The 224,054-nt window shown below is 69.3% G+C and carries 213 protein-coding genes, 2 tRNA genes and 6 pseudogenes (1 of these 221 running past the window's edge); 129 read left to right on the top strand and 92 right to left on the bottom strand.

Annotated elements, in window-relative coordinates:
* On the bottom strand, positions 1-713 hold the 5' end (the start) of the coding sequence (gene glgA / locus ACPCJR_RS15090) for a glycogen synthase GlgA (RefSeq protein ID WP_391513856.1). 820 nt of this gene lie to the left of the window's left edge; only the first 713 of its 1,533 coding nucleotides appear in the window; its start codon is at positions 711-713; its stop codon lies off the left edge, out of view.
* 238 nt (positions 714-951) lie between these two features.
* On the bottom strand, positions 952-2,568 hold the full coding sequence (locus ACPCJR_RS15085) for an alpha-amylase family glycosyl hydrolase (RefSeq protein ID WP_391513858.1): 1,617 nt from the start codon (positions 2,566-2,568) through the stop codon (positions 952-954).
* Between the two features lie 326 nt (positions 2,569-2,894).
* On the opposite strand from ACPCJR_RS15085, the gene ACPCJR_RS15080 reads away from it, so the two are divergent.
* Positions 2,895-5,441 carry a glycogen/starch/alpha-glucan phosphorylase gene (locus tag ACPCJR_RS15080; RefSeq protein WP_391513860.1) on the top strand — a complete coding sequence of 849 codons (2,547 nt, stop codon included), beginning with the start codon at positions 2,895-2,897 and terminating at the stop codon, positions 5,439-5,441.
* A 209-nt stretch (positions 5,442-5,650) separates the two neighbouring features.
* A complete protein-coding gene (locus tag ACPCJR_RS15075) occupies positions 5,651-5,941 on the top strand; it encodes a hypothetical protein (protein ID WP_391513862.1) in 291 nt (96 codons plus the stop codon).
* Positions 5,942-5,950: 9 nt separating this feature from the next.
* On the opposite strand, the gene ACPCJR_RS15070 is transcribed toward ACPCJR_RS15075, so the two are convergent.
* The 3 genes from ACPCJR_RS15070 to ACPCJR_RS15060 all read right to left on the bottom strand — a co-directional run bounded on the left by ACPCJR_RS15070 (position 5,951) and on the right by ACPCJR_RS15060 (position 10,347).
* On the bottom strand, positions 5,951-6,913 hold the full coding sequence (locus ACPCJR_RS15070) for a ferredoxin--NAD(+) reductase (RefSeq protein ID WP_391513864.1): 963 nt from the start codon (positions 6,911-6,913) through the stop codon (positions 5,951-5,953).
* Between the two features lie 40 nt (positions 6,914-6,953).
* The gene (locus ACPCJR_RS15065) at positions 6,954-7,241 is read right to left on the bottom strand and encodes a hypothetical protein (protein ID WP_391513866.1); all 288 of its coding nucleotides are present in this window, start codon (positions 7,239-7,241) and stop codon (positions 6,954-6,956) included.
* Positions 7,242-7,431: 190 nt separating this feature from the next.
* On the bottom strand, positions 7,432-10,347 hold the full coding sequence (locus tag ACPCJR_RS15060) for an EAL domain-containing protein (RefSeq protein WP_110352529.1): 2,916 nt from the start codon (positions 10,345-10,347) through the stop codon (positions 7,432-7,434).
* 306 nt (positions 10,348-10,653) lie between these two features.
* Here ACPCJR_RS15060 and ACPCJR_RS15055 point away from each other — a divergent pair, with 306 nt between their 5' ends.
* Positions 10,654-11,661 (top strand): glycosyl transferase, encoded by a 1,008-nt coding sequence (locus ACPCJR_RS15055; RefSeq protein ID WP_391513867.1) that lies wholly within the window; start codon positions 10,654-10,656, stop codon positions 11,659-11,661.
* Between the two features lie 13 nt (positions 11,662-11,674).
* Positions 11,675-12,598 carry an NAD-dependent epimerase/dehydratase family protein gene (locus tag ACPCJR_RS15050; RefSeq protein ID WP_391513869.1) on the top strand — a complete coding sequence of 308 codons (924 nt, stop codon included), beginning with the start codon at positions 11,675-11,677 and terminating at the stop codon, positions 12,596-12,598.
* A gap of 25 nt (positions 12,599-12,623) precedes the next feature.
* Here the strand turns inward: ACPCJR_RS15050 and ACPCJR_RS15045 are convergent, their stop codons facing one another.
* Positions 12,624-13,235, bottom strand: coding sequence for an FMN-dependent NADH-azoreductase (locus ACPCJR_RS15045; protein WP_391513871.1), 612 nt, complete (start codon positions 13,233-13,235; stop codon positions 12,624-12,626).
* Between the two features lie 76 nt (positions 13,236-13,311).
* Between ACPCJR_RS15045 and ACPCJR_RS15040 the strand changes: the two genes are divergently transcribed.
* On the top strand, positions 13,312-13,719 hold the full coding sequence (locus ACPCJR_RS15040) for a winged helix-turn-helix transcriptional regulator (RefSeq protein WP_391513873.1): 408 nt from the start codon (positions 13,312-13,314) through the stop codon (positions 13,717-13,719).
* A gap of 3 nt (positions 13,720-13,722) precedes the next feature.
* Here ACPCJR_RS15040 and ACPCJR_RS15035 read toward each other — a convergent pair whose 3' ends face one another.
* The 6 genes from ACPCJR_RS15035 to ACPCJR_RS15010 form a co-directional block, all read right to left on the bottom strand.
* A complete protein-coding gene (locus ACPCJR_RS15035) occupies positions 13,723-15,714 on the bottom strand; it encodes an SDR family NAD(P)-dependent oxidoreductase (protein ID WP_391513874.1) in 1,992 nt (663 codons plus the stop codon).
* A gap of 135 nt (positions 15,715-15,849) precedes the next feature.
* Positions 15,850-16,701, bottom strand: coding sequence for a DUF1206 domain-containing protein (locus ACPCJR_RS15030; protein WP_391513876.1), 852 nt, complete (start codon positions 16,699-16,701; stop codon positions 15,850-15,852).
* 5 nt (positions 16,702-16,706) lie between these two features.
* On the bottom strand, positions 16,707-17,048 hold the full coding sequence (locus ACPCJR_RS15025) for a hypothetical protein (protein ID WP_391513878.1): 342 nt from the start codon (positions 17,046-17,048) through the stop codon (positions 16,707-16,709).
* A gap of 25 nt (positions 17,049-17,073) precedes the next feature.
* Positions 17,074-17,640 (bottom strand): Uma2 family endonuclease, encoded by a 567-nt coding sequence (locus tag ACPCJR_RS15020; protein WP_391513880.1) that lies wholly within the window; start codon positions 17,638-17,640, stop codon positions 17,074-17,076.
* 71 nt (positions 17,641-17,711) lie between these two features.
* Positions 17,712-18,272, bottom strand: coding sequence for a Uma2 family endonuclease (locus ACPCJR_RS15015; protein WP_391513882.1), 561 nt, complete (start codon positions 18,270-18,272; stop codon positions 17,712-17,714).
* A 91-nt stretch (positions 18,273-18,363) separates the two neighbouring features.
* The gene (locus tag ACPCJR_RS15010) at positions 18,364-19,812 is read right to left on the bottom strand and encodes a homospermidine synthase (RefSeq protein WP_391513884.1); all 1,449 of its coding nucleotides are present in this window, start codon (positions 19,810-19,812) and stop codon (positions 18,364-18,366) included.
* 276 nt (positions 19,813-20,088) lie between these two features.
* Here ACPCJR_RS15010 and ACPCJR_RS15005 point away from each other — a divergent pair, with 276 nt between their 5' ends.
* Positions 20,089-20,277, top strand: a complete 189-nt coding sequence (locus tag ACPCJR_RS15005) for a hypothetical protein (protein WP_391513885.1) — start codon at positions 20,089-20,091, stop codon at positions 20,275-20,277.
* Between the two features lie 136 nt (positions 20,278-20,413).
* Here ACPCJR_RS15005 and ACPCJR_RS15000 read toward each other — a convergent pair whose 3' ends face one another.
* Positions 20,414-20,971 carry a GNAT family N-acetyltransferase gene (locus tag ACPCJR_RS15000; RefSeq protein WP_391513887.1) on the bottom strand — a complete coding sequence of 186 codons (558 nt, stop codon included), beginning with the start codon at positions 20,969-20,971 and terminating at the stop codon, positions 20,414-20,416.
* A gap of 184 nt (positions 20,972-21,155) precedes the next feature.
* Positions 21,156-22,322, bottom strand: a complete 1,167-nt coding sequence (locus ACPCJR_RS14995) for a type III PLP-dependent enzyme (protein WP_391513888.1) — start codon at positions 22,320-22,322, stop codon at positions 21,156-21,158.
* 661 nt (positions 22,323-22,983) lie between these two features.
* Between ACPCJR_RS14995 and ACPCJR_RS14990 the strand changes: the two genes are divergently transcribed.
* The 4 genes from ACPCJR_RS14990 (at position 22,984) to ACPCJR_RS14975 (ending at position 27,182) form a co-directional block, all read left to right on the top strand.
* A complete protein-coding gene (locus ACPCJR_RS14990) occupies positions 22,984-24,621 on the top strand; it encodes a glucan biosynthesis protein G (RefSeq protein ID WP_391513889.1) in 1,638 nt (545 codons plus the stop codon).
* Entirely contained in the window at positions 24,618-25,157 is a 540-nt protein-coding gene (locus tag ACPCJR_RS14985; protein WP_391513891.1) for a GNAT family N-acetyltransferase, read from the top strand. Before ACPCJR_RS14990 ends, ACPCJR_RS14985 begins: the two co-directional genes overlap by 4 nt.
* Before the next feature lie 135 nt (positions 25,158-25,292).
* Positions 25,293-26,378: an alkene reductase gene (locus ACPCJR_RS14980; protein WP_391513893.1), complete on the top strand. Its 1,086-nt coding sequence runs from the start codon at positions 25,293-25,295 to the stop codon at positions 26,376-26,378.
* Positions 26,379-26,465: 87 nt separating this feature from the next.
* A complete protein-coding gene (locus ACPCJR_RS14975) occupies positions 26,466-27,182 on the top strand; it encodes an HAD hydrolase-like protein (RefSeq protein ID WP_391513895.1) in 717 nt (238 codons plus the stop codon).
* On the opposite strand, the gene ACPCJR_RS14970 is transcribed toward ACPCJR_RS14975, so the two are convergent.
* Positions 27,119-27,616: an outer membrane protein assembly factor BamE gene (locus tag ACPCJR_RS14970; RefSeq protein ID WP_391513897.1), complete on the bottom strand. Its 498-nt coding sequence runs from the start codon at positions 27,614-27,616 to the stop codon at positions 27,119-27,121. The two genes, ACPCJR_RS14975 and ACPCJR_RS14970, sit on opposite strands and share 64 nt — an antisense overlap.
* 155 nt (positions 27,617-27,771) lie before the next feature.
* Here ACPCJR_RS14970 and ACPCJR_RS14965 point away from each other — a divergent pair, with 155 nt between their 5' ends.
* From ACPCJR_RS14965 to ACPCJR_RS14915, 11 genes are all read left to right on the top strand, one after another.
* Positions 27,772-28,335, top strand: coding sequence for a ubiquinol-cytochrome C chaperone family protein (locus tag ACPCJR_RS14965; protein ID WP_391514073.1), 564 nt, complete (start codon positions 27,772-27,774; stop codon positions 28,333-28,335).
* Positions 28,332-28,850, top strand: coding sequence for a YceD family protein (locus ACPCJR_RS14960; RefSeq protein ID WP_391513899.1), 519 nt, complete (start codon positions 28,332-28,334; stop codon positions 28,848-28,850). The genes ACPCJR_RS14965 and ACPCJR_RS14960 overlap by 4 nt, the downstream gene beginning before the upstream one ends.
* A 156-nt stretch (positions 28,851-29,006) precedes the next feature.
* Positions 29,007-30,077 (top strand): phosphate acyltransferase PlsX, encoded by a 1,071-nt coding sequence (plsX, locus tag ACPCJR_RS14955; RefSeq protein ID WP_391513901.1) that lies wholly within the window; start codon positions 29,007-29,009, stop codon positions 30,075-30,077.
* Between the two features lie 17 nt (positions 30,078-30,094).
* Complete coding sequence (locus tag ACPCJR_RS14950) at positions 30,095-31,075, top strand: beta-ketoacyl-ACP synthase III (RefSeq protein WP_391514075.1); 981 nt, start codon at positions 30,095-30,097, stop codon at positions 31,073-31,075.
* Positions 31,076-31,243: 168 nt separating this feature from the next.
* Positions 31,244-31,570, top strand: coding sequence for an integration host factor subunit alpha (locus ACPCJR_RS14945; protein WP_110352550.1), 327 nt, complete (start codon positions 31,244-31,246; stop codon positions 31,568-31,570).
* Positions 31,571-31,681: 111 nt separating this feature from the next.
* Positions 31,682-32,158 (top strand): MerR family transcriptional regulator, encoded by a 477-nt coding sequence (locus ACPCJR_RS14940; RefSeq protein WP_391513903.1) that lies wholly within the window; start codon positions 31,682-31,684, stop codon positions 32,156-32,158.
* 152 nt (positions 32,159-32,310) lie between these two features.
* Positions 32,311-32,730, top strand: coding sequence for a hypothetical protein (locus ACPCJR_RS14935; RefSeq protein WP_391513905.1), 420 nt, complete (start codon positions 32,311-32,313; stop codon positions 32,728-32,730).
* A gap of 154 nt (positions 32,731-32,884) precedes the next feature.
* Entirely contained in the window at positions 32,885-33,343 is a 459-nt protein-coding gene (locus ACPCJR_RS14930) for a 4-aminobutyrate aminotransferase (protein WP_391513907.1), read from the top strand.
* A 260-nt stretch (positions 33,344-33,603) separates the two neighbouring features.
* Positions 33,604-35,556, top strand: a complete 1,953-nt coding sequence (locus ACPCJR_RS14925) for a PrkA family serine protein kinase (RefSeq protein WP_391513909.1) — start codon at positions 33,604-33,606, stop codon at positions 35,554-35,556.
* An 84-nt stretch (positions 35,557-35,640) separates the two neighbouring features.
* On the top strand, positions 35,641-36,939 hold the full coding sequence (locus tag ACPCJR_RS14920; RefSeq protein ID WP_391513911.1) for a YeaH/YhbH family protein: 1,299 nt from the start codon (positions 35,641-35,643) through the stop codon (positions 36,937-36,939).
* Positions 36,940-36,992: 53 nt separating this feature from the next.
* Positions 36,993-38,564: a SpoVR family protein gene (locus ACPCJR_RS14915; protein WP_391513913.1), complete on the top strand. Its 1,572-nt coding sequence runs from the start codon at positions 36,993-36,995 to the stop codon at positions 38,562-38,564.
* A 170-nt stretch (positions 38,565-38,734) separates the two neighbouring features.
* Here ACPCJR_RS14915 and purN read toward each other — a convergent pair whose 3' ends face one another.
* The 3 genes from purN to ACPCJR_RS14900 form a co-directional block, all read right to left on the bottom strand.
* The gene (purN, locus tag ACPCJR_RS14910; RefSeq protein ID WP_391513915.1) at positions 38,735-39,400 is read right to left on the bottom strand and encodes a phosphoribosylglycinamide formyltransferase; all 666 of its coding nucleotides are present in this window, start codon (positions 39,398-39,400) and stop codon (positions 38,735-38,737) included.
* Between the two features lie 254 nt (positions 39,401-39,654).
* Complete coding sequence (gene purM / locus ACPCJR_RS14905) at positions 39,655-40,722, bottom strand: phosphoribosylformylglycinamidine cyclo-ligase (protein WP_391513917.1); 1,068 nt, start codon at positions 40,720-40,722, stop codon at positions 39,655-39,657.
* 118 nt (positions 40,723-40,840) lie between these two features.
* Positions 40,841-41,077: a DUF6429 family protein gene (locus ACPCJR_RS14900; RefSeq protein WP_391513918.1), complete on the bottom strand. Its 237-nt coding sequence runs from the start codon at positions 41,075-41,077 to the stop codon at positions 40,841-40,843.
* Between the two features lie 146 nt (positions 41,078-41,223).
* On the opposite strand from ACPCJR_RS14900, the gene ACPCJR_RS14895 reads away from it, so the two are divergent.
* From ACPCJR_RS14895 to ppx, 4 genes are all read left to right on the top strand, one after another.
* Positions 41,224-42,336: an AI-2E family transporter gene (locus ACPCJR_RS14895; protein WP_391513920.1), complete on the top strand. Its 1,113-nt coding sequence runs from the start codon at positions 41,224-41,226 to the stop codon at positions 42,334-42,336.
* Between the two features lie 27 nt (positions 42,337-42,363).
* Entirely contained in the window at positions 42,364-43,119 is a 756-nt protein-coding gene (locus ACPCJR_RS14890) for a hypothetical protein (RefSeq protein WP_391513922.1), read from the top strand.
* Between the two features lie 103 nt (positions 43,120-43,222).
* A complete protein-coding gene (locus ACPCJR_RS14885; RefSeq protein ID WP_391513924.1) occupies positions 43,223-45,586 on the top strand; it encodes an RNA degradosome polyphosphate kinase in 2,364 nt (787 codons plus the stop codon).
* An 83-nt stretch (positions 45,587-45,669) separates the two neighbouring features.
* Positions 45,670-47,223, top strand: coding sequence for an exopolyphosphatase (ppx, locus tag ACPCJR_RS14880; RefSeq protein ID WP_391513925.1), 1,554 nt, complete (start codon positions 45,670-45,672; stop codon positions 47,221-47,223).
* A 35-nt stretch (positions 47,224-47,258) separates the two neighbouring features.
* On the opposite strand, the gene ACPCJR_RS14875 is transcribed toward ppx, so the two are convergent.
* Positions 47,259-47,558 carry a hypothetical protein gene (locus ACPCJR_RS14875; RefSeq protein WP_391513927.1) on the bottom strand — a complete coding sequence of 100 codons (300 nt, stop codon included), beginning with the start codon at positions 47,556-47,558 and terminating at the stop codon, positions 47,259-47,261.
* A gap of 489 nt (positions 47,559-48,047) precedes the next feature.
* Here ACPCJR_RS14875 and ACPCJR_RS14870 point away from each other — a divergent pair, with 489 nt between their 5' ends.
* Together ACPCJR_RS14870 and ACPCJR_RS14865 are read left to right on the top strand one after the other, a co-directional pair.
* Complete coding sequence (locus ACPCJR_RS14870) at positions 48,048-48,344, top strand: type II toxin-antitoxin system Phd/YefM family antitoxin (RefSeq protein WP_391513929.1); 297 nt, start codon at positions 48,048-48,050, stop codon at positions 48,342-48,344.
* Positions 48,341-48,781 carry a type II toxin-antitoxin system VapC family toxin gene (locus ACPCJR_RS14865; RefSeq protein WP_391513931.1) on the top strand — a complete coding sequence of 147 codons (441 nt, stop codon included), beginning with the start codon at positions 48,341-48,343 and terminating at the stop codon, positions 48,779-48,781. Before ACPCJR_RS14870 ends, ACPCJR_RS14865 begins: the two co-directional genes overlap by 4 nt.
* Before the next feature lie 63 nt (positions 48,782-48,844).
* Here the strand turns inward: ACPCJR_RS14865 and ACPCJR_RS14860 are convergent, their stop codons facing one another.
* The gene (locus ACPCJR_RS14860; RefSeq protein WP_391513933.1) at positions 48,845-50,047 is read right to left on the bottom strand and encodes a pyridoxal phosphate-dependent aminotransferase; all 1,203 of its coding nucleotides are present in this window, start codon (positions 50,045-50,047) and stop codon (positions 48,845-48,847) included.
* Positions 50,048-50,508: 461 nt separating this feature from the next.
* Here ACPCJR_RS14860 and ACPCJR_RS14855 point away from each other — a divergent pair, with 461 nt between their 5' ends.
* The 6 genes from ACPCJR_RS14855 (at position 50,509) to pyrH (ending at position 58,834) form a co-directional block, all read left to right on the top strand.
* Positions 50,509-52,491, top strand: coding sequence for an acyl CoA:acetate/3-ketoacid CoA transferase (locus tag ACPCJR_RS14855; RefSeq protein WP_391513935.1), 1,983 nt, complete (start codon positions 50,509-50,511; stop codon positions 52,489-52,491).
* Positions 52,492-52,517: 26 nt separating this feature from the next.
* Entirely contained in the window at positions 52,518-53,513 is a 996-nt protein-coding gene (locus ACPCJR_RS14850) for a phytanoyl-CoA dioxygenase family protein (RefSeq protein ID WP_391513937.1), read from the top strand.
* A gap of 417 nt (positions 53,514-53,930) precedes the next feature.
* Complete coding sequence (locus ACPCJR_RS14845; protein ID WP_391513939.1) at positions 53,931-55,607, top strand: methyl-accepting chemotaxis protein; 1,677 nt, start codon at positions 53,931-53,933, stop codon at positions 55,605-55,607.
* Between the two features lie 196 nt (positions 55,608-55,803).
* A complete protein-coding gene (locus ACPCJR_RS14840) occupies positions 55,804-56,871 on the top strand; it encodes a 30S ribosomal protein S2 (protein ID WP_331287978.1) in 1,068 nt (355 codons plus the stop codon).
* Between the two features lie 148 nt (positions 56,872-57,019).
* Complete coding sequence (gene tsf, locus ACPCJR_RS14835; RefSeq protein ID WP_110352569.1) at positions 57,020-57,940, top strand: translation elongation factor Ts; 921 nt, start codon at positions 57,020-57,022, stop codon at positions 57,938-57,940.
* 171 nt (positions 57,941-58,111) lie between these two features.
* A complete protein-coding gene (gene pyrH / locus ACPCJR_RS14830) occupies positions 58,112-58,834 on the top strand; it encodes a UMP kinase (protein ID WP_391513941.1) in 723 nt (240 codons plus the stop codon).
* A 130-nt stretch (positions 58,835-58,964) separates the two neighbouring features.
* Here the strand turns inward: pyrH and ppa are convergent, their stop codons facing one another.
* The gene (gene ppa, locus ACPCJR_RS14825; RefSeq protein ID WP_110352571.1) at positions 58,965-59,504 is read right to left on the bottom strand and encodes an inorganic diphosphatase; all 540 of its coding nucleotides are present in this window, start codon (positions 59,502-59,504) and stop codon (positions 58,965-58,967) included.
* Positions 59,505-59,686: 182 nt separating this feature from the next.
* Entirely contained in the window at positions 59,687-60,193 is a 507-nt protein-coding gene (locus tag ACPCJR_RS14820; protein ID WP_391513943.1) for a GNAT family N-acetyltransferase, read from the bottom strand.
* Positions 60,194-60,355: 162 nt separating this feature from the next.
* Between ACPCJR_RS14820 and ACPCJR_RS14815 the strand changes: the two genes are divergently transcribed.
* Together ACPCJR_RS14815 and ACPCJR_RS14810 are read left to right on the top strand one after the other, a co-directional pair.
* Positions 60,356-61,081 carry a fused DSP-PTPase phosphatase/NAD kinase-like protein gene (locus ACPCJR_RS14815; RefSeq protein ID WP_391513945.1) on the top strand — a complete coding sequence of 242 codons (726 nt, stop codon included), beginning with the start codon at positions 60,356-60,358 and terminating at the stop codon, positions 61,079-61,081.
* Between the two features lie 10 nt (positions 61,082-61,091).
* Positions 61,092-62,084: a WcbI family polysaccharide biosynthesis putative acetyltransferase gene (locus tag ACPCJR_RS14810; RefSeq protein ID WP_391513947.1), complete on the top strand. Its 993-nt coding sequence runs from the start codon at positions 61,092-61,094 to the stop codon at positions 62,082-62,084.
* A 67-nt stretch (positions 62,085-62,151) separates the two neighbouring features.
* Here ACPCJR_RS14810 and lpxD read toward each other — a convergent pair whose 3' ends face one another.
* The 9 genes from lpxD to oxlT (ACPCJR_RS14765) form a co-directional block, all read right to left on the bottom strand.
* Complete coding sequence (gene lpxD, locus ACPCJR_RS14805; protein ID WP_391513949.1) at positions 62,152-63,207, bottom strand: UDP-3-O-(3-hydroxymyristoyl)glucosamine N-acyltransferase; 1,056 nt, start codon at positions 63,205-63,207, stop codon at positions 62,152-62,154.
* A gap of 189 nt (positions 63,208-63,396) precedes the next feature.
* Entirely contained in the window at positions 63,397-65,946 is a 2,550-nt protein-coding gene (gene bamA, locus ACPCJR_RS14800; protein ID WP_391513951.1) for an outer membrane protein assembly factor BamA, read from the bottom strand.
* 347 nt (positions 65,947-66,293) lie between these two features.
* A complete protein-coding gene (rseP, locus tag ACPCJR_RS14795; RefSeq protein ID WP_391513952.1) occupies positions 66,294-67,454 on the bottom strand; it encodes an RIP metalloprotease RseP in 1,161 nt (386 codons plus the stop codon).
* Positions 67,455-67,675: 221 nt separating this feature from the next.
* Positions 67,676-68,854: a 1-deoxy-D-xylulose-5-phosphate reductoisomerase gene (gene dxr, locus ACPCJR_RS14790; RefSeq protein WP_391513954.1), complete on the bottom strand. Its 1,179-nt coding sequence runs from the start codon at positions 68,852-68,854 to the stop codon at positions 67,676-67,678.
* 15 nt (positions 68,855-68,869) lie between these two features.
* Positions 68,870-69,730: a phosphatidate cytidylyltransferase gene (locus ACPCJR_RS14785; RefSeq protein WP_391513956.1), complete on the bottom strand. Its 861-nt coding sequence runs from the start codon at positions 69,728-69,730 to the stop codon at positions 68,870-68,872.
* The gene (locus ACPCJR_RS14780) at positions 69,730-70,509 is read right to left on the bottom strand and encodes an isoprenyl transferase (RefSeq protein WP_391513958.1); all 780 of its coding nucleotides are present in this window, start codon (positions 70,507-70,509) and stop codon (positions 69,730-69,732) included. Before ACPCJR_RS14780 ends, ACPCJR_RS14785 begins: the two co-directional genes overlap by 1 nt.
* Positions 70,510-70,584: 75 nt before the next feature.
* Positions 70,585-71,148 carry a ribosome recycling factor gene (frr, locus tag ACPCJR_RS14775; protein WP_110352581.1) on the bottom strand — a complete coding sequence of 188 codons (564 nt, stop codon included), beginning with the start codon at positions 71,146-71,148 and terminating at the stop codon, positions 70,585-70,587.
* 461 nt (positions 71,149-71,609) lie between these two features.
* Positions 71,610-71,942 (bottom strand): hypothetical protein, encoded by a 333-nt coding sequence (locus tag ACPCJR_RS14770; RefSeq protein WP_110352582.1) that lies wholly within the window; start codon positions 71,940-71,942, stop codon positions 71,610-71,612.
* Between the two features lie 247 nt (positions 71,943-72,189).
* On the bottom strand, positions 72,190-73,503 hold the full coding sequence (gene oxlT / locus ACPCJR_RS14765) for an oxalate/formate MFS antiporter (RefSeq protein WP_391513960.1): 1,314 nt from the start codon (positions 73,501-73,503) through the stop codon (positions 72,190-72,192).
* A 399-nt stretch (positions 73,504-73,902) separates the two neighbouring features.
* On the opposite strand from oxlT (ACPCJR_RS14765), the gene ACPCJR_RS14760 reads away from it, so the two are divergent.
* Positions 73,903-74,049, top strand: a complete 147-nt coding sequence (locus tag ACPCJR_RS14760) for a hypothetical protein (RefSeq protein ID WP_391513962.1) — start codon at positions 73,903-73,905, stop codon at positions 74,047-74,049.
* Between the two features lie 190 nt (positions 74,050-74,239).
* Here ACPCJR_RS14760 and ACPCJR_RS14755 read toward each other — a convergent pair whose 3' ends face one another.
* Positions 74,240-75,520: an FAD-dependent monooxygenase gene (locus ACPCJR_RS14755; RefSeq protein WP_391513964.1), complete on the bottom strand. Its 1,281-nt coding sequence runs from the start codon at positions 75,518-75,520 to the stop codon at positions 74,240-74,242.
* Between the two features lie 249 nt (positions 75,521-75,769).
* On the opposite strand from ACPCJR_RS14755, the gene ACPCJR_RS14750 reads away from it, so the two are divergent.
* From ACPCJR_RS14750 to ACPCJR_RS14725, 6 genes are all read left to right on the top strand, one after another.
* Positions 75,770-76,633: an acyl-CoA thioesterase gene (locus ACPCJR_RS14750; protein ID WP_391513965.1), complete on the top strand. Its 864-nt coding sequence runs from the start codon at positions 75,770-75,772 to the stop codon at positions 76,631-76,633.
* Between the two features lie 284 nt (positions 76,634-76,917).
* Positions 76,918-77,256, top strand: coding sequence for a P-II family nitrogen regulator (locus ACPCJR_RS14745; RefSeq protein ID WP_110353398.1), 339 nt, complete (start codon positions 76,918-76,920; stop codon positions 77,254-77,256).
* Between the two features lie 127 nt (positions 77,257-77,383).
* A complete protein-coding gene (locus tag ACPCJR_RS14740) occupies positions 77,384-78,874 on the top strand; it encodes an ammonium transporter (protein ID WP_110353399.1) in 1,491 nt (496 codons plus the stop codon).
* 363 nt (positions 78,875-79,237) lie between these two features.
* Complete coding sequence (locus ACPCJR_RS14735) at positions 79,238-80,491, top strand: outer membrane beta-barrel protein (protein ID WP_391513966.1); 1,254 nt, start codon at positions 79,238-79,240, stop codon at positions 80,489-80,491.
* Positions 80,492-80,717: 226 nt separating this feature from the next.
* Positions 80,718-83,324: a DNA translocase FtsK gene (locus ACPCJR_RS14730; protein ID WP_391513968.1), complete on the top strand. Its 2,607-nt coding sequence runs from the start codon at positions 80,718-80,720 to the stop codon at positions 83,322-83,324.
* 184 nt (positions 83,325-83,508) lie between these two features.
* Positions 83,509-85,629, top strand: coding sequence for a TonB-dependent receptor (locus ACPCJR_RS14725; RefSeq protein ID WP_391513970.1), 2,121 nt, complete (start codon positions 83,509-83,511; stop codon positions 85,627-85,629).
* Positions 85,630-85,808: 179 nt separating this feature from the next.
* On the opposite strand, the gene ACPCJR_RS14720 is transcribed toward ACPCJR_RS14725, so the two are convergent.
* From ACPCJR_RS14720 to ACPCJR_RS14705, 4 genes are all read right to left on the bottom strand, one after another.
* Entirely contained in the window at positions 85,809-86,111 is a 303-nt protein-coding gene (locus ACPCJR_RS14720) for a hypothetical protein (protein WP_391513971.1), read from the bottom strand.
* Positions 86,108-88,423 carry an FdhF/YdeP family oxidoreductase gene (locus tag ACPCJR_RS14715; RefSeq protein ID WP_391513973.1) on the bottom strand — a complete coding sequence of 772 codons (2,316 nt, stop codon included), beginning with the start codon at positions 88,421-88,423 and terminating at the stop codon, positions 86,108-86,110. The genes ACPCJR_RS14720 and ACPCJR_RS14715 overlap by 4 nt, the downstream gene beginning before the upstream one ends.
* Before the next feature lie 303 nt (positions 88,424-88,726).
* On the bottom strand, positions 88,727-89,803 hold the full coding sequence (locus ACPCJR_RS14710; RefSeq protein ID WP_391513975.1) for a quinone-dependent dihydroorotate dehydrogenase: 1,077 nt from the start codon (positions 89,801-89,803) through the stop codon (positions 88,727-88,729).
* Positions 89,800-90,150 (bottom strand): DUF952 domain-containing protein, encoded by a 351-nt coding sequence (locus ACPCJR_RS14705; RefSeq protein ID WP_391513977.1) that lies wholly within the window; start codon positions 90,148-90,150, stop codon positions 89,800-89,802. Before ACPCJR_RS14705 ends, ACPCJR_RS14710 begins: the two co-directional genes overlap by 4 nt.
* A gap of 235 nt (positions 90,151-90,385) precedes the next feature.
* Between ACPCJR_RS14705 and ACPCJR_RS14700 the strand changes: the two genes are divergently transcribed.
* Entirely contained in the window at positions 90,386-91,024 is a 639-nt protein-coding gene (locus ACPCJR_RS14700) for a S24 family peptidase (RefSeq protein WP_391513979.1), read from the top strand.
* A gap of 9 nt (positions 91,025-91,033) precedes the next feature.
* On the opposite strand, the gene ACPCJR_RS14695 is transcribed toward ACPCJR_RS14700, so the two are convergent.
* The 9 genes from ACPCJR_RS14695 to ACPCJR_RS14655 form a co-directional block, all read right to left on the bottom strand.
* Positions 91,034-91,363, bottom strand: coding sequence for a DUF6949 family protein (locus ACPCJR_RS14695; protein ID WP_110353407.1), 330 nt, complete (start codon positions 91,361-91,363; stop codon positions 91,034-91,036).
* Positions 91,364-91,494: 131 nt separating this feature from the next.
* Complete coding sequence (locus tag ACPCJR_RS14690) at positions 91,495-91,710, bottom strand: DUF3126 family protein (RefSeq protein ID WP_017485459.1); 216 nt, start codon at positions 91,708-91,710, stop codon at positions 91,495-91,497.
* A gap of 205 nt (positions 91,711-91,915) precedes the next feature.
* Positions 91,916-92,776 (bottom strand): serine O-acetyltransferase, encoded by an 861-nt coding sequence (gene cysE, locus ACPCJR_RS14685; protein WP_110353408.1) that lies wholly within the window; start codon positions 92,774-92,776, stop codon positions 91,916-91,918.
* 260 nt (positions 92,777-93,036) lie between these two features.
* Positions 93,037-93,936 carry a helix-turn-helix transcriptional regulator gene (locus ACPCJR_RS14680; RefSeq protein WP_391513980.1) on the bottom strand — a complete coding sequence of 300 codons (900 nt, stop codon included), beginning with the start codon at positions 93,934-93,936 and terminating at the stop codon, positions 93,037-93,039.
* Between the two features lie 294 nt (positions 93,937-94,230).
* Positions 94,231-95,868 (bottom strand): ABC transporter substrate-binding protein, encoded by a 1,638-nt coding sequence (locus ACPCJR_RS14675; protein WP_391513982.1) that lies wholly within the window; start codon positions 95,866-95,868, stop codon positions 94,231-94,233.
* Entirely contained in the window at positions 95,865-98,168 is a 2,304-nt protein-coding gene (locus tag ACPCJR_RS14670; protein WP_391513984.1) for a sensor histidine kinase, read from the bottom strand. Before ACPCJR_RS14670 ends, ACPCJR_RS14675 begins: the two co-directional genes overlap by 4 nt.
* 129 nt (positions 98,169-98,297) lie before the next feature.
* Positions 98,298-98,507, bottom strand: a complete 210-nt coding sequence (locus ACPCJR_RS14665; RefSeq protein ID WP_391513986.1) for a hypothetical protein — start codon at positions 98,505-98,507, stop codon at positions 98,298-98,300.
* Positions 98,508-98,518: 11 nt separating this feature from the next.
* On the bottom strand, positions 98,519-98,758 hold the full coding sequence (locus ACPCJR_RS14660) for a hypothetical protein (RefSeq protein ID WP_391513988.1): 240 nt from the start codon (positions 98,756-98,758) through the stop codon (positions 98,519-98,521).
* Between the two features lie 242 nt (positions 98,759-99,000).
* Complete coding sequence (locus ACPCJR_RS14655) at positions 99,001-99,729, bottom strand: response regulator (protein ID WP_391513990.1); 729 nt, start codon at positions 99,727-99,729, stop codon at positions 99,001-99,003.
* Positions 99,730-100,082: 353 nt separating this feature from the next.
* Here ACPCJR_RS14655 and ACPCJR_RS14650 point away from each other — a divergent pair, with 353 nt between their 5' ends.
* Complete coding sequence (locus ACPCJR_RS14650) at positions 100,083-101,858, top strand: ATP-binding response regulator (protein ID WP_391513992.1); 1,776 nt, start codon at positions 100,083-100,085, stop codon at positions 101,856-101,858.
* A gap of 9 nt (positions 101,859-101,867) precedes the next feature.
* On the opposite strand, the gene ACPCJR_RS14645 is transcribed toward ACPCJR_RS14650, so the two are convergent.
* Positions 101,868-103,061 carry a PepSY-associated TM helix domain-containing protein gene (locus ACPCJR_RS14645; RefSeq protein ID WP_391513993.1) on the bottom strand — a complete coding sequence of 398 codons (1,194 nt, stop codon included), beginning with the start codon at positions 103,059-103,061 and terminating at the stop codon, positions 101,868-101,870.
* A gap of 32 nt (positions 103,062-103,093) precedes the next feature.
* On the bottom strand, positions 103,094-105,199 hold the full coding sequence (locus tag ACPCJR_RS14640; RefSeq protein WP_391513995.1) for a TonB-dependent siderophore receptor: 2,106 nt from the start codon (positions 105,197-105,199) through the stop codon (positions 103,094-103,096).
* A 360-nt stretch (positions 105,200-105,559) separates the two neighbouring features.
* Between ACPCJR_RS14640 and ACPCJR_RS14635 the strand changes: the two genes are divergently transcribed.
* From ACPCJR_RS14635 to ACPCJR_RS14625, 3 genes are all read left to right on the top strand, one after another.
* Entirely contained in the window at positions 105,560-106,060 is a 501-nt protein-coding gene (locus tag ACPCJR_RS14635; RefSeq protein WP_391513997.1) for a hypothetical protein, read from the top strand.
* A gap of 186 nt (positions 106,061-106,246) precedes the next feature.
* On the top strand, positions 106,247-106,852 hold the full coding sequence (locus tag ACPCJR_RS14630; protein WP_391513999.1) for a sulfite oxidase-like oxidoreductase: 606 nt from the start codon (positions 106,247-106,249) through the stop codon (positions 106,850-106,852).
* Positions 106,842-107,597 (top strand): ferredoxin reductase, encoded by a 756-nt coding sequence (locus ACPCJR_RS14625; protein ID WP_391514001.1) that lies wholly within the window; start codon positions 106,842-106,844, stop codon positions 107,595-107,597. The genes ACPCJR_RS14630 and ACPCJR_RS14625 overlap by 11 nt, the downstream gene beginning before the upstream one ends.
* 32 nt (positions 107,598-107,629) lie before the next feature.
* Here ACPCJR_RS14625 and ACPCJR_RS14620 read toward each other — a convergent pair whose 3' ends face one another.
* A complete protein-coding gene (locus tag ACPCJR_RS14620; RefSeq protein ID WP_391514003.1) occupies positions 107,630-108,004 on the bottom strand; it encodes a TIGR02300 family protein in 375 nt (124 codons plus the stop codon).
* 258 nt (positions 108,005-108,262) lie between these two features.
* Positions 108,263-108,517 (bottom strand): hypothetical protein, encoded by a 255-nt coding sequence (locus tag ACPCJR_RS14615; RefSeq protein WP_391514004.1) that lies wholly within the window; start codon positions 108,515-108,517, stop codon positions 108,263-108,265.
* A 330-nt stretch (positions 108,518-108,847) separates the two neighbouring features.
* Between ACPCJR_RS14615 and aroA the strand changes: the two genes are divergently transcribed.
* Both aroA and cmk read left to right on the top strand, forming a co-directional pair.
* Entirely contained in the window at positions 108,848-110,209 is a 1,362-nt protein-coding gene (gene aroA, locus ACPCJR_RS14610) for a 3-phosphoshikimate 1-carboxyvinyltransferase (RefSeq protein WP_391514006.1), read from the top strand.
* Complete coding sequence (gene cmk / locus ACPCJR_RS14605) at positions 110,206-110,868, top strand: (d)CMP kinase (protein ID WP_391514008.1); 663 nt, start codon at positions 110,206-110,208, stop codon at positions 110,866-110,868. Before aroA ends, cmk begins: the two co-directional genes overlap by 4 nt.
* Here cmk and ACPCJR_RS14600 read toward each other — a convergent pair.
* Entirely contained in the window at positions 110,855-111,202 is a 348-nt protein-coding gene (locus ACPCJR_RS14600; RefSeq protein ID WP_391514010.1) for a DUF167 domain-containing protein, read from the bottom strand. The genes cmk and ACPCJR_RS14600 overlap by 14 nt on opposite strands.
* A 358-nt stretch (positions 111,203-111,560) precedes the next feature.
* Between ACPCJR_RS14600 and ACPCJR_RS14595 the strand changes: the two genes are divergently transcribed.
* From ACPCJR_RS14595 to ACPCJR_RS14585, 3 genes are all read left to right on the top strand, one after another.
* A complete protein-coding gene (locus ACPCJR_RS14595) occupies positions 111,561-113,660 on the top strand; it encodes a putative bifunctional diguanylate cyclase/phosphodiesterase (protein ID WP_391514012.1) in 2,100 nt (699 codons plus the stop codon).
* Positions 113,661-113,868: 208 nt separating this feature from the next.
* Positions 113,869-113,944: transfer RNA gene (locus tag ACPCJR_RS14590), tRNA-Thr, on the top strand.
* Between the two features lie 333 nt (positions 113,945-114,277).
* A complete protein-coding gene (locus tag ACPCJR_RS14585) occupies positions 114,278-115,555 on the top strand; it encodes an alpha/beta hydrolase (protein WP_391514014.1) in 1,278 nt (425 codons plus the stop codon).
* Between the two features lie 182 nt (positions 115,556-115,737).
* On the opposite strand, the gene ACPCJR_RS14580 is transcribed toward ACPCJR_RS14585, so the two are convergent.
* A complete protein-coding gene (locus tag ACPCJR_RS14580) occupies positions 115,738-116,514 on the bottom strand; it encodes a creatininase family protein (RefSeq protein ID WP_391514016.1) in 777 nt (258 codons plus the stop codon).
* A gap of 297 nt (positions 116,515-116,811) precedes the next feature.
* On the opposite strand from ACPCJR_RS14580, the gene ACPCJR_RS14575 reads away from it, so the two are divergent.
* Positions 116,812-117,783, top strand: coding sequence for a diguanylate cyclase domain-containing protein (locus tag ACPCJR_RS14575; RefSeq protein WP_391514018.1), 972 nt, complete (start codon positions 116,812-116,814; stop codon positions 117,781-117,783).
* On the opposite strand, the gene ACPCJR_RS14570 is transcribed toward ACPCJR_RS14575, so the two are convergent.
* Both ACPCJR_RS14570 and ACPCJR_RS14565 read right to left on the bottom strand, forming a co-directional pair.
* A complete protein-coding gene (locus ACPCJR_RS14570; RefSeq protein ID WP_391514020.1) occupies positions 117,770-118,150 on the bottom strand; it encodes a CsbD family protein in 381 nt (126 codons plus the stop codon). The two genes, ACPCJR_RS14575 and ACPCJR_RS14570, sit on opposite strands and share 14 nt — an antisense overlap.
* A gap of 133 nt (positions 118,151-118,283) precedes the next feature.
* On the bottom strand, positions 118,284-118,487 hold the full coding sequence (locus ACPCJR_RS14565) for a CsbD family protein (protein ID WP_391514022.1): 204 nt from the start codon (positions 118,485-118,487) through the stop codon (positions 118,284-118,286).
* A 291-nt stretch (positions 118,488-118,778) separates the two neighbouring features.
* Here ACPCJR_RS14565 and oxlT (ACPCJR_RS14560) point away from each other — a divergent pair, with 291 nt between their 5' ends.
* The 4 genes from oxlT (ACPCJR_RS14560) (at position 118,779) to ACPCJR_RS14545 (ending at position 123,572) form a co-directional block, all read left to right on the top strand.
* Positions 118,779-120,089: an oxalate/formate MFS antiporter gene (gene oxlT, locus ACPCJR_RS14560; RefSeq protein ID WP_391514024.1), complete on the top strand. Its 1,311-nt coding sequence runs from the start codon at positions 118,779-118,781 to the stop codon at positions 120,087-120,089.
* Between the two features lie 11 nt (positions 120,090-120,100).
* Positions 120,101-120,877, top strand: coding sequence for a fumarylacetoacetate hydrolase family protein (locus tag ACPCJR_RS14555; protein ID WP_391514026.1), 777 nt, complete (start codon positions 120,101-120,103; stop codon positions 120,875-120,877).
* A 104-nt stretch (positions 120,878-120,981) separates the two neighbouring features.
* Positions 120,982-121,989, top strand: a complete 1,008-nt coding sequence (locus ACPCJR_RS14550) for a 2-dehydropantoate 2-reductase (protein WP_391514028.1) — start codon at positions 120,982-120,984, stop codon at positions 121,987-121,989.
* 2 nt (positions 121,990-121,991) lie between these two features.
* The gene (locus tag ACPCJR_RS14545; RefSeq protein ID WP_391514030.1) at positions 121,992-123,572 is read left to right on the top strand and encodes an acyl--CoA ligase; all 1,581 of its coding nucleotides are present in this window, start codon (positions 121,992-121,994) and stop codon (positions 123,570-123,572) included.
* A gap of 142 nt (positions 123,573-123,714) precedes the next feature.
* On the opposite strand, the gene ACPCJR_RS14540 is transcribed toward ACPCJR_RS14545, so the two are convergent.
* The 4 genes from ACPCJR_RS14540 to ACPCJR_RS14525 all read right to left on the bottom strand — a co-directional run bounded on the left by ACPCJR_RS14540 (position 123,715) and on the right by ACPCJR_RS14525 (position 126,057).
* Positions 123,715-123,996, bottom strand: a complete 282-nt coding sequence (locus ACPCJR_RS14540) for a hypothetical protein (protein ID WP_110353432.1) — start codon at positions 123,994-123,996, stop codon at positions 123,715-123,717.
* Entirely contained in the window at positions 123,997-124,224 is a 228-nt protein-coding gene (locus tag ACPCJR_RS14535) for a hypothetical protein (RefSeq protein WP_391514031.1), read from the bottom strand.
* A gap of 130 nt (positions 124,225-124,354) precedes the next feature.
* Positions 124,355-124,726, bottom strand: a complete 372-nt coding sequence (locus tag ACPCJR_RS14530) for a hypothetical protein (protein WP_391514033.1) — start codon at positions 124,724-124,726, stop codon at positions 124,355-124,357.
* Positions 124,727-124,857: 131 nt separating this feature from the next.
* Complete coding sequence (locus ACPCJR_RS14525) at positions 124,858-126,057, bottom strand: MFS transporter (protein ID WP_391514035.1); 1,200 nt, start codon at positions 126,055-126,057, stop codon at positions 124,858-124,860.
* 119 nt (positions 126,058-126,176) lie between these two features.
* Between ACPCJR_RS14525 and ACPCJR_RS14520 the strand changes: the two genes are divergently transcribed.
* Positions 126,177-127,076 carry a LysR substrate-binding domain-containing protein gene (locus ACPCJR_RS14520; protein WP_391514037.1) on the top strand — a complete coding sequence of 300 codons (900 nt, stop codon included), beginning with the start codon at positions 126,177-126,179 and terminating at the stop codon, positions 127,074-127,076.
* Here the strand turns inward: ACPCJR_RS14520 and ACPCJR_RS14515 are convergent.
* Entirely contained in the window at positions 127,060-127,449 is a 390-nt protein-coding gene (locus ACPCJR_RS14515) for a tautomerase family protein (protein WP_391514039.1), read from the bottom strand. The two genes, ACPCJR_RS14520 and ACPCJR_RS14515, sit on opposite strands and share 17 nt — an antisense overlap.
* A 188-nt stretch (positions 127,450-127,637) precedes the next feature.
* On the opposite strand from ACPCJR_RS14515, the gene ACPCJR_RS14510 reads away from it, so the two are divergent.
* Positions 127,638-128,528 carry an HpcH/HpaI aldolase/citrate lyase family protein gene (locus ACPCJR_RS14510; RefSeq protein WP_391514041.1) on the top strand — a complete coding sequence of 297 codons (891 nt, stop codon included), beginning with the start codon at positions 127,638-127,640 and terminating at the stop codon, positions 128,526-128,528.
* A 71-nt stretch (positions 128,529-128,599) separates the two neighbouring features.
* On the opposite strand, the gene ACPCJR_RS14505 is transcribed toward ACPCJR_RS14510, so the two are convergent.
* Together ACPCJR_RS14505 and ACPCJR_RS14500 are read right to left on the bottom strand one after the other, a co-directional pair.
* Entirely contained in the window at positions 128,600-128,971 is a 372-nt protein-coding gene (locus ACPCJR_RS14505) for a hypothetical protein (protein WP_391514042.1), read from the bottom strand.
* Between the two features lie 225 nt (positions 128,972-129,196).
* Positions 129,197-129,871: an HAD family hydrolase gene (locus ACPCJR_RS14500; protein ID WP_391514044.1), complete on the bottom strand. Its 675-nt coding sequence runs from the start codon at positions 129,869-129,871 to the stop codon at positions 129,197-129,199.
* Positions 129,872-130,023: 152 nt separating this feature from the next.
* On the opposite strand from ACPCJR_RS14500, the gene ACPCJR_RS14495 reads away from it, so the two are divergent.
* Positions 130,024-131,430, top strand: coding sequence for a Wadjet anti-phage system protein JetA family protein (locus tag ACPCJR_RS14495; RefSeq protein ID WP_391514046.1), 1,407 nt, complete (start codon positions 130,024-130,026; stop codon positions 131,428-131,430).
* 6 nt (positions 131,431-131,436) lie between these two features.
* Complete coding sequence (locus tag ACPCJR_RS14490; protein ID WP_391514048.1) at positions 131,437-132,072, top strand: DUF4194 domain-containing protein; 636 nt, start codon at positions 131,437-131,439, stop codon at positions 132,070-132,072.
* Here ACPCJR_RS14490 and ACPCJR_RS14485 read toward each other — a convergent pair.
* Positions 132,027-132,995, bottom strand: a complete 969-nt coding sequence (locus tag ACPCJR_RS14485; RefSeq protein WP_391514050.1) for a LysR family transcriptional regulator — start codon at positions 132,993-132,995, stop codon at positions 132,027-132,029. The two genes, ACPCJR_RS14490 and ACPCJR_RS14485, sit on opposite strands and share 46 nt — an antisense overlap.
* Before the next feature lie 133 nt (positions 132,996-133,128).
* Between ACPCJR_RS14485 and ACPCJR_RS14480 the strand changes: the two genes are divergently transcribed.
* Both ACPCJR_RS14480 and ACPCJR_RS14475 read left to right on the top strand, forming a co-directional pair.
* Positions 133,129-134,058 (top strand): ring-cleaving dioxygenase, encoded by a 930-nt coding sequence (locus tag ACPCJR_RS14480; protein WP_391514052.1) that lies wholly within the window; start codon positions 133,129-133,131, stop codon positions 134,056-134,058.
* 62 nt (positions 134,059-134,120) lie between these two features.
* Positions 134,121-134,750 carry an alpha/beta hydrolase gene (locus ACPCJR_RS14475; RefSeq protein WP_391514053.1) on the top strand — a complete coding sequence of 210 codons (630 nt, stop codon included), beginning with the start codon at positions 134,121-134,123 and terminating at the stop codon, positions 134,748-134,750.
* A gap of 108 nt (positions 134,751-134,858) precedes the next feature.
* Here the strand turns inward: ACPCJR_RS14475 and ACPCJR_RS14470 are convergent, their stop codons facing one another.
* On the bottom strand, positions 134,859-135,536 hold the full coding sequence (locus ACPCJR_RS14470) for a hypothetical protein (RefSeq protein ID WP_391514055.1): 678 nt from the start codon (positions 135,534-135,536) through the stop codon (positions 134,859-134,861).
* A gap of 228 nt (positions 135,537-135,764) precedes the next feature.
* Here ACPCJR_RS14470 and ACPCJR_RS14465 point away from each other — a divergent pair, with 228 nt between their 5' ends.
* From ACPCJR_RS14465 to rpsQ, 17 genes are all read left to right on the top strand, one after another.
* Positions 135,765-135,992 carry a hypothetical protein gene (locus ACPCJR_RS14465; RefSeq protein WP_110353445.1) on the top strand — a complete coding sequence of 76 codons (228 nt, stop codon included), beginning with the start codon at positions 135,765-135,767 and terminating at the stop codon, positions 135,990-135,992.
* A gap of 590 nt (positions 135,993-136,582) precedes the next feature.
* Positions 136,583-140,050, top strand: coding sequence for an SbcC/MukB-like Walker B domain-containing protein (locus ACPCJR_RS14460; RefSeq protein WP_391514057.1), 3,468 nt, complete (start codon positions 136,583-136,585; stop codon positions 140,048-140,050).
* Between the two features lie 398 nt (positions 140,051-140,448).
* Positions 140,449-140,820, top strand: coding sequence for a 30S ribosomal protein S12 (gene rpsL / locus ACPCJR_RS14455; RefSeq protein WP_004447775.1), 372 nt, complete (start codon positions 140,449-140,451; stop codon positions 140,818-140,820).
* A 125-nt stretch (positions 140,821-140,945) separates the two neighbouring features.
* Positions 140,946-141,416, top strand: a complete 471-nt coding sequence (gene rpsG / locus ACPCJR_RS14450) for a 30S ribosomal protein S7 (RefSeq protein WP_017485508.1) — start codon at positions 140,946-140,948, stop codon at positions 141,414-141,416.
* A gap of 63 nt (positions 141,417-141,479) precedes the next feature.
* Positions 141,480-143,555: an elongation factor G gene (gene fusA / locus ACPCJR_RS14445; RefSeq protein WP_391514061.1), complete on the top strand. Its 2,076-nt coding sequence runs from the start codon at positions 141,480-141,482 to the stop codon at positions 143,553-143,555.
* 53 nt (positions 143,556-143,608) lie between these two features.
* Positions 143,609-144,799 (top strand): elongation factor Tu, encoded by a 1,191-nt coding sequence (gene tuf, locus ACPCJR_RS14440; protein WP_423479147.1) that lies wholly within the window; start codon positions 143,609-143,611, stop codon positions 144,797-144,799.
* Positions 144,800-144,886: 87 nt separating this feature from the next.
* A complete protein-coding gene (gene rpsJ / locus ACPCJR_RS14435; RefSeq protein WP_003597088.1) occupies positions 144,887-145,195 on the top strand; it encodes a 30S ribosomal protein S10 in 309 nt (102 codons plus the stop codon).
* Between the two features lie 50 nt (positions 145,196-145,245).
* Positions 145,246-145,989 (top strand): 50S ribosomal protein L3, encoded by a 744-nt coding sequence (rplC, locus tag ACPCJR_RS14430; RefSeq protein WP_391515527.1) that lies wholly within the window; start codon positions 145,246-145,248, stop codon positions 145,987-145,989.
* Positions 145,989-146,609: a 50S ribosomal protein L4 gene (gene rplD, locus ACPCJR_RS14425; RefSeq protein WP_391515529.1), complete on the top strand. Its 621-nt coding sequence runs from the start codon at positions 145,989-145,991 to the stop codon at positions 146,607-146,609. The genes rplC and rplD overlap by 1 nt, the downstream gene beginning before the upstream one ends.
* Complete coding sequence (locus tag ACPCJR_RS14420) at positions 146,606-146,902, top strand: 50S ribosomal protein L23 (protein ID WP_091947107.1); 297 nt, start codon at positions 146,606-146,608, stop codon at positions 146,900-146,902. The genes rplD and ACPCJR_RS14420 overlap by 4 nt, the downstream gene beginning before the upstream one ends.
* A gap of 22 nt (positions 146,903-146,924) precedes the next feature.
* A complete protein-coding gene (gene rplB, locus ACPCJR_RS14415; protein ID WP_391515531.1) occupies positions 146,925-147,761 on the top strand; it encodes a 50S ribosomal protein L2 in 837 nt (278 codons plus the stop codon).
* A gap of 5 nt (positions 147,762-147,766) precedes the next feature.
* Positions 147,767-148,045, top strand: coding sequence for a 30S ribosomal protein S19 (rpsS, locus tag ACPCJR_RS14410; RefSeq protein WP_003597098.1), 279 nt, complete (start codon positions 147,767-147,769; stop codon positions 148,043-148,045).
* A 1-nt stretch (position 148,046) separates the two neighbouring features.
* Positions 148,047-148,430, top strand: coding sequence for a 50S ribosomal protein L22 (gene rplV, locus ACPCJR_RS14405; RefSeq protein ID WP_108940089.1), 384 nt, complete (start codon positions 148,047-148,049; stop codon positions 148,428-148,430).
* Between the two features lie 10 nt (positions 148,431-148,440).
* A complete protein-coding gene (gene rpsC, locus ACPCJR_RS14400) occupies positions 148,441-149,187 on the top strand; it encodes a 30S ribosomal protein S3 (RefSeq protein WP_012454030.1) in 747 nt (248 codons plus the stop codon).
* 32 nt (positions 149,188-149,219) lie between these two features.
* Positions 149,220-149,633, top strand: coding sequence for a 50S ribosomal protein L16 (rplP, locus tag ACPCJR_RS14395; RefSeq protein ID WP_003597105.1), 414 nt, complete (start codon positions 149,220-149,222; stop codon positions 149,631-149,633).
* 12 nt (positions 149,634-149,645) lie between these two features.
* Positions 149,646-149,861, top strand: coding sequence for a 50S ribosomal protein L29 (rpmC, locus tag ACPCJR_RS14390; RefSeq protein WP_091947101.1), 216 nt, complete (start codon positions 149,646-149,648; stop codon positions 149,859-149,861).
* 11 nt (positions 149,862-149,872) lie between these two features.
* Positions 149,873-150,136: a 30S ribosomal protein S17 gene (gene rpsQ, locus ACPCJR_RS14385; RefSeq protein ID WP_391515535.1), complete on the top strand. Its 264-nt coding sequence runs from the start codon at positions 149,873-149,875 to the stop codon at positions 150,134-150,136.
* Between the two features lie 73 nt (positions 150,137-150,209).
* Here rpsQ and ACPCJR_RS14380 read toward each other — a convergent pair whose 3' ends face one another.
* Positions 150,210-151,844 carry a TadG family pilus assembly protein gene (locus ACPCJR_RS14380; RefSeq protein ID WP_391515537.1) on the bottom strand — a complete coding sequence of 545 codons (1,635 nt, stop codon included), beginning with the start codon at positions 151,842-151,844 and terminating at the stop codon, positions 150,210-150,212.
* Entirely contained in the window at positions 151,844-152,239 is a 396-nt protein-coding gene (locus ACPCJR_RS14375) for a TadE/TadG family type IV pilus assembly protein (protein ID WP_391515539.1), read from the bottom strand. Before ACPCJR_RS14375 ends, ACPCJR_RS14380 begins: the two co-directional genes overlap by 1 nt.
* Before the next feature lie 533 nt (positions 152,240-152,772).
* Between ACPCJR_RS14375 and rplN the strand changes: the two genes are divergently transcribed.
* The 19 genes from rplN to ACPCJR_RS14280 all read left to right on the top strand — a co-directional run bounded on the left by rplN (position 152,773) and on the right by ACPCJR_RS14280 (position 164,730).
* Positions 152,773-153,141, top strand: coding sequence for a 50S ribosomal protein L14 (rplN, locus tag ACPCJR_RS14370; RefSeq protein WP_012253654.1), 369 nt, complete (start codon positions 152,773-152,775; stop codon positions 153,139-153,141).
* Positions 153,141-153,455, top strand: coding sequence for a 50S ribosomal protein L24 (gene rplX, locus ACPCJR_RS14365; RefSeq protein ID WP_110351485.1), 315 nt, complete (start codon positions 153,141-153,143; stop codon positions 153,453-153,455). The genes rplN and rplX overlap by 1 nt, the downstream gene beginning before the upstream one ends.
* Positions 153,448-154,014 carry a 50S ribosomal protein L5 gene (rplE, locus tag ACPCJR_RS14360; RefSeq protein WP_110351484.1) on the top strand — a complete coding sequence of 189 codons (567 nt, stop codon included), beginning with the start codon at positions 153,448-153,450 and terminating at the stop codon, positions 154,012-154,014. The genes rplX and rplE overlap by 8 nt, the downstream gene beginning before the upstream one ends.
* 42 nt (positions 154,015-154,056) lie before the next feature.
* Positions 154,057-154,362: a 30S ribosomal protein S14 gene (gene rpsN / locus ACPCJR_RS14355; protein ID WP_012454048.1), complete on the top strand. Its 306-nt coding sequence runs from the start codon at positions 154,057-154,059 to the stop codon at positions 154,360-154,362.
* A gap of 12 nt (positions 154,363-154,374) precedes the next feature.
* Positions 154,375-154,770, top strand: a complete 396-nt coding sequence (gene rpsH, locus ACPCJR_RS14350) for a 30S ribosomal protein S8 (protein WP_192282721.1) — start codon at positions 154,375-154,377, stop codon at positions 154,768-154,770.
* Positions 154,771-154,786: 16 nt separating this feature from the next.
* The gene (rplF, locus tag ACPCJR_RS14345; protein WP_110351481.1) at positions 154,787-155,320 is read left to right on the top strand and encodes a 50S ribosomal protein L6; all 534 of its coding nucleotides are present in this window, start codon (positions 154,787-154,789) and stop codon (positions 155,318-155,320) included.
* An 11-nt stretch (positions 155,321-155,331) separates the two neighbouring features.
* Positions 155,332-155,694, top strand: coding sequence for a 50S ribosomal protein L18 (rplR, locus tag ACPCJR_RS14340; RefSeq protein ID WP_391515542.1), 363 nt, complete (start codon positions 155,332-155,334; stop codon positions 155,692-155,694).
* 90 nt (positions 155,695-155,784) lie between these two features.
* On the top strand, positions 155,785-156,363 hold the full coding sequence (gene rpsE / locus ACPCJR_RS14335; protein ID WP_012253652.1) for a 30S ribosomal protein S5: 579 nt from the start codon (positions 155,785-155,787) through the stop codon (positions 156,361-156,363).
* A gap of 12 nt (positions 156,364-156,375) precedes the next feature.
* A complete protein-coding gene (rpmD, locus tag ACPCJR_RS14330) occupies positions 156,376-156,570 on the top strand; it encodes a 50S ribosomal protein L30 (protein ID WP_096485157.1) in 195 nt (64 codons plus the stop codon).
* A gap of 13 nt (positions 156,571-156,583) precedes the next feature.
* Positions 156,584-157,093, top strand: a complete 510-nt coding sequence (rplO, locus tag ACPCJR_RS14325) for a 50S ribosomal protein L15 (protein ID WP_391515545.1) — start codon at positions 156,584-156,586, stop codon at positions 157,091-157,093.
* Positions 157,094-157,207: 114 nt separating this feature from the next.
* The gene (gene secY, locus ACPCJR_RS14320) at positions 157,208-158,551 is read left to right on the top strand and encodes a preprotein translocase subunit SecY (protein ID WP_391515547.1); all 1,344 of its coding nucleotides are present in this window, start codon (positions 157,208-157,210) and stop codon (positions 158,549-158,551) included.
* Between the two features lie 144 nt (positions 158,552-158,695).
* The gene (locus ACPCJR_RS14315) at positions 158,696-159,298 is read left to right on the top strand and encodes an adenylate kinase (RefSeq protein WP_391515549.1); all 603 of its coding nucleotides are present in this window, start codon (positions 158,696-158,698) and stop codon (positions 159,296-159,298) included.
* Between the two features lie 353 nt (positions 159,299-159,651).
* Entirely contained in the window at positions 159,652-160,020 is a 369-nt protein-coding gene (rpsM, locus tag ACPCJR_RS14310; protein ID WP_110351476.1) for a 30S ribosomal protein S13, read from the top strand.
* 171 nt (positions 160,021-160,191) lie between these two features.
* Positions 160,192-160,581: a 30S ribosomal protein S11 gene (gene rpsK / locus ACPCJR_RS14305; protein ID WP_109895534.1), complete on the top strand. Its 390-nt coding sequence runs from the start codon at positions 160,192-160,194 to the stop codon at positions 160,579-160,581.
* A gap of 37 nt (positions 160,582-160,618) precedes the next feature.
* Positions 160,619-161,500: an MBL fold metallo-hydrolase gene (locus ACPCJR_RS14300; RefSeq protein ID WP_391515550.1), complete on the top strand. Its 882-nt coding sequence runs from the start codon at positions 160,619-160,621 to the stop codon at positions 161,498-161,500.
* A gap of 78 nt (positions 161,501-161,578) precedes the next feature.
* Positions 161,579-162,616 carry a DNA-directed RNA polymerase subunit alpha gene (locus tag ACPCJR_RS14295; RefSeq protein ID WP_181425474.1) on the top strand — a complete coding sequence of 346 codons (1,038 nt, stop codon included), beginning with the start codon at positions 161,579-161,581 and terminating at the stop codon, positions 162,614-162,616.
* 243 nt (positions 162,617-162,859) lie between these two features.
* The gene (gene rplQ, locus ACPCJR_RS14290) at positions 162,860-163,276 is read left to right on the top strand and encodes a 50S ribosomal protein L17 (protein ID WP_391515552.1); all 417 of its coding nucleotides are present in this window, start codon (positions 162,860-162,862) and stop codon (positions 163,274-163,276) included.
* Positions 163,277-163,566: 290 nt separating this feature from the next.
* The gene (locus tag ACPCJR_RS14285; RefSeq protein ID WP_391515554.1) at positions 163,567-164,031 is read left to right on the top strand and encodes a MarR family winged helix-turn-helix transcriptional regulator; all 465 of its coding nucleotides are present in this window, start codon (positions 163,567-163,569) and stop codon (positions 164,029-164,031) included.
* A 240-nt stretch (positions 164,032-164,271) separates the two neighbouring features.
* On the top strand, positions 164,272-164,730 hold the full coding sequence (locus ACPCJR_RS14280; RefSeq protein WP_391515556.1) for an NUDIX hydrolase: 459 nt from the start codon (positions 164,272-164,274) through the stop codon (positions 164,728-164,730).
* Positions 164,731-164,734: 4 nt separating this feature from the next.
* Here the strand turns inward: ACPCJR_RS14280 and ACPCJR_RS14275 are convergent, their stop codons facing one another.
* The 3 genes from ACPCJR_RS14275 to ACPCJR_RS14265 all read right to left on the bottom strand — a co-directional run bounded on the left by ACPCJR_RS14275 (position 164,735) and on the right by ACPCJR_RS14265 (position 166,841).
* Positions 164,735-165,679, bottom strand: a complete 945-nt coding sequence (locus ACPCJR_RS14275) for an ABC transporter ATP-binding protein (RefSeq protein ID WP_391515558.1) — start codon at positions 165,677-165,679, stop codon at positions 164,735-164,737.
* A gap of 46 nt (positions 165,680-165,725) precedes the next feature.
* Positions 165,726-166,007 (bottom strand): hypothetical protein, encoded by a 282-nt coding sequence (locus tag ACPCJR_RS14270; protein ID WP_110351470.1) that lies wholly within the window; start codon positions 166,005-166,007, stop codon positions 165,726-165,728.
* A gap of 294 nt (positions 166,008-166,301) precedes the next feature.
* Positions 166,302-166,841 carry a thermonuclease family protein gene (locus ACPCJR_RS14265; protein WP_391515560.1) on the bottom strand — a complete coding sequence of 180 codons (540 nt, stop codon included), beginning with the start codon at positions 166,839-166,841 and terminating at the stop codon, positions 166,302-166,304.
* 329 nt (positions 166,842-167,170) lie between these two features.
* Here ACPCJR_RS14265 and ACPCJR_RS14260 point away from each other — a divergent pair, with 329 nt between their 5' ends.
* From ACPCJR_RS14260 to ACPCJR_RS14250, 3 genes are all read left to right on the top strand, one after another.
* Positions 167,171-167,551: a hypothetical protein gene (locus ACPCJR_RS14260; protein WP_391515562.1), complete on the top strand. Its 381-nt coding sequence runs from the start codon at positions 167,171-167,173 to the stop codon at positions 167,549-167,551.
* Between the two features lie 103 nt (positions 167,552-167,654).
* A complete protein-coding gene (locus ACPCJR_RS14255; RefSeq protein ID WP_391515626.1) occupies positions 167,655-168,908 on the top strand; it encodes a GGDEF domain-containing protein in 1,254 nt (417 codons plus the stop codon).
* A 92-nt stretch (positions 168,909-169,000) separates the two neighbouring features.
* Positions 169,001-170,089: a phosphatase PAP2 family protein gene (locus ACPCJR_RS14250; RefSeq protein ID WP_391515564.1), complete on the top strand. Its 1,089-nt coding sequence runs from the start codon at positions 169,001-169,003 to the stop codon at positions 170,087-170,089.
* 204 nt (positions 170,090-170,293) lie between these two features.
* Here ACPCJR_RS14250 and ACPCJR_RS14245 read toward each other — a convergent pair whose 3' ends face one another.
* Positions 170,294-170,734 (bottom strand): hypothetical protein, encoded by a 441-nt coding sequence (locus tag ACPCJR_RS14245; protein ID WP_391515566.1) that lies wholly within the window; start codon positions 170,732-170,734, stop codon positions 170,294-170,296.
* A 334-nt stretch (positions 170,735-171,068) separates the two neighbouring features.
* Between ACPCJR_RS14245 and ACPCJR_RS14240 the strand changes: the two genes are divergently transcribed.
* The gene (locus tag ACPCJR_RS14240; protein ID WP_391515567.1) at positions 171,069-171,269 is read left to right on the top strand and encodes a hypothetical protein; all 201 of its coding nucleotides are present in this window, start codon (positions 171,069-171,071) and stop codon (positions 171,267-171,269) included.
* Between the two features lie 449 nt (positions 171,270-171,718).
* Positions 171,719-172,216, top strand: coding sequence for an HD domain-containing protein (locus ACPCJR_RS14235; protein WP_391515569.1), 498 nt, complete (start codon positions 171,719-171,721; stop codon positions 172,214-172,216).
* On the opposite strand, the gene ACPCJR_RS14230 is transcribed toward ACPCJR_RS14235, so the two are convergent.
* From ACPCJR_RS14230 to ACPCJR_RS14215, 4 genes are all read right to left on the bottom strand, one after another.
* Entirely contained in the window at positions 172,217-172,879 is a 663-nt protein-coding gene (locus tag ACPCJR_RS14230) for an SOS response-associated peptidase (RefSeq protein ID WP_391515571.1), read from the bottom strand. It abuts the gene before it with no gap.
* Positions 172,880-173,442: 563 nt separating this feature from the next.
* Positions 173,443-173,529, bottom strand: a tRNA-Leu gene (locus tag ACPCJR_RS14225).
* A 34-nt stretch (positions 173,530-173,563) separates the two neighbouring features.
* Positions 173,564-174,751, bottom strand: coding sequence for an FAD-dependent oxidoreductase (locus tag ACPCJR_RS14220; protein WP_391515573.1), 1,188 nt, complete (start codon positions 174,749-174,751; stop codon positions 173,564-173,566).
* Positions 174,752-174,789: 38 nt separating this feature from the next.
* Positions 174,790-175,050 (bottom strand): zinc-finger domain-containing protein, encoded by a 261-nt coding sequence (locus tag ACPCJR_RS14215; RefSeq protein WP_110351460.1) that lies wholly within the window; start codon positions 175,048-175,050, stop codon positions 174,790-174,792.
* 222 nt (positions 175,051-175,272) lie between these two features.
* On the opposite strand from ACPCJR_RS14215, the gene map reads away from it, so the two are divergent.
* The 4 genes from map (at position 175,273) to ACPCJR_RS14195 (ending at position 179,666) form a co-directional block, all read left to right on the top strand.
* Entirely contained in the window at positions 175,273-176,127 is an 855-nt protein-coding gene (gene map, locus ACPCJR_RS14210; RefSeq protein ID WP_391515575.1) for a type I methionyl aminopeptidase, read from the top strand.
* 11 nt (positions 176,128-176,138) lie between these two features.
* The gene (gene radC / locus ACPCJR_RS14205) at positions 176,139-176,888 is read left to right on the top strand and encodes a RadC family protein (RefSeq protein WP_391515577.1); all 750 of its coding nucleotides are present in this window, start codon (positions 176,139-176,141) and stop codon (positions 176,886-176,888) included.
* Positions 176,889-177,159: 271 nt separating this feature from the next.
* The gene (locus tag ACPCJR_RS14200) at positions 177,160-178,614 is read left to right on the top strand and encodes a circularly permuted type 2 ATP-grasp protein (RefSeq protein ID WP_391515579.1); all 1,455 of its coding nucleotides are present in this window, start codon (positions 177,160-177,162) and stop codon (positions 178,612-178,614) included.
* A 107-nt stretch (positions 178,615-178,721) separates the two neighbouring features.
* Entirely contained in the window at positions 178,722-179,666 is a 945-nt protein-coding gene (locus tag ACPCJR_RS14195) for an alpha-E domain-containing protein (RefSeq protein WP_331287377.1), read from the top strand.
* Between the two features lie 106 nt (positions 179,667-179,772).
* On the opposite strand, the gene ACPCJR_RS14190 is transcribed toward ACPCJR_RS14195, so the two are convergent.
* Complete coding sequence (locus ACPCJR_RS14190) at positions 179,773-180,402, bottom strand: phosphatase PAP2 family protein (RefSeq protein ID WP_391515582.1); 630 nt, start codon at positions 180,400-180,402, stop codon at positions 179,773-179,775.
* Between the two features lie 185 nt (positions 180,403-180,587).
* Here ACPCJR_RS14190 and ACPCJR_RS14185 point away from each other — a divergent pair, with 185 nt between their 5' ends.
* A complete protein-coding gene (locus ACPCJR_RS14185; RefSeq protein WP_391515584.1) occupies positions 180,588-181,463 on the top strand; it encodes a transglutaminase family protein in 876 nt (291 codons plus the stop codon).
* A 205-nt stretch (positions 181,464-181,668) separates the two neighbouring features.
* A complete protein-coding gene (locus tag ACPCJR_RS14180; protein WP_331287376.1) occupies positions 181,669-182,412 on the top strand; it encodes a peptidase in 744 nt (247 codons plus the stop codon).
* A 109-nt stretch (positions 182,413-182,521) separates the two neighbouring features.
* On the opposite strand, the gene ACPCJR_RS14175 is transcribed toward ACPCJR_RS14180, so the two are convergent.
* Positions 182,522-183,241, bottom strand: coding sequence for an NAD-dependent deacylase (locus ACPCJR_RS14175; RefSeq protein WP_391515585.1), 720 nt, complete (start codon positions 183,239-183,241; stop codon positions 182,522-182,524).
* A gap of 8 nt (positions 183,242-183,249) precedes the next feature.
* Positions 183,250-184,521, bottom strand: a complete 1,272-nt coding sequence (locus ACPCJR_RS14170) for a hemolysin family protein (protein ID WP_391515628.1) — start codon at positions 184,519-184,521, stop codon at positions 183,250-183,252.
* 563 nt (positions 184,522-185,084) lie between these two features.
* On the opposite strand from ACPCJR_RS14170, the gene ACPCJR_RS14165 reads away from it, so the two are divergent.
* Positions 185,085-187,919 (top strand): glycosyltransferase, encoded by a 2,835-nt coding sequence (locus tag ACPCJR_RS14165; RefSeq protein ID WP_391515587.1) that lies wholly within the window; start codon positions 185,085-185,087, stop codon positions 187,917-187,919.
* Between the two features lie 150 nt (positions 187,920-188,069).
* Positions 188,070-188,294: pseudogene (locus ACPCJR_RS14160) on the top strand (hypothetical protein); the annotation flags it as partial.
* Positions 188,295-188,429: 135 nt separating this feature from the next.
* On the opposite strand, the gene ACPCJR_RS14155 reads toward ACPCJR_RS14160, so the two are convergent.
* From ACPCJR_RS14155 to ACPCJR_RS14135, 5 genes are all read right to left on the bottom strand, one after another.
* Entirely contained in the window at positions 188,430-188,681 is a 252-nt protein-coding gene (locus tag ACPCJR_RS14155) for a hypothetical protein (protein ID WP_391515588.1), read from the bottom strand.
* A 362-nt stretch (positions 188,682-189,043) separates the two neighbouring features.
* Positions 189,044-190,513 carry a DegQ family serine endoprotease gene (locus tag ACPCJR_RS14150; protein ID WP_391515589.1) on the bottom strand — a complete coding sequence of 490 codons (1,470 nt, stop codon included), beginning with the start codon at positions 190,511-190,513 and terminating at the stop codon, positions 189,044-189,046.
* Positions 190,514-190,707: 194 nt separating this feature from the next.
* Positions 190,708-191,478, bottom strand: coding sequence for a phasin family protein (locus ACPCJR_RS14145; RefSeq protein ID WP_391515591.1), 771 nt, complete (start codon positions 191,476-191,478; stop codon positions 190,708-190,710).
* Positions 191,479-191,666: 188 nt separating this feature from the next.
* Entirely contained in the window at positions 191,667-192,020 is a 354-nt protein-coding gene (locus ACPCJR_RS14140; protein ID WP_110351448.1) for a phasin, read from the bottom strand.
* A 276-nt stretch (positions 192,021-192,296) separates the two neighbouring features.
* Positions 192,297-193,559: a glycosyltransferase gene (locus ACPCJR_RS14135; RefSeq protein WP_391515592.1), complete on the bottom strand. Its 1,263-nt coding sequence runs from the start codon at positions 193,557-193,559 to the stop codon at positions 192,297-192,299.
* 126 nt (positions 193,560-193,685) lie between these two features.
* Between ACPCJR_RS14135 and ACPCJR_RS14130 the strand changes: the two genes are divergently transcribed.
* Entirely contained in the window at positions 193,686-194,960 is a 1,275-nt protein-coding gene (locus ACPCJR_RS14130) for a glycosyltransferase family 4 protein (RefSeq protein WP_391515594.1), read from the top strand.
* A 93-nt stretch (positions 194,961-195,053) separates the two neighbouring features.
* Positions 195,054-195,242: a hypothetical protein gene (locus ACPCJR_RS14125; protein ID WP_391515596.1), complete on the top strand. Its 189-nt coding sequence runs from the start codon at positions 195,054-195,056 to the stop codon at positions 195,240-195,242.
* A 12-nt stretch (positions 195,243-195,254) separates the two neighbouring features.
* On the opposite strand, the gene ACPCJR_RS14120 is transcribed toward ACPCJR_RS14125, so the two are convergent.
* The 3 genes from ACPCJR_RS14120 to ACPCJR_RS14110 all read right to left on the bottom strand — a co-directional run bounded on the left by ACPCJR_RS14120 (position 195,255) and on the right by ACPCJR_RS14110 (position 200,524).
* On the bottom strand, positions 195,255-197,669 hold the full coding sequence (locus ACPCJR_RS14120) for a putative bifunctional diguanylate cyclase/phosphodiesterase (RefSeq protein WP_391515630.1): 2,415 nt from the start codon (positions 197,667-197,669) through the stop codon (positions 195,255-195,257).
* Between the two features lie 146 nt (positions 197,670-197,815).
* Positions 197,816-199,507, bottom strand: a complete 1,692-nt coding sequence (locus ACPCJR_RS14115) for an acyl-CoA dehydrogenase family protein (RefSeq protein WP_391515598.1) — start codon at positions 199,505-199,507, stop codon at positions 197,816-197,818.
* Between the two features lie 111 nt (positions 199,508-199,618).
* Positions 199,619-200,524, bottom strand: coding sequence for a DMT family transporter (locus ACPCJR_RS14110; RefSeq protein WP_391515600.1), 906 nt, complete (start codon positions 200,522-200,524; stop codon positions 199,619-199,621).
* Between the two features lie 176 nt (positions 200,525-200,700).
* Between ACPCJR_RS14110 and ACPCJR_RS14105 the strand changes: the two genes are divergently transcribed.
* Positions 200,701-201,639, top strand: a complete 939-nt coding sequence (locus ACPCJR_RS14105) for a YihY/virulence factor BrkB family protein (RefSeq protein ID WP_391515602.1) — start codon at positions 200,701-200,703, stop codon at positions 201,637-201,639.
* A gap of 418 nt (positions 201,640-202,057) precedes the next feature.
* Here ACPCJR_RS14105 and ACPCJR_RS14100 read toward each other — a convergent pair.
* The 4 genes and pseudogenes from ACPCJR_RS14100 to ACPCJR_RS14085 form a co-directional block, all read right to left on the bottom strand.
* Positions 202,058-202,579, bottom strand: a pseudogene (locus ACPCJR_RS14100) (alginate O-acetyltransferase AlgX-related protein); the annotation flags it as partial.
* 183 nt (positions 202,580-202,762) lie between these two features.
* Positions 202,763-204,175: a sulfate adenylyltransferase subunit CysN gene (cysN, locus tag ACPCJR_RS14095; protein WP_391515603.1), complete on the bottom strand. Its 1,413-nt coding sequence runs from the start codon at positions 204,173-204,175 to the stop codon at positions 202,763-202,765.
* A complete protein-coding gene (gene cysD, locus ACPCJR_RS14090; protein WP_391515605.1) occupies positions 204,175-205,104 on the bottom strand; it encodes a sulfate adenylyltransferase subunit CysD in 930 nt (309 codons plus the stop codon). The genes cysN and cysD overlap by 1 nt, the downstream gene beginning before the upstream one ends.
* Positions 205,104-205,928, bottom strand: coding sequence for a phosphoadenylyl-sulfate reductase (locus ACPCJR_RS14085; protein WP_391515606.1), 825 nt, complete (start codon positions 205,926-205,928; stop codon positions 205,104-205,106). The genes cysD and ACPCJR_RS14085 overlap by 1 nt, the downstream gene beginning before the upstream one ends.
* Positions 205,929-206,172: 244 nt before the next feature.
* Between ACPCJR_RS14085 and ACPCJR_RS14080 the strand changes: the two genes are divergently transcribed.
* The 5 genes from ACPCJR_RS14080 (at position 206,173) to ACPCJR_RS14060 (ending at position 211,611) form a co-directional block, all read left to right on the top strand.
* Positions 206,173-206,676 carry an Lrp/AsnC family transcriptional regulator gene (locus ACPCJR_RS14080; protein ID WP_110351438.1) on the top strand — a complete coding sequence of 168 codons (504 nt, stop codon included), beginning with the start codon at positions 206,173-206,175 and terminating at the stop codon, positions 206,674-206,676.
* A 112-nt stretch (positions 206,677-206,788) separates the two neighbouring features.
* Complete coding sequence (locus tag ACPCJR_RS14075) at positions 206,789-208,564, top strand: diflavin oxidoreductase (RefSeq protein WP_391515608.1); 1,776 nt, start codon at positions 206,789-206,791, stop codon at positions 208,562-208,564.
* Between the two features lie 187 nt (positions 208,565-208,751).
* Complete coding sequence (locus ACPCJR_RS14070; RefSeq protein ID WP_391515610.1) at positions 208,752-210,590, top strand: NADPH-dependent assimilatory sulfite reductase hemoprotein subunit; 1,839 nt, start codon at positions 208,752-208,754, stop codon at positions 210,588-210,590.
* Between the two features lie 82 nt (positions 210,591-210,672).
* Complete coding sequence (locus ACPCJR_RS14065; protein WP_391515612.1) at positions 210,673-211,026, top strand: DUF2188 domain-containing protein; 354 nt, start codon at positions 210,673-210,675, stop codon at positions 211,024-211,026.
* A gap of 6 nt (positions 211,027-211,032) precedes the next feature.
* Positions 211,033-211,611 (top strand): Fic/DOC family protein, encoded by a 579-nt coding sequence (locus tag ACPCJR_RS14060; RefSeq protein WP_391515614.1) that lies wholly within the window; start codon positions 211,033-211,035, stop codon positions 211,609-211,611.
* A gap of 13 nt (positions 211,612-211,624) precedes the next feature.
* On the opposite strand, the gene panC is transcribed toward ACPCJR_RS14060, so the two are convergent.
* From panC to ACPCJR_RS14045, 3 genes are all read right to left on the bottom strand, one after another.
* Positions 211,625-212,482, bottom strand: a complete 858-nt coding sequence (gene panC / locus ACPCJR_RS14055) for a pantoate--beta-alanine ligase (RefSeq protein ID WP_391515615.1) — start codon at positions 212,480-212,482, stop codon at positions 211,625-211,627.
* A gap of 88 nt (positions 212,483-212,570) precedes the next feature.
* Positions 212,571-212,933, bottom strand: coding sequence for a hypothetical protein (locus ACPCJR_RS14050; RefSeq protein ID WP_391515617.1), 363 nt, complete (start codon positions 212,931-212,933; stop codon positions 212,571-212,573).
* A 76-nt stretch (positions 212,934-213,009) separates the two neighbouring features.
* A complete protein-coding gene (locus tag ACPCJR_RS14045; RefSeq protein WP_110351433.1) occupies positions 213,010-213,615 on the bottom strand; it encodes a helix-turn-helix domain-containing protein in 606 nt (201 codons plus the stop codon).
* Positions 213,616-214,114: 499 nt separating this feature from the next.
* On the opposite strand from ACPCJR_RS14045, the gene ACPCJR_RS14040 reads away from it, so the two are divergent.
* From ACPCJR_RS14040 to ACPCJR_RS14010, 7 genes and pseudogenes are all read left to right on the top strand, one after another.
* Positions 214,115-214,624 (top strand): RNA polymerase sigma factor, encoded by a 510-nt coding sequence (locus tag ACPCJR_RS14040; protein WP_391515619.1) that lies wholly within the window; start codon positions 214,115-214,117, stop codon positions 214,622-214,624.
* A gap of 94 nt (positions 214,625-214,718) precedes the next feature.
* The gene (locus ACPCJR_RS14035; protein WP_391515620.1) at positions 214,719-215,657 is read left to right on the top strand and encodes a FecR family protein; all 939 of its coding nucleotides are present in this window, start codon (positions 214,719-214,721) and stop codon (positions 215,655-215,657) included.
* Between the two features lie 158 nt (positions 215,658-215,815).
* A complete protein-coding gene (locus tag ACPCJR_RS14030; protein WP_391515632.1) occupies positions 215,816-218,362 on the top strand; it encodes a TonB-dependent siderophore receptor in 2,547 nt (848 codons plus the stop codon).
* Positions 218,363-218,548: 186 nt separating this feature from the next.
* Positions 218,549-218,836: pseudogene (locus ACPCJR_RS14025) on the top strand (helix-turn-helix domain-containing protein); the annotation flags it as partial.
* A 2-nt stretch (positions 218,837-218,838) separates the two neighbouring features.
* Positions 218,839-219,261: pseudogene (locus tag ACPCJR_RS14020) on the top strand (transposase); the annotation flags it as partial.
* A 404-nt stretch (positions 219,262-219,665) separates the two neighbouring features.
* Positions 219,666-220,298, top strand: a complete 633-nt coding sequence (locus tag ACPCJR_RS14015; RefSeq protein WP_391515622.1) for an acetyltransferase — start codon at positions 219,666-219,668, stop codon at positions 220,296-220,298.
* A gap of 749 nt (positions 220,299-221,047) precedes the next feature.
* The gene (locus ACPCJR_RS14010; protein ID WP_391515624.1) at positions 221,048-222,016 is read left to right on the top strand and encodes an FkbM family methyltransferase; all 969 of its coding nucleotides are present in this window, start codon (positions 221,048-221,050) and stop codon (positions 222,014-222,016) included.
* Here the strand turns inward: ACPCJR_RS14010 and ACPCJR_RS14005 are convergent.
* Together ACPCJR_RS14005 and ACPCJR_RS14000 are read right to left on the bottom strand one after the other, a co-directional pair.
* A pseudogene (locus ACPCJR_RS14005) lies at positions 221,986-222,321 on the bottom strand (transposase); the annotation flags it as partial. The gene ACPCJR_RS14010 and the pseudogene ACPCJR_RS14005 overlap by 31 nt on opposite strands.
* Positions 222,322-222,333: 12 nt before the next feature.
* On the bottom strand, positions 222,334-223,230 hold the full coding sequence (locus ACPCJR_RS14000; RefSeq protein ID WP_391515634.1) for an IS481 family transposase: 897 nt from the start codon (positions 223,228-223,230) through the stop codon (positions 222,334-222,336).
* A gap of 113 nt (positions 223,231-223,343) precedes the next feature.
* Here ACPCJR_RS14000 and ACPCJR_RS13995 point away from each other — a divergent pair.
* Both ACPCJR_RS13995 and ACPCJR_RS13990 read left to right on the top strand, forming a co-directional pair.
* Positions 223,344-223,547: pseudogene (locus ACPCJR_RS13995) on the top strand (IS5/IS1182 family transposase); the annotation flags it as partial.
* A 328-nt stretch (positions 223,548-223,875) separates the two neighbouring features.
* Positions 223,876-224,054: NAD-dependent epimerase/dehydratase family protein (locus ACPCJR_RS13990; protein WP_391514882.1), on the top strand; the 179-nt coding region annotated here is incomplete at its 3' end.

Raw genomic sequence — 224,054 nt, 5'->3', positions numbered from 1 at the left:
GCGTGGTAGATGCCGGCCTTGAGGAAGGAGAGCTGCCCGTAGAACTCCACGCCGTCCATCTGGAAGGCGTAGTCCGGTACGCCGATCCGTCCGAGATTGTCCCGGTGGAACAGGCCCTGATAGGCGAGATTGTGAATCGTCAGCACGCTCGGGCGGCGGATACCGAGCCAGGACATGTAGGCCGGCGCCAGCGCCGTCTGCCAGTCGTTGAGGTGCAGGAGGTCGGCCGACCAGAGCGGATCGAGACCGGCGGCGAGTTCCGCGGCCGCCCGGCTCAGGCGGGCGAAGCGCAGGTCGTTGTCCTCGAAGTCACCGCGCGCATCGCCGTAGGGGGTGCCGTCGCGCTCGTAGAGATCGGGGGCGATCAGGACGTAGACGCCGAGGCCGTCGGGCGTCGTGCCGTAGCCGAGTTCGCAGGCCGGTACGCTCGCGAAGGCCGCAAACCGGGCCAGCATCGTCAGGTTTTCGAGGCCGGCCAGAACCCGCGCGTAGCCCGGGATGAGCACGCGCACGTCGTAGTGGCGACGCAGCGCGCGCGGCAGGGCGCCCGCGACCTCGCCGAGGCCGCCGGTCTTCACGAAATCCGCCATTTCGGGCGTGGCATAGAGGATGCAGGGCAACAGGGCATTGCCGAGCCTGGCATCCGGATCGGTGGCAAAGGACGGGGACGGCGCCTCGGTGACCCGCGGCACACCGAGATCCACGTAAGCCATCGACCTGCCCCCAAACCGCTTCGAGGAAGCGGGTTCCGCTGCTGCTGCGCCCGGCATGAGAATGCTCCGGAAGGCGTTCTGTTCCGTTGCATCGCACAATTCAGACCAGGTTCAGGCTTTTAATTTCGCCGAAGAGCAGCGCTCACATCATGGGTTGCATGCGCTGAGCGAATGCGGTCGGTTTCGCGCTCCCGATCACCGAATTCTCGCGCCCGGGCTATGGTCGGATGCAACCGTATCAAACGGAGAGAGTGCCGAGGATGACGCCCTCGTCCGGCTTGAGACAGATGTTGCGTTGCGCAGGCTCGCCGCTGCGCCCGGCATGGGTCGAGAGCAGGACGGTCCAGGTGCTTCCGTCCTCGAGGGCCAGGTTGCGCTCCGCGCTGCCGAAATTGAGCAGAATGCGCAAGGTTGCGCCGTCCGCGATCCGCTCGAAGGCAAATACCTCCTCGGCGAGATCCGGCGACAGGCGAAGGCTGCGATAGGCGCCGACCGACAGGGCCGGGTGGTCCCGGCGCAGGGCCAGCAGCCGGCGGTACAGGGTCAGGATCGAGCGGGGATCGTCGCGCAGCTCATCGACGTTGCGTCGAGCCGCATCGGCGCTCTGCGGCAGCCAGGGCGTTCCGGCGCTGAAGCCCGCATGCGGCGCATCCTCCCACTGCATCGGCGTACGCGCCGGGTCGCGGCCGTGACCGGGCTCGTTGCGCTCCCAAGGGTCCTGCGCCTGCTCCGGCGGAACCGGGACCCGTCCAAGCCCGATCTCGTCGCCGTAATAGAGGGTCGGCGTACCGCGCAGGGTCAGGAGCAGCATCGCGGCGATCCGGGCCTGCGCCTCGCCGATGCGGGCGGCGATGCGGGGCTGATCGTGGTTGCCCAGCACCCAGTTCGGCCAGCCGCCCTCGGGCAGGGCCGCTTCGTACTCCTCCACCAGCGCCGCCACCGCGTCGGCGCGCCAGGGCGTCTGGATGAGCTGGAAGTTGAAGGGCAGGTCGGCGCCTGTCAGATCCGGACCGTAATAGGCCACCAGCCGCTCGATCGGCAGGTAGATCTCGCCGATCAGCACCCGCTCGCCGTAGGCGCGCAGCACCGCACGCATCCCCGCGATGACGTCGAGCACCTCCGGCCGGTCGCAGGAATAGACCTGCTGGAAGCGGTTGATCCCGGCTTGGTGCGGTTCGAAGTCGGCGTTCTCCGGGTTGTCGCGAAAACCCTCGTCCTTGATCAGGTGCCAGATCACATCGACGCGGAAGCCGTCCACGCCGCGCTCCAGCCAGAAGCGCAGGACATCGTGCATCGCTGCCCTGACATCGGGGTTGCGCCAGTTCAGGTCCGGCTGCTCGGGCAGGAAGGCGTGGTAGTAGTACTGGCCGGTCGCCTCGTCCCGCGTCCAGGCCGGGCCGCCGAAATTCGAGAGCCAGTTGTTGGGCGGTCCGCCATCGGGGGCGGGGTCGCGCCAGATGTACCAGTCGCGCTTGGGTGCCGCGCGGCTTGCCCGGCTCTCGGCGAACCACGGATGCTCGATCGAGCTGTGGTTGGGCACGAAGTCGAGGATCACCTTGAGCTTGCGCCGATGCGCCTCGGCGATCAGCGCGTCGAAATCCGCGAGCGTGCCGAACAGAGGGTCGACATCGCAGTAATCGGCCACGTCGTAGCCGAAATCGGCCATGGGCGAACGGTAGAAGGGCGAGATCCAGACGGCGTCGACGCCGAGCCAAGCGAGGTAGTCCAGCCGCGCCGTGATCCCGGGAAGGTCGCCGACGCCTTCGCCGTCCGTGTCCTGGAACGAGCGCGGATAGACCTGATAGACCGTCCCGCTTTGCCACCAGATCGTCTCAAAGCCGCTCGTGCCGGACATCGGACCTCCCGCGGTGACGGCTCTGCTGCCTCTCGCTACGGGGTGGGTTAGGGCCGTTCAGAAAGCCTTCAAGCGTTGCGAGGCAATTCTTGTCGCCGAGACCGATGGATGCGGCAGCGTTGTGTTGAGGAAGACACACGCATGCAGGCACGCGTCTTGCGCGGAGGATCTTCGCCTGGATGTGTCTCGACAAGTCAGGCCACCGGCAACACCATGGCCGGTGCAGGGCGACAGACCATGTCGCGGATCAGCGCGCCGCCGCCAGAAGCGGGCGAGTTCCGTGGCGAACCGACAACGTATCGGCTGCAACGAAGGGGGATACCTCGGTGCTTAACGAAGCTCTATCCGTTCCCGCCAGGGGCGATGAGGCGGATGCGTCCAACTCATCCACGACGACGAAGAAGGCTGCCGCTACCTATGTTAAGCAAGGCGTGCAAGACCGGGGCGATCTCGTAGTGGAACTGCGCGAGGACATCCGCGCGAAGCTCATCTACGCGCTCGGCAAGTCACCGGATTCGGCCCGCGAGCGCGACTGGTTCGCTGCGACCGCGCTGGCCCTGCGCGACCGGATCGTCGATGCCGGGCGAAAGGGCCAGGTCGACCGGGTGCCCGACAAGCGGGTCTACTACCTCTCGCTGGAATTCCTGATCGGCCGGCTGCTGTCGGACGCGATGAACAATCTCGGCCTCGTCGAGGCCACGAAGTCGGCCCTGCGCGACCTCGGCGTCGACCTCGCCGAGGTCGAGGGGGCCGAGCCCGACGCGGCTCTCGGCAATGGCGGCCTCGGGCGGCTCGCCGCCTGCTTCATGGAGAGCATGGCCAGCCTGTCGATCCCGGCCATGGGCTACGGCATCCGCTACGATCACGGCATCTTCCGCCAATCGCTGGAGGATGGCTGGCAGCGCGAGGCGCCGGAGACCTGGCTCGAGGAGGGCAACCCCTGGGAGTTCCCGCGGCCCGAGGCGACCTACACCATCGGCTTCGGCGGCCACGTCACCCTGTCGAGCCAGGGCGACCATCACATTCGCCGCCACTGGCATCCCGCCGAGACCGTGAAGGCGGTCGCCTACGACATCCCCGTCGTCGGCTGGCGGGGCAAGCACGTCAACGCCCTGCGCCTGTGGAAGGCGGAGTCGGACGCGCCGGTCGAACTCGCCCGCTTCAATGCCGGCGACCATGTCGGCGCCGTGGCCGGCCGCGCCCGGGCCGAGGCGATCTCGCGGGTGCTCTATCCGAGCGACTCCTCCGCGGAAGGGCAGGAGCTGCGCCTGCGCCAGGAGTTCTTCTTCACCTCCGCCTCGCTGCAGGATCTCGTGCGCCGACACGTCGCCGAACGCGGGAGTCTGCACAGCCTGCCGGATCACGCCGCGATCCAGCTCAACGACACCCACCCGGCCATCGCCGTGCCGGAGCTGATGCGCATCCTGATGGAGGATCACGACCTCACCTGGGAGGATGCGTGGCAGGTCACCTCCCACACGCTGCACTACACCAACCACACCCTGCTGCCCGAGGCGCTCGAGACTTGGCCGGTGGAACTGATGGAGCGGCTGCTGCCGCGCCACATGCAGATCATCTACCTCATCAACTGGCTGCATCTTGAGGAGCAGAGCAAGCACGCCCGGGCCGATGCGGCCGACGGGGCGGCCCATCTCGCCGCGATCTCGCTCATCGATGAGTCGAACGGCCGGCGCGTGCGCATGGGGCCGCTCGCCTTCCACGGCTCGCGCCGGGTCAACGGCGTCTCGGCGCTGCACAGCGAGCTTCTGAAATCGACCGTGTTCAAGGATCTGCACACGATCGAGCCGGAGAAGATCGTCAACAAAACCAACGGCATCACCTTCCGCCGCTGGCTGCACAACGCCAATCCCGAGCTGACGGCGCTCGCCGTCGAGGCGGCGGGCGAAGCGGTGCTCGACGATCCGACCAACCTGCTCAAGCTCGAGCCGTTCGCCGAGGACCCCGAGTTCCGCACGCGCTACGCGGCGATGCGCAAGCTCCGCAAGAAGCGGCTGGCGGCGGTCATCGCCGAGCGCACCGGCATCGCGGTCGATCCCTCGGCGCTGTTCGACGTGCAGATCAAGCGCATCCACGAGTACAAGCGCCAGCTGCTCAACCTCGTCGAGACGGTGGCGCTCTACCAAGCCATCAAGAAGGCCCCGCACAAAGATTGGACCCCGCGCGTCAAGATCTTCGCCGGAAAGGCGGCGCCGAGCTACCATCAGGCCAAGCTCATCATCAAGCTGGCTGGTGACATCGCCCGGGTCGTCAACGACGATCCGGAGATCGGCGGCCGGTTGAAGGTGGTGTTCCTGCCGAACTACTCGGTGAGTCTGGCCGAGGTGATCATCCCGGCCGCCGACCTCTCGGAGCAGATCTCGACCGCCGGCATGGAGGCCTCGGGCACGGGCAACATGAAGCTCGCGCTCAACGGTGCGCTCACCGTCGGCACGCTCGACGGCGCCAACATCGAGATCAAGGACCATGTCGGCGCCGACAACATCTTCATCTTCGGCCTCGACGCCGAGGGGGTGCTCGCGCGGGCGCAGGAACCGGACTACGCCGGCCGGGCGTGCGCCGCCTCGACCCGGCTGGCGGCGGCGCTCGACGCCATCGGCGACGGCACCTTCTCGCCCGACGATCCCGGCCGCTTCGCGCCGCTGGTCGACGAGCTGCGCCACCGCGACCGCTACCTGACCACGGTCGATTTCGAGGATTACTGGCGCGTCCAGCGCGAGATCGACGCGGCCTGGGAGCGCCCGGCCCAGTGGTGGCGCGCGGCCATCCTCAACACCGCCCGGATGGCGTGGTTCTCCTCCGACCGCTCCATGCGGGAATATGCCGAGGAGATCTGGCGGGTGAAGCTGGGCTGAGCACGCGAGCGGCGGATTCCATGGCGGGGAGTGGCAGCACTCCCCGCCCGTTCCGTTGGAAGACTCGTGAACCAAATGCATGGGTTCGTGGTGACGGATGCGGCAATCCGGCCTACGGTTGTGCTTTCAGCGCAGAGAACCGTTTCGACGCGATGAGCGGATGGCTCCCCCGGATCGCTTGGCTCTCGTGCCTGGCCTCGATGGCCGCGATGGCGCTGATCGCTCTGACCTATGGCGCCGGCATCGAAACCAAGACGATTCCGATGCAGTGGGGCATCCACGGCCGACCGACTTGGTATGCCGACAAGACGATCGGCCTATGGACCCCAATCGCATTCCTTGCCGTGATCGCTCCCGCGCTCTTCATCAAGATCAAGCAGACGTCAGGGCAGGCCGGTCCCTGGCACTGGATCGGAATGATCGCGACGTTCGGCTTCATCCTCGCCGTGTACGCTTGGCACGTCTCGGCGGTTCTGGCCTGGGCTCGGACACAAGGCTGAAGCCGAGTCTCACGCTCCCGGTTCGAGCGGGATCGGGTAGAACCGTGCGCCGGCGGCTGCGGCCAGCACCTCCACCGCGCCGAGGGTCGAGGGGCAGCCGGAGGCGTGCACCACGTCGGTGGTGCGCAGGCTCGGGATGTGGGCGGTGAGCGGGCCGGGGCGCACGTCGGGCGCCCGCTGGCGGTGGCGGTCGGCGGCCAGCGTGATGCGGGTGACGCCGGTGGCGCGCAGCCATTCGAGCGAGGGGCGCATGTAGAGGTCGAGGGGATCGCGCGCGCCCACCACGAGGCAGATCTCGCGGGCCGGTTCCACGTAGCGCGCAGCGCGGGCGATGGCCCAGATGCCGGCAAAACCCGTCTCGGCGGCGACGAGCACGAGGCGTCCGCCGCCGGGCCGGTAGGCACCGTGGCCGACGGGACCCTTCACCTTCAGCGCGAGACCGGGTGCGGGCGTGCAGCCGAACAGGGCGCCGAGATCCTCCGCGCATTCGCCGCGCAGGTGGAAGACCAGTTCGTTGAGTTCCGCCCCGCCCTCGACGCCGAGGGTGGGAGCGAGCGTGACGGGACGCCCGCCCTCGAGCGTGACGACGACCTGATCGCCGGGCTCGAAGGCGAGCCGCCGGTCCAGGGTGGCGACCACCTGCAGGACGCGCGGCGCCAACGCCGTGATCGCGTCGATGCTGCCGGTGCGCCGCGCCAGCGTCCGGGACAGCGTCTCGGACTTGCTCCTGGCCTTGGCCCCGGGCCGGATCGCGGCCGCCGGATCGGGCACGGACAGGGTGACGGCCTCCGCGCGCCGGGCGCGGGCCGGCAACCGCCGCGAGGCGGGGCCGGCGCCCTGGCCGAGCAGGCCGGTCATCGGGGCGATCACACCGTCGGCGAGGGCGGTTTCGAGAGAGGTGTCGCCGGGCGACACCCGCAGGGGCTGGCCGTTCACGACAAGCGAGCAACGAGCGCTCGTGGGAGCACGCATGGCGGCAACCCGCTCCGATCGGATCAAACAGGTTTCGGGATCAGCGCGGGTCGTGGATCAGGCGCTCGACCAGGGCGGCCCAGCGCGCGCGCACGGCCCGCGCCTCCTCGCCCAGCGTCTCGGGCTCGGAGAGGCCGAGGCTGGCCCGCAGGGCCTCGCTCTCCCGGCGCTCGGCGGCCAGTGCCGCCTTCATCATCATCACTTCGAGGCGCAGGCGCGCGAGGTCGTCCGCGGCCTCCTCCGGCTCGTCCGCGGCCGGCGGCGCTTCCACCACGGCGAGGTGCGGCTGCGCGGCGCCGCTGAGCTGCGCCTGGATCGGGCGGGTCATGAGGCGCCGCATCGCGCTGCCGGTGGGGGCCGGGCTCCTGCGTCTCGTCGCCTCGATCATCGTCCATCCTCGGGCAGGCCGGATCGCCGACGGGCGTCCCGGATACTTGGGATGGACCTTCCCTCAACATGGTTAAGGGAGATTTAAGCGGATCCTCGACGCTCCTGCCCCGGCGCGGGATCGGCTCGCGTCAGGCGGCCTCGGGTGCGGCGCCTACGAGCTGGCGGGCCTGGAGCATCGTCATCGGCTCGCCGAAGGCCGCGCCTTGCGCGTAGTCGCAGCCGAGTTCCTGTAGCGCCTGCGCGTCCTCCTCCGATTCCGCCCCCTCGGCGATGGTGGCAAGACCGAGTTCCTGCCCCATCCGCAGGATCGAGCGCAGCATGGCGGTCCGGCCCTGGCCCAGCTGGCGCACGAAGGTCTGGTCGATCTTGATCGTGTCGAAGGGGAAGCGCTGGAGGTAGGAGATCGCCGAGTAGCCGGTGCCGAAATCGTCGAGGACGAGGCCGGCGCCGAGGTCGTGGATGCGCGCCAGCATCTGGGCCGCGTATTCGGGGTTCTCCATCACCAGCCCCTCGGTCATCTCCAGCTTGAGCGAGCCGGGCAGGACGCCGGTGCGGGCGATGACGGTCTTCACGTCGTGAAGGAGGTCGTGGCGCAGGAGCTGGCGCGAGGAGACGTTGACCGAGGCGAAGATCGGCGGCTCGACGTCGAGCGAGCGCTGCCAAGCGGCGAGTTCGAGCGCCGTGCGCTCGATCGCGAAGTTGCCGAGCGGGACGACCACGCCCGTCTCCTCGGCCACCGGCATGAAGGTCGCGGGCGGGATGCGCCCGAGCTTGGGATGATCCCAGCGCAGCAGCGTCTCGAAGCCCGCCACCGTGCGGTCCTCGAGCCGGACGATGGGCTGGAACAGCACCTTGATCTCGTTGCGCTCCAGCGCCTTGCGCAGGTCCGCCTCCAGCATGAGCCGGTCGGAGCGCTCGACGCGCATGTTGGCGCGGAACACCTCGATGCGGTCGCCGCCGCCGCGCTTGGCCTGGATCATGGCCATCTCGGCGTTCTTGAACACCTCGTCGCGCCGCGCCGGCCCGGTGCCCTGGCTGCCGCCCTGCGCCGCCTCGTGCAGGGCGATGCCGATGGAGACGGTGAGGAACACCTCGCGGTCGGCGTAGGTCACCGGCGTGGCGATGGCGCGCCGGATCATCTCGGCGAAGGACAGGATGCGGTCGGGCTCCCGCTCCGAGAGCAGGATCACGGCGAATTCGTCGCCCGCCACCCGGGCCAGGGTGTCCTGCGGGCGCAGCAGCCGGCCGAGCCGGCGCGAGAGGGTGAGCAGGATCGAGTCGCCCGCCGAGAGGCCGATGGCGTCGTTGATCGCCTTGAACCGGTCGATGTCCAGCGCGATCACCGCGGGCTTGAGGCGCGGGTCCTGGCTCGCCAGCGCCAGCGCGGCCTCCAGACGGTCGTGGAACAGCTCGCGGTTGGGCAGGCCGGTGAGGCTGTCGTGCACGGCGTCGTGCAGCAGCCGCTCCTCGGCGGTCTTGGCCTCGGTCACGTCGCTGATGGTGCCGACGATGCGGATCACCTCGCCGTCGGTGCCGATCACGGGCCGCGCCTTCAGCCGGTACCAGGCGTAGGGGCCGTCGGCCGAGCGCAGGCGGAAATCGTGGAGGATGCGTCCGCGCCGCTCCTCGATCACCGTGTCGAGGGCCGCCGAGTAGCGCTCCACGTCGAACGGGTGGAGCAGGCCGAGCCAGTTCGCCGCCGGCCCTTCGAGGGTACCGCGCTTGAGCCCGAGCTGAGCCTCGATCTCGGGGCCGGCGAAGACCCGGTCGCCGGGTACGTCCCAGTCGAACACGATGTCGCCCGCCCCCGTGAGTGCCAGCGCCCGGCGCTCGGTATCGGACACGAGGCTGTGGCTCAGGCCCCCGCCCGCGAAGGCGTGCTGCATCACCGTGAAGCCGATCAGCATGACGATGAGCACGAGCCCGCCGATGAGGGCCGGCTGCACGAGGTCGGAGCCGATCTGGCCCGTGATGGCAAAGCCGGCCGCCACCACCCAGAACAGAAGCAGCAGCCACGTCGGCACGAGCAGGATCGCCCGGTCGTAGCCGTTATGGACGGCGAGATAGAGGATCAGGAGCAGGCCGACGCCCGCCACCGCGGCGATCGAGATGCGCGCCACGCCCGCCGCCACGGGCGGATCGAATACGGCAAGCCCGACGAGGCCGGCGAGGAAGGTCAGCCAGAAGAAGGCGACGTGGCTGTAGCGCACGTGCCAGCGCGACAGGTTGAGGTAGGCGAACAGGAAGACGAGCAGGGTGGCGCCGAGCACGGCTTCGGCCGAGGCGCGGTAGATCCGCTCCGCCTGCTCCGCGACGGGGAAGATCCGCTGCAGGAAGCCGAAATCGATGCAGGCATAGGCCAGCACAGCCCAGGAGAGCGCGGCCGCGGCGGGGAAGATGATCGCGCCCTTCACCACGAAGATGATGGTGAGGAACAGCGCCAGCAGCCCGGCGATGCCGATGATGATGCCCTTGTAGAGGGTGAGCCCCGAGGTCTTCTTGCGATAGGCGTCCTGGTCCCAAAGGTAGACCTGCGGGATGTTGGGCCCCTTCAACTCGGCGACGTAGGTGACCGTGGTGCCCGGATCGATGGTGATCAGGAACTGGTCGGCCTCCAGGCTCTCGTCGCGCTCGGGCCGGATGCCCTCGCTCGCGGTGATCGCGGCGATGCGCGAGCCGCCGAGATCGGGCCAGATCACGCCCGAGCCGACGAGGCGGAAATGCGGGGCCACCAGCAGCCGGTCGATCTGCTCGTCGGTGTCGTTGGTGAGCGCGAACACCATCCAATCGGGCCGCGCCCCCGCCTCGCGGGCCTTGACCGCGATGCGCCGGACGATGCCGTCCTTGCCCGGCGCCGTGGAGATCTGGATCATTTCGCCGTCCGAGCGGTAGCGCTCGATCGTCGGCGTGAGATCGATGGCGGGCGCGTCGAGGGTGACGCGCACGGCTTCGACCGCGCGGGCGGGAACGGCGGTCCCGAGCAGGGCGGCCAGGGAGCCGGCCACGACCGTCAGGAACGCGAGGACCAGTGAGAGCGTGCGCAACGGGCGTTTCTTGACAACCGGCTTGAGCGGTAGGGCGAGCGGCCAAGTCGTATCGGCGGCATCCTGCCCCCGCAAGGCGACCCGGCCGGAGCGGGCGGCGCACCCACCGTTCTTTCGGCCCGCCGCCCGACGCGGATCGCGTGGCTTTGCGGCCAAAACAAGTTGGGATCGTCCGATCGAGCCCGGCGCGGCCTCGCTTGAGCTGAGGAGGGCGGCTAGAGCGGAGAGCATGCAAACGATCGGAACACGCCGTCTCGAAGCCTTCCCGGCGAGCGGAAGGGCCGTTTCGCGGCTTGCGGCGGCCCGATGACCGTCGCCCCTCTCCTCGCCGCGCCGCTGGCGGCGCTGCTGTCCGCCGGGCTGATCGTCCTGCTGAAGCCGCTGCTGCAGCGCTACGCCCTGGCCCGGCCGAACGCCCGCTCCAGCCACCGGGTGCCGACGCCCCAGGGCGGCGGGATCGCCATCATCGCCGCCGCGCTCGCCGCCGCCGCCCTCCTGGCCGTGCCGACGGGGATCGGTCCCGGCTCGGCCGAACTGGCGGTGCTGGCGCTCGCCGTCCTCGTGCTGGCCGCGACCGGCGCCGTCGACGACATCCGTCCGCTGCCGGCCTCGCTCCGGCTCGTGATCCAGGCGGGCGCCGTGGCCGCGGTCGTGCTCGCCACCGGGGGACGGCTCCTGCCCGAGGCGCCGCTCTGGCTGGAGCGCGGCCTCGCGATCCTGGCCGGGCTCTGGTTCGTCAACCTCGTGAACTTCATGGACGGGCTCGACTGGATGACGCTGGCCGAGTTCGTGCCGCCGGTCGCCTTCCTCCTCGCACTCGGGCTCGCCGGCCTCTACGCCCCCGCCCCGACGCTGGTGGCCGGCGCCCTGCTCGGCGGGCTGCTCGGCTTCGCGCCCTTCAACCGCCCGGTGGCGCGGCTGTTCATGGGCGATGTCGGCTCGCTGCCGGTGGGCCTGATCGTGGCGTGGCTGCTCTACCGGCTCGCGGGGGAGGGTGGATTGGCGGCCGCGCTGATCCTGCCGCTCTATCCCGTCACCGACGCGACGCTCACCCTGCTGTGGCGCCTGCGCCGGGGCGAGGCCGTCTGGCAGGCCCATCGCAGCCACTTCTATCAGGTCGCCACCGTCCACGGTTTCTCCGTCCTCGGCGTGGTGGGACGCGTCTTCGCGCTCCAGAGCGCGCTGGCGCTGCTCGCGGCCGCGACCTTGCTTTGGCCGCACCCCGCGGTCACGCTCTCCTGCCTCGGCCTCTCGGCGGGGGGCGTCGGGTGGCTGCTGCGCCGGTTCGCGAGGGGGCGGCCGGGCGGTGCATGAGGGGGATGGGCGGGTGACCGGAAAGCTGATCGCGCTGACGGGAGCGACGGGCTTCATCGGCCGCCACCTGCTGCGGACGCTCTCGGCCCGGGGCTACCGCGTGCGGGTGCTGCTGCGCCGGCCCGTGGAGGTGCCCGAGGGCGCGAGCGGCGCCGTGGTGGGCGATCTGGCCCGGCCGATGAACATGGCCGCCGCGCTCAGCGGGGTCGATGCCGTGGTGCATTCGGCGGGCCTCGCTCACGCCATGTCCGGTGCGCCGGAGGACGATTTTCGCAATTCGAACACCGAGGCGACGCGCAAGCTGGCCGAGGCCGCGCAGCGGGCGCGGGTCGGCCGCTTCGTCTTCCTCTCCTCGATCCGGGCGCAGACCGGTTCGAGCGCACCCCTGCCTCTGTCCGAGGCGGACGCCCCCGCCCCGACCGACGCCTACGGCCGCTCGAAGCTCGCCGCGGAGGAGGCGCTGGCCGAGATCGGGCTCGATTGGGTCGCCCTGCGCCCGGTGCTGGTCTACGGCGCCGGGGTGAAGGGCAACATGGCGGCGCTCCTCAAGCTGGCGCGGACGCCCTATCCGCTGCCGCTGGCGAGCCTGCGGGGCCGGCGCTCCCTGGTCTCGGTCGAGAGTCTGGCCGCTGCCGTGGCCACGGTGCTGGAGGCCCCTGCGCCTGTGGCCCGGCCGCTGATCGTGGCCGATCCCGACCCGCTGACGCTACCCGAGATGCTGACCGCACTCCGCTCCGGTCTCGGCCGCGGCCCCGGCCTGCTGCCCTGTCCGACCCCGCTGATCGGGCTCGCCTGCCGCGCCGCCGGCCGGGAGGCCGCCTTCGAGCGCCTGACCGGCTCCCTCGTGGCCCGGGCCGAGGGTCTGGCGGCGCTGGGTTGGCGGCCGGCGCAGACCTCGCGCGACGGCCTCGCGGTGCTGGCGCGGACCGGGGGCTGAGGCCGCCGCGCTCAGGCCGTCCTGCTCAGGCCGCCTTGAGGGCGCGCGCGGCCTCCAAGGCGCCGGTCAGCGCCCGCTCGCGCGCTTCGGAGCCCAGGGCGATGCCCTCGGCGACGATGAATTCCGGCGCCGTGATGCCGATGAAGGCGAGCACCGTGCGCAGATAGGTTTCGGCATGTTCCGCTGCGGCCGCCGGCGTGCCGGGTCCGTAGAGGCCGCCGCGGGCGAGTGCCACGATCACGCGCTTGGAGCCCGCGAGCCCTTCGGCGCCTGATGGCCCGTAGCGGAAGGTGACGCCTGCCACGAGGATTCGGTCGATCCAGGCCTTGAGCTGGCTCGACAGGGTGAAGTTGTAGAGCGGCGCGCCGATCACCACGATGTCAGCGGCGAGGAACTCGTCGAGCGCCTGTCGGCCGAGATCGACATCGTGCTGAATATCGGGCGTGTTCGTGGCGTTCGGCTGCGCTCCTGTGAGGACGGCGCCCGAGAGGTGGGGAAGGGGCGCCCGCGCGAGGTCGCGGTAGGCGACGGCGAGACCGGGATTCTCGGATCTCAGGCGATCCACGATGGCGGCGGACACCGTCCGGCTCACGGAATGGGCGCCTAGAATGCTGCCGTCGACGTGCAGAAGCTTCATGTTTGATCCTCGGTATCAGAAATGAACCGAGGCGCTATAGATAACCACTGTCATCGCCGCGCAAGGAGGCACATTCTTGGAACCCGGGCACATCGAGGGAACCGAGGCGTCGCATCCCGACCACCGTACCGGACAGGATTGCCGCCTCGTCGGTACGGTCCTGGCGCGGATCGGCGACAAGTGGAGCGTGCTCGTCGTGATGATGCTCGCTGACGGACCGAGGCGCTTCAACGAGCTGAAACGGATGATCGGCGGCATCTCGCAGCGGATGCTCACCTTCACGCTGCGCGGGCTGGAGCGCGACGGCCTCGTCACGCGCACGATCTTCCCGACGATTCCGCCGCGGGTCGATTACGAACTGACCGAACTTGGCCGCTCCCTCAAGGAGCCGATCCAGGCGCTCGGCGCTTGGGCCTTCGCGCATCTGCCGGAGATTCAGGAAGCCCGCGCCCGCTTCGACGGCCGCGACGGCAAGGCGGGCTGAGCGTCAGGCCGGGGTCGCCGCTGCGGTCTCGGCGCGTGGCGCGAGGCTCGCGGGCTCCGCGTTCGGCACGGCGCCGGCCCGGTGGCGGAAGTCCGGGATCGCTTCCTCGAACACCGCCTCCGCCGCCGCACGATCTCCCGCCGCGACAGCCTCGCGCAGGCGGCCGATCCAGCCCTCCAGCACCGCGCGGTCGGCGAAGACGGGCTTGGCCGCCATGACGCCGTCGATGCCGGCGAGCGTCACCCGCGGCTCTTCCTTCGCGAACAGGATCTCGTTGAGCCGCTCGCCCGGCCGCGCCCCGGTGACCTGAATCTCGATCTCCTCGCCGGGCTCGAAGCCGGCGAGCCGGATCATGCGCTCGGCGAGATCGCGGATGCGCACGGGCTGGCCCATCTTGAGCACGTAGACGGCCGCGCGCTGCTCGCCGGTGTCGCCGCGCCCTTCCGCGTCGGCGTGGGACGCGGCGGTGAGCACGAGGTCGGAGGCCTCGCGCACGGTCATGAAGTAGCGCACCATCTCGGCATGCGTTACGGTCACGGGACCGCCGCGGGCGATCTGCGCCTTGAACACCGGCACCACCGAGCCCGCCGAGCCCAGCACGTTGCCGAAGCGCACGGCGATCAGCCGGGTCGCCTCCGGGTCGGCGCGCTCCGCGTCCAGCGCGGTTTCATGGTCGAGAGCTTGCGCCACCATCTCGGCGAAGCGCTTGGTGACGCCGAGCTGCGAGACCGGCTCGATCGCCTTGTCGGTCGAGATCATCACCAGAGCCCGGGCGCCGGCCGCCACGGTCGCGTCGGCCACGTTGATCGAGCCGAACACGTTGGTCTTGATGCCCTCGGCCCAGTCGCGTTCGAGGTAGGGCACCTGCTTGAGCGCGGCGGCGTGGAAGACGTAGGTCGGCCGGAAGTCGCGCAGGATGGCGTGCAGCCGCTCGCGGTCGCGGATGTCGGCGAGCGCGCCCTCGACCTCGGCCTCGGCGTGCAGGAGGGCCGAGCCGTTGAGCACCGCGTGGAGCGCCGGCTCGGAATTCTCAATGACGAGCAGCGCCGCAGCGCCGAAGGCGACCGCCCGGGCGCAGATTTCGGAGCCGATCGAGCCGCCCCCGCCCGTCACGACGACCCGGGCGCCGGCAAGGAAGCGCTCGAGGCGCGGCCGATCGATGGCGACGGTCGGTCGGAGCAGCAGATCCTCGATCTCGAGCGGCGCGAGTTCGGCGTCGCGCATGCCCTCGCCGAGGCTGGTGACGCGGGCGAGCGGCAGGCCGAGCCGCCGGGCGCGGGCGATCAGGTCGTCGGGCTCGGATTCGGGCGCCAGCGCGCTCGGCGTCGCCACGAGCCGGCGCACGGGCAGACCGCGGCCCGCCAAGTCGGCGACCACCTGTTCGAGGTCGCGAAACCCGCCGAGGACGGGCACGCCGCGCATCATCTGGCCCGCTTCGTCGGCTCGCGGCGAGAGGATGCCCTTGGGTGAGAGCCGCTTGACCGAACCGGATTCGATGGCCCGCAACACGATCTCGATGTCGCTGCCGCGCCCCAGCAGCAATGTCGGGGTGGTGGCCGTGCGGGCCCGGCTCTGGCGGGAGCGGGCGTATTTCAGGTAGCGGAAGGCCAGCCGCGGGCCGCCGAGCAGAAAGATCTGCAGCACCCAGTAGAGGATGATGGCGACCTTGCCGAAGAAGTAGAATCCGTAGAGGTTCGAGGAGACCAGCACGTAGTCGAGCACGAGCAGCGTCAGCGCGGTGACGCTCGCGGCGCGCACGATGCCGGCCAGGTCCGGCAGCGAGGCGAAGCGCCACTTCGTGCGGTAGAGCTTGAACCAGGCGTAGATCAGCCCGGTATAGATCAGGAAGGGCGGCAGCAGCAGCGGGAGGGCGTGCAGGCGCTCGGCCAGCGCCCCGTCCTGGAAGCGGAAGACGAAGGTCAGCACCACGGCCGCCGCGGTGGCGGCGAGATCGAGGACGACCATCGCCGCCGTCTTGAGGGTGCGCTTCTGCATGGTGCTTCGTGTCAGAGCATCCGCCCGAACGAGGGAGACCGGTTCTCGGTGAGAGCCCGCTCGGGCGCAGGCGTGTCGGCGCCGCTCTGGGCCATGTCTCCGGGCGCTGTCAACGCGACCGCGACGCGGCGGTCTTCACCGTGCCGCGCGCACCGCCTTGGTCAGCGCCCCATCCGCATCGCCCAGATCCGGGGCGTCGATGTGGCGGTAACGGGCCTGGATCAGGCCGAAAGCACCGAAGGCGAAGTGGCCGGCGGCGACGATGGCGAGCAACACCCAGCCGTAAGGTTGCGCCCTGAGGGCCGAGAAGGCGCCCGAGAGGCCCGTGGCCTCGGAGGAGGCTTGCGTCCATGCGGCGGTGAGCACGAAGCCGCCGATCATCAGGAAGACGAGGCCCCGCGCCGCGTAGCCGAACCGGCCGAGACGATCGGCCCAGGCTTCCGAGCCGGCCGGGAGCGAGAGGCGCTCCGTGACGTTGCCCTTCCAGGCCTTGGCGGCGTAGCCGATCCCTGCCGAGACGATGCCGAGCCCGACGAGCCCGACGAGCCAGGGGCCCAGCGGCTGGTCGAGCAGCCACTTGGTCCAGTCCCGCACCCCGTCGCCGCCCGCGGAGGCGCGGCCGATGCCGAAGGCGAGGCGGCCAGCGGTGAGGGCGAGGCCGGCATAGATCACGGCGCTGACGAGGTGGGCGCCCCGTACGGCCAGGGCCTTGGGCGAGCGCCCGCGCCGGTCGGCATCGGTCGCCCCCTCGACGAGACGCCACAGAGCGAAGCCCGCGAGGCCGAGCGCGATCAGACCGACGACGATAACGCCGAACGGACCGCCGAGCACGGCGCGGATCGCGGATTTGCTGTCGCCAGCCGAGCCGCCCTGCCCGAAGGCGGCGAGCACGGCGAGCGTGCCCACGACGCAGTAGACGAAGCCGCGGGCGCCGTAGCCGAAGCGGGCGAGGTGTTCGAGGGCGTTGTCGTTCCGGCTCCAGGCCATGCGGGTCAATCGCGCTCGCGCGCCGGCTTGCCGGCGAGCGCCACGTAGAAGCCGAGCCCGTCCTCCGCGGGCAGGGTCTGGAGCCTTTCGATCCAGCCGCGCCGCTTGGCATCGAGGAGCTGGCGCCCGATCGGCTGGAACAGGGTCTCGCCGCCGCCGTCCGGCGGCGGATCGAGCCGGATCGCCACGGTCTTGCCCCTGGCAAAGCGGCTGCGCTCCAGCATGTCGGTCAGCGAGGCTTCGGCCGTCGGGCGGTTGGCCCCGCGCAGGTCGAGCACGGATTCCGCGTCGGTGACCCCGAGCGAGCCGCGCAGCTTGTTGGCGTAGAAGTCTTCGAAATGAGGCAAGGCCGGATCCGCGCGGGTTCGTCGTCTAGAAGGCGATGTCGTCGTAGATCTCGGCAACGGCCAGGGCGCCGCCGAGTTCGGGCAGGTCGATCGTGCCGTCGAGGCCGCAGGCCTCGAACGCCCATCCGCCATCGGCACTGCGCCGCCAGAGTTCGACCCGCGGCTCGTCCTGATAGACGATCAGGAAGAGCTTGAGCGAGGCGATGCTGCGATAGAAGTCGGTCTTGCGGCCGCGATCCCGGCTCATGGTCGAGGGTGAGAGCACCTCCGCGACGAGGACCGGATCGCGAGCATAGCCGTCCCGCAGCGGCGCCCCGCAGCGCAGGACCACGTCGGGAATCGGCGCGAAGGTGTCCATCGCGTCGCTCAACACCGCGATACCGGGAATGGCGCGGCAACCGCGATCGCGTCCGAAGGGCCTGAGGTGCCGGACGAGGTTCGCCACGATCTGCTGGTGCCGCTCGCTCTGCGGCGCCATCAGCGAGGGCTCGCCGTCGATCAGTTCCCAGGGCTCCTCGTCCGGCCGGTCGGCGACCCAGACCTGATATTCCGCCACCTGCATGCCGGGGTCACGCCGAAGGGCGAGCGCCATCGAGAGGCCTCCGAAAACGATCTCGATGCTAGCACTGCCCGGGAGCCAGGCAAGCGGCGTGCGATGCGTGGTCAGAGGGTGAGGCGCGCGTAGACCTCCGCGACGGACAGCGCACCGCCGAGTTCGGGAAGGTCGATGACGTCGCCGGCACCGGCGACCTGAACGGTCCAGTCCGGAGCCCGGCGCCAGACCTCCACCCGCGCTTCGGTCTGATGCACGAGCAGGAGCACGGCGAGCGACGGGACGGTCTGATAGAACTCGGTCTTGCGTCCCCGATCGAGCACGAGCGTGGAGGGCGAGAGAACTTCCGCCACGAGCAGAGGATCGCCGGTGTAGCCGTCCTCCGGCGGTTCGCCGCATTGCACCACCACGTCGGGAATCGGCGCGTAATCGTCCATGACCTCGCTCAGGATCGCGAGGCCCGGATAGGCGCCGCAGCCCCGGTGCTCGGCGAGGTCGTCGAGATGTTTGACGAGATTGGTGACGATGCGCTGATGTCGGCCCTTGGCGGGTGACATCATCACCGGCACGCCGTCGATCAACTCCCAGCGCTCGTCGTCCGGCCGTGTTGCGGTCCAATCCCGATAAGCGGCGACCCGCATGCGCGTGTCACGGCGTGCTGGCACGGCCATCGATCAGCCTCCGGTGCGAAGGCGCGGATCGTAACAAAAAAGGGCCGCCCCGGACAGGGCGGCCCTCATGAGGCTTTGCGATGGAATGGCCTCAGCCGTGCACGAGCACGTTGCGGAACTGCCAGGGGTCGCTCGGGTCGATGTCCTCCGGGAACAGGCCCGGGCGGTCGGTCAGCGGGGTCCAGTCGGTGTACACGCCCACCACCGGGCCGAGATACGGCGTCTGCACTTCCAGGCAGCGGCGGAAGTCGATCTCGTCCGCCTCGACGATGCCGGCCTCCGGGTTCTCCAGCGCCCAGACCATGCCGGCCAGAACCGCCGAGGTCACCTGAAGGCCCGTCGCGTTCTGGTAGGGTGCGATCCGCCGCGTCTCTTCGATCGAGAGCTGCGAGCCGTACCAGTAGGCGTTCTTCTTGTGCCCATAGAGCAGCACGCCGAGTTCATCGATGCCGTCGACGATCTCGTTCTCGTCGAGGATGTGCTGGCGCTCCTGCACCTTGCCGGCATTGCCCCACATCTCGTGCAGCGAGAGCACGGCGTCGTTGGCCGGGTGATAGGCGTAGTGGCAGGTCGGGCGGTAGACCGCCTCGCCGTTCTCACGGACCGTGTAGTAGTCCGCGATCGAGATCGCCTCGTTGTGGGTCACCAGAAAGCCGAACTGCGCCTGGGCGGTCGGGGTCCAGGAACGCACGCGGGTGTCGGCGCCGGGCTGGAGCAGGAAGATCGCGCAGCGCGAGCCCTTGGTCTGCTCCTGGGCATTGGCGGGCTTCCAGGTCTCGTGCGTGCCCCAGCCGAGCTCGGCCGGCTGGTTGCCCTCGGAGACGAAGCCCTCGACCGACCAGGTGTTGACGAACACGCCCTGGGGCTTGGGGTTCTTGGCGCGCTGGGTGTCGCGCTCGGCGATGTGGACGCCCTTGACGCCGAGTTCGCGCATCAACGCGGCCCATTCCTCGCGGGTCTTCGGCTCCGGCGTGGTCGAGCCGGTGTCCCCCGCGACGTTCAGGAGCGCCTGCTTGACGAACCACGAGACCATGCCGGGATTGGCACCGCAGCACGACACCGCCGTCGGGCCGCCGGGCGCGGCGCGGCGGGCGGCGAGGATGTTCTCGCGCAGCGCGTAGTTGGTGCGGTCGGCCTGGCTCAGGTCCTTGTCGAAGTAGAAGCCGGTCCAGGGCTCGGCGACGGTGTCGATGTAGAGCGCGCCGAGTTCGCGGCAGAGTTCGAGGATGTCGCGCGAGGAGGTGTCGACCGACAGGTTCACGCAGAAGCCCTGGCCGCCGCCCTCGGTGAGGAGGGGCGTGAGGACGTCGCGATAGTTCTCCTTGGTCAGCGCGACCTTCTCGAAGCGCAGGCCGTGCTTGTCGGCCAGATCCTTATGCGTATCGACCGGATCGATCACGGTGAAGCGGGCGCGGTCATACTCGAAATGGCGCTCGATCAGGGGCAGGGTGCCCCGGCCGATCGAGCCGAAACCGATCATCACGATCGGGCCGGTGATGCGACCGTGGACGGGCCAATCCTTCTGCGGGCCATCGGACATGCGCGGACACTCCTTGTCGGGGCTGCTCTTTGCTTGAGAGCGGGTGATTGGTGTTTGGAAGTGACGAGCGGATGACGGTTCGGCGTCGGCCGGTCAACCGGTTGCTCGGGGAGAGAATTGCAAAAACGTGAAGATCGCCCGGTCCCAGCTATGAATTGTGCGCAGGGCTGAGGCCGGTTTTCATCCGAGACACGCGCCGAAAAGCAGGTCTATGCTGCACTGCAACAAGGGAGTGACGCCGAGGGGCACAGACAGCACGCACAAGGGATTCGAACCATGCTGACCGTCCTTACCGCACCGTCCATCCATCCCGAAATCGAGACGATCGATCGCGATCCGGGCATCATCACGCTCCTCGCCGCCCTCATCCGCGCCGGACGCACGGCCGCCAGCCAGGCCCGCGCCTTCCACGAGGGCATCAGCCGCCTGTCCTTCTCCGCGACCGCTTGGCCCTATCACCGCTGAGCCCGTGATCCGTGCCGGTGTCCCCGGACGACCATCATCGACCGGACCAGGGTCCGCCGCCGCTCTCGCGCGTCGACGGGCCCTGTTTCGCGTTCAATCGAATGACGTGAAGCGGGCGCCGCAGCCCGGCCTCGCCTCAGGCGGCGCGTCGTCGCGCCACGCATGCGGCAGCCTCGGCGGCGACCTCCGGCAGCGGCTCGAACGCACCGGTCGCGCGCAGAACGCCCGCGGCGCCCTCCAGCGCACCCGCCCGCAGTTCAAGACCGAGGAAGCGTTCGCGCTCGAACGGGCCGGGCATGTAAAGGCCGGCAGCCTTCTCCGGGGCGAAGCCAAAGCGTGCGTAGTAGGGCGCGTCGCCCACCAGCAGCACGGCGCCGTGGCCGCCCTCGGCCGCACGCGCGACGGCCGCGCGCATCAGCGCCCCGCCGAGGCCGGCGCCCTGCAGCGAGGGATCGACCGCGAGCGGGCCCAGCAGCAGGGCCGGACGGCCGCAGGCAGTCTCGACATCCCACAGGCGCACGGTGCCGACGAGCCTGTCCTCCTGCACGGCGGTGAGGGCGAGGCCACGCGCGGGCAGGCGACCCTCGCGCAGGCGCTGCGAGGTCTTCAGGAAGCGGCCGGGGCCGAAGCAGGCGTCGAGCAGGTGCTCGCGGGCTGCGATGTCGGAGGCGATCTCATCGCGGATCTGGATCACGGCCGTACCCTCCCAGGATCGCTGGCAAGCGGGGGGAAACAGCCCTCGCACCCGCCGCGAGGCGGGCCGTCCGGGACACATCGACAAGCACGCCTCGTGAGGCGCGCGACACTTCTGACGGAAGAGGCGTGAACGAAGCCTGACCGGGCTGGCCCCGCGGGACGCGGTGCGGGGCCGCTGCGGGTCAGATCACGATCTGCTCGAGGGGCGGGAAGCCGTTGAAGGCGACCGCCGCGTAGGTCGTGGTGTAGGCGCCCGCGCCCTCGATCCACACCTTGTCGCCGATCGAGAGGGAGACCGGTAGCGGGTAGTGGTTCTTCTCGTAGAGCACGTCGACCGAGTCGCAGGTCGGGCCGGCGACGACGCAAGGGGCCTTGCGATCCTCGTCGTGGTCGGTGCGGATCGCGTAGCGGATCGACTCGTCCATGGTCTCGGCCAGACCGCCGAACTTGCCGATGTCCAGATAGACCCAGCGCACCTCGTCCTCGGCCTCCGACTTCTTGGAGACGAGCACGACCTCCGCCTCGATCATCCCGGCATTGCCGACCATGCCGCGGCCCGGCTCGATGATCGTCTCGGGGATGCGGTTGCCGAAATGCTTGGTGAGCGCGCGGAAGATCGCATCGCCGTAAGTTTCCACACCGGGCACCTGCTTGAGGTACTTGGTGGGAAAGCCGCCGCCGAGGTTGACCATCGACAGGCCGATGCCGCGCAGCGCGCATTCCTGGAAGATCTGGGAGGCGGAAGCGAGCGCCCCGTCCCAGGCCTCCGTGTTGGCCTGCTGCGAGCCGACATGGAAGGAGACGCCGTAGGCGTGCAGGCCGTGCCGGTGGGCGTGCTCCAGCACGTTCACGGCCATCTCCGGCTCGCAGCCGAACTTGCGCGAGAGCGGCCAGTCGGCGCCCGCGCCGTCGCAGAGGATGCGGCAGAAGACCTGCACGTCGCCGGTCTCGACACCCGCCTCGGCGCTCGCGCGAAAGATCTTCTCGACCTCGGCCTGGCAATCGACGGCGAAGAGGCGGATTCCGAGCTTGAGCGCGCGGACGACGTCGCGCTCCTTCTTGATGGTGTTGCCGAAGGAGACGCGTTCGGCCGTCGCGCCGGCAGCCAGCGCCATCTCGATCTCGGCGACCGAGGCCGTGTCGAAGCAGGAGCCCATCTCGGCGAGCAGGCGCAGCACTTCCGCGGCCGGGTTCGCCTTCACGGCATAGAACACGCGGGTATCCGGGAGCGCACGACTGAACGCGGTGTAGTTCTCGCGCACGACATCGAGGTCGAGGACCATCACCGGACCTTCGTCCCGGCCGAGGTCACGGCGCGCGCGCAGGTAATCGCGGATGCGATCGGTCATTGGTCGTCCCCACCACAGGTTCGAGGCGCCCTCTCTCGGGCGCGAGATCGAATCGGGACGGTCCGGGCAAGCGAACCGTCGGCGTCAGGGGGCGATGCGTCGCGTCATCCGTGCGCTTTGGAGACGCGCGGATGGCAACAGGCGCAGAGCACCCGGAAGCTGCCGTGGATTGGATGGGGGAACCCCAACCGCACGCCGGGCAAGGATAAACAAGCCTCTTCGGTGTCGGCCTTTGGAGGGCCGACGAGACCAAAAAAGCCCGTTCGTCGTTGCTTTAAGCTGCGTCCCCCGTGGAGAGCGGGGTTCGCCGGTTTCGCCTCCGGCTGTCGGTTGTTGTCGGGGTCTGGTGTCGCCACCCGGATGCCGGCCGTAGGGATCCACCCTTTCGACCATCGATCCTTTAAGACCCCTGGCGGCTGTCCGGCAGTTGACCGGATGCCCACCAACCGACACGCGGCCACAGGCACGTGCGAAATTGGGCAGGGGCGATATACGGCCGAGTGCCCGCGGCCACAAGGGAAAAAGCCGCGTCGTTCGGTGAAATTCGCTCCCGGCGGCGATTGTTGCGGAAAGAGCGCAGCGCCGCGTCCCAGGTGCCGGCTTCCCCCTTCCCAAGCCCCGGCGAAGCGGCCATTGAACCGTGGCATTTCGGGACGGGATCATGATCCAGGCCAAAGGTCATGCCGGGGGCGATGCGGCGCCGGACGGAGCCGCGCCCTCGCGCAGGAGCGTGATGACGGGGCTGACGGCCGCCGGCCTCGCCGCCGCCTTGCCCGCCATTCCCCGGCCCGCCGCATCCGAGCCGCTGCCCTTCGAGCCGGCCGTGGTCGAGCGCTGGGCGCGGGTGCTCGCGTCCGTGCCCTTCGAGAGCGAGCCGTTCCAGGGCGACGGGCGGCCCCTGCCGGAGGCCCTGGCCCGGCTCGATTACGACGCTTGGCGCGACATCCGCTTCCGGCCGGACCGGGCGTTGCTGGGCGAGGCCGGCGGACCGTTCCGGCTTCAGCTCTTCCACCGCGGCTTCCTATACCCGCGCCCCGTCGCCGTGAATCTGGTCCGCGACGGGGTGAGCACGCCCGTCAAATACGATCCGGCGCTGTTCGATTTCGGGCGGACGCGGATCGACGGCCCCCTGCCGGAGGATCTCGGCTTTGCCGGCATCCGCATCCACGCCCCGCTGAACCGGCCCGACCGGCTCGACGAACTCATCGTCTTCGTCGGCGCGAGCTATTTCCGCTTCCTCGGAAAGGACCAGCTCTACGGTCTCTCGGCGCGCGGCCTCGCCATCGGCACGGAGGCGGAGCGGGAGGAGTTTCCGTTCTTCCGGGCCTTCTTCATCGAGGTGCCGGGGCCGGGCGCGACGTCGCTCACGATCCACGCCCTCCTCGACGGCCCCTCGACCACGGGCGCCTACCGCTTCGTGGTCGAGCCGGGGGCGCAGACGGCCGTGCGGGTGAGCGCGACGCTCTATCCGCGCCGGCCCCTCGCTTCCGTGGGCATCGCGCCGCTGACCTCGATGTTCTTCATCAGCGAGACCGACCGCGGCCACAGCGACGATTACCGGCCCGAGCTGCACGATTCCGACGGGCTCCAACTCGCCACCGGGACCGGGGAATGGCTGTGGCGGCCCCTCGACAATCCGCGGCACCGGCGCGTCTCGACCTTCCTCGACCGGACGCCGAAGGGCTTCGGCCTGATGCAGCGCGACCGCGACTTTGCCAGTTACCAGGATCTGGAAGCCGGCTACGAGCGCCGGCCCGGCTACTTCGTGGAGCCGGAGGGCGATTGGGGCGAGGGCAGCGTCTTTCTGGTCGAGCTGCCGACGGACAACGAGACCGCCGACAACGTCGTGGCCTTCTGGCGCCCGAAGACGCCCTATCCCGCGGGTGAGCCGGTGCGGCTCGCCTATCGCCTGCGGGCCTTGGCGGGGGAGGCGCTTCACCCGAACGGCAAGGTGGTCAACACCTTCATCGCCGAACCGGCCGCGAGCGGCGCGGCGCGGCGGACGCCGGACGGCACCGCCCTGCTCGCCCGCCGCTTCCTGATCGATTTCGGCGGCGGGGATCTCGGCTCGTTGCTGGCCGACCCGACGCCGCCGGACGTGGTGGCGAGTGCGAGCGTCGGGCGCATCACCGCGACCTCGATCGTGCCGAACCCGCATGTCGGCGGTTTCCGCGTCGCGATCGACGTGCGCCTCGACGCGCCGGGTGCGACCGAATTGCGGGCCTACCTGCGCAGGCAGGATCGGGCGGGCGAGCGGGCGCTGACCGAGACGTGGTCCTATCCCTGGAGCGTGGCGTGAGCGCGCCGGCCGAGCGCGCGGCCGCCCGGCTGGCGGTGGGAATCCGGCCCGCCCGCCTTGCGGATCTCGATGCCCTGGCGGCGCTCGAACAGGCCGCCTTTACCACCGACCGGGCCGAGCGGCGGGCGATCCGCCACGCGATCCGTTCGCCCAGCATGACGCTTCTCGTCGCGATCGCGCAGGAGGGTTCGGCGGGAGCCGGCAAGCGGACCGGCGGCGAGGCCGAAGGGCCCGAAATTCTCGTCGGCGCCGCGACCCTGGAGCGTCGGCGCACCAGCCGCGTCGCCCGTCTCTCCTCGCTCGCGGTCTCCCCCGCTCGCGCCGGCGCCGGGCTCGGCCGTCGTCTCCTGCTGGCCGCGGAGGCCGATGCCCGCGCCCATGGCTGCGAGCGCCTGCGCCTGGAGGTGCGGGCCGACAACGGCAGCGGCATCCGGCTCTACGAGCGGGGCGGCTACGCGCGCACCGGGACCAAGCCGGACTACTACGAGGACGGCATGGAAGCGTGGTGCTACGAGAAGCGCCTCGCCGAGAGGTGAGCGCCGGGGGGCGGCGCGGGGCGGCGGAGGTGCGCCAGCGCACTGGCGGAATGGGGAAGGCAACACAAGGTTCGGCCTTCCGAGAGGCAGCGGGGACGCTTCCCCGGAAGCCGCCCCGCCCAAGAAGAGATTCGAATGCCGTCCCTGTTCGACCCGATTACCCTCGGCGCCATCACGCTGCCGAACCGCATCCTCATGGCTCCGCTGACCCGCGGCCGCTCCACCCGGAGCCACGTGCCGACGCCGCTGATGGCCGAATACTACGCGCAGCGTGCGGGCGCCGGTCTCATCATCTCCGAGGCCACCGGCATCAGCCAGGAAGGGCTCGGCTGGCCCTACGCCCCCGGCATCTGGTCCGACGAGCAGGTCGAGGCCTGGAAGCCGATTGTGAAGGCGGTCCATGATCGCGGCGGGCGCATCGTCTCGCAGCTCTGGCACATGGGCTATCTCGTCCATCCCGACTTCCTCGGCGGCGAGCCGCCGGTCGCGCCCTCCGTCGCCACCGCGCCGGACGAGGCCCATACCTACGAGGGCAAGAAGCCCTACGGGCAGGCCCGGGCTCTGCGCGAGGACGAGATCCCGCGGCTCATCGCCGATTACGAGCGCGCGGCCCGCAACGCCGTGGCGGCCGGCTTCGACGGCGTGCAGATCCACGCGGCGAACGGCTACCTGCTCGACGAATTCCTCCGCGACGGCAGCAACAAGCGCACCGACCGCTACGGCGGCTCCGTCGAGAACCGGGTGCGGCTCGTCACCAAGGTCGCGCAGGCCGTGGCCGGCATCGTCGGCCCGGAGCGCACCGGCATCCGCTTCTCGCCCAACGGCCCGATCCAGGGCGTGGACGATTCGAACCCGCACGAGACCTTCGGGCTCGCCGCCGAGATGATGGAGCGCGTCGGCCTCGCCTTCATCGAGCTGCGCGAGCCGGGCCCGGACGGCACCTTCGGCAAGGCGACGGTCGCGCCCGTGGCCCCCGTCATCAAGGAGCGCTTCGGCGGTCCTGTCATCCTCAACTGCGACTATGATGGCGAGCGCGCCAAGGAGGCGGTCGCCTCGGGCGAGGCCGATGCCGTCGCCTTCGGCCGTCCCTTCATCGCCAACCCGGACCTGCCCGAGCGCATCGCCAAGGGCCTGCCGTTCAACAAGGACGACATGAAGACCTGGTACAGCCAGGGGCCGGAGGGCTACGTCGACTACCCGGCGCTGTCGCAGGCCGCGTAAGGCCGGCGGCTTCGGATCGCGGACTGCCCGACGATCTATGGACGGCTCCGCCTCGGCGGAGCCGTTCGCGTTTTAGGAGAGGGGCGCATGTTCGAAGGCGAGGGGATGCGGTCGCCCTACCGGCTCGTCGCCTTCGACTTCGACGGCACGCTGGCCGACACCTTCCCCTGGTTCTGCGCCCAGCTCAACGGCGTGGCCGACCGCTACCGCTTCCGCCGGGTCGAGGCGGGCGAGACCGGACGGCTGCGCGCCATGGGCGCCCGGGAGATCCTGCGGGATCTCGGCATTCCGGCCTGGAAGCTGCCCCTGATCGCCCGCCACATGCGCGGGCTGGCCACCCGCGATGCCGGGACGGTGCGGTTGTTTCCCGGCGTGCCGGCGATGCTCGACAGGCTCGACGCGGCCGGGCTCGTGCTCGCCGTCGTCAGTTCCAACAGCGAGGCGAACGTGCGGCGCGCCCTCGGGGATCGGACCGGGTGCATCCGGCACTACGCCTGCGGCGCCTCGCTGTTCGGCAAGGCGCGTCACCTGCGGGCCGTGGCGCGCCGGGCCGGCGTGGCGCCCGCCGCGATGCTGGCGGTGGGCGACGAGATCCGGGATGCGGAGGCGGCGGCGCGGGCGGGCTGTGCCTTCGGCGCGGTGGCCTGGGGCTACACGGCGCCCGAGGCCCTGGCCGGCACGGAGCCGGCCCGCCTGTTCGGTGAGCCGGACGACGTGGTGCGCGCCTTGACGGGCGCCCCTTACTGGCCCGCGCGGGCGCCGGGGACGATCGAGGCGCCGGCGCCGCTGCCGAACGGCTCGTAGCGGGTCAGGCCGCGGAAGAGTTGGCTGAGGAAGGCGCGGTCGGCGCCGCTCGACGGCGTGGTGCGCTCGATGAAGTCGAACACGCGTCCGTCCTGCAGGCCGTAGAGCGCCACGCGCTCGACCTTCATGCCCTGGTTGAAGTAGACGGCCGTGACCTTCTGGTCCTCGACCTGCTCGCCCAGGAACATCACCGTGCGGCGGGTGTTCTGGGTGATGTAGTACCAAGACTTGTTGCCGACCGTGGAGACCGTGGACGGCGTGCCGAGGATCTGCAGCACCTGCTCGGCGCCCATGCCGGGCTTCACCGTGGCGAGCGCGGCTTGATCGATCTGGTAGCCGTGGCGGATATCCTCGCCGATGCAGCCTGAGACGCCGACCGCGACGGTGCCGAGAACGGCGGCGCGGGCAAGCGACGAGACGAGACGGCGCGACATCGGCCCCCCTAATTCCTGCGAAGCGGGATTCGTCCGTGGCGCGATTGGCCTCGCGCGTCTTCGGACTTGCACCCTGGTCCGGGGTTGCCGTACCGCGGGGTTATGGCTTTGACAAGGCAAGCTCGGCCACAGCCCGGGCCGATCCGGTGGACCATATGATCGCGGGCCTGTTCCACCGCGCCGACCGGCGCCGACGCACGATCCGGGCGCTGCATCAGCGCATCGGCGAGGCCGCGCGCCGCCCCGGCCTCTACGAGGGGCTCGGTGTGCCCGATACCGTGGAGGGGCGCTTCGAGGCGCTCGCCCTGCACGTCATCCTCGTGCTGCGCCGCCTCGGCCAGCTCCCGCCGCCCGCGGCGGACGTGGCGCAGGATCTCGTCGACTCCGTCTTCCTCCAGCTCGACGCATCCCTGCGCGAGCTCGGCATCGGCGACATGGGCATCCCGAAGCGCATCAAGAAGCTCGGCGCCTCGTTCTACGCCCGGGCGGGCGCCTACGGCGCCGCCCTCGACGCGGGCGACCGGACGGGGCTCGCCGCCGCGCTCGCCCGCAACCTGCTCGGCCGCGAGGATGCGCAGAGCGCGGCGCCGCTCGCCGCCTACGTGGAGGACTGCGCGGCCGCCCTTTCCGCCCAGGATCTCGACGGCTTGCTGGAGGTCGGACCGCGCTTCCCCGAGCCGCCCGGCCAACCCGATGCGGCGGCAGGAGGCATCCGATGACCCTCAGGAGCGAGAGCCCGCTGTCCCGTTCGGTCAACGTCGAGCGCCTGCCCAAGGACCGCGCCGAGATCGTCGTCGAGGCAAGCCCGGCGGAGTGCGAGGCGCTCGCCCGCGACTTCAAGATCCCTGCCCTCCGCGACCTCGTCGGCCGCTTCACTCTGAGCGGCTCCCTGACCCGGCTGCGCGCCGAGGGTCGGGTGGAGGCCGTCGTGACCCAGGTCTGCACGGTGACGCTGGAACCCTTCGAATCGAAGGTCTCCGAGCCGGTCGAGGTCGAGTTCACCAACGCCGACATCCTGGAAGGCACCGAGGCCGAGGATGTGGAGCTGCCCGACCCGATCGTGAACGGACGCGTCGATTTCGGTGCGCTCACGGCGGAGTTCCTGGCACTCGGGCTCGATCCCTACCCGCGCAAGCCCGGCGTCGCCTTCGATCCGGTCACGGTCGGCGAGGATCCACTGCCCTTCTCCGATCTGGCGGCCCTGCGCGCCCGGATCGCGCCGAAGGAGGACTGATCGGCTCGCATCCGGTCCCCTGCGCGGGACCGCTTCAGTTTTTGTTTGCCCGGCGGGGCGCTGCCGCTATTTTGCGCGCCGCCGATCCGGGGCGCATCCAGCCGCCCCTTCACGCTCGCTGTCCGCCACATCCCGCCGCGGCCTCCCGAAGGAACCATGTCGAACCGCGTTTGCATCTCGCTCGACGCCATGGGCGGCGATCACGGCCCCACGACCGTCGTGCCCGGTGCGGCCATCGCCCGCGAACGGCATCCCGAAATGACCTTCCTGATGTTCGGCGACGAGGCGGTGGTGCGCCCCCTCGTCGAGGCCGAGCCGCGGCTGAAGGGCGCCGTCGAGATCCGCCACACCACGGTCTCGGTCGCCATGGACGACAAGCCGAGCCAGGCGGTGCGCCAGGGCCGGGGCAAGTCCTCGATGTGGCGCGCGATCCAGGCCGTGCGCGACGGCGAGGCCCAGGCCGCCGTCTCGGCGGGCAATACCGGCGCCCTGATGGCGATGTCGAAGATCTGCCTGAAGACCATGGCCGGCATCGAGCGGCCCGCCATCGCCTGCCTCTGGCCGACCGTGCGCGGCGAGAGCGTGGTGCTCGATGTCGGCGCCACCATTGGCACCGATGCCGAGCACCTCGTGGAGATGGCGGTGATGGGCTCGGCCATGGCCCGCATCGTGCTCGACATCGAGCGCCCGACGGTCGGCCTGCTCAACGTGGGCACCGAGGAGATGAAGGGCAACGAGGCCGTCAAGGAGGCCGCCCGCCTCCTGCGCGAGTCCGAGCCCGAGAATTTCTCCTACCACGGCTTCGTCGAGGGCAACGATCTCGGTCGCGGCACCACCGACGTGGTGGTGACGGAAGGTTTCACCGGCAACATCGCCCTCAAGACGGCCGAGGGCACCGCCAAGCAGATCGGCTCCTATCTCAAGGCGGCGATGGGCCGGACCCTCTCGGCCAAGATCGGATACCTGTTCGCGCGTCAGGCCTTCGCGGCCCTGCGCGAGAAGATGAACCCGAGCCGGGCCAATGGCGGCGTCTTTCTCGGCCTGGAGGGCATCGTCATCAAGAGCCACGGTTCGGAGAACGCGCACGGCTTCGCATCCGCCGTCGACCTTGCCTACGACATGGCGCGCTACGACCTGATGCGGACGATCCGGGACATGCTGGAGCAGACGCCCGCGGTCGCGGCCGGCCTGACCGCCGGCCTCGAGGCCGGCGCGGCCGACAAGTGATGGAAGGGACGGATCTGATGGCGCATCGGCGCTCCGTCGTGATCGGCTGCGGGGCGTATCTGCCCGAGACCGTCGTCACGAACACCGATCTCGCCGAGCGCGGGATCGAGACCTCGGACGAGTGGATCGTGCAGCGCACCGGCATCCGCCAGCGCCACATCGCGCGCCCCGACGAGACGACCTCGGTGTTGGGCAGCCGGGCGGCGCTCGCTGCGCTCGACGATGCCGGGCTCTCGGCCGCCGACATCGACCTCGTGATCTGCGCGACCTCGACGCCCGACCACACCTTCCCCTCGACCGCGACCCAGATCCAGGCGGCCCTGGGAATCGAGTCCGGCTTCGCCTTCGACCTGCAGGCGGTCTGCGCCGGCTTCGTCTACGCGGTCGCGACCGCCGACCGCTTCCTGACCACGGGCGGGGCCAAGCGCGCCCTCGTCGTCGGTGCGGAGACCTTTTCGCGCATCCTCGACTGGGAGGATCGCACCACCTGCGTGCTGTTCGGGGACGGTGCCGGCGCGATCGTGATGGAAGCGCGCGAGGGGGATGGGACGACGGGCGATCGCGGCGTGCTCGCGAGCTGCCTGCGCTCGGACGGGCGCCACCGCTCCAAGCTCTACGTCGACGGCGGCCCCGGCTCGACCGGCACCACGGGCAAGCTGCGCATGGAGGGCCGCGAGGTGTTCCGCTTCGCCGTCGGCTCCGTCACCGACGTGATCGCCGAGACCTTCCGCGCCTCCGGCACCACGGCGGACGACCTGTCGTGGTTCGTGCCGCATCAGGCCAACCGCCGGATCATCGAGGCCTCGGCCGACAAGCTCGGCATCGCCCGCGAGAAGGTCGTGCTCACGGTCGACCGGCACGGCAACACCTCGGCCGCCTCGATCCCCCTCGCGCTCGACGCGGCGCGCCGGGACGGGCGCATCCGCGAGGGCGACCTCGTGATGATCGAGGCGATCGGCGGCGGCTTCACCTGGGGCGCCGCGCTCATCCGCTGGTAGGCCGAACGGTTCGGGCTCTTGGCCGTCCGCAGGGTCTGGATTATCCGACGAGGATGGTTCGCAAGCTGTCAACCGCAAGGTTCGGTTGACCATGGCCCATCTGCCGATTAGCGTGTCCGATCATAGAGATACGCGGCGGGGGTTCGACTCGGCCGGGAGGGGGAGCGCATGGCGGGGAAGACGGTCACACGCGCCGATTTGAGCGAGGCCGTCTACCAGCAGGTCGGCCTCTCGCGCGCCGAATCGGCCGCCTTGGTCGAGACGGTGCTCGCCGAAATCTGCAGCTGCCTGTCCGCCGGCGAGACGGTGAAGCTGTCCTCGTTCGGCTCCTTCGTCGTGCGCTCCAAGGGCAAGCGCATCGGCCGCAACCCCAAGACCGGCGTCGAGGTCGAGATCGAGCCGCGGCAGGTCATGGTGTTCAAGCCCTCGAACGTGTTGAAGGCCCGCATCAACGGCGGCCACGTCAACGGGCACGACACGGACGAGGACGATTGAGCCGCCCCGCAGGCCCGAACAACGCCCGGCCTGCGATCGGAGCGACGCGTCCCCCTTGGCAGGCCGGAACCCGTCCCGGCCCCGTTGAAAAGACCGGATTGAGGCACCGCCATGGGATTGCCGCTCGAAGCCCCGATCGACGAGGAGCGCGCTGAGAAGAGCCCCGGCGCCTTCCGCACCATCACCGAGGTCTCCGAGGAACTCGGCGTTCCGCAGCACGTGCTGCGCTTCTGGGAGAGCCGCTTCAGCCAGATCAAGCCGATCAAGCGGGCGGGCGGACGGCGCTACTACCGGCCGGAGGACATCGACCTTCTCCGGGGCGTGAGCTGCCTGTTGCGCGGAAAAGGCTACACGATCCGCGGAGCCCAGAGAGTCCTGAAAGAGAACGGCGTGCGCTTCGTCCAGGCGGTCGGCCGAGGCGAGGCCGAGGCCGGCGCGCCGACGGGAGCGGAGCGGGACGAGGAGAGCGTCGAGGCCGCCGCCGCCGACCGCCGGGCGCTGGAGGGGGCGCTCGCCGAACTGCGCGCCTGCCGGGCGCTGCTCGCGGGGCTCGGCGAAGCGGATCACGAGATGGGCGCACCGGCCTGATCTCGTGGCGGCCGGTGGCCCTCGCCAGCCGCCTGCCGTGCCAACTCGCTTGTGCGCAAGGTATTGGTTCGTCTCACGCTTTTCCGACTCGTCCCGGCCGGCGCCGCGAAAATTCGACCTGAACTTTACGGGCGGAGCGGCGTTGAGGCGCCATGGCTCCCCCCCGATCCCGGATGTCTCCCACCCAGGAACTCATCGCCCGCGTCATGCGGATCGTGCGCGTATGCCCCGAGGCCGCCAACGAGGTTCTGGAACTGATGTTTCTCGTCAGCCAGATCGAGGCCGCGACCACGGTCGATCGCGAGTATCGCGACGCGCGACGGGTCATCAGCCGCCTGCGGGCACCGCTCTGGGACATGGGGCCGGCCGACCGCGACACCCTGCTCAAGGCCGCCGAGACGATCCGCCGGGTCTGCGATCTGCCCGACCAGGAGATCCCGTCCACGCCGCTGGCCGATCTCGGTGAGCGGGAAAGAGTCGAGAAGGCGCTCACGCAGGCCCTGGTCGGCACGCTCGATCAGGCGCAGATCGCCCGCGTGACCGGAGCCGTCGCCGCCGCGCTCCAGCAGTGAGCGGGCGCCTGCCGCGTCGCGGCGGAGCGGGAGATTCGCGGCGCAAGCCTCGACGCGGAGGAGGGTGCCCCCCACATTCCGGCTTCAGCCCGCCGTGCCGGCCCGGATCGTCCGGCCGGCCGTTCGCGGGCCGTGAGGAGGCCAAGAAACCCCGATGGATGCGCCGACCCCCGCCGTGAAACCGATCGCAGCTCTTCCCGTCGCCCTTCCCGTCGCCGCCCTGTGGCTCGCTCTGGCGGTTCCGGCGCTCGCGCAGACCACCGTCACCCGCAGCGAGACGGTGCCCACCGGGAAGCAGGCCCGCCTCGTGATCGTGCCGAACCTCAAGAAGGATTGCTCCTTCGGTCCGATGCCGGAGATCAAGGTGACGACCGCGCCGGGCTCCGGCTCGCTCATCACCAAGGCCGGCAAGCTGAAGACGCCGGCCAAGTACCGTTGTCCGAACAAGGAGGCCGAGGTCCAGGCGCTCTTCTACCAGTCGAAGGACGGCTACACGGGCTCGGACTCGGTTGTCGTCGAGATCAAGAACGCCGACGGCGAGATCGAGAAGCGGGATATCCGCATCACCGTCGACAAGGCCGACAAGGCCAAGAAGGACACGACCGACCTCTGATCCTGCCGGGTCGGTCGCTCGCCAGCCATGCTGCGCTGCGAAGATAGCGGACGCGTTGCGACGGCATTCGGCCCTGCCTGGGGGCCGGATGCCGTGCTCCGCTACGGATGAAGGCTGCGTTAAATCCAAGTCACTCTTGGGTGTGGCGCGTTTCACACGCAGGTCTGCCGGCCTGTGGGCGGTGCGACAAATCCCGCAATGTCAGTTGCATCCGGCCCGAGACAGGATGAAGCTGTGATCAGCCTGAAGGGGGTGTTCGAATGCCGCTGCACTCGACGAACGACCTGTTCCAGAGCTTCGCTCGCGGCTATGAGGCGCGCCGCGACACGGAGATGACCCTCTCCGAATATCTCGAGGCCTGCCGCGACAATCCGCTGATGTACGCCTCCGCGGCCGAGCGCATCCTCGACGCGATCGGTCAGCCGGAGATGGTGGACACCGCCCGGGACGCCCGCCTCGGCCGTGTCTTCATGAACCGCACGATCCGGGTCTATCCGGCCTTCGCCGAATTCTACGGCATGGAGGAGACGATCGAGCGGATCGTCTCGTTCTTCCGCCACGCCGCGCAGGGGTTGGAGGAGCGCAAGCAGATCCTCTACCTGCTCGGCCCCGTCGGCGGCGGCAAGTCGTCGCTTGCCGAGCGCCTCAAGGCGCTGATGGAGGTTCACCCGGTCTACGTGCTCAAGGCCGGCGACGAGGTCTCGCCCGTCTTCGAGAGCCCGCTCGGCCTGTTCGACCCCGAGACCATGGGCCGGGAGATCGAGGAGCGCTTCGGCATCCCGCGCCGGCGTCTGACCGGCCTGATGAGCCCCTGGGCCCTCAAGCGCCTCGACGAGTTCGACGGCGACATCTCCCGCTTCAAGGTGATCAAGGTGCGGCCCTCGCGCCTGCGCCAGATCGCCATCGCCAAGACCGAGCCGGGCGACGAGAACAACCAGGACATCTCCTCGCTCGTCGGCAAGGTGGACATCCGCCGGCTCGAGACGCTCTCCCAGGCCGACCCGGACGCCTACAGCTACTCGGGCGGCCTCAACCGGGCGAACCAGGGCGTTCTCGAATTCGTCGAGATGTTCAAGGCGCCGATCAAGATGCTCCACCCCCTGCTCACCGCGACGCAGGAGGGCAATTACGTCGGCACCGAGAATATCGGCGCGATCCCCTTCACCGGCGTGATCCTGGCCCACTCGAACGAGGCCGAGTGGCAATCGTTCAAGACCAACAAGAACAACGAAGCCTTCATCGACCGCATCTACGTCATCAAGGTGCCCTACTGCCTCCGCGTCACGGAGGAGCAGCGCATCTACGAGAAGCTGATCTCGGGCTCCGAACTCTCCACGGCGGCCTGCGCGCCGGGCACGCTGGAGATGCTGGCCCGCTTCTCGGTGCTCTCGCGCCTGCGCGAGCACGCCAATTCCAACCTGTTCTCGAAGATGCGGGTCTACGACGGCGAGAGCCTTCGCGAGGTCGATCCCCGCGCGCGCTCGATGCAGGAATACAAGGACACGGCGGGCGTCGACGAGGGCATGGACGGGATCTCGACCCGCTTCGCCTTCAAGGTTCTGGCCGCAACCTTCAACCACGACACCACCGAGGTCTCGGCCGATCCGGTCCACCTGATGTACGTGCTGGAGCAGGCGATCCGGCGCGAGCAGCTGGCGCCGGAGACGGAGAAGCGCTTCATCGAGTTCATCAAGACCGAACTCGCCCCGCGCTACGCCGAGTTCATCGGCCACGAGATCCAGAAGGCCTATCTCGAATCCTACCACGATTACGGGCAGAACCTGTTCGACCGCTACATCGACTACGCGGATGCCTGGATCGAGGATCAGGACTTCAAGGACGCCGAGACCGGCCAGCTCCTCAACCGCGAGCTCCTGAACCAGGAGCTGACCAAGATCGAGAAGCCGGCGGGCATCGCCAACCCGAAGGATTTCCGCAACGAGGTGGTGAAGTTCGCCCTGCGCTCGCGGGCGCAGCACGGCGGCCGCAACCCCTCCTGGACCAGTTACGAAAAACTGCGCGAGGTGATCGAGCGGCGGATGTTCTCCCAGGTCGAGGAACTGCTGCCCGTGATCTCGTTTGGCTCGAAGAAGGACAGCGAGACCGAGAAAAAGCACGGCGAGTTCGTCGATCGCATGACCGACCGGGGCTACACCGAGCGGCAGGTCCGACGACTCGTGGAATGGTACATGCGCGTGAAGCAGGCGGGTTGAGGGGGCTTCCCCTGAGCATCCGCCGCACTTTCGCACCTTTGTCCCTCGACCAGGGACGTGAGACTAGGCGCTGAGCGACCCCGGATGCACATCGTCGACCGTCGGCTCAATCCAGGTGGGAAGAGCCTCCCGAACCGCCAGCGCTTCCTGCGCCGGGTCAAGGACGTCGCGCAGCGCGCGGTTCGGGAATCCGCCCGCGAGAAGGACATCAAGAACCTCGGCAAGGACGGGCGCATCACCGTGCCCGGCGACGGGGTGCGCGAGCCGCGCTTCTCCCGCCAGCCGGGCTCGGGCCATCAGGACTACATCCTGCCCGGCAACAAGACCTACGTGGAGGGCGACCGCATCGAGCGCCCGCCGGGCGGCGGGGGCGGTGGCGGCTCCGGGGAGGGCGGCGACGGCGGCGAGAACAGCGAGGACGCCTTCCACTTCGTCCTGACCCGCGAAGAATTCCTCGACCTGTTCCTCGAAGACCTCGAACTGCCCGATCTCGCCAAGCGCCGCCTCGCCATCGTCGAGACGGAAGGCCTGCGCCGGGCCGGCTATACCGTCTCGGGCTCGCCGGCCAACCTCGCGCTCTCGCGCACCCTGCGCAATTCCATGTCCCGGCGCATCGCCCTCAAGCGGCCGAAGCTGGAGGAGGTGGCGGCGCTGGAGGCCGAGATCGCCGAGGCGGAAGCCGCGAACGATCCGCGCCTGCCCGACCTGCAGCTCAAGCTGCTCGGCCTGCGCGAGCGCTCCAAGCGCATCCCTTACGTCGATCCGATCGACCTGCGCTTCCGCCGCTTCGAGCCCTATCCGAAGCCGATCGCCCAGGCGGTGATGTTCTGCCTGATGGACGTCTCGGGCTCGATGACCGAGCACATGAAGGATCTGGCCAAGCGCTTCTACATCCTGCTGCACATCTTCCTGACGCGCCGCTACAAGCACGTCGAGATCGTCTTCATCCGCCACACCGACCGGGCGACGGAGGTGGACGAGGAAACCTTCTTCGGCTCCCGCGAGACCGGCGGCACGCTGGTCTCCTCCGCGCTGGTCGAAATGAAGCGCATCGTCACCGAGCGCTACTCGCCGGACGACTGGAACATCTACGCGGCCCAGGCCTCTGACGGCGACAACGTCTCCTCCGACGGGCCGACCTCGACGGAACTCCTGCGCGCCCACATCCTGCCGGCCTGCCAGCACTTCGCTTATCTCGAAGTCGGCGACGAGAACGGCCCGCGTGCGGGCTTCGTCGAGCACCGCACCACCCTGTGGCGAACCTACGAGGCTCTGGCCAAGGCCGGCGAGCCGCTCGCCATGCGGAAAGTGAACCACCGCCGCGACATCTATCCCGTGTTCCGCGAGCTGTTCGGCCGCAAGGATGCCCGGGCGGAGGCGTAGCGAGAGGCCTCCTCGCGAGGGGAGCAGAGACAGCGTCGAAGAGAAGGGCCGACATGGTCGCGAGCCTGAGCCGCACGAAGTCCACGGCGCCCAAGCCCGGAGAATTGCTGTTCACCGGCAACGACTGGGACTTCGAGACGATCCGGCGCATCCACGATGCCTGCGAGGCGGTGGCCGGGCCGGAACTCGGCCTGTCGTGGTACCCGAACCAGATCGAGATCATCACCGCCGAGCAGATGCTCGACGCCTATGCCTCGATCGGCATGCCGCTGTTCTACAAGCACTGGTCCTTCGGCAAGCACTTCGCCCAGCACGAGGCGAGCTATCGCCGCGGCCTGATGGGGCTCGCCTACGAGATCGTCATCAACTCCGATCCGTGCATCTCCTACGTCATGGAGGAGAACACGGCGACGATGCAGACGCTGGTGATCGCCCACGCCGCCTTCGGCCACAACCACTTCTTCAAGAACAACTATCTGTTCAAGCAGTGGACCGACGCGGAGGGCATCCTCGACTATCTCGACTTCGCCAAGAGCTACATCGCCCGCTGTGAGGAGCGCTACGGGCATGGGGCGGTCGAGCACGTGCTCGACGCCGCCCACGCGCTGATGAGCCAGGGCGTCCACCGCTATCCCCGTAAGAAGCGCCCGGATCTGGCGAGCGAGCAGCGCCGGGAGCGTGAGCGCGAGGAGCACGGCGAGCAGATCTACAACGACCTCTGGCGCACCCTGCCGGCCAAGACCGGCGCGGCCAAGGGCGACCCGGCCCTGGAGCGGCGCAAGGCGCTGCTGGAACTGCCCCAGGAGAACATCCTCTACTTCCTGGAGAAGGTGGCGCCGCGCCTGCGGCCCTGGCAGCGCGAGATCCTGCGGATCGTCCGGCTCGTGGCGCAGTATTTCTACCCGCAGCGCCAGACCAAGGTGATGAACGAGGGCTGCGCCACCTACTGCCACTACCGGATCATGAACGCGCTCTCGCAGAAAGGTCAGCTCAGCGAGGCCGCCTATCTCGAGTTCCTGACCTCGCACACCAACGTCATCCGCCAGCCGACCTTCGACGACCGCTCCTTCGGTGGCCACAATCCTTACGCGCTGGGCTTTGCCATGATGCAGGACATCGCCCGCATCGTGGAGCAGCCGAGCCAAGAGGACCGCGAGTGGTTCCCCGACATCGCCGGCACCGGCGACGCCATGGGCGTGCTGCGCGACTGCTGGGAGAATTACCGCGACGAGAGCTTCATCGCCCAGTTCCTGTCGCCAAAGCTCATGCGCGACATGCGCCTGTTCCACGTCGTGGACGATCCCGACGAGCCGGAGATGCGCGTGGAGGCGATCCACGACGAGCGCGGCTACCGCAAGATGCGCCGCTCCTTCGCCCGTCAATACGACGTGGCGTGGCTCGATCCGGACATCGAGGTGGTGGACGTGGACCTGGAGGGCGACCGCAAGCTCATCCTCCACCACAAGGCGCTCAACCGCATCACCCTGCAGAAGGAGGACGCCCGGCGCGTGCTCCAGCACCTCGCCGACCTCTGGGGCTACGACGCGGTGCTCAAGGAGGTCGATCCGGCGAGCGGCGCGGTGCTGGTCGAGCACTCGGCGAGCGCGCGGCCGATCTTTTTCTGAGTTTTTTGGGGCGCCCGCGCACCTGCTCCCATGCCCACCCTCATCCTGAGGTGCGGAGCGAAGCGGAGCCTCGAAGGATCGTCCAGGAAAAGCGCGGGCACTGGAGCACCCTTCGAGGCCGCTTCGCGGCACCTCAGGATGAGGTCGCGGGGTGGAGTGGGTCGCAAGGTTCAGAGCGAGAGGATCGCGTCCCCCGCGTCGCGTTCCTGCGCGGTGAAGCGCACGCGGCTCCCCTCCAGCGCGGCGCCGCCGCCCGCGATCAGGGCCAGCGCCGCCGGGTAGAGCCGGTGCTCCTGCACGATCACCCGGGCGCTCAAGCTGTCGGCATCGTCGCCCGGCAGCACCGGCACGGCGGCCTGGGCCACGATCGGGCCGGCATCGAGTTCCGGTACGACGTAATGCACGGTGCAGCCGTGCAGGCGCACCCCCGCCTCCAGGGCGCGCTCATGGGTATGCGTGCCCTTGAACAACGGCAGCAGCGAGGGGTGGATGTTGATCATCCGGCCCGCCCACGCCTCGACGAAGGCGTCGGTGAGGATGCGCATGAAGCCGGCGAGCACGATCAGCTCGATGCCCGCTTCGTCCAGCTCCGCCTGGAGCGCGGCGTCGAAGCGGGCGCGATCGGGGAACGCCTTGTGGTCGATGGCGCGGGCCGGGATGCCGGACTCCCGCGCGCGGTCGAGGCCGGCGGCCTCGGGGCGGTTCGAGAGCACCAGCACGATCTCGGCCGGATAGTCCGGCGCGCGTGCCGCCTCGATCAGCGAGACCATGTTCGAGCCGCGGCCGGAGATGAGGATCGCGACGCGTTTTTTTGTTTTTTGGGTTTGAACGGGCATGGGCGTTCCGAAAGGGAAGGATGCGGACCGCGCAGAATAACCCTCCCCCCTCTGCGGGGGAGGGTGCCTGCGGAGCAGGCGGGAGAGGGGGCGGCGTCTCCGGAGAGGGCGCTCCCCTCACCCGACCCGCTTCGCGGGCCACCCTCTCCCGCGGAGGGGAGAGGGAGATGCGGCGGCGTGCCGGGCGGGTTTCTAGAGCATCGTCCCGAAAGGTGGCCGCCGGTTTTCGGAAAAAGACGATGCGAAACGACGTTCTAAAGCCCCAGCCTCCCCGTGAACGTCACCGGCTCGGCGCTCCGCTCGGTGATCTGTCCGAGCCGGACCGGCGCCTCGCCGGCCTCGCTCAGCGCATCCGCCACGGCGTCGGCCGCGTCGGCGGCGGCGACCACCACCATGCCGATGCCGCAGTTGAAAGTACGCAGCATCTCCGCTTCCGCGACCCCGCCCTCGCGCGCCAGCCAGCCGAAGACCGGCGGCACGGCGATCGCCGAGAGGTCGATCTCGATGCCGACGCCCTCGGGCAGGACGCGGGGGAGGTTGTCGGGGAAGCCGCCGCCGGTGATGTGCGCGAGCGCCCGGATGCCGCCGGCCCGTTTCAGGGCGGCGAGCAGCGGCTTCACGTAGATCCGGGTCGGCTCCAGCAGCGCCTCACCGAGGGAGCGGCCGGGGGCGAACGGCGCGTCGGCGTCATAGCCAAGGCCGGTCTTGGCCACGATCCGACGCACCAGCGAGAACCCGTTCGAGTGGACGCCCGAGGAGGGCAGGCCGAGCACGACGTCGCCGGGCAGGATGCCGGGGCGCGGCAGCAGCGTGCCGCGCTCGGCCGCGCCCACCGAGAAGCCGGCCAGATCGTAGTCGGAGCCGTCGTAGAGGCCCGGCATCTCGGCGGTCTCGCCGCCGATCAGCGCGCAGCCCGCCTGTCGGCACCCTTCCGCGATGCCGCGCACGATGTCGGCGCCGACGCCGGGCACCAGCTTTCCGGTGGCGTAGTAGTCGAGGAAAAACAGCGGCTCGGCGCCCTGCACGATGATGTCGTTGACGCACATCGCCACGAGGTCGATGCCGATGGTGTGGTGGCACCCGGTCTCGATGGCGATCTTGACCTTGGTGCCGACGCCGTCGTTGGCAGCGACCAGGATCGCATCCTTGAAGCCCGCCGCCTTGAGGTCGAACAGGCCGCCGAAGCCGCCGATCTCGGCGTCCGCCCCCGGCCGGCGCGTGGCGCGCACCAGCGGCTTGATGGTCTCGACGAGCGCGTTGCCCGCGTCGATATCGACGCCCGCCTGCGCGTAGGTGAGCCCGTTCCCGTCCTGCGCCGTCATCGCCGCCCCGTCGTCCGGTAATCGCTGGTCAATTGGCCGATAATGCGGAAATCCGCTGCCACATCGCGGCGCGATTGACCACTGTCACCGGCGGGGGACGGCCCGTTCGGGCACAGCATCATGCCGTGCCGCGGGCAAAAAGCGCCTCGAACAGGGCGGCCGAGCGCTCCAGCCCCTCCCGCGTGAGCTGGACCGACCGGGCCTTGTTGACGGGATCGAAGATCAGCCCCTTGGCGTGAAGGCGTCCGAGCGCGTCCCAGGAATGCTCCTTCCAGGCCCGGTCGCCGTCGTGCAGCGTGAGCTGAAGGAGGGCCAGAACCGCTGCGTCGATCCGGTCGGTATCCTCGGTGTCCATGGCGTCACGTCTCCGTCGAGGCCGGGCGGCCATCGAACGCCCTCCCGCCGCGCGGGGCAAGACCCGCCATGCAAGACCCGCCTTGACCGGGCGTGCGGTGCTTCCCACTGTCCCGGCCGGACGGATTCACAAAGGACGGGCGCGCGATGCGTGGGCGGGCAATCATCGGGCTCTCGATCCTCGCGGTCGTGGTCTTCCTGCTCTACGAACTGCGCGAGGTGATGCTGCCCTTCGTGGCGGGGCTGGCGCTCGCCTACCTGCTCGATCCGCTGGCCGACCGGCTGGAAAGACTCGGCCTCGGGCGGCTCGCCGCCACGCTGCTGATCCTGTCGGGCTTCGTGGTCGGGTTCGTGGTGCTGCTCATCATCGTGGTGCCGCTGGCCGCCGGGCAGATCGCCTCGCTCGTTAATTCCCTGCCGAACATGGTCGGGCGGCTGCAGAGCATCCTCGTGGAGCGGGCGGGGCCGCTCCTCCAGCGCGTCGGCGGCACCGAAGTCGTCAACGAGTTGCAATCCTCCGTCGGCACGCTGGTGGGGCAGGGCGGGGCGTGGTTCCTGGCCTTCCTCAAGTCGCTCTGGACGGGAAGCCAGGCGCTGGTCTCCATCGCCTCGCTGCTGGTCGTGACGCCGGTCGTGGCCTTCTACGTGCTGCACGACTGGGACCAGATGATTGCCACCCTCGACGGCTGGGTGCCCCCGCGCCACCGTCCGACCGCGCGGCGGCTGGCGGGCGAGATCGACGGCGCGGTGACCGGCTTCGTGCGCGGCCAGAGTCTCGTCTGCCTGATCCTCGGCTCGTTCTACGCCGTCGGCCTGTTCCTCGTCGGGCTGAACTTCGGCGTCCTGATCGGGATGATCTCGGGCTTTCTCACCTTCATTCCCTATGTCGGCACGCTCACCGGCTTCATGCTCTCCGTCGGCGTCGCCCTGGTGCAGTGGTGGCCGTCGGGCGACTGGCTGCATATCGGCCTGACCGTCGGCGTGTTCCTCGTCGGGCAGTTTCTGGAGGGCAACGTGATCTCGCCCAAGCTCGTGGGCGACTCGGTCGGCCTCCATCCGGTCTGGCTGATGTTCGCGCTGCTCGCCTTCGGCTCGCTGTTCGGCTTTCTCGGGCTCCTGCTCGCGGTGCCGGTGGCCGCCTCCATCGGCGTGATCGTGCGCTTCGGCATCGAGCGCTATCTCGAGAGCAAGATCTACCGAGGCGACGGACCGGTGCTGATCGGGGATTCCGCGAGCCCCTCGCTGCCCGCCCGCGATTGATCGCGCGCGACGGTGTATGGTGGGCGGATGCGCGACACAGCCCCCCCGAAGCAGCTCACCTTCGACCTGCCGCTCGATCCGCGCTTCGGCGCCGAGGATTTCCTCGTCAGCCCCTCCAACGAGGAGGCTTATGCCCTGATCGAAGCCTGGCCCGACTGGCCGGACACCGTGTTCCTGCTTCGCGGCCCGCCGGGCAGCGGCAAGAGCCACCTCGCCTCGATCTGGGCGACGCGGGCGCAGGCCTGGACGGTCGCCGCGGCGGAGATCGACGGGAGCAACGTCTCCCACCTGATCTCCAACGGCGCCCTCGTGATCGAGGACGTGGACCGCGAGGCGGGCCGCGACGAGGCGGCCCTGTTCCACCTGCTCAACCTCGCCCGCGAGCGGCGCTTCCCCGTGCTGCTCACGGCCTCCGCCCCGGTCGACGCCTACGGCCTGAAGGTCGCGGATCTGCGCTCGCGCCTGCGTCTGGCGCCGGGTGCCGAGATCGGCCCGCCGGACGACGGGCTGCTCCGGGCAGTCATCGTCAAGCTGTTCGTGGACCGGCAGCTCGTGGTCGATCTCGCCGTCGTGGACGCCCTTGCCCTGCGGATCGACCGCTCTCTCGACCGGGCTCGTGCCGTGGTGGCCGAACTCGACCGCGACGCCCTCGGACGGCGGCGGCGCATCACCCGGCCCCTCGCCCTCGCCGTGCTCGACCGGCTGGACGCTGCCGACGGGGCGCAGGAGGATGGGGACGAGGCCGAGAGCGGCGCCGAGGGGGCCGGAGACGGAGCCGCGTAAGCCCCGGCCCGTTGTCGTCGAGCGAGTGTCATCAAACCGTCAAACAGGTTCGGCCGCGCCATGATAGGAGCCGGGCCGAGCGAAGCGGAAGGGAGCCAGCGCGTTGTCGGAAGTGGAGTCGGAAGTCGCCGCCCGGGACGCGGAGGCGGAGGCCGAGGAGACCAGCCTTGCCACGGAACGGGGCGTGCGCAGCGAGTCGGCCCGTGCCCGGACCGCCCGCGCCGCCCGTATCCTCGCCGCGGAGAAGGCCGCCGAGAAGCCGGCCGAGCCCGATGCGGCCGGGGAAGCCGAGGCGGCGGAGGCCGCCCGCGAGCCGGTGCTGGAAGCCGGTCGCTCCCTGCGGCACTCGCCCGAGCGCTTCGTGAACCGCGAGCTGTCCTGGCTCCAGTTCAATCGCCGGGTCTTGGAGGAATCCTCCAATCCGAACCATCCGCTCTTGGAGCAGCTGCGCTTCCTCTCGATCTCGGCCAACAATCTGGACGAGTTCTTCATGGTGCGCGTGGCCGGTCTGCACGATCAGGTCCGCGCCGGCCTCGTCGTGCCCTCGCAGGACGGCCTGACCCCCTCCGAGCAGCTCGCGCGGATCGGCAACGAGGTCTCGCGGCTCGCCCTCGACCAACAGGAGCGCTGGCGGGCGCTGCGGGAGGAACTGAACACGGCCGGCATCCACCTCGCCGAGCCTGCGGAGTTGTCGGACGCGCATCTGGCGTGGCTCGACGACTACTTCCTGTCCTACATCTTCCCGGTGCTGACGCCGCTCGCCATCGACCCGGCGCATCCCTTCCCGTTCATTCCGAATCTGGGCTTCACCGTCGCGCTGATGATGGTGCGGCCCCGCGACGGGCGCACCCTGCGCGCGCTGATCCGTCTGCCGTCCCTGCTCGACCGCTTCGTGCGCCTGCCCGACGTGGCCGGGGACGGCACCGCCCGCTTCATCGCCATCGAGCAGGTGATCGCGAAATACGCGAGCCGGCTCTTTCCCGGCTACTCGCTCAAAGGACAGGGCGCCTTCCGCGTCGTGCGCGACTCCGATCTGGAGATCGAGGAGGAGGCCGAAGACCTCGTCCTGCACTTCGAATCCGCGATCAAGCGCCGCCGCCGCGGCGTCGTCATCCGCCTGGAGGTCGAGGCGGGCATGACGGAGGAGCTGCGCGCCTTCGTTGCCGACGAGCTGGAGATGGCGCCCGACTCGGTCTTCGTGGTCGAGGGGATGCTGGCGCTCAACGAGCTCTCGCAGATCGTCGGAATCGACCGGCCGGATCTCAAGTTCAAGCCCTACAACCCGCGCTTCCCCGAGCGCATCCGGGAATCGGGCGGCGACGTCTTCGCCGCGATCCGCCAGAAGGACTTCATCGTCCACCACCCCTACGAGTCGTTCGACTCGGTGGTGCAGTTTCTGGCGCAAGCCGCCCGCGACCCGAACGTCGTGGCGATCAAGCAGACGCTCTACCGCACCTCGTCGAACTCGCCGATCGTCGCTGCGCTGGCGGAGGCGGCGGAGGCCGGCAAGTCGGTGACCGCGCTGGTCGAGCTGAAGGCGCGCTTCGACGAGGAGGCCAATATCCGCTGGGCGCGCAACCTCGAGAAGGCGGGCGCGCAGGTGGTGTTCGGCTTCGTCGAGCTGAAGACCCACGCCAAGCTCTCGATGGTGGTGCGCCGCGAGGGGGACCGCCTCGTCACCTACTGCCATCTCGGGACGGGCAACTATCACCCGATCACCGCCCGCATCTACACGGACCTGTCCTTCTTCACCGCCGACCCGGCCATCGCCCGGGACGTCTCGCGCATCTTCAATTTCGTCACCGGCTACGCCGAGCCGGCGGAACTGGAGCGCATGGCGGTCTCGCCGCTGACCTTGAAGCCGCGCCTGCTCCAGCACATCGAGGAGGAGATCGCCCACGCCCGGGCCGGGCGTCCGGCGGCGATCTGGATCAAGTGCAACTCGCTGGTCGATGCGCAGATCATCGACGCCCTCTACGACGCGAGCGCGGAGGGCGTGCAGATCGACTGCATCGTGCGCGGCATCTGCTGCCTGCGGCCGGGCATCCCGGGCCTGTCCGAGACGATCCGCGTCAAGTCGATCGTCGGGCGCTTCCTCGAGCACGAGCGCGTCTACGCCTTCGGCAACGGCGCCGGGCTGCCGCATCCGAAGGCCACCGTCTACATCTCCTCGGCCGACCTGATGCAGCGCAACCTCGACCGGCGGGTCGAGGCCCTGCTGCCCATCACCAATCCGACTGTGCACCAGCAGGTGCTCGACCAGATCATGCTGGCCAACCTCCTCGACAACAGACAGAGCTGGCGTGTACTGGCGTCGGGTGCCAGCGAGCGGATCGGCCCCGCGGAGGGGGAGGAACCGTTCAATGCGCACAAGTATTTCATGACGAATCCGAGCCTGTCCGGGCGCGGCAAGTCATCGAAGAAATCGAGCCCACGGGCGCTCAGCCGCCGCGCCCAGCGGTCCTGACGACGACCTGATCCGGGCCGGCGATCGGCCCGGCACCATCGTGAGCGCTCCGCCTGTGGGGCGCGGCCCTCCAAGGGGGATGCATGGGTCCGACACGTCCCCACCTGACGCTTGCCCACTCGGTCGAACGGCCGGCCCCTATGACGATTGGCATGACGGTCGAACCTGTCGCGATCATCGATATCGGCTCGAACTCGGTGCGGCTCGTTGCCTATGACGGGCTCCAGCGCGCGCCGACGCCGCTCTACAACGAGAAGGTCCTGTGCGGGCTGGGCCGCAGCGTCTTCTCCACGGGCCGCCTCAACGAGGATTCCGTGCAGCGGGCGCTCGCCGCCCTGCGCCGCTTCCGCGTCCTGTGCGACACCATGCGGATCGAGCGCATCTTCGTGCTGGCCACCGCGGCCGCGCGGGACGCGGCGAACGGCCCGGCCTTCCTGGAGGCGGCGCAGGCGGCCCTCGGCCGAGAGATCCAGCTGCTCTCCGGCCGGCGCGAGGCCGAATTGTCGGCGCTCGGCGTCGTCTCGGGCTTCTACGCGCCCGACGGCGTGGTGGGCGATCTCGGCGGCGGCTCGCTGGAACTGGTCGATGTCAGGGGCACCACGGTGGGGCAGGGCGTGACCATGCCGCTCGGCGGCCTGGCCCTCCAGGATCTCTCCGAGGGATCCCTCAAGAAGGCGCGCAAGCTCGCCCGGGACCATCTGAAGAAGGCCGAGCCGCAGCTCGACACACTGCGCGGGCGCACCTTCTACGCCGTGGGCGGGACGTGGCGGGCGCTGGCCCGCCTGCATCAGGCCGCCCGGCAATACCCACTCCACGTCATGCACGGCTACGCGGTGGAGCCCTCCGACGAGCTGAGCTTCCTCGAAATGGTGGAGGCGAGCGACGCCGCGACCCTGCAGGAGGTCGAGACCATCTCCGAGGCGCGCCGGCCGCTGCTGGCCTTCGGCGCGGTGGTGCTGGAGGAGATCATCCGCCTGGGCAAGCCCCGCGAGATCGCGATCTCCGCCTTCGGCGTGCGCGAGGGCCTGCTGTTCGAGCAGCTCGACCGCGAGACGCGCCTGACCGACCCGCTGATCGTCTCAGCCCAGGAACTGAATCTGCAGCGCGCCCGCTCGCCCGATCACGGCGAGGAACTGCGCGACTGGACCGACCACTTCATCACGAGCCTCGACGGCCCCGAGACGGCGGGCGAGCGCCGCTTGCGTCACGCGGCCTGCCTGCTCTCCGACATCGGCTGGCGGGCCCATCCCGATTATCGCGGCGAGCAGAGCCTCAACGTGCTGGCCAACGCCGCCTTCGCCGGCATCGACCATCCCGGCCGGGCCTACCTCGCGCTGTCGGGCTATTTCCGCCACGAGGGCGTGGCGCCGGAGAAGGCGAGTCCGACCCTGCGCACGCTCGCCGGCCCCCGGCTGTTCGATCGCGCCCGCCTCGTCGGCGCCCTCATGCGCGTCGCCTTCCCGGTCTCGGCCGGAATGGCCGGTCCGCTCAAGCGGATGCCGGTCGCGGTGGAGGACGGGAAGGTCGTTCTGCGCCTGCCCGCCGAGTGGGCCGAACTCAACGGCGAGCGCCTGCTGAGCCGTGTGCGCGGGCTCGGCCGCGTGGTCGGCCTCGACGGACGGGTCGAAGTCGGCTGAGGCGAGGTCTGCTCGCGAAGGACGGAGAGCCGGCCTCAGCCCGAGAGACGCGTGTGGGCCACCGCGATCTCCCGCTCTGCATCGGCCATCAGGTAGGCGATGCGCGGACCGTCGAGATTGGCGTCGGCCAGGCGCTGGCGCAGGTCGGCCTCGTAGCTCTTCTGCTCGGCGCGCCGGACCGGCGGCAGCAGGCGCAGCAGCATCGGGCTGGCGATCTCGCTGCGCACGAGGCCGCGATGGTTGGCGAGTCGCCGCAGGCTGCTGGCGAGGTCTTCCAGCTTCGATTCCGGCAGATACTGGCGGGCGGAAACGCGGGCGCTGCCGGACTGAGACATGGTGCAACCTTCTTGCGACACTCCGCGAGACGGTAGCCTGCCCCCGATTTGTTTTTCCTTGCGAAAGACCGTTAACGCCTTGCGCGCGGGCTCAGACCGGCTCTCCCCGGCCGGGCGCGACGCCGGGCCGGGGAAAGACGCGGGAGGTAGGTGGGCCTTGCGCCGGGATCGCGGTTCCTGTTCCCCGCGCCCCCGACACACCTGCAGCCGCTCGGCCCACTGAGCGTCACAGGAACGGCGCAGAGAACTGGTCCGCACCGCCCCGTCACTGCCGGCCCCGCTGCCACGCAGGCCCGAGAGGGCTCGCGAAACCATCGGACGCATCGGCCCCGGGGAGGGCCGATGTAGAGGCCCACGCCGCCGCGGGCAACCGCGCCGTGATGCCGCGACGCTTCGGTCACGGCCAAGGTCTTGCGCCGAGGGGGCAAGGACAGGCGCAGAGTGGATTGATGCGTTGAAGCGGAGAACGGATCTGCTACTCTGGGCCGTATGAAGGGATGCTCCGATCCAGTCGGTCCAGGAGACGCCTCGGGTCGCTCGTGGCGGCTGGTGGAAGCCAGGGCTCGCTTCGGTGAACTCGTCCGGCGCGTTCGAAGCGAGGGGCCGCAGCACGTGACGGTTCGGGGACACGAAGAGGTCGTTGTCATCTCCGCGGAGGAGTTCCGGCGCTTGAAGGGCGAGGCGACGAGTGCGGATCTGGTCGCCGCCTTTCAGGCCTCGCCGCACCGAGATGTCGACATCGAGCCGGACCGCTCTCCGATGCCCGTGCGCGACCCGGCCTTGTGACGGGCTGGCTTCTCGATACGAATGTTCTCTCGGAACTGCGCCGGCCACGGCCGGAACCGAAGGTTGTTGCCTTTGTCAGCACTCAGCCGCTCGCCAGCCTGTATGTCAGCAGCGTGAGCTTGGCGGAGATTCGGTTCGGCATCGAGCGCTTGGACGACGCAGCAAAGCGGGCGGCTCTTCGCGATTGGCTCGACGCGGGAATCCGGCCGATGTTCGAGAGCCGTGTTCTCCCGGTCACCGAATATGTCATGCTGCGGTGGCGAATGCTTGTCGAAGAGGGACGACGGGTTCGTCATACCTTCCCGCAGCCCGATCTCATCATCGCCGTGACGGCGCTTCAGCTGGAGCTGACGATCGTGACCCGCGATACGGACGATTATCAGAAGACCGGCGTCGCTCTGGCGAATCCATGGGCGGGAGACACGGCCACCGGCTGAGATAGGGCAGGATGTCGGGCCAGGCTGTCGTGGGAAGAGCGTCCCACGACAGCCGAGCATCGCTTACCGCAGCGAGCCGCAGAAGCGCTGGATGCGGCGGCAGGCCTCTTCTAGGGTCTTGTTGGAAGTGGCGTAGGAGATGCGCAGGTTGGGGCCCAGGCCGAAGGCCGAGCCGTGCACCGCGGCGACGCCCTCGGCCTGGAGCAGTTCGGTGACGAAATCCGCGTCCGAGCCGATGGTCTTGCCCGTCTCGGTCGTCTTGCCGATCAGCTCGGCGCAGGACGGGTAGACGTAGAACGCGCCTTCCGGCACCGGGCATTTCAGGCCGTTGGTCTGGTTGAGCATCGAGACCACGAGGTCGCGCCGCTCCTGGAACGCCGCCTTGAAGCGCGCGAGGTGCTCCTGCGTGCCGTCGAGCGCGGCCACGGCCGCCCATTGCGAGATCGAGGAGGCGCCCGAGGTCTGCTGGCCCTGCACGAAGTCCATCGCCTTGATGAGTTGTTCCGGGCCGGCGGCGTAGCCGATGCGCCAGCCGGTCATGGCGTAGGCCTTCGAGACGCCGTTCATGGTGAGCGTGCGCTCGTAGAGGCCGGGCTCGACCTGGGCCGGGGTGACGAATTCGAAGTCCCCGTAGGTCAGGTGCTCGTACATGTCGTCGGTGAGCACCCAGACCTGCGGATGACGCATCAGCACGTCGGTGATCTTCTTCATCTCGTCGCGGGTGTAGGCGGCACCCGAGGGGTTCGACGGCGAGTTGAGGATGATCCACTTGGTCTTTTGCGTGATGACGCGCTCCAGCTCCTCCGGCTGGAGCTTGAAGTCGTGGGCCATGTCGGTCTCGGCGAAGACCGGCGTGCCGCCGCACAGGATCACCATTTCCGGGTAGGAGACCCAGTAGGGACGCGGGATCACCACCTCGTCGCCGGGGTTCAGGGTCGCAAGGAGCGCGTTGTAGATGACGTGCTTGCCGCCGGTGCCGACGATGGTCTGCGAGACCTTGTAGTCGAGCCCGTTCTCGCGCTTGAACTTCTTGACGATCGCCTCGCGCAGCGGATTGATGCCTGAGACCGGCGGGTACTTGGTCTCGCCGCGGCGGATCGCATCGATCGCCGCCTCCTTGATGTGGTCGGGCGTGTCGAAGTCCGGCTCGCCGACCGAGAGGCTGATGACGTCGACGCCCGAGGCTTTCAGCTCACGCGCCTTCTGGGTCATCGCGATGGTCGCGGACGGCTTCACCCGCGAGAGGGCGTCGGCGAGAAAGCCCATGGAAGGTCTCCGAAAGGTCTTCGAGTGCGGCAGGCGCCCGAAAGACGTTTCGGGCCAACGCGGCCCTCGTAATCTTGCGCCGCCGGACGGGCAAGCGCCGCGAGCGCGCAGCGGCCTCCCGGCGCGAGCGGGCCGCGGGAGCCTCTTCCCGGCTCGGTTGAACCGGGCCGACGCCGCCGCGGCGCGGCGATGCTGCAATTTTTCTCAAGCTGGAGCGAAGAGTTTTTCAGGCGTATGTTGCTGGAGTTTTCGGGTATTGTCGGGTCCAAGACGTGCAGTTTATTGCAGCGCGACAGCATATCGGTGCGCTGCAATGAGAAGTGCATGCAGAATTCGGCCGACCACGAGGGTGCGGACATTGTCCGAGCTCGCGGGGCCGGTCGACGGCATTCTGGGCGGATGACGGCGAGAGGCGGGCAGCACCGCCCGACCGGACGAGGCGAGCGGAGGACGGCGGCCCCATGAAGAAGAACAAGGTCATTACGGCCGAGGAAGCCATCGCACTGATCCGCGAGAACGACGTCCTGACCACGACCGGCTTCGTCCAGAGCTGCATCCCCGAGGCCCTGCACGCGGCGTTGGAGAAGCGCTTCGTCGAGACCGGGAGCCCGCGCGGCCTGACCCTGATCATGACCGCGGGCGCGGGCGATTCGAAGGGTCTCGGCACCGGCCGCCTGCACCATGACGGACTGCTCTCGCGCGTCATCGCCGCGAATTTCGGGCGCATGCCGAAGGTGGCGCAGGCCGCCCAGGCCAATCGGATCCGCGGCTACAACCTGCCTCAGGGCGTGATCTCGCAGCTCTACCGCGCCTGCGCCGCCGGCCAGCCGGGGCTGTTCTCGAAGGTGGGTCTGAAGACCTACGTCGATCCGCGCCACGGCGGCGCCAAGGTCAACGATCTGACCACCGAGGACATCGTCAAGCTCGTCGAGGTCGATGGCGAGGAGTGGCTGTTCTACACCGCCACCAAGATCGACGTGGCCTTCATCCGCGCCACCTCCGCCGACCCGTCGGGCAACCTCTCCTTCGAGAAGGAGGCGCTGACCCTCGACTGCCTCGCCCAGGCCATGGCCGCGCGCAACAACGGCGGCATCGTCGTCGCCCAGGTCGAGCGCATCGTCGACGACGGCTACCTGCTGCCCAAGGACGTGCGCGTCCCCGGCATCCTCGTGGATTGCGTCGTCGTGGCCGAGCCCGAGATGCACCGCATGAACTACGGCGTGATGTACGACGCCGCGCTGGCCGGCGAGATCCGCGTGCCCGTCACCGGCATCAAGCGGATGCCGCTCAACGAGCGCAAGATCATCGCCCGCCGCGCCGCCTTCGAACTGCCGCCCAACGGCGTGGTCAATCTCGGCGTCGGCGCGCCGGAGGGCATCTCCTCTGTCGCCAACGAGGAGAAGATCACCCCCTACATCACCCTGACGACGGAAGCCGGCGCCGTCGGCGGCGTGCTGGCCTCCGGATCGAGCTTCGGCGCGGCGACGAATGCCGACTGCATCATCGACCAGAACCAGATGTTCGATTTCTACGACGGCGGCGGTCTCGACATGACCTGTCTCGGCATGGCCGAGTGCGACGGGGCGGGCAACGTCAACACCTCGAAGTTCGGGGGCAAGCTCAACGGCTGCGGCGGCTTCATCAACATCTCGCAGAACGCCCGCTCGGTGGTCTTCGCGGGCACCTTCACCGCGGGCGGCCTGGAGATCGCCGTGCAGGACGGTCAGGTGAAGATCGTCACCGAGGGCCGGGCCCGGAAGTTCGTCACCCAGGTCCAGCAGAACACCTTCTCCGGCCCCTACGCGGTCGAGCGTTCGCAGCCCGTGATCTACGTGACCGAGCGCTGCGTCTTCCAGCTCACGAAGGAGGGGCTGGAGCTGATCGAGGTGGCGCCCGGCATCGACATCGAGCGCGACATCCTCGCCCACATGGATTTCGCGCCCGTGGTGCGCAATCCGGTGACGATGGACGCGCGCATCTTCCGCGACGAGCCGATGGATCTGATCTCGGACCTGCTCAACCTCGATCTCAAGTCGCGGGTCAGCCTGGATGCCGAGCGCAACATCCTCTTCATCAACCTGGAGGGCTGGTACTGCCGGGTGAAGAGCGACATGGACGAGCTGCGCATGACCATCGTCGAGGCCTGCCGCAAGGCCGGCCAGCGGGTCAACGCCGTGATCAACCACGACGGCTTCCGGCTCAACGAGAACCTCTACGACGACTATGCCGGGATGATCCAATATCTCCAGGCGAACTACTACGCGACCACGACCCGCTACGCGACCAGCGCCTTCCTGCGCCTGAAGATGGAGGAGGCGCTGACCAAGCGCGGTGTCGCCCCCCACGTCTTCGAGCGCAAGGAGGAGGCCCAGGCCTTCCTCGGCACCACCGAGGACAGACGCGCGCGCAAGATGATCTCGCCGGCGGTGGCCTCCGCCGCCTGATCTCGCCCTCCGCGCGGAGCGCCGCCATGCCGTCCGCCGCGTCGTCCTCCGTTCTGGGCGCGATCGCCGGGATCGAGGATTACTGGGAGCGCAGGACGCTGCGCTCCCGGCGGCCGGTGCGCGGCGGGATGGCCGATCAGATCCTGCTCGACGTGCTCGGGCTCGGGATCGAGCAGACGATCCGGCATCTGGGACAGACGAGGCCCGATTTCGACGCCTTCGAGGCCTGGGTGCTCGCTACCGCCGGGCCCCCCGATCCCGCGAAGGTGGCGCGCTACAATGCCTGGGTCTCGGCCGCACCGATGCCGGAGGCCGCCGCGCGGGAACTGGCCGCGATCGACGCCTTGGCGCCGGTCCTCGACGAGGCCGACCTCGCCCATTGGGACCGCTTCGGCTACCTCGTCCTGCGGGCGGCGATCGCTCCGGACGAGGCCGCTGCGGTCGCGGCGCTGCTGTGGCGCCTCCTCGACGCGAGCCCCGACGACGCGAGCGGCTGGTACGGCCCGCGCACCAACGGCATCATGATCCAGCACTTCCAGGACCCGCTTCTGGAGGTCGCGCGGCGCTCGATGCGCATCCACAAGGCCTTCGCGCAACTCCACGGCACCAGCGATCTCTGGTCCACGACCGACCGCCTGGGCTTCAACCCTCCCGAACATGCCGGCTACCGCTTTCCCGGCCCGCACCTGCACTGGGACATGAGCCTCGCCCCGCCGAGGCCGCTCATGACGGGCGGCATCCTCTACCTGACGGATACGGACGCGAACCAAGGCGCGCTGCGGGTGGTACCCGGCTTCCACCGCCGGCTCGACGGCTGGCTCGCCGCCATCGGAGAGACCGATCCGAGGACGGTCGATCTGAGCGGCGAGGCCGTGCCGATTCCGGGCCGGGCGGGCGACCTCGTGATCTGGCGTCACGAGCTGCCGCACGGCGCGAGCCCCAACACCGCGGATCGCCCGCGCATGGTCCAGTACGTCAACCGTTACACGCCCGACGCGGTCGAGCAGAGCGTGTGGCTCTAACCTGCTTCATCCGTCATTCCACCATTCTCCCGCGTCCGGCTCCGACGGTTGCTGTCTTCCTCGTCGTTCGTCCCGCCGCAGGTGTCGGCAGTGCCGTCTTTCGCGGCCCGCGGTGCCGCCGACGGCGACCGAGCGGAAATCGGGGCCGTCGTCGGTCGTGACGCGCAGCCGGAGCTTGCGGTTCTCGCCCGGGTCAGCCGGCTGCCTCGTCAAGGATTGCGAACGCGACGCCGGCGCGCTGGCAGGTCTTCACGCGATCGCCTTCGCTCGCCCTATGGTCGGACAAGCCGAGAGGTTCATGACGAGTACAGCGCGCGCTCCGGGCGCCGCTGGGGAAAAGCTGTCGCTTCGCCCCGTCGCTTTCACGTTTGTTAATTGGCTTGTTTCAAGCCTACCGACCTCTGTCGGGGGTCCATAATGAGAATCACGCTCAAGAACAGCCTCATGGGCCTGTTCGTCCTCATGCTGATCTTGTCCGTCGCGCAGGGCGCCGTCGCTCTGATCAAACTCGATGACATCGAGGCGAAGACCGGTGCGCTCCTCGACAACACGATCCCGTCGATGAACGAGGCGAACCACATCAATAGTCTCGTCATCCGCACCCGGCTCTGGCAGTTCCGTTACATGACGGCGGAGAGCGAGGCCGCCAAGAGCGAGAGTGCGGCCAAGGTCGCCGAGTTCATGCGGGACCGGGGCGCCAAGGTCGACGCCTACGACGCGCTGGTCTCGTCGCCCGAGGAGCGTACGGCCTACGACGCCATGCGGACGAAGCTCGGCGTCCTGACATCCGACTGGGAGCGTCTGCGCGCCTTCCCTGCGGAGCGCTACGAGGAGGCGATGGCCGCCTTCCGCGGACCGATGAACACGAGCTACCTCGCCGCCTCGGCGTCCGTGCGGGCACTCATCGACATCAATCTCGCGGCGAGCCGGACGGCCGATGCCGGGATCCGGCAGGCGCAGACGGAGGCCACCCGCGTCACGCTGATCGTGCTCGGCGTCAGCCTCCTGACGGCGCTCGGGGCGATGGCCTATTCCTTCCTCGGCGTCTCGCGCCCGATCGCGCGGATGAGCGGCGCCATGCGCCGCCTCGCCGAGGGCGACGCCGCCTCGCCGGTTCCCTACGGCCAGCGCCGCGACGAGATCGGCGAGATGTCGAGCGCCGTCGGCGTGTTCCGCGACAACATCCTCCGCACGCGGGCCCTGGAGGAGGAGACCGCGCTCGCCCGGGCTTCGGCCGAGGAGCAGCGCAAGGCCGGCATGCGCCAGATGGCCGACCGCTTCGAATCCGCCATCGGCGGCATCGTCGCCTCGGTCTCTTCCTCCGCCGGCGAGCTGCGGGCGACCGCCCAGACCATGAGCGCCAATGCCGAGCAGACGGCGGCGCAATCCGTCAGCGTCGCCGTGGCGGCCGAACAGGCCTCCAGCAACGTCAACACCGTGGCGGCGGCAGCCGAGGAGCTCGGTTCCTCCGTCAGCGAGATCGGCCGGCAGGTCGCGGGCTCCGCCGATCTCGCCCAGGCCGCCGTCGGCGAGGCCAACGGCACCGCCGCCCTCGTCCAGGATCTGGCGCAGGCCGCCAGCCGCATCGGCGACGTCGTGAACCTGATCTCGTCGATCGCGGCCCAGACCAACCTCCTGGCGCTCAACGCCACGATCGAGGCGGCCCGCGCCGGTGCGGCGGGCCGCGGCTTCGCGGTCGTGGCCTCCGAGGTGAAGGAACTGGCGAGCCAGACCGCCCGGGCCACCGCCGAAATCTCGGCTCAGATCAACCAGATCCAGGGATCGACCGATCAGGCGGTCTCGGCCATCGCCGGCATCGCCGACCGCATTCGCGAGATCAGCGGCGTCGCCACCGCGATCGCCTCGGCGGTCGAGCAGCAGGGCGCGGCGACCCGGGAGATCGTGCTCAACGTGGCCCAGGCGGCCACTGGAACCGGCGAGGTGACGGGCACCATCGCCAGCGTGGCGGGCGCGGCGGAGGAGACCGGCGCGGCGGCGAGCCAGATGCTCGCCTCGGCCTCGGCCCTGTCGCAGCAGGCCGATCACCTGGGCACCGAGGTCACTCGCTTCCTGGCGACCGTCCGCGCCGCCTGAGCCGCGAGACCAGGACCGAACGGCGGAGCGCTCGGATCGGGGCGGCTGGCTTCTTGCCACGCCGCCCCGTCTCTGCTAACGCCCCGCCCATTCCACACGCGGAGCCGGCCCCATGCCTGAATGGGGCGTTTCCGGTGGCCGGCCGATCGTCCGGCTACTCCTCCGCGGCGGTATCAACCGGAGAGACCAAAGAATCATGGCCGTCGATTTCTCTATGCGCCAGCTCCTCGAGGCCGGCGCCCATTTCGGGCACCAGTCGCACCGCTGGAACCCGAAGATGCAGCCCTACATCTTCGGCACCCGCAACAACATCCACATCATCGATCTCGCCCAGACCGTGCCGGCGCTGCACGCCGCCCTCCAGGCGGTGAGCGACACGGTCGCCCGCGGCGGTCGCGTGCTGTTCGTTGGCACCAAGCGCCAGGCGGCGGATTCCATCGCCGAGGCGGCCAAGCGCTCGGCCCAGTACTACGTCAATTCCCGCTGGCTCGGCGGCATGCTGACGAACTGGAAGACCATCTCCGGCTCGATCCAGCGCCTGCGCAAGGTCGACGAGACGCTCGAGGGCGGGGCCGTCGGCCTCACCAAGAAGGAGCGCCTCATGCTGACCCGTGAGAAGGACAAGCTCGAGAAGGCGCTCGGCGGCATCAAGGACATGGGCGGCGTGCCCGACCTGCTGTTCGTGATCGACACCAACAAGGAGCAGCTCGCCATCAAGGAGGCCCAGCGCCTCGGCATCCCGGTCGCCGCCATCGTCGACACGAACTGCAACCCGGACGGCATCTCCTACATCGTCCCGGCCAATGACGACGCCGGCCGCGCCATCGCGCTCTACTGCGATCTCATCGCCCGCGCGGCGATCGAGGGCATCGGCCGCGGCCAGGGCGCGCTCGGCATCGATGTCGGCGCCTCCGAGGAGCCGACCGCCGAGGAGCTGCCGCCGGCCAACGACGACGTCGCGGCCTCCGTCGCCTCCGACGCGATCGCTCCGGCCGATGTCGCCGCGCTGGCCGAGTCGACCGAGCATTTCGAGCAGCTCGCCGCGCCCCGCGGCGCGCCCGACGACCTGACCAAGCTGACCGGTGTCGGCCCGCAGCTCGTGCAGAAGCTCAACGATGCCGGCGTGTGGCACTACTGGCAGATCGCCGCCATGCAGCCCGAGGACGTGGCCAAGCTCGACACGGACCTGAAGCTCAACGGCCGCATCGATCGCGACGGTTGGGTCTCGCAGTCCCGCGCCTTCGTCGAGGCCGCGGCCGCCTGATCCCTCCCACGCGAGGCCGCCGGGCCCGAGGCCCGGCGACCGGACCGTCATCGACCCTACACAGCCCGGTGCTTTCAGCGAGCGCCGGGCTCATTCACTTCAAGACCTGCACTTCAAGACCTGCACTTCAGCCCCCGAGAGGATCGCCATGGCCAACATCACCGCCGCACTCGTGAAGGAGCTTCGCGAAAAGACCGGCGCCGGCATGATGGATTGCAAGGGCGCGCTCAACGAGACCGACGGCGACCTCGAGGCCGCGGTGGACTGGCTGCGCAAGAAGGGTCTCGCCAAGGCCGCCAAGAAGGCCGGCCGCGTTGCCGCCGAGGGCCTCGTGGCCGTCGAATCCGCCGGCCGCCACGCCGCGATCGTCGAGGTGAATTCCGAGACCGACTTCGTCGCCCGCAACGACAGCTTTCAGGCTTTCGCCCGCGAGGCCGCCAAGCTCGCGCTCAACACGGACGGCACCCTCGAAGGTCTCCAGGCCGCGACCTTCCCCGGCTCGTCCGAGACGGTTCAGGAGAAGCTCTCGAACCTCATCGCCACGATCGGCGAGAACATGACCCTGCGCCGGGTCGCCAAGCTCGAAGTGAGCAAGGGCGTGATCGCCTCCTACGTCCACGGCCAGATCAGCGAAGGCCTGGGCAAGATCGGCGTGCTCGTCGCGCTCGAGTCCGAGGGCGACGTCGAGTTCCTCTCGACGCTCGGCCGCCAGATCGCCATGCACGTCGCCGCCACCGGCCCGGCGGCGCTGGACGCCTCCGGCGTCGACCCGGCCGTGGTCGAGCGCGAGAGCAACATCCTGCGCGAGAAGAACGCCGGCAAGCCGGACCACGTGATGGCCAAGATCGTCGAGAGCGGCCTGAAGAGCTACTACAAGGAGGTCACCCTCCTCGAGCAGCCCTTCGTGCACGACAGCTCCAAGACCATCACCCAGGTGCTCAAGGAAGCCGCGGGCAAGGCCGGCGGCGAGGTCACGATCAAGAGCTTCGTCCGCTACGCGCTGGGCGAGGGCATCGAGAAGGAAGAGGGGCCGGACTTCGCCGCCGAAGTCGCGAGCATGTCGCGCTGAGGCAACGGAGGGCCGCTCGAGGCTCTCCTCGTCACCGATCCTCACAGGTCGTCTCACGGGGGCGGCGGCAGCGATGCCGTCGCCCCTCGACGTTCGGGCCCCCGTATTGCTAGAAGCCGCGGCATTGCCGGAAGCCGCGGCGCCCGGCACCCGAGACGACGAGGATCTTCGATGTCGGAGACGACGACCTACCGCCGCGTCCTCGTCAAACTCTCCGGGGAGGCCCTGGCCGCCCCGGACGGCTTCTGGCTCCATCCGCCGATGTTGGCGGCACTGGCCGAGGACATCGCCGCCACGGTCGCGCGCGGCATCCAGATCGCGGTGGTGGTCGGCGGCGGCAACCTGATCCGCGGCGCGCGCATCTCTCAGGCCGGCTGGATCGACCGGGCGACCGGCGACTCGCTCGGCATGATGGCCACCGTGATGAACTCGCTCGCCATCGAGACGGCGCTCAACGCGGCCGGCGTGCAGGCGCGCACGATGTCGGCGGTCTCGATGCCGACGATCTGCGAGACCTATGCCCGCCAGCCGGCCCTGCACCATCTCGACAAGGGACAGGTTGTGGTGCTCGCGGGCGGTACCGGCAACCCGTACTTCACCACCGATACGGCGGCCGTCCTGCGCGCGGCGGAGCTGCGCTGCGACGCCGTGCTGAAGGCGACCCAGGTGGACGGCGTCTACTCGGCCGACCCGAAGCAGGACAGTGACGCGATCCGCTACGACCGCATCACCCACGACGAGGCCATCGCCCGCGATCTCAAGGTGATGGACACGGCCGCCTTCGCCCTGGCCCGCGAGAGCCGGCTCACCATCGTGGTGGGCTCGGTGCACGCCCCGAGCTCGATCACCGCGATCCTGACGGGTGCCTCGGTCTCGACCCGCGTGGTGCCGTAGGCGGCACCTCGGCCGATTGCCCTGGTGGCCGGATCGCTTCGCCGATGCTCACGGCGGAGAGGTGAGGCGAGCGGAAGCCATCCGAGCCGCAACGGCTTCGCGTTGCGGCTCGGTCGATCGTCTGGAAAAATCAGGCGCCCTTGAGGGCGTTATGGCGCTCGATGCCTTCGAGGATCAGCCGCTGAGCCTCCTCCTTGTTGCCCCAGCGCACGACCTTGACCCACTTGCCGGGTTCGAGATCCTTGTAGTGCTCGAAGAAGTGCTGGATCTGGCTGACCGTGATCTCGGGCAGGTCGGTGTAGTTCTCGATCCGGTTGTAGCGCTGGGTCAGCTTGCGGGAGGGGACGGCGATGATCTTCTCGTCCTCGCCGCCGTCATCCTCCATCACCAGCACGCCCACGGGCCGCACGGAGATGATCGCGCCCGGGATGATGGCGCGGGTGTTGGCCACCAGCACGTCGCAGGGGTCGCCGTCACCCGAGAGGGTGTGGGGGATGAAGCCGTAATTGCCCGGGTAGAACATCGGCGTGTAGAGGAACCGGTCGACGACGAGCGTGCCGGCATCCTTGTCCATCTCGTACTTGATCGGCTCGCCGCCGAGGGGAACCTCGACGATGACGTTGACGTCGTGGGGCGGGTTCTTGCCGATCGAGATGGCGTTGATGTCCATGGCCCTGTGCTTTCTCAAGATCAGGCCGCCGGACGCGTCGCGTCGTCCCGCGGGTGCATCGTGCGGGTCGGCTCATGGTGCCGCACCCATCGCCGGCTGTCTTAGAATGGGCGGGCCGGAATTGAAATCGCCCCTTCGGCGGAGTCGGTCCGCCATCTCTTCTTCGAGGCGGAAAACGCCGATCAGGTGAACAGGTAGCCGACCTTCGGCAGGCCGATGCCGGAGACGCGCTCGACCGAGTCCGGGCCGGCCACGCCGCCCAAGCCCTCGTAGAAGGCGCAGGCGCGGGCGTTGTCGGCCAGCGCCCAGACGCCGATGCGGGTCAGCCCGCGGTCGATGAGGTCGTTGCGCACCGCCCGGAACAGGCGGGTGCCGAGCCCGAGCCCCTGGAATTCGGGGGCGATGTAGAGTTCGTCGATCTCGCCGTCCGCCCGCATGGTCCGGTCGCGCGCCCGGCCGTAGGCGGCGTAGCCCGCGAGCCGATCCCCGAAGGCGACGACGGCGAGCCCGCGCCCGCCCCCGATCATCGCGCGCCACGTCGCCGGTCCGCGCCGGGCCAGGAAACGCTCCAGAGCCAGCCCCGGGATCACGCCCTGATAGGCCTCGCGCCACGCCGCGTCGAACACCGCCGAGAGGTCGGCGGCGTCCGCGGGCCGGGCGCGGCGGATGCTCGCCGTGTTCGTCGTCATCGGAAGGCTCCGGATGGGAGGGCTCCGGTCGGGAGACTTGCCATGATGGGGGCAAAGCGGCCGGTTCGGCAACGGCTTGCAGCGGGGCGGAACAGTCCCGCGTTGTCGCCCCGGCGGCGGGCTGGTAGAGGGACGCTCCGACAGGCTGCCCCGCGCGGATCCGTGTTCAACCGTTTCCTTCCTCCCGAGACGCGCTACGCGCGGCGCATGGCGCGCATCGCGAAGTTCGAGCGGCCCATCGCCGGCTCCCTCGACCGGGCCAAGGCCTGGGCGAACATGCTGCTCGTCGATCACGGGATCTTCCGTCTCGCCTATCTCAACCGACACCGGATCGGCAGCGGCATCGCGTGGCGCTCGGCCCAGCCGACGCCGCACCAGCTCGCGTGGTTCAAGCGCCAGGGTGTGCGCACCGTGGTCTCCCTGCGCGGCGGGCGCGAGCACGGCTCCTGGCCCTTGCAGCGGGAGGCCTGCGAGCGGCAGGGGCTCACCCTGGTCGAGTTCGTGCTGCGCTCCCGCGAGGCGCCCTCCCGCGAGACGCTGCTGGCCGCCAAGGCGTTCTTCGCGGGGATCGAGTACCCGGCGGTGATGCACTGCAAGTCCGGCGCGGACCGGGCGGGACTGGCCGCCACCCTGTTCCTGATCCTGCACGAGGACCGGCCGGTGCGGGAGGCCCTGCGCCAGCTCTCGCCGCGCTACGGCCATTTCCGCTTCGCCAAGACCGGCATCCTCGATGCCTTCTTCGCCCTGTACCTGCGCGAGGGCGAGGCCCGGGGGCAGAGCTTCCTCGACTGGGTCGAGCACAGCTACGACCCGCAGGCGCTGACGCGAAGCTTCCGCGCCGGCGTCTGGTCCGACCTCGTCGTCGACCGCCTGCTGCGGCGCGAATAGGCCCGCCGCCTTGGCGTTCCGGCTTTCCCGCCTGCTCGGGAGCGTGCCCGGCCTTGGGCGCCGCGGGGCGGACGAGAGCGGTCTCCACGGTCCGCGCATCGCCGTGATCGGCAATTGTCAGGCCCGCGGCGTCGCCGATGCCCTGCGCATCCTCGCGCCGGGTGCGCGGCTGCGGCTGATCCCGATGGCGTCGCTGGGCTGGCAGGCCCGCAGCCTCGACGCCTTCGCCGCCGATCTCGGCGCCTTCGACCACGTCTTCTCCCAGCCCTTCCCGGCGGGTTTCTTCCCCGAGGGCGGCTCGGAGGCCCTGCAAGCCCTGCTGCCGCGGATGCGGCTCTTCCCGTCGATCGTCTTCACCGCCTTCCATCCGGATGCGGTCTATGTCGGCGATCTGGCCACGGTGGCGCGGGTGCGGCTCGTGCCGTCCCCCCTCGGCACCTATCATTCCGCGATCGCCCTGTTCGGCTTCCTGCAAGGGCTCCCGGCCGAGCGGATCGTCGATCTGTTCCGGGAGGAGGTCCTTGCGGGGCTCGGCTACCTCAATGCCTGGGACATCGCCGCCGCGGACCTGATCGCGTCGAGCCGGGCGATCGGCTTCGACCTGTCGGCGGAGTTGCTGCGCTGGTCGCGCACCGGCCTGTTCATGCACAACATCAACCACCCGCGTCTGGCGGTGCTCGGCGACATCGCCGCGCGGCTGCTGCGCGAGGCGGGCGTCGCGGCCAGGGCCGTTCCGGTCGAGGCCTACGCGCCGGACGCGCTCCTCGACGATGCGATCTGGCCGGTCTACCCGCCGGTGGCGACGCTCTACGGCGTGCCGGGCTCGACGGTGTTCAAGCGCCGCCAGCGCAGAGGGGCGCCGCCCGAGACGCTGGGCCTGCCCGCCTTCGTCGAACAAAGCCTCGCGATCTACCGGGCGCAGCCGCGCGCGAGCCTGACCTGCCACCGCATCGAGCACTGGGCCGCTTCGCTGCAGATCCGGAATCTGTTCGAGGGGGCGTGAACGCGCGTCCGGTCCCGGGTTCCCGAAGGGCCAGCCCTCCGGCGGGTTTCAGGGCAGCGCCCTGACGTCACCCCTCCGCCTCGTCCTTGCCCCCGCGCTCGGCGAGCCGGGCCAGCGTCGTCATCTCGCGAAACCACGTGCGCACGGGCTTGGCCGGGGTGCCGCCCCAGCGCGAGCCGGGAGGCACATCGCGGTTGACGTTGGAGGAGCCGGCGATCTGCGCGCCCATGCCGATGCGCAGGTGGCCGACGACGCCGACCTGCCCCCCGAGCACGACGTAATCCTCCAGCGTGGTCGAGCCGGAGATGCCGACACCCGAGACGATCACGCAGTGGCGGCCGATCACCACGTTGTGGGCGATCTGCACGAGGTTATCGATCTTGGTGCCCTCGCCGATGACCGTGTCGCGGGAGGCGCCCCGGTCGATCGTGGTGTTGGCGCCGATCTCGACATCGTCCTGAACGATGACGCGGCCCACCTGCGGCACCTTGATATGGCCGCCGGGGCCCATGGCGAAGCCGAACCCGTCCTGGCCGATCCGGGCGCCGGGATGGACGATGACGCGGTTGCCGACCAGCGCGTGGGTCAGGGTCGCGCCCGCGCCGACTGAGCAGTCGCGCCCGATCCGCACGTTCGGGCCGATCACCGCGTTGGGGCCCAGCACCGTTCCCGAGCCGATCTCCGCGCCGGGGCCGACCACCGCGCCCGGATCGACGCGCACGCCGTCCTCGAGCCGCGCCTGCGGGTGAACATGCGCGCCCGGCGAGACGCCGTCGGCGCAGAAGAGCGAGCGCGGGCGCATCGCCTCCTCGTAGAGACGGGCGAGCAGCCCGGCATAGGCGCGGTAGGGGTCGCGGGTGACGAGGGCGACCGTGCCGGCCGGAACGCGGGCGGCGAACCGCGGCGAGACGAGGCAGGCCAGCGCCCGCGTGCCGGCCAGTGCCTCGCCGTAGCGGGCATTGTCCATGTAGGCGAGTTCGGTCGGCCCCGCGGTTTCGAGGGGGGCGGCCCCGCTCACCGGCTGCGACGGGTCGGCTCCTTCGGGGAGCGAGACGCCGCAGGCCTCGGCAACGGCGCCGAGGGTCAGGCCGGCTTTCGGCGCGATGAAGACGGGATCTGACATGAGGCTGAGCGTGCCGCGAAGAAATGGGTTCGGGCGCCGCTATAGCGCTCTTCGCCGGAGCGGGCACTGCCTCGGGGGCGAAGAAGTCCGCCGGGACGAAAAAGAAAAGAGCCGTGCCGGACCGCAGGACGGTCGGGCACGGCTCGCGAGGGGCCGTCGGGTGAGGCGGCTCCGGCGAGCCGCCCCGGATCAGAAGCGCGAGCCGCCGGAGAAGCGGAACGCCTGGAGCTGGTCCTTGCCGACCTTGCCGAGCGCCGTCTGGACACCCTCGTCCTTGGACAGAGCGTAGGCGTAGTCGAAGCGGATCGGGCCGAGCGGCGAGTTCCACAGGATCGAGGCACCGACCGAGGAGCGGATCGTCGGCTTGTCGCGCACGTTCACGCACTCGGGCTCGACCCGGATCGCACCGGCGCCGAAGTTCGTGTAGTTGCAGCCCGATCCCGGTGCGAAGCCGTTGATGATGCTGTCGCGGTTCAGGTCGAAGGTGCGGCGGCCGTCGTAGCCGAACAGCGTACCGGCATCGGCGAACACGGCGCCCTTCAGGCCGAGATCCTTCGGCAGGCCCCAGATCGGGAACTGAACTTCGACGGTGGCGCCGAAGTAGGTCGTGCCGCCGATGGCGTTGGAGCGGGCGTCGGCGATGCCGATGTCGCGCGGGCCGAGGCCGTTCGGAGCGAAGCCGCGGACGAGCGACGGGCCGAGGAAGAACTGGTCGGTGATGCGCAGCGGGTTGTTGTCGAGCGCCGAGATGTGGCCGCCCTGCAGGCGCACGAAGCCGACGACGTCCTCCCACAGCTCCTTGTAGTAGCGGGCGTCACCCGTCACGCGGAAGAACTTCGAGTCGCCGCCGATGCCGGCGATGTCGGGCTTGACCTCGGCGTAGAAGCCGTTGGTCGGCCGCTGCAGGTTATCGAGGGTCGAGTAGGCCAGCGTGACGCCCGCGAGCGAGGTCAGGGTCGAGCCCTGGGCGCCCTTGAGCGCGATCGAGGCTTCGCCGTCGAAGGCGCATTCCGGGTACAGCGCCGTCTGACCGACGGAGGTCACCGGATTGCCGTCCTGTCCGCGGGTGTAGCCGGGGATCGGCACCGAGCAGTCGTTGTAGGGCCGCTTGATGGTGTTCGGCACCCGCAGCTCGGTGTTGTAGAGCGAGTAGCGGAAGGTGACGCCGAACTCTTCGGTGATCGGCAGGCCGACGCGGAGCTGGCCGCCGTAGACCGTGGTCTCGTAGCGCGAGAAGCGGGTCAGGTCGGAATACTTGTAGAAGGCGTCGAAGCCCGCCGCGAGGCGGTAGCCGAGGAAGTACGGCTCCGTGAAGGAGAAGTCGAAGCCCTTGGCGTACTGGCCGCCCTGGGCGGCGACGCGCACGTACTGGCCGCGGCCGAGGAAGTTCGACTCGGAGACCGAGACTTCGCCGATGATGCCGTCCTGGGTGGAGTAGCCGCCCGCCACCGAGAACGAACCCGTGGGCTGATCCTCGACATCGATGTTCACGACCACCCGGTCCGGCGCCGAGCCCGGCTCGTTGGAGAAGCGCACCTTCTTGAAGAAGCCCAGGCCGTTCAGGCGGCGCTCGGCGCGGTCCACGAGGACGCGGTTGTAGGCATCGCCCTCGGTCAGGTCGAGCTCGCGCCGGATGACGTAGTCGCGGGTCCGGGTGTTGCCGCGGATGTTGATGCGCTCGACGTAGACGCGCGGGCCGTCCTCGACCACGAAGCCGAGGGAGACCTGATGGGTGGCGCGGTCGCGCTGGCCGGTCGGGCGCACCTGGGCGAACGGAAAGCCCTGGCGGTTGACCTCGTTGGTCACGCCGACGAGCGACTTCTCCACGTCCTCGGCGTTGTACACGTCGCCGACCTGGGCGCGGATCTGGCCGTCGAGGGCCTCGCGGTCGACGCCGGGGATGCGCGGATCCACGGCGACCGCGCCGACGGTGTATTGCTGGCCTTCCTCGACGGTCACGGTGATGACCCAGCCGGTCTCCTCGCCGGCCTCGACGTAGCGGGCATCGGCGTTGACGACGCGGAAATCGGCGTAGCCGTTCTTGAGGTAGTAGCGGCGCACGACGTCGAGGTCGGCGGAGATGCGATCGGGATCGTAGACGTCGGAGGTCTTGATGAACGAGAGGAAGTTCATCTCGGAGGAGGACATCAGCCCCCTGAGGGTCGATTCCGAGTAGACGCTGTTGCCGACGAAGTTGATGGCGCGGATGCCGGTCTTGTCGCCTTCGTCGATGGTGAAGATGACGTCGGAGCGGCCGCTCGGCAGGTCGACGAGGCGGGAGCTGACCTTGGCGGTACCGCGACCCGAGCGCTTGTAGACGTCCCGGATGCGCTCCACGTCCGCGGCGATGACGGCCTGGCTGAGGGCGCCGCGCTCCTTGGACTCCACCACGCTCTCGAGCGTGGCCTTCTCGACCTTCTTGTTGCCCTCGAAGAAGACGCGGCCGACGACGCTGTTCTCACGCACGCGCACCAGGGTGGTGCCGCCGCGCGCCGAGACCTGCACGTCGGAGAAGAGGCCGGTGGAGAGAAGGTTGCGCCGGGCCTCCTCGGGTGAGCCGGAGGCGGTGCCGGTGACGTAGGAGCGGATCGTGTCGGAATCGACCCGCTTGTTGCCTTCAACGACGATCTGCTGGGCCTGCGCGGCGGCGCTGCCGAGGATCACGCCGGCGGCGGTCGCGACCAGAACGATGGCCCGCTCCGCCGACTTTCGCCGGCGCTTTCCCGTCATCGACATCATGTAATCGCCCGTCTCTTTTTTCTCAGCACGGGTTCGCACCCGCAGGCGGCCGTCCTTAGGACGTGCCGCCCTCTGGTCCCAGCCACGCTTCTATCGGGATTCCCCTGCGAAGCAAACGCAGGCGTCGTCCGACATTCAGGGATTTTGAGGGGTCGTGGCCTTCGCGCCACTTAACGGAGAAGGTCCGTTTCGGACGATCTCAGATTAGGGTGAATAGGGCGTAAATATGGTTCGAACCACGTCTTTCCGGCTCCTGTCCGGATCGTCGAAAGGTGTCGTTAACCCTCAACGAGAACGGCCCGGCGCATGCGCCGGGCCGTCGATTCGGGGGAGGGGCGTGCCCCGGCTCAGGTGCCGCGCTGGCTCAGCGAGGCCCCGAGATTGAGGATGTCGTTCCAGGCGGCGAACAGCATCAGAACCAGCACGAAGGCGAGCCCGATGCGGAAGCCGATCTCCTGCGCCCGCTCGCTCAGGGGGCGTCCGCGCACCGCCTCGAAGGCGTAGAAGAGCAGGTGGCCGCCATCGAGCAGCGGGATCGGGAACAGGTTGAGCAGTCCGATCGAGACCGACAGGAGCGCGATCAGGCCGATCAGGCCGCCGACGCCGCCGACCCGCGCGACCTCGCCCGAGACCCGGGCGATACCGATCGGCCCGGAGAGCTGGTCGGCGGATTCGCGTCCCGTGACGAGCTTGCCGATGTAGTCGAAGGTGCGCTCCACCACGAAGGCGGTCTCGAAGGTGCCGAGCTTGAGGGAGTCGAGCGGGCCGTAATGCACGAGCTTGGCCGCGCTCGCGTTCGGCCCGTTGATGCCGAGCCGACCGAAGCGGTGGCGGCCGAAGGGCGTGCGCTCGTCGATCATGTCGGGCACGGCGGTCAGGGTCTGCTCCTGGCCGGCGCGCTCCACCGTCACCGCGAGGGAGCTTCCGGCGGCGGCCGAGACGACGCGCTGCATCTCGCCGAAGGTCGCGACCGGGGTGCCGTCGATCGCGCGGATCACGTCGCCGGGCTGGAAGCCGGCGCGGGCGGCGGCGCTGCCCGGCTGCACCGCCTCGACGCGGGCCGGCGTCTCGAGGCGGCCGTTGACGTAGATCGCGCCGGCGAAAACGGCGATCGCCAGGATGAAGTTGGCGATCGGGCCGGCGGCGACGATGGCCGCGCGCTTGGCCACCGGCTGGGTCGGGAAGCTGACCGCCCGCTCGTGCGGGTCCATGCGGGCGACCGCCTCGGGGTCGGGCACGCTGGCGCCGTTGGCATCGCCCACGAACTTCACGTAGCCGCCCAGCGGGATGGCCGAGAGCTTCCAGCGGGTGCCCCGCCGATCGGTGAAGCCGACGAGTTCCGGGCCGAAGCCGATGGAGAAGGCGGTGACGCCGACCCCGCACCAGCGCCCGACCAGGAAGTGACCCATCTCGTGCACGAACACGACGATGGTCAGCACGAACAGGAACGGGATCACCGCGCCGAAGAAACCGGCCGCGTTCCCGCCCATGCTGCTCAAGAAATCCATTGCCGCCATCCCTTTAGGCCGCGACCATCACACCGGTCCGATCATGCGTCGCGATCGGATTCATTGCCGGCGCCATTCGCCCTGACAGGGCGGCCCCGGGGCCTGCAAGACGCGGATCGTCGCACGCCCCACGTGCGAGCGCGAGATCTAATCGCGCGTTCCGCCGGCAATCCGGCCCCCGCCGTCCCCGACAAGACTCTGTAAGGGTTAACGCGGGCGGCCTACCCGGCGGCGCGGGCGGCCGGCACGGCCTCCAGGCTCCAGGCCCGGACCTGCGCATCGATGGCGAGCGCCTCCTCGACATCCTCCGGGGCGCGGCGGTGCTCGCCCGCAAAGTGCTCGACCGCGCGCTCCACGAGTTCGGCGATGCCGTAGAACGGGATCGCGCCGCGGATGAAGGCGGCGACCGCGACCTCGTTGGCGGCGTTCATCACGGTCGGCGCCGCACCGCCCTCGGCGAGCGCCGCGCGGGCGACGCGCAGGCAGGGGAAGCGGGCCTCGTCCGCGGGCTCGAAGGTGAGGCTGCCGGTGGCGGCGAGATCCAGCGGGCGGCCGCGGGCGATCTCCAGGCGGTCGCCGAGGCCGAGGCAGTGGGCGATCGGCACGCGCATGTCGGGCATGGCGAGCCCCGCCGTCACCGCGCCGTCGCGCCACGCGATCAGCCCGTGCACGATCGATTGCGGGTGGACGATCACGTCGAGCCGCGCCGCCTCGATGGCGAAGAGGTGGTGGGCCTCGATCAACTCCAGCCCCTTGTTCATCAGGGAGGCGGAATCGATGTTGATCTTCATGCCCATCGACCAAGTCGGGTGGGCGGCGGCCTCGGTCGGGGTCGCGGCGGCGATGCGCTCGCGGGTCCAGGTGCGGAACGGACCGCCCGAGGCGGTCAGCGTCATCCGGGCGATGTCGGCGACGCGCCCGTCGCCCATGGCCTGGGCCAGCGCGTTGTGCTCGGAATCCACCGGCAGGATGCGGGCGCCGTAGCGCTGCGCGTCGCGCATGAAGGCATCGCCCGCGCAGACCAGGCTCTCCTTGTTGGCGAGCGCGATGGTGCGCCCGAGCCGCAGGGCCGCGTGGGTGGGTTTCAGGCCCGCCGCCCCGCTCACCGCCGCGACGACGATGTCGGCCTCGCGGGCGACCGCCTCCAGCACCGCGTTCTCGCCGGCCCCGTTCGGGATGCCGGAGCCGGACAGCGCCTCGGCCAAAGCCGGGCCGGCGCTCGCGTCGGCGAGGGCGGCGAAGTCCGGCTTCATCTCCCGGGCGAGGCGTGCGAGCGCCGCGGCATCCCGGCCGCCGACGAGGGCGCCGACGCGGAAGCGGCCGGCATGCTGGGTGAGGAGATCCGTGGTCGAGCGGCCGATCGAACCGGTGGCGCCGAGGACGGTGACGGTGAGACTCACGGGGCTGACTTCCGTTCAGGCATTCAGGAGCCGCAGGGCGGCGAGACAGAGGCCGGCGAGCCCCGCCACGGCGAAGAATCCGTCGAGCCGGTCCATGACGCCGCCATGGCCGGGGATCGAGCGGCCGGAATCCTTCACGCCGTAGCGGCGCTTGAGGCCGGATTCGACGAGGTCGCCGCCCTGCGAGAGGATCGAGGCCAGCCCGCTCAGCGCGGCGACGGCGAAGAGGGGAAGATCGGGCAGGGCGCTCCAGCCCTGGCTCCGGGCGGCGAGCACCGTCGCGGTACCGCCGAGGATGCCGGCGGCAAGGCCCCCGAGCGCGCCCGACCACGTCTTCTTCGGGCTCACCCGCGGCATCAGCTTCGGCCCGCCGATCAGGCGGCCGGTGAAGTAGGCCACGCTGTCGGTGGACCAGACCACCGCGAACATCCAGGCGGGGCCGACGATGCCGATGCCGGGATCGAGGCGCAGCAGCGTCGGAACGACCGCGATCACCGCCGCGCCGAGGAGGCCCCAGACCGCCTTGCGCCGGGTGGGGCCGCGCCCGAGGGCGAGGAGGCCGATCGCGCCGAGGATCAGGATCAGGATCGGCGCCCAGGCGGGCGCGCCGAGCAGAAGGGCGGCGAGCAGGCCGAGCAGCGTCGCGCCGGTGAGACCGAGCAGGGGCAGGAGCGGCTCGGAGCGGGTCATGGCGAGCCATTCGGCGGCGCCGACGGTTCCGGCCACGAGCCAGACGAGGGCGAAGGCCCATCCGCCGACGACGAGGGCGCCGAGCACGGCCGCTCCGAGAACCAGCGCGGAAGCCACCCGCAGGCCGAACTCGCGGGTCGCGAACGGCGCCCGCTGCGCGGGCCGCGCCGCTTCGTTCCCCGCCATCAGCCGGCTCCCGCGCTCAGGCCGCCGAAGCGGCGGTCGCGGCGGTGGTACTCGCCGATGGCGGCGAGGAAGGCCTCGTGGTCGAAATCCGGCCAGAAGCCCGGCGCGACGACGTACTCGGCATAGGCCGTCTGCCAGGTCAGGAAGTTCGAGAGGCGCTGTTCGCCGGAGGTGCGGATCACGAGGTCTGGGTCGGGGATGCCGGCGGTGTCGAGGGCGTCCGTGACGGTGGGCAGCCCGATCTCGTCGGGCCGCAGGCGCCCCTCCGCCACGGCGCTGGCGATGCGCTGAACCGCCCGGACGATCTCCTGGCGCCCGCCATAGTTGAAGGCGACGACGAGCGTCAGGCCCGTGTTGGCGCGGGTGCGGGTCTCGGCCTCGTCGAGCAGGCCGGCGATGTCGGTCGAGAGGTCCGTCCGGTCGCCGATCACCCGGACGCGCACGTTGTGGGCGTGCAGGTCGGCGAGGTCGCCGCGCACGAACAGCTTGAGCAGGCCCATCAGCTCGGAGATCTCGGAGGGCGGGCGGCGCCAGTTCTCGGAGGAGAAGCTGTAGATCGTGAGGTAGCCGATCCCGAGGCTGATCGCGGAGCGCACGGCGCGGCGAACGGCCTCGACGCCCCGGCGATGACCCTCGAAGCGGGGCAGCCCCCGGCGCGCGGCCCAGCGGCCGTTGCCGTCCATGATGATGGCGACGTGCCGCGGTGCCGGCAGCGCCGCACCGTCGGGCGCGGGCTCGCCCGCCTCCCCGATCTGCCGCGCGCCTTCCGAGCGAACCAACGCAGCCTCCCTCTCGCTGCCGCGGCCCGGCGCGGCCCCACCCGTCTTTACGTCCTCGATGCAGGTCCGGGGGTCTCAGACCTGCATGATCTCCTTTTCCTTGGAGGCCAGCACGCCGTCGATCTCGGCGATGGCGTCGTCGGTGGCCTTCTGGACCTCGCCGGCCTGACGCTTCTCGTCGTCCTCGCTGATGGCGCCGTCCTTCTCCAGCTTCTTGAGGATGTCGAGCCCGTCCCGGCGCACGTGGCGCACGGCCACGCGGGCCTCCTCGGTGTATTTGTGGGCGACCTTGACCATCTCCTTGCGGCGCTGCTCGTTCATCTCGGGGATGCGCAGGCGGATGGTCTGGCCCTCGGTCATCGGGTTGAGGCCGAGATCGGATTCGCGGATCGCCTTCTCGACGTTGGTGACCATCGAGCGGTCCCAGACCGAAATCGAGAGCAGGCGCGGCTCGGGCACGCTCACCGTGGCGACCTGCGCCATCGGCATCGAGGCGCCGTAAGCCTCGACCTGGATCGGGTCGAGCAGGCTCGGCGTGGCGCGTCCGGTGCGCAGCGATCCCAGATCCTTGCTCAGGGAGGAGACGGCGCCCTGCATGCGGCGCTTGATGTCGCCGAGGTCGAAATCCGGTGTAGCCATGAGGTCGAGATCCCGGGGTTTTTCAAAAATCCCGATGCGGTCGGGCGGCGGATGGGCCGGTGCGAGGGCACCCGGCGCGCGGTGCCGCTTCATGAACGAAAAACCGGGTGGCCGCAAATGGCCGTTGACGCCGCCGGATTTCGGCGCAGGGGCGGCTGTCGCGCCGGCCCGCTCCCGCAGGATCGCCCGCGCGGGGCCGGCGTTCGCGTCGGATGGTCCGTTTCGGGCTCCGCCCTGCATTGCCGGCCTGCCGACGGGCCGTGGCTGCGGCGCAGGTGGCGGACCGGTCCGCTTGGGGGCCCGACCGGTCCGCCTGTCGCCAGCTTGCGCTGAAATGGGCCCATGAGAGCCCTGACGACAACGGGACAACGGTTCGCGTGCGCGCTTTCATCCGGTCCCGCTCGCGGTGATCGGATGAAAGCGTCCGCTTCCGGTCGTTGGCGCTGCGTCCCGGCCGGAGGCTATCGATCCCCGAGGCGGCAGGAGAGGGGCGTCTCGATCGGACAGGAGGCCGGCGGCTCGCGGTAGATCCGGACGAGAGGCGGGGTCTCGTCGTTCTCCAGCGCGAGGCGCCGCTCTTCCTCGGCATAGGACCAGCTCCACTCGTCGGAATGCTCCCCGTCCAGAACGACGCCGGCCCGGCAGCCCCAGCCGTGCTCCCGCGCCACCTGCGCCTGCTCGTAGGTCACGGTGAAGTAGCCGAACTCGTGAAGCTCATGGTCGCGGCAGAGGATCTTGCCGTCCGGCGTGACGATGTCCCCCGGTCTGGCACCTTCCGGCAGCGTGGCTGTCATCTTCTTCTTCCCCCCGGATCGTCGGAGATCGCGATGCGTCCCGTTCGAAGATCAAGGTCGATGCCCGGTCACGGAGGCGTGGCCCGCTTCCCGTTCGACAACCTCACTTCATGAACGTGCAGCGTCTTCGCGAAATCGCAAGGCCGCGCACGACGCAATTCGATCGCAGAGCCGATGTAACAATCATTCCGCCCGCCGCCCGGATAACGGGCGGCGGGCGAAAACCAAGGTGTCCTCGATCTTGGATTTAGGCAAGCTTGACCTTGTGTGCCTCGGCCTCCTCGGCGATCTCGGCCTCCGCGGCGAGGTAGCGCCGCCGCATCGGCTTCAGCACGAAGACGGCCAGGGCCGCGGCCGAGATGTTCAGGGCGATGATCAGCCCGAACACCGCCGACCAGCCATAGGCCGACGAGAGAACGCTGGCCAAGGGCACGAGGAAGGCCGCCGTTCCCTTGGCCGTGTAGAGAAGCCCGGCATTGCTCGCCGCGTACTTCGAACCGAAGGTGTCGCCACAGGTCGCCGGGAACAGCGAGTAGATCTCGCCGAACACGGCAAAATACATCGCCGTGCTCAGCACGAACACGACCGGGTTGCGTCCGTAGCCCAGCAGCAGGATGCAGGCTGCCGCCGCGATGGTGAAGGCGATGAACATCGTGTTCTCGCGGCCGATGTTGTCCGAGACCCAGCCGAAGAACGGCCGGCCGAACCCGTCGAAGATGCGGTCGAGCGAGATCGCCAGCGTCAGCGCCGCCATCTGCAGCCCGAACAGGTTCATCGTCACGCCGGCCACTTGGAAGTCGTGGGCGATCGGGGCGATCTGCGCCGCCGCCATCAGGCCGCCGGAGGCGACCATCACGAACAGGGCGTACATCGTCCAGAACACGGGCGTGCGCACCGCCTCGCGCGGGCTGCGGTCGATCTTGGTCTGGGGCAGGCGCAGGTTCTTGCGCCGGACCGGCACGGCGACGGTGGGCTTGCGCAGCAGGAACGAGAGCAGGACGACGACGAGCCCTTGCCCGAGGCCGAAGACGAGGAAGGCCTGGGCGTAGCCGCTCGACGCGATCATGTTGGCGATCGGGATCACGGTGATCGCCGCGCCGGCGCCGAAGCCCGCCGCGGTCGCGCCCGCGGCCAGTCCCCGGCGATCGGGGAACCACTTGAGGGCGTTGCCGACGCAGGTGCCGTAGACCGAGCCCGCGCCGATGCCGCCGATGACGGCGGCCGCGTAGAGCAGGAAGAGGGAATCGGCGTAGGCGTTGAGGGTCCAGGACAGGGCGATCATCACGCCGCCGAAGCAGACCACGATGCGCGGTCCGTAGCGGTCGACGAACCAGGTCTCGATGGGCACGAGCCAGGTTTCGGTGGCCACGAAGATGGTGAAGGCGAACTGGATCGCGGTGCGGCCCCAGTGGTGCTGGGCGTCGATGGGATCGACGAACAGGGTCCAGCCGTACTGAAGGTTGGCGATCATGGCCATGCACAGCACGCCGAAGGCGAGTTGCCACCATTTGGCGGAAGGCGCATCCATATGCGCGTGCGGCTCGGCCGGTTGGTTATCCATCCGGTTACTCCCTAGTCGTTTCTGATGTTACCCAAACGGCATCATGCATAACGATGTCAGGTGTACAATATACCAGCGGTATAAATTTTCTATAATGACCGATTTGCAATTAATCCTTCAAATAAAAAATATATATTACGGATTAAAATGATCGGATTAACTTTCTGGTCCGCGCAGTCGGGATTGCCCGCAGGCGTCTGCGTCCGACTTAATCCTTCATGACTAGGTTGCGCTGAGTGCAATTGTGCTCATGGGAGCTTATGCCAGTATCGCCGCCCCGAAAGCTTGGCTATCGCGCACCACGAGGACACATGCTTTATCCTACCACGATGCCGTTGCTGTCAGGTCTCATCCTCTTCAGTCTCTCATACATAAACTATGCGAGATCGAGTTCGGCGGATGGAGGCACGTACGATGAAATCGGTGAGTAACCGCATGTTCTCGCGCAGTTTTTCGAAAATCGATGTAGCGGTGATTTCGTCGCTCATTCTGGTTCTTGCTGGCGTGAAAGCCATGATCTTAGTCAAGGTGATCGGCGTACCGTAACTCATGAGGGGGGCGGTTCGGCAGGCCGCCTCCCTTCGTTGCCGCCGTCGCCTCTGTCTTCGAAGCGGACGGCGGAGCTGTCGCACGAGGGCGGCCAGGGCGGGTGTGGCGTCGCTCATCGTGACCCGAGCCGCTCTGCGATCCGCCCTCTCGGGAAGGCTTGCAGGCTGCGCCGACCGTCAATCGGCTTCTACAGAGCCTCGCCCCGCAGCAGCCGCGGGGTCTGCCCCCGCAGAGCCGAGGCCTGCCCGATGAAGAAGCGCTTGAGACCCGGCATCCGGTCGACGAGGCCCAGCCCGAAATCGCGGGTCAGGCGCAAGGTCAGGCTGTCGTTGGAGAACAGGCGGTTGAGCCCGTCGGTCGCCGCCGCCATCGCCACCGTGTCGAACCGGCGGGCCTGCTCGTAGTCGCGCAACACCGCGTCCGCGCCGGGATCGAGCCCGAGCCGCAGGGCGCCGGTCACCGCCTCCGCGAGGGCGGCGGCACCGGCAAGGCCGAGATTGAGCCCCTGGCCCGCCAGCGGATGGATGACGTGGGCGGCATCCCCCAGGAGGGCGAGGCGGGGCGCCCGGAAGCTGCGGGCGATGCCGAGATGGAGCGGGTGGGCGCTCGGGCCGTGCTCCAGCGCGATCCGCCCGAGTTCCGCTCCGAACCGGCGCTCGATCTCGGCCAGCGTCTCGGCGGCGTCCCCGCCGAGCAGGGCCGGCACGTCGGCGCTGCGCTCGGTCCAGACGATGGAGGAACGGTGGCCGAGTTCGCCGCCCGCCGCGAGCGGCAGGATCGCGAAGGGGCCGCTCGGCAGGAAGTGCTCGAAGGCCCGGCCCTCGTGGTCGCGCGCGTGCTGAATCGTCGCGACGATGCCCGATTGCGGGTAGGACCAGCCGACCCAGCCGATGCCCGCGCCCTCGCGCAGGGCCGAACGCGCGCCGTCGGCGGCGACCACCAGGACGACGCTGGACTCGCTCCCGTCGCTCAGGCTGACCCGGATCGCGCCGGGGCCCGGCACGGCGGCGCGCACGCCCGCCGCGACGAGGCGCACCCCCGCCTCGCGGGCCGCGTCGAGCAGCACGCCGACCAGGGGTTCGGCCTCGACCATGTGGGCGAAGGGCTCGCCTTCGCCGCGCGCCTCGGTTCCGTCGCCGAAGGTGAGGAAGACCGGGCGCACCGGATCGCCGACGCGGCTGTCGCTGATGACGAGGCGGCGCATCGGCTCCGCCGCCGCTGCGATCCGGGGCCACAGGCCGAGCTGTTCGTACATCCGGCGCGGTCCCGCCGCGACGGCGTAGGCGCGCCCGCGATGGCGCCCGGCGCCCGCCTCCAGCCCGGGATCGCAGACGATCACGTCGAGAGCGGGCCCATGCGCCCGCTTCAGGGCGACGGCGAGGGTGAGGCTGGCGATGCCCGCGCCGGCCACGAGCAGGCTGCGGCTCCCGGCGCGGCGGCCCCGGGGAGGATGATCCGTTGCGCTCATGACGCCTCCTTCTCCCTCCGATCCCGGCCTGAGGTCCGCGCGGGCGGCACGGCGGGGGCCTCTGATAGCCTGCTTGCCGCCCGCCCGCATCCCGTCGCGGCCGGCACGATCAGCGACAGGATCGGCTCGGCGAGGTCGGAGGACGGCGAGCCCGGCGTGGCAGCGCGCGGCCGGGCTGCTATCTCCCCCGCGTGCCGCCTCGCCCGGGGGCGTGCGCCGATCCGTCTCGAAAGCCGCAGCGAAGCCCTCATGCCCGATCCCGTCGACGCGCTCCTCGCGATCCTCGATCTGGAACGTCTGGAGACGGATCTGTTCCGGGGCGTCAGCCCCCGGATCGGCTGGCCGCGGGTGTTCGGCGGGCAGGTGGTGGCACAGGCGCTGGTCGCCGCCTCCCGCACGGTGGAGGCGGCGCGCCCGCCCCACTCGCTGCACGCCTACTTCCTGCTCGGCGGCGACCCGTCGATTCCGATCGTCTACGAGGTCGAGCGCATCCGCGACGGCGGCAGCTTCACCACCCGCCGGGTCAAGGCGGTCCAGAAGGGGCGGGCGATCTTCGCCATGTCCGTGTCCTTCCACGAGGCGGAGGCGGGCGTCGAGCACGCCGCCGAGCGGCCCGACGTGCCGGGACCGGATTCGCTGGCCGATGCGCGCACCCTCGCCCGCGAGGAGGGGACCATCGTGCCTGAGCCGATGCTGGCCTACTTCACCCAGGCTTGGCCGATCGAGCTGCGCCCCGTCGAGACCGAGCGCTACCGCGACCGCACGCCGAGGCCCGGCCGCTACCATGTCTGGATGCGCACGACGAAGGCCCTGCCGGACGATCCCGCGATCCACCGGGCGGTGCTCGCCTACGCCTCGGACATGACGCTCCTCGATGCGACCCTGATCCCGCACGGGCGCACGGTGTTCGACCCCGAGATCCAGTCCGCCAGCCTCGACCACGCCCTCTGGCTGCACCGCCCGTTCCGGGCCGATTCCTGGCTGCTCTATTCGCAGGACAGTCCGACCGCCTCCGGCGCCCTGGGCTTTGCCCGCGGCACCTTCCACGACGAGCAGGGCCGCCTCGTCGCCTCCGTCGCGCAGGAAGGTCTGATCCGCCGCCGCCGCACGTGATCGACCTCGGGCAGGCTCGCCCGAAGCCCTCTGCCAAGCTGCAATCTGGCGCCGAAAGCGTCTGATTGCCTTTTTGTTAGGCATATTTCGCGCGCCTGCTGCCCGGATGCTGGCCAGCGCTCGCTTATGTTCTGGGCAGAAGGGCGGCTCGGCAAAAGGTTCCGCTTGGCACGGTCTTTGAATGAAGGCGCCCGGTCGCAGGATCATTCCGATCCTGCGCAACCGCTGGGTCTCGGCCGGTGCGCGGCCGGCGGTGGGAAGGCTGAACAAAGGGGGCGCCGCCCATGAAAATCGTGATGGCGATCATCAAGCCGTTCAAGTTGGAGGAGGTTCGCGACGCCCTGACCGGTATCGGCGTCCACGGACTGACCGTGACCGAGGTCAAGGGCTACGGCCGGCAGAAGGGCCATACCGAGATCTATCGCGGCGCCGAATACGCCGTGAGCTTCCTGCCCAAGCTCAAGATCGAGGTGGCGGTTTCGGCCGACCTCGTGACCAGCGTGATCGACTCGATCGCGGGGGCCGCCCGCACCGGCCAGATCGGCGACGGCAAGATCTTCGTGATGCCGCTCGAGAAGGCCGTCCGCATCCGCACCGGCGAGACCGACGCCGACGCGCTCTGAGATTTTCTCCCGCGCCGGCCCCGTCCGCCGCCGTCACCGGGACCTTCATCCCATCCGGCGAGGCGCGTCCGCGCCGCAACCCTTTCTCCACAACGCTCGACGCCTTGCGATCAGGAGCTTCCTCTCCATGAAACTACGTAACCTTCTCGCGCTCGGCCTGGGAGGGGCCGCGCTCGGCCTCCTCCTCGTCGAGCCGTCCCTGGCGCAGGGGCCAACGGTCGAGGCCGCGCCTGCCGCGCCCGTTCCGAACAAGGGCGACACCACCTGGATGCTGCTCTCGACCGTCCTCGTCCTGCTCATGATCCTTCCGGGTCTGGCGCTGTTCTACGGCGGCCTCGTGCGCACCAAGAACATGCTCTCGGTGCTGACCCAGGTCTTCGCCATCGCCTGCATCGTCTGCCTGCTGTGGGTCACCTACGGCTACAGCCTCGCCTTCACCAACGGCGGCGGTCTCAACGACTTCGTCGGCGGCTTCTCCAAGGCCTTCCTCAAGGGCGTCGACGCCAACTCGGTGGCGGCCACCTTCTCCAACGGCGTCGTGATCCCCGAATACGTCTACATCTGCTTCCAGATGACGTTCGCGATGATCACCCCCGGCCTCATCGTCGGCGCCTTCGCCGAGCGGATGAAGTTCTCGGCGCTCGTCGTGTTTACCATCCTCTGGGTCACCCTGATCTATTTCCCGATGGCCCACATGGTCTGGTACTGGGGTGGCCCGGACGTCTTCGCCGACGCCGCGCGCAAGCTCGCCGCCGCGGGCGGTGAGGCGAATGCCGCCGCGAAAGCCGACTACGACGCCGTGCTGGCCGATGCCGGCAAGCTGTTCCAGTGGGGCGCCCTCGACTTCGCCGGCGGCACCGTCGTGCACATCAACGCGGGCATCGCCGGCCTCGTCGGCTGCCTGATGCTGGGCAAGCGCATCGGCTACGGCCGCGACCTGCTCGCCCCGCACTCGCTGACCATGACCACGATCGGCGCCTCGCTCCTCTGGGTGGGCTGGTTCGGCTTCAACGCCGGCTCGAACCTCGAGGCCAACGGCACCACGGGTGTGGCCATGATCAACACCTTCGTCGCCACCGCCGCGGCGGCCGTCTCCTGGCTGTTCGTGGAATGGGCCGCCAAGGGCAAGCCGTCGCTGCTCGGCATGCTCTCGGGCGCCATCGCCGGCCTCGTCGCCGTCACCCCGGCCGCGGGCTTCGCCGGCCCGATGGGCTCGATCGTGCTCGGTCTCGTCGCGGGCGCCGCCTGCTTCGTGATGTGCTCGACCGTGAAGAACGCGCTCGGCTACGACGACTCGCTCGACGTGTTCGGCGTCCACTGCGTCGGCGGCATCATCGGCGCCATCGCCACGGGCATCCTGGTCTCGCCCGACCTCGGCGGCGCCGGCATCCCCGACTACACCACCAAGCCCGGTGAACTCGTCCTCGGCTCCTACGACATGGTCAGCCAGGTCATCACCCAGGCGAAGGCGGTGGGCTTCACCATCCTGTGGTCCGGCATCGGCTCGGCGATCCTCTACAAGCTCGTCGACCTGACGATCGGTCTGCGGGTGACGCAGGAGGAGGAGCGCGAGGGTCTCGACATCGCCGATCACGGCGAGCGCGCCTACAACTACTGAGAACCGGGCCGCCCTCCGGGCAGGCTGCAAAACGGGGCCTCGGCGCATCGCGCCGGGGCCCTTTTCGTGTGCGGATCGCGGATGGACGACGATCCCCGGATGCCACGGCATCGGATCGTTTTTCGTGATCAGTTCGGCTTTGCCGCGCCCGAGATCCTAACAAGGGATGAAGAGATGCTGTCCGTCGTGCGGGACGATTGACTGGGGCAGGATTTTCGGCGTGCTCTTCTTGCAACAATCTTCTGGCTAAGGTTGTCGCAGCGCAAAATTGCCCCTAAATTAGGCAATTGCGCAAAACTTGATTTTGCGGTGAACGCCCGAGTTCGGCACCTTGGCCGTATCGAAGTGCGGGGCTGAACCACAATGACGATCAAGACCAAAATCCTGGCCGCGGGCGCGGCTTTCACCAGCGTCGCCACCATGCCGGTCCTCGCGGCCGACATGCCTGCCGCCAGGGCGCCCGTGATCGTCGAAGAACACTGCAAGGCCGCGATCTCGACCCCGACCTTCGGCGGCCTCATCAAGGCCAATCCGAACCCGGCCTGCTTCGTCACCGGCATCGGCGACATCTATGTCGGCGGCGCGATCACGGGCTTCGCCTACACCCAAACCAACGCCTTCGGCATCCTGTCGCCCGGCGGTGAGCAGGACCGCTTCGGCCGCGTCGACTTCTCGAACCTCCAGGGCTGGATCCAGAAGGCCGACGGCCCGCTCCAGTTCTACGTCCATGCCGGCCTCTACTCGATCCCGGCGCTCGGCCTGCCGCTCTACTCCTCCTTCGAGCAGACCGAATCGCTGTTCGGCCCGATCCCGGTGGCCTTCGGCAAGTGGCAGATCAACGACGAGTGGTCGATCCAGGCCGGCCGTATGTTCACCAACATCGGCTCCGAGCTGCTGTTCTCCTATCAGAACCTGAACATCTCCCGCGGTCTGGTCTTCAACCAGGAGAACTTCATCAACCAAGGCGTCCAGGTGAACTACGCCAGCGGACCCTTCGCCGCCTCGCTCGCCGTGACCGACGGCTTCTACTCCGGCGAGCTGAACTGGGTGACGGGCTTTGCCACCTACAAGCTCGACGACTCGAACACGATCGGCATCAACGGCGGCACGCACTTCGCCGATTTCGACGCCTCGACCCGCAGCCCGCGCTTCCAGTTCGCGACGATCAACTCGCTGCAGAACAGCAGCATCATCAGCGTGAACTACACCTACGCCAACGGCCCGTGGATCGTGACGCCGTACTTCCAGTATACCAACGTCGCCCAGAAGGATAACTACTTCTCCCCGATCGCGGGCGCCGAGACCTGGGGCGGTGCGATCCTGGCCGGTTACACCTTCACCGACAATTTCGCTCTCGCCGGCCGTCTCGAATACATCGCCCAGTCCGGCACGCCGGGGATTCTCTCGGGCTCCGGCTCGACCAGCGTCCTCTACGGCCCGGGCAGCTCGGCCTTCTCCTTCACCATCACGCCGACCTTCACCTGGGACCGCTACTTCGTCCGCGGCGAGTTCGCGACCGTCCAGGCCTACGACGTGACCCCCGGCTTCGGCTTCGGCCGCGACGGAAGCAAGCGGTCGCAGGAGCGCTACCTGCTCGAGACCGGCTTCACCTTCTGAGGCGTCCCGGCCGGCTCGCCGGCAAGACACCGCGACGCTGCGAGAGCCCCGGAGAGATCCGGGGCTTTTCGCGTTTCATGTCCTCGCGGCACCCGCGTCAAGCCATTGTCTCCGTGAGGGTTTTCAAGGCAAAGTCCGGCCTCGTCGAGCGGGGGCGTTTCCTTAGCCCCCCGTTAACCGCCCGGCGTTAGCCTTACCGGACCGTTGCCACGTGACCGGTTTGCGCATGCGTTCCCTCCGCCGCTCCGCGTCGCCCTACGACACGTTCGTCGACAGTCTTCGGCCGTTCCTGGCCAAGCGGTTGACGGAGTGCGGCGGCCTGATCCTCTTCACCGGCGCCGTCGCGCTCACGGTCGCCCTGGCGACTTGGTCGATCGACGATCCGAGTCTCAACCACGCCACCGACCAGCGCGCCCACAACGTGCTCGGGCGCCCCGGCGCGGTCGTGGCCGACCTCGCCATGCAGCTCCTCGGCCTCGGCTCGATCGCGCTCGCGGTTCCACCCGTCCTGTGGGGCATCCGCCTGATGCGCGAGCGCGACCTGCCGCATGGCGGCCTGCGCATGGTCCTCTGGTTCGTCGGCGTGCTCTGCGTGAGCGCGGTCGCGGGCGCCCTTCCGCCGACCTCCCGCTGGCCGCTGCCCACCGGCATGGGCGGCGTGGCGGGCGACGCGCTGCTTGCCGGCACGCGGATGCTGATCGGGCCGCTCGCGAGCTTCGCCGGCTTTCTGTTCGCGGGCATCGCCATCCTCAGCCTCACCGCCGCCTGCCGGGTGACCAAGCCCGACTTCGAGGAGGAGGACGAGGCGCCCTACGGCGCCCCGCGCCCCGCCGCCCGCTCCACCCGCGTCTCAGCCTACGACGAGCGCCACGACGCGGACGAGCCGAGCCTCGGCATCCTCTCGCTGGGCGCCCTCGCGCAGGCGGTCATGCGCGGCCGATCCAAGATCCGCGGCCGGCTCGAATCCTGGCAGGCGCCCGCCGACCGGGCGGAGGATCTCGCCTATGCCGGCGCCTCGCCTGCGCTCGCCGCCCGCCGCGCCTTTACGGACCCGGAGGAGGCGCCCTGGGCGCCCGAGGCCCGCGAGCGGGCCGCCCCCGGTGCCCGGCGCGAGCCGCTGTTCGACGACGCGCCCGGCGAGGACGCGCCTGCCCCCTCGACGCCGCCCCGCGCTGCGGCCCCTCCCGCCGAGGAGGACGAGCCGGCGACCGAGCCGGCCTCGCGGGTGTCGCGCCCGCTGCCGCAGGCCGCGCCGGCGCGGCCGCGGCCGGTCGAGCCCCGGCGTGAACCGGGCGATTACCGTCTACCCGCCCTCGAACTTCTCGCCCGTCCGCGCGATGCGGCGCCGGGTTCGGAGGTCTCGGCCGAGGCGCTGGAGCAGAACGCCACCATGCTGGAGGCCACGCTGCAGGATTTCGGCGTGCGCGGCGACATCCTCGCCGTGCGCCCCGGCCCCGTCGTCACCCTCTACGAGCTGGAGCCGGCGCCGGGCACCAAGTCCAGCCGCGTCATCGCGCTCGCCGACGACATCGCCCGCTCGATGTCCGCCGTCTCCGCCCGCGTCGCCGTGGTCCCCGGCCGCAACGCCATCGGCATCGAGTTGCCGAATGCCAAGCGCGAGACGGTTTTTCTGCGCGAGCTTCTCGCTTCCGCGGATTTCGTGGAGACCAAGCACAAGCTGGCGCTGTGTCTGGGCAAGAACATCGGCGGCGAACCCATCATCGCGGATCTGGCCCGCATGCCGCACCTGCTGGTGGCCGGCACCACCGGCTCCGGCAAGTCGGTGGCCATCAACACCATGATCCTCAGCCTGCTCTACCGGCTCAAGCCCGAAGAGTGCCGCCTGATCATGGTCGATCCCAAGATGCTGGAACTGTCGGTCTATGACGGCATCCCGCACCTGCTCTCCCCCGTCGTCACCGATCCGAAGAAGGCGGTCATCGCCCTCAAATGGGCCGTGCGCGAGATGGAGGAGCGCTACAAGAAGATGTCCAAGGTCGGTGTGCGCAACATCGACGGCTTCAACGCGCGCCTCGAAGAGGCCCGCGCCCGCGGCGAGACCCTGACCCGGACCGTCCAGACCGGCTTCGACCGCTCCACCGGCGAGGCGGTCTACGAGGACGAGGTCATGGACCTCAACCCGTTGCCCTACATCGTGATCGTGGTCGACGAGATGGCCGACCTGATGATGGTGGCGGGCAAGGACATCGAGGGCGCGATCCAGCGTCTCGCGCAGATGGCGCGCGCGGCCGGCATCCACCTGATCATGGCCACGCAGCGCCCCTCGGTCGACGTCATCACCGGCACGATCAAGGCGAACTTCCCGACCCGCATCTCCTTCCAGGTCACGAGCAAGATCGACTCGCGCACGATCCTGGGCGAGATGGGCGCCGAGCAGTTGCTGGGCCAGGGCGACATGCTGTTCATGGCCGGCGGCGGGCGCACCACCCGCGTGCACGGGCCGTTCTGCTCGGACTCCGAGGTCGAGAGCGTGGTGGCCCACCTCAAGCGCCAGGGCCGGCCCTCCTATCTCGAAGCCGTGACCGCGGAGGAGGGCGAGATTGCCTCCGGCGGCGCCGCGTCCGAGGACGGCCCGGTCTTCGATGCCGGCCAGTTCGGCGGCGGGGAGGGGGCCGACCTCTACGAGCAGGCGGTCGCCGTGGTTCTGCGCGATAAGAAGGCCTCGACGAGCTACATCCAGCGCCGCCTGCAGATCGGCTACAACCGCGCCGCCTCGCTCATGGAGCGCATGGAGACCGAGGGGCTCGTCGGGCCCGCCAACCACGCAGGGAAACGCGAGATCCTGGTCGAGCCCGAAGCCCAGGATTACTGAGCCGCTTCATCCACTGACAAACGTCGAGCGCGCCGTCCTCCACCGAGGGCGGCGCGCTTCGCGTTTCGGGACCCGTCCTGCTTCGGCCGCCCGGCCGCCACGAGCCCTACAGCGCCCGATTCCGACTCGACAACGGCCAAGCTCCGAATTATAGCACGAGCTATAAAACGGAGTGAGTGGTCTTATGTCGAGGGTGCGCTATGGCTTTCGGCGCTGGGCGCGGATCGGTGTGCTCGGTCTGGCGGTCTTGCCGGCCCAGGCCGAAGAGGTTTCCCTCGAGGAGATCAGCGTGACCGCGGACAAGCCGGCCCGGCGCACGGGCGACGGCACGCCGCCCGGCATCCTCCCGGTCGTGGCCGACCGCTTCTCGACGGTAACCGTCGTCCCCGCGAGCGAACTGGCGCGGGCGCAGCCGACCTCGCTGGGCGAAGCCCTGTTCGACAAGCCCGGCGTGTCCGCCTCGACCTTCGCCCCCGGCTCCGCCTCGCGGCCGATCATCCGCGGCCTGGACAACCACCGCGTCCGCATCCTCGAGAACGGCACGGGCGTGCAGGACATGTCCGATCTCGGCGAGGACCACGCCGTGCCGATCAACCCGCTGATCAACGACCGGATCGAGGTGATCCGCGGGCCGGCCGGCCTGCGCTACGGCTCCCAGGCGGTCGGCGGCGTCGTCTCGGTCGAGAACAACCGCATCCCGACGAGCATCCCCGTCGGCGGCATCGCGAGTCGGGTGACGACCGGCTATTCGGCCGTCGACAACGGCCGCAACGTGGCGGCCACGGTCGATGCCGGCAGCGGCAACGTCGCGGTCCACGCAGACGCCTTCAAGAGCGCGGCGGACGATTACAACACCCCGCTCGGCATCCAGCGCAACTCCTTCAACGAATCGCAGGGCGGCGCCTTCGGCACGTCCTACCTGTTCGATCGCGGCTTCGTCGGGCTGTCCTTCAGCCACTTCGATTCCGTCTACGGCATTCCCGGCCTCGGTTCGGCCGCGCAGCGCACCCGCCTCGACCCGACGCAGGACAAGCTCCAGGCCCGGGGCGAGTATCGGCCGCTGGAGGGACCCATCGCGGCGATCCGCTTCTGGGCCGGCGGTTCGAACTACCGGCACAACGAGTTCGGGACCGGCCCGAACGGCGTCGAGGACATTGAGGCGGTGTTCAAGAACCGCGCGGTCGAGGGGCGGATCGAACTCGATCACGTCCCCGTCGAGACGGCGTTCGGCACGCTGACCGGCTCGTTCGGCTTCCAGGCCGACCGGCGCAAGCTCCGGATCTCGGGGGCGGAGGGCGGCCTCCTGCGCCCGACCGACACGCGGGTGCAGGCCGCGTACCTGTTCGAGGAACTGGCGCTCGGCGGCGGCCTGCGGTTCCAGGCGGCGGGCCGCATCGAGGGCAACCGCGTCGCCGGCACTCAGGCACTGTTCCCCTCGGACTTTCTGCCCGACGGCCCCGGCGACGAGCCGGTGGAATCGCGCCGGACCCGCCGCTTCGCCCCGAAGAGCGCGAGTTTCGGGGCATTGCAGGATCTGCCCCACGGGTTCGTGGGAAGCCTGACCGGCTCCTATGTCGAGCGCGCCCCGACCTCGCCCGAACTGTTCTCGCGCGGACCGCACGAGGCCTCCGCCACCTTCGAGATCGGCGATCCGAACCTGAAGCCGGAGCGCGCCCGCACCGTCGAGGTGGCGATCCGCCGGGCGGAAGGGCCGTTCCGCCTCGACGCGACCGGTTACGTCACCCGCTACACCGGCTTCGTCTACAAGCGCCTGACCGGCTTCACCTGCGGCGACACCTTCGGCAGTTGCGGGATCGGCGGCGGGGATTTGCGGCAGGTGGTCTATTCGCAGGCCAACACGACCTTCTTCGGCGCCGAGATCGGCAGCCAGCTCGATCTCGTGCCCGTGGGCGACGGCTTTGCCGGCATCAGCGCTCAGTACGACTTCGTGCGGGCGCAGTTCGACGACGGCAGCTTCGTGCCGCGCATCCCGCCTCACCGCGTCGGCGGCGGCGTGTTCCTGCGGGCGGATGGCTGGTTCGCGCAGGTGAGCCTGCTGCACGCTTTCGCGCAGACGCAGACCGCCGCGCTGGAGACACCGACGCCCGGCTACAACGACCTGAAGGCGGAGATCGCCTACAGCCGCCCGCTCGATCCGGCGGTCCACGGCCTGAGCGAGGTGACGCTGGGCCTGCGCGGCACCAACCTGCTCGACGACGTGATCCGCAACGCCGCCTCCTTCCGCAAGGACGAGGTGGTGCTGCCGGGCCGCAACGTGCGGCTGTTCCTGACGGCGCGGTTCTAGATCATCGTGCCGGATATCGTATCCGGCACGATGATCTAGCCTCTTGTTTCGCATCGTCTTTTTCCGAAAGCCGGCGGCCACCTTTCGGGACGATGCTCTAAAGTGCCTCAAGAAACGCCCGGTCACCGACCGTTTCGCCACCGCCCGTGACAGCGCAGCGGGAGTCTTGTGGGAGACAGTCAGGCCGCCAGGGCGGTGAGCACGGCGCTCCCGGTCGGGCTCGCCGCGTAGCGGGTGCGCTGGGTGCGCCCGTCGCGGGCGGTCACGGTCAGCAGGGTTTCCGCCGACAGGCCCTCGACCGCCCGCAGCACCAGGGCGTGCTCGACGCCGAAGATGCGGGCGAAGCTGCGGCTATCCTCGGCGAGCCCGAGATGCAGGCCGGCGAGGATGCCGGCCTCCAGAAGGCTCAATTCCGGCCGGAGCGCCGCGAGCGTGTCGGTCGCGGCCAGGAAGGTCTCGGCGTCGGCGGGAGGCGCGCTCACGCGGCTTTCCCAACGGACGCCGCGCGGGCGCGCACTTGGACCAGCACCGATTTCGAGGTCGGGGTGTCCGAGAACTCGCCGAAGGCCGAGAGCGGCACCAGCACGTTGAGTTCCGGATAGTAGCCGGCGAGCGCGCCGCGCGGCATGTCGAAGGGCACCAGGCGGAAATCCTCCGCCACCCGCTCGACGCCGTCATCGGCGTGGACGCAGACGAGATCGACCCGCTCGCCCGCCCGCGCCTTCAACTCGGCGAGGTCCTCCGGGTTCGCGAACACCACCCGGCGCTCGCCGTAGACGCCGCGGTAGCGGTCGTCGAGGCCGTAGATCGTGGTGTTGTACTGGTCGTGGCTGCGGAAGGTCTGCAGCACGAAGGTGTCGCCCTGCCGGCTCGCGCGCTGGTGCTCGGTGGCGACGGGCAACGGGCCGCTGGAGAAGCCGGCCCGGCCGGTCGCGGTCTCGAACACGCGCTCGGCAGCCAGATTGCGCAGCATGAAGCCGCGCGGCCGGCGCACCCGGGCGTTGAAGCCGGCAAAGCCGGGAATCGTCCGCTCGATGCGGTCGCGGATCAGGTCGTAATCGTCGGCGAGCGCCGCCCAGTCGATTCGCTCCGAACCGAGCGTGGCGGCGGCCATGCCGGCGATGATGCCGATTTCCGAGCGCAGCTCCGGCGAGGCGGGCTTGTTGATGCCGCCCGAACCGTGGACCATGCTCATCGAATCCTCGACGGTCACGATCTGCACCTTGCCCCGACTGTTGCGGTCGATCTCGGTGCGCCCGAGGCAGGGCAGCAGGTAGGCGATCCGCCCCGGCACGAGGTGCGAGTGGTTGAGCTTGGTCGCGATGTGGACGGTGAGTTCGCAGCCGGCGAGGGCCTTCTCCACCAGCCGGGTGTCGGGGGTGGCGCGCACGAAGTTGCCGCCTAGGCCGATGAAAGCCTTGGCCGAGCCGTCGAGCATGGCGCCGATGGCACCGAGTACGTTGTGGCCCGCCTTACGCGGCGCGCTGAGCCCGAACTCGCGATCCAGCGCTTCGAGAAGCGCGACGGGCGGCTTCTCGTTGATGCCGACCGTGCGGTCGCCCTGGACGTTGGAATGGCCGCGAACCGGGCACAAACCGGCGCCGGGCCGGCCGATATGGCCGCGCAGGAGCAGCAGGTTGGTGATCTCGCGGATGGTCGCGACGGAATGGCGGTGCTGGGTCACGCCCATCGCCCAGGTCGCGATGACCTTTTCGGCACCGAGATAGACCTCGGCCGCGGTCTCGATCTGCTCGCGGGTCAGGCCGGACTGGTCGAGGATCGCCTCCCACTCCGTCGCCTCGACCGCCGCGCGGTAATCGGCGAAGGCGCTGGTATGCGCGGCGATGAAGGCGTGGTCGAGGAGCGAAGGCCGCCCCGCGGCGAGGGCCGCCGCGTCTTGGGCGAAGACGACCTTGGCGATGCCGCGGAAGGCGGCCATGTCGCCGCCGGGCTTGGGCTGGTAGTAGTGACTGGCGATCGGGCGGCTGGCGCCGCGCAGCATCTCGACGCTGTTCTGCGGGTCGGCGAAGCGCTCCAGCCCGCGCTCGCGCACGGGGTTGAGCACCACAACCCGGGCGCCGCGCTCGGCCGCCCGGCGCAGGTCGCCCAGCATGCGCGGATGGTTGGTGCCGGGGTTCTGGCCGACGACGAAGATCGCGTCCGCCCGCTCGAAATCTTCGAGCAGCACGGTGCCCTTGCCGATGCCGATGGCCTGGGTAAGGGCGATGCCGCTCGCCTCATGGCACATGTTCGAGCAATCGGGGAAGTTGTTGGTGCCGTAGGCCCGGGCGAAGAGCTGGTAGAGATAGGCCGCCTCGTTGGAGGCGCGGCCGGAGGTGTAGAACTCGGCCTGGTCGGGATGGTCGAGGCCACGCAGCGTTGCGCCGATTTCGGCGAAGGCGTCCTCCCAGGCCACGGCCCGGTAGCTGTCGCTGTCGGCGTCGTAGCGCATCGGATGGGTCAGGCGGCCCTGGCTCTCCAGAGCGTAGTCCGTCCAGCCGCGCAGCTCCGAGACCGTGTGCTTGGCAAAGAAGCGCGGCGGCGTGCGCTTGTCGGTCGCCTCCCAGGAGACCGCCTTCACGCCGTTCTCGCAGAACTCGAACGAGGAGCCGTGAGCCGGATCGCCCCAGGCGCAGCCGGGGCAGTCGAAGCCGTCGGGCTGGTTCGCCGAGAGCAGGGCCCGTGCACCCGAGAGCGGCGCCCGGCTGCCCAGGAGGTGCTTGCCGCAGCTCTTCAGCGCGCCCCAGCCGCCCGCGGCGGAGGAGCGCTTGGTCAAGCCTTCCGAACGGTCCATCCGAGAGCCCGGCTTTCTTCGCGATGTCGAGATGTCGCCGACGATCCGCGCCCGCCGCCCCCGTGGCGGGTGAGCGGTGTCGGATCTCGGCTCCCGTAAATATCATCTCGCGGCTGCGAGGTGATGCGCGGGCGAAAGCGGGGGAGGCATTCGTAAGATGCAGGACAACTTGGTTTAGTTCCAGAAGGTGCCCGTTTCTGGAATGGCTCAAGCCTTGGCGGCACTGTTCATAGGGCTCAAACCGCCGGAATTTTGGTGCATTGCATCAAAGTTCCGGCGTCGGAAGCAAGGTGCTGTTTCAGTTCAATCACCCCGCGCGATCGCCGCTGCGTCCCGGCCCACGACGGCGGCGAGACCGGCCGATCCTTCCGCCTTCACCCGCTGAAGCAGGCCGCGCTTGATCGTGCCGACGAGGCCCGGTCCCTCGTAGACGAGGGCGGAGTAGAGCTGGACGAGGCGCGCGCCGGCCCGGATCTTGGTCCAGGCCGCCTCCGCCGAGTCGATGCCGCCGACGCCGACCAGGGGAATGCGATCGCCGACCCGCAGGAAAGTCTCCGCGAGCAGGCGCGTCGAGGGGCCGAACAGCGGCCGGCCGGACAGGCCCCCGGTCTCCCGGGCGAGACTGGCTTCGGCCAGCGTCGCCGGACGGGCGACCGTGGTGTTCGAGACCACGAGGCCCTGGATGCCGCGGCGCAGGGCCGTGGCGGTCATGGCGTCGAGGCCCTCCAGCGCGATATCGGGGGCGATCTTCAGGAGCACCGCGGCGCGCGAGCCGCTGGCGTCGCGGGCGGCGACGACGCGGGCCAGGAGGTCGTCGAGAAAGGCCTCGCCCTGGAGGTCGCGCAGGCCCGGCGTGTTGGGCGAGGAGACGTTGACGGTGATGAAGGCCACGTGCGGCGCGAGCCGCGCGGTGCAGGCGACGTAATCGGCGAGCCGGTCCTGCGATTCCTTGTTGGCGCCGATGTTGACGCCGACGAGGCCCTCGCGGCCCGCGCGCGCCCTCAGGCGGTCGGCCACCACGTCGAGCCCCTCGCTGTTGAGGCCGAAGCGGTTGATGACCGCTCGGTCGCGAGCCAGCCGGAACACCCGCGGGCGCGGATTGCCGGGCTGCGGCTGCGGCACCACGCCCCCGACTTCCACGAAGCCGAAGCCGAGGCCGAGGAGCGCGTCCGCGACCCGTGCCCCCTTGTCGAAGCCGGCGGCGAGGCCGACCGGGTTGGGGAAGCGTTGCCCGAACGCCTCGACGGCCAGCGCCGGATCGTCGGCCTCGGGCCGGCGCGGCGGCAGCAGGGAGAGGCCGCGGATCGTCAGATCGTGCGCCGTCTCGGCATCGAGCCCGTGCAGCAGCGGCCGGGCGAGAGGAAAGAGGGCTTCGATCATGCCTGGGGTATCCCTTCCGGGAAGACGTGGCGCCCGTCCGCCCCGAGCGGCAGGTCGCTCACCGAGCGCACGGCGCGCACGGGCAGGTCGCCGTAGAGATGGGGAAACAGGGCCCCGCCCCGCGAGGGCTCGAAGCGCAGGGCGTCCCCGAGGGCCTCCACCTCCACCGCGACGAGCAGCAGGTCGTCCTGCCCGGCGAAGTGGCGCGCGGCGGTTTCGGCCGCCTGTTCGGCCGTCGAGAAATGGATGAAGCCGTCGGCGCGGTCGACCGGGGCGCCGGTGAAGCGGCCGAGGCGTTCCGCCTCCTGCCAGAGGCTTCGCGGGCAGATCTTGTAGACGAGGGCCATCCGGTCTCCCTTGCAGTCTCTCCGGGGCAGCTGCGCGAGCGATAGGGCGCGGCTGCCTGCGCGGCAACCATTCGCGCGCGGCAGGAAATTTGCCGGGCGATGCCTTCACCCGGGAGCGCCCGGATGCGACATTGCCCGCCCGGAACGCTTCCGTTTGCGTTCGAGTCGAGCGGGTTCTAGTTTCCTATCACTAGGCCGTATGTCTCAACGGCAGACGCGCCGGGCCGAGGCCGCCATGCTGTCGCACGAGCAGATCTGGACTGCCATCGACCGATTGGCCGAACGTTACGGCTACTCCGCCTCGGGGCTGGCCCGCCGCGCGGGCCTCGACGCCACGAGCTTCAACCGCTCGAAGCGGGTCGGTCCCGACGGGCGCAAGCGCTGGCCCTCCACGGAGTCGATCTCGAAGGTCCTCGCCGCGACGGGGGCCGGCCTCGACGACTTCCTGCGCCTGGTCGATTCGCGCGAGGGGCCGGCGCGCGCGGCAGCGACGGTGCCGCTGATCGGCCTGACCCAGGCCGGATCGGGACGCTTCTTCACCGACGAGGGCATGCCCACCGGCGGCCCGGGCTGGGAGGAGATCGAGTTTCCCGATCTCGGCGAGGAGCGCGCCTTCGCCCTGGAGGTGCAGGGCGATTCGATGATGCCGCTCTACCGCGACGGCGACGTGCTGATCGTCGCGCCGGCCGCCAGCATCCGCAAGGGCGACCGCATCGTCGCCCGGCTCAACAGCGGCGAGGTGCTGGCCAAGGAATTGCGCCGCCGCACGGCGCGCACGGTCGAGCTGGCCTCGCTCAACCCGGAGCACGAGGACCGCACGGTGCCGCTGGCCGAGGTCGCCTGGATGGCCCGGGTGATGTGGGTGCGGCAGTAGCCGCGGGCCTCAGAGGCCCGTCAGCAGGTGGGCCATGTCGAGTGCGACGTGGCCCGAGAGCAGGCTCCAGCCGCAAGCGATCATCGTGGCGATCATCACGAAGGGAATCGGCCGCCGCTCCAGGCGACGCCCCCGCAGGGTGTTGCGCAGGATGATGAAGGGCGCGCCGAAGGCCAGCACCGGCAGGGCGGCGATGGCCGAGACGCCGCCGGCCTCCAGGAGCCGGAAGCTCGCGCGCCGGTTCGTGGCGTATTCGAAGGCGCTCGCCAGCAGCCCCGACAGCGCGAGACCGATGATGAGCGCCTGGATCGATTCGAGGGAAGACGGGCTCACGGTCATGACGCGCTCGGCACTCCTTTTCAGGATACGACGCGCAGTCTGACCGATCGTTTACGACTTGTTAAGAAAGACGTTTCGTTAACGCTAACGCCGCCCACAGGCATGCGGGGCCGGGGCGGCGTGCGCGAGGCTCAGGCGTCTTCTTCGAGGTCGATGTCGAGAATCGCCATGCGGAAGGTGAAGGAATCGTCGCCGTCCTCCTTGTCGTCGGCGAGCACGCCGATCGACTCGTCGCCGATGAAGACCTCGGCGGAATCACCCGTCTTCATCGCCACGACGCGGATGTTGGCGTTGGCGAACTTGCGGCGCAGGTAATCCTGCAGCTTGGCGACTTCAGTCTTGGTCACGCCGTCAACCTTTTTGCGAGGCGCCGCGTGCCGGGACATGCGGTTCCGGCAGCAGCGTAGGTGGGGCTTCGGATGGTGCGGGGCGGCTTGCCACGTCGGGGCAGGGCAGGCAAGCGGCCCGTCCCCTCAAGTCCGCCCCATGTCCTGACCATTTGTTGGGCTGAGGCGCCGGATCCGTGCGTGGAAGGCGGGCCGCGGGACCGCCTCAGATCCCGCCGGCGATGTCGACGAACTCGCTCATCGCCACGAGCTGGTCCATGGAGCGAGCGGGCTCGGCGCAGCCGGCAGCGCCGACGACGCGGGCCGGCACGCCGACGACGGTGGTGTGGGGCGGCACCGGCCGCAGCACCACGGAGCCCGCCGCGACCCGGGCGCAGGCCCCGACCTCGATGTTGCCGAGGATCTTGGCGCCCGCGCCGATCATCACGCCGCGGCGGATCTTCGGATGGCGGTCGCCGCCGTGCTTGCCCGTGCCGCCAAGCGTCACCGCGTGCAGGATGGAGACGTCGTCCTCGATCACCGCGGTCGAGCCCACCACGACGCCGGTGGCGTGATCGAAGAACACGCCGCGCCCGATCCGGGCTGCGGGATGGATATCGGTCTGGAACACCTCCGAGGACCGGCTCTGGAGGTAGAGCGCGAGGTCGCGCCGGCCCTGGCCCCAGTACCAGTGGGCGAGCCGGTGGGCCTGGATCGCGTGGAAGCCCTTGAAGTAGAGCAGCGGCTCCAGCGCCCGGGTGGTCGCGGGGTCGCGGTCCATCACCGCGAGGATGTCGGCGCGCATGCTCTGGCCGATGGAGGCGTCGTCCTGAAGCGCCTCGTGGAAGCCGTGGGCGACGAGTTCCGTCGACAGGGAGGGGTGACCCAGCCGGGTCGCGACCCGGTGGGCGACCGCCGCCTCCAGGGTCGGATGGTTGAGGATGGTGGCGACGAAGAAGGAGGCGAGCTGCGGCTCGTCGCGCACCACCGCTTCCGCCTCGTTGCGCACGCGCGTCCAGAGCGGATCGACGACGCCGGCGATCGCCTCACGCCCGGAGGCCGGGCTGAGCGCAGGACTGGCGGACATGCATTCCTCCTCGACGGATGGGCCGGTTGTCCCTCCGGCCTGACGCCGCGACGCCGGGGGCGTCGCGGACCAATCACGGTGCACCCCCGCGAGCGGACCGGAACGAGACCGGATCCATCGCCGGACGGCGCATAGGGGCATGACGGACATCGTGAAAACGGTCCGGGCGAAGAGTTTCGTCTCCGCCCGCGCCGCGTCAAGCCTTACAGCTTGGGGTGCGTCCGCCCCGCATCAAGAGGGCCTGGCCCGGCCCGTCGGCCTCACGCGGCCGGGCGCGTGCCGCCGTTGTCGTTGCCGCTGAAGCGGTTCTCGATCACGTCGATCAGGCGCGCGGCCATGGTCTCGACGGGCACGCCAGAGGTGTCCACCACCGCCGAGGCGCGGGCGTAGAGCGGCTCGCGGCTGATCAGCACGGCGCGCAGGTCGTCCAGAACCCAGGACGGATCGCCCTTGCCCTCGACATGACCCTGCTCGCGCACCCGCTGCAGATGCTCCTCGGGGCGGGCCTGAAGCCAGATCGTGTAGAAGGACGAGAGCAGCAGATCGTAGGTCAGGGGCTCGGCGACGATGCTGCCGCCGGTGGCGAGCACCATCGGCCCGGGATGCTCGGCGAGCCCGCGCAGGGCCTTCTGCTCCAGGCGCCGGTAGCCCTCCTGGCCGTAGATCGCGAAGATCTCCCGCACCGAAAGGCCGTTCTCGCGCTCGATCTCGGTGTTCAGCTCGACGAAGCGCCAGCCGAGATGGGCCGCGGCCATCCGCCCGAGGGTCGACTTGCCGGCTCCGCGCAGGCCGACCAGGGCCACGCGCCGCCGGATCGCCCGTGCCTCCGCGCCGGCCGAGCCCGCCAGGGCCGCCTTCGCCAGCGCGATCTGGTCGGGCGTCGCCTGATCGAGCAGGTCGCGGATCACCCGCCAGTCCGACGAGGTCTCCTGACTGGACACGAGGTCGTCGAGGCGCATGCCCATCGCGTTGGCGACGCGCCGCAGGAGGATGATCGAGACGTTGCCCTGGCCGCTCTCGAGCTGGGCGATGTAGCGCTCGGACAGGCCGGAGGCCTGGGAGAGCAGCTTGCGCGAGAGACCGCGGACGGTCCGGGCATGGCGAACCCGCCGGCCCAACTCGTTCAGGAAGTTCGCCTCTTGATCGGCCGCGTCGGTCATGGCCTCACTCACTTCTCGTCCCCTTCCGACGCCCGCCTCGATCCACGTGAATGCCTGCGCCCAGGCCGAAGCCGCGCGACCGGCACGATCCCGCCCACCGGACCGAGCCGCCGACTGCAACGCACAGGCTATGGCTCACGCAAGGCATACCGGCGCGATGGAAGGCGCATATCTGGCGACTGACGGGCCGGCGTGCAACCCATCGCCCAAGCGTGGCATCCATGCGAACGCGTCAATGGATAATATATGACATATCGCACCGCAACGTATGGGGCTGCGCTGCGCTGCGAAACATTATTCCTTCACCGTCACTCCCTCGAAGAGATGACGCCCGAGCGGGTCCATCCGGAAGCCGGCGACGCCGCGCCGGGCCGCCATGTGGACCACGGTGTGGGCCAGGGGCACCCAGGGCGAGGCTTCGTGAAAGAGAGTCTGGGCCTCGCGGTAGAGCCGGGTACGGGTGTCCCGGTCGTCGGTGCGGCGTGCCTCCTGCACGGCCGCGTCGTAGCGGGAATCGCACCAGCGGGCGAGGTTGGCCCCGCCCGGGGCCGCCGCCCGGCAGCCGAGCAACACGTTCATGAAGTTGTCGGGGTCGCCGTTGTCGCTGGTCCAGCCGTAGAGCATCATCGTGGGCTCGCCGCCGTAGAGCGCCGCCCGGTACTCGTTCCAGCCGCGGGTCGTCAGCCGCGCGCGGATACCGATTCGGGCAAGATCCGCGCGGATCATGTCCGCGACGCGTCGTCCGTCGGGGTTGTAGGGCCGGCTGACCGGCAGGAACCACAGGTCGGTCTCGAACCCGTCGGGAAAGCCGGCCTCGGCCATGAGGCGTCGGGCGGCCTCGCCGTCGAAGCCGGGCTGGGGCAGCCCACCATGGAAAGCCCAGCTTCCCGGCGGCAGCGGATTGCGCGCGATCGTGCCGGCCGGGCCGTAGACGGCCTCGACGATGGCGCGCCGATCGATGGCGAGGCTGACGGCGCGGCGCACCCGCAGGTCCGTCATCGGCGCCCGGGTGGTGTTGAGCGCGAGGTAGGCGACGTTCAGCTCCTCGGCCGAGAGGAGGGCGAGGGTCGGGTCGGCGCGCACCGCGTCGAGATCGGCCGTGCCGGGAAAGGCCATGACGTGGCACTCGCCGGCCTTCAGCTTGGTGAGGCGCACGGCCGCGTTCGGCGTGATCGAGAAGACGAGGCCTTCGACCGACCCGGTCCCTTCGGCGGCCGGTTCGCGCCAGTATTCGGGAAAGCGGCGGTACTGCACGGCGAGGTCGGGACGGTAATCGACGAAGCGGAAGGGGCCCGTTCCCACGGGCGCGCGGGCGAGCTCGTCCTGCGCGCCGCGAGCCGCGAGCTGCTCGGCATATTCCGCCGACAGGATGCCGCCGAAGGCCTGGGCGAGGTTCGGCAGGAAGGTCGCGTCCGGCTCCTTCAGCCGGAACCGGACCCGGCGCTCGTCCAGCCGCTCGATGCCCTCGATCAGCCCGGGAAGGCCGAGATCGCGGAAATAGGCGAAGGTGCCGCCGACCCGGTGGTAGGGATGTTCCGGCTGCCACTGGCGGCCGAAGCTGAACAGCACGTCGTCGGCGTTGAGCGGCCGGCTCGGCACGAAGCGGGCATTGGCGTGGAAGCGCACACCGGCGCGCAGGGTGAAGTCGTAGGTTCGGCCGCCATCCGAGACCTGCCAGGACTCGGCGAGCGCCGGCCGCAGATCCGTGGTGCCGGGGACGAACTCGACGAGGTTGTTGAACATCTGCCACGTCACGTTCATCGCCGTGGTCGTGGTGACGCGGCCCGGATCGAGGGATTCGGGATTGCCCTCCGAGCAGTAGACCAGGGTGCGCGCCTGTCCCGGCAGCGATCCGGCCGAGAGGACGGAAAGGGCGGCCAACAGCGCGGCGCTCGCGCGGAAGACGGTGCTCGCGCGGAAGAATGGCTTCATCGTGCCTGCGCTCCGGCGGTGGGACGGGGCGCGGCGGGGCGCTCGGCCCCGGCGGGCTCGCGCGCAAAATCCAGCCGCACCAGCGTGCCGCGGCCCGGCTCGCTCTCGACGGTGATGCGCCCCTGCAGCTTGGCCGTCACCAGATTGTGGACGATGTGCATGCCGAGGCCGGTGCTGCCGCGCGAGCGGGCGGTGGTGAAGAACGGATCGAAGATCCGACCGAGATTTTCCCCCGCGATGCCGCCGCCATCGTCGACAACCTCGAGCCGGACGAGGGCGCCGAGGGAGGAGACCCGCACGGTGATGGTGCCGGGCCGCTCAGCCCCGGAGAAGCCGTGCACCACCGCATTGGTGATGAGATTCGTGACGACCTGGGCGAGCACGCCGGGATAGGTGTCCACGACGATGTCGGGCGGGCAGTCCCGCCGAATCCGGTGGCCGCCCTTGCGCAGCATGGGCTGGAGGCTCGCCAGCAATTCGTCGAGCCAGACGCCGAGGTCGAAGCTGCGGCGCTCGTCGCTGGCCCGGTCGACGGCCACCTGCTTGAAGCCGTGGACGAGGTCGGCGGCCCGGGTCAGGTTGGCGCAGAGCAGGTTCGTGCCCTCGCCGACTCGATCGATGAAGTGGGTCAGGCGCGAGCGCGACAGGGTGCCGGCCGCGACCACCGACTGGAACGTCCGGGTCTCGTCGCGCACCAGCGTCGCCGTGGTGAGCGCGATGCCGAGCGGCGTGTTGATCTCGTGGGCGACGCCGGCCACGAGCTGCCCCAGCGAGGCGAGTTTTTCCGCCCGGATCAGGTCGTCCTGCGCCCGGTGCAGGTCCTGCAGGGCATGGTCCGCCTGATCCTTTGCCCGCCGCAGCGCCCGCTCGCGCCGTCCGATCTCGGTGACGAAGAAGTTCGTCGCCCGGGCGATGTCGCCGAGTTCGTCGGTGCGCTGCGTGCCCGAGAGTCCCGCCGCCTTCGGGTCGGCGGCGAGCGCGATCATGTCGCCCTGGAGCTGGCGCAGCGGCACGAGGATCGAGCGCGCCACCGCCAGCGCCGCCAAGGCCCCCAGCAGCAGGCCGACGGCCGCCCCCGCGAGGAGGAGCTGCCCCAGAAAGGCGCCGAACCGGTCCGCATCCTCGACCGCGTCGTCGTTGAGGGCGCGGGCGGCCTCGCTCGTGCTCGCGGCGAGACCGTCCATCTCCGCGATCATCGCGTTCTGGCGCTTGAGCCCGCTGATGGTGGTGGCCAGCCGCTCGCGCCAGCCGTCGATGGCCTCGACCATGTCGGCCTGGATCAGCGGCGAGATCGGCAGGGCGCGGGCGCTCGCCGCGAGGCGTTCGCCCTCGCCGATCAGGGCCGAGACCGCCTCGACGTCGCGGCGCATCAGGGCGTCGGCGCTGCGCTGGCCGAGTTTGAGCGTCGTGATGCCGATGTTCTGTGCGGCCTGCTCCGTCGCGCTCGCCTCGATGGAGTAGGCGAGAAGTTGGGCGACCTCGTCGTCCAGGGTGCGCTGCTCGGACGACACGATCTTGAGAAGGCGCTCGCTCCATTCCGTCAGCCGCTCGAGGGGCGCCGCACTCGTCTGCGGGGCGGCGGCCAGAGCCGCGATCCCCGCCTCGATCTCGGCGGCCTCCGCCTCGCGGGAGGTGGTGCGCAGGGCGGCCGCGAGATCGCTCCCGGCATGGACCAGGCGGGTCCGCTCGGCGCGCACGGCATCGGCGGCGGCGTCAGCGGCCCGTGCTTGCGCCCGTTCGAGGCGACCGGCCGCCGTCAGAAGGGCGTTGAAGCCCATGACCACGTCGCGGGTTGCGCGCAGCCGGTTCACCTTTCCCTTGAGGGTCCAGGCAAGATCGACGTTGGAGGCCTGCTGGCGCTGGCGCGCCTGCTCGGCGAGATCGGTCAGCCGGGTGGCGCGCCGCCCCATCTCGGCGATGAGCGCGTCGTTCTCGCGGGTGACGGCCACGAAATCCCGCATCCGTGCCACGGAGCGGTCGAGCGAGGCCCGGGCGGAGGCGGCCCGCTCGGCCTGACCCCGGGTGCGTGCTTGGCCGCGCAGGGTGTCGAGGCCTCGTCCGGCCCGGTCGGTCAGGTCGGAGAACTGCCGCTCGTAGGCCGCGCGCGCGTCCGGGCGGGCGGCGTAGTCGTCGCGCACCATCCGCGCCAGGGTGAGGTCGTGATAGACCCGTGCGGCGAGCAGGGCGCCGGACCGGGCGCGCTCCCCTTGAGCGAGCAGGAACCAGCCCGCCGCGGCGATGGCCGCAGCGACGAGGATCGGGACTCCGCCGACCAGGGCAATCTTCCGCCCGACCCGCATCCTCGCCCCGCAGCGGGCTCCCTCGGGAGCATCCTTCGATGAGACGGGATCGTTGCCGGAAAAGCGCCGCGGGACAAGGCTTTTGCGCGCGACTCGCGCAGCTTCGGCATCCTTGCCGGGCGGGACGCGTCAGGTTCGCGCCAGGGCGGAGGGGCGCCGCTTGCGCACCGGCGTCGCGCGGCCCCCCGCCGCGACGCCGAAGCGCTCCTCCGCGCTGGGCGGCGTGGCCGGGCGGGGCTGGCCCGTGCGTCCGCCCTTCTGGCGCCCGTGCAGCACCTCGCGCAGGGCGGCGAGCGCCTCCGGCCGGGAATCCAGCAGATCCTTGGAGAAATGCGGCATGTCGGCCTCCCTCAGGGCTGCGTGAGAGCGATCACCCGCACGCGCCGGCCGTCGGCGGCGCAGCCGGCGAGGCGGGTGGGCCACGGGGACGGGGCGCAGGCGGCCGGGTTCGTCGCGGTCGGAGCGGGCTTCGTCGCCCGCGCTGGCGGATCGTTCCAGGCCACGGCAGCGGGGGTGGGACCGGAGGAGGCATCGGCCGCGGCCAGACCGGCGACGAGGCCCGCGGACAGCACCGCGCTCGCGGCGAACATCGACACCAATCCTTGCATGACATCCCCCTCCGGCTTCCGCCGCCTTCGTTGAGACGGCTTGTAGAGGCGGGTCGTATCCGGCGTTTTGCGTCGCCGGTGACAGGATCAGGGGATGACGGGGGCTTTGTTGCGTGGCCCGCGCCGAGGACGAAACAATCGCTCGCTCCGGCCCGGCGTCTCCCGAGAAAAGCCCGGTCGCGGACGCCCTCTCGTCGACGGCGCCGCGAGCGTTTCGCGCGGTCTCAATCCCCGTCGGGCCGGAAGATGTAACCGAGGCCGCGTACGGTGCGGATGTAGCGGGGATGGGCCGGATCGGGCTCCACCTTCTTGCGGATCCGGTTGATCCGCACGTCGATCGCCCGGTCGAACGCGTCCGGGTCGCGGGCATCGGCGAGGTCGAGCAGCCGCTCCCGCGACAGCGCCCGCTTCGGATGGTCGGCGAAGGCCTTGAGGAGGTCGAATTCCGAGCGCGTCAGCGGCTGCTCCACGCCCGCATCGTCGCGCAGGCGCAGGGCGTCGAGTTCGAGCCACTTCGTGCCGAACCGAACCTTTCGCGAGGGCGTCTCGGGTTTCGCAGCCGGCGGGGCTGCCGGCTCGACCTGCACCCGGCGCAGCACCGAGCGCACCCGGGCCACGAGTTCGCGCAGCTCGCAGGGCTTGGGCAGGTAGTCGTCCGCGCCGAGTTCGAGCCCCACCACCCGGTCGATCGGGCTCGCGGTGGCGGTCAGCATGATGATCGGGATGCGGCTGCGGGCCTTCAGGTCCCGCACGATGGAGAGACCGTCCTCTTCCGGCATGTTGAGATCAAGCACGATCAGGTCGGGCGTGCGCCCCTCCAGATGCGTCCGCAGCGCCCGCCCGCCCTCGCACAGCGTCACGTCGAAGCCGTGCAGGCGCAGGTAGTCGCCGACCATGGCGCGGGCATCCGCCTCGTCGTCCACGACGGCAATGTGGGGACCCGAGCCAGTCATCACGCGGATCTTTCCCGGACCGATGACACTGCGCGCCTGCTCACTCCAAGCTTCTCCCGAATCGAAGCGACGTCCGAACTCTTTCATCGCGACCATGCCCGATCCTTTCCCACTTGGCGACGCTGACGGACACGCGATCAACGGCTCTCCTGCGCCCGGTGGTTGCTTTCCGGACGTGCGGGTGCTGAATCCGAATCCGATCGATTTCTCGGACACGGTGTAAAGACTCGGCGCCTTTCAAAAAGATTTCTTTATCCATCTCCGCTAAGCCGCTTCGCACCCGTTCCTGAACGGCACCCCACCGGCGGCTTGCAGGGAAGGGAGGCGCCGGATCTTGGGAGACCTTTGCGGCGATGGATGACGACCGGCTCGAACTCATCCCCGACGAGGAGCCCGGCCAGCCGGCCCGCTCCGGCACCTGGACCATCGCGGTGGTCGACGACGACCCGGCCGTCCACGAGGGCACCCGCTACGCGCTGGCCGGCTACGTCCTCGACGGGCGGGGGCTGGAGATCCTTTCCGCCTACTCGGCGCAGGAGGCGCGCGCGCTGCTGGCCGAGCGGCGGGACGTGGCCATCGTGCTGCTCGACGTGGTGATGGAGACCGACGATGCGGGCCTGCGCCTCGTCGATTACATCCGCCGGGAGCTGAGGGAGGAGACCGTCCGGATCATCCTGCGCACCGGGCAGCCGGGCCAGGCGCCGGAGCGCCGGGTCATCGTCGATTACGACATCAACGACTACAAGGCGAAGACCGAACTCACCGCCGACAAGCTCTTCACCAGTCTGACCGCGGCGCTGAGAGCCTACCAGCAGCTGCGCCGGCTCGACGAGACCCGGCGAGGCCTGGAGATCATCATCGACGCCGCGCCGATGCTGCTCGACCACAAGTCGATGCAGCGCCTCGCGCAGGGCGTGCTCACCCAGGTCGCCTCGCTCCTCAACGTCGATTGCGCCGGCATCCTGGTGCTGCGCGAGGGCGAGGTTCTCGAAACCGCCGAGCCCGGCTACTGCGTGCTCGCGGGGGCGGGCCTCTACGGCGGCTATGTCGGCCGCGAGCCCGGCTGGCCGCTCGACCCCGACATCCAGCCCCTGGTGGAGCAGGCCTTCGCCGCGCGCTGCCACAGCTTCGGCGACCACTTCTCCACCCTCTACGTGCAGACGGCGAGCGGCAGCGAGATCGTCGCGCTCATCGACACCGACCGCCCGCTCTCCGACACGGACCGCGCGCTGATCACCCTGCTGACCGGCCGCCTCTCGGTCGCCTTCGACAACGTCATCCTCTACGAGCGGCTGCAGCGCGCCAACGTCACCCTGGAACAGCGCGTCGTCGAGCGCACCGCCGAACTGATCCGCGCCAACCGTCGCCTCGACATGCAGCGCTCCGACCTGCGCCGGGCCAACAGCCTGAAGACCGAGATCCTGGGCACCATCGCCCACGACCTGAAGAACCCGCTCGCGGTGATCCTCGGACGCTCCGAGATGCTCGCCGACCTCATCGATCTGCGCGCCGGCCCGACCTCCGGGCCGGAGGAGGCGCGCACGGCGATGGTGGGCCAGGTCGAGCACATCCGCACCTCGGCCCGGCGCCTGATCGGCATGATCGACAGCCTCATGGCCGACGCGATGAACGATGCCCTCGACATCACCCTGCGGCGCGAGCCCGTCGATCTGGCCGGACTCGCCCGGGAGGTCTGCGAGGCCAACCGGCCGCTCGCGGATTCGAAAGGGCAGAGCCTCGTCACGGATCTGCCCGCGCCGCTCCACCTCTGCGGCGATGCCGAGCGCCTGCGCGAGGCCCTCGACAACCTCGTCTCGAACGCCATCAAGTATTCCTATCCCGGCGGACGGATCACGATCGGCGTGCGCGTGGAGGGGGACGACTACGTCTGTGCGATGGCCGACCATGGCCCCGGCCTCTCGCCCGAGGATGCGGGCCGCCTGTTCGGCCGCTACCAACGCCTCTCGGCCAAGCCCACCGGCGGCGAGGGCTCGACGGGCCTCGGCCTCTCCATCGTCAAGCGCATCGCCGAACTGCATGGCGGCCGGGCCGAGGCGGTCTCGGAGGGACCGGGCCAGGGCGCCGTCTTCTCGCTGCGCTTTCCGAAGGAGGTCGTCGGGGTGTGGTAGGCAGGTCCTTCAGCCCCGTCCCGCCACTTCCACCGACCGCGCCGGAGGCTCGGCGATCCGACGCCGCCGCGCCCGGCGGCGCAGCCAGTAGAGCGTCACGCCGGTCGCGAAAAACCCCGGCATGGCGAGGGCGGCGAGGCAGAACAGCAGCGCGGCGGGAGCGCCGAAGAAGCGGCCGCGATGCACCTCCAGCATGTTCTGAGCGATGCGGGTGCCGAGTCCCGCCTCGTCGGAGCGCCGGTCGCTGACGAGTGCGCCGGTTCGGGCGTCGTAGGTGGCCTCGTTGCGCGGGCTTCCCTCCGCGGCGTGCCAGCGGATGCGGATCGCTGCCGCCTCGGGCGCCGGCAGGGTGACGGTGACGAGTCGTGCCGCGTGCGTGGCCGAGAAGGCCGCCCAGGCCGCATCGAGGGCGGGTGAACCGTCGGGGCCGAGGTCGGGGGGCTTGCGTTCCGGCATCCGTCCGGCGGGGCGCGTCTCGGGAAACTGCCCCGTGAGGAGCCAGGTGGCGCCGGCGCGATAGCTCTCGTAGGACCACCACAGCCCCGACAGGGCGAGGATCGCGTAGACCGGCAGCAGCCACGTGCCGATCACCGCGTGCAGGGACCACCAGCGCGCACGGCCGGGCCGGGCGAGGATCGGCCGGAGCCAGACCCGCCAGCCGTGCCGTCCCGGCCAGCGCAGGACGAGGCCGCTGCCGAGGAAGACGAGAAGGGCCAGGGCGCAGGCGCCGGTGAGCGTGCGGCCCCAGCCCTTGCCCTCACCGGGGATCAGCAGCCAGCGGTGCAGGTGCTCCACCGTGGCGAAGGCCGCTTCCAGCCGCACGGGGCCGAGCACCGTTCCGTCGTAGGGATCGGCGTAGACCGAGGGCGGGCGCTCGCCGCCCGTCCGCGGCCGGGCGAAGCGGGCCACGACGCTCCGGCCCGGATCGTTCGAGAGCGTGAGGGCGGCGACCCGCCGCTCCTGCCCGGCCTCCCGCGCCTGCGCCTCGATCCGCGCCGCCAGCGGACCCGGCGCCAGGCCGGGCTGCCCGTCCCGCACCGCCACCGCCGCGCGGTCGCGGTTGGCGAAGGCGATGACCGCCTCCTCGTAGCTCATCAGCGCCCCCGTCACGCCCATGAGCGCGAGCACGAGCCCGGCGGTGAGGCCGAGCGCCCAGTGCAGGCGAAACAAGAGAATGCGGAGGGAAGGGAGGGCGCGCGGCATGTCGCTCCGGGGAGATCCGATCTCGGCTGTCCTCAATACCGTGCGGTCAGGCTGGCCAGCACCGTCAGGGGCGCGCCGGGCAGGTTGTTGAACGGATTGAAGGGCTGCTCGATGTAGCGCCGGTCGGTCAGGTTGCGGCCGTTCACGGCGAAGCGCCAAGTCGGGTCGAGTTCGTAGAACAGGGCCGCGTCGAGCCGGGCATAGGCGCCGACCTTGTAGGTGTTGGTGATGTCGCCGAAGCGCTCGCCGACATAGGTGACGCCGGCGCCGAAGCCCCAGCCCCGGAAGGGGCCGGCCTGGAACTGGTAGGTCGACCACAGGCTGGTGCTGAAGACCGGCGCCGCGGGCAGGCGGTTGCCGACCGGAACCGTCGAATCCTTCGTCACCGTCGCGTCCAGGTAGCCGATGCCGCCGATGACCTTCCAGCCTGGCAGGATCTCGCCCGCGATGTCGCCCTCGAACCCTTGCGAGCGCTGCTCGCCGGTGATGATCGAGAAGCCGGTATTGACCGGATCGGCGACGGCGACGTTCGCCCGCAGGATGCGGAAGGCGGCGCCGCTCACCGTGAGCCGGTCGGGAATCAGGTCGAAGCGGACGCCCACCTCCACCTGCTCGCCGGTCTCCGGGGGCGGGCTCGCGACCTCGAGGACGTTGGCAGTCTGCGGCGTGAAGGAGGTCGTGTAACTGCCGTAGAGGGTCAACGGCTCCAGTGGCCGCCAGACGAGGCCGACCCGCGGCGAGGTGCCCGTGAGGTTCTGCTCCGGCGGGATCGTCCGCGTGGTCGGCGTGCGCTGGAAGTAGAGCTGGTTGGCGGTGTCGAGGCGCATGCCGAGCACGAGCTGCAGCCCGGGGAAGAACTCGATCTGGTCCTGCAGGTAGACCCCGAACAGGCGGAGCTTCTGCCGCAGGTCGTTCTGCAGGGTGAGCGTGCCGATCTGCGGCACCGACCCCCGGATCGGGTTGAGGAAGGAGACCGACGTCGCCGCCCCCTGCGTGGTGAGGGGATGGCGGAAGCCGTCCACGATCTCGAAACCGGCCAGCGCCGTGTGTCGGAAGCCGAACGGGTCCTCGAAGCGCCAGAGCGCCTCGGTCCGGCTGTCGATGGAGTGATAGATCGAGTCGGTCTCGGTGAGGCGGCGGGTCACCGTGGTGCCGGCGGCGTTGACGCCGGTGGCCCGGGTCGCCAGGGCGTCGAAGGCGCCCCACTGCCCGTTGATGGCCTGCCGCAGGGTCAGGTTCTCGTTCACGTCGTGCTCGGCGAGCAGCGTGATCATGTTCGATTCGCCGTAATAGCGGGACCACGGCTCGCCGTAGTAGCGGCGGATGTTGTCGAGCGGGACCCGGCCGCGGAAGGCGATCAGGCCTTCGTCGTACTGGCTGTGCTGGCGGCTGAACTCGGCGTTGAGGAAGACGCGGGTGGACGGGTCGGGATTCCAGAAGAAGGCCGGCGCGAAGAAGTGGCGGGAATTCTCCGGACCGCCGAAATCGCGGAAGGTCGCCTCGTTCTGCGTGCCGAAGCTGAAACGGGCGGCCAGCCCCTCCACGCTCGGGATCGCTCCCGAGACCGAGCCCTGCACGCGCCGGAAGCCGTAGGAGCCGCCCTGCACGGTGAGATCGGCGGAGGGCGTGAGAGTGGGTTGGCGCGTCACGATGTTGATGAGGCCGCCGGGATCGCCCTGCCCGTAGAGGACGGAGGCCGGGCCTTTGAGCACCTCGATCCGCTCGACATTGGCCAGATCTCGGTGCGTCGGCTGGAAGGAGTTGGCCGGGTTCATCAGCAGGCCGTCGATGGCGTAGGTCTGCGTGCGGAAGCCGCGCAGGATGTAGGTGTCGGAGCGGCCCTGGATCGTGCCCGCCGGCTGCACGTTGCTGACATTGGTGAGCGCGTCGGTCAGGCGGACGGCCTGCTGATCGACCAGCACCTCGCGGGGCACGACCTGAACCGATTGCGGTACGTCGCGCAGGGCGGTGTCCGTCCGGGTGGCGCTCGCCGAGCGCGTCGCCCGGTAGCCGACCACCGGGCCGCTCGCCCGCTCGCCGCTGCCCGTCACAGAGAGTTCGGACAGGACGATCTCGCCCGCCTCCGGCGCGACCGTCTGCGCGCGCAGGCCCAGCGGCCAGGCCGAGAGAAGAGCCATGGACAGGCCGGTTCGGGCGAGGAGAACGAAGGCTCCATCCCCGTCGCGGCGATCCGTTCCCCGCGCTGCCTTGCCCATCGCCGTTCCGATCCGAAGCCGGCGCTCCATGACCGGTCGGGGAGGGCCTTACATAGGATGTTTTTGTAACGGCAAGCGTCCGCCCAACGATTTCCCGGGATGCGGCGCATCGCACGTAAGGCGTTGCGATCAGACAACAATTTGTTATTTGTCTAAAGAAGGACTGGCTCACGAACGCTTGTGCCGGCCTGCCCTCGCCCCCTGTCCGCCATCGCGTCTACAATCGCTGATCGTCGCGTCTCCGATCCTTGAGACGAAGGCCAAGGCGGGGGCGCACCGGACATGCGACGCCTTCTCAAGTTCCTCCACACCATGGGCGCGGTCGGGCTGATGGGGGCGATGGCCTGCCTCATCGTGCTGTTGAGCCTGACCCCTCCACCGTCCTCGCTGGCCGGCTACGCGCTGATGCGCGGGGCGATGGGGGCGGTCGCCACCTGGATCTTCCTGCCCTCCCTCGGCCTGACGCTGGTGTCCGGGCTGCTGGCCGTCGCGCTCCACCCGGGGTTTCGCGAGGCGGGCTGGGCCTGGGTCAAGCTCGCCACCGGCGTGCTGGTGTTCGAGGGCGGCTTCGTCGGCATCCAGGGACCGATGCAGGAGGAGGCCCGCCGCAGCGCCGCCGCCCTCGCCGGGCAGCTCGACCCCGCTACCCTCACCGGGGCGCTCGCGGCCGAGCGCAACACGCTCTGGGTGATCCTCGCCGTCGCGGTGGTCAACGTCGTGCTCGGCATCTGGCGGCCCCGGATCCTGCGGCTTCCCCGGTCCGATCCGCCCCGGGCGGCCTGACCGCGGCTCCCGGGAGGCGCTGTTGGACGGCTTGCGCCGCGGCCACTTGCCGGCAAAGCATGGCCGGGCGCGGGAACGCTTTGGGGGCAAGTCCCGTTGCGGCGCCTGAGGGGCCTGTCGGACGAGATCGCGTTGCGGCGAGAATTGCGGCCTTGAGGCCGATACGAAGGGTCGACGGAGAAGGGCATGGCGACGCGAGGCTTCACCGGGCGGCCCCCGGCCGCGGGAATCCGCGAGCGGCTCCCGCCCGGCCAGTATCTGACCGACGACTTTCCCGTGCTCCAGCTCGGGCCGACGCCGCGGGTCTCGACCGAGGGCTGGCGCTTCACCCTGCGTCAGGGCGCCCGGCCGCTGGCGAGCTGGAGCTGGGAGGAATTCGCGGAATTGCCCCGCACCCGTTGGCGCGGCGACATCCACTGCGTGACCAAGTGGTCGAAATTCGACACCGCCTGGGAGGGCGTGAGCTTCGACGACATCCTGTCGGCGGCCGGCCTCGCGGCGCCCACGGGCTTCGTGCTGGCGGAAGGCCACGACGACTACACCACCAACATCCCGGTCGCGGACCTGACCGAGGGCAAGGCGATGGTGGCGACCCATTACGACGGCCAGCCGATCCCGCCCGATCACGGCGGTCCGGCGCGCCTGCTCGTGCCGCATCTCTATTTCTGGAAGAGCGCCAAATGGGTGAAGGGCCTGCGCTTCACGGAGCGGGACGAGGCCGGGTTCTGGGAGCTGCGCGGCTACCACATGTACGGCGATCCCTGGCGCGAGCAGCGCTTCAGTGGCGATTGAGGACTCCGGCCCCGTGAGCGGCGGCACGCCCTCGCGCTGGCGCGTCGCGACGATCCGGTCGATCGCGCCCGTGACGCCGCGGGTGAAGAGCTTCCGGTTCGCGCCCCTGCCGACGCCCTTCGAGCGGCCCCACCGGGCCGGCCAGCATGTCGACGTGCGCCTGACCGCACCCGACGGCTACCAGGCGCAGCGCAGCTACTCCATCGCCTCGGCGCCCGGCGATCCCGCCGGCCTCGAACTGATGATCGAGGGGCTGGAGGCGGGCGAGGTCTCGGGCTTCTTCAACGACACGGCCGAGGTCGGCGACGACATCGAGCTACGCGGCCCGCTCGGCGCCTTCGACTGGGGGCCGCAGGATGGCGGGCCGGTGCTGCTGATCGGCGGCGGGTCCGGGGTCGTGCCCCTGCTCGCCATGGTGCGCGAGCGCGCCCTGCGCGCGCCCGAGGTGCCGATGCTGCTGATCTACTCGGCGCGCCGCGCCTCCGAGGCCATCGCCCGGGCGGAACTGGCTGCCCGCTCCCGCGACGAGACCGGCTTCGATCTCACCCTGCTCCTCACCCGCGAGGGGGCGACCGCCGGGCGGCGCATCGACCGGGTGATGATCGATACGGCGATCGAGTGCCTCGGCATGCCGCGCCACGCCTTCGTCTGCGGCGGCAACGGCTTCGTCGGCACGGTGGCCGACCTGCTGGTCGATGCCGGCGTCAGGCCCGGCGCGATCCGCACCGAGCGCTTCGGCGGCTGACCCGTCCGGGCCGGCCGCCGATGGGGTGGGCCTCAGCCCTCCTCGTCGTTGTCGGAATCGTTGTCGATCAGGTCGGAGACGTCGTCGTCGCCGTCCTCTTCCTCCAGGAACGTATCGTCGTCCGTGCTGTTGCTGGCTTCGTCGCCGCTCTCGTCGTCGTCGACGCTGATGTCGGCATCGTCCTCGCTGGCCTCGGCCTCGTCGAGGGAGACGATCTCCGGACCGGCCTTCTCGTCCTCTTCCTCGTCGTCCTCCGTCCGGCTCGCGACCGGCGGGGCGACCCGGCTCGTGGCGACCTGATAGATCGTGCCGCATTTCGGGCAGGTCGCCGGATCACGGTCGAGATCGTAGAACTTGGCACCGCAATTCATGCACTGGCGCTTGACGCCGAGTTCCGGTCTAGCCACGGCAGCAAACCTCTGGGGGCATTGAGGAGGGAAAGGGTCCGGGAGAGCGGCCCCGTTAGTCGCAGCCTCCGCCCATGTCAAACGCCAAGTCGCGGTCAAATCCCGAGTCGCCGTCGAATCCCGAGGCGCCGTCAAACCCCAAGTCGCCGACGCGCGGTCCGGGAGTGGCTGGCCGACAGCCGGGGCCAATCGTCGATGCGGGCGCTTGGTGGGCGATGGGATCGAACTCGATCGGCCAGAGGCCGTCGGCGCATGCCGTCAGATGTGTCGCGCCCACTTGTTCTGACGGCGTTCGACGCTGATCCGCAGGAAGCGGCGGAAGGGCGTGTCGTTCACCGACGCGTACCGGCCGAAATCGTGCAGCACCGCCTCGAGAGCGACGATGCGCTCGCTCGGCCGGCGATAGGCACGTTCCAACTCGTCGAGGGCTTCGCAGACGCGCTTGACCGTCGTCGGATCGACTCCGGCAGATACGTGACCGACCTTGCGCAGGCACTGATTCACGGGCGTCATATCTCTGGTGTAAACATATGTTTGGGTAAGTCGAGCTTGAAGCGCGCGTGACCGGGGTCTTTGCGCGGTTTTCCCGCTCGCACAAGGTCGAAGTGGCAGAGGCGGCCACGGTCCGTGGGCGGCTTCGCGCGGTGCGCAGGTTCGGACGAAGGTGCGGATGAAGCGGCGGTCGGCGGCTCCGGTCCCCGCCGGGCCTGCGGATGACGCGGGGGCCTCCGCATGGTAACGGGCGCCCGTCGCACCGGGTCGTTCCGGCGGGCGGTCCGCGTCGTCCCGTCGGCGCCGGGGCGCCCTGGCGCAGAGCCCAAGCCCCGTCCCGAGACCCGTCCCGTGTCGCACGATTCCGAACCGCAACCCGTCACCGCGCATCCCGGAGGCCCCCTGCACGGGTCTCTGAAGCCGCCCGGCGACAAGTCGATCTCCCACCGGGCGATGATCCTGGGGCTGCTCGCCATCGGCGAGACCCGGGTCGAGGGCCTTCTCGAAGGCGATGACGTGCTGCGCACCGCCGCCGCCGCGCGGGCCCTCGGTGCCCGGGTCACCCGCGAGGGCGAGGGTCGCTGGCGCGTCGTCGGCGTCGGTATCGGCGGGATGCAGGACCCCGCGGACGTGCTCGATTTCGGCAATGCCGGCACCGGCTCGCGGCTGATGATGGGCGTGGTCGGCGGCCAGCCGGTCACCGCGACCTTCGACGGCGACGCCTCCCTGCGCAAGCGGCCGATGCGGCGCATCCTCGACCCGCTCGTGACGATGGGCGCGCAGGTCGTCTCGGAGGCCGAGGGCGGGCGCGTGCCGCTGACGCTGAAGGGGCCCCGCGAGGCGATCCCGATCCGCTACGAACTGCCCGTCGCCTCGGCGCAGATCAAATCGGCGGTGCTGTTTGCCGGCCTCAACGCCCCGGGCACCACCACCGTCATCGAGGGCGCCGCCTCCCGCGATCACACCGAGCGGATGCTGCGTTTGTTCGGGGCGGAGGTCGCCGTGACGCCGTCGGGGGAGGGCGGCCACGGCCGTACCATCGCGCTCACCGGCCAGCCGACCCTGCGCGGCACCGACGTGGTCGTGCCGGCCGATCCCTCCTCGGCGGCCTTTCCCCTCGTGGCGGCACTGATCGTGCCGGGCTCCGACGTGACGCTGCGCGGCGTGATGATGAATCCCCTGCGCACCGGTCTCATCACCACGCTGATCGAAATGGGCGGGCAGATCGAGCGCCTCGACGAGCGCGAGGAGGGCGGCGAGACCGTCGCGGATCTGCGAGTGCGCGCGAGCCGGCTGAAGGGCGTCTCGGTTCCGGCCGAGCGGGCGCCCTCGATGATCGACGAGTACCCCGTCCTCGCCGTCGCGGCGGCCTTCGCCGAGGGCACGACCCGGATGAACGGGTTGCACGAACTGCGCGTCAAGGAATCCGACCGGCTCGCGGCCGTCGCCGCCGGCCTCGCCGCCAACGGCGCGGACCATAGGGTCGAGGGCGACGACCTGATCGTCACGGGCGACGGCACGGCGCCCGCGGGCGGCGGCACGGTCGCCACCCATCTCGATCACCGCATCGCTATGGCCTTCCTCGTCATGGGACTGGCGACGCGAAATCCCGTGACCGTGGATGACGGGGCGATGATCGCCACGAGTTTTCCGAGCTTCCGGCCGACCATGCTGGCGCTCGGCGCCCGGATCGAGGACGGGGCCGCCGCATGAGCTCGGGTCGCACCGGCCGTCACGCCGGCCCCCTCGTCATCGCCATCGACGGCCCGGCTGCTTCGGGCAAGGGCACCCTCGCCCGGCGGCTGGCCCTGCATTACGGGCTGCCCCACCTCGATACCGGTCTGCTCTACCGCGCCGTGGCGCTCACCCTGATCGATGCGGGCACCGATCTCGACGATGCGGGCGCGGCGGCCCGGGCGGCGGGCGCTCTCTCGGCCGAGCGGCTCTCCGATCCGCGCCTGCGCGAGCGGGCCATGGGCGAGGCGGCCTCGCGGGTTTCCTCGGTGCCGGAGGTGCGCGCCGCTCTGCTGTCCTGGCAACGGAAGTTCGCGGAGGGCGCGCAGGGCGCGGTCCTCGATGGGCGCGACATCGGCACGGTGGTGTGCCCGGGGGCGCCGGTCAAACTCTTCATCACCGCCGCTCCCGAGGAGCGGGCGCGGCGACGCCATCTCGAATTGCTCGGCCGGGGCGAGGAGACGACGCTCGCGGCTATCCTCGCCGACATCCGAGCCCGCGACGCGCGCGATTCGAGCCGGGCCGCCGCCCCCCTGAAGGCGGCCGAGGACGCGGTGGTGCTCGACACCACCGAACTCGACGCCGATGCCGCCTTCGCGCAGGCCGTCACCATCGCCGAGCGTCTCAAGGCTGCCTGACGGCGCCCTCCAGCCACGCCTCCATCCGTGCGGCGAGATCGCGGGCATCGCCCGCGAGGTGCAGCCGCTTGATCCGGGAGGCCGCGCCCGAGACGACCGTCACCTCCGCCTTTCGCAGCCCGAGGCTCCGGGCCACGAAAGCGATGAGCGCCGCGTTCGCCGCGCCCTCCACCGGCGGCGCCGCGACCCGCAGGCCGAGGAGCGGCCGCCCGTCCGCTTCTGTCCGAATGCCGTCGAGACCGGTGCGGCTCGCCCGCGGCGTCAGGCGCACCGCCAGCGTGAGGCCGTCCGGCTCGCTCGTATAGGGGCGCGGTTCGGTATCGCTTCGAGGCAAGCGAGAGGGCGTCGGCACTGAGCGTATTCCTATTGATCCCGGCCCTGAGGCTGCGAATCGCCCGAGAAGACGGGCGATGTCGGACCTGCGCCGGCGCGTGGTGGTGAGATTTCGCGGCACCTCTCGCGATCTTGATCGCGCGTTCCGCGATGTCCGATCGCCCCCTCTCGGACTCACGGTCGATCCAGGGATCGAGGGCGACAAGGGAGAGATGGTTGCCTCCCATCGTCCTGCCGCAACCTCAGGGCGGAGAGTGTCGCCGTCACTCGTGCAGTCGGCTCCTCCGGTGCCCGTTCGGCAGCAACAAGAATTAACTTTTGTACGCTTCCAGTGGTCTTCAGGAAGGCTGCCCGGGCTGATGATGCCGAACCGCACCGAAGACGCCGACATCATGTACCGCCTGCTGGTCCAAGGCGTGACGGACTACGCGATCTACATGCTGTCGCCCGACGGGACGGTGGCCAACTGGAACGCCGGTGCGCAGCGGACCAAGGGCTACGCCGCCGACGAGATCGTGGGACGCCACTTCTCCTGCTTCTTCACCTCCGAAGACAGAGCGGCGGGATGGCCCGAGACAGGCCTCAGGACGGCGCGGGAGACCGGCCGCTTCGAGACGGAAGGCTGGCGCCTGCGCAAGGACGGCACGCGGTTCTGGGCGCATGCGGTGATCGACGCCCTCTACGACGACGGCCTGTTCATCGGTTTTGCCAAGATCACCCGCGACTGTACGGAGCGGCGGGCTGCCACCATCCGACTCGAAGCGGCTCTCGCCAACCTCGACCTCGCCCTGTCGAACATGGCCCAGGGCCTCGCCCTCATCGACGCTGCGGGGCGCGTGGTGCTCGCCAACGAGCGGATGCGCGAGGTTCTGATGCTGCCGGGCCGCACGGTGCTGACCGGCGCGGCGATGCGGAGCATGCTCGGCGATGCTCTCAATGAGGCCGCTGCCGCCAGCTACGTCAGGGACCACCTGCGGCCCGATCTCGACCTGCTCAAGCCGACGGTCTCGGAGATTGCGCACCGGGATCGCATCCTGGTGGTCACGACCCGGCGGTTGGCGGATGGCGGTTGGGTCTCGACCTTCGCCGACGTGACCGAGCGGCGCCGCTTCGAGGAGCGGATCCGGCACCTCGCCCGGCACGATCCGCTGACCGACCTTCCCAACCGCGCGGCGCTCCACCAAGTGCTGAGCGCGCGGCTCGCCTCGGAAGCCGGGCAGCCCTGCGCGGTGCTCTACGTCGATCTCGACCGCTTCAAGCCGATCAACGACACGTTCGGCCACGCCGTGGGCGACAGGCTGCTCCAGGAGGTTGCCGGGCGGCTCCGGCGCGCGGTGCGTCCGCAGGACGTGGTGGCGCGGCTCGGCGGTGACGAGTTCGCCCTGATGATCGGGCTCGCCGACGCGGAAGGGGCGGCCAGCACGGCCCAGCGGGTTCTCGATGCCCTCAACCAGCCCTACGCGGTCGAACGGCTGTCGATGCGGGTGGGTGCCAGCATCGGCATCGCCCAGTTCCCGCTGGCAGGGAAGGATCCCGACACGCTGCTGCGCAGCGCCGACCTCGCCCTTTACGATGCCAAGCGAAGCGGGCCGAACCGGTACGCCTTCTACGATCCGGCGATGGGCGACCGCGCGGCGGCGAGGACGAGCCTTGAGGCCGACCTCCGCCGGGCGATGGAGGACCACGCCTTCGTCCTGCACTACCAGCCGGTCGTCCGGGCCCGCACCGGCGCGACCACCGGCTTCGAGGCGCTGCTGCGCTGGAACCGCTCGAACGGCGCGCCGATCTCCCCCGCCGATTTCGTTCCGATCGCCGAGGAGGCGGGCCTGATGCCGGAACTCGGCGCCTGGGTTCTGGCCGAGGCTTGCCGCGAGGCCGTCCGCTGGCCCGCCCATCTGACGGTGGCGGTCAACGTCTCGGCGACGCAACTGCGCAGCACATGCTTCATCCGCACGGTCGAGCGGGCGCTTGCCGAGAGTGGTCTGGCGCCCCACCGCCTCGAGATCGAGATCACCGAGACGGCGGTTCTGGAGAACCGCGATCTCACCCTGGGCCTGCTCCGGCAGCTGCGCGGCCTCGGCGTCATGATCGCGCTCGACGATTTCGGCACCGGCTACTCGTCCCTGAGCTTCGTTCACACCTTCCCGCTCACCCGCCTCAAGATCGATCGCAGCTTCGTCCGGGGCCTGGGCCAGGACCCGCAATCGACCGCGATCGTGCGCGCCATCATCGGGCTGTCGCGCAGCCTCGGGCTGGCGGTCACGGCGGAGGGGGTCGAGACGGAGGAGCAGCGGCGGCTTCTCGCCCGGGAGCGCGGGCTGGACCTGCAAGGATACCTGTTCGGCCGCCCGGAGGCGGAGGCCCGCTTCACCGACACGATCAAGCTGCGCCGATCGAGGCTGCTCGCCGCCCCGACCGAGGGGCGGGGGGAGCTCCGGGTGCAGCCCGAAGCCGCCTGAGCGGCATCCGACCGCCCGCTGTCCCGATACTGGAGCGCCGCATGCTTTGAGCCTGCCGGCCCGGTCAGGCTCGGTCTCAATGCTGATCTCCCGCCATTGAGCGAAGATCAGTTGCGCACAATATTCGAGTGAAGACCGTGATGCGTGTGCAGCGCATCCATTCCCGCGCTTGCGCCGTCCCGAACTGGCTGATAGCGGGTGGCGGTGAGCCGGTTTAGCTCAGTTGGTAGAGCACCCGCCTTGTAAGCGGTAGGTCGCGAGTTCGAGTCCCGCAACCGGCACCATCTCCCGTCTCCGATCCCGCCTTCCCGAGTTTTCGTTTCCGGGATCTCGTCGGCGCGTGGACGATCCCCCTCATGACGGACTCGGCGGATCGTTTCGCGGGGGCGTTGGCATTTTTGACATCTGAAAAGACAATGCGGCGTCGCTGCCCCGCGGTCCCGCGATCGTGATCGTAGATTTGGGCAACGCGGTCTTTCATGTCGACCGCCGGACGGAAATGCTGGATTGGTAACTTATGAGGGTGCAGGAAGAGGAGCGTCGATGCTCATCCTGCGCGGCCTCTGCAGTTTTCGATGCTTCCTACGGCTCCCAAATCGGACAAGCGACTCGGACGCATGGAACAGTCGCTGAGCTTCACGCCGCCGGATCTGCAGGAGGCGCGGTGCGAGCCGGTCCGGCGCCGGCACGTGTTCTACGTTCCGGGATACGATCCGGAGGCGCGGACCCGCTACCGTCTGCTCTTCGTGCGCGAATGGGCCCGCTACATCAAACGTTTCGGCGTCGGGAAGCGCACGATCTCCTGCGCGCAGCTGAGCGGCGACGGACTCGTGCAGAGCTGGACCGTGAGCGCCCCCGAGCAGGGGCAGGGGGCCGAGACCCGCTACGACGTGCTGCTGTGGGACGACATCGTCGCCCGGGACTTCGCCCGCTCCCGCTTCGTCAGCGTCGCCCTCCTCGTTGCCGGGACGCTGCAATCGGTCACGACCGGATTGCTGTTCCAGTTCTACCGGCTGAACTGGAAGTACGGCAACGTCATCCTCTACCCCTTCGTGATGGTGGCGCTCCTCACCCTCGCCTCCGCCGCCATCGGGGTCGCGGTCTACGCCCATCTCGGGGATTGGTTCGGCCACAGCTTGCGACTGCCCATCTGGGTCTCGCTTCCGCTGGCCGTGGCGGTGGGCATCCTCTGGATCAAGGCGATCGAAGCCTTCCTGAACCGCATCTTCTTCTGGCAGTTGCTGAACGATTGGGTCTTCAACTGGCAGCACGGCCGCGGCAGGCGGCCCGATTACGACCGGCGCCTCGAGGCCTTCGCGGGCTACGTCCAGTCCTGCCTCGCGGCGCGGGCCGCGGCGGGCGAGGCGCCCGACGAGATCATGATCGTCGGCCATTCCTCCGGGGGGCTGACGGCGACCGAGGTTGCGGCCCGCCTGCTCGCCCGCGATCCCGGACTCGGCGCGTCGGGGGCGAGCCTGTCGCTGGCGACGTTGGGTTCCGGGCTGCCCCTCGTCGCCCTCCAGCCGAAGGCGGACCGCCTGCGGGCGGAGATCACGGGCCTCGTCACGGATCGGCGCATCGTCTGGTGCGACTTCCAGGCGCCGCAGGACTGGATGAACTTTCCGGGCTTCAACCCGCTGCGCCACCTCGATCTCGGCCTGTGCGGCCGGCCGGTCGCCAATCCCCTGGTCCGCTCGGCGCGCTTCCGGGACCTGCTGAGTCCGGAAACCTACCGGCGGGTGCGCTTCCGTCCCTTCCGCATGCACTTCCAGTTCCTGCTCGCGAACGAGCGGCACGGTGACTACGATTTCTTCGCGATGACCCTCGGGCCGCAGCGCCTTCGCGAGCGGGTGCTCGACCCCGCCGGCAGTCTCGAACCGGCCCTTCCGCTCTGACCGGGCGCCCGTCCGCGCCGGCGAGCGAAGTGGTCGCCGGATCACGGCGACCCGGTCCGAAACCCCTTTTCGGACGCGACGCCAGAACATCGTGCCGGATATCGTATCCGGCACGATGTTCGAGCCTCTTGTTTCGCATCGACTTGTTCCGAAAGCCGGCGGCCACCTTTCGGGGCGATACTCTAAAGTTCGAAGTGGTCCACTTCGCCGAGCAGGGTCACGAAGGCGCCTGCGCCGTGCGCGAGGGCGGCCTCTCCCGCCTCCGCCGTGCCGAGGCGGGCGTCGCCCAGGGCTCCCGAGGGGTGGAGGTCCTGCGTCTTCCAGGCGAAGGCCGCCGGTCGGCCGGCCCGCAGCAGGGTGAAATCCCGCTCCATCGCGACGGTCCTGGGCTCGAAATCCGCGACCTGCTCCCGCCGCACCAGATCCGGCCGCAGGGCCAGCATCAGGGCGGTCTCGATGCCGCCCGCATGGATGCCGTGGCGGATCTCGTCGGCCGGGAACAGACCCTCGGGCAGGCCGAGCCGGCTCCACGAGGTCGTCACCGCGACCATCCCGAACCGATCGCGGAGCGTGCCGGCCACGAGGTCGATGAGCGCGCTGTTGCCCCCATGCGAGGAGACGATCACGAGTTTCCGGCACCCGGCCCGGTGCAGGCCGGCGGCGATCTCCGTCCAGGCGGCCAGGGCGGTCCCGGCGCTCAGCGTCAGCGTACCGGGGAACGCGTCGTGTTCGTCGGATTTGCCCACCGCCTGGACCGGCAGCACCAGCACGTCGAGCCCCTCGGGCACGAGCCGCGCGACCCGCTCCAGATACCCGGCCGCGATGTAGGTGTCGGTACCCAGAGGAAGATGCGGTCCGTGCTGCTCCACCGCCGCCACCGGAAGCACCGCGATGGTCCGGCTCATGTCACGAGCGCGGATCTCCTCCGTCGTCAGGTCGAGCCAGGATCGCGCCGGCATGGTGGGGTCCTCGGGGTGTCGGCTCGACCGGGATGGTGGTCCGGTCCGGCGTGAGGCGAAGTGGATCGGGCGGGCCTGAAAGTATCCCGCTCCGTGGGGGCATGCGGAATTGGAATAGCGGAAACCGGCCTCCACGCCAGGATCTTGTCATGAACCGCAGCGCCCTGAACGAACCGGCGCCGGACAGAGGCGGCTCCCCACGTCGGCTCGGTCCAGCCCGCACGGCATCAACCGCTCGTTAGTCAAAATCCCCGTAAATCTGCGCAACCTTCCCGGGTTCGACGTGATCTGGCCGCCGTGACCCTGCCTCCTGCACGCACATTCGGCACGCCGCCGCCCGATGCGGCGGTGGATGACGGTCCGGCCGACGCGATGCAGCGGGAAATCGCCCGCCTGCGGGCGATGCTGGAGCAGAATTCCGACTGGATCTGGGAGGTCGACGCGCAGGGGCGCTACACCTACGCCTCCCGCCAATGCCTCGCTCTTCTCGGCTACGCGCCGGAGGAGGTGCTGGGTCGCACGCCTTTCGACCTCATGCCGCCGGACGAGGCTGCGCGGATCGGGCACCTCTTCGCGGCCATCGCAGCCGAGAGACGGCCCTTCGCCCAACTCCTGAACCGCAACCTGCGCAAGGACGGCAGCCTCGTCGTGCTGGAAACGAGCGGGGTGCCGCTGTTCGATGCGGAGGGGGCCTTCTGCGGCTACCGCGGCATCGACCGGGACGTGACCGAGCGGGAGGCCGCCAACGAGCGGCTGCGCCACGCCGCGCGCCACGACGACCTCACGGGCTTGCCGAACCGGATGTACCTGCGCGAGCACCTCGCGGAGCGGCTCGCCGCATCCCGGAATCCGGTCGGCGTGCTGTGCCTCGATCTCGACGGCTTCAAGCCGATCAACGATCGCTTCGGCCACGCTGCCGGCGACCGCGTGCTGGCGGAGATCGGCCGGCGGCTCGGCGATCTGGCGGCACGCGACGGCCTGTTCGCCGCGCGACCGGGCGGCGACGAGTTCGTACTGGTCGGCGAGACGGAGGCGGCCGGCCTCGTCGCGGCCGTCCGAGCCGCGGTCACGGCACCCATCGCCGTCGGCCCGCACAGCGTGTGCGTGGGTACCGGCATCGGTACGGCGCTCGCGGCGGGCCCCGACGACACGGTCGACGCCGTGCTCGGACGCGCCGACCGTGCCCTCTACGACGCCAAGGCGGAAGCGAAGCGGGAGCCGGCGCCCGGCGTCGCACGCCCCCGCTGGGTCGTGATCAGCGGCGGCTGACCAGCCAGCCGAGTCCGAAGGCGGCCGCGGCGACGAGGGCCAGCGTCGTGCCGCGGTTCTCGTCGGCGCGGATGGCCAGGGCCCGGCCGCGCCGGTGCGCCTCGTCGCGATAGTGGCGTCCGCGGGTCTGGGCTTCATCGCGCAGTTGCCGGCCGCGGGAGGCCGCCTCGTCGGCGAAACGGTAGCCCTCCTCGTAGATCTCCTCCGCCCGCTCGCGCGTGCGGCCGTAGCGCGACTGCGCCACGCCGGCGATCTGCTCGTAGGCGCCCTCGACCTGCGGCCGGGCTCGCCCCGACACGGCGCCCAGCACCGTGCGGCCTCGTCCCTTGAGGTTGCGGATGTTGCCCTCGATCCGGTCCCTGTTCATGGCCGATCCCTATCTCGTGAAAATGGGTTTTGCCGCGCTGCGCCTCGTCCCGGACCCCGAAACGAAGAAGCCGCACCCGGTCGGGTGCGGCTCCGGTCGTCGCGCTTCGCGCGAAGCGTAATCGAATTGAGCCTCAGAGCTTGCTCTTGACCGCGTCCGCCGCGTTCTTGACGCCGTCCTTGGCCTCGCCGACGGTCCGCTGGGTCTTGCCCTCGAGTTCCTGCGCCTTGCCTTCGGCCTGCAGCTTCTCGTTGCCGGTCACGTTGCCGACGCCCTGCTTGATGTTGCCGGCCGCCTCGTTGGCGATGCCCTTGAGCTTGTCGGTGGTGCTGCTCATCGCTCGTCTCCGCTGTCGTTTCTTGCGCCGTTCGTCGGCGCGCTCGGCAAGCTGAACGATGGGCGGACGGCTTGGTTCCAATCCTATGTTACGGGGTGCGCTGCGGCACCTGCTCGCATAATGAATGCATTTTGAGTTTGACGTTCAAAAAATATCTGCGCAGCGGCCAAATATTTTCCTGTCAGAGTCCGGCGCCCGACCGGTTACGTATGCGGTATCCAAAATTCCATAAAGGCTCGCCCGGACACGAAATCCGGCATGCCAAGAAAAGTCGAGATTGAGGTCCGCTCCATGGCCGTTGAAGCCGCCGATCCATTGCCCGGCGCAGGCGCTTATTCCGCAGCCCCTGCCGATTCACCCTTCGGTGGACGCTGGGGGCAGCTGATCCTCGGTGTGCTGTGCATGTCGATGATCGCCAACCTGCAGTACGGCTGGACGCTGTTCGTCAACCCGATCAACGACAAGTACCAGTGGGGCAAGCCGGCGATCCAGATCGCCTTCACGATCTTCGTTCTCACCGAGACCTGGCTGGTGCCGATCGAGGGTTGGTTCGTCGACAAGTACGGCCCGAAGGTCGTCACGCTGTTCGGCGGCGCGCTCTGCGCCATCGGCTGGGCGATGAACTCGGTCGCCGACTCGCTGTGGTTCCTCTACCTCGCCGCCGCCATCAGCGGCATCGGCGCCGGCGCGGTCTACGGCACCTGCGTCGGCAACGCGCTCAAGTGGTTTCCGGACCGGCGCGGTCTGGCCGCCGGCCTCACCGCCGCGGGCTTCGGCGCCGGCTCGGCACTGACCGTCATCCCGATCGCCGCGATGATCCGCGACAGCGGCTACGAGCAGACCTTCCTCGCCTTCGGCCTCGGCCAGGGCATCGTCGTGATGGTCGCCGCGCTGCTGCTCTCCTCGCCGAGCGCCGCCTACAAGGAGCGGATGCTCGCCGGCCGCGTCACCCCGAACGCCACGAGCCGCCGCCAGTACTCCTCCGCCGAGATGGTGCGCACGCCGGTCTTCTGGCTGATGTACGCGATGTTCGTGATGATGGCCGCCGGCGGCCTGATGGCGACCGCCTCGCTCGCGCCCATCGCCCGGGACTTCCAGGTCGATTCGATCCCCGTCTCGCTGATGGGCCTGACCCTGCCGGCGCTGACCTTCGCGCTCACCATCGACCGGGTGCTCAACGGCGTGACGCGGCCGGTATTCGGCTGGATCTCCGACCGGATCGGGCGTGAGAACACCATGTTCCTCGCCTTCATGGTCGAGGGCGCGGGCATCCTGGCGCTCGGCATGTTCGCCCATTCGCCGATGGCCTTCGTGCTGCTGACCGGCCTCGTGTTCTTCGCCTGGGGCGAGATCTACTCGCTGTTTCCCTCGACCTGCGCCGACACCTACGGCGACAAGAACGCCACCGCCAATGCCGGCCTGCTCTACACCGCCAAGGGCACGGCCTCGCTGATGCTGCCCGCCTTCCTGGCGATCCAGACCGCGACCGGCTCCTGGCAGAACGTGTTCTATCTCGCCTCGGGCATGGCCTTCATCGCCGGCTTCCTCGCGCTCTTCGTGCTCAAGCCGATGCGCGCCCGCTTCGTCGCCCGCAGCCAGTGAGGACCGCAGCCGTGACGCGCTGGATCGGATTCATCCATGACGGCGAGCACGGCTTCGGCCGGCTCGACGGTGACCGGATCGAGGTCTGCGAGGGCGACCTGTTCGGTCGCAACGCCCCGACGGGGCAGGTGCTGCCGCTCGCCGAAGTGAGCCTGGACCTGCCCTGCCGGCCCACCAAGATGATCGCCCTGTGGAACAACTTCGGGGCGCTCATGGAGAAGCTGGAGCTCTCCCGCCCCGAGGCGCCTCTGTTCCTGATCAAGCCCGCCAACACCTACCGGCCCTCCGGTGCGGTGGTGGCGGTGCCCGAAGCCTCGGGCCGGGCGCTCTACGAGGGCGAACTCGGCATCGTCATCGGCGCGGTCCCGGGCAAGAGCGCTCGCGACCTCACCGAGGAGGAGGCCGCGCAGCACGTCTTCGGCTTCACCTGCGTGAACGACGTCACCTCCGCCGCGATCCTCAAGGCGGATGCGAGCTTCACGCAATGGGCCCGGGCCAAGGGGCTGGACGGCTTCGGCCCGTTCGGCCCGGTCATCGCCACCGGGCTCGATCCGGCGACGCTGACCGTGCGCACCCTGGTCAACGGGCGCGAGCGGCAGAGCTTTCCCATCAGCGACATGCTGATCCCGGCGGCGCGGCTCGTGGCCCAGCTCTCGCAGGGCATGACGCTGGAGCCGGGCGACGTCATCGCCTGCGGCACCTCCGTCGGCTCGGGGCCGATCCCCAAGGGTGCCACGGTCGAGATCGTGATCGACGGAATCGGTACGCTGTCGAATCGGTTCGAGTAGACGACAACTGACGAGAACGTGGCCTCCGCGTCCGGACGAAACTGGCCCCGAGGGGCGTTGACGGTTTCGCCGGCGGAGCGAGACACGCAGCACGGGTGAGAGACATGAGCATCGCGATCGTCGGCGCCGGCGCCATCGGCGGCTATCTTGGGGTCAGGCTGGCGGAAGCCGGCGAGGACGTCACCTTCATCGCCCGCTCGAACGCGGGCGCGATCAAGGCCGACGGCATGCGGCTGATCGAGGAGGACGGCACCGAGATCCACTCCAAGTCCGTCAAGGCGACGCGCTCCATGCAGGAGGCGGGCGTGCACGAGGTCGTGCTGCTGACCGTGAAGGCGCATCAGGTCGGCCCGATCGCCGCGGATCTGAAGCACCTGATCGGCCCCGACACCGTCGTGGTGACGATGCAGAACGGGATTCCGTGGTGGTACTTCATGGGCGGCCATGGCGGCGAGTATGCCGGCACCCGGCTCGAGAGCGCGGACCCCGGCGGGCTGATCGCCGACCACCTCGACCCCAAGCACGTGATCGGCTCGGTCGTGTACCCCGCCACGGTGCTCACCGACCCCGGCACCGTGAAGGTGATCGAGGGCAACCGCTTCGGCCTGGGCGAACTCGACGGATCGAAGTCGGAGCGGGTGCTCGCCCTCTCCCAGCGTCTCGCCAAGGGCGGCTTCCGCGCGCCCGTCACCAACGACATCCGCGCCGAGATCTGGCTCAAGCTGTGGGGCAACCTCAGCTTCAACCCGATCTCCGCGCTGACCCACGCCACGCTCGAGGATATCTGCCGCTTCCCCGACACCCGGGCGATCGCCGCCGAGATGATGCGCGAGGCCGAAATCATCGCCAACCGGCTCGGCGTCACCTTCCGGCTCGGCATCGACAAGCGGATCGCGGGCGCCGAGAAGGTCGGGCCTCACAAGACCTCGATGCTTCAGGACGTGGAGGCCGGCCGCCCGATCGAGCTGGAGGCGCTCGTCGGCTCCGTGATCGAACTCGGCCGTCTCACCGGCACGCCGACCCCGCATATCGACACCGTCTTCGCCCTGATGCGGCTCCTGGCCCAGAGCCTTGAGCGCGCGAAGGGTCGCCTCGCGATCCAGGGAGCGTGACGATGCTTCTGCCCGAGACGTCCACCCTTCCCCCCGTCGAGTCCAAGGAGGCCACCGTGGCCGCGACCACTCTCCACGAGCTGATCCAGACCGGCGCCGACGCGAATCCCGCCCTGTCGAGCCCCGGCGGCGTGCCGCTGAGCTTCCAGGCCCTGCGGGCGCTGACCGAGCGGACGGTCGCCGACCTCAACGCCCGCGGCATCGGCCGCGGCGACCGCGTCGCGATCGTGCTGCCGAACGGACCCGAGATGGCGAGCGCCTTCATCGCGGTGGGCGCCGGCACCACCTCGGCGCCGCTGAACCCGAGCTACAAGGCCGACGAGTTCGAGTTCTACATGAGCGACCTCGGGGCCAAGCTCCTGCTGGTCGCCGAGGGCTCCGAGACGCCCGCGATCGCGGTCGCGGAGAAGCTCGGCGTGCCGGTGGCCCGCCTCCGGCCCACCCCCGAGGAGGGCGCGGGCAGCTTCACCCTCCACCTTGCCGACGACGCGACGAGCGAGCCCGCCCGTGGCGGCCGCGCCGAGGCGGACGACATCGCCCTGGTGCTGCACACCTCCGGCACCACCTCGCGGCCCAAGATCGTGCCGCTGACGCAAGCCAACGTCTGCGCCTCGGCGCGCAACATCCGCACCGCTGTGCAGTTCACGGCGGAGGATCGCGGCCTCAACATCATGCCGCTGTTCCACATCCACGGCCTGATCGCCGGCATCCTGGCGCCGCTCTCGGCGGGCGGTCAGGTCTCCTGCACGCCGGGCTTCAACGCGCTGAAGTTCTTCGGCTGGATGGATGAGGTGCGCCCCACTTGGTACACCGGCGTCCCGACCATGCATCAGGCGATCCTGGGCCGCGCCGCCCGGAACAAGGAGATCATCGCCAGGAACCCGCTGCGCTTCATCCGCTCCTCCTCCTCGTCCCTGCCGCCGCAGGTGATGAACGAACTGGAGGAGACGTTCTCCGCGCCGGTGATCGAGGCCTACGGCATGACCGAGGCCGCTCACCAGATGGCCTCGAACCCGCTGCCCCCGAAGCCCCACTATGCCGGCTCGGTCGGCCTCGCGGCGGGTCCGGAGATCGCCGTGGTCGATCACGACGGCGAGCCGCTGCCCGCGGGCGAGACCGGCGAGATCGTCATCCGCGGCGACAACGTGATGAAGGGCTACGAGAACAACGATCGGGCCAACGCCGACGCCTTCACGCGGCAGGGCTGGTTCCGCACGGGCGACCAGGGCGTGCTGTCGCCCGAGGGCTACCTCTCGATCACCGGGCGCCTGAAGGAGATCATCAACCGCGGCGGCGAGAAGATCTCCCCGCGCGAGGTGGACGAGGTCCTGATGGATCACCCGGCGGTGTCGCAATGCGTCACCTTCGCCGTGCCGCACGACAAGCTCGGCGAGGATGTCGCCGCCGCGATCGTGCTGCGCGAGGGTGTCGAGGCGGTGGAGAAGGACATCCGCGGCTTCGCCTCGGAGCGTCTGGCCGCCTTCAAGGTGCCCGCCAAGATCCTGATCCTCGACGAGATCCCCAAGGGCGCCACCGGCAAGCTCCAGCGGATCGGACTGGCGCAGAAGCTCGGACTGGTCTGAACCTCGGGGCGACCCGGGCACCGCCGCGGTGCCCGGGTCGCTTCTGCGAGTAAGATTCGGGCGCTCGTTCAAACAGCGCAAAACGAGAAAGGGCCGGCGGATGCACCGCCGGCCCTTTCTCGTTCACGCGACCGAGGGAAACTCAGTTCCGGGCGGCCATCATGTCGTGGGAGAGCACGGTGAGCTTGCCGATCAGGCTCGCCACGTCGCCGTGGGCGCAGGACCACTGCGTGCCGATGGCGCTGCCGTCGTTCGAGACCGAGACCACGGCCACCGAGCGCAGCTTGCCCTCGCGGGCGAGCTTGAGCTGGTCCTGAAGCACCTCGATGATCGAGGCGACGTTCTCGTCGGCCACGGCGTCCGCGGCGGCGGCGGGGAAGGGGACCACGTTGGCGTCGTTGAGGGCGCGTTCGAACTTGGACATTCAGGCAACTCGACGATGCTTGAGGGAGGTGCGGCCGAGGGGGCCGGCCTGGAGACGATCCACGAGGTGGGCGAGGCGGTCGGGTAGGGCGCCGTCCCTCTCGACCGAGAGGCGCTTGCCGATCGCGTAGGCGACACCCTTGGTCACCCGTCCGACGGAGAGCCCCTCGATGCGGGGCACCGCCTGCAGTCGGTCCGTTCGGTCAGTGTCGGCGCTCGGATCAGCCATCGCTTCCTCGCTCTCGAACGATTGCATGACTTCGATCCTGCGCGCCGCATTCGGTCATGAAAATGGCGCCGGACCGGTCACGCTTGCGCATTTCCCTGACTGTGATGCGAAAGCGACAGTCGCTGCGAGCTCAGCGGGGGTCCCGCCAGCCGGAGCGGGCCGGCGCGGAGGCGCCCGTGCTGCCGGTGGTCTCGGCCCGGATGATCTCCGGGCGGGCGGCGCGGACCGGAGGTTCGGCCATGGCGGCGCGGCGCGGGACGGCCCGGGCCTGGCGCCGGGCGGCACGCCCCCGGCGCGCGGAGCGGGGACGGGCGCCGCTGTTCGAGCTGAGAACGCCGCCGGCCACCGCGCCGACGACGGCGCCGACCGGTCCCGCCACGAGCGCGCCCGCGACGGCGCCCGCGCCGACGCCCATCGCCGTCCGGTTCTCCGCTTGCGCGGGGGCGGACAGGCCGGCAAGCAGCGCGAGGCTGAGGCAGGCGCCCAGGCAGGTCTTTCGCATCCGGTTCGTCCCTTCGAGAAGAAGTGCAGGGACGCCCTTGGCGGGCGATCTTGACGAAAGGTTGACCTGATGTTGCTGGAAAACCTTGGCCGGACGAGAGAATCGTCCGTTCAGGTCGCGCTTGATCTCAATCAATCCTGAGCAGCGGTCGCCAGCGGCCGGCGCAAACCGAGCACCAGCGGCACCGTGAGGAGCGCGGTTCCGGCCGCGGCCAGCAGGCCCACCGCCGGTCCCGTCGCGTCGCCGAGGAGGCCGTAGGCGATGGGTGCGAGGCCGCCCGATCCGATCACCGCCGTGTAGAACAGGGCGAAGGCCCGGCCGACCTCGCCCCGCGGCGCGAGGTCCGGCACCGTTCCGTAGAGCACCGAGGAGGTGCCGTTGAGGACGACGCCGACGAGGGGGAGCAGGAGCAGCGTCGGCCCGAGCGGCAGAACGAGGAGCGTGGCGACGAGGAGGGCGGTGGCCGTCTCGGTGGCGACGACGCAGGGCAGGACGCCGAGGCGGTCCCCGAGCCAGCCGCACACCGCCTTGCCGAAGGCGCCGCCGGCAAAGACCAGGGCGAGGGCGAGCCCCGTGGTCGTGCCCGTGCCGCCCTTGGCCTCCAGCAGGAAGGGCAGGAACAGCAGGGTTCCCATTCGCGTGGCCGTGTCGAGGGCGCCGACCGTCATCAAGAGGCCAAAGCCCGAACTCCGGCCTCCCGCCCGCTGCTCCCGCGGACCGGCCTCGGCGAGACCGCCGGTGGGCAGCAGCCCGGCCAGGACCAGGGTCACGGCGATCCCGATTCCCGCCATCAGCCCGACGACCGGCCGCCATGCGAGCAGGCCGAGCAGCAGGGCGACCAGGACGGGAAACAGCGATTTTCCGAGATCGCCCGAGAAATTGTAGATGCCGAGCGGGCCGCGGGCGCTGCCGCCATAGGCCTGCGCCACGAGGAGCGAGGCCCGCGGGTGCTGGATGCTGGCGCCGATGCCCGCGAGCACCAGTCCGCAGCACAGACCGGTCAGGCTGCCGCTCAGCGCCATCACGCCGAAACCCGCCGCGGCGACCAGGGTCGAGAGGCCGAGGCTCACGCGGATCGGCAGCCGCGCCGCCAAGCGGTCGGCCGGCACCTGCAGCCCGCCCATGGTCGCGTAGTAGAGGCTGCGCAACACCGCGAGGCCGGCATAACCGAGGCCGAACTCCGCCTGCCAGACGGGCAGCAGCACGTAGAGCAGGTCGGTGTAGCCGTCGTGCAGCGCGTGGGCGAGGCAGGCTCCGCCGAGACTGCGCCGCCGCAGGCTGCGTGCGTCCGTCCCGGCGGACGATTCGGCCAGAAGGGCGGCTTGGCTCACGCGAAACGATCTCCGGCTTGCGAACTCCGGCTCTTCTAAATGCGTGAGCCTCGCGCGATGAGAGTCGCTGAACTCACGGGTTCCGTGCGTTATCCTCACGGTTTGCAAGGACGACCGGAATGCGCCGCCTGCCGCCGCTCCACGCGCTGCACGTGTTCGAAGTCGCGGCCCGGGCCGGGAGCTACGCGCAGGCCGGGCTCGAACTCGGGCTGACGCACGGCGCGGTCAGCCGGCAGATTGCGGCCCTGGAGGGTTGGCTCGGCCAGCGCCTGTTCGTGCGGGTCGGGCGGCGGATGGTGGCGACGCCGGCGGCACGTGTCTTCGCGCAGGAGATCAGCCTGTCCTTCGACCGCCTGACGGCGGCGGCCGAGGCCTGCGGGCGGCCGCAGGCGCCGCGGGTTCTCAAGGTCAGCGCGCCGTCGAGCTTCGCCATGCGCTGGTTGATCCCGCGTCTCGACGGCTTCCACGCCGCGCGCCCCGGCACCGAGGTCGCGGTCACCACCACCACGTCGCTGCAGGACGCCCTGCGCGGCGGCTTCGATCTGGCGATCCGGCGCGGTCCCGAGCCCTGGCCGCAGCACTGCGCGGTGCCGTTCCTGGACGAGGCCGACACCCTGGTGGCCAGCCCCGCATTGCTGGCGCGCAGGCCGCTCGCGGCCCTGCGCGACCTCGAAGGCCACGTTCTGCTCGGCACCGAGACGCGGCCGGGCGACTGGGGCGATTGGCTCGCCGCCGCCGGGGTGCCGCGGCCCGGCGGTGTCCGGCGCCGGGTGTTCGACCACTTCTTCGTGACGCTCCAGGCGATCGAGGACGGAGGCGGCCTCGGCATCGGGCCGTTCCCGGTGCTCGACCGCGCCGTCGCCGATGGCCGGCTCGCCGTGCCCTTCCCGGAGATCCGGGTCGAGCGGCCGGGCTACTTCGTGCTGACGCCCTACGACGCCGACAAATCGCCCGCGCTCACCGCCTTCGTCGATTGGCTCGTGGCCGAGGGAGCGTCCGCCCTCACAAATCTCCGGTGAGGAACTGCGCCCGCCCGTGCCCGAAGGACCAATCCTCGTCCGTGTTCTCCACGGTCGAGACCATCACATCGGAGGGGGCGATGCCGCAGGCGGCCTCCAGCTTCTCGGTCAGCAGACGGTAGAACAATTCCTTCTTTTCGCGGCCCCGCGGCCGGGTGATCATCTGCACGACGACCACGTCCCGCGTGCGGGGGATGCCGAGCCCCGTATCCTCCACGATCATCCGCGAGGGCTTGTGCTCGGTGACGATCTGGTAGCGGTCGCCGGGCGGCACCTGGAAGGCTTCGAGCATCGCCGCGTGGGCCGCGTCCAGCAGGGCCTTCAACTCGGCATCGGTCCGGCCCTCGATCAGATCGAAGCGCAGCAGGGGCATCGGGATCTCTCCAGTTACACGGGAAAAGCGCCCTCTGGCGGTCGCCGGGCACACGCGGTTAAGTAGCTCCGCTTCCGGTCGCTTCCACTCGATCCGGATTTTTCGTATTATGCATGCAAAGCGAGGGTGGGACGGGTGGAGGGCTCCTCAACCCACCCCGCAACTGCCCACGGTCGAGGAGACGAGCGATGTCCGATTTGCGGTTGCGCCGCAGCGTTCTGTACATGCCGGGTTCGAACCCGCGCGCCCTTGAGAAGGCGAAGACGCTGCCCGCCGATTCGCTGATCCTCGATCTCGAGGATGCGGTGGCGTCCGAGGAGAAGGAGCGCGCCCGTGAGCAGGTCTGCGCCGCGGTGAAGGGCGGCGGCTACGGCCATCGCGAACTCGTGATTCGCGTGAACGCGCCGCAGACGCCCTGGGGCGATGCCGACCTGCGCGCGGCGATCGAGGCCAAGCCCGACGCGATCCTGATGCCGAAAGTGTCCTCGCCGGCCGTGCTCGAGAGCATCGCCGACACCCTGGAAGCGCTCGAAGCGCCCGAGTCCATCGCCATCTGGGCGATGATCGAGACGCCGGCGGCGATCCTCAACATCCACGACATCGCCAAGGCACGCCGCGACCGCCGCAACCGGCTCACCTGCTTCGTGCTCGGCACCAACGATCTGGCCAAGGACACCTGGGCGCAGCTGGTGCGCGGACGCGTGCCGATGCTGCCCTGGATGATGTTCACGCTGGCCGCCGCCCGGGCCGAGGGGCTGATCGTTCTCGACGGCGTCTGGAACGACATCTCCGATCCGGAGGGATGCCGCGAGGAGTGCCGGCAGGCCCGCGACCTCGGCTTCGACGGCAAGACCCTGATCCACCCCAACCAGATCGAGCCGGCCAACACCTCCTTCGCGCCCACCGAGGAGGAGGTGCGCCGCGCCCAGCTCGTGATCGATGCCTTCAACCTGCCGGAGAACGCCAAGCGCGCGGCGATCAAGGTCGAGGGCCGCATGTACGAGCGCCAGCACATCAGCATGGCCCGCCGCGCGGTGATCTGGTCCGAAACCATCGCGGCCCGCGACGCCGCGGCCTGAAACGCGAAACGGCCGCGCCCCTCGAAGGAGCGCGGCCGTGCCGTCACGCAGCGACGTGACGACGAAGGGTCTTACCAGCCGTAGCCGTAATCGTAGGCCGGGCCGCCCCAGGAATAGCCACCATAGGCGCGGCGCGGGGCGTAGTAGCCGCCATCGTAATAGCCGACGTTGCGGTACCCGTAGCCGTAAGCGGGACGGGCGTAGCCGTAGCCATAGCCGGCGACCGGACGGGCATAGCCGTAGCCGCCATAGCCGTAGCCGCCGTACCCGTAGCTGTTCGAGGCAGCCGCACCGAGGAGCGCGCCGGCCGCGAGACCGCCGACGACGCCGGCCGCAATCGCGCCACCGCCGCCACGGCCGCGCCAGCGGGCCTCCGCATCGGTCGAGGACAGGGCGCCCACGCCGAGCACGGCCACGGCGGACAGGATTGCGAGCTTCTTCATCAAGGTTCTCCGATAGCGGTGGATCGCCGATCCAATGGCACCCCAACGAGCACACCCTGGAATCGGTTCACTCCCGATGTGATGAAGGTCACGCTACGTCCTGTCGCATGAACGAAGGTGCAAAGATCCGTTCATCCAATCGTCAGGCTCGGCCGCCAAGCCCTCGAGCCATTGTGACCACATTCCTGTCGGGGCCTAATCTTGGCCGTACCGTGCGATCGAGCCTCAGCGCCGCCCGCCGACTTCGTCGAGGTGTTCCAGCAGCATCGCCGGGTCGTCGTAGACCCGGACGGCACCGGACCGCTCCAACTCCTCCGTGCCGTAGCCGCCCGACAGCAGTCCCACGCCGAGGCCCCGGCAGCGGCGGGCCGCCAGCATGTCCCAGATCGAATCGCCGACGATCACCGCGTGCTCGATCGGTGCGTTCAGCCGCTCGGCGGCGGCGAGGAACAGGTCGGGATCGGGCTTGGCGTATTTCACGAGGTCGCGGGTCACCACCGGCACTTGGCCGGGATCGACGCCCAGTGCCGCGAGATTGTGACCCGCCGTCTCCATGCGCCCGCTCGTGGCGATCGCCCAGGGAATGCGGTTCTCGGTGAGCGTGGCGAGCAGTTCCCGGGCGCCCGGCAGCGGCACGACGCCCTTCGAGAGTCGCCCATAGGCTTCGGCATGGAGACGGCGCAGGCGGTCGATCCGCTCGGGGTCGATGGCAAGCCCGGTCTCACGCAGGAGCTGGTTGGTGAACAGGCCGCCGCTCATCCCGATCTTGCGGTGGATGCGCCAGACCGAGAGCGGGATGCCCTCCGCGTCGAGCGCCTCCTTCCAGGCGAGCACGTGCTGGTAGACGCTGTCGACCAGCGTGCCGTCGAGGTCGAACAGGAAAACGGTCTCGATGCGCATGGTTTCGGGGCTCCTCGGCGGTGGCATCGGAACAACGGGCGCCTCCGCCGGACGATGCATGGGTCGATGTATGGGTCGATGCATGCGGGAAGAGCGCGACGCGAGCATTGACCGGCGGCGGCCGAGCGGGTTGTGGTTCCGCCCGTCCCGCCATGCTCTTCACCCACCTCGCCGACGACCTCTTCCGCCCGCTCGCCTCGCCGAGCCGCGCCTTCAACGCGGCGCTGCTGCTGCACCTGCACGCGCGCGTGTTCGGCGATGCCGCCGAGCCCTTACGCAAGAGCGAGCTTCTGGCCGCCATCGGCGACTTCTCCGCGGGCTGGAGCCAGGCCGAGATCGCCGACGACGAGGCGACGCCCGCCGATCCGGTCGAGCGCCGCTCGGCGGTCTACCGGCGGCTGATCGAGGCGGGCTGGCTGGTGGAGCGGCGCGAGCGCTACGTGCCGGTAGTCGATTTCGATCCGGACGCGCGGCTGCTGATCGAGGAGCTGGCCCGGATCGAGCGCGGCGAGACCCGCTCCTACGGCGGCGCGGTGCTGGAGGTTCTGAGTGCGCTGGAGAGCGCCATCGCCAGCCCCGCCGAGCGTTCCGAGGCCCTGCGCAACGCGGCCAAGGCCTCGCGCACCTTCCTGGGACATCTGCGGGGCCTCGCCGGAGCGATGCGCAAGCTCGAGGAGCGCATCCTGCGCGAGCCGGATCTCAGCGCCGCCTTCCGGCTCTATTTCGAGGAGTTCGTCGAGCGCCACCTCGTCTCCGACTACCGGACGCTGCACACCCGCTTCAACCCGTTCCGCTTCCGCTCCGGCATCGTGCGCGAGGCGGGCCGGGCGCTGCGCGATCCCCTGACGCTGCGGGCGCTGGCCGAGGGCAACCTGCGCGAGGGCCGGGCGGCGGACAAGGCCGCCGCCGAGCGGATGGTGCGCACCGACCTCGTGGAAATCCTGTCGATCTTCGAGGGACTCGACCCGCATCTCGACGCGGTGGCCGAGGTGGTGACCCGGCTGGAGCGGCGCATCTCGGCCGCCCTGCGCTACCGCGATCCCCGGGATTCCGCGCGCATCGAGCGGGCGGCGGCGGCCCTGCGCGCGGTGGGTGCGGGCAAGGACGATCTCGCCGGGATGCCTGCGGCCCAGATCTCGCTGCTGCGCCCGCCGATCGGCCCGCCCCAGCTCACCAATCCGCGCCTGCCGCGCCGGATCATCGAGTTCGAGCCGCTGCCCGAGATCGATGTCGATCCGGCGATCGAGGCCTTCATTGCCGCCAAGGACGAATTCCGCCGCCGCATCACCGTCACGCCGGAGCGCATCGCCGCCTATCTCGATGCGCGCCTCGGCAGCGCCAAGACCCTGCGCGGCTCCGAGATCGTCGTGGACGGCGTGGACGGCTTCGTCGTGTTCCAGCGCCTGCGCGAGATCGACGTACTGTTCGACGGATTGCTGCGCGGCCGCTACCGCGTCGCCCGGATCGAGGGCCGCGTCTCCAACGGCTGGCTCGACTGCCCGGATTTCCTGATCGAGCGCGTGGCGGCTCCCGCCCCGCGGCGGCGGCAGACAGGCTGAGACACGATGCTCGAACCCTTCCGCGCCATCCTCGACGGCGACGAGCCGCCTCCGCCCGGCCGGGCCGCCCCGAACGAGGAGGAGTTGATCCGCGCGCTGCAGGTGCTGCTCAAGAGCCAGTGCATCTATGCGGCCAGCACCGGGATCGGACGCTCCTACGAACTCGCCCGGCACTACGCGCCGTTCTTCCGCGACTACTTCGCCTGCCTCGGCTACCGGTTCGAGGTGGCCCATCGCGACCAGATGGTCTTTCTCGCCCTGCCGCCGGACGGCGTGCGCCACGACGCCCAGGGCGAGCGGCTGCGCAAGGACGAGACCCTGGTGCTGCTGGCGCTCAGGCTCGCCTATGAGGAGGGCCTGCGCGACCACCGCGTCTCCACCGACGGGACGGTGGAGTGCACCACCGACGACATCGCCGACGCGATCCGTTCCGCCGCCCGCACCGATCCGCCCGACGAGGCGCGGCTCATCGAGATCCTGCGCCTGTTCTCCCGCAAGGGCGCCCTGCGGCTGGGCGAGCGCGACCGGGCCGAGCGGGTCACGCCGCTGATGGTGATGCCCGGCATCACGGTGCTCTCGCCGGATGCCTGGATGGATCAGGTCAGGGCCTGGGCCTCCGCCGGGGAGGGCAGGGGGGCCTGACCAGCCGTTTCCGGCTGCGCCCAGGGCGCCTCCGAGAAGGCCCGCTCCAGGAAGCCGATCAGGGCCGAGACCCGCGCCGGGCGCGGCAGGCCGGGCGGCATCACGAGGTTGAGGGCGATGGGCGGCGGCTGCCAGTCCGGCATCACCCGCTCCAGGCGCCCGCTCTTCAGATCCTCCCAGATCGTGAAGTCCGGCTGCACCGCGAGGCCGAGCCCGGCCCGCAGGGCGGGCGCCAGCGCGTCGGCGTTGTTGGCCCGCAACGGGCCCTCGGGCACGATTGAGACCGTCTCCTCGGCCGCGTTCGAGAAGTGCCAGCGGTCCGGGGTCGGCAGGTAGGCGTAGCCGAGGCAGGCATGCGCCTTGAGATCCTCCGGGTGTGCCGGTCGCCCCTGCCGGTCGAGATAGGCGGGCGTCGCCACGAGCGAGCGGCGCACGCTGCAGAGCCGCCGCACCCGCAGCGAGGAATCGGGCAGCGCGGCGATCCGCAGGCCGAGATCGAACCCGCCGCCCACGAGATCGACCCGCTCGTCGGACAGGTGCAGATCGACCGAGACCTCGGGATAGGCGGCCAGGAAATCCGGCAGGACCGGTGCGAGATGGGCCACGCCGAAGGACATCGGCGCGGCGAGCCGCACGCGCCCCCGCGGGGCGCCGCTGGCTTCGCGGGCGCGGGCCTCCGCCGCCTCGCCCGCGGCCAGCAGCCCGGCCGCGTCGTCGCGCGCCATGCGGCCGGCCTCCGTCAGGGACAGGCGCCGGGAGGTGCGGTGGAACAGGCGGGCGCCCAGCCGCACCTCCAGCCGCGACACCGCCTTGGAGACGGTGGCCTTCGAGACCGCGAGTTCCTCCGCCGCGCGGGCGAAGGAGAGCGTGTCGGCCACGACCGCGAACACGGCCCAGGCTTCGAAATCGGGAAGGCGTGCCATGACGAACTCTGGAAACGATGTGTTTCGATCGTTTCCGTTTTCAAGCGGGAAGGCAAGGGCCAGATTGCTCTCACACCGGCAGCCGGAGGCGGCGGATCCTCCTCGCGGCGCCCCGGATCGGGAGACCTGAACCATGAGCGCCTACGGCATCCACCACGTCACGGCCTTTGCCGGCGGCACCGCCCGCACCGTCGATTTCTACACCCGCGTGCTCGGCCTGCGCCTGGTGAAGAAGACCGTGAACTTCGACGATCCGGGCACCTACCATCTCTATTTCGGCGACGAGGCGGGCGCGCCCGGCACGATCCTCACCTTCTTCCCGATCGCGCATGCCGCCCCGGGCCGGGTCGGCGTCGGCCAGGTCTCGCAGACCGCCTTCCGCGTGCCCCGCGGCTCGATCGGCGCCTGGACGCACCGCTTCGTGGCCCTGGGCGTGGCGCACGAGGCGCCGAGCGTCGCCTTCGGCGAGACGGAGCTGCGCTTCCGCGATCCCGACGGCATGCCGCTCGCGCTGGTGGGCATCGACGGGATCGAGGGCGAGCCGGCCTGGGCCGCGGACGGCATCGCCCCGGATCAGGCGATCCGCGGCCTGCACGGCGCCACCCTGCTCCTGCGGCAGGCGGAGGCCACCGCCGCGATCCTGACCGACGTGCTCGGCTTCGAGCGGATCGGCCAGGAGGGGACGCAGATCCGGCTCGCGGGCGTGGCGCGGCTGGGCGGCACCGTGACGCTCCGGGAGGTCGGCGACTTCCTTCCCGGGCGTCAGGGGGCGGGGTCCGTCCACCACATCGCCTTCCGGGCCGCCGACGACGCGGCGCAGGAGGCGATGGCCGAGCGGCTGCGCGACCGGCACGGCCTCGCCGTCACCGAGCAGCGGGACCGGCAGTACTTCCGCTCGGTCTATTTCCGCGAGCCCGGCGGCATCCTGTTCGAGATCGCCACCGACGCGCCCGGCTTCGCCGTCGATGAGCCCGCGGCGGAACTCGGCCGCGCGCTCAAGCTGCCCGCCTTCCTCGAACCCCATCGCGGGCAGATCGAGGCGGTGCTGCCCAAGGTCGCCTGACGCGTTCTGCGGTCGCCCGGAGAGATCCGGGCGACCGTCGTCGAGAGAGTTGGGAGATGGTCATGACGAATACCCCCGCCCTGGACTTCGTCCACCGCTTCGAGCCCGGCCCGGACCCGGCCGCTCCGCCGCTCCTGCTGCTTCACGGCACGGGCGGCGACGAGGCCGACCTGCTTCCCCTCGGCCGCGCCCTCTCGCCCGGCTCCGCGCTGCTCTCGCCCCGCGGCCCGGTGCTGGAGAACGGCATGCCGCGCTTCTTCCGGCGTCTGGCGGAGGGCGTGTTCGACGAGGCGGATGTCCGCCGCCGGGCGGGCGAGCTCGCCGCCTTCGTCGCGCAGGCCCGCGTCGCTTACGGTCTGGCTGCGCCCGTGGCGGTCGGCTTCTCCAACGGCGCCAACATCGCCGCTGCGACCCTGTTGCTGCACCCGGAGGCGCTGGCGGGCGCCGTGCTGCTGCGGGCGATGGTGCCGCTCGCCGAGGCGCCGCCGGCCGATCTCGCGGGGCGCCCGGTGCTGCTGCTCTCGGGCGCCTTCGACCCGATCGTCCCCGCCGAGAACGCCGAACGGCTCGCGGCGGGCCTCGAACGGGCCGGGGCGCGCGTGACCCACACGGTCAACCCGGCCGGCCACGGCCTGTCGCAGGCCGATCTCGCCGCGGCGGGTCCCTGGCTCGCCCGGAATTTCGAGCGCTAGCGCGCCGCCGAAGCGAAGAACGCTTCGGCGGCGCGCGTCACGACAAGGGGCCGGCGGCGTGAGGCGCACCGTGTCGTCGCGACGAAAAAGGTCGGACCGATCGCCTTCTCAATCGGTCCGACCCGGCCCGGGACATCGCCTGGGCGCCGCTTCGTCCCATTCGCGGTCCCGCTCCCGCTGCATCTCGGCGCGGTCCGGCTCGGCCATCGCCTCCCGGGCGGCATCGTCCTCGCGCGTCGTCCCGGCGGGCAGGGGACCGGGCCGGTCCGGCTGCAGGGCTCGGGCCAGAGCGGAGATGATGTCCTCGAGATCCGCGGCCGAGATCCCGAGCGCCCGCAGAGCTTGCGCGCGCGGCAGCGAGGCGAGATCGGCCCAGGTCGCCCCGGCCGGGCCGAACCGCTCGACGAGGAGCCGACCGAGGAGGGCCGGTTCCACCGGCACGGCACGGAGCCGATCCAGGCGCCGTCGGTCGGTCGCGTCCCTGTCATGGGCCGCCCTCGCGCCCGGAACGAGCCGGGCGAGTTCGCCGAGCACGTGGGCACGGATGGCCTCGACCCGCACCGGGCCGATCTTGCGCACCGCCCTGAGGTCGGCCGGCGTCGCGAGCGCCAGCGCGCCCATATCCGCGAAGCCGGCCTTGCGGAGCCGCGCCCGGATCGCGGCCGTCAGCAACCCGCGTCCGAAGCCGAGGGCCGCGAGGCGATCCACGGTTCCCGCGGGCAGGTCGTCGAAGAGTGGCAGCCGGGCGGACGCTTCGTCGGCGATCCGGTTCAACTGATCGGGCATGGCTAACGGCAGCGATGTGGATCGTGACAGGGACGTTCGCCGTCCCCGTTGCGGCCCGGCGGCGACCGGCCCCTCTGACCATGCCGGATCGTGAAGTGGAAGGTGGAGAATGAGCCGGTTTTTACGCCTTATGCGCCTTTGCGCGTCCCCCAAATCGGCAGTACCTTGAGAAAAACCTGCACCTACGAGCCGTCCTGTTCGTGGCTGGCAGAATAGGGTCGTGATCAAGTGTTGGCGATTATATTTCTCATCATCGCTGGGGTGCTGATCGGACTATTCTGTCATTGGGGAGTGCTTGCCGCCGCAAGCTTTATCGTGGTGATTGTGCGTATCGCCTACCACTTCCACGGCGAACAATCCCTGCTGATCGACGGGCTGATGCTGCTCGCCAGTCTGACCGCGTTGCAGGGCGGGTTCGTCTGCGGCGTCTATCTCGGCTACAGGAAAGATGTCTGACAACCTTCGGCGATGATCTCTCCTCATCGCCCGCCGGGCTCGCGACGTCAGAACAGAATGACGTGTCCCGAGAGCCAGGAGGCCGTGCCCCAGAGTGCGGTCGAGAGGAGGACGAGTCCGATTCCGTAGGACAGACGGGGACGGGCGGGGGGCATCGGAACGGTCGTTTCCAGGCTGACGGCGCGCACCCTGGCCATATGACACGGAACCCGTTGAGTCTGAGGGAGAATCGATCGCATCCGGCCGCGGCAAAATACGTAACCGTGCCGGTCGGAACGGCATCGGAGGCGCTGCATAAACCGGCCGTCGCGGCTCGACGTGCGAGGTTGCGGACAGGCGAAGCAACGGCGTCGGGATGCCGCCCGCTGCTTTCATTCGGGTCTTGCATCGTCAAGTCACGCTTCGGTGAGGCGCGGCCTCTCGGCAGACGCGCGGCGCGGATGAAGTCGAATGTTCCGGAGGACCGTCGCGAAATCCCCCGGCGCGAGCCGAGGCCGGCTCGGGGCCGAGGGCTCCCGCCCTTGCGTGTGCGGGGCGCAGCGTCCATTGCCCTGGCTCTCGTTCAACCTCAGGGACTGGCGGCCGGGCCGGTGTATCGCCTCACCGATATCGCGATTTCGAACTGGTACCTCATCCGGCGCGAGCAGATCCGGATTCGCGGGGCGGCCGCGCTCGTCGGTCCGACGGGAGCGGGCAAGTCGACGATCTTCGACGCCGTCGGCACCGTGCTGGCCGGGAACAACGCGAGCCGGCTGGCGCTGAATGCCTCCGCATCGGGCCGCAGCGCGCGCACGGTGCGCGACTACTGCCTCGGCTGGATCAGCGACCCCGCCGAGGGCGGACGCCCGACCCGGGAGGCCTGCGAGACCGTCATTGCCCTGGTGTTCGAGAACGCGGCCAGCGGGCGCGTCGTGACCGTCGGGCTGGCGCTCGCCGCCCGCGCCGAGGAGCCGAAGGAGGAGACGCTCTCGCGCTTCATCGCGGTCGGCCACCGCTTCGAGATCGGCGATTACGTGCGCGAGACGGAGGAGGGCAGCTTCGTCGCCCCCTGGACCGAGGTCGCCGCCGACCTGCGCCGCCGGGCGGACAACTTCGAGGAGTTCCGCACCTCCGGCGAGCGCTTCACCGCGGCGGTCCTGGCGCAGCTGCGCGAGGGCGCGGCGGTACCCGATCCGCGCCAGTTCCTGCGCACCTTCTCCAACGCGGTGGCGTTCAAGCCGATCTTCGACACCAGCGCCTTCGTGCGCAGCTTCGTCCTGGAGGCCGAGCCGCTCGACGTCGCCCGCATCCGCCAGTCGATCGAGACCTGGCGGCGGCTTCTGGAGACCATCGAGGAGCTGGAAAAGCGCCTCGCCCATCTCTCGCGCATCTGCGAACGCTACGAGGGCTGGGCGCGGGCGAGCCTCACCGCCGCCCTCGACGAGATGCGTGCGGCCGGCGCCGACCTGCGCCGCCGCATCCTCGACCACGCCGAGGCCCGCCGCCTGCTCGTCGAGGCGAGCGAGCGCCTGCGCATCGCCCGCGAGAGCGTGGCGACGAGCCAGGGCTTCGTGCGCGAGATCGATTCGGAGATCGCCGCCCGCAAGGCCATGATCGTCGGCAGCGCCGCGGAGGCACGGCTCGCCGCCTCGAATGCCGGCCTCGCCATGGTCGCCCGCGACCGGCGCGATCTGGCGAACCGCCTCGCCGCAATCATCGGCCTCGTGCAGGATGCCGGGCGTCTCAGCGCGATCGGCGGCACCCTGCGCCGGATCGATCTCGGCGCGGCGCGCATCGTCGAGGCCTGCGCCCGCTCCGGGCTGCGCCGGGAGGCGCCGCCGGAGGATAGTCTGCGCGCCGACGGGCCGCTCAAGGGCCTGCTCGACAGCCTCGCGACCCTGCCCGATATCGGTGGCGCCCTGGAGGAGCAGGCCGAGGATCTGGCCCTCAAGGCCCGCGAGCGCGAGAACGAGGTGCGGGGCCTCGATGCGCAGGTGAATGCCGGGCGTTCCACATCCGCGCGCCTCTCCTCCGACACGGAAGCCTTTCGCGAGGAGCTGGGCCGGCTCGGGATCGAGGCGGCGCCGATCTGCGAACTCGCCGAGATCGTCGATCCGAAATGGGGTCCTGCGCTGGAGGGGCTGCTGGGCCGCGCCCGCGAGGCCTTGGTGGTCGAGCCCGACCGGCTCGACCGCGCCTTCGCTCTGCTCGAGTCGCGAAAAAACCAGTTCTTCCGCTGCCTCTTGGTGAAAACCACCGACACGGCCCGGCGCGCGGCGCGGCGCTTCGACGACGGGCCGATGGGCTTGATCGAGACCGAGAGCGACCACGCCGAAGCTTTCCTCGCCGCCCGGCTCGGCGGCTACGACCTCGCCCCGGACGACGCGGCGCTGCGGCACATGAGCCGCGCGGTGGCGCCGAGCGGACGCTCGACCTCTGGCATGGCCTATTCCGTGGTGCGACCCGTGCCGCTGATGATGACCCGCGGCCAGCGCGGGCCGACCGCCGAGACCCGCCGCCGCCTGGAGGAGGCTCGCGAGGAGGCGCGGACCCTGCGGGCCGAGGCCACGGTGATGCGCGAGGCCGCCCGTATCGCCGCGCTCCTGCGCAGCCGGCTCGCCGAGGCGCCGGTCGATGTCGAGGCCCTGCGCGCCGAGGCCGACGCGATCGAGGGCCGCCGACGCAGCCTCGCCACCGAGCAGGAGACGGTCGCCCGGGCCGATGCCGGCGTGATCGAGGCCGAACTGAAGGAATTGCAGAAGGAGCGCTCCGCCTATCTCACCGAACTGGTGCAGGTGCTGGAGCCCAAGCGCGATGCCGGGCTGGCCGAGGAGGCGGGACTCAAGGCCCGGGTCGCGCAGGGGCGCGAGGCGGCGCGTGCCGCCTTCCTGGTCTATCGCGCGGCGCTCAAGCGCTGGACCTCGGGCGACACCGTCCGCATCCGCCTGACCGGCTCCGTGCCGGCGGACGTGCCGGACACGGTGGCCGGCATTGCTCAGGCACGGGCCGACCGGGCCGATCTCGAGGCCAAGGCGCTGGCCTCGCTCGCCGCGCAGGCCCGCGCCGCCGCCCGCGAGGCGGCCGACAGCGTGCGCAACCAGGGCCGGGCCGCCGAGCGGGACCTTGCCGAGTACTGCGCCGCCTGGCGCGTCGAGAATCCGCTGGGCTCGGCCGAGCAGCCGGCCTCGTTCGGCTATGCCTGGGCGATGCGCGAGCGCGACGAGGTGGCCGGCCACGAGCTGCGCCGCTACCGCGACCAGTCCCTGCGGGCGGAGGCCGAGATGCGCCGCCTGATGACCGAGGATCTGCTGACGCGCCTCGCCGACAAGTTCGAGCGGATGCGCGCGCGCCTCGACGCGCTCAACGAACGCCTCGCCTCGCAGACCTTCACAGGTCAGACCTACGCCTTCGAGGCCGAGGTGGACCGGCGCTACGCCGCCGTCCACGCGCTGGCCACCGAGGTCGCCCGCTCACCGGACGCCGCGCAGGCGGTGCTGCCGGGGCCGGAGGAGGGGGCCGAGAAGGGGCCGCTCGCCGCGGCGCTCGCCGAGATCACGGCGCTGATCGAGGGCGAGGAGAACGCGGCGCGGCTGGCCGATTATCGCAACTACTTCGTCTACGAGATCGGCATGCGCGACCGGGCGGGCAACCGCACCACCCTGTCGAGCCGGGCGCTGCGCGGTTCGGGCGGTGAGGCGCAGGCGCCGTTCTACGTGGCGATCGCCGCCTCCATGGCCTCGGCCTACTATCCCGGCGACCGTCCCGGCGACGAGACGCCGGGACTCGGACTCTGCCTTCTCGACGAGGCCTTCTCGAAGCTCGACGTGCGCAACAGCCAGTCGCTGGTCGATCTCTTCCGCGCCTGGGGCCTGCAACTCCTCATCGCCGCGCCGGAAGACAAGCGCACGACGCTGACCGAGGTGATGGACACCGTCGTCACCGTCTACAAGAGCCCGGATCTCGCCTCCGTCCGAATCGAAGCCGAGCACCCGCTGGAAACCGCCAAGCGCGCGCTCGCCGAGATCAATCCGGAGCGGCGGGGAATCGAGGCGTTCCGCCTCTCGGATGCCGCCGAATAGCGACGTTTCGCCGGTGGCTTAGCCCGACAACGGTTCGGCCGCTGACCGCAGGCCCGTTCATCGAACTTTATCCTCTCCAGGCATTGACGGAGCCGACCCTCCCGCGTAGAAGCGCGCCACTCCGGTGGATCGAGAGTCGCTTTCGGGTCGAAGCCACGGGCTTCGGCGACCGTCGTCAGACCGATACCGGCATCACACCCTGACGTACTCGTCAGATCAGCGGGTAAGAACGCGTCGTTCACGGCGTGCTCCTCTGCCTCACCATCGCCAAAGGCCCTGATCGGCCTCTGGCGCTATTCGTTTTGTCGCGGGCTCGCTCGCGGTTCTGCCGCTCCGCAAGGGGCTTCGACAGGTTCAGACGGTGGCCGCCCAGCGCGGCCGGATGAAGAGGGCACAGGATGCCGACGATCAACCAGCTGATCGCCCAGCCGCGCAAGGCGCAGAAGGCGCGCAACAAGGTGCCGGCGCTCAATGCCTGCCCGCAGAAGCGCGGCGTCTGCACGCGCGTCTACACCACGACCCCGAAGAAGCCGAACTCGGCTCTGCGTAAGGTCGCCAAGGTGCGCCTGACCAACGGTTTCGAGGTGATCGGCTACATCCCGGGTGAGGGCCACAACCTTCAGGAGCACTCCGTGGTCATGATCCGCGGCGGCCGCGTGAAGGACCTTCCGGGCGTGCGCTATCACATCCTGCGCGGCGTGCTCGACACGCAGGGCGTTAAGAACCGCAAGCAGCGTCGTTCGAAGTACGGTGCCAAGCGTCCGAAGTAAGACCGGCGTCCGAAGTAAGATTTCTTCGGACGGCCATTTCCACGGCCTCGCAAGGATGTCGCCGGCGTCACGCTCAAGGCGGCCTGCGCGAGGTGCTTAAAGCCAGTTTTTCGAGAGTCTGAACAATGTCCCGTCGTCACTCAGCCGAGAAGCGCGAGATCATTCCGGACGCCAAGTACGGCGACATCGTCCTCACCAAGTTCATGAATTCGATCATGTACGAGGGCAAGAAGTCGACCGCCGAACGGATCGTCTACGGCGCCTTCGACCTCGTCGAGAGCCGCGCCCGCGCCAATCCGATCGAGGTGTTCCGCGCCGCGCTCGACAACGTCGCCCCGGCGATCGAGGTCCGCTCCCGCCGCGTCGGCGGCGCGACCTATCAGGTCCCCGTCGAGGTCCGCACCGAGCGCCGTCAGGCTCTCGCCATCCGCTGGCTGATCCAGGCCGCCCGCGGCCGCAACGACCGGACCATGGTCGAGCGTCTCTCCGCCGAGCTGCTCGATGCCGCCAACAACCGCGGCAACGCCGTCAAGAAGCGCGAAGACACCCACCGGATGGCCGAAGCCAACCGCGCCTTCTCGCACTACCGCTGGTAATTCGCCTGTCGAGCGCGGCCACCGGGCCGCGCTCCAAGCCCGCTTTCTCCCGGAGAGACCCCGATGCCCCGCACGCATGCGATCGAGGACTACCGCAACTTCGGCATCATGGCCCACATCGATGCCGGCAAAACCACGACGACCGAGCGGATCCTCTACTACACCGGCAAGTCCCATAAGATCGGCGAGGTCCATGAGGGCGCCGCCACCATGGACTGGATGGAGCAGGAGCAGGAGCGTGGCATCACGATCACCTCGGCTGCGACCACCTGCTTCTGGCGCGACAAGCGCCTGAACATCATCGACACCCCCGGCCACGTCGACTTCACCATCGAGGTCGAGCGTTCGCTGCGCGTGCTCGACGGCGCCGTGTGCGTGCTCGACGGCAACCAGGGCGTCGAGCCGCAGACCGAGACCGTGTGGCGTCAGGCCGACAAGTACGACGTGCCGCGCGTCGTGTTCGTCAACAAAATGGACAAGATCGGCGCCGACTTCTTCAAGTGCGTCGCCGACATCATCAGCCGCGTCGCCGGCAAGCCGGTCTGCCTGCAGCTGCCGATCGGTGCCGAGTCGAGCTTCAAGGGCGTCATCGACCTCATCAAGATGAAGGCGATCGTCTGGTCGGGCGAGGCGCTCGGCGCCAACTTCTCCGAGGAGGAGATCCCGGCAGATCTCAAGGATCAGGCGGTCGAATACCGCACCAAGATGATCGAGGCCTGCGTCGAGCTCGACGACGACGCGATGACCGCCTACCTCGACGGCGTGGAGCCGGACGAGGAGACCCTGCGCAAGCTCGTGCGCAAGGCGGTGCAGCTGCGTGCCTTCCATCCGGTACTGTGCGGCTCGGCCTTCAAGAACAAGGGCGTGCAGCCGCTCCTTGACGCGGTCGTCGATTACCTGCCGTCTCCCGCCGACCGCGGCGAGATCAAGGGTCTCGACTTCAAGACCGAGGAAGAGGTGGTTCGCCACCCGTCCGACAGCGATCCCTTCTCCATGCTCGCCTTCAAGATCATGGACGATCCCCACGTCGGCACGATCACCTTCTGCCGCGTCTATTCGGGCAAGGTCGAATCGGGCGCCAACGTCATCAACTCGTCGCGCGACAAGAAGGAGCGCGTCGGCCGCATGCTCCTGATGCACGCCAACAACCGTGAGGACGTCAAGGAGGCCTTCGCCGGCGACATCGTCGCTCTGGCCGGCCTCAAGGACACCCGCACGGGCGACACGCTGTGCGATCCGAAGGACGCGGTGATCCTCGAGAAGATGGAGTTCCCGGAGCCCGTCATCGAGATCGCCGTCGAGCCGAAGTCGAAGGCCGACCAGGAGAAGCTCGGCATCGCGCTCTCGAAGCTCGCTGCCGAGGACCCGTCCTTCCGCGTCTCGACCGACCAGGAATCGGGCCAGACCATCCTCAAGGGGATGGGCGAGCTCCACCTCGACATCAAGGTCGACATCCTGCGCCGCACCTACAAGGTCGACGCGAATATCGGCCAGCCGCAGGTCGCCTACCGCGAGAAGCTGACCCGTCGTCAGGAGATCGACTACACCCACAAGAAGCAGACCGGCGGTACCGGTCAGTTCGCCCGGGTGAAGTTCGTGGTTGAGCCGAACGAGCCGGGCGCCGGTTTCTCGTTCGAGTCGAAGATCGTCGGCGGCGCGGTGCCGAAGGAGTACATCCCCGGCGTCGAGAAGGGCCTCAACTCGGTCCTCGGTGCGGGCGTGCTCGCCGGCTTCCCGGTGGTCGACGTGAAGGTCGAGCTGATCGACGGCGCCTACCACGACGTCGACTCCTCGGCGCTCGCCTTCGAGATCGCCTCCCGCGCCGCCTTCCGCGAGGCGCTGCAGAAGGGCGGCTCGGTGCTGCTGGAGCCGGTGATGAAGGTCGAGGTGGTGTCCCCGGAAGAGTATACCGGCTCGGTCATCGGCGACCTCAATTCCCGCCGCGGCCAGATCCAGGGCCAGGACATGCGCGGCAACGCCAACGTCATCAACGCGATGGTGCCGCTGGCCAACATGTTCGGCTACGTGAACCAGCTGCGCTCCTTCTCCCAGGGGCGCGCCAACTTCACGATGCAGTTCGACCATTACGAGGAAGTGCCGCGCGGCGAGGCCGACAAGGTCATCGCCAAGTACGCCTAAGGCGGGCGCCGAACGCTTCTTCGAACCACGACACTGACGATTAGGAGGCCCTGATGGGTAAGGAAAAGTTCTCCCGTACCAAGCCGCACTGCAACATCGGCACGATCGGGCACGTCGATCACGGCAAGACCTCGCTGACGGCGGCGATCACCAAGGTGCTGGCCGAGTCGGGCGGCGCCACCTTCACCGCCTACGACCAGATCGACAAGGCGCCGGAAGAGAAGGCGCGCGGCATCACGATCTCGACCGCCCACGTCGAGTACGAGACCACCAACCGCCACTACGCCCACGTCGACTGCCCCGGCCACGCCGACTACGTGAAGAACATGATCACCGGGGCCGCCCAGATGGACGGCGCGATCCTGGTCGTGTCCGCCGCCGACGGCCCGATGCCGCAGACCCGCGAGCACATCCTGCTCGCCCGCCAGGTCGGCGTGCCGGCGCTGGTGGTGTTCCTCAACAAGGTCGACATGGTCGATGACGAGGAACTGCTCGAGCTGGTCGAGCTGGAGGTGCGCGAGCTGCTCTCCAAGTACGACTTCCCCGGCGACGACATCCCGATCACCAAGGGCTCGGCCCTGATGGCGCTCGAGGACAAGGAGCCCAAGATCGGCAAGGAGGCCGTCCTGGCGCTGATGGCGACCGTGGACAGCTACATCCCGCAGCCGGAGCGTCCGATCGACCTGCCGTTCCTGATGCCGATCGAGGACGTGTTCTCGATCTCGGGCCGCGGCACGGTGGTGACGGGTCGCGTCGAGCGCGGCATCGTCAAGGTGGGCGAGACGGTGGAGATCGTCGGCATCCGCCCGACCACGACGACGACGGTGACCGGCGTCGAGATGTTCCGCAAGCTGCTCGACCAGGGTCAGGCGGGCGACAACGTCGGCGTTCTTCTGCGCGGCACGAAGCGCGAGGACGTGGAGCGGGGCCAGGTGGTGTGCAAGCCGGGTTCGGTGAAGCCGCACTCGAAGTTCAAGGCCGAGGCCTACATCCTGACCAAGGAGGAGGGCGGGCGCCACACGCCGTTCTTCACCAACTACCGTCCGCAGTTCTACTTCCGCACGACCGACGTGACGGGCGTGTGCACGCTGCCCGAGGGCACCGAGATGGTGATGCCGGGCGACAACGTGACCATGGACGTGGTGCTGATCGTGCCGGTGGCCATGGAAGAGAAGCTGCGCTTCGCCATCCGCGAGGGCGGACGCACCGTCGGTGCCGGCGTCGTCGCCGCCATCAACGACTAACCGCCCTTCGCAGCGCATCATCGACAGGGGACGTAAGAGGGGCGGGCCCTCGCGCCCGCTCCGCAACGTTTCCGCCGAGGTCAGGTCATGAACGGTCAGAACATCCGCATTCGCCTCAAGGCGTTCGATCATCGCATCCTCGATGCGTCCACCAAGGAGATCGTCTCGACCGCGCGCCGCACCGGCGCGCAGATCCGGGGCCCGATCCCTCTGCCGACGCATATCGAGAAGTTCACGGTGAACCGCTCGCCGCACATCGACAAGAAGTCGCGCGAACAATTCGAGATGCGCACGCACAAGCGGGTGCTCGATATCGTCGACCCGACGCCGCAGACCGTGGACGCGCTGATGAAGCTCGACCTCGCCGCTGGCGTGGACGTGGAGATCAAGCTCTAAGTCCGCGTCGGATTTAGAGCTTACCGTTTCATCGCGCGAGGGAGAGACCTATGCGCTCAGGCGTCATCGCACGGAAGGTCGGCATGACCCGCGTCTTTACGGACGCTGGCGAGCATGTGCCCGTCACTGTGCTCCAAATTGATCAGTGCCAGGTCGTTGCGCATCGCACGACCGAGAAGGACGGCTACGTCGCCCTCCAGGTCGGCGTGGGCAAGGCCAAGGTGAAGAACGTATCGCAGGCCGAGCGCGGCCGCTTCGCGGTCGCCAAGGTCGAGCCGAAGAAGAAGCTCGCCGAGTTCCGCGTGTCCGAGGACGCGTTGATCCCGGTCGGTGCCGAGATCACGGCCGACCACTTCATCCCGGGCCAGTTCGTCGACGTGACGGGCACCAGCACGGGTAAGGGCTTCGCTGGCGGTATGAAGCGCTGGAACTTCGGCGGTCTGCGCGCCACGCACGGCGTGTCGATCTCCCACCGCTCGATCGGTTCGACCGGTGGCCGCCAGGATCCGGGCAAGACCTTCAAGAACAAGAAGATGCCGGGTCACCTGGGCGTCGAGCGCGTGACCACGCAGAACCTCAAGGTCGTCCGCACCGATCCGGAGCGCGGTCTGATCCTGGTCGAGGGTGCCGTCCCCGGCGTCGCCGGCGGCTGGATCCAGGTTCGCGACTCGGTCAAGCGCAAGCTGCCGGCCGACGTGCCGCTGCCGGGCAAGTTCCGTGAGAACGGTTCCGCCAACGGCTCGGCCCAAACCGAGGCGGCTCCCGAAGCTCCGGCGTCCGAGGAGAACGCGTGATGAAACTCGATATCACCACGCTCGACGGCGGCTCCGCCGGCTCGGTCGAGCTCAACGAGGCGATCTTCGGCCTTGAGCCGCGCGCCGACATCCTGCAGCGCATGGTGCGCTACCAGCTCGCCAAGCGGCGCGCCGGCACCCACGCGGTCAAGAACCGCTCGGATGTCGATCGCACCTCGAAGAAGCTGTACAAGCAGAAGGGCACCGGCAACGCCCGTCATGGCGCCGCCTCCGCTCCGCAGTTCCGCGGCGGTGGCCGGGCCTTCGGTCCGGTGGTGCGCGATCACAGCCACGACCTGCCCAAGAAGGTCCGTGCGCTCGCCCTCAAGCACGCCCTGTCGTCGAAGGCCAAGACCTCGACCCTGATCGTCGTGGACGACATCAAGGTCGACAGCCACAAGACCAAGGCGATGATCGAGCGCTTCGAGCGGCTCGGCCTGTCGAGCGCGCTGATCATCGGCGGTTCGGAAGTGGACGAGAACTTCGGCCGCGCCGCCCGCGCCATTCCGAAGATCGACGTCCTGCCGGTGCAGGGCATCAACGTCTACGACATCCTGCGCCGCGACACGCTCGTGCTGACGCGCGCCGCCGTCGACGCGCTGGAGGAGCGTTTCAAATGAGTGCCGATCCGCGCCACTACGATGTGATCGTCTCCCCCGTCATCACGGAGAAGGCGACCAACCTCACCGAACAGAACAAGGTCGTCTTCCGGGTCGCCCCGAAGGCCACCAAGCCGCAGATCAAGGAAGCGGTCGAGCGTCTGTTCGACGTCAAGGTCACGGGCGTCAACACGCTCACGACCAAGGGCAAGAAGAAGTTCTTCCGCGGGCAGCGCGGGCAGCGTTCGGACGTGAAGAAGGCGATCGTCACCCTCGCCGAGGGCGATACGATCGACGTCACGACCGGCCTCTGACAGAAGCGTTAGGATCAAGCCGATGGCCTTGAAGACATTCAAACCGGTCACGCCGAGCCTGCGCCAGCTCGTGCTCGTCGACCGCCGTGAGCTCTACAAGGGCAAGCCGGTAAAGGCGCTGACCGAGGGCAAGAGCTCCTCGGGCGGACGCAACAACCTGGGCCGCATCACCGTCCGCTTCCGCGGCGGTGGCCACAAGCGGGTCCTGCGCAACGTCGACTTCAAGCGTCGCGAGAACCTCAACGTTCCCGCGACCGTGGAGCGGATCGAGTACGATCCCAACCGCACCGCCTTCATCGCGCTCATCAGCTTCCCGGACGGGAAGCAGAGCTACATCCTCGCCCCGCAACGCCTGTCGCCGGGCGACAAGGTGGTCGCGGGTGAGAGCGTCGACGTGAAGCCGGGCAACGCCGCCCCGATCGGCTCGATGCCGGTGGGCACGATCGTCCACAACGTCGAGCTGAAGATCGGCAAGGGCGGCGCGATCGCCCGCTCCGCCGGCAACTACGCTCAGATCGTCGGCCGCGATCAGGGTTACGTGACGCTGCGCCTGAACTCGGGCGAGCAGCGCCTCGTGCACGGCCAGTGCTTCGCGACCGTGGGTGCGGTCTCGAACCCGGACCACATGAACATCTCGCTGGGCAAGGCCGGCCGCAACCGCTGGCTCGGCAAGCGCCCCCACGTCCGCGGTGTGGCCATGAACCCCGTCGATCACCCGCACGGCGGCGGCGAGGGTCGTACCTCGGGCGGCCGGAACCCGGTCACGCCCTGGGGCGTGCCCACCAAGGGGAAGAAGACCCGGTCCAACAAGCGGACCGACACCTTCATCCTGTCCAGCCGCCATAACCGCAAGAAGTAACAGCCATGGCACGTTCCCTCTGGAAAGGGCCGTTCGTCGACGGCTACCTCCTCAAGAAGGCCGACGCCGCCCGCGGCGGCAGCCGCAACGAGGTCGTCAAGATCTGGAGCCGCCGCTCCACGATCCTTCCGCAGTTCGTGGGCATCACCTTCGGTGTGCACAACGGACACAAGCATATCCCGGTCTACGTCACCGAGGAGATGGTCGGTCACAAGTTCGGCGAGTTCTCGCCGACCCGCACCTTCCCCGGTCACGCGGCCGACAAGAAGGCGAAGAGGCGCTGAGATGGGCAAGCCTGCCACCCCCCGCGCGCTTCCCGAGAACGAGGCGAAGGCCGTCGCGCGGATGCTCCGCGTGTCGCCCCAGAAGCTCAATCTCGTGGCGGCGCTGATCCGCGGCAAGAAGGTCGAGTCGGCTCTGGCCGACCTCGAATTCTCCCGCAAGCGCATCGCCCGCGATGTGAAGAAGTGCCTCGAGAGCGCGATCGCCAACGCCGAGAACAACCACGACCTCGACGTGGACGATCTCGTCGTCTCCCAGGCCTTCGTCGGCAAGGCGCTGGTGCTCAAGCGCTTCCACGCCCGTGCCCGCGGTCGCGGCGCGCGCATCCTGAAGCCCTTCTCGAACCTCACGATCGTGGTTCGCGAAGTGCGCGCTGAAGCGGCCTGAGGAGACCATTATGGGTCAGAAGATCAATCCGATCGGCCTGCGTCTCGGCATCAACCGGACCTGGGATTCCCGCTGGTTCGCCGAGAAGGGCGAGTACGCCAAGCTGATGCATGAGGACGTGGCCATCCGCGCTGCCCTCATGAAGCAGCTCAAGCAGGCCGCCGTCTCGAAGATCGTCATCGAGCGTCCGCACCGGAAGTGCCGCGTCACCATCCACTCGGGCCGTCCGGGCGTGGTGATCGGCAAGAAGGGCGCGGACATCGAGAAGCTGCGCAAGCTCGTCGGCACGATGACCAAGGCCGACGTCACGATCAACATCGTCGAGGTGCGCAAGCCCGAGGTCGACGCGACGCTGGTCGCCGAGTCGATCGCGCAGCAGCTCGAGCGCCGCGTCGCCTTCCGTCGCGCCATGAAGCGCGCCGTGCAGTCGGCCATGCGTCTGGGCGCCGAGGGCATCCGCATCAACTGCGCCGGCCGTCTCGGCGGCGCCGAGATCGCCCGCACCGAGTGGTACCGCGAGGGCCGCGTGCCCCTGCATACGCTCCGCGCGGACGTGGATTACGGCACGGCCACCGCCTTCACGACCTACGGGACGTGCGGCATCAAGGTGTGGGTGTTCAAGGGCGAGATCCTCGAGCACGACCCGATGGCGCAGGACAAGAAGGCCCAGGAAGAGGGTGGCCGTTCCGGCGGGCGCCGCGAGCGTGACGGTGACGACCGGGGTGGCCGCGGCCGCCGCGAGCCGTCGCACGCCTGACGCTCATCAAGCAGAAATCTTGAGAGGCTGCCATGCTGCAACCCAAGAAGACCAAATTCCGTAAGCAGTTCAAGGGTCGCATCAGTGGCGCGGCCAAGGGCGGCTTCGAGCTGAACTTTGGCCAATTCGGCCTCAAGTGCCTGGAGCCCGAGCGCATCACCGCGCGGCAGATCGAGGCGGCCCGCCGCGCGATCACCCGCGAGATGAAGCGTCAGGGCCGGGTCTGGATCAGGGTGTTCCCGGATCTGCCCGTCACCGCCAAGCCCACCGAGGTCCGCATGGGCTCCGGTAAGGGCGCGCCCGAGTACTGGGCGGCCCGCGTCCACCCGGGCCGGATCATGTTCGAGGTCGACGGCGTCGCCGAGGACATCGCCCGCGAGGCCCTGCGCCTCGGTGCCGCGAAGCTGCCGGTGCGCACCCGCGTCATCCAGCGCATCGCTGATTGATAGGAAGAGATCATGAAGTCCGACCAGAGACTGTCTGATCTGCGCGCTCTGTCGGCGGATCAGCTTTCCGACGAGCTCGTCAACCTGAAGAAGGAGCAGTTCAACCTGCGCTTCCAGGGCGCGACGGGCCAGCTCGAGAACGTCGCCCGCGTCCGCGAGGTTCGCCGCGACATCGCCCGTGTCCGCACGCTGCAGCGTCAGAAGACGCTGGACGCGGCCAAGGCCTGAGGAGATTCCACATGCCCAAGCGCGTCCTTCAAGGCGTCGTCGTCAGCGACAAGACCGATAAGACCATCGTCGTGAAGGTGGAGCGTCGCTTCACCCACCCGGTGATGAAGAAGACGGTTCGCCGTTCGAAGAACTACCATGCCCACGACGAGGCCAACTCGGCCAAGATCGGGCAGACGGTGTTCATCGAGGAGTCCCGCCCCTATTCCAAGACCAAGACCTGGAAGCTGGTCGAGGATCAGGCGGCTGCGGCCGAGGCGGCCGGCACGGCCTGAATTTTCTCTCTCCGAGAGTCGAAGCGGGCGCGGAAGGATCCTTCCGCGCCCGTTTTCGTTCGTCCGGCCGGCGTCATTGCACCAGCACCGCCTGCTCGCAGCGCGCATCCTCCGCGGCGACGGTGGCGGTGCCGAGCTGCAGGCCCAGCGCCCGCAAGGTGGTGTCGAGAATGCCGTCGAGCGCAGGGGCGGCGGCTGCGAGCGTCGCGATCAGGAGCGGTCGCAGCGTCGGCAGCAGGCTGCCTCCGTTGATGTCGAGCTCCAGCGTTCCGAGCAGGCTCCCGGTCGCGGAGGACAGCAGGCCGGCGCTCGAGACCGTCCGGTCGCTGTGCCGCACGATGTCGTCCTCGCTGAAGCTGACCCTCTGCGCGTAGGTCGAGCCGATGTTCGTCTGCGCCCGTCCTCGTATGGCGAGCGACAGAAGGGGCAGGCGCAGCAGGTCGGCCGGTAGGGCGGCGTTGGGCGGCGGGGTCCGTGCGTTGATGTCGGCGGCCGTCACGTCGCCGAGCGTCAGCCGGGCGAGGCTCGGCTGTACGTCGAGATCGACCCGGCGCCCGCCCGCGGCGCCGGAGCAGCCCACCGCCCGCAGCGTCGTCTGCGCGCTTCCGGCCTCGACGTAGAGCGGCAGGGCGATCGTTCCGAGATTGAGCGGAGCCCGGATCTGCGTCTCGATCAGCAGCCGGACCTGGCCCGTCCGCAGGGTCGCCCGCGCGCTGCCGGGCGCGACCCAGCCTGACGATTGTCGCCGCTCGCCGACGGCCAGGGTGAGACGGGTCGCGACGAGGCCCGGCACGCTTCCGGCGAGATCGACCGAGACCTGACGGTCGCCGTTGGCCAGGGCGGCCGCGGCCGAGACGACGTCGAAGAGGCGGATGGCCGGACCGGCGCTGCCCCGCTCGGGCGAGAGGTTCTCCGCATCACCGAGATCGATGATCCCGCGCAGGGGAATGCGGCCCGCCCCCTTCGGAACGGCCTGTCCCAACCGGCCGAGGACGCTTCCGGCCGTTGCCGAGGAGGTCGAGGCGGCCGAGACGGCGAGCGCGCCGAGGATCTGGCCCGGCGTGGCGCTGGCGGCGATCATGTCCGTGTAGCTCGCCGCCTGGAATCCGAGATCCGTCGCGAGCGCATCGAGAAAGCGGAAGGCGTCGACCCGGGCGGAGAGCAGGGCGTTGAAGTCCAGCAGCGTCAGCGACAGGCGGGTGCCGAGCATGGCGCCGAGCACCGCGTTGGCGATGCCCGCATCCAGCGCCGCGACGCCGGAGCCGAGGCTGAAGGCAGCAAAGCGCGTATTCGCCGCCGTGCTGGTGACGGCGATGTCGAAGGCCGCGGGCAGGCCGACGAAGCGGCCGAAGGTGAGCCGGACCGGGGCATTGAGGTTCACCCGCACCGCGTTCGGTGAGGCGCTAGCCATAGTGAAGCGGCTCGCTTCGGGAAGGGCGGCGCTGCGCAGGTAGGAGCCGGTGCGGATCTCGATCCGTGCCGCGTCGCTGAAGCCGTTATCCGCGAGCGCGCGCCGTGCCGCTGCCTCGGCGGTTGCCGGATCGCTGGCGGCGGTGAGGGCAGCAAGGTCGGCCGCGCCCTGAGCCCGCCGCTGGGCATTGTAGAGAACGCTGAGGTCGAGACCGATGGCGGCGGCGCCGAGCAGACCCGTGAAACTGAGGGCGGTGATGACGGTGACCGAACCGCGTTGATCGGAGCGGATCCTCATCACAGCCCACCGTTTCGCACGTCGAAGGAACTCGTGAGCGTCTCGGGCACGAAGGTGGCGACGCCGGGAATACGCCCGAGCCCGAGCGCCCGCGTGTCGTAGCTCAGGCTGACGCGGTAATGCGTCCGATCGGCCGAGAGCGCATCGACCGACACGCTGACGGAGGCCGGCCGCAGCAGCACGCCGTCGCTGAGGGCGCGATCGAGGCTCTGCCGCACCAGGCTCAGGCGCTCGCCCGCATCGATGCCGGCGATGGAGGCGCGCGCCGCCTGAGCCGTCACGTGCTGCAGCTTGTGAAAGGCCCCCAAGTAGATCGCGCCGACGAAGATGTTGAGCATGAGGTAGAACAGCAGGGGGCCGAGAAACGCGAACTCGACCGCGATCGCCCCTCGCACGTCGATCAGAAAGGCATGTCGGACTGCGCGGCAGTAGCGAATGTTAGAGTCTTGTCGCGATCGTCTCATGGCGCGATCCTGCGGCGCTGACTGACTTTCAATGCTGCATCGTTCGCCTCTCAGGTTGCTGAAGTCTTATGGCGCAACCGACGGAAATTATATTTCCGTTCGCCGAGACTGAAGCTCGCCTGCCTTCGGCCAGGACATTCCCGTCGAGGCCGCGTCGCGACTCGCCGTCGGCGGTCGGGTCACGTTCCGTGCCGCACGATCGTCCGAGGCGCGACCCCGCCTGAAAGTTGCTTTGCGGGTCCCGAACGTCTTGCATTTCACGCCCGCCCGTAGTACCGGACCGGCCTTCGCGACAGTCCTTGGGGTGTTCGCACCCCTTCGTACGCGGCGACCGCGCCGGTGCTGAAAAGTGCCGTTTGCGCGGTTCATTACATCCGGGGACATCAGATCCCCATCAGGCGTCGTCCGCCGGGCAATACCGTCCGTGTGCGGAAACCCGCCTGAAACAAGGAAAGGTCACTCCCGTGATCCAGATGCAGACGAATCTGGACGTCGCCGACAATTCGGGTGCGCGCCGCGTGATGTGCATCAAGGTGCTCGGCGGGTCGAAGCGCAAGTATGCCGGCGTCGGCGACATCATCGTCGTCTCCGTCAAGGAGGCGATCCCGCGCGGTCGCGTGAAGAAGGGCGACGTCATGAAGGCGGTCGTCGTTCGCACCGCCAAGGACGTGAAGCGAGCCGACGGTTCGGTGATCCGCTTCGACAAGAACGCCGCCGTTCTGATCAACAATCAGAAGGAGCCGGTCGGCACCCGTATCTTCGGGCCGGTGCCGCGCGAGCTGCGCGCCCGCAACCACATGAAGATCATCTCGCTCGCTCCTGAGGTGCTGTGATGGCCGCCAAGATCAAGAAGGGCGACACGGTCGTCGTTCTCACCGGTCGCGACGAGGGCCGCTCCGGCGAGGTCGTCCAGGTCATGCCGAAGGAGGGCAAGGCCCTGGTTCGCGGCATCAACCTGGTGAAGAAGCACCAGCGCCAGACTCAGAACCAGGAAGGCGGCATCATCTCCAAGGAGGCTGCCATCCACCTGTCCAACATCGCGGTGGCCGACGCCAACGGCAAGCCGACCCGCGTTGGATTCCGAATCCTCGACGACGGGCGCAAGGTCCGGTTCGCCAAGACCACGGGGGATCAGATCGATGGCTGAGGCCGACAAGAACGCCTACACCCCGCGTCTGCGCAAGCATTACGACGAGGTCGTGCGGCAGAAGCTGATCGAGCAGTTCGGGTACAAGAACCCGATGCAGGTCCCGCAGATCGAGAAGATCGTCATCAACATGGGCGTCGGCGAGTCCACCGCGGACTCGAAGAAGGCCACCGTTGCGGCGGGCGACCTCGCGCTCATCGCCGGCCAGAAGCCGGTCATCACCCGCGCCCGCAAGGCGATCGCGACCTTCAAGGTCCGCGAGGGCATGCCGATCGGCTGCAAGGTGACCCTGCGCAAGGCCCGCATGTACGAGTTCATGGACCGGCTCGTCACGATCGCGCTCCCGCGCGTCCGCGACTTCCGCGGCCTGAACCCGCGCTCCTTCGACGGCCGCGGCAACTACGCCATGGGCCTCAAGGAGCACCTCGTGTTCCCGGAGATCTCCTACGACAAGGCGGAGCAGACCTGGGGCATGGATATCGTCGTCCAGACGAGCGCCACCACGGACGAAGAGGCCAAGGCTCTCCTCGCCCACTTCAAGTTCCCGTTCCGGCAGTAAGCGGCGGCTTTCGTCGCTTAGACGCGGACACTGGAGAAAGACATGGCTAAGAAAAGCTCAGTCGAGAAGAACAACCACCGCAAGGAGCTGGTGAAGCGCTTCGCCGAGAAGCGTAAGGCCCTCCTTGCCATCGCCAACGACGAGTCCCGTGAGATGGAGGAGCGCTTCGAGGCGCGCCTGAAGCTCGCGGAACTGCCGCGCAATTCCTCGGCCACCCGCATCCGCAACCGCTGCGAGATGACCGGTCGCCCGCGGGCCTACTACCGCAAGCTCGGCATCTCGCGCGTCGCTCTGCGCGAGCTCGGCAACCGGGGTCTCATCCCCGGCCTCGTGAAGTCCAGCTGGTAAGGGGAGGCATCCATGGTGAACGATCCCGTGGGTGATATGCTCACCCGCATCCGCAACGGTCAGAGCCGTCGCCGCAACGTCGTCCAGACCCCCGGCTCGCGCCTGCGCGCCTCGGTCCTCGACGTGCTGAAGTCCGAGGGCTACATCCGCGACTACGCGGTGTCGGACCTCGGCAACGGCCGCACCGAGTTCGCGATCGAGCTCAAGTACTACGACGGTCGCCCGGTCATCCGGGAGATCAAGCGCGTGTCGAAGCCCGGCCGCCGCGTCTACTCGTCGGTTGGCGAGCTGCCGCGCGTCGCCGACGGTCTCGGCGTGACCATCATCTCGACCCCGCAGGGCGTCATGGCCGATCACGAGGCGCGCGAGCGCAACGTCGGCGGTGAAGTGCTCTGCAAGGTGTTCTGATCCGGAGGACAGCGACATGTCTCGCGTAGGCAAGAAGCCCGTCCCCGTCCCGTCTGGCGTCACCGCCACGGTCACGGGTCAGACGGTGAAGATGAAGGGCTCGAAGGGCGAACTCCAGTTCGTCGTCCCGCCCCAGGTGGTCGTCGAGTTCAAGGACGGTGCCGTCTCGGTGCAGCCCAAGGACCAGTCGAAGCAGGCCCGCTCCCTGTGGGGCACCTCGCGCGCCCAGGTGGCGAACCTCGTCGAGGGCGTCTCCAAGGGCTTCGAGAAGAAGCTCGAGATCACCGGCGTGGGTTACCGCGCGGCGATGGCCGGCAAGGCGCTCAAGCTCTCGCTCGGCTACAGCCACGACATCGAGTACGAGATCCCGGCCGGCATCACCATCGTGACGCCCAAGCCCACGGAGATCGTGGTGTCGGGCATCGACCGGCAGCGCGTCGGTCAGGTCGCGGCGGAGATTCGCGAGTATCGCGGCCCCGAGCCCTATAAGGGCAAGGGCGTCAAGTACGCTGGCGAATTCATCTTCCGCAAGGAAGGCAAGAAGAAGTAAGGGGGGCGATCATGTCGAACAAGAACGAAGCCCTCCTGCGCCGCAAGGCGCGGGTCCGTCGGGCCCTCAGAGCTGCCGCCAACGGCCGTCCGCGGCTGTCGGTGTTCCGCTCGTCCAAGCAGATCTACGTCCAGGTCATCGACGACGCAGCGGGCCGCACGCTCGCCGCCGCCTCGAGCCTCGACAAGGATCTCAAGGCCAGCCTCAAGACCGGCGCCGACAAGGCGGCGGCCGAGGCCGTGGGCAAGCTCGTCGCCGAGCGCGCCAAGGCTGCGGGCGTCACCAAGGTCGTCTTCGACCGCTCGGGCTACATCTTCCACGGCCGCGTCAAGGCTCTCGCCGACGCCGCCCGCGAGGGTGGCCTGGACTTCTAAGACGCCGCGTTCCCTCCCCTTCGCGGGGAGGGGACCCATCGAGCGAGCGGGTCGTTCCGATCCGCGTCAGTGAGATCACAGGAATCAGATATGGCACGTGAACGCGAGGGTCGTCGCCGCGACGACCGCGAGGAGCGCGACAGCGAGTTCGTGGACAAGCTCGTCCACATCAACCGCGTCGCCAAGGTGGTGAAGGGTGGCCGTCGCTTCGGCTTCGCGGCGCTCGTCGTCGTCGGCGACCAGAAGGGCCGCGTCGGCTTCGGCCACGGCAAGGCCCGTGAGGTGCCGGAGGCCATCCGCAAGGCGACGGAAGCCGCCAAGCGTGGCCTGATCCGGGTCAGCTTGCGCGAGGGCCGGACCCTGCACCACGACGTCAACGGCCGCCACGGCGCCGGCAAGGTGATCCTCCGCGCTGCTCCGCAGGGCACGGGCATCATCGCCGGCGGCCCGATGCGCGCCGTGTTCGAGACGCTCGGCATGCAGGACGTCGTCGCCAAGTCGCTCGGCTCGTCCAACCCCTACAACCTCGTGCGCGCCACCTTCGACGCGCTCAAGAACGAGGACAGCCCGCGCTCGGTCGCGGCCCGTCGCGGTCTCAAGGTGTCGGCCCTCCAGGCCCGTCGCCGTGACGCCGACCCGGCCGACACCTCCGAAGCGGCCGTCGCGTAAGGGGAGGGCAGCATGGCAACCAAGACTGTCCGCGTCGAGCAGATCGGCTCGCCGATCCGCCGCGAGGCCTCCCAGCGTGCGACGCTGATCGGCCTCAAGCTGAACAAGCTGCACCGCGTGTCCGAGCTGGAGGATACTCCCTCGGTGCGCGGCATGATCCGCAAGGTCGCGCATCTCGTGCGCGTCCTCGACGACGCCGCGGCGTGAGGAGGGCTTAACCATGAAGCTCAACGAAATCCGCGACAACGAAGGCGCGACCAAGAACCGGATGCGCGTCGGTCGGGGCATCGGCTCCGGCAAGGGCAAGACCGCTGGCCGCGGCGTGAAGGGTCAGAAGGCCCGCACCGGCGTGTCCATCAAGGGCTTCGAGGGCGGCCAGATGCCGCTGCATCGTCGCCTGCCCAAGCGTGGCTTCAACAACATCCACGCCCATGACCTGAACGAGGTGAACCTCGGTCGTGTCCAGGCGGCGGTGGATGCCGGCAAGCTCGACGCCAACGCCCCCGTGACGGTCGATGCTCTGGTCCAGGCCGGCATCATTAGCCGGGCCCGCGACGGCGTGAAGCTGCTCGGCGTCGGCGAGCTGACCGCGAAGCTCAGCTTCGAGGTGACCCGCGCCTCCAAGTCGGCCGTCGAGGCCGTCGAGCGGGCCGGCGGTTCGGTGACCACGACCTTCGCCGCCGGCGTCGCCCACCGCGGCACGTCCGACAGCGCAGTTGCGTCGGCCTGACGCCGCCATTAAGTCGAACGCCGAAGCGGCGGCCCGTGCTCGCACGCGGCCGCCGTTTCCGCTTTCAGGGACCGTTCGAAGCGCGTCCCGACGGCATATTCCGGGATCAATGACATGGCCTCAGCCGCCGAGCAGCTTGCCGCCAACCTGAATTTCGGCGCGATCGCCAAGGCCGACGAGCTCAAGAAGCGCATCTGGTTCACCCTGGGCGCGCTGATCGTGTTCCGGCTGGGGACCTACATCCCGATTCCGGGCATCGATCCCGAGCAGTTCGCGCGCAACTTCCAGAACCAGGCTGGCGGTGTGCTCGGCATGTTCAACATGTTCTCCGGCGGTGCCGTCGAGCGCATGGCGGTCTTCGCGCTGAACATCATGCCCTACATCTCGGCCTCGATCATCGTTCAGCTGTTGACCTCGGTCGTACCGACCCTGGAGGCGCTGAAGAAGGAGGGCGAGTCGGGCCGCAAGGTCATCAACCAGTACACCCGCTACCTCACGGTGGTGCTGGCGCTGGTCCAGTCCTGGGGCATCGCCTTCGGCCTCCAGGGTTCGAACGCGGTCATCAATCCCGGGCCCTTCTTCATCCTCTCCACCGTCGTGACGCTGACCGGCGGCACGCTGTTCCTGATGTGGATCGGCGAGCAGATCACCTCCCGCGGCATCGGCAACGGCTCCTCGCTCATCATCTTCGCCGGTATCGTCGCCCACCTGCCGGCCTCGATCTTCGGAGCGCTCGAGCTGACCCGCACGGGCGCGCTCTCGCCCGCCATCCTGCTCGGCGCCGGGCTTGCCGCGGTCGCGCTGATCTACTTCATCGTCTTCATGGAGCGCGCTCAGCGCCGTCTGCTGATCAACTATCCCAAGCGCCAGGTCGGGAACCGCATGTACGAGGGCCAGACCTCGTTCCTGCCGCTCAAGCTCAACACCTCGGGCGTGATCCCGCCGATCTTCGCCTCCTCGCTGCTGCTGCTGCCGACGACCGTGGCGAGCTTCTCGGCGAGCCAGGGCTCGACCGCCATCCTCGGCACCCTGACGGCCTATCTCGGCCACGGCCGGCCGCTCTACATGGTCGCCTACGCCGCGCTGATCATCTTCTTCACGTTCTTCTACACGGCCGTCGTCTTCAATCCGCAGGAGACCGCCGACAATCTGAAGAAGCATGGCGGCTTCATTCCCGGCATCCGCCCCGGCGAGCGCACGGCGGCCTTCATCGACAAGGTGCTGACCCGCATCACCGTGATCGGCGCGGCCTATCTCACCTTCGTCTGTCTCGTGCCGGAGATCGTGGCCTCCTACACCTCGGCCGCGCTCGGCTTCGGCGGCACCTCGCTGCTGATCGTGGTCTCGGTCACCATGGACACGGTGGCGCAGATCCACGGTCACCTGATGGCGCACCAGTACGAGGGCCTTGTGAAGAAGGCCAAGCTGCGCGGTGCATCGACCACGCGGCGCCGCTGATCCCCCGACTTCGCCAAAGGTTCGGTGGACGCGCGGGCCGGAATTGCGCATCACAGCGGCTTGACGCTGGCGCAGCCTCGGAAGGGAGGCGCGCCGATCAGGAAGAACGAGCCCGGCGCCGGGCCTTGAGGACGGGGAGACGCCATGCGGATCATTCTGCTCGGACCGCCGGGAGCGGGTAAGGGCACGCAGTCCGAGCGCATCGTAGAGCGCTATCGGGTTCCGCAGCTCTCGACCGGCGACATGCTGCGCGCGGCGGTCGCCGCCGGGACGCCGGTGGGCCTGGAGGCGAGGTCGATCATGGAGAGCGGCGGCCTCGTGCCGGACGCCGTCGTGGTCGGTATCGTCGCCGACCGGATCGAGGAGGCCGACGCCAAGAGCGGCTTCATCCTCGACGGCTTCCCCCGCACCGTGGAACAGGCCAAGGCGCTCGACGCGATGCTGGCCGAGAAGGGCATCGCGCTGGACGCCGTGGTGGAGTTCGTCGTCGACGAGAACGCGCTGGTCGGCCGCATCGCCCGGCGCGCCGAGGAGACCGCGGCAAAGGGGCAGCCCGTTCGCAAGGACGACACGCCCGAGGTCTTCAAGACCCGCCTCGACGCCTACAAGCGGCAGACCGCCCCGCTCTCCGACTATTATGCCGGCACGGGCCTGCTTCGGAAGATCGACGGCATGAAGCCGATCAACGAGGTGAGCGGTGACGTGACCGGTCTGCTCGACGGATTTCGCGAGACGGCGAATTCCTGATTCGACGGCACCGAACTGACCGATGGCGAAGCCCGCTTCCATCTCGATGGAGCGGGCTTTTCTCTGTCAGAGGTGTCCCTCCACGCGGACGGGCGAAGCCGCTGCCATCGCTGACGCGCTCGCTCTCTCGCGTCATCCGTCGAAGAGACCGTTTGCAAGGCGTTGACAAGTCGGCCCGCTCGCGCTAGGCGGGCCCCCTTCGTCCAAACGGGATGGTGGTCCGGAGCGCCTCACAGGGAGCGCTTGCGGGCCGATTTGTCGTTTTGGGCGGGTGCGCAGGGGCCGGCCTCCACCGGACGCGCGCCTTCATTCGCTGACGGCGGGGCAGGGCCCTGCCCCATGGAGAGATCATCTTGGCCCGTATCGCAGGCGTCAACATTCCGACTGGCAAGCGCGTCGTCATCGCGCTTCAGTACATCCACGGCATCGGTTCGAAGAAGGCCGAGGAGATCACCGAGAAGGTCGGCATCCCCGCCGAGCGCCGGGTGAACCAGCTCACCGACGCCGAGGTGCTTCAGATCCGCGAGACCATCGACCGCGACTACATCGTCGAGGGCGACCTGCGTCGCGAAGTCTCGATGAACATCAAGCGCCTGATGGATCTCGGCTGCTACCGCGGCCTGCGTCACCGCAAGCAGCTCCCGGTCCGCGGCCAGCGCACCCACACCAACGCCCGTACCCGCAAGGGCAAGGCCAAGCCGATCGCCGGCAAGAAGAAGTAACGTTTCGGCATTGGTAGGCCGTGCTTCGCTCGGCCTACCTTCCGTCGCGCCGGGTGTCCCGCTGAGGATGCCGGCGTAACAGGCCGGGCTCCGCGAGCGGCCCGGTCTAATTTCAAAAGAATCCCGAGCGCCTGGTGTTACGGGCGTGATTGAAGGACCAGCGAGAACAAGATGGCCAAGGAACCGACCCGCGTCCGCCGCCGCGAACGCAAGAACATCGTCTCCGGCGTGGCGCACGTGAACGCCTCGTTCAACAACACGATGATCACCATCACCGACGCGCAGGGCAACACGATCTCGTGGTCGTCCGCCGGCGCCATGGGCTTCAAGGGCTCGCGCAAGTCGACGCCGTACGCTGCGCAGGTCGCGGCCGAGGACGCGGCCCGCAAGGCCTCCGAGCACGGCATGCGCACCCTCGAGGTCGAGGTCTCCGGTCCCGGTTCGGGCCGTGAGTCGGCGCTTCGCGCGCTCCAGGCCGCGGGCTTCACCGTGACCTCGATCCGCGACGTCACCTCGATCCCGCATAACGGCTGCCGGCCGCGCAAGCGCCGCCGCGTCTGATCGGACGGACCCGGAGCACACTCGGACGGAGACGCCCATGGCGGACGGATCGAAGCCCCTTCCCGGCGCGCTGCGTCGGAACCTCGGCGACCTCACGGTCACCGCGCTCAACGACGGCTGGTTTCAGGGCTCCCTCGATCTCGTCACGGGCATCGCCAAGGAAGAGGCCGGCGCGCTGCAGCGGGCCGGCTTCCGCTCCGAGGCTCCGGTCGTCACGCTCAACGCCTTCCTCGTCACCGGCCCTGGCCGCAAGCCGGTGCTGATCGATTCGGGCTACGGGCATTTCGGTCCCGCCACCATGGGCCGGGTGCCTGCCGCGCTCGCTCTCGCCGGCGTCGCGCCGGAGGAGATCGAGACCGTGCTCCTCACCCATCTCCATCCCGACCATGCGGGCGGGTTGGTGAAGCAGGATGGCAGCGCGGCCTACCCGAATGCGGAACTCGTGGTGCATGCCGACGAGGCGGCCCACTGGCTTCCCGACGAGGCGCTCTCCCGGGCGCCGGACGAGGCGAAGCCGTATTTCGAGAACGCTCGCAAGGCGGTCGCGCCCTACGGGGCGCGGCTGCGTCGGCACGAGGGCGGCGAGCTGGTGCCCGGCATCACCGCCGTCCCGCTGCCGGGCCACACGCCGGGACATTGCGGCATGCGGATCGTATCGGGGGACAAGTCCCTGCTGATGTGGACCGACGTGGTGCATATGCCGGCGATCCAGTTCAAGCAGCCGGAGGCGGGCGTCGCCTTCGACGTGGACGGGGATCAGGCGCGCGCGACCCGCAAGCGCGTGCTCGACGAGGTGGCGACCGAGCGGACTTTCATCGCCGGCTCCCATCTGGAGTTCCCGGCGCTCGGCACCGTCGCCCGCGATGGTGCGGGCTACCGCTTCGTTCCCGCTCTCTGGGTGGCGGGCGAGCAGCCGTGATTTTTGGGACCGGTCCGGGCGCTCCGCGAGCGCTCCAGGGCCGGCCGAAGCGCTCTCCGGGACGCCGGCGGCGCAGGTTTGGCAAGAGGTAGGACCGTGGTCATTCAGAAGAACTGGCAAGAGCTCATCAAGCCGAACAAGCTGCAGGTCTCCGCCGGCGACGATCCCAAGCGGGTCGCCACCGTCGTGGCCGAGCCGCTGGAGCGCGGCTTCGGCACGACGCTCGGCAACTCCCTGCGCCGCGTGCTGCTCTCCTCGCTTCAGGGCGCCGCGGTCACCTCGGTCCAGATCGACGGCGTGCTGCACGAGTTCTCGTCGATCCCGGGCGTGCGCGAGGACGTGACCGACATCGTCCTCAACATCAAGACCATCGCCCTGCGCTCGCAGACCGATACCCCGAAGCGCATGACCCTGCGCAAGACCGGTCCGGGCCTCGTCACGGCCGGCGACATCGGCGCGGTCGGCGACATCCAGATCCTGAACCCCGACCTCGTGATCTGCACGCTGGACGACGGCGCCGAGATCCGCATGGAGTTCACGGTCGCCACCGGCAAGGGCTACGTCCCGGCCGAGCGCAACCGCCCCGAGGACGCGCCGATCGGCCTGATCCCGGTCGATGCGCTCTATTCCCCGGTGACCAAGGTCAGCTACCGCGTCGAGACCACCCGCGAGGGCCAGGATCTCGACAAGGACAAGCTGACTATGACGCTCGAGACCAACGGCGCCGTGTCGCCGGAGGATGCGCTGGCCTACGCCGCCCGCATCATCCAGGACCAGCTCCAGGTCTTCGTGAACTTCGAGGAGCCCCGCAAGGAAGAGGCCGCGCCGCTCGCGCCGCAGCTTCCCTTCAACCCGGCGCTGCTCAAGAAGGTGGACGAGCTGGAACTGTCGGTCCGTTCGGCGAACTGCCTGAAGAACGACAACATCGTCTACATCGGCGACCTGATCCAGAAGTCCGAGGGCGAGATGCTGCGCACCCCGAACTTCGGCCGCAAGTCGCTCAACGAGATCAAGGAAGTGCTCGCCGGCATGGGCCTGCACCTCGGCATGGACGTTCCCGGCTGGCCGCCGGAGAACATCGAGGATCTCGCCAAGCGCTTCGAGGAACATTACTGAGGCGCTGCTCCTAAACTCCGCCCTCATCCTGAGGTGCCGGAGCGAAGCGGAGGCCTCGAAGGAGGCCTCCAGCGCTCGCAGAGACTTCTGGAGCCCTCCTTCGAGGCCGCTCACGCGGCACCTCAGGATGAGGGTTTCGGGTTGGAATCCCGCCGCGGGGTTATGCGGAAATGAAGAGCCGCAATCAGCGGCACCGGTCGGCCCTTGGCACGGCGGCCGGATCACAACGGAAAGGCCCAAAAAATGCGTCACTCCTACCGCGGTCGCCGCTTCAACCGCACCGCCGAGCACCGCAAGGCGATGTTCGCCAACATGTCCGCCGCGCTGATCAAGCACGAGCAGATCGTCACCACGCTGCCGAAGGCCAAGGACCTGCGTCCGGTCGTCGAGAAGCTGATCTCGCTCGGCCGTACCGACAGCATCCATGCCCGCCGCCTCGCCATGGCCCAGATCCGCGACGCGGACATGGTCAGGAAGCTCTTCACGGTGCTCGGCCCGCGCTACCAGTCGCGTCCGGGCGGCTACTGCCGCATCATGAAGGCCGGCTTCCGCTACGGCGACAACGCTCCGATGGCCGTGATCGAGTTCGTGGACCGCGACGTCGACGCCCGCGGCAAGGATTCCGGTCCGACCGCCGTCGAGACCGCCGACGCCGCCTGATCCGGTCTTACGCCGTGGCCCTTCGAGCCCGGCACCGACGATCGACGCGAAAGGCGGCCTCACGGCCGCCTTTTTGCTTTTGAAGCTTTCCGTGAACGCGAGTCTTCGCCGCCGCTGTCACCGAGAAAGCGCGGGGAAAGCCGGTACTGGGACAATTGTGCATGTACCTTGCCGTCTTTCATCCGCTATCGTGGTGGTTGGAGCGGCGGAGTCAGGATTGCCGGTGCGCGGGTGCCCGTTTCCATGGCGCGGCCGGCCGGAAGACCTAGTCGAACGGCAGGATGTGAACCGTGAATGCTCCCAACGAGACCGCTGAGGTGCTGAGGGACCCGCTGCTTCTCGACAATCAGCTCTGCTATGCGCTCTACGCTGCTGCCCACCGGATGACGAAATCCTACCGGCCGATGCTGGAACGGATGGGGCTGACCTACCCGCAATACCTCGTGCTGCTGGTGCTGTGGGAGACGGACGGCATCACCGTCTCGGAGATCGGGCGGCGCCTGCGCCTCGATTCCGGCACGTTGACGCCGGTGCTGAAGCGGCTGGAGAGCAGCGGCTTTCTCAATCGCAGCCGTCGCCAGTCGGACGAGCGGGAGGTCGAGATCGCCCTGACGGAGCAGGGCCGCGCCCTGCGCGACGAGGCGGTCGCCGTGCGCCAGTCCGTGATGTGCCAGCTCAACATGTCGGAGCCCGAGATCCAGGCCATGCGGGCGGATCTGAACGCGCTCATCGAGAACCTCTGCGCGGCAGGTTGATCCCGGCGGGCGGCGTGCCGCATCCTTTGCCGGTTAAATTTCGATTGAGCCCCTGCCTTCCGATCCGGTACTGAGCCCTGTCGCCCATCGTCTCGGCGCGACGGCAGCTTTCGGTCACGGCGACGTGCTTTCCCGTCATCATAGCTTCAACTGGTTCTGTCTGTTTCGCCCACCTGCCGGGACGAGCCTGGAGGGATGGGCCGGTTGCGAACCGTGCCGGACGCGAGGCGTTTCAGCGGAATGACGTCCGGGCCGATCGAGATTACCCGCGAGGCGCGGCCGCAAGTCGGCGTGCTGCCGATGCGCCGGACTCCGGATGGCGGGACCGAGATTCTGCTCGTCACCTCGCGTGAGACCCGGCGCTGGGTCATCCCGAAGGGCTGGCCGATGAAGGGCCGCAAGCCCTACGAGGCCGCCGCCCGCGAAGCCTACGAGGAGGCGGGCGTGGTCGGGCAGGTCGGCAAGCGCCCGCTCGGCTTCTACCTCTACGAGAAGCGGCTGAAGAACCGTGACGCGGTGCTCTGCCAAGTGAAGGTCTTCCCCCTCGAGGTGCGCAAGCAGCTCAAGAAGTTTCCCGAGCGCGGCCAGCGCGAGGCGCGCTGGTTTTCGCCGTCCGAGGCGGCCGACGCGGTGATCGAGTCGGGCCTGGCCGGTCTGATCCGGGCCGCCAGCAACCGAGAGGCGAAGAAGAAGGGCTGAGCCCTCAGTCCCCGCCTTCACCGGGGGCCGCCCGCGCGGCGGCGCGCACGGCCTCCAGGGTGAGGCTGCGGTCGCCGACGGTGACCCGATCGGTACCGGTCTCGAGCATGCGGTCGAGCGCTTCCTGCAGGCTGGCCCCTTCCGGGATCACCGGCGCTGCCTCACCCGCGGCCGGGGCTTGCGCGAAGTCGCGGACCTGAAGCCGCTCCAGGCGCCGCAGGGCCCGCGTCTCGCCCAGAAAATTCGCCGTGAAGGCGTCGGCGGGGGCGGCGAGCAGACGGTCGGGCGAGCCGGCCTGCACGAGGCGCCCGTCCCGCATCAGCGCGATCTGGTCGCCCATCCGCATCGCCTCGCCGATGTCGTGGGTGACGAGGATCACCGTCTTGCGCAGGCGCTTCAGGATCGCACCGATCTCACTCTGAAGGCGATCCCTGGCGACGGGATCGACCGCACCGAACGGCTCGTCCATCAGGAGCACGTCGGGGTCGGCGGCGAGCGCCCGGGCCACGCCCACCCGCTGGCGCTGGCCGCCGGAGAGCGCGTCGGGACGCCGGTCGCGGAAGCGGTCGGGTTCGAGCCCGACGAGATCGAGCATCGCTTCCACCCGCGCGGCGATGCGCTGCCGCGGCCAGCCAAGCAGGGCGGGCACGGTGGCCACGTTCTGGGCGACGCTGCGATGGGGAAAGAGGCCGACGCCCTGGAGCACGTAGCCGATGCCGCGCCGCAGGGTCACCGGATCGATGCCGCCAATGTCCCGCTCGCCGATGCGGATGCGGCCCGCCTCCGGCTCGACGAGGCGGTTGACCATGCGCAGGGTGGTGGACTTGCCGCAGCCCGAGGAGCCGATCAGGGCGCAGGTCGTGCCTTCCGCGACCACGAGGTCGAGGGCGTCCACGGCCGGGCGATCGGCGCCGGGAAAGCGTTTCGTGACGCCCTCGAACCGGATCATGCCGGGAGCGGCCGGGTCTCGGCCTCGATGCTCAAAGGCCCTGCCGTCAGCAGCCCTTGCAGATCGAGCCCATGGTCTTGTTCATCTTGGCATCCCACGCCTTGTCGCGGTCGCGGGCGGCGCGCTGCGCCTTCAGCATCTGGTCCTGCGAGGCCGGGGAGATCTGCCCCTGCGCCGTGCCCGGCGTCGGCGGCTTGGTCTGGCCGGTGGCGGTCACGGTGCGCCCGGTCGGAGTTGTTCGGCGGTCGCCCGCGTCCTGAGAGAGGGCGGGCGCAGCCGCCATCAGGCCTGCGAGCAGAAGGGCGGAGACGGCGATCGGGCGACGCATGGCTTCTCAATCACTCCCTGATGCACGCCGCCGGTCCCGCTCGAGGCCGCATTCCACCGCTCCGGGCGGCCGAGGAAGGTGAGGCTCGCGGGGGTGACCGGCCGACGTGATCGGCCGACCTGCGTTGCGCGCAAGCGCCTAGGTGGCACCGGGCCGGAGTGATCGCAAGCGGCGCAAGGACGCGCCGCGGTTCGCCCGGTGCCATTGCTCACCGCAGGTCTCGGCCACGAGCCGGTCCGCGCGGGATCGGCCCCGGCTGCGTGCCCTGTCCAGGTCGGATGGAGGGCGGCAGCGTCAGCGGGCCTCGGGCTGCGCGTCGGCCATGGCGTTGGCGCGCGAGTAGCTCGTCCGCTTCTGCGCGGTCGGGTCCTCGAACGAGCCCGCCCACAGGCCGAGGCGCTTGCCCCAGGCCAGGGTCTCGGCGCCGACATAGGCGGCCTTGCCGCCGCGCTCGGCCATGGCCAGACCCTTCTCGGCCATCCAGGCGTTCACGTCCTCCTTGTCGCGGTGGCAGACGGAGAGGGCGCGCCCGTAGGCATCCGTCTCCCGGATCTGGCAGGTGACGGTGGCGTCCTTCAGGTGGGCGGCCAGCGCCCTGGCCGAGCGCGTGCCGCAGGCGTAGCTCTGGCCCTTGGCGTTCAGGCAGGTCTGCGTCAGGCCCGGCGCCGCCACCCCGTAGAGGCCGACGATGCGCCCGCCCACGACCAGCGTATCGCCGGTCAGGACGCGAGGCCGTCCGCTCACGCTCTCGCCGGCCCGGGACGGACCGATTCCGGCCGTGCCGGCCACGGCGAAGGCGAGAACGCCGAGGCCGAGCAATCCCGTTCGTCTCATCGAAGCACCCTGCTTTTCCGGCGCGCCGATACGGCGGCGCCGGCCAGTGACGTTCACGTGGGGGTCGCTCACGTGTGGCTGACGAAACGCCCGGTCGCTCTCGGGTCCGATCGGGGTCCGGCAGCGGAGCGAGCGTTTGCCGAAAACCCTAAAGCAGAGGTTATGCCCATTTCGTGGCTGGCCTCATGTCGCAACCTCATGGCAGCGTCGCATCCTGCGCCGCAGGCACGGTCGTTGCGCTCCGCCGCTCGGGGCTTGGCTGCCGGGTGTGGATTGCGGGAACGGATGAAGGCGCGTCGTATCGGGCGGCTGGGAAGGGAAGGTGGGCTATGGAGACGAGGCTGGAAGATCTGGTGCGCAGCGCCGCCGCGCAGGCCCGCCGGCTCGCCGCCGCCTTTCCCGGCTCGGGCCGAAAGGACGATTTTCCCTGGGCGGTGATCGGGCCGTTAGATGCGCAGGTGCGCGGGCATGTCGAGCGCGACCGGCGAATCGAGGACGAGCGGGACCGGGTGCTGATCGCGTCGGTGACGCTGGCGGAAACCCTGGGCGACGATCCCGAGGAGACGATCGAGCGGGCGCGCCGGCAACTCGTGCGGGCGGTCGATTACCTGGAGGAGGCGGTCCTGCGCTTCGGCATCGTCAACCGGGAGGCGGCCCGGCGCGGCTACGGCGCTGCGGGTGAGCCGGTCTCGAGACCGCCCGGCCCATAGTGCGACGACCGGTGTCTTTCTCGCCTTGCCATTATCCTTTCGTCTTGAGCGAAGGGCAATGGCTCAGCTACCATCGGGGCCTCGAGGCTTGCTTGGCATGTCGATGCTTTCGCCTATCGAAGCCGGATTGAGCCGCCCCTGGTATCGGCTCAGATTGTCGGACCCGCTCGAAGCGCAGTTCCGGGCCGAGACGGAGCGTCAGAGCGGCTTCCAAGTCCAGTCCTGGCTCGGCCTCTTCACCCTGTTCAACGTCCTGTCCCTCATCATGGACCGCGAGGTGTTCGGCCCCGAGGGCTTCGCGGTGCCGCTGGCGATGACGCTCGGCCTGTTCTGCCCGGTGGCGCTGGCGGCGATCGCTTCCCTGCGGGGGCGGCCGACCGTGACACGGATCTCGATCGCGGTGCTGGCCACCGTGCTCGTCGACATCGTCGTCGTCCTCAACAGCGCCCGTCTCGCGCCCGCGCCGCACACCGACGTCTACGTCATCATCGCCACCATCGTGCCGCTGGTGGTGGGGCTGATCGCGCCCCTGCCGTTCCGGCACTGCCTCTGGTTCTGCGGCGCCTCGCTCGCCCTCTATGCCGGTCTCGTCGTCGCCTTCGGCCTCTACAGTCCCGGGCATAGCGGCCTGCCGCTCCTCGTCTCCGGCCTCATCCTCGTGCCGCTGAAGCTCAGCTATTCCCGAGACTGGGAGGCGCGGAAGACCTTCCTCATCGCCCTGCGGGTCAAGCGGCAGGGCGAGGCGCTGGCCCACGCCAATGCGCGCCTGACCGTACTCTCGGAGACCGACTCCCTCACCACCCTGGCCAACCGCCGGTATTTCTCCGAGCGGCTGGAAGCGGTCTGGGAGCACGCGGGACGGGACGATGCCTGGCTCGGGGTGATCCTCGTCGATATCGACCACTTCAAGCTCCTGAACGACACCGCCGGCCATGCCGAGGGAGACCGCTGCCTCGTGGCGGTCGCGGCGGCGCTCCAGGCCTCCGTCGCGGCCCGCGGCGGGCTGGCGGCGCGCTACGGCGGCGAGGAATTCGTCGTCCTCCTGCCCGATGCGGAGCCGTCGGCGGTGCGCGAGGCGGGGGAGGCGATCCGCGCGGCGGTCACGGATCTCGCGATCCGTCATCCGGGCCGCCCGGTGGGGACGCGGCTCACCGTCAGCGTCGGCGTGACCGCCGCCCGCGGCCGGACGCGCGAACTGGGCATCCGGGCGATCGACTTGCTCCGGGCCGCCGATTTCGCCCTCTACGCCGCCAAGAACGAGGGACGGGACCGGGTCGAGAGCTTCAGCCCGGCGGCGAACGCCAACCGGCCGGCGTCGAGCCAGGAGCCGTCGCAGACGGCGGCACCCTCGGCCTGAGGCCGCACACGCCGAACCAAACCCCGCTCTGCCGCGTCTTCCCCTCCGCGGGGTGACCGGATCGGTCGCGGACGGTGGGGAGCGACCGACGGATGCTGCTTGATGCGGAACGCGGGGCCGGGGCGGCGCGGGACTGCCCGCAGGCGCCGGACCTCGCTCGGGGATCCGGAGCCGGCTCGCCGCGGCGCGCGCTCTCGGCGGGCCTCGCCGCACCGGGGGGCGGATTCTGGGCCGTCACAGGATTCGTGGCCGTCATCGATGCGGTCTGGCTCGCCGCGGCCGGCATCGCCGTGGCTTGGCCCGGCCTGCTCACGGTGACCGGCACGGTGGCGGTGCTGCTCGCGCTCGCCCTGCTGTTCAGCGCCGTCAAACCGGAACCCAAGCTCAGGGCCATGGCGCTGTCGAGCGCGTATCTGGCCGCCTTCACCACCGCGGTCGCCGTGCTTCACTATCTCACGGCCACCCTGGCGCCGCCGCTCGCCGATCCCTGGCTCGCCCGATTCGAGGCGGCTTTGGGCTTCGACTGGCAGGCTTGGCTCGGCTTCCTGGCCGCGCATCCGGACCTGTCCCACGGGCTCGCGCTCGCCTATCATTCGAGCGGCCCGCAGGTCGGTCTCGTCGTCGTCGCGCTGAGTGCGGTCTCGCGGGTGTCCCGCCTCTGGGCCTATGCCCGCCTGTTCTCGCTGGCCCTGCTCGCCTCGGTTCTGCTCTCGGCCCTCTGGCCGGCGGTGGGCCCTTACGCCTTCTACCAGCCGCAGGCCTATCCGGCCGGGCATCTGGAGACCGTGGGCGCCCTCTGGCACCTCGACGCGCTGCAGGCCCTGCGGGAGGGCACGATGGCGACGCTCGCCCTCTCCGAGATCCGCGGCCTCGTCACCTTCCCCTCGTTCCACGCGGCGCTTGCGGTCCTCACCGCCTGGGCGCTCGCCCCGGTGCCGGTGCTCGGCCCGCTGGCGCTCCTCCTCAATGCGGCGATCATCGTCGCGACGGTCGGGGCGGGCGGCCATTACCTGCCGGATGTCGCGGCAGGGACGCTGATGGGGGTTCTGTTGCTGGCGTATCAGCACTTCCGGCGCCGCCTCCCTACCGTCTTCGAGGGGCGGCGGGCGGCGATGCCCGATCCGCGGACGCTGCCGGGGAGCGGTCGCTTCGCGGCGATCGGCGCCGAGCGACATCCTTAAGGCCGGTCGCGGACCGATGGTGCCGAGCGGCGCCTCATACGATCTCGGGTTGATCGCTTCGGTCTCTTCCCTCGTCCTTGCGAGGCGGAGCCGAAGCAATCCAGGGCTCCGGACCTTCCGGACAGGTCGCGCTCTGGGTCGCTTCGGCTCCGCCTCGCGATGACGCAGCGGGGCGAAGATCGAGGCGATCAAACGGAGACGAGATCACAGGGCATCGGCGAACAAGTCGAGCTGGGTCGAGGCCACCCGGCGGCGGCGGGGCGGGCGCGCGACGAAGCGCGGGAGCGGGATGCCGGGCTTGCCGTACAGGGCCACGCCGATCACACGGCCCCGATCCGCGCTCAGGACGATGGAAGCGGTGTGCGGGCCGGAGCGGGCGACTTCCTCAATGAGCGGTTCCGAGACCGGAAGTCGGGAGAGGGCGCTCACCAACGCCGACAGGCCCGCCGCCTCCGCGCCCATGACGCGGAAATCGAAGCTCCTGCCGGCCCAGGTGTTGCGCGCGGCGGCGGCGCGGGTCGCCGAGAACGGGTTGTCGATGAGCCGAACGGCCGGATCGCGCAGAAACGCCGCGACGCGCTCACGCTCTGGGACGTCGTGCGCCTCGGCGAGCAGCGCGCAGAGTTGGGGCTTGGTGATGGACACCGCGCAAGGCTCGCACGGCTTGACCGGTGGCGTCGAGCGCGGGCCGCGTCAGCGCTGTGGAAGGCGTGCCTCAGACTGCCCGCCGTAGGCCTCTGGCCCCGGGTTGTCCCAGCACATCATCGTAGCCAGCGAGCCCTCTTTCCTCCCACAGCGAGGCGACGGATGGCAGGACAGGCCTGCCGGTCCGCGCCGTCGGAAACACGAACCAGGGTGTGCTTCATCGAGCGAGCGTCATGCGATGCGGACCTGAAGGGTTGATGAGAACCCCGAAGCCGAGCCGGCACCGAAGCGAACCGATCTGCGTCGGCCTCGTTGACCCCTCGGAGATCGCAGCATGAAGAATCCCGCACTCAGCCTATGGCTTTCATCCGTCAACGGAACACTCGGCTGGTGGGGCGGCCACGCAGCCAACGCGGTGCGTCGCCAGCAGCGTGCGGCGCTCGCGGAGATGCTGAAGCCCGCAACGGGCACTCTGGGCAAGCCGAAGCGGAGAACGAGACGGCGTAAGGCGGTGGCCAAGCGGAAGGCGCTCTGAGCGCGCTCCTTCGAAAGGGCAGGCCGTGCCGTCCTGCGCCGGCCGCAGCTTGAGCATGTCTCGGCGCCGAGGGCATATGGTCTGATGAAACGGCGCTTTGCAGTGGCGGGCGCCGAAAATCACCTTGATGCGGACGGCGGGAGACTCTCCGTACCAGCGCTATGCGTTGAAATCGCTGATGTTCTTCGAGCGCGAACGGAGGGCTTTGTCGCGGCTGACGTGGGCTCCGAAGGTGCCGGCCCTGCCCAGCGATGGGGCGATCCATCGCGACGTTCGGCCCGCACAGCCTCGTATGAGCCCATCAGGTAGCAGGCGTTGCAGCCTTAGGGCATCCTTCGTGGGTGATTGAAGCTTGTGCCTGTAATGCACCTAAGTACTAGGCATTTCTGGAAACTAGCCGGTGCGCAACTCGTTGGAGAGGGCCTATAAGCGTAAGCGGGGAAAGTACGGTGCCGCCGACGAATTTCGACACACACCAGTTCGCGGCTCAAGCCCACGCCGGCCAAGTGGACAAGGGTGGTAAACCGTACATCCGGCACATCAACCGCGTCGCTGCTGCTGCTGATAAGCGCGCGCGCCATGCCCTCGATGTCGATGGCTTGAAGGTCAATCCTGAGCAGGTGCTACAGGCTGCCTACCTTCACGACGTGATCGAGGATACGAAAACGACACCGGAGGATCTAGCGCGCGCGGGGTATGCCCCCGAAGTGATCGAGATGGTTCGCCTTCTTACGAAGACGGATGAGCCCATGAACTACGCCGAGCGCATCTCTGCCCTGATTGAAACGAGAAACCTCGGGGCAATCCTCATCAAACTGTCGGACAACGAGGACAACGCGAGCATCGAGCGGCAGCTTCCGAATATGGAAAGTGTCACCGCTCGTTACGCAGCCTCCATCCCGAGGCTCCGGGAAGCCGCGGCTGCGCTGGGGTACACCGGCTCGTAGTCAGAGGGCCTGGGCATCTCCATCGTGACGCTCGCCTCTCGCCACCTCCTTCATGAGCCCATCAGCAAGCGGACGTTGCAGCCTCAGCGCCTCTTCCGTGGGCGCCTCAAGCCACGCTCCGCACTCCTCCTTCGTCGTGAGTAGGACGGGCATTGCCTTCGGATGCACGGGGCCGACCACGCCGTTGGCCTCCGTGGTGAGGAAGGAGAACAGCCGGTGCTCCTCCTCGACCCTGTCAGGGTTCTCCTTCTTGGTCCCCCTCACACCCGTCCAGGGGCGCCAGATGCCCGCGAAGGCGAACAGAGGCCGGTCATCGTCCAGGGCGAACCAGACGGGGGTCTTACGAGGCTTCGTATCGGCGTATTCGCTGAACGATGAGACGGGCACGAGGCAGCGGAACTCAGGCTTGAGCCACGGGCGCCAGTGCGGGCTCTTCACGTTGCGGACGTTGGTCACGGGGTGCTCCCCGTACGCCTTCGGCCCAGGGATGCCCCACCGCATCATCGTCAGCTCGCGGCCCTCCTTCCCGGCCAGGACCACGGGGGCCATCTGGTCCGGGAAGATGCCGGGCATGGGAGGCAGGTTGCCGGCGCTGTCGCGGCTCACGTCGAACCAGCGCCGTATCTCGTCCTGGGGTCGGTTGAGGCTGTAGAGGTTGCACATGGGGTGAGCCTAGCACCGAAGCGAACCGCCTATGGCTTTCGTCCGTCAACGGTGCTCTCGGATCGTGGGGAGGTCACGCCGCCAACGCGGTGCGTCGCTCGCAGCGTGCGGCGCTCACGGAGGTGTTGAAGCCCGCTCCGGACACGCTGAGCAAGCCGAAGCGGAGAACTCGGCGGCGCAGGACGACGGCCGAGCAGAAGGGGCTCTGAGGGCGGATGGGTGCCCGTGCGCCTCGCGTGGCGTGAGCCCCCGGCTCACGCCCCCGCGTAGCAGCCCTCCGCGCCTCGATACGGCCAGTGACGGTCGCGCCCCAATCAACGTCGCTCGGCCTTCGCCGCGCCTGTGGACAGGCTCCCAGGGCGTCGAAAACGCTCCTTTTGAGCCACGCCGTAAGCCGCTCGGATGTCCTTCGGGATGCCTTGCCGGGCGAACCAATCGCCATTCGCGGCGCGGCTCAGGGAGGTCATGGAAACGGCCGCTTCGTAGCGCCCCTTGTAGCGGTGGGCGCCGAAAAACACCTGCGGATCAGCATCTTACTGACGGTGCTTGCCATTTCAACAGATTGGTGCGGACGGCGGGACTCGAACCCGCACAGCCCTGGGGCCGCAAGATTTTAAGTCTCGTGCGTCTACCGATTCCGCCACGTCCGCATCGCCGCAGCGGTAGCGGCCCCGCGGGGGCAGATCAAGCGGGGGGGCGCCAGCCGTAGATCCAGGCGTAGCGCGCGCTCATGCCCTCGGGGCCGAGGCGCCGCATCGCCGTGTCCCGGGCGAAGCCGATCAGGCGCCCGGCATGGTAGAAGCGGCCGTTGCGGCGGGCGGCCCGCTGCACCGCGCGCACGCGGGGTAGGCGCGCCTGCGCGTAGCGGTCCAACGCCGCGGGCACGCCGTGGTGTCCGGCCAGTTCGGCGGCCAGCAGCGCCGCATCCTCGATGGCCAGCGCCGCGCCCTGGGCCAGGAAGGGCAGCACCGGATGCGCCGCGTCGCCGAGGAGCGCGATCCGGCCGCGGGCGATCGGCCGCGCCGCCGGACGGTCCACCAGCGACCAGACCACCCAGGCATCGGGCAGGCCGATCAGGCTCACGAGCGGGGCGGCCGCGTCCGGAAAATGGTCGCGCAGGGCCGCGGGGTCGCCGATCCGGCCCCAATCCTCGTCGCCCTCCCGCTCGGGCACGATCGCCACGACGTTGAGGCGCCGGCCGCCGTTGATGGGGTAGTGGACGACGTGCCGTCGGCGGCCGAGCCACAGCCCGGTCTCGTCGCCCTGGAGCATCTCCGGCGCGGCCTCGCGCGGGATGACGGCGCGCCACGCCGCCTCGCGGTGAAGCCGCAGGGGCCGGTCGTCGAAGCGCTGCCGCAGGGAGGAGCGCACGCCGTCCGCGCCGACGAGGAGGTCGGCGTTCAGGGTTTCGCTGCGGCCGCCGTCGATGCCGGTGATGGTCAGGCTGACCCCGTCCTCGCGCTCGCGCAGGTCCGAGACCTCGCGGCCGACGCAGAGGCGGATGTCGGGGCGCCCGCGCACGGCGTCGAGCAGGATGGTCTGAAGGTCGGCCCGGTGGATGACGTAGTAGGGCGCTCCGTGGCGCTCGCGCAGGGCGGGGCCGAGGCGGATGCCGCCGATGACCCGGCCCGTGGCCAGCGCCCGCACCGTGACGCCCGGCGGCTCGTCGGCCGCCCGGCGCAGGGCCGCGCCGAGGCCGAGGCCGATCAGGACGGCGCTGGCGTTCGGCGAGAGCTGGAGGCCCGCGCCAACCTCGGAGAAGCCGGTGCGGCGCTCGACCAGGGTGACGGAATGGCCCGCCCCGGACAGGGCGAGCGCCGCCGTGAGGCCGCCGATTCCTGCGCCGACGATGACGATGGAGAGCGCCGCCATGGGGTCGCTTGCGGGGCCGGGCCGGGGGCGCCCGACCGTCAGGCCGCCTTCGTCTCGGGCGTCTCGTCGTGCCAGACGCACTCGGCCGGCGCCGCGGTGCCCGGCTTCAGCGCCCGGTCGTAGCGGAACAGGGTCGAGCAGTACTCGCAGATGATCTCGGTGTCCGCCCCCATGTCGAGGAAGACGTGGGGATGGTCGAAGGGCGGCAGCGCCCCGATGCACATGAACTCCTTGGAGCCCACCGCGATCACGCTCACGCCGGCCTGATTGTGGTAGTGGGGAACCGCCTTGTCAGCCATCGCTCGTCCCTGAGATCGAGCCCGTGGTCTAGCGCGTTCGCGGCCGCAATCCTAGACGGAAGCGGTCCGGCCGGGCGAAGGGAGCGCGGAGGAAGCCGCCGCGCCGTCTCGATCATGCCCCGTGCGATCCGGTCTCGCCCGGGACAGGTCGGGTTGGCGGCGCCGCCAGGGCGGCGTAAGACGAAGCGACCACCTCGAATTCCTGCCGAAGCGCCCGATTCCATGAGCCGTGAAGAGCAAGCCCTCGCCGAAGGCGGGCGCCGCGCCCCCGAGCCGCCGATCCACGGGCCGGAAGGCTTCGAGGGGATGCGCCGCGCCGGCCGCCTCACCGCGGAAGCGCTCGACCTCCTCGTCGAGGCCGCGCAGCCCGGCGTGACGACGGAGCATCTCGACAAGCTCGCCTTCGAGTTCGGGATGGATCACGGCGCCTATCCGGCCTCGCTGTTCTACCGCGGCTACCGCAAGTCGATCTGCACCTCGATCAACCACGTCGTCTGCCACGGCATCCCCAACGACAAGCCCCTGCGCGAGGGCGACATCGTCAATCTCGATTGCTGCCTGATCCTCGACGGATGGCACGGGGATTCGAGCCGCATGGCCTATATCGGCGAGGTGCCGCGCAAGGCGCAGCGCCTGTGCGAGATCACCTACGAGGCGCTGATGCGCGGCATCCGCGCGGTGCGGCCCGGCGGCTCGACCAACGATATCGGCCGCGCGATCCAGACCTACGCGGAATCGGAGCGCTGCTCGGTGGTGCGCGATTTCTGCGGCCACGGCCTGGGCCGCGTCTACCACGACGCGCCGACCATCCTGCACTACGTCGAGGCGAGCTACGACGTGCCGCTCAAACCCGGCCAGTTCTTCACCATCGAGCCGATGATCAATCTCGGCCGGCCCGCCGTGAAGGTTCTCTCCGACGGCTGGACCGCCGTGACCCGCGACCGCTCGCTCTCGGCCCAGTTCGAACACACCGTGGCGGTGACCGAGGACGGCTACGAGATCTTCACGCTCTCGCCCAAGGGGCTCGACCAGCCCAAACCCCACGGTATCGAGACCCACGGCACCCAGGCCGACTGAAGATCCCGGGGATGGCCCGCCGGACGGCCGATCCGCCCGCTCTGCCGGGCCTTGCCGAGGCGCCGCTCCCGGCGGCGTCCGCCGAGGAGACGCCGCACTATCACGGCCACCGCGAGCGCCTGCGCGCCCGCTTCGCGCAAGCCGGCGCGGAGGCGCTGGCCGATTACGAACTCCTCGAACTCACCCTGTTCCGGTCGATTCCGCGGCGGGACGTGAAGCCACTGGCCAAGGCGCTGATCCAGCGCTTCGGCTCGTTCGCCGAGGTCGTCAGCGCGGAGCCCGCCCGGCTCATGGAGGTGGAGGGCGTCAGCGCCGGCGTCGCGGCCGACCTCAAGCTGATCGAGGCCGCCGGCCGGCGGCTCGCTCGCGGCGCGATCGCCGCGCGCCCGCTGCTTTCCTCGTGGAGCGCCCTCATCGAGTATCTTCGCGCCACCATGGCGTTTTCGGGCCGCGAGGAGTTCCGGGTGCTGTTCCTCGACCGGCGCAACCACCTCATCGCCGACGAGGTGCAGGGCCGCGGCACCGTCGATCACACCCCGGTCTATCCCCGCGAGGTCGCCCGCCGGGCGCTCGAACTCTCCGCCACCGCGATCATCCTGGCCCACAACCACCCGTCGGGCGATCCGACCCCCTCGGGGGCCGACATCCGCATGACGCGGGAGATCGTCACCGTGCTCGATCCGCTGGGGATCGTGGTGCACGACCACGTCATCCTCGGCCGGGACGGACATGCGAGCCTGAAAGGGCTCAAACTGATCTGATGCCCGTGGTGACAGGCCGCCGACAGCATCGCCTTTTTCGCCGCCGCCATCCGCAATCGGTGCGGGATCGGGGATAGGCCCGCGCAAAGCGTCCGCTACATCGATGACAGGTTGTCCGGCAAACCCGCCGCCGAGCGGGTCAGGGGTGGCCGCCGTCCGGGGCTCTCGTGCCACGGCAGGTTGAGGCGAGGCGGGGACGGGACGCGCGGCAACCTTCCGGGTGGCCTGCCTCTTGCTCCGGCAGGGCGAGACATCAGGGGGAACCGCGCGGATGGCGCACACGGCGTTCGACGAGATGAACGGGGGCGGGGCGGGCGGGCTCGATCCGGCGCAGTCCAATGCGGCTGGTGTGCGCGAGGCCTACGACATCCTCAAGGCCTGGCTCGACAAGACGCCGCCGGAGCATTTCAACACCCGCCGCAGCCAGGCCGAGATGCTGTTCCGGCGCATCGGCATCACCTTCGCGGTCTACGGCGCCAACGAATCGACCGAGCGGCTGATCCCCTTCGACATCATCCCGCGGGTGCTGACCAAGCCCGAATGGGATTTCCTCGAGCGCGGCCTCAAGCAGCGGGTGACCGCGCTGAACGCCTTCATCAACGACATCTACGGCGCGGAGGAGTGCATCAAGGCCGGGATCATCCCGCCCGACCTCGTCTACCGCAACCCGCATTACCGCATGGAGATGCGCGCCTTCGACGTGCCGCACGACCTCTACGTCCACATCGCCGGCATCGACATCGTGCGGACCGGCGAGAACGACTTCTTCGTGCTGGAGGACAACGCCCGCACGCCGTCGGGCGTCTCCTACATGCTGGAGAACCGCGAGGTGATGATGCGGCTCTTCCCCGAGCTGTTCTCCCGCCACCGCGTCGCCCCGGTCGAGAACTATCCCGACGCCCTGCTCGCGACCCTGCGCAGCCTCGCGCCGGCATCCGCGACGCGCGACCCCACGGTCGTGCTTCTGACCCCCGGCCGCTACAACTCGGCCTTCTACGAGCACTCGTTCCTGGCCGACAAGCTCGGCGTCGAGCTGGTGGAGGCGGGAGACCTCTTCACCAAGGACGAGATCGTCTACATGCGCACGACTGAAGGTCCGCGCCGGGTCGACGTGATCTACCGCCGTCTCGACGACGATTTCCTCGATCCGCTGGTGTTCCGGCCGGATTCGGTGCTCGGCGTGCCGGGGCTGATGAACGCCTACGAGCGCGGCAACGTCACGCTGTCGAACGCGGTCGGAACCGGCATCTCGGACGACAAGGCCGTCTACAGCTACATGCCGGAAATCGTGAAGTTCTTCACCGGCGAGGACCCGATCCTGCACAACGTGCCGACCCATCGCTGCCGGGAGAAGGACGCGTTCTCCTACGTGATGGACAACCTCAAGGACCTCGTGGTGAAGGAGGTCAACGGCTCGGGCGGCTACGGCATGTTGGTGGGCCCGCACGCGACGCGCCGCGAGATCGACGAGTTCGCCAAGAAGCTGCGGCACGCGCCCGACAACTTCATCGCCCAGCCGACGCTCTCGCTCTCCACCTGCCCGACCTTCGTCGCCTCGGGCGTGGCCCCGCGCCACGTCGACCTGCGCCCCTTCGTGCTGGCCGGCGCCGACGAGATCCGCATCGTGCCCGGCGGCCTGACACGGGTCGCGCTGAAGGAGGGCTCGCTCGTGGTCAATTCGAGCCAGGGTGGCGGCACCAAGGACACCTGGGTGCTCGATGCCTGAGCGTTTCGCCCGTTTCTTTCGCATTCTTCCGGCGAGCCGGGCGGCGTCGGTGCTGAAACACCGCGCATCTGCCGCCCCGGTCGCCAACGCGCCCGCGAGCTGACCCCATGCTGTCCCGGACTGCCGACAACCTCTACTGGCTCTCGCGCTACGCCGAGCGTGCGGACTTCCTCGCCCGCATCCTCGACGCCGCCCTGCGGCTGGCCGCCCTGCCGTCGAGCTACGGCGGGCGCACCTCGAACGAGTGGGCCTCGGCCCTGTCCTCGGCGGGCGATCCCGAGCTGTTCAAGACGCTCTACGATTCGGTCAACGAGCACACGGTCTGCAACTTCCTCGCCTTCTCACCCCACAACCCGTCCTCGATCCGCTCCTGCATCGCCACGGCGCGGGAGAATGCTCGCTCGATCCGCACGGCCCTCACCACCGAGATGTGGGACACGATCAACGGCGCGTGGCTGGAGCTGCGCTCGTATGAAGGCCGCGACCTCTCGCGTGACGAGTTCACGCAATTCCTCGACTGGGTGAAGCGCGTCTCGCTGACCTTCGACGGCTCGGCCTACCGGACGATGCTGCGGAACGACGCCTACTGGTTCACCCGGGCGGGCACCGCCATCGAGCGGGCCGACAACACCGCCCGCATCCTCGACGTGAAGTACCAGATCCTGCTGCCCGCCTCGGAGCGCGTCGGCGGCTCGCTTGACTACTTCCAGTGGACCACGATCCTGCGCGAGGTTTCGGCCTTCAACGCCTATCACTGGGTCTACCGCGAGAGCATCAAGCCGGTGCTGGTGGCCGACCTCCTGATCCTCAATCCCGAGATGCCGCGCTCGCTGGCGAGCTGCTACCGCATGCTGGTGGAGCATCTCGACCTGATCGCCGACGCCTACGGGCGCCGGGGCGAGAGCCAGCGGCTGGCGAGCAACATGCGCGCAAAGCTCGCGGGCGCCGATATCGAGCGCATCTTCGCCTCCGGCCTGCACGAGTTCATCCAGGGCTTCATCTCGGAGAACAACGCGCTCGGCGCAGCGATCAGCGAGCAATATCTGGTGTGAGCGGCGACGGGCGGTCGAGCCCGCCGCCACCCGTCGCGTCTGGGGCTCACGGCCGATCTCCGGCACCGGATGGCGCCCCTTCTGTCGGGGCGCGGCCCGCGCCGCCTCAGAGAGCGGGCTCTTCCTCGCCGCGCCCGGTCGGCTTCGGATGCGAAACGCCGTGACTGACGGCTTCCGCTGCCAGACCGATCAGCGCACCGGCCAGCACGTCCGCGGGGTAGTGCGCCCCGCGCACCACCTGCACGGCAACGACGCCGGCCGCCCCGAGAGATGCGACGCCTGCGAGCTCTGGATAGGCGCGCCCCGCGGCACGGGCCACGGCGACGCTCAAGGCGGCGTGACCCGAGGGGAAGGACTGCCAGGGCCCGATGCCGGTCCCCGGCCGGCCGCGTGCATAGAGGCCCTCGTCCATCAGCACGTTGGGACGGGTGCGGTGGACCGTCCGCTTCACCGTCGTCTTCGCGAGGCTGGCCAGGATGCCGGCCCGGAGCATGCCGCGCCCGGCATCGGCGAGCCGCCGGTTCCGGCTCGCCAGACCCCAGGCCAGCGTGGCGGCGGAGAGGGCGAGCAGGGCCTGCCAGCTGCCGATTTCGCTGGCCCGTGCCAGGGCGCGAACCGCCGGACGATCCTTCGCGCGGGCGAGCGACACGCCGGAGGCGATGTCGGCCGCTTCGAGGCGCGTGGCGAAGCGTTTGGCGCGATCGAGAGGCGGCGGAGAGGGAGTCGGCGAAAGCATGGCCTTAAACGCGGATCTCCGGCGATCGTTCGCCGCCGAGCGATCCGCCGCGCACCGGAGCGGGCGCCGGTTGCGCGTAACCGGCCTCGGCTGCGTCGTGCTGCCGACGCTTTGAGCAGGGCTTCGGATTTCCAAACCGGGTCCCATGCCTTAGCTTGGCCCCGTCACCCCGGCAGGATCGAGGCATGCGCATCCGGATCGTCCACGATACGGTCTACACCTACGAGCAGCCGGCCCGCGGCCTGATCCAGATCCTGCGGCTGACCCCGCGCGATCACGACGGGCAGCACGTGCGCGAGTGGCGCATCGAGCCCTCCGTCAACGGCCGGCTCACCGCCCGCGAGGACGGGTTCGGCAACCTCGTCCACTGGTTCACCGCCGACGATCCCACCGACGCGCTCACCGTGCGGGTGACCGGCGAGATCGAGACCTTCGAGACGAGCGGCATCGTCCGCGGCGCGGTCGAGCGCCTGCCCGATCTCTTCTATCTGCGCGACACGCCGCTGACCGAGACGAGCCCGGAACTCGCGGTCTTCGCGCAAAAGGTCGGGGCGGCGGGCGAGCGCGACGTGCTCGCGACCCTGCACCGCCTGCTCGCCGCGGTGCACGACACCGTGACCTTCGAGCCCGGCCCGAGCAGCGCCAGCACCAGCGCCGCCCAGTCCTTCGAGGCGGGCAAGGGCGTCTGCCAGGATCTCACCCACGTCTTCCTCTCGGCGGCCCGCCAGCTCGACATCCCGTCGCGCTACGTCTCCGGCTACTATCGCCGCGACGATGGCGACGACCAGAAGGCGGGGCATGCCTGGGTGGAGTCGCTGGTGCCGAATCTCGGCTGGGTCGGGTTCGATCCGGCCCACGGCATGTCGGCGACCGAGGCGCATGTGCGGGTCGCCGTCGGCCTCGACTATCTCGGCGCGGCGCCGATCCGCGGCAGCCGCCTGGGCGGCGGCACCGAGACCCTCGACGTCGCCCTGCGCGTCGAGCAGGTGCAGACCCGCTCCCAGCATCAGGCGCGGGGCCAGCAGAGCCAGGGACAGTCCCAGAGCCAGACCCAGGGCTGAGCCGGTCTCCGATCGATTCCTGCGGTCTTCTCCCGTCACGGCGAGACGGGGCGGGGGCCGTACGGGGCGGCCGGAACCGCTTTGGAACACTTGTCCTGCCGCGCCTCTCGCCGCGCCTCTTGCCGCGTCCGGCCGGCGCGTGCGATGCGACAAACCTGATCCTCGTGCCCGCCGCCCGGGCACCCTCGCGAAGGCGGGTGCCGCCATGACCTACTGTGTCGGAGTGCTCGTCGAGGACGGGCTGGTGATGATCGCCGACACCCGCACCAATGCGGGGCTCGACAACATCTCGACCTACCGCAAGCTGCACATGTTCAACGTGCCGGGCGAGCGCGTGATGCTGCTGGCCTCGGCCGGCAACCTCTCCATGACGCAATCGGTGCTGAGCATGCTCCGCGAGGGCGTGGACGACGTCGAGGGCGAGACGCCGCCGAAGCTCGAGGACGCGGCCACCATGTTCAAGGCGGCCCAGCTCGTCGGAAGGGCGATCCGCCGGGTGCGCGAGATCGAGCAGGCCGGCTTCGAGGCGGCCAATCTCCGCATGGAGGTTTCGTTCCTGTTCGGCGGGCAAATCGGCGACGCGCCGATGCGGCTGTTCATGATCTACTCGGCGGGCAACTTCATCGAGTGCAGCCGCGAGGCGCCCTTCCTGCAGATCGGCGAGCACAAATACGGCAAGCCGATCCTCGATCGGGCGGTGACCTACGAGACCGATCTCTACGACGCGCTCAAGGTCGGCCTCGTCTCGATGGATTCGACCATGCGTTCGAATCTCGGCGTCGGCCTGCCCATCGACATCGCGGTGCAGCGCCGGGGCCGCCTCGACCTCGAAGTGAGCCACCGCATCGAGGCCGGCGAGGGCTATTTTCACGACCTGCGCGAACGCTGGTCGGCGGCCCTGCGCGCGGCGCACCGCGCGATCCCGCGCCCGCCCTACGGGCCGCAGTGACAGACTCGTCGGTCACGGCGGACGGAGCGAAGCAATCCGGCGGCGCAACCTCTCCGGACAGGGCAGTGCCCCGGATCGCTTCGACTCCGCCGCGCGATGAGCGCGGGGATCACGCCCGCCCGCCCAAAATCTCCTCAACCCAAGCCGGCACCGTCCGGCTCGCCGGCCCGAGCCGGGTCGCCTCGAACATCCCGGCATTGTCGGCCGCCTCGAGCGTGAGGGCGAGCGTCGGGATGCCGAAGGCGCGGGCCTGGGCCACGTAGCCCGCCGCCGGGTAGACCGCACCCGAGGTGCCGACCGCCACGAACAGGTCGGCCTCGGCCAAGGCCTCGTCGATCGCGTCGAGATGCATCGGCATCTCGCCGAACCACACGATGTCCGGCCGCATTCCGCCGCGTCGGCCGCAATGCGGGCAGGGCGTCTCGACGCCGAGGTCGTCCTGCCAGTCGAACCCCGTCCCGCAGGCGGTGCAGCGGACCTTCAGCACCGCGCCGTGCATGTGCACCACGTGGCGGGAGCCGGCCCGCTCGTGCAGGTCGTCGACGTTCTGCGTGCACAGGAACAGCCGGCCGCCCCGCGCGGCCAAGTCCGACTCGAGGCGGGCGAGGGCCGCGTGCGCGGCGTTGGGCCTCGCGGCGCGCGCGTCGCGGCGGCGTCCGTTGTAGAAGTCGTGGACCAGCACCGGGTCGGCGGCGAAGGCCTCCGGCGTGGCGATCCGCATCGGGTCGATACGGGTCCAGGCCCCGCCCGCATCGCGAAAGGTGCCGAGCCCGCTCTCGGCGGAGATGCCCGCCCCGGTCAGCACGAAGACGTTTCGGGCCGCGCCCACGGCGCCGCTCACGCGTCCGCGAGGCGGGTGGCGAGCACCTTGTCGATGCGCCGCCCGTCCATGTCGACCACCTCGATGCGCCAGCCCTGCGCCTCGATCGCGTCGCCCTCGGTGGGGATGCGCCCGAGCTGGACGATGAAGAAGCCGGCCAGGGTCGAGAAGTCGTCCGAGCGCGGCTTCTCGCTGAAGCCGAGGCGGTCGAAGGCCTCGCCCGCCGACATCATGCCGTCGATGAGCAGCGAGCCGTCCTCGCGCTCGACCACCATCCGCTCCTCGCCCGGCTCGGGGATCTCGCCGGCCATCGCCTCCAGAAGGTCGGTCTGGGTGACGATGCCCTCCAGGCTGCCGTACTCGTCCACGACGATGGCCATGCGCACGGGCTTGGTCTGGAACATCTCCAGCACCTTGAGGATCGCCAGACCCTCGTGCACGACGATGGGCTCGCGGGTGGCCGCCTTCACGTCGAGGGACTTGCCGTCGAGGAACTGGTCGAGCAGGTCCTGCTTGCGCAGCACGCCGACCACGTCGTCGATCTGTGCGCGGCTCACCACAATCTGCTCGTGGCGGCAGGCCCGCACCGCCTCGATCTGCGCCTCCTGGGGATCGTCGAGATCGACCCAGTCCACCTCGTTGCGCGGCGTCATGATCTCGCGGATGCGCCGCTCGCCGATGGCGAGGATGCGGGCCACCGCATCCTCCTGCGCCTCGTGGAGCAGGCCCGCCTCGTGGCTGGCGGTGACGAGGAGGCTCAGCTCCGCGGGGGAGGGAAGGTGGCCCTCGCCCTCGCCGGGGCGCAGGCCGAGCAGCCGCAGCACGCCGTTGCCGAGCCCGTTGAGCAGGTGGATCGCCGGGCCGAACACCGTCAGGAACAGCGTGAGCGGGCGCACGATCACCAGCGCCGTGCGCTCGCTTCGCTGGAGCGCGAGGCTCTTGGGCGCCAGTTCGCCGAGCACGATGTGCAGCGTGGTGATGATGACGAAGGCCGCGATGACGGCGAGCGTATGGGCCGTGACGCCGGCCGCCGCCGCCGGCAGCCAGTGGAACATCGGCTCGAACAGGTGCGCCAGCGCCGGCTCGCCGACCCAGCCGAGCGCCAGCGAGGAGAGGGTGATGCCGAGCTGCGTCGCGGCGAGATGCGCGTCGAGTCGGTCGGTGGCGCGCTGGAGCGCCCGGGCGTTGAGCCGGCCTTCGTTGACGAGTTCGGCGACCCGGCTGCGCCGGACCGCGACGAGGGAGAATTCCGCCGCGACGAAGAAGCCGTTGGCGAAGACGAGGGCGATGACCGCGAGGAGGCCGAGCGCCGAAGACCAGATGCCGTCCGAAATCGTGCCCTCCCGGGGCCAAGCCGCACCCGATGGCCGCACCCGTCGGCGGCACCGATGCTTAAAGCCGAACCCGGTCGCGGGGGAAGGGGGCTGCGCTCATTCTTGCTTGACGGACCCGCCCCTTCCGGAAGCAAGCCACGGATCTGTGTGTTTTCGGAAATATCGATGCACACACATAGGGTATAGAGCGTCGATCCGGATGGAGTACCCTGGCCGGAATTTCCGGCCAGCCTTGACAGCGAAGTCGCGAATCGTCTGAGGATGTTGTGTCAGGTCGAACCATATAGGCGTCATCGTATCTGCTGTACCGCAAGGCGCTCTTCCGCTCCTCGAAGGATTTAGTCTTGATCAGGCTGCCAAGTATACTTCGAGCCAAGCGTACCGATACTATCATTTCTGCTGCTTTCTTCGACCGTGCCTTCTACCTGAACGCTTATCCCGACGTCGCCGCCAACGGGGTGGATCCGCTTCTGCACTTCCTCGATCACGGCTGGCGCGAAGGCCGCGATCCCTCGGCCGTGTTCTCAACCCTTTACTACCTCGATCGCCACCTCGCGGAGGGGGCGCCGACGAACCCGCTCCTCCACTATGCCCGGCTCTCCCCGCAGGAGCGGCTGCGGGTCGCGACCCAGCCCGGACCCGACTTCCCGGATATGCAGGCCGGGATTGTCGAGCCCTTCTTCGACGCGCCGTTCTATGCCCGCCTCGCCGGGCTCGACGGGAGCGCGGACCCGCTCACCCATTATCTAATGAAGGGCTGGCGGCACGGTCTCGACCCGAGCGAGGGCTTCGGAAGCGAAGCCTACCTGCAACGCCACGCCCATATGCGCCGCCTCGGCGTCAGCCCGCTCTACCACTTCGCCTCGACGCGGCGGCTCCAGTGCGCGGCGCGCGCGGCCCCGCCCGCGCCTCGGGCCAAGCCCCGGGCCGTGCCGCTTCCCGCCGACCCCGCGGAGGCCTCCGACGCGCAGGTCTACGAGACCGTCGCGGCCGCCTTCGACCGGGATTACTACCTGGAGACCAACGCGGATATCCGCCGCTCCGGCGTCGATCCGGTCCGCCACTTCCTGGATTTCGGCGCGCGCGAGGATCGCGACCCGAGCCCGGACTTCTCCCTGCGCTTCTACCGCAAGCAGTACCACCGGGAGATCGGCGCCGGGGTCAATCCGTTCTTCCACTATCTCGCGGTGGGGCGGGCGCGGGGCTTGCGCCCGACGCCCTTCGGGCTCGGCACTTGGCCCGCGCAGGTGGCGCCGACGAAGGACGAGTGGAGCCGGGTGCAGCCGGCCGCCGACATCGACGCGGCGCGGGTCGTCCTGATCATGCCGGTCTACAAGGGCTACGACGACACCCTGCGGGCGATCCACTCGGTGCTGTCCGCGCCGCAGTCGACTGTCTTCGCCCTCCTCGTCATCGACGATCGCAGCCCGGACGCGCGCCTGAGCGCGGCGCTCGCCGGTCTCGCGGCGCGGGGCCTGTTCGCCCACGCGGTCAATGCGGAGAATCTCGGCTTCGTGCGGACCTGCAACCTCGGCCTGGAGCGGGCCGCGGGCCGGGACGTGGTGCTGCTCAACGCCGACATCGTCGTCTACGGCGACTGGCTCGACCGCCTGCTCCGGCACGCGCAGGACGATCCGGCCATCGCCACGGTGACGCCGTTCTCCAACAACGCCACGATCTGCAGCTATCCGCGGCCGAACGTCGAGAACCGGGCCCGGCTCGAGATCACGCCCGCCGAGATCGACGCCTTCACCCGCGTCTGCAACGCCCGCAGCCGCTCGCCCGTCCCAACGGGGGTGGGCTTCTGCATGTACATGCGCCGCGCGGTCATCGACGCGGTCGGCCCCCTCGACGCGGAGACCTTCGGGCGCGGCTACGGCGAGGAGAACGACTTCTGCATGCGCGCCCTCAAGGCGGGTTACTCCAACGTGCTGGCCCACGACGTGTTCGTGTTCCACTCCGGCAGCGTCTCCTTCGGCGCGTTGCTGGCGACCAAGGGGGCGGACATCTTCCGCACCATCCTCACCAAGCACCCCGATTACCAGCGCCGCGTCCACGCCCATATCGAGGTCGATCCCGCCCGCTTCGCCCGACAGCGCCTCGACCTCTACCGCTTCGCCCGGTGCGCACAGAAGAGTGCCACACGGGGAATCGCCCTGATCGTGACCCACGATTTCGGCGGCGGCGTCGAGACGCATATCGAGGCCATGAGCGCGCGGCTGAGCGAGGCGGGGCTGGCCGCGATCTACCTGCGCACCGAGGAACCCGGCGCGTTCAAGCTCGGCCTTCCTCGATCGAGCGTGATCGACTTTCCCGCCGCCATCCTCGACCCGCTCTCCCTCGACCGGGACGGGGCGCTTCTGGCCGATCTGATCGGCTGGCTTGCCCCGGCGATGGTGCACGTCCACTCGCTGGCGGGCCTCGACGCAGCCGCGACCCGAGCGGCGATGCGGCTGATCGAGGGACTGGGCACCGGCTACGACGTGACGCTCCACGATTACGCGCCCGTCTGCCACCGCAACAATCTCGTGCGCCCGGAAGGCGTCTATTGCGGGCTGGCGGCGCCCGACATCTGCCGCGACTGCATCCGCCTCGACCGCGACGCGGACAGGGTCGCGCTGCCCGATCCCGCGGAGCGGCGGCGGCTCTGGGCCGGCTTCCTCGGCGGCGCCCGCAGGGTGTTCGCGCCCTCGCAGGATCTCGCCGACCGCATCGGACCCGTTCTCTCGCTCAACGACATCGTGCTTCGCCCGCACGAGGAAGCGCTTGCCTGCGCCGAGCTGCTCCCGCGTCGGCGCGGGGAGGGGCCGTTGCGCATCGCCGTGATCGGATCGATCGGCCCGCACAAGGGCTTCGACATCGTCCACAATCTCGCCCTCGACGCCGGGCTGCGGACGCTTCCGATCACCTTCACGATCGTCGGCCATTCCTCCGAGCCGGAGGCGATGGCGGCGGTGGGGGTGCGCGAGACGGGCCCCTACGGCAGCGACGCGGCGGCGCTCGCCGAGATCGCCCGGCTCGATCCCGACCTCGTGCTGCTGCCCTCGATCTGGCCGGAGACCTACTGCTACACGCTCTCCCTGGCACTGGCGGCCGGCGTGCCCCCGGTGGTGTTCGACCTCGGTGCACAGGCCGAGCGCCTGCGCGCGATCGGGAGCGGCCACCGGCTCGATCCGGACTTGGCGGAGGACCCTCAGCGGCTGAACGACGCTCTGCTCGCGCTCCCCGTCGAGGCGCTCTGGGCCACCCGGCGGCCCTTCCGCGCGGCCGCCTATCCGCGGATCCTCGAAGATTACTATGGGCTTGCCGGTACCGAAGTCGCCGCGCCATCGGCCGTCGTGGTGTCCGGCTGAACGCCGGGCGATCGCTGGCCCAGCCTTCGGGGGCCCGCCCGATCCTCTCCCATGTCATGGACGGGGCTGCCGACGGGGGCTTACAACGGCCAAGCTAGGCGAGGCGCGCGCGGTCTCGCCCGGCGTTCGTTGCAAGCCAAGGGGACTCCCATGACCACGCAGAACATCACCGTCACCGCCCGCGAGCGCGACACGCTGTTGGCGGCGTTGCGCTACTACCAGTTCTACCGGATGCAGGGGCATCCCTTCGATCCGCAGACGGACGACCTGATCGACACCATCGCCGCGGGAAGCGGCGAGGCGCTGGACGTGACCGAGATCGACGATCTCTGCGCCGGCCTGCATGGCAACCGCCACGCCGTCGGCTGCCTTGCCGACAGCCTGAAGCTCGGGCGCGGTGCCCGCCCGGCCGAGGACGCGTTCAGGTCCGCGTCTCTCTGAAGGCGGGGCCGGCCGTCCCGTGAAACCGCCGTGACCGCCGCGGCGTGCCGACGAGGCGCGCGGGGGCGGTCAGCGGGAGGCGGCGTCCGCCGTGGTGCCGAGCAGAAGCGGCCGGCGGGCCATCACGACCCGACCCGAGACCGGCTCGACGCCGTCGAACCGGGCGCTCACGGGGACCGCGCCGCCCGCCTGGGGCAGGCGCTGGGTGAAGGCCTTCGTCGGCGCGGCCGGGCTCGGCACGGCCTCGACGAGGGTGGGGGCGAGCAGGGCGTAGGCGGTCAGCACCGTTCCGGCCGCCGCGATCTTGATCAGGTCCCGCATGATGTCCGCCCCTCTCGCTTGAGGCCCTTCCGGCTCTCGTATGGCGCCGTTCTAGGGTCTCAGGGTGTCCGGCGGATTGCCTCGTAAGGTTACCGGATTGCGTCGTCCGCGCGGGACGAAACATCGGCACCGCGATGACTTCACCGACGATCCGAGTGGTAGGCTAACCCGGCACCGTCCCGCTGGATGAGCGAAAACGCACGCGGCCGGCGCGCCGGGCATCGGGATCGGCACGATCCTTCCTGCCGTGCCGATTGCGAGCGCGTCGTTCGACCGGGCGAGACGGCCGCGGCCGGGTCGTCCTGCGGTCACGGTCATGACGTGCCCTGGACGAACCCGCATCCCCTTCGCCGGGACGCGTCCTACCCGCCGAACACCGAGGTCAGCACCTCGCCGCCCCGGTTGATCGAGACCTCCCACAGGCCGAGACTGCGCTGGGTCAGCCGCTCCAGATCCTTGGTCGAGGGCACGGGCATGCCGTTGATCGCCAGGATCACGTCGCCCTTGCGGAAACCCGCCCGGTTGGCCAGGGACCCCTCTTCCACGGCGGTGACCGCCACGCCCTCGTCCGGCAGGTCCGCCTGCAGCTCCTCGCTCACCGCGGGAGAGGTGTTGACGAGCGTGGCGCCGGCGAACGGCGTGCGGCTGCGGACCTTGAGCACGTCGCGCGGGCGGGTCTCCGGCGCCGGCCCGAGCTTGACCTGGATGGTCTGGCGCTTGCTGCCCCGCAGGATGCCGAGATTGGCGGTGCCCGTGATGCCCTTGAGGGCGTAGCGGTAGCCGAAGGCGTCCGGGTCGGCGACGGTCTGGTCGTCGACGGTGAGGATCACGTCCCCGCGCTTCAGGCCCGCCTCCTCGGCGGGGCTCTTGGCCTGCATGCTCGCCACCAGCACGCCGGTGGGGCGGTCGAGCCCGACGCTCTCGGCGATGTCCGCCGTCACGCTCTGCACCCGCGCGCCGAGCCAGGGCCGGCGCACGACGCTGCCGCCGCTCTTGGCGGTCTCGACCACGGCGCGGATCATGCTGGCGGGGATGGCGAAGCCGATGCCGTGGCTGCCGCCGGACTGCGAGTAGATCGCGGTGTTGACGCCGACGAGGCGGCCCCGGAGATCGACCAGCGCGCCGCCGGAATTGCCTGGATTGATCGCGGCATCCGTCTGGATGAAGAACTGGTAGTCCGACGAGCCGACCTGCGTGCGGGCGAGCGCCGAGACGATGCCCTGCGTCACGGTCTGCCCGACGCCGAAGGGATTGCCGATCGCCATCACGAAGTCGCCGACCTCGATGTGGTCGGAATCGCCGATCGGCATCGGCGCCACGTCCGCCGGGCTCTTGATCTTGAGCACCGCGAGGTCGGTGCGGGGATCGCGCAGGACGATCTGCGCCTCGAACTCGCGCTTGTCGGCGAGCGCCACCTTCACCTCGTTCATGTTCTCGATGACGTGGTTGTTGGTGATGACGAGGCCGGAGGCGTCGACGATCACACCCGAGCCCAGGGAGCGCTGCGCCCGCTCGCCCGGCATGCCGCCGGGGCCGCGGCCGGGGCGGTCCTCCCCGAAGAAGCGGCGCATGAACTCCTCCATGGCGTTGGAGCGGGCGGAGCGCTTCTCGACATGCGTGGCGTAGACGTTGACGACGGAGGGGGCGGCCCGCTTCACCACGGGGGCGAAGGAGAGCTGGATCTCGCCCTTCGAGAGCGGAACGGCCCTCTCGTGCATGGGCGCCTCGGAGGCCGGCTTCTCCGGCGCGTTCGCGGTCTGGGCGAGGGCGGGCGCGGCGGCGAGGAGCAGCACGGAAACGAGGCCGGCCGGCAGGAGCGGCGAGGTGGGCATGCGGGTCTCCCGGGGGTGTCGAAGCGTGCGGGCTATGTAGCCTCCGAGGAGACGGGGGGCGAGGGGGCCGGCGCCTCCCGCGGGCCTGCCTCCGCGCCATCCGCCCGCGACAGGCACGCAAACAAAAAGGGCGGCCATCCTTCTCGGACGGCCGCCCTGAACTCTTGTCTGACCGCGTTCGAAGCGCGCGAGGGTCAGTGCCAGCGGACGGATTCGCCCAGGCGGTTGGCGCTGCGCACGATGTCGCTGAAACAGGTCAGCGAGGCGTCGGCGGCGCGCTGCATTTCCGTGACCTGGAGGCGGATCGCTTCCGCCGGGTTCTTGGCGCGGGCCAGGGCCTGGAAATGGGCCAGGACCGCCTCGCTCTCACCGCGGGCGAAGGCGAACAGCTTCGCGTTGATCTCGGTGAAGGGTGCGAGGGTGGCGACGCCGAAGCTCGCTCCGACGCGGTGGTGATCCGAGCTGCGCCGGCCGGCGGATGCGTCCCGCACGGGCTCCTCCAGCGCCGGAAGCAGCGCGGCCTGGGCGACGGCCTCGGCCGTCTCCTCGGCGGCTTCTCGAACGTTTTCCTGGACGTTCTCGGCGGCCTCGGGCTCGGGAAGCGTGAAGACCGCTTCCGGCGCGGGCTCCTCGACCGTCGCGACGTCCTGAACGGGGGCGGCCTCCTGCACCGCCTCGGTCGCCTCGGAGACCGGGTCCGACGCCGCGTCCCGCGCCTCCTCGGCGGGGGCGGCCTCCGCGGCAGAACCCTCGGCGGCCGGCTCGGCCTCGCTCACCGTCTCGCCATCGGGCTGCTGCGCGAGGCCGGTCTCGGATTCGCTGGTCTCGAAGCTCTGGCCCTCGTCCGCCGCGGTCTCGGCGCTCTCGACGGCCGGATTCTCGAATCCCTGGGACTCGGCGCCTGTCGGCGGCGCGGGCTGGGCGGAGGCCCCGGGCGAACGTCCCCTGCGGCGGCTCGACGACATGAATCCTCTCCTCGTTCGAAATGCTCATCCGCCCGCGGCGGCCCCGGACCATGTCCGGGGCGCCTTGGGGGAGAGCATCGTGTCAGACCGCGGCGCAGCCTCGCTGCGAGGCTCCCGGAACGGATCGCGCCGCGCTCACGCACGGACTCGGACGGTCGGCGGACCGCCCAGCCCGACACCGGACCGGCTTAGTGCGCGGCGTTCTGAGCGAGCGCACCGTACTCCTTGGCCTGGGCCTGGAGGGCGGCGAACTGGGTCTTCACGAACTCGGACTGGATCTCGAAGGCCTCGCGCACGTCCTTGGCGCGCACGACGCGCTGCGCGTAGTCGAAGGTCGTGTCGGCGTTGGTCTTGGCGTGATCCAGGCTCTTGAGCATGGCGGCATGCAGGGTCGACTGAACGGTCGAGGCCGAGTTGCGGAACTGCTCGGAGGTCTTCACCGCGCCGTTCAGGATGGTGCCGAAGGCGTTGCGGGCCTGATCGACGCTCTTGTCGGCGAAGTCGCGGAACTCGGCGGGGATCTCGAAGCTCGGGTTGCTCATATCGCTCTCCTGTCAACGGACCGGGAGAAGTGGTGCGGCGGGTGTCTGCAATACAGCCCCGCGCTGGCCGGCCCGCCCCTCATATGTTGCGGTGCAACATGAAAGTCAAGGCCACATTCCGACAATCGAGAATTGGTTCCGAGGTCCGATAAAATTTACTTATGCTACTAACTCGTAACGAGATTTCGCCTCAACGGCGCGAGTCGGCGGCTGAGGGAGGCATTATAGTGTCGAGAAGTGCACCCTGCCAAGGGTCCGCGCGGGAGAGGACGACCGCTAAGGTGCCACAATCGAGGCCGGCGTCGGCATCTCCGTTTCGCACTGCCGCATATTGTATTCGTCTGCCAGCCGGCCGTAGAGCGCGAGCAGCGCACGGGCATGGGCGCAGAGCGTGAGCGGGGCCCGCCAGTAGGCGTCGTAGGCGGCGCGGCCGAAGCGCGCCGTGGTTCCGTCGTCCTTGAGGGCATTCAGGGCGGCAGCGAGCGCGTCGACCTCCGGTTCCACGACGTAGCCGCTCACGCCGTTCTGCACCTTCTCCGCGGCGCCCGAGCGGCGCGAGGCCACGACCGGAATGCCCTGGGCCAGTGCCTCGTAGACCGTGAGCGGGCCGGTCTCGTCCCAGCGGGAGGGCGCGCAGACGACTCTGGCGCGGCGGCGCAGGATCGTCTCGAGTTCCGCCGGACGGGTCCAGCCGAGCACCTCCGCACCCTGCGCGCGAAGGCGCGCCTCCAGCGGGCCGGCGCCGACGAACAGGGCGGGCAGCCCGGCGCGGCGGGCGGCCTCGGCCACGAGATCGGCGCCCTTCTCGACGGTGAGGCGGCCGACATAGACCGCGGCGTCGCCCCGGGCGGGCTCGGCCGGGGCCTGACACGCCACGCGCACGGGGTTGTCGATGCGGTGATGGCGCAGGCGATAGCCCCCGGCGATCGCCTCCATCCGCCTCAGGCTTCCGTCGCAGACATGGACGACCTCGAGGCGGGCGCGGCCCACCGCGATCCGCAGCGCGGCGGCGCGCCCGAGCCGCACCGCCTTATGCAGCCGGCTCTTGGGATCGCAGGCGGCGGCGAGGCAGGCGCCCGACATCGGCCGCAGCGCGCAGGGTTCGGCGCGGTCGAAACGGTAGTAGACGCCGTTCGGACAGGCGAGCGCGTAGTCGTGCAGCGTCAGCACCAGCGGCACGGCGCGCCCGAGCAGAACCGGCAGCACGGCGGGCGAGAGCGCCCGGGTGAACTGGTGCAGGTGAAGGCAATCGGGCGGCTGCGGCAGCGCGTCGAGCACGCCGGCGAGGCGCGCGGCGGCCTCGCCGTTCCAGATCCCGCTCAAGGCCCCGCGCAGGGCCGGCAGGGACCAGACGTCCGGCAGGTCGAGGCCGATCCGGCGCAGGCGCGGATGGGCGAGCAGCGGGTCGGCCGGCCCGGCGACCGCCTGAATGTAGGTCACCTCCGCGCCGGCCTCCGCCAGCGCGCGGGCGGATTCCACGGCGACCTTCTCGGCACCCCCGCTCGCGGCGGCGAATTCGGCGACGATCACGACGTGCATGGGCGCGCTTCGCCTTCGAGCGGGGAGACCGCCGCGGCGCGGCGGGTCGATGCGCGCAAGGTTTACGAGCGATCAACTGCCGTCCGGTAAACGGAGGGCTCTCGCCATGAAGAGCCGAGGCCTGCCGTGCACGTCGTCCTCGTCCTCGACCACGCCCACGTCAACGGTGGCCAAGCCAAGGTCGCCCTCGACTCGGCGCTCGGGCTGCGGCGGCGCGGCTACCGGGTCACGGTCTTCGCCGCGGTCGGCCCCGTGGACCCGAGGCTCGCCGAGAGCGGGGCGCGGGTCGTCTGCCTCGGGCAGGACGACATCGCCTCCACGACGAACAAGCTCGCCTTCGCGGTGCAGGCGGTCTGGAACACGCGTGCGGCCGCGCGGCTCGCCGCCGAACTGACCCTGTGCGACCCGCGCGACACCCTCGTCCACGTCCACGCCTTCGCCAAGGCGCTCTCGCCCTCGATCGGCACGGCGATCCGGCGCTCCCGCCTGCCGTGCCTCTACACGATGCACGAGTTCTTCCTCGTCTGCCCCAACGGCGGATTCTACGAGTACCCGGCCGACCGGATCTGCCACCGCACCCCGATGTCGGCGGCCTGCCTGACCACGAATTGCGACGCGCGCTCCTACCCGCGCAAGCTGATGCGGGTGGTGCGCCATCTCGGCCTTGAGCACGTCGCCGGCCTGCCCGACCTGTTCCGCCACGTCGTCACGATCAGCGCGCTGCAGGAGCGGGTGATCGCGCCGCTCCTGCCGCCCCGCACCGTGTTCCACCGGATCGACAACCCGATCTCCGTCGAGCGCCGCCCGCTGGAACGCGAGGGGCGGGACGACTTCCTCTTCGTCGGCCGCCTCTCGACGGAGAAGGGGGCGCCGATCTTCGCCGAGGCGGCGCGGCGGGCGGGCCTGCGCCCGGTCTTCGTCGGCGACGGCCCCGCCGCGGACGATCTGAGGGCGCGCTATCCCGAGGCCGTGCTGCTGGGCTGGAAGGACGGCCCCGCGGTGCAGGCGCTGATGCGGCGGGCGCGTGCCCTGGTCTTTCCGAGCATCTGGTACGAGGGCCAGCCGCTCACGGTCTACGAGGCCCTGGCCTCCGGCTGCCCGGTGATCGTCTCGGATGCCTGCGCCGGCCGCGAGGCGGTCGAGGACGGCGAGAACGGGTTCTGGTTCCGCTCGGGCGACCCGGACGCGCTGGCCGCCCACCTCAGCCGCCTGTCCGACGACGGGCTCGCCGCCCGCATGGCCGAGCGCGCCTACGAGCGCTACTGGGCAGCCCCACTCAGCGTCGACGGGCATCTCGACCGGCTGGAGCAGGTCTACGGCCTCGTCCTGCGCGAGGCGCGGCCGCTCCCGCGGGCCGTCGAGCGACCGGCCCTGCGCGGCGCGACGCCGGCGGGCTCGTAACGCAGGCAACGCAACAGGATGGCCGCGCTCGCGTTGGTCGGCATGAGAGCCGCCATCCTCGGCGGCGCGTGCGGAACGAGCAGCGAGGCCTTCATGTCCGACAAGACGCGAACCGACGACGAGACCAAGTCCACCTCCCAATCCACCGGGTTCCAGCAGGACGGCGCGGGCGACAAGGCCAATCCCGGCAACAGCCAGGAGGAGAAGGACGAGCGCCTCGACGAGGCGCTGGAGGAGACCTTCCCGTCGAGCGATCCGGTCTCGGTGAAGATCACGAAGTAGCGCGACCATCCCTCAGGCGCAGGCGGCCAGCCTCGGCTCCGGCCGGAGCAGCCGCCGCGCCTCCAGGGCCGGGATCGGCCGTCCGAACAGGTAGCCCTGGGCCTCCCCGCAGCCCTCGGCGCGCAGCAGGGCCCACTGGTCCTCGGTCTCGACGCCCTCGGCCACGGTGACGATCCCGAGACTGGCGCCGAGCCCGATCACCGCCCGCACGATCGCCGTCGAGTGCAGATCCTCGCCGAGCCGCATCACGAAGGAGCGGTCGATCTTGATGGTGTCGAAGGGAAACTTCTGCAGGTAGCTCAGGGACGAGTAGCCCGTTCCGAAATCGTCCATCGCGATCCGCACGCCGAGGTCCCGCAGGGCGTGGAGCGTCGCCACGTTGGCCTCGCTCGCGGCGAGCAGCACGGATTCGGTCACCTCCAGTTCGAGGCGCTGCGGCGCGAGACCGGACAGGGTGAGCGCCTCGCGCACCATCGCCACGAGGCCGGGATCGCGGAACTGCACCGGCGAGAGGTTGACCGCGACCCGGACCGGAACGCTCCAACTGCCGGCCTCGGCGCAGGCTTGGCGCAGGACCCAGGCGCCGATCGGCCCGATCAGCCCGATCTCCTCGGCCAGCGGGACGAAGGCGGCCGGCGGGATCGCCCCCTCGACCGGGTGGTGCCAGCGCAGCAGCGCCTCGAAGCCGACGACGGCGCCCGTGCGGGTCTCCACGACCGGCTGATAGGCCAGAGTGAGATCGCCCCGGGCGAAGGCCTCGTGCAGATCGGTTTCTCTCCGCCGCCGGGAGCGGGTCCAGCCGTCCATCGCCACCTCGAAGGTGCGGGCGAGGCTGCCGCCCTCCGCCTTGGCCTGATAGAGGGCGAGATCGGCGTTGCGCAGCAGGGTGTCGGCCTCGCTCCCGTGCTCGGGCAGGCAGGCGATGCCGATGCTCACGCCGATCCGGCATTCCCGCTCGCCGAGCCGGACCGGGCGCGACAGCGCGTCGACGATCCGCCCGGCGATCGTCCGCACCGTCGCGGCGTCGGGGTTGCGCAGCAGCACGGCGAACTCGTCGCCGCCCAGGCGCGCGACGAGATCCTCGCGGCGCAGGCAGAGGGAGATCCGCTCGGCCACCTGCCGCAGCAGCGCGTCCCCGGCGGGATGGCCGAGGGTGTCGTTGACGAACTTGAACTTGTCGAGGTCGAGGCAGAGCAGGGCGGCGCACGCACCGCAGCGGGCGTGATCGGCGATCGCCTCGGCAAGCCGGGCAGCGAAGAGAACGCGGTTCGGCAGGCCGGTCAGCGCATCGTGATGGGCCATGTGGCTGATGCGCGCCTCGGCACGGCGCTGTTCGGTCACGTCGATGGCTGCGCCGAGCACGGTCGGCCGCCCCTCGAAGGCGAGGAAGCGCTCGAACAGGGTCACGTCGATCGCCGAGCCGTCGGCCCGCAGGTGCCGGTGCAGGTTGCCGCCGCAGGAGAAGCCGACCGCAGCGGTCTCCGCGAGGTCGGGCAGCCGACGGCTCAGGAAGGTCTCCCGGCTGTAGCCGTAATGCGCGATCGCCGCCTCGTTCACGGCGACGAAGCGGGCCGTCTCCTGATCCACCAGCCACATCGGCAGCGGGTTGCTCTCGAACAGGAAGCGGAACGACTCCTCCCGGGCCTTGATGTCGCCGACATCCGTCATGGCCACGGCGATGAGGTCGCCGATGGCGCGGGCCTCCACCCGCAGCGTCAGGATCGTGCGGTCGGCGCGCGGCACGGCGAGTTCGAACACGGTGCGGTCCGAGCGCCCGAGGATGCCCGCCAGCAGCGGCGTCGCACCGAGCCGGGCCGGAACCACCTCGCCGAGGCGCTTCCATTGCAGGCTCTCGGCCGGCCGCTCGAAGATCTCGGCGGCGCCCTGGTTCAGGGCGACGATCTTGAAGTCGGCAACCGCGCCCTCGGCATCGCGCAGCGCGCCCAGCGCCATCAATCCCTGCCCGGTGGCGCCGAAGATCGCCCGCATCAATTCGGTGCGCACGCCCTCGGCATCCACGTGGATGAGAATGAGGGGCGGGCCGCCATGGGCGAGTGGAACGCCGACGAGTCCCCAGGTCGTGACGACGCCGTCGGTGATGCGGTCGCAGCGCGCGCTCGCCGGCTCGCCCGTGCGCAGGGCGGCGAGCGCGATCTCCTCGACCGGTCGGCGGATCTCGTCGGGGATGCGGGCCAGGGGGAGGTCGCTGACCTCGTCCTCGAACCAGTCGCGAAAGCCCGGACCGCCCCAGAGGATGCGGTCGGCCCGGCCCTCGCAGGTGGCGACGAGGGCGCAGCGGTCGGCGAGGCGGCCGAGACGTCCCAGCACGACGGAATCGTAGCTCGGCATCGCCCCGGGGCGGGTCCGGCAACTGCGCCAGTGCTGGATCAGCGTGGCGTCCTGCACGCCGGAAGTCGGGTCTGGCAACACGCGGGCCGTGCTCCGGGAGGTTCGGAGCACGGCCTAAGCGGCAGAAGTTGAGGGCAAGTATATGAGCTGGCTACGCTATCCGGCTCAAGCGATGGCCCGCCCCTCGCCGGTCGAGAGCCGGCCGGGGCGGACGAGGTCTCGACTTACTGCTCCAGCAGGCGCCGCGCGATGACCTGCGCCTGGATCTCGGCGGCACCCTCGAAGATCGAGAGGATGCGCGCGTCGCACAGCACGCGGCTGATCTTGTATTCCAGCGCGAAGCCGTTGCCGCCGTGGATCTGCAGGGCGTTGTCCGCCGCCGCCCAGGCGACGCGGGCGCCGAGCAGCTTGGCCATGCCGGCCTCGAGGTCGCAGCGCTTGCCCTCGTCCTTCTCGCGGGCGGAGAAGTAGGTGAGCTGGCGGGCGATGTTGATCTCCACCGCCATCATCGCGAGCTTGTCGGCCACGCGCGGGAACTCGACCAGGGCCTTGCCGAACTGCACCCGCTCCTCGGCGTAGCGCAGGCCGATGTCGAGGGCCGACTGGGCCACGCCGATGGCGCGGGCCGCCGTCTGGATGCGGGCCGATTCGAAGGTCTGCATCAGCTGGGCGAAGCCCTTGCCCTCGACCTCGCCGAGCAGGTTGCCGGCCGGCACCGAGAAGCCCTCGAAGGAGAGTTCGTACTCCTTCATCCCGCGGTAGCCGAGCACCTCGATCTCGCCGCCGGACAGGCCCTCCACCGGGAAGGGGTCGGCGTCGTCGCCGCGCGGCTTCTCGGCGATCAGCATCGAGAGGCCGCGGTGGCCCTTCTCCTCCGGCTTGGTGCGCACGAGCACCGTCATGATGTCGGCGCGCACGGGGTGGGTGATCCAGGTCTTGTTGCCCGTGATCTTCCAGACATCGCCCTCCCGCACCGCCTTGGTGCGGAGCGAGGCGAGGTCGGAGCCGGTGTTCGGCTCGGTGAAGACGGCGGTGGGCAGGATGTCGCCGCTGGCGATGCCGGGGAGGAAGCGCTGCTTCTGTTCCTCGGTGCCGCCGCACAGGATCAGCTCCGCGGCGATCTCCGAGCGGGTGCCGAGCGAGCCGACGCCGATATAGGCGCGCGACAGCTCCTCGGAGACCACGCACATCGCGGCCTTGGGCATACCCATGCCGCCGTATTCCTCGGGGATGGTGAGGCCGAACACGCCGAGTTCGGCCATCTTCTCGATGATCGACATCGGGATGTAGGCGTTCTCGAGGTGCCACTCGTGGGCCTGCTCCACCACCTCGGCCTTGCCGAAGCGGCGCATCTCGGAGCGGATCGCCTCCATGTCCTCGTCGAGGCCCGAGGCGCCGATCGTGGCCGCGCCGGCGCTGGTCGCCTCGCGGATCCGGGCCACGAGCGCGGCGCGGTTGGCCGGGGTGTTGCCCTGGGCGATCACGGCCTCGATGGCGGGCGTGCGGAAGCCGGCCAGTTCGGAGGCCTCGAAGCCGAGCGAGCCCGTCGGGCGCACCATCTCGCCCTGGCTCATCGGGATGCCGCCGAAGATCTGGTCGAGATACTCGCCCATGCCGATCTTCACGAGCAGCGCCTCGGTCTCGCCGAAGGCGCCCTCGCCCTGCAGCCGCTCGGCATAGTCGGCGAGTTCGCGCACCGCCTCGCCGTAGGTGGCGAGCCAGGCCAGACCGTGGGCCGCATGCTGCTCGCGCTCCAGCGCGCCGGCGTCGAGCTTGCCCTCGGGTCCGGCCACGCGCGCCTTCACGCGGGCGGTGGCCTCCGCGACGAGGGCCCGCGCGCCCTCGGCAGCGTCCTTGGCCAGGGCCACGAAGTCCTTCGGGTCGTTGGCGGGCTGGATGGCGGGAGATGCGGCCATGTCTGTCTCTCTACGGAGTGGATCTGTGGTTCCTTATAGCCGGGATCGCCGGCACAATAGTGGTTTCTCGTCGCCGCATCCCCCGTCTTTAGGCTGAATTCATCATACAGTTCACCGGCTTGGACCCGTCGAAGACCGGCCCGCCGAGGGACCCGTGGCGAGGCCGACGCCGGCGGCGGCCACTGCCATTCCGCCGATCTGCACGGGGGTGAGCGCCTCCCCGAACATCGCGTAGGCGATCGCCGCCGAGACCGGCGGCACGAGGAAGAACAGCGAGGCCACGCCCGCCACCGCCCCGCGCCGGATCAGCGCCATCAGCAGGAGGATGCCCGCCACGGAGTTGACGAGGACGGACCAGCCCATGCCCAGCGCCAGCGGCAGGCTCGTCTCCAGATGCGTTTCCCCGGCGAGCAGAGCGAGGGGCACGGCGAAGGCGGTGCCGCCGACGAATTGCAGGCAGGCATTGGTGACGAGGTCGGCACCCGCCGCCTTGCGCTTCTGCCAGAGGGTGCCCGCGGTCATCGCCAGCATGGCGGCGAGGCAGACCGCGAGCGCGTCGGGCGGGATGCCGGCGGCATCGACCGCCCCGAGCTTGGGCACGAGCACCAACCCCGCCCCGAGGAAGCCCAGCCCGATGCCCGCCCAGCGCTTGCCTCCCACCCGCTCCCCGAGCAGCGGCTCCGAGGCGGCGGCCGTGAGCAGCGGCTGCAGGCTGCCGACGAGGGCGGCGATGCCGGCGGGCAGGCCGCGATGCACCGACCAGAACACGCCGGCCACGTAGATGCCCTGCATCAGCACGCCCGCGACCATCCCGTCGCGCCAGCCGGCGCCGGTCCGGGGCCAGCGCGAGCGCAGAGCCAGCGCGATGGCGCCCAGCACCGCCGCCACCAGGGCGAGCCGCAGCGCGACGAAGGCCAGCGGCTCGGCGAACGGCGCCACGTAGCGCGCGGCGACGAAGCCGCTCGCCCAGATCAGCACGAAGGCGGCCGGGATCAGACGGGACAGAAGCATCGACATGGCGTCCGGCAGGCAGCACGCGGGTGGCGCGGAGGCAAGCAGGGCGGAATCTTCCCAGCCATGCCGGTGACGGATCGCTCGCTTCACCGTTGACGGGGGCGGGCCGAATGCCCGTATGAAGCCCGTCCGCCCCAGTCCTCGTGCGAGAAGCCGCGTCCTCCCTTGAGCCGTCCGTCTTGAGCCGCCTGCGAAAAGTTCTCGACGTGACGGGGCTGGCCGCGCAGCGCTTCGTCGCCCATGACGGCTGGGCGATCGCCAGCCACATCGCGCTGTCGATGCTGACCTCGCTGTTCCCGTTCCTGATCCTGCTCGCGGCGCTCGCCGGCCTGATCGGCACCAAGTCGCTGGCCGACGAGGCGGGCACGCTGATCTTCGACGCGGTGCCGCGGGAGGTGGCCAAGCCCATCGTCGGCGAGGTGCACCGGCTGCTCACCGAGCAGCGCGGGGGCGTGCTGACGCTGGGCGCCCTGCTCGCGCTCTACTTCTCCTCCTCGGGCGTCGAATCCCTGCGGGTCGGGCTCAACCGGGCCTACGGCATCCGCGAGATGCGGCCCTGGTGGCTCACCCGGCTCGAATCGATCGGCTACGTGGTCTGCGGCGCCTTCGCGATGCTGGCCTTCGCGCTGCTCGTGGTGCTGGGGCCGCTGATCTGGCGCCAGCTCGTCTTCGTGGCGCCGGGACTGGAGCCCCTGGGGCTCACGGTCGCCATCGGCCGCATCGGGGTGACGGCGGTCTTGATCGGGCTGGTGCTGATCATCGCCCACAAATTCGTGGCCGCCGGGCGGCGCGCGGTTCTCTCGGTGCTGCCGGGCATCGCCGTGACGCTGGTGCTCTGGTTCCTGGCCGGCCTCGGCTTCGGCTTCTACCTCGACCGCTTCTCGAACGCCTACGCCTCGACCTACGGGGGCCTCGCCACGGCGATGGTGTTCCTCGTCTTCCTCTACTGGCTCGCGGCGATGTTCCTGTTCGGGGGCGAGGTGAACGGCACGGTCATCGCGGCCCGGCGCCAGCGTCTTCAGGCGCGGATGCGGGCGCGTCAGGCGGAGGCCGCGCGCCAGAGCGGGGAGTCGCCTCCGAAGCCCGCGCCGAATCCCCTCCCGAACCCCCTCCCATGACCTTGCGCTCGCGGGCGAGTTCCGCGAGCCGCTCGATCCGGATGCCGCGGGGCGGCAGGTCGATCAGGAAGCGCTCGGCGATCTCGGCGAGCACGAAATCCGGCCGGACGCCTTCGAGGTAGTGCCAGTCGATGCCCGTCGACCAGAGGAAATGCACCTCCCGGAAGCGGTCGGCGAAGAGCGCGGTCAGCGTGGCGACGGGGCTGTGGGCGGTGTGCTGCGCGTAGGAATCGCCGAAGATCACGAGCCGGCGCGGATCGGCGCCGGGATCGTCGTTGCGAAACACCGCGTGCGTGCCGAGATGGGCGTCCCCGCCGCGCCCGAGCGCCTCCATCTCGGTCAGGAGGCCGTTGGCGTAGGTCCGCCGGGCGCCGCTCGAGAAGGCGCTGCCCGGTGCGATCTCCGTGCGGTGGGGGCCGAACTTGCGGCCGAGATCGCCCGAGAACGGGACCGGGCCGGCCTCGCGCCGGGCCTCGAGATCGGCGCGCGGCGTCATACCCATCCGCGCCAGGATGGCCCGGTGGGCGATGTCGCAGCCGCGATGGGTCCAGTGGGTGTCGGTGCGCAGGTAGAGCGGCGGGCCGTCGCGCGCCGCCCGCAGCGGCCCGACGAGATCGACCCAGGCGCGGGCGCCGGGCGAGCCCGTCAGCCAACGGGCCAGCCGCAGGGCGGGGGCGCGGGCCGGGTCGAAGGCCAGCCCCTCTGCGAGATCGGGATAGATCGTCAGCTTCTCGGGCGCGACGGCGTGCAGGTAGAGCGCGCCGAGCCGGGCGCAGGCGCGCCAGCGTGTCTCGATGATCCGGCGCCAGCGCCAGAGCGTCCTGCGGGAGACGCCCGGCCGGCCGTACTGCTCCAGCACGCGGTTGTTGCCGCGGGTCAGGAAGAGCCAGCCGTCCCGTCCCTCGTACAGGTCGTCGGCCGGATCGGGGGGGGAGGTCATGGGCTGGTTCTAGCGGGGGAGCGGGCCACCGCCAAACCCTCCCCCCTCCGCGACGGAGGGGGCCCGCTCCAGCGGGCGGGAGAGGGGAGCGACGCTTCCGGACAAGGCGGAGCCGGCCCCTCACCCGACCCCCTTCGGGGGCCACCCTCTCCCGCGGAAGGGGAGAGGGATAGGCTGCGTCTTCTACCCGCCGAACAGACGCCTGAGGCCGGCCAGCAGGCCGCCGCTGCGCGCGGGCTCCGGCTGCGCCGTCTCGGAGGCGACCGGCGCCGGAGCGGAGGCCTTGGCCGAGGCGACCACCGTCTGGACGAGGCCGAGCGCGGCCGTGTCCGTGGTCTCGCGATCGATCAGGATCAGGCTGCCGGTGTCGCGGTTCTCGACATACGGATCCACGGCGATCTGCCGGTCGAGCGTCAGGGTCACGTCGCCGATGTCGTTGACCGCGAGTTTGTCGGCCGGGCCGGCCTGTCCGGTCTCGGGGTCGATCCGGCGGTGGACCGCCTTCACCACGGCGTTGACGGTCTGCGTGCCGACCTTGGCCCAGAGGCTCGAACCGGGGGCGAGTTCGGTCTCGGCGGCCCAGAACAGGCGCACGTCGAGGCTGTCGGTCAGCGTCAGGGCTGCGTCCGAGGTGGCGATCACGGCACCGCGGGAGGCGTCGATCTCGTCGGCGAGCACCAGCGTGACCGACTGACCCTCGCTCGCCCGCTCCAGATCGCCGTCGGCGGTGAAGATGCGGGCGATGGTCGAGGACTTGCCCGACGGCGCGACCGTGACGGCGTCGCCCGGCGCGATGGAGCCCGAGGCGATCAGGCCGGAAAAGCCGCGAAAGTCGGAATTCGGGCGGTTCACCCACTGCACCGGCATGCGGAAGGCGGCGGCGCGCTCCTCCGACTTCACCGGCACCTCTTCGAGGTAGCGCAGCAGCGGCACGCCCGCGTACCAGGTCGCGGCGGTGCCCGGCAGCACGACGTTGTCGCCGTTCTTGGCCGAGAGCGGGATCGCCCGCACCTCGGAGAAGTTCAGCGGCGCGGCGAAGTCCTGGAAACCCGAGACGATGGCGTCGAACTTGTCCTGCGACCAGCCGACGAGATCCATCTTGTTGATGGCGAGCGCGACCCGGTGGATGCCGAGAAGCGAGACGAGCAGCGCGTGGCGCCGGGTCTGGCGGGTCAGCCCGTGGCGGGCATCGACCAGGATCACGGCGACGTCCGCGGTCGAGGCGCCGGTGGCCATGTTGCGGGTGTACTGCTCGTGGCCGGGGGTGTCGGCCACGATGAAGGAGCGCCGCTCGGTCGAGAAGAAGCGGTAGGCGACATCGATGGTGATGCCCTGCTCGCGCTCGGCCTGGAGGCCGTCCACCAGCAGCGCGAGATCGACCTCGCCGCCCTGGGTGCCGTGCTTGCGCGAGTCGCGCTGCAGCGCCGTCACCTGATCGTCGAAGATCTGCTTGGTGTCGTGCAGCAGCCGCCCGATCAGGGTGGACTTGCCGTCATCGACCGAGCCGCAGGTGATGAAGCGCAAGACCTCCTTGTTCTGGTGCTGACGCAGGAAGGCGTCGTAGCCGAACGCTTCCGGGGACTGATGGATCGTCATCAGAAATAGCCCTCCTGCTTCTTGCGCTCCATGGCGCCGGCGCCGTCCTTGTCGATCACCCGGCCCTGGCGCTCCGAGGTGCGCGCGGCCAGCGTCTCGCCGATGATCTCCGGCAGGGTCGCGGCCGGGCTCTCGACCGCGCCGGTGAGCGGGTAGCAGCCGAGCGTGCGGAAGCGGACGTTGCGCAGTTCCGGCGTCTCGCCCGCCTCAAGCGGCAGGCGCTCGTCATCGACCATGATGAGCTGGCCGTCGCGCGCCACCACAGGCCGCTCGGCGGCGAAGTAGAGCGGCACGATCGGAATGTTTTCCTGCTCGATGTAGAGCCAGATATCGAGCTCGGTCCAGTTGGACAGCGGGAACACACGAAAACTCTCGCCGCGCCGCTTCTTGAAATTGTAGAGGTGCCACGGCTCGGCGCGCTGGCGCTTGGGGTCCCAGCGGTGCTGCGCGTTGCGAAGTGAGATGATGCGCTCCTTGGCCCGGCTCGCCTCCTCGTCGCGGCGCGCGCCGCCGAAGGCCGCGTCGAACTTGTGCGTGTCGAGCGCCTGCCGCAGGGCCTGCGTCTTCATCACGTCGGTGTGCACTTCCGAGCCGTGGCTGACCGGGCCGATGCCCCTCGCGAGCCCGTCGGGGTTGGTGTGCACGATGAGTTCGAGGCCGAGCTCCTTCACGCGCCGATCGCGGAAGGCGATCATCTCCCGGAACTTCCAGGTCGTGTCGATGTGCATCAGGGGGAACGGCAGGCGTCCCGGTGCGAAAGCCTTGAGCGCCAGATGCAGCAGGACGGAGGAATCCTTGCCGATCGAGTAGAGCATCACCGGGTTCTCGGCCTCAGCGACCGCCTCCCGGAAGATGTGGATGCTCTCGGCCTCCAGACGCTGGAGATGCGTCAGGCGGGTGCGCGCGGGCGCGGCGACGGCGGCGCTCATCAAACCAGTTCCCTTCTCTGTTCGCGTGAGGTCGCGGCGCTCGCCGGCTCCTCGAAAGCGGCGGCTTCCTGCCCGGGAGCTACGTCCTTCGAGGCTTCTTCGCCTTCGGGGGCGTGCAGGTGCAGGCCGCACTCCCGCTTGGATTCCTGTTCCCACCACCAGCGGCCCGCGCGCTCGTCCTCGCCGATCTTCACGGCGCGGGTGCAGGGGGCGCAGCCGATCGAGGGGAAGCCGCGATCGTGCAGGGCGTTGTAGGGAATGAAGTTCTCGCGCACGAAGCGATCGATGTCGGCGCGCGACCAGTCGGCCAGCGGGTTGACCTTGATCAGCCCGCGGCCCTCGTCGGCCTCCGCCAGCGGCGTGTCGGCCCGGTTGGCCGACTGGCCGGCGCGCAGACCGGTGAACCACGCCGCCGCGCCGTCCAGCGCCCGACCCAGGGGCTCGACCTTGCGAAAGCCGCAGCAGGCCTGCCGCGCGGCCATCGAGTGGCGGAAGCCGTTGATGCCCTCGCGTGCCACGAAGTCCTCCTCGGCCACCCGCTCCGGCGCGTAGGCGCGGATGCGGATGCCGTAGGCGGCCTCCGTCTCGGTCCAGACATCGTAGGTCTCGGGGAAGAGCCGGCCGGTATCGAGGGTGACGATCTCGGTACGACCCTTGTGCAAGGCGAGCGCGTGCGTGAGCGCCTGATCCTCGATGCCGAGGCTGGTGGTGAAGACGAGCCGGCCGGGGATGCGGTCCTCCACGAGGCGGATGCGCCCGCGAAGATCCTGCCCCGCCATAGCTTCGGCGAGGTCCCGGGCCGCCCGGACGAGGGCAGCGGTCATGTGCGTAAAATCGGATTGCCTGCTTGTCGGAGTTCTGAAATGTTCGCTATAACGAACGCTGTCAAGGCGTCGGTGCCGCTGCGCACGCAATCCTGCGCTGCGGCGCGAATGACCCGGCAACGACCTTCAGGGCGGATCGTTGCCGGTAATAGAAAATATTCTTCTCAGTGAGGCGTTGTGCGGTCCGGCCTCCGGCGAGACCGTCACGGCGCGCGATCCTCGCTACGCGCTTCGGAGAGGCCCCTTGGATTCCATCGACCTGAAGATCCTCGCGCTCCTGCAGAAGGACGCCACGCTCTCCATCGCCGCCATCGGCGAGCAGGTCGGGCTGTCGCAGACCCCGTGCTGGAAGCGCATCCAGCGGTTGGAGGCCGACGGCGTGATCGACCGGCGCGTGGCCGTGCTCGACCCGGTGAAGCTGGGACTCGGCCTCACCGTCTTCGTCTCCATCGAGACGGCCGATCACTCCAAGGACTGGCTGGAGCGATTCGCGGACCGAATCGCGGCGATGCCGGAGGTGCTGGAATTCTACCGCATGGCCGGCGACGTCGATTACATGCTGCGCGTCGTGGTTGCCGACATGGCCGCCTACGACACCTTCTACAAGCACCTGATCGCGACGCTTCCTCTCAAGAACGTGACCTCGCGATTCGCGATGGAGAAGGTCAAATCCACCACCGCCCTGCCGCTGCCGGCACCCCCGCCGCGGGGACGGCCCGAGCCGCGTCTCTCGGTGGTTGGGGAATAATCTTCCTTTTTGCGTCGCAACAACGAACAATCTCTTCTCTTCTCCGGGCGTTCTTTAAAACGGACATTTCGCCGTTGACAGCGACGCCGCGGCAGACGACATGGCACCCACGATGTCCAGGCAAGCACTCCTCCCCCGCACCGCTCCCTTCGGAGATCAGGAACGGGCCCATCTCGACGCGGCGCTCGGCGCGGCGACGCCGATCCAGCGCGCGTGGCTCACGGGCTTTCTCGCGGGGCTCGACGCGGCCTCCGGCCAGCCCGCCGCGGCGGCGCCGGCCCCGGCCGCCCCACCGAAGGCGGCCGAGCCGCTGACGATCCTGTTCGCCTCCGAATCGGGCAATTCCGAAAAGCTCGCGAGCGACGTGAACAAGCTCGCGCGCAAGCAGGGCTTCAAGCCGAAGATCGTGGACTTCGCCGATCTCGACCTCGCCACGCTCCCCAAGGCCGGCAAGCTCATCGCCATCGCCGCCACCTGGGGCGAGGGCGAGCCACCGGCCCGCGCCGTGCGGGCCTACGGCGAGCTGATGGGGGAGGGCGCCCCTCGGCTGGACGGCGTCCAGTTCGGCGTGCTGGCTCTCGGCGACACGAGCTACGCCGAGTTCTGTGCCATCGGGAAGGCGCTCGACGCGCGCTTCGAGGCGCTGGGCGCCAAGCGCGCCGCGGACCGCGCCGATCTCGACCTCGATTTCGAGCGGCCGGCCGCCGACTGGATCAAGGGCGCGCTGAAGGCGCTGGCGCCGGCGGAAGTCCCGGCCGACAACGTCGTGGCGGTCGATTTCCGCGCCGGCACCGAGGACGAGGACGGCGAGGTCAGCCGCGAGCCGGTGGTGGTCGAGGTGATCGACCACGTGAACCTCAATTCCTCCCGCTCCGACAAGGAGACGATCCACCTCGCCCTCGAGTTCGAGGACGGCGCACCGGCCTACGAACCCGGCGATTCCCTCGAGATCTACCCGGAGAACGACCCGCAGCTCGTGGACGAGATCCTGCGCGCCACGGGGCTCAGCGGCGACGAGGCCTTGCGCCGGGCGCTGCTGGCCGAGCGCGACATCACCACGCTCTCGCCCACCACGGTCGAGCGCTTCGCCAAGGCCACGGGCCACGCGGATGCGCAAAAGTTCGTCGAGAGCGGCGAGGTGAAGGCCTGGATCGAGGGGCGCCACCTGATCGACCTGATCGAGCGCTTCCCGACCGCGCTGACCGCCGAGCACCTCAACACCGTGACCCGGCCGCTGCCGCCGCGGGCCTACTCCATCGCCTCCTCGCGCAAGGAAGTCGGCGACGAGGTGCATCTCACCATCGCCGCCGTGCGCTACGAGACCCACGGCCGTGCCCGCTCCGGCGTCGCCTCGGTGCACGTGGCCGACCGCATCGCCAACGGCGCCAAGCTGCGGGTGCGGGTGAAGCCGAACAAGCATTTCCGCCTGCCTTCCGATCCGGCGACCGACATCATCATGGTCGGCCCCGGCACCGGCGTGGCGCCGTTCCGCGCCTTCGTGCAGGAGCGCCGCGCGTCGGCAGCGCCCGGCCGCTCGTGGCTGTTCTTCGGCGACCGGCACTTCACCCACGACTTCCTGTACCAGCTCGAATGGCAGGACGCGCTGGAGGACGGCTCGCTGGCCAAGATCGACGTGGCCTTCTCCCGGGACCAGCCGGAGAAGATCTACGTGCAGGACCGGATCGACGCACATGCCGCCGCGGTGGTGGAATGGCTCGACGGCGGCGCCCACTTCTACGTCTGCGGCGACGCCAAGAACATGGCCAAGGACGTGCGCGCCGCCGTGGTGCGTGCCTTCGAGAGCGTGAAGGGTCTGAGCAGCGCCGATGCCGAGGCGCATGTCGCCTCGCTGGAGCGCGCCCGGCGCTACCAGCAGGACGTTTACTGAAGACGCTGCGTCCCCCTCTCCCCGCTGCGGGAGAGGGTGGCCCCGAAGGGGTCGGGTGAGGGGCACCCGGCTTCCGGAGATTTCACGGCGAGCGCGGCCACGCTGCACCGTCGCTCCCCTCTCCCGCCTGCTCCGCAGGCACCCTCCCCCGCAGAGGGGGGAGGGTCGAAGCTATCGGATCACCGCCATGGACGACCACAAGCCGATCGACACCCCTGATGGCCCCGCCGTGGACACGCCCGGCATCGGCGCGCGCCGCTACGAGACGCCGCCGACCGACCGCCCGATCACGGATGCGGAGGCCGCCCGTGCCGCGGGGCTCGCCCATAACGAGCACCTGAAGATCGCCAGCGGCTACCTGCGCGGCGGGCTGGCCGACGGGCTCCTCAAGCACGCCACCGGCGCGATCTCCGAGGATGACGGCCAGCTCGTCAAGTTCCACGGCATGTACATGCAGGACGACCGGGACATCCGGGCGGAGCGCACCAAGAAGAAGCTCGAGAAGGCCTACAGCTTCATGATCCGCCTGCGCATCGCGGGCGGCGTCGTGACGCCCAAGCAGTGGCTGATCCTCGACGACATCGCCACGACCTATGCCGGCAGCGCCCTGCGCGCGACCACGCGCCAGACCTTCCAGTATCACGGCGTCATCAAGTCGAACCTCAAGCGCACCATGGCGGCGATCGACGCGGCGCTGCTCGACACCATCGCCGCCTGCGGCGACGTCAACCGCAACGTCATGGCCGCGACGAACCCGGCCCAGGCCGGCGCCCACAAGGCCGCGCTCCAGCTCGCCAAGGACATCTCCGACACGCTGCTGCCGAAGACCGGCGCGTGGCGCGAGATCTGGCTCGACGGCGAGCGCGTGATCGGCGGCGAGGACGCGGCCGAGGTCGAGCCGGTCTACGGCAAGACCTACCTGCCGCGGAAGTTCAAGACCGTGGTGGCGGTGCCGCCCTCCAACGAGGTCGACATCTTCGCCCACGACCTCGGTTTCATCGCCATCCTCGATAAGAAGAACCGGGTCACGGGCTGGAACGTCACCGTCGGCGGCGGCATGGGCATGACCCACGGCGAGACCGACACGTTTCCGCGCACCGCCGACGTGCTCGGCTTCGTGAAGCCCGAGGACGCGCTGAAGGCGGCGGAAGCCGTGATGACGGTTCAGCGCGACTGGGGCAACCGCAAGAACCGCAAGAACGCCCGGCTCAAGTACACGATCGAGCGCTTCGGCCTCGACGCCTTCCGGGAAGAGGTCGGAAAGCGCATCGGCAAGCCGCTGGCTGAGCCTAAGCCCTTCACCTTCGAGGGCAACGGCGACCGCTACGGCTGGGTCGAGGGCGAGGATGGGCGCCACCACCTCACGCTCTACGTGCCGTCGGGCCGCATCAAGGACATCGACGGGGGCCCGCAATTCCTCTCGGGCCTGCGCCGCATCGCAGGGGTGCACGAGGGCGATTTCCGCCTCACCGGCAACCAGAACGTCATCATCGCCAACGTGCCGGCGGACAAGCGCGCCGAGATCGATGCGCTCGTCGACGAGTACGGCCTGACCCGGGGTGCTTCGGCGATCCGGCGCAGCTCGCTCGCCTGCGTCGCGCTGCCGACCTGCGGTCTGGCCCTGGCCGAGAGCGAGCGCTACCTGCCCGATCTCCTCACCGAGTTGGAGGAGAGCCTCGCCCGGCACGGCCTGCAGGACAAGGAGATCACGATCCGCTCCACCGGCTGCCCGAATGGCTGCGCCCGGCCCTTCGTCTCCGAGATCGGCCTCGTCGGCCGCGGCCCCGAGCGCTACCACCTCTATCTCGGCGCCGCCTTCGACGGCTCCCGCCTGAGCAAGCTCTACCGCGAGGACGTCACGGCGAGCGAGATCAAGGACACGCTGGAGCCCTTGTTTGCCGCCTATGCCAAGGATCGGCAGCCGGGCGAGCATTTCGGTGACTTCGTGATCCGGGCGGGCTTCGTGGCCAAGACCGGCAACGGTCCGGACTTCCACGAGCGCACGGGGCCGTTGCGGGCGGCCTGAAGCCGGCATCCGCCTCCCACTGGTGGGAGGCGGACGTTGTGGTATCGTCAAGCCCATGCAAGACGAGTCCGCCTCTCCGCGCGTGGCAAGGCCCGACCCGACCCACGTATCGGTGGAGCCGCGCGACGGACAATGGGTCGTCAGGCGGGCCGGAGCCGCGCGCCAGGGCGATATCTATGCCACGCAGGACGAGGCGATCCGCGCCGCCCGGGCGCTGACACGTCCGGAGGGCGGGCAACTCCTCATCAAGGACGCGAAAGGCCACGTTCACGAGAGCTTCACACTCGGCCGGCTGGCCTTCGAGAAGATCAGCGCCGTCGAAGGCATCCGGCTCAGCAGGGCCATGAAGCGGGATCTGCGCCGTTCGGCTGAAGCCGCTACGCCCGACGCCGCGCGGCGGATGCTGGCGGAAAAGTACGGCAGCACGACCGGCTGACACCGGGTGTACGACGTCGAGGACGAGACGTACTGCTACCCCGGCACGTCCGTCCTTAAGAATCTTGCCGGCCTGCGCTCCCAGTCCGGCCTCGATCGTTTCGAGGCCGTGATGACGGCACAGCGCTTCGAGGAGCCGCTTCCTCCAGGTCGCCTGACCGTCGCGCATTTCCGGGCGATTCACCGCCACATCTTTCAGGATGTCTACCCTTGGGCGGGACGCTTCAGAACCGTCCGGATGCGCAAGGGCTTCAGCCCGTTCTGCTATCCCGAGCACATCTCCCGCGAGATGGCCCATCTCTTCGCGCGCCTTGGGGCGGCGAAGAACCTGTCGGGGCTGGAGGCCCCGGCTTTTGCCGAGCAGGCGGCCGCGTTTCTCGCGACGCTCAACGCGATCCATCCGTTTCGCGACGGAAACGGTCGCGCCCAGACGGCTTTCCTTCTGCTGATCGCGAGCCGAGCCGGACACCCGCTGAACATGCACCGTTTCGATCCCGAAGCCTTTCGCTGGTCCATGGTCGCGAGTTTCGACGGGGATGAGGAACGACTTCGCGCGCAGATCCTGGCGGTGGCCTCACGCTTCTGAGGGGTAGGGCGCCTCAGGCCGGCACCACCGCCACGTTGTCGATGAGCCGCGTCCTGCCGAGATAGGCGGCCACGAGCACCCGCGCCTCCCGCTCGGCCCGTGCGACGGGCTGGAGCGTCTGTGCGTCGCGCACCTCCAGATACTGCACCGGGCCGAAGCCCGCCGCCGTCAGCGCCGCGATTCCCTCGGCGACGAGCGGCCCCGCCTCCGCGCCGCGGGCGAGGCGCTCGGCGATGTCGGCGAGCAGCGCGTGCAGGCGGGGGGCGAGCGCGCGCTCGCGCGGGTCGAGGTAGCGGTTGCGCGAGGAGAGGGCGAGGCCGTCCGTCTCGCGCAAGGTCGGCACGCCCTCGATCGTCACGGGCAGGTCGAGGTCGCGGGTCACCGCGCGGATCACCTGCAATTGCTGGAAATCCTTCTCGCCGAACAGGGCGATGTCGGGCCGGACTTGGTTGATCAGCTTGGTCACCACGGTGGCGACCCCGGAGAAGTGCCCGGGCCGGAAGCGACCGCACAGGCCCTCCGCCGCCGGGCCGGGCTCGATGCGGGTCGAGAAGCCCACCGGGTACATGGTCTCTACGCTGGGAAGCCACGCCGCGTCGGCGCCCACCTGCGACAGGAGCGCGAGATCGGCCTGCGTGTCGCGCGGATACCGCGAAAAATCCTCGGTCGGGCCGAACTGGGTCGGGTTCACGAAAATGCTGACGATCGCCCGCCGGCCGATCGCCTTGGCATGCGTCACGAGGGCGAGGTGGCCCGCATGCAGCGCGCCCATGGTCGGCACCAGCACGATCCGGTCGCCGCCCCGGCGCCACGCGTCGACCCGCGCGCGCAAGGGTTCGAGGGTGTCGAAGCGGAGGGTGGTGTCGGACATGGGGCTGCTCGCGGAGTGACGATGCGCGCGGCACAGGTAGGCCCGCTTTCCTCCCGGCGCCAGCGCAACGGGCCGACGACGTGGGGGATCAGGGACAGTAGCGCAGGGGCCGACCGAACGGGTCGTCGGTGCCGAGCCCCGGCCGGAATCCGTAATAGCTCGGCTTGCCCAGGCCGTAGGCCGAGCCGACATAACTCGGATCGTCGGGGGCGTCGGTCGGCACCGGGGCGATCCGCGGCGCGCATCCGGCGAGACGCCGGGGAAGGGGACGGGGCGGCCGGTCGACGATCGCCTCGCCGTCGCCGCGGGGAAAGAAGCGCGGGGCCGAGGGCGGCAGCGGAGCGGCCGTCCCGAACTCCGACAGGTCCGCTGCCGGAACCGGTGCGCCGAGGACGGAGGTGAGGGCAAGGGCGAGGAGGGCACCGCGTGCCCGCTGCCAACCGCCCGTCATCGCAAGGAGCCTCCCGCCGATCCCGAGGAAAAAGCCTGGCAGCGGATGGTGAACGAAACCTTACCGCGCCCTGCGCTCACCCGCGCGGATAGACGATCACCGAGAGGTAGGTCATCGGCGTCCGCAGCAGCTTGGCCGGCCCGTGCAGGCCGTTCGAGTCGAACATCAGCGCGTCGCCGGGCTCCAGGTGATAGTCCTGGCCGGAATGGTGGTAGAGCACCTCGCCGCTCAGCATGTAGATGAACTCCGTGCCGACATGCCGGAAGCTCGTATAGGCTTCCGCCTCGGTCTCCAGCGTGATGAGGTAGGGCTCCACCACCACGTCGCCGCGGATGCCGGCGCCGAGCAGTTCGTAGAGATGGCCGACCTTGGTGCCCCGCCGCTCGATCGGCACGCCCTGGCCGCGCTTCACGTAGCTGCAGTCGCGGGTCTCCTCGAAGGCGGCGAAGAGCGCCGTGATCGGCACGTTCAGGGCCGAGGCGATCGAATTGATCGAGGCGAGCGAGGGCGAGATCGCGCCGTTCTCGATCTTGGAGATCATGCCCGGCGAGATGCCGGCCGCGGCGCCGAGATCGGCCACCGAGAGGTCGCGCTCCCGTCGCAGCAGGCGAACCTGATGACCCAAGGCCTTTTCGAGCGGACGTTCCTCGACGGCGGGCGCGTTCGACGCGGTGCTGAGCATGGATCCCTGGCTGCCTCCTCGCACCGTGCGGTGCACACCCATTATGACGCGGGTTTTCGCAGGCGCCACCGGGACGAAGCGGCCAGGGCAGCGGCACACCGTCCACCGCCGGCGCCGCAAGCCCGTTCGGGGGCCGCCCGGCGAGCGCAGACCACGCAAAGGTCGGGCGGACACGGATGCGAGGGCCGATCCCGCCTGTTTCGGATGGGGAGGATGAGCCTGACGCGAAAGTCGAAATCATCCACAGATCGACGGGTAAGCGTGTGGCTCACGTGCAACGAGGGTTGGGAATGAATAATAATTTGTAATTATTCCAGTTATGAAGTCGTGTTTGGCCGGAGAAGTTTCATTCGTTTGGACAGTGATTTGTGTTGTTTGCAGCGTCTAGCCTGGAAAGCGTCTAACGTGCTGCGGAACTTGCATGATCGAGGCAATTCCGTCTGGTCTTCATCGGTCGTTGCAAGAGATGGGAAGACCGGTGGGCGAGAGGACCGATGCCATGCAGGGGATATCGGTCGATGCCCTCTACCGTCACGAGGGCCTGAAACTGCGGCGCTTGCTCGCGAGGCTGCTCGATAATCCGGCGGATGCCGCCGATGCGAGCCAGGAAACCTATCTGCGCATGGTCGCCGCGCTCTCGCGCACGAGCGTCGAGCATCCGACGGCTCTGCTCTTCCGCATCGCCACCAACGTCGCCCTGCGGATGCGCAACCGACGCCGTCTGGAAAACAGCCTGTTCTCGCCCAAGACCGATCTCGAATGGGAGGAGATCGCCGACGGCTACGCCCTCCCGGAGCGGGAGACGATCGCCCGACAGGAGTTGAGGCGCCTCGCGCAGGCCGTCGACGAATTGCCTCCCCGCTGCCGCGAAGTCTTCCTGCTCAGCCGCTTCGACGGTCTGGCGAACGGCGAGATCGCCACGCGTCTCGGCATCTCGCGCAACATGGTCGAGAAGCACATCATCCGGGCCCTCCTGCACTGTCGGCGCAGCCGCCTCGATCTTTTTTGAGCGGACGGGATCAGGAGAACGGCCCCTCGTTGATCTATGAGGAGCAGGAGAAAGCTGCGCCGATCCGGCCGCGGCGGGCACGGAGGGCGTGGGCGTGGCCGGCGGCGAGGAGGCGGAGGGAGAGAGCGGCGAGGACCCGATCTACGAGGCCGCCGCCGCCTGGGTCGCGCGGCTCTCCTCTTCCGACGTGACCGCCTCCGAGCGCGACCGCTTCGAGCATTGGCGGGCGGCCGACCCGGCCCATGACGCGGCCTATGCGGAGATGGACGCACTCTGGCGCCGGCTCGGGCATCTGCCCGATCCCCGCCCGCGCCGGGGCGGCGCGAAGACGCTGGCGGGCCTCGTCCTCGCGCTGCTGCTCGGGGGCGCCCTGGCCTCGCAATCGCCGCTCCTCGACCGGCTGCGCGCCGACCACTGGAGCGGCGTCGGCGCGATCGAGCGCGCGACGCTCGCCGACGGCAGCCGCGTCGATCTCAACACCGATACGGCGATCGCCCTGCGTTTCAGCGAGGGGGAGCGCCGCGTCGAACTCCTGCGCGGCGAGGCGAGCTTCGACGTCGCGCCCGATGCCGGCCGGCCCTTCGTCGTGCGGGGACCCGGCTTGAGCGTGCACGCGATCGGCACCCGCTTCTTCGTGCGCGCGGACAGCGCGAGCAGCCCGGTCGGCGTGGCCGAGGGGCGGGTCGCCGTCTCGGCCGCGGGCCGCCACGCGGTGGTCTCGGCCGGCGAGGCCGTCCGGATCGGCGCCGACGCGTCCCTCAGCGTGGCTTCGGCGGACGTGGAGCGGGCGATGGCCTGGCGCGAGGACCGGCTTCTCTTTTCCGGCGAGCCGCTCGCGCGCGTCCTGGCCGAACTCGGGCGCTATCGCCACGGTCGAATCCTTCTGCTCGACCGGCGCTTCGGCGAGCGGCGCGTGACCGGCGCCTTCGATCCCCGCAACACCGACGAGGCGCTCGACGCGATCGCCGCGACCATGGGCGTGCGCATCCGCCGGCTCTCGCCCCTGCTGGTCCTGGTCGGGTCGCCCGTGTGAGCGCCCTCCGAAAAAGTTCGCGTCCGGACGTCAGGAGACGGCGCTCCCGTTGATCTTAGTCGGTGAGAGGCCAGAGAGCGCGAAGCGCGCCGCGCCTCCCGACGGATCGATGGGGCTTTGACATGGCGGCGCAGCGGCGCGGGTTTTCACACAGGCGGTTGACGGTGTTCGCCCTGGCCGGCGTCTCGCTCGGGGTGATGGCGCAGGCCGCGACCGCCCAGTCCGCGCCCGCCCAGGCCGCGCCCGCGAAACGTGGCCTGGACGCCGTCTCCCCGGCCGTGCCGACGGCGCTGACGGACGGCCGACACCGCCGTCTCAGCATCCCCAGCGGCTCGCTGGAGACCGGCCTCGTGGCCTTCACCGAGCAGGCCGGCGTCAAGCTCGTCTACCCGACCGAACTGACCGCGCGGCTGGAGACGCAAGGGATCGACGGCACCTTCTCGCCCGTCGAGGCGCTGACCAAGCTCCTGGAGGGCACTGGCCTGACCTATCGACCGGCGGGCGCCTCGACCATCACGCTGGTCAATCCGCGCTACGTCCAGCTCGGCGCGGAGCCGGCGGGGGCGGTGACGCTCGACGAGCTGCACGTTCAGGGGCAGGCGACGCGACAGGGCCGCGCCGCCGCCGCCGCCGGCCTGCCGCCGCCCACCGGAACGGTCGGACAGCCGCCCGTCCCCTATGCCGGCGGCCAAGTCGGCTCGGGAACCCGGGTCGGCTTCCTCGGCAACCGCTCCGTCCTGAAGACGCCCTTCAACATCACGGGCTACACGGAAAAGCTGATCGAGGACCAGCAGGCGGTGTCGCTCGCCGACGTCGTGCTGAACAACCCCTCGGTGCGCAACGACGCGCCGCCCTACAGCGAGCGCGATTCCTACTTCATCCGCGGTTTCTCGGTCACCAACCTCGACACCGCCTTCGACGGCCTGTTCTACCTCGCCAACCCACGGCGCAGCTTCACGGAGGGCCTTGAGCGCGTCGAGATCCTGCTGGGGCCGTCCGCGCTCCTGAGCGGCGGCACCGGCCGCGTCGGCGGCACGATCAATCTCATCCCCAAGCGCGCCTACGACGAGCCGTTCGCCCGGCTCACCACGACCTATCTCAGCGATGCGCAGATCTGGACGCATGCCGACCTGAGCCGCCGCTTCGGCGACTTCAAGGAATGGGGCGTGCGCTTCAACGGCGCCTACCGCACCGGCGCCACGCCGCTCGACAACAACGCGATCGAGGTGGGCGTCGCGGCGCTCGGCCTCGACTATCGCGGCGACCGCTTCCGCGCCTCGCTCGACATGACCCACTCGACGCAGAACGTCACGGCGCCGACCTCGCTGTTCAACGCGGTCGCCCCGGGCATTCCGATCCCCCGCGCCCCGAACAACCGGCGCAACACCGCGAACCCGTTCGAGTACAACGACAGCCGCTACGGCATGATCGCGGGCCGGGCCGAGTACGACGTCCTGCCCGACACGACGGTCTACATCGCCGGCGGCGCCAGCCGCTACAACGAGGACTTCCTCACCTCGAACTATCGCGTGACGAGCGTGACCGGGCAGGCGACCAACCTGCTCGCGATCCAGCCCCAGGAGATCCAGGGCCTAAGCGGCGAGGTGGGCCTGCGCACCCGCTTCCGCACCGGCTTCCTCGACCATCAGGTGAACATCGCCGCCGTCGAGGCGAACAACAAGAACTTCCGCAGCGGCTTCGTCCCGCCCGTCTTCACGCCCTACACGATCAACATCTACAATCCGACCTACCTGCCGACCGGATCCGTTCCGACGATCGGGCTTCCCCGCTCGGCCGCGCAGCCGCTCTTCGCGCAGCTCTCCGCGCGCAGCGTGGCCATCGCCGACACCCTCTCGTTCTTCGGCGACGACCGTTTCCTGCTGACGCTGGGGGGGCGCTACCAGGAGATCGACCAGCAGGGCTACGCCACCCGTCCGGGACTGGACCAGGGGAGAGTTACCTCGAACTATCGGGAGGGCCGCTTCAGCCCGGCCATCACCTTCGTGCTGAGCCCGTTCGACAACCTGTCGTTCTACGGCAATTTCATCGAGTCGCTCGACCCCGTCGCCGGCCCGCCCGCCACGGCGCGGAATGCCAACGAGATCTTCGCGCCGGCGGTCGGGCGGCAGAAGGAAATCGGCGTCAAGTACGATTTCGGCACCGTCGCGGCCACGGCCTCGCTGTTCGAGATCGAGCTGCCGAGCGCCTTCACCGATCCCGCGACCAACATCTACTCGGTCAGCGCCCGTCAGCGGAACCGCGGCGTCGAACTCAACGTGTTCGGCGAGGTCGTCCCGGGCCTGCGGCTCCTCGGCGGCGTCACCTTCATCGACGCGGAACTGGTCCGGGCTGCGAATCCGCTGGCCAACGGCAAGGCGGCGCCCGGCGTGCCCGACACGGCCTTCAACCTCTACGCCGAGTACGACCTGCCGCCTTGGCTGGCGCCGGGCCTGACCCTGACCGGCCGGGCGATCTACACCAGCAGTATGTTCTACGATCAGACCAACACCCAGTCGGTGCCGGACTGGACGCGCTTCGATGCGGGCCTGCGCTACACCACCGTGGGCGCGAACGGGAAGCCGGTCGTCCTGCGCGCCTTCGTCCAGAACCTTCTGGACGATTCCTACTGGGCCTCGGCCGCCCGCGGCTTCCTGGCCGTCGGCGCGCCGCGCACCTTCATCGTCTCCGCATCGGTCGACTTCTGATCCTTCTCGCAACCCCCGTCGCTGCGCGTACGGAGCCGAAACGAAAGCAGGCCCGCGGTCTCCCGCGGGCCTGTCGTGCTTCCGGCATCGGGGCCGGAGACGATCCGCCGTCGCGAACATAGAGCGATTTCCGAGCGCGTTGGGACGGGGGGCGTTTGGAGGCGTTGCCGGGTGAAGGAGTTGCCGATGCCTTCACCGTTGTCCCTGGATCTGCGTGAGCGTGTCGTGGCGGCTGTGGCCGCGGGCGCCTCCTCCCATCAGGTCGCGGCGCGCTTCGGGGGCGGCGTATCGAGTGCCAGCCGCTGGGTGGAGCGCTTCCGCCGGGAGGGCCGGATCGCCGCCAAGCCATCGGGAGGCGACCACGCCTCGCACCGCATCGAGGCGCAGGCCGAGCTGATCCTGTCCCTGTGCCGGGAGCAGCCGGAGATCTTCCTGCGCGAACTGCGCGATGCCTTAACTGAGCGAGGCGTGCAGCCCTGTTTGCCGCCCTCGACATCCTCCACGGCAGCGTGATCGGCCGCTGCATGCAACGCCACCGGAACGGTGCGTTCATCCCCTTCCTCAACGCCGTCGAAGCCGCCGTGCCGGCCGGCAAGACGATCCACGCGATCCTCGACAACGACGCCGCCCACAAGCACCCGAAGGTGCGCGCGTGGCTGGTGCGTCATCCGCGCTGGACCTTCCACTTCACCCCGACCTCCGTTTCCTGGCTCAACGCGGTCGAGGGCTTCCTCTCCGCCCTGACCCGCCGCCGTCTGCGGCGCGGCACCTTCACCGGCGTCGTCGATCTTCAGGCCGCCATCAATCGCTACATCGCCGAGCACAACAGCCGCGCCCGGCCCTTCACTTGGACCAAGCCGGCTGCGGGAATCGTCAGGGCCGTCAGCAGACTTCCGTGAATCCTCCGTCTACGTCAGTCCACTAGCCTCAAAGCTTTGGCGACGCTAAGTAGGAAACCCGGAACATCTGGATGTCGCGGCCCTGCTCGAACCACGTGTACCCAGTCAGGCCGACGCCCGCGAGGGCGGCGACCTCCTCCCGCCGCAGGCCCGGCATACGGCGCCGGCCGGTCGTAGGAAAGCCGACCTCGACGGCCACACCCCCAACGCAGACGCTGTTCGCCGACCACCTCAAAGCATCCACGATAGACTCGAACGACGCAATGCTTTGTGCATTCTTAATTTCGACGTATTCCAAGAGTATGAGGTTATAAAACTCTGAGAATTTGCCTCAAAATCCATGAAGGGCAGAGCTTGGTGTTGTCACGGAAGAATGTATTAATATTCAACCCTCACGGTGTGCCATGAAGATTGGAATATTCGGAGCTGGTGGGTTTGGAAGAGAAGTTCTTCCAGAAATAAGAGCGGCTAACCCTAATGCAGACATTGCGTTCGTTGTTGATATAGTCACGAAGGAAGATAATACTATCAATGGAATAAATGTAATTTCATTGGAGCAGGCTATTAATCAGCGCAGGCACTTAAGTCTTGCGGTTGCAGATTGGCGAACCAGGGAGCGGATTTCAGGCGTTATGGAAGAGAATGGTGTCGCGCACTTTGATATGTTTGCCAAAAGTGCGATAATATACGATGCTGTTGATATTTCACCTGGGGCGATTTTGTGTGCAAACTCAATGATCACATCGAATGTGCGCATAGGCAAATGCTTTCACTCCAATATATATTCCTACGTTGCCCATGACTGTGTTATTGAAGATTATGTTACTTTTGCGCCAAGAGTCTGTTGCAATGGTAATGTTGTAGTAGGCAGAGGGGCGTATATCGGAACTGGTGCGGTACTAAAGCAAGGATCCTCCGCTTCCCCCTTGATGATTGGGGCGGGCGCTGTAATTGGCATGGGTGCCGTAGTAACTAAAAATGTTCCCGCGGGATGTGTAGTGGTAGGCAATCCAGCTCGACCAATCGACCGTAGTTAAATGAGTCGTTATAATAGGATAAAAATTCTCTTTTGGCAGAGCTGGCTAGGCTGGATAAATAGAAACGCAAGTAAAATTTCATTATTCTATAATACTAATTTTTGTAAAAATTTTTGAAAATTACAACCTCGAAGTGCGTCTTAACGGCGACTATACGATGACAGGTGGGGACTCGCGCATGAAAGACGTTTTCGAATGTATTTTATGTTGCGGCAGTGGCTACTATACAATAAATCGACGGGAATTATCAGCAGAGCCATTACTGCTGCTCTGCGATGTGCCCCGAGGGAGGGCCCCTAAAAACGAAGATAATGCACTTCCAAAGCGAATCGAGATGGATGTGGCGAAGATAGAGGCTGCTATAAATTATCCGAGAGTAGAACGACCTATTTTTAAGCACGAGGCAGGCAAGGGCAATGATACTTAAGTTGGCTAGGGCTATGGAAAATCATTTCTAGTCTTTGACAAGCCGGTGGTTGTGGCTGATGCAGGCGAAGAGGCGCTCGATATGCGCTGATCGCAATTCGGATTAAAACTGTGTCAGATGACTGCCAAGCGGTACGCACCATGGCTTCGCTGGCCCGCCTCAGACACTTAGTTTTCACCGTTCGCCTGCACCTTCATATGTCGCCCCAAGGCAACGCGGGTTGACCCATGACTCTGAGTATCAAATTTTGAGTTTTGATTTGTCAAACGCAGATATGCGAATTACAGTCGCATATCTGCGTTTGAAATTATAAGGTAGATTGATGTCTGAGGTGTTTATCTCTGTCTATGAAGACCAAAAGACGATTCTCGAACGAATCTCTGCCAAAGTGACGGATTATAATTGGCTCTGGAATGCTTGTAGAGCATCCAAGAGCCCGATTCAAGCATACGCTGAGCTTCGCAAAAATATTAATAGTGATCAGCCTTACTTCATAGGCACTCTTTCGACAGGTATACGCTTTGTAGGCGACGCAAGGGATTTTCCTTCTGCATGGCACGCAATCAATCCTGATGCGAATTCTGCACTAATCAAGCAAATGATTGATCATATCCCGCCCTCAGGGTGCGATGTGGTCGATATAGGTGCGAATATTGGCGTCGTTTCTGCAAGCGTCGCTATGCACCTCGAGGGTCGTGGAAACGTATTCGCATTCGAGCCATCTCCTTCAACATATGAACTTGCGGCGGCAACCATTGCTTTAAATGGCGTTGAAAATGTTATCCTAATTAAGTCTGCGGTTGGAAAACAGGAAGGATCTGTAAAATTTTTCGCCACCCCCGGGAATTCTGGAATATCCTCTTTATTAAATCATGGATTCAAATTTCTAAGTGAGCTGCAAGAGATAGAAGTGCCAATATGTCAAATTGACAACTTCTTCAAAGGACGCGAATCAAGCGTAGGCATCATGAAGATTGATGTTGAGGGCGCAGAAATTGACGTAATAGAGGGTGCATCGCAGTTTATATCAAATTCTCTCCCGCTTGTCATTTTCGAATACACTCCAGTTGCTGCGGTAAGTCATGGATGGACTGATATGGACGCAATTCGTTCTTTGAGCAAATCGGGAAGTTTTGACTTTTATGCTGTTAGCGAAGAAGCCGAGGGAGCTATTTTAAGCTTTCCACTTCCTGCGAATTGTATGGATCAGGTTAATGTTTTTTCAGTCCCCAGTTTCGGATCGACTAGAACCGATCCCGGTCATGTAGCGACGGCCAAGTCGTTGTTGTAGCCGGCGGCGGCGAGGCCGTCGCGGCACTCGTCCGGGGTGAAGCGGGTGAAGCCCTGCCGGATGTTGTCCCAAAATTCAGGCACGGTGCGGGCGGCTGCGGTCGGCAGCAGTGCTTTCAGCTTGGCGAAGATCGGCTCGATCGGATTGAAGTCTGGGCTCTATGGCGGGAGGTAGAGCAGCCTCGCCCAGGCGGCCTGGATGGTTTCGCGCACACCCGTCACCTTGTGGGCCTGCAGGTTGTCGAGGATGACGGTGTCGCCGGATCTGAGCACGGGCACGAGCGTGTCGGTGACGTAAGCCCGGTATCCGCTCGGCCGCTAGGTGTATGGTCCCGGGATGAGGTGTGACGGGTCGATCCTGAAGCGATTGGGCTCTTTCGTCCAGGCATTCAGGATGAACTCGGTGGGCGTCAGGCCCCGCAGGGTCTTGAGCCGACGAGCGTGATTGTAGGCATCGACGAACAGGTGCAGATGCGTTCGAAGCTGGTCGTGGCTGTCGTAGTGGTAGCGCTTGACCGTCGCGTCCTTGATCGTACGGTTCATCCGCTCGACCTGCCCGTTGGTCCAAGGATGGTTCACCTTGGTCAGCCGATGCTCGATGTCGTGCTCGTCGCAGACGCGGTCGAAGATGTGCTGGCTATCGTAGATGTCCTGCCGGCGTGATGTGAACTGAACGCCGTTGTCTGTGAGCACGGTGTGGATGCGGTAAGGCACCGCCTCGATGAAGTCGCGCAGGAACTGCGCTGCCTCCATCTTGCCGGCGCTCTCCACGAGCCGCACGAAGACAAACTTACTGGTTCGATCAATGGCCACGAACAGCCTGAGCTTGCCTTCAGCCGTACTCACCTCGGCGATGTCGACGTGCACATAGCCGATGGCGTAGGCCGCAAAGCGCTGCTTTTTGGGCTTGTCGCCGTCGATCTCAGGTAGGCGGCTGATGCCATGCCGTTCCAGGCAGCGATGCAGCGAGGATCGCGTCAGGTGCGGGATCGTCGGCTGCAAGCCATAGAGGCAGTCGTCAAGCGGCAGCAGGGTGTGCCGGCGGAAGGCGACAACGATCGCTTCCTCCTCGACGGTGAGCACGGTGGAGCGCGGTTCCTTGGGGCCCATCCGGGCATCCGCTGTGCTCGTCCGTTTGCGCCACTTCTGCACCGTCGTCGGGCTGACGCCGTAGCGCTTGGCCAGCGCTCTTACGCTCTCTTCACGTAGCTGGATCGCGCGACGGACTGCCTCCGTCGTGGTGGCGCTTCCATGGAGAACCTAGCCCATAGCCCATCCCTCGCAGCATGGTGGTCAACCGTACCACCACACCGCGGGATCAAACACCTAGGCAGCGCCGGATCGAGCCGGTGATCCCGACCCGCGCGGAGCAGTCGTGCCAACCCGACTTCGACAAGGCTGCCTACCGGGAGCGTAACATGATCGAGCGGCTGATCGGCCGGCTCTAGCAGTATCGCCGCAGCGCGACCCAATACGAAAAGCGGGCGCCCAACTACCTCGCCATGGTCACGCTTGGCATGACCATCCTTTGACTGACATGATTTTGCAGAGACGCCCTAGATAAGATGGCTGGGATCGTACTGGACGCGTTCATGATGTGTCTGCAACGTTCCATGATTGGATCGGTCGTAAGATCATGCAACTAATCCTGCAATAAATAGTTTACTGGGACTATATTTTTGGGAGGCAGCGCTCTCGATGTTCTAATTGAATATGAAATCAGGCTTCGAAAAGGCGGTGGTTGGCGACGCGTCCCAAATGCGTTGCCAGTGACCGCGTGTTGTCGTAACCGCACCACGGCATCAATCTTCCTGTCACATAGGCTGGAAGCGCGAGCAGGCAAAAATGGAGTGAAACCCGATGCGCATACTGGTGACGGGCGGCTGCGGTTTCATCGGCTCCGCCCTGGTGCTGCATCTGGTGCAGGACCTCGGCCACGAGGTGCTCACCCTCGACGCCCTGACCTACGCCGCCAACCCGATCTCGCTGCAGCCGCTGGCCGACGACCCGCGCCACCGCCTGGAGCAGGCCGACATCTG

Origin of the sequence: Methylobacterium sp. NPDC097929 (assembly GCF_049543375.1) — a bacterium.
Lineage (GTDB): Bacteria > Pseudomonadota > Alphaproteobacteria > Rhizobiales > Beijerinckiaceae > Methylobacterium.
The sequence above is the reverse complement of the archived record's forward strand: the minus strand, read 5'-3'. Positions and strand labels throughout refer to the sequence as shown.

Bases quoted from the DNA above. Each gene is read 5' to 3' on its own strand.
- ACPCJR_RS14545 (WP_391514030.1), top strand. From the start codon at position 121,992: ATGCTTCTGCCCGAGACGTCCACCCTTCCCCCCGTCGAGTCCAAGGAG.
- ACPCJR_RS14570 (WP_391514020.1), bottom strand. From the start codon at position 118,150: ATGAACAGGGACCGGATCGAGGGCAACATCCGCAACCTCAAGGGACGA.
- ACPCJR_RS14135 (WP_391515592.1), bottom strand. From the start codon at position 193,559: ATGCACGTCGTGATCGTCGCCGAATTCGCCGCCGCGAGCGGGGGTGCC.
- ACPCJR_RS14500 (WP_391514044.1), bottom strand. From the start codon at position 129,871: ATGCGCATCGAGACCGTTTTCCTGTTCGACCTCGACGGCACGCTGGTC.
- cysN (WP_391515603.1), bottom strand. From the start codon at position 204,175: ATGACGATCCATCAGTCCCCGGAAGCGTTCGGCTACGACGCCTTCCTG.
- ACPCJR_RS14505 (WP_391514042.1), bottom strand. From the start codon at position 128,971: ATGAAGAAGCTCGCAATCCTGTCCGCCGTGGCCGTGCTCGGCGTGGGC.
- ACPCJR_RS14950 (WP_391514075.1), top strand. From the start codon at position 30,095: ATGGCGCATCGGCGCTCCGTCGTGATCGGCTGCGGGGCGTATCTGCCC.
- ACPCJR_RS14920 (WP_391513911.1), top strand. From the start codon at position 35,641: ATGCACATCGTCGACCGTCGGCTCAATCCAGGTGGGAAGAGCCTCCCG.
- rplV (WP_108940089.1), top strand. From the start codon at position 148,047: ATGGGCAAGCCTGCCACCCCCCGCGCGCTTCCCGAGAACGAGGCGAAG.
- ACPCJR_RS14670 (WP_391513984.1), bottom strand. From the start codon at position 98,168: ATGCGGGTCGGGCGGAAGATTGCCCTGGTCGGCGGAGTCCCGATCCTC.
- ACPCJR_RS14585 (WP_391514014.1), top strand. From the start codon at position 114,278: ATGGAACAGTCGCTGAGCTTCACGCCGCCGGATCTGCAGGAGGCGCGG.
- ACPCJR_RS14990 (WP_391513889.1), top strand. From the start codon at position 22,984: ATGATCCAGGCCAAAGGTCATGCCGGGGGCGATGCGGCGCCGGACGGA.
- rpsS (WP_003597098.1), top strand. From the start codon at position 147,767: ATGGCACGTTCCCTCTGGAAAGGGCCGTTCGTCGACGGCTACCTCCTC.
- ACPCJR_RS14050 (WP_391515617.1), bottom strand. From the start codon at position 212,933: ATGACGGGCGGTTGGCAGCGGGCACGCGGTGCCCTCCTCGCCCTTGCC.
- rplO (WP_391515545.1), top strand. From the start codon at position 156,584: ATGAAGCTCAACGAAATCCGCGACAACGAAGGCGCGACCAAGAACCGG.
- pyrH (WP_391513941.1), top strand. From the start codon at position 58,112: ATGTCGGAGACGACGACCTACCGCCGCGTCCTCGTCAAACTCTCCGGG.
- ACPCJR_RS14230 (WP_391515571.1), bottom strand. From the start codon at position 172,879: ATGTGCAACCTCTACAGCCTCAACCGACCCCAGGACGAGATACGGCGC.
- ACPCJR_RS14900 (WP_391513918.1), bottom strand. From the start codon at position 41,077: ATGGACACCGAGGATACCGACCGGATCGACGCAGCGGTTCTGGCCCTC.
- ACPCJR_RS14150 (WP_391515589.1), bottom strand. From the start codon at position 190,513: ATGCCCACCTCGCCGCTCCTGCCGGCCGGCCTCGTTTCCGTGCTGCTC.
- ACPCJR_RS14640 (WP_391513995.1), bottom strand. From the start codon at position 105,199: ATGGCTCTTCTCTCGGCCTGGCCGCTGGGCCTGCGCGCGCAGACGGTC.
- cysE (WP_110353408.1), bottom strand. From the start codon at position 92,776: ATGTCCGCCAGTCCTGCGCTCAGCCCGGCCTCCGGGCGTGAGGCGATC.
- ACPCJR_RS14980 (WP_391513893.1), top strand. From the start codon at position 25,293: ATGCCGTCCCTGTTCGACCCGATTACCCTCGGCGCCATCACGCTGCCG.
- ACPCJR_RS14785 (WP_391513956.1), bottom strand. From the start codon at position 69,730: ATGGCGGGGAACGAAGCGGCGCGGCCCGCGCAGCGGGCGCCGTTCGCG.
- ACPCJR_RS14735 (WP_391513966.1), top strand. From the start codon at position 79,238: ATGACGATCAAGACCAAAATCCTGGCCGCGGGCGCGGCTTTCACCAGC.
- ACPCJR_RS14530 (WP_391514033.1), bottom strand. From the start codon at position 124,726: ATGCGAAAGACCTGCCTGGGCGCCTGCCTCAGCCTCGCGCTGCTTGCC.
- map (WP_391515575.1), top strand. From the start codon at position 175,273: ATGAGCCGTGAAGAGCAAGCCCTCGCCGAAGGCGGGCGCCGCGCCCCC.
- plsX (WP_391513901.1), top strand. From the start codon at position 29,007: ATGTCGAACCGCGTTTGCATCTCGCTCGACGCCATGGGCGGCGATCAC.
- ACPCJR_RS14740 (WP_110353399.1), top strand. From the start codon at position 77,384: ATGAAACTACGTAACCTTCTCGCGCTCGGCCTGGGAGGGGCCGCGCTC.
- ACPCJR_RS14700 (WP_391513979.1), top strand. From the start codon at position 90,386: ATGCTGTCGCACGAGCAGATCTGGACTGCCATCGACCGATTGGCCGAA.
- radC (WP_391515577.1), top strand. From the start codon at position 176,139: ATGGCCCGCCGGACGGCCGATCCGCCCGCTCTGCCGGGCCTTGCCGAG.
- rplD (WP_391515529.1), top strand. From the start codon at position 145,989: ATGAAACTCGATATCACCACGCTCGACGGCGGCTCCGCCGGCTCGGTC.
- rpsN (WP_012454048.1), top strand. From the start codon at position 154,057: ATGGCTAAGAAAAGCTCAGTCGAGAAGAACAACCACCGCAAGGAGCTG.
- ACPCJR_RS14550 (WP_391514028.1), top strand. From the start codon at position 120,982: ATGAGCATCGCGATCGTCGGCGCCGGCGCCATCGGCGGCTATCTTGGG.
- ACPCJR_RS14220 (WP_391515573.1), bottom strand. From the start codon at position 174,751: ATGGCGGCGCTCTCCATCGTCATCGTCGGCGCAGGAATCGGCGGCCTC.
- ACPCJR_RS14705 (WP_391513977.1), bottom strand. From the start codon at position 90,150: ATGGCCCTCGTCTACAAGATCTGCCCGCGAAGCCTCTGGCAGGAGGCG.
- bamA (WP_391513951.1), bottom strand. From the start codon at position 65,946: ATGATGTCGATGACGGGAAAGCGCCGGCGAAAGTCGGCGGAGCGGGCC.
- rpsK (WP_109895534.1), top strand. From the start codon at position 160,192: ATGGCCAAGGAACCGACCCGCGTCCGCCGCCGCGAACGCAAGAACATC.
- ACPCJR_RS15015 (WP_391513882.1), bottom strand. From the start codon at position 18,272: ATGGCCGTGCCAGCACGCCGTGACACGCGCATGCGGGTCGCCGCTTAT.
- ACPCJR_RS14960 (WP_391513899.1), top strand. From the start codon at position 28,332: ATGACCCTCAGGAGCGAGAGCCCGCTGTCCCGTTCGGTCAACGTCGAG.
- ACPCJR_RS14125 (WP_391515596.1), top strand. From the start codon at position 195,054: ATGTCCGACAAGACGCGAACCGACGACGAGACCAAGTCCACCTCCCAA.
- ACPCJR_RS14015 (WP_391515622.1), top strand. From the start codon at position 219,666: ATGAAGATTGGAATATTCGGAGCTGGTGGGTTTGGAAGAGAAGTTCTT.
- ppx (WP_391513925.1), top strand. From the start codon at position 45,670: ATGGGTCCGACACGTCCCCACCTGACGCTTGCCCACTCGGTCGAACGG.
- rplF (WP_110351481.1), top strand. From the start codon at position 154,787: ATGTCTCGCGTAGGCAAGAAGCCCGTCCCCGTCCCGTCTGGCGTCACC.
- ACPCJR_RS14840 (WP_331287978.1), top strand. From the start codon at position 55,804: ATGGCCGTCGATTTCTCTATGCGCCAGCTCCTCGAGGCCGGCGCCCAT.
- ACPCJR_RS14040 (WP_391515619.1), top strand. From the start codon at position 214,115: ATGCAGGGGATATCGGTCGATGCCCTCTACCGTCACGAGGGCCTGAAA.
- ACPCJR_RS15035 (WP_391513874.1), bottom strand. From the start codon at position 15,714: ATGCAGAAGCGCACCCTCAAGACGGCGGCGATGGTCGTCCTCGATCTC.
- ACPCJR_RS14515 (WP_391514039.1), bottom strand. From the start codon at position 127,449: ATGCCCCTGCTGCGCTTCGATCTGATCGAGGGCCGGACCGATGCCGAG.
- ACPCJR_RS14510 (WP_391514041.1), top strand. From the start codon at position 127,638: ATGTCCGATTTGCGGTTGCGCCGCAGCGTTCTGTACATGCCGGGTTCG.
- oxlT (WP_391514024.1), top strand. From the start codon at position 118,779: ATGGCCGTTGAAGCCGCCGATCCATTGCCCGGCGCAGGCGCTTATTCC.
- ACPCJR_RS14520 (WP_391514037.1), top strand. From the start codon at position 126,177: ATGCGCCGCCTGCCGCCGCTCCACGCGCTGCACGTGTTCGAAGTCGCG.
- ACPCJR_RS14045 (WP_110351433.1), bottom strand. From the start codon at position 213,615: ATGCTCAGCACCGCGTCGAACGCGCCCGCCGTCGAGGAACGTCCGCTC.
- ACPCJR_RS14850 (WP_391513937.1), top strand. From the start codon at position 52,518: ATGCCGTCCGCCGCGTCGTCCTCCGTTCTGGGCGCGATCGCCGGGATC.
- ACPCJR_RS14300 (WP_391515550.1), top strand. From the start codon at position 160,619: ATGGCGGACGGATCGAAGCCCCTTCCCGGCGCGCTGCGTCGGAACCTC.
- ACPCJR_RS14110 (WP_391515600.1), bottom strand. From the start codon at position 200,524: ATGTCGATGCTTCTGTCCCGTCTGATCCCGGCCGCCTTCGTGCTGATC.
- ACPCJR_RS14695 (WP_110353407.1), bottom strand. From the start codon at position 91,363: ATGACCGTGAGCCCGTCTTCCCTCGAATCGATCCAGGCGCTCATCATC.
- ACPCJR_RS14535 (WP_391514031.1), bottom strand. From the start codon at position 124,224: ATGGCTGATCCGAGCGCCGACACTGACCGAACGGACCGACTGCAGGCG.
- ACPCJR_RS14280 (WP_391515556.1), top strand. From the start codon at position 164,272: ATGACGTCCGGGCCGATCGAGATTACCCGCGAGGCGCGGCCGCAAGTC.
- ACPCJR_RS14255 (WP_391515626.1), top strand. From the start codon at position 167,655: ATGCTTTCGCCTATCGAAGCCGGATTGAGCCGCCCCTGGTATCGGCTC.
- ACPCJR_RS15010 (WP_391513884.1), bottom strand. From the start codon at position 19,812: ATGTCCGATGGCCCGCAGAAGGATTGGCCCGTCCACGGTCGCATCACC.
- ACPCJR_RS14475 (WP_391514053.1), top strand. From the start codon at position 134,121: ATGACGAATACCCCCGCCCTGGACTTCGTCCACCGCTTCGAGCCCGGC.
- ACPCJR_RS14075 (WP_391515608.1), top strand. From the start codon at position 206,789: ATGTCCAGGCAAGCACTCCTCCCCCGCACCGCTCCCTTCGGAGATCAG.
- lpxD (WP_391513949.1), bottom strand. From the start codon at position 63,207: ATGTCAGATCCCGTCTTCATCGCGCCGAAAGCCGGCCTGACCCTCGGC.
- ACPCJR_RS14270 (WP_110351470.1), bottom strand. From the start codon at position 166,007: ATGCGTCGCCCGATCGCCGTCTCCGCCCTTCTGCTCGCAGGCCTGATG.
- ACPCJR_RS14925 (WP_391513909.1), top strand. From the start codon at position 33,604: ATGCCGCTGCACTCGACGAACGACCTGTTCCAGAGCTTCGCTCGCGGC.
- ACPCJR_RS14645 (WP_391513993.1), bottom strand. From the start codon at position 103,061: ATGCCGCGCGCCCTCCCTTCCCTCCGCATTCTCTTGTTTCGCCTGCAC.
- ACPCJR_RS14490 (WP_391514048.1), top strand. From the start codon at position 131,437: ATGCTCGAACCCTTCCGCGCCATCCTCGACGGCGACGAGCCGCCTCCG.
- ACPCJR_RS14250 (WP_391515564.1), top strand. From the start codon at position 169,001: ATGCTGCTTGATGCGGAACGCGGGGCCGGGGCGGCGCGGGACTGCCCG.
- ACPCJR_RS15005 (WP_391513885.1), top strand. From the start codon at position 20,089: ATGCTGACCGTCCTTACCGCACCGTCCATCCATCCCGAAATCGAGACG.
- ACPCJR_RS14820 (WP_391513943.1), bottom strand. From the start codon at position 60,193: ATGACGACGAACACGGCGAGCATCCGCCGCGCCCGGCCCGCGGACGCC.
- ACPCJR_RS14975 (WP_391513895.1), top strand. From the start codon at position 26,466: ATGTTCGAAGGCGAGGGGATGCGGTCGCCCTACCGGCTCGTCGCCTTC.
- ppa (WP_110352571.1), bottom strand. From the start codon at position 59,504: ATGGACATCAACGCCATCTCGATCGGCAAGAACCCGCCCCACGACGTC.
- purM (WP_391513917.1), bottom strand. From the start codon at position 40,722: ATGACGGCGCAGGACGGGAACGGGCTCACCTACGCGCAGGCGGGCGTC.
- rpsQ (WP_391515535.1), top strand. From the start codon at position 149,873: ATGCCCAAGCGCGTCCTTCAAGGCGTCGTCGTCAGCGACAAGACCGAT.
- ACPCJR_RS15030 (WP_391513876.1), bottom strand. From the start codon at position 16,701: ATGGCCTGGAGCCGGAACGACAACGCCCTCGAACACCTCGCCCGCTTC.
- ACPCJR_RS14875 (WP_391513927.1), bottom strand. From the start codon at position 47,558: ATGTCTCAGTCCGGCAGCGCCCGCGTTTCCGCCCGCCAGTATCTGCCG.
- ACPCJR_RS14845 (WP_391513939.1), top strand. From the start codon at position 53,931: ATGAGAATCACGCTCAAGAACAGCCTCATGGGCCTGTTCGTCCTCATG.
- ACPCJR_RS14265 (WP_391515560.1), bottom strand. From the start codon at position 166,841: ATGAGACGAACGGGATTGCTCGGCCTCGGCGTTCTCGCCTTCGCCGTG.
- ACPCJR_RS14580 (WP_391514016.1), bottom strand. From the start codon at position 116,514: ATGCCGGCGCGATCCTGGCTCGACCTGACGACGGAGGAGATCCGCGCT.
- rplC (WP_391515527.1), top strand. From the start codon at position 145,246: ATGCGCTCAGGCGTCATCGCACGGAAGGTCGGCATGACCCGCGTCTTT.
- purN (WP_391513915.1), bottom strand. From the start codon at position 39,400: ATGCCCGTTCAAACCCAAAAAACAAAAAAACGCGTCGCGATCCTCATC.
- fusA (WP_391514061.1), top strand. From the start codon at position 141,480: ATGCCCCGCACGCATGCGATCGAGGACTACCGCAACTTCGGCATCATG.
- ACPCJR_RS14115 (WP_391515598.1), bottom strand. From the start codon at position 199,507: ATGGCCGCATCTCCCGCCATCCAGCCCGCCAACGACCCGAAGGACTTC.
- ACPCJR_RS14770 (WP_110352582.1), bottom strand. From the start codon at position 71,942: ATGACAGCCACGCTGCCGGAAGGTGCCAGACCGGGGGACATCGTCACG.
- ACPCJR_RS14485 (WP_391514050.1), bottom strand. From the start codon at position 132,995: ATGGCACGCCTTCCCGATTTCGAAGCCTGGGCCGTGTTCGCGGTCGTG.
- ACPCJR_RS14185 (WP_391515584.1), top strand. From the start codon at position 180,588: ATGCGCATCCGGATCGTCCACGATACGGTCTACACCTACGAGCAGCCG.
- rplR (WP_391515542.1), top strand. From the start codon at position 155,332: ATGTCGAACAAGAACGAAGCCCTCCTGCGCCGCAAGGCGCGGGTCCGT.
- ACPCJR_RS14895 (WP_391513920.1), top strand. From the start codon at position 41,224: ATGCGTGGGCGGGCAATCATCGGGCTCTCGATCCTCGCGGTCGTGGTC.
- ACPCJR_RS14675 (WP_391513982.1), bottom strand. From the start codon at position 95,868: ATGAAGCCATTCTTCCGCGCGAGCACCGTCTTCCGCGCGAGCGCCGCG.
- ACPCJR_RS14660 (WP_391513988.1), bottom strand. From the start codon at position 98,758: ATGTTCGCCGCGAGCGCGGTGCTGTCCGCGGGCCTCGTCGCCGGTCTG.
- ACPCJR_RS14200 (WP_391515579.1), top strand. From the start codon at position 177,160: ATGGCGCACACGGCGTTCGACGAGATGAACGGGGGCGGGGCGGGCGGG.
- ACPCJR_RS14315 (WP_391515549.1), top strand. From the start codon at position 158,696: ATGCGGATCATTCTGCTCGGACCGCCGGGAGCGGGTAAGGGCACGCAG.
- ACPCJR_RS14565 (WP_391514022.1), bottom strand. From the start codon at position 118,487: ATGAGCAGCACCACCGACAAGCTCAAGGGCATCGCCAACGAGGCGGCC.
- rplP (WP_003597105.1), top strand. From the start codon at position 149,220: ATGCTGCAACCCAAGAAGACCAAATTCCGTAAGCAGTTCAAGGGTCGC.
- ACPCJR_RS14195 (WP_331287377.1), top strand. From the start codon at position 178,722: ATGCTGTCCCGGACTGCCGACAACCTCTACTGGCTCTCGCGCTACGCC.
- ACPCJR_RS14470 (WP_391514055.1), bottom strand. From the start codon at position 135,536: ATGCCCGATCAGTTGAACCGGATCGCCGACGAAGCGTCCGCCCGGCTG.
- ACPCJR_RS14615 (WP_391514004.1), bottom strand. From the start codon at position 108,517: ATGACGCCCGTGAATCAGTGCCTGCGCAAGGTCGGTCACGTATCTGCC.
- secY (WP_391515547.1), top strand. From the start codon at position 157,208: ATGGCCTCAGCCGCCGAGCAGCTTGCCGCCAACCTGAATTTCGGCGCG.
- ACPCJR_RS14935 (WP_391513905.1), top strand. From the start codon at position 32,311: ATGGCTCCCCCCCGATCCCGGATGTCTCCCACCCAGGAACTCATCGCC.
- ACPCJR_RS14070 (WP_391515610.1), top strand. From the start codon at position 208,752: ATGGACGACCACAAGCCGATCGACACCCCTGATGGCCCCGCCGTGGAC.
- rpsE (WP_012253652.1), top strand. From the start codon at position 155,785: ATGGCACGTGAACGCGAGGGTCGTCGCCGCGACGACCGCGAGGAGCGC.
- rpmC (WP_091947101.1), top strand. From the start codon at position 149,646: ATGAAGTCCGACCAGAGACTGTCTGATCTGCGCGCTCTGTCGGCGGAT.
- rpsG (WP_017485508.1), top strand. From the start codon at position 140,946: ATGTCCCGTCGTCACTCAGCCGAGAAGCGCGAGATCATTCCGGACGCC.
- ACPCJR_RS14855 (WP_391513935.1), top strand. From the start codon at position 50,509: ATGAAGAAGAACAAGGTCATTACGGCCGAGGAAGCCATCGCACTGATC.
- frr (WP_110352581.1), bottom strand. From the start codon at position 71,148: ATGGCTACACCGGATTTCGACCTCGGCGACATCAAGCGCCGCATGCAG.
- ACPCJR_RS14890 (WP_391513922.1), top strand. From the start codon at position 42,364: ATGCGCGACACAGCCCCCCCGAAGCAGCTCACCTTCGACCTGCCGCTC.
- ACPCJR_RS14495 (WP_391514046.1), top strand. From the start codon at position 130,024: ATGCTCTTCACCCACCTCGCCGACGACCTCTTCCGCCCGCTCGCCTCG.
- ACPCJR_RS15085 (WP_391513858.1), bottom strand. From the start codon at position 2,568: ATGTCCGGCACGAGCGGCTTTGAGACGATCTGGTGGCAAAGCGGGACG.
- ACPCJR_RS14595 (WP_391514012.1), top strand. From the start codon at position 111,561: ATGATGCCGAACCGCACCGAAGACGCCGACATCATGTACCGCCTGCTG.
- ACPCJR_RS14710 (WP_391513975.1), bottom strand. From the start codon at position 89,803: ATGATCGAAGCCCTCTTTCCTCTCGCCCGGCCGCTGCTGCACGGGCTC.
- oxlT (WP_391513960.1), bottom strand. From the start codon at position 73,503: ATGGATAACCAACCGGCCGAGCCGCACGCGCATATGGATGCGCCTTCC.
- rplB (WP_391515531.1), top strand. From the start codon at position 146,925: ATGGCCTTGAAGACATTCAAACCGGTCACGCCGAGCCTGCGCCAGCTC.
- ACPCJR_RS14745 (WP_110353398.1), top strand. From the start codon at position 76,918: ATGAAAATCGTGATGGCGATCATCAAGCCGTTCAAGTTGGAGGAGGTT.
- ACPCJR_RS14965 (WP_391514073.1), top strand. From the start codon at position 27,772: ATGATCGCGGGCCTGTTCCACCGCGCCGACCGGCGCCGACGCACGATC.
- cysD (WP_391515605.1), bottom strand. From the start codon at position 205,104: ATGAGCGCCGCCGTCGCCGCGCCCGCGCGCACCCGCCTGACGCATCTC.
- ACPCJR_RS14750 (WP_391513965.1), top strand. From the start codon at position 75,770: ATGCCCGATCCCGTCGACGCGCTCCTCGCGATCCTCGATCTGGAACGT.
- ACPCJR_RS14715 (WP_391513973.1), bottom strand. From the start codon at position 88,423: ATGGACCGTTCGGAAGGCTTGACCAAGCGCTCCTCCGCCGCGGGCGGC.
- ACPCJR_RS15055 (WP_391513867.1), top strand. From the start codon at position 10,654: ATGACCGTCGCCCCTCTCCTCGCCGCGCCGCTGGCGGCGCTGCTGTCC.
- rpsH (WP_192282721.1), top strand. From the start codon at position 154,375: ATGGTGAACGATCCCGTGGGTGATATGCTCACCCGCATCCGCAACGGT.
- tuf (WP_423479147.1), top strand. From the start codon at position 143,609: ATGGGTAAGGAAAAGTTCTCCCGTACCAAGCCGCACTGCAACATCGGC.
- ACPCJR_RS14190 (WP_391515582.1), bottom strand. From the start codon at position 180,402: ATGCTTTCGCCGACTCCCTCTCCGCCGCCTCTCGATCGCGCCAAACGC.
- ACPCJR_RS14215 (WP_110351460.1), bottom strand. From the start codon at position 175,050: ATGGCTGACAAGGCGGTTCCCCACTACCACAATCAGGCCGGCGTGAGC.
- ACPCJR_RS14240 (WP_391515567.1), top strand. From the start codon at position 171,069: ATGAAGAATCCCGCACTCAGCCTATGGCTTTCATCCGTCAACGGAACA.
- ACPCJR_RS14275 (WP_391515558.1), bottom strand. From the start codon at position 165,679: ATGATCCGGTTCGAGGGCGTCACGAAACGCTTTCCCGGCGCCGATCGC.
- ACPCJR_RS14940 (WP_391513903.1), top strand. From the start codon at position 31,682: ATGGGATTGCCGCTCGAAGCCCCGATCGACGAGGAGCGCGCTGAGAAG.
- ACPCJR_RS14180 (WP_331287376.1), top strand. From the start codon at position 181,669: ATGACCTACTGTGTCGGAGTGCTCGTCGAGGACGGGCTGGTGATGATC.
- ACPCJR_RS14870 (WP_391513929.1), top strand. From the start codon at position 48,048: ATGAAGGGATGCTCCGATCCAGTCGGTCCAGGAGACGCCTCGGGTCGC.
- rpsC (WP_012454030.1), top strand. From the start codon at position 148,441: ATGGGTCAGAAGATCAATCCGATCGGCCTGCGTCTCGGCATCAACCGG.
- ACPCJR_RS14630 (WP_391513999.1), top strand. From the start codon at position 106,247: ATGGCGACGCGAGGCTTCACCGGGCGGCCCCCGGCCGCGGGAATCCGC.
- ACPCJR_RS14260 (WP_391515562.1), top strand. From the start codon at position 167,171: ATGGAGACGAGGCTGGAAGATCTGGTGCGCAGCGCCGCCGCGCAGGCC.
- ACPCJR_RS14010 (WP_391515624.1), top strand. From the start codon at position 221,048: ATGTCTGAGGTGTTTATCTCTGTCTATGAAGACCAAAAGACGATTCTC.
- ACPCJR_RS14655 (WP_391513990.1), bottom strand. From the start codon at position 99,729: ATGACTGGCTCGGGTCCCCACATTGCCGTCGTGGACGACGAGGCGGAT.
- ACPCJR_RS14930 (WP_391513907.1), top strand. From the start codon at position 32,885: ATGGATGCGCCGACCCCCGCCGTGAAACCGATCGCAGCTCTTCCCGTC.
- ACPCJR_RS14915 (WP_391513913.1), top strand. From the start codon at position 36,993: ATGGTCGCGAGCCTGAGCCGCACGAAGTCCACGGCGCCCAAGCCCGGA.
- ACPCJR_RS14760 (WP_391513962.1), top strand. From the start codon at position 73,903: ATGGAGGCACGTACGATGAAATCGGTGAGTAACCGCATGTTCTCGCGC.
- ACPCJR_RS14145 (WP_391515591.1), bottom strand. From the start codon at position 191,478: ATGTCGTCGAGCCGCCGCAGGGGACGTTCGCCCGGGGCCTCCGCCCAG.
- ACPCJR_RS14970 (WP_391513897.1), bottom strand. From the start codon at position 27,616: ATGTCGCGCCGTCTCGTCTCGTCGCTTGCCCGCGCCGCCGTTCTCGGC.
- ACPCJR_RS14540 (WP_110353432.1), bottom strand. From the start codon at position 123,996: ATGTCCAAGTTCGAACGCGCCCTCAACGACGCCAACGTGGTCCCCTTC.
- tsf (WP_110352569.1), top strand. From the start codon at position 57,020: ATGGCCAACATCACCGCCGCACTCGTGAAGGAGCTTCGCGAAAAGACC.
- ACPCJR_RS14480 (WP_391514052.1), top strand. From the start codon at position 133,129: ATGAGCGCCTACGGCATCCACCACGTCACGGCCTTTGCCGGCGGCACC.
- ACPCJR_RS15075 (WP_391513862.1), top strand. From the start codon at position 5,651: ATGGCGCTGATCGCTCTGACCTATGGCGCCGGCATCGAAACCAAGACG.
- rseP (WP_391513952.1), bottom strand. From the start codon at position 67,454: ATGGATTTCTTGAGCAGCATGGGCGGGAACGCGGCCGGTTTCTTCGGC.
- ACPCJR_RS14420 (WP_091947107.1), top strand. From the start codon at position 146,606: ATGAGTGCCGATCCGCGCCACTACGATGTGATCGTCTCCCCCGTCATC.
- cmk (WP_391514008.1), top strand. From the start codon at position 110,206: ATGAGCTCGGGTCGCACCGGCCGTCACGCCGGCCCCCTCGTCATCGCC.
- ACPCJR_RS14155 (WP_391515588.1), bottom strand. From the start codon at position 188,681: ATGCGGGACCTGATCAAGATCGCGGCGGCCGGAACGGTGCTGACCGCC.
- ACPCJR_RS15070 (WP_391513864.1), bottom strand. From the start codon at position 6,913: ATGCGTGCTCCCACGAGCGCTCGTTGCTCGCTTGTCGTGAACGGCCAG.
- rplX (WP_110351485.1), top strand. From the start codon at position 153,141: ATGGCCGCCAAGATCAAGAAGGGCGACACGGTCGTCGTTCTCACCGGT.
- ACPCJR_RS14665 (WP_391513986.1), bottom strand. From the start codon at position 98,507: ATGCCGCATTTCTCCAAGGATCTGCTGGATTCCCGGCCGGAGGCGCTC.
- ACPCJR_RS14140 (WP_110351448.1), bottom strand. From the start codon at position 192,020: ATGAGCAACCCGAGCTTCGAGATCCCCGCCGAGTTCCGCGACTTCGCC.
- rplQ (WP_391515552.1), top strand. From the start codon at position 162,860: ATGCGTCACTCCTACCGCGGTCGCCGCTTCAACCGCACCGCCGAGCAC.
- rplE (WP_110351484.1), top strand. From the start codon at position 153,448: ATGGCTGAGGCCGACAAGAACGCCTACACCCCGCGTCTGCGCAAGCAT.
- panC (WP_391515615.1), bottom strand. From the start codon at position 212,482: ATGTCCGACACCACCCTCCGCTTCGACACCCTCGAACCCTTGCGCGCG.
- ACPCJR_RS14860 (WP_391513933.1), bottom strand. From the start codon at position 50,047: ATGGGCTTTCTCGCCGACGCCCTCTCGCGGGTGAAGCCGTCCGCGACC.
- rpsJ (WP_003597088.1), top strand. From the start codon at position 144,887: ATGAACGGTCAGAACATCCGCATTCGCCTCAAGGCGTTCGATCATCGC.
- ACPCJR_RS14995 (WP_391513888.1), bottom strand. From the start codon at position 22,322: ATGACCGATCGCATCCGCGATTACCTGCGCGCGCGCCGTGACCTCGGC.
- ACPCJR_RS14635 (WP_391513997.1), top strand. From the start codon at position 105,560: ATGCGACGCCTTCTCAAGTTCCTCCACACCATGGGCGCGGTCGGGCTG.
- ACPCJR_RS15065 (WP_391513866.1), bottom strand. From the start codon at position 7,241: ATGACCCGCCCGATCCAGGCGCAGCTCAGCGGCGCCGCGCAGCCGCAC.
- ACPCJR_RS14650 (WP_391513992.1), top strand. From the start codon at position 100,083: ATGGATGACGACCGGCTCGAACTCATCCCCGACGAGGAGCCCGGCCAG.
- ACPCJR_RS15045 (WP_391513871.1), bottom strand. From the start codon at position 13,235: ATGAAGCTTCTGCACGTCGACGGCAGCATTCTAGGCGCCCATTCCGTG.
- ACPCJR_RS14680 (WP_391513980.1), bottom strand. From the start codon at position 93,936: ATGACCGACGCGGCCGATCAAGAGGCGAACTTCCTGAACGAGTTGGGC.
- ACPCJR_RS14755 (WP_391513964.1), bottom strand. From the start codon at position 75,520: ATGAGCGCAACGGATCATCCTCCCCGGGGCCGCCGCGCCGGGAGCCGC.
- rpsL (WP_004447775.1), top strand. From the start codon at position 140,449: ATGCCGACGATCAACCAGCTGATCGCCCAGCCGCGCAAGGCGCAGAAG.
- ACPCJR_RS14085 (WP_391515606.1), bottom strand. From the start codon at position 205,928: ATGACCGCTGCCCTCGTCCGGGCGGCCCGGGACCTCGCCGAAGCTATG.
- rpmD (WP_096485157.1), top strand. From the start codon at position 156,376: ATGGCAACCAAGACTGTCCGCGTCGAGCAGATCGGCTCGCCGATCCGC.
- ACPCJR_RS15020 (WP_391513880.1), bottom strand. From the start codon at position 17,640: ATGGCGCTCGCCCTTCGGCGTGACCCCGGCATGCAGGTGGCGGAATAT.
- ACPCJR_RS14380 (WP_391515537.1), bottom strand. From the start codon at position 151,844: ATGAGGATCCGCTCCGATCAACGCGGTTCGGTCACCGTCATCACCGCC.
- ACPCJR_RS14730 (WP_391513968.1), top strand. From the start codon at position 80,718: ATGCGTTCCCTCCGCCGCTCCGCGTCGCCCTACGACACGTTCGTCGAC.
- ACPCJR_RS14945 (WP_110352550.1), top strand. From the start codon at position 31,244: ATGGCGGGGAAGACGGTCACACGCGCCGATTTGAGCGAGGCCGTCTAC.
- ACPCJR_RS14725 (WP_391513970.1), top strand. From the start codon at position 83,509: ATGTCGAGGGTGCGCTATGGCTTTCGGCGCTGGGCGCGGATCGGTGTG.